Annotated in this window: 159 protein-coding genes, 1 tRNA gene, 14 other RNA genes, 32 pseudogenes, 2 CRISPR repeat arrays, 1 riboswitch and 1 other annotated feature (1 of these 210 only partly in view); of the genes and pseudogenes, 121 read left to right on the forward strand and 85 right to left on the reverse strand. The window is 61.6% G+C overall.

What is annotated here, in order from left to right:
- The first annotated feature begins 3 nt into the window (after positions 1-3).
- The 8 genes and pseudogenes from J5I97_RS00765 to J5I97_RS00800 form a co-directional block, all read left to right on the forward strand.
- A complete protein-coding gene (locus J5I97_RS00765; protein ID WP_208588397.1) occupies positions 4-636 on the forward strand; it encodes a ParA family protein in 633 nt (210 codons plus the stop codon).
- Positions 637-649: 13 nt separating this feature from the next.
- Positions 650-1,126 carry a SixA phosphatase family protein gene (locus tag J5I97_RS00770; RefSeq protein WP_208588399.1) on the forward strand — a complete coding sequence of 159 codons (477 nt, stop codon included), beginning with the start codon at positions 650-652 and terminating at the stop codon, positions 1,124-1,126.
- A 3-nt stretch (positions 1,127-1,129) separates the two neighbouring features.
- The gene (locus J5I97_RS00775; protein WP_208588401.1) at positions 1,130-1,702 is read left to right on the forward strand and encodes a YceI family protein; all 573 of its coding nucleotides are present in this window, start codon (positions 1,130-1,132) and stop codon (positions 1,700-1,702) included.
- Positions 1,699-3,717, forward strand: a complete 2,019-nt coding sequence (locus tag J5I97_RS00780; RefSeq protein WP_208588402.1) for a phospholipase D family protein — start codon at positions 1,699-1,701, stop codon at positions 3,715-3,717. The genes J5I97_RS00775 and J5I97_RS00780 overlap by 4 nt, the downstream gene beginning before the upstream one ends.
- Positions 3,718-3,922: 205 nt before the next feature.
- Positions 3,923-3,998, forward strand: a non-coding RNA gene (locus J5I97_RS00785) — sX9 sRNA.
- Positions 3,999-4,108: 110 nt separating this feature from the next.
- Positions 4,109-4,537, forward strand: coding sequence for a hotdog fold thioesterase (locus tag J5I97_RS00790; RefSeq protein WP_208588403.1), 429 nt, complete (start codon positions 4,109-4,111; stop codon positions 4,535-4,537).
- A gap of 121 nt (positions 4,538-4,658) precedes the next feature.
- Positions 4,659-5,462 (forward strand): lysophospholipid acyltransferase family protein, encoded by an 804-nt coding sequence (locus J5I97_RS00795; protein WP_208588404.1) that lies wholly within the window; start codon positions 4,659-4,661, stop codon positions 5,460-5,462.
- 63 nt (positions 5,463-5,525) lie between these two features.
- Positions 5,526-6,503: pseudogene (locus J5I97_RS00800) on the forward strand (YheT family hydrolase); the annotation flags it as partial.
- A 14-nt stretch (positions 6,504-6,517) separates the two neighbouring features.
- Here the strand turns inward: J5I97_RS00800 and J5I97_RS00805 are convergent.
- Positions 6,518-6,593, reverse strand: a non-coding RNA gene (locus tag J5I97_RS00805) — sX9 sRNA.
- Between the two features lie 116 nt (positions 6,594-6,709).
- Here J5I97_RS00805 and J5I97_RS00810 point away from each other — a divergent pair.
- Positions 6,710-8,782, forward strand: coding sequence for a tetratricopeptide repeat protein (locus J5I97_RS00810; protein WP_208588405.1), 2,073 nt, complete (start codon positions 6,710-6,712; stop codon positions 8,780-8,782).
- 246 nt (positions 8,783-9,028) lie between these two features.
- Here J5I97_RS00810 and J5I97_RS00815 read toward each other — a convergent pair.
- A pseudogene (locus tag J5I97_RS00815) lies at positions 9,029-9,836 on the reverse strand (META domain-containing protein).
- A 134-nt stretch (positions 9,837-9,970) separates the two neighbouring features.
- A complete protein-coding gene (locus tag J5I97_RS00820; protein WP_208588406.1) occupies positions 9,971-10,777 on the reverse strand; it encodes an undecaprenyl-diphosphate phosphatase in 807 nt (268 codons plus the stop codon).
- Positions 10,778-11,000: 223 nt separating this feature from the next.
- Between J5I97_RS00820 and glnA the strand changes: the two genes are divergently transcribed.
- The 8 genes from glnA to J5I97_RS00860 all read left to right on the forward strand — a co-directional run bounded on the left by glnA (position 11,001) and on the right by J5I97_RS00860 (position 19,130).
- The gene (gene glnA, locus J5I97_RS00825) at positions 11,001-12,410 is read left to right on the forward strand and encodes a type I glutamate--ammonia ligase (protein ID WP_208588407.1); all 1,410 of its coding nucleotides are present in this window, start codon (positions 11,001-11,003) and stop codon (positions 12,408-12,410) included.
- Between the two features lie 274 nt (positions 12,411-12,684).
- Entirely contained in the window at positions 12,685-13,023 is a 339-nt protein-coding gene (locus J5I97_RS00830; RefSeq protein ID WP_002808480.1) for a P-II family nitrogen regulator, read from the forward strand.
- Positions 13,024-13,045: 22 nt separating this feature from the next.
- Positions 13,046-14,482 (forward strand): ammonium transporter, encoded by a 1,437-nt coding sequence (locus J5I97_RS00835; RefSeq protein WP_208588408.1) that lies wholly within the window; start codon positions 13,046-13,048, stop codon positions 14,480-14,482.
- 274 nt (positions 14,483-14,756) lie between these two features.
- Positions 14,757-15,812, forward strand: a complete 1,056-nt coding sequence (locus J5I97_RS00840) for a two-component system sensor histidine kinase NtrB (RefSeq protein ID WP_208588410.1) — start codon at positions 14,757-14,759, stop codon at positions 15,810-15,812.
- Positions 15,805-17,235 (forward strand): nitrogen regulation protein NR(I), encoded by a 1,431-nt coding sequence (gene ntrC / locus J5I97_RS00845; RefSeq protein WP_208588411.1) that lies wholly within the window; start codon positions 15,805-15,807, stop codon positions 17,233-17,235. The genes J5I97_RS00840 and ntrC overlap by 8 nt, the downstream gene beginning before the upstream one ends.
- Before the next feature lie 346 nt (positions 17,236-17,581).
- On the forward strand, positions 17,582-18,181 hold the full coding sequence (locus tag J5I97_RS00850; RefSeq protein WP_208588412.1) for a superoxide dismutase family protein: 600 nt from the start codon (positions 17,582-17,584) through the stop codon (positions 18,179-18,181).
- Positions 18,182-18,229: 48 nt separating this feature from the next.
- Positions 18,230-18,883, forward strand: a complete 654-nt coding sequence (locus tag J5I97_RS00855; RefSeq protein WP_208588413.1) for a superoxide dismutase family protein — start codon at positions 18,230-18,232, stop codon at positions 18,881-18,883.
- A gap of 171 nt (positions 18,884-19,054) precedes the next feature.
- Positions 19,055-19,130, forward strand: a non-coding RNA gene (locus tag J5I97_RS00860) — sX9 sRNA.
- Between the two features lie 245 nt (positions 19,131-19,375).
- On the opposite strand, the gene J5I97_RS00865 is transcribed toward J5I97_RS00860, so the two are convergent.
- Positions 19,376-20,260, reverse strand: coding sequence for a hypothetical protein (locus J5I97_RS00865; protein ID WP_208588414.1), 885 nt, complete (start codon positions 20,258-20,260; stop codon positions 19,376-19,378).
- Positions 20,261-20,349: 89 nt separating this feature from the next.
- Between J5I97_RS00865 and J5I97_RS00870 the strand changes: the two genes are divergently transcribed.
- A complete protein-coding gene (locus tag J5I97_RS00870; RefSeq protein ID WP_208588415.1) occupies positions 20,350-21,645 on the forward strand; it encodes an acetyl-CoA C-acetyltransferase in 1,296 nt (431 codons plus the stop codon).
- 97 nt (positions 21,646-21,742) lie between these two features.
- Here the strand turns inward: J5I97_RS00870 and J5I97_RS00875 are convergent, their stop codons facing one another.
- From J5I97_RS00875 to J5I97_RS00885, 3 genes are all read right to left on the reverse strand, one after another.
- Positions 21,743-23,008, reverse strand: a complete 1,266-nt coding sequence (locus tag J5I97_RS00875; protein WP_208588416.1) for a heme biosynthesis protein HemY — start codon at positions 23,006-23,008, stop codon at positions 21,743-21,745.
- The gene (locus J5I97_RS00880; RefSeq protein ID WP_208588417.1) at positions 23,005-23,982 is read right to left on the reverse strand and encodes a uroporphyrinogen-III C-methyltransferase; all 978 of its coding nucleotides are present in this window, start codon (positions 23,980-23,982) and stop codon (positions 23,005-23,007) included. Before J5I97_RS00880 ends, J5I97_RS00875 begins: the two co-directional genes overlap by 4 nt.
- 103 nt (positions 23,983-24,085) lie before the next feature.
- Positions 24,086-24,862, reverse strand: coding sequence for a uroporphyrinogen-III synthase (locus tag J5I97_RS00885; protein WP_208588418.1), 777 nt, complete (start codon positions 24,860-24,862; stop codon positions 24,086-24,088).
- 222 nt (positions 24,863-25,084) lie between these two features.
- Here J5I97_RS00885 and J5I97_RS20455 point away from each other — a divergent pair, with 222 nt between their 5' ends.
- The 6 genes from J5I97_RS20455 (at position 25,085) to J5I97_RS00915 (ending at position 28,575) form a co-directional block, all read left to right on the forward strand.
- Positions 25,085-25,270, forward strand: a complete 186-nt coding sequence (locus tag J5I97_RS20455; RefSeq protein ID WP_208588420.1) for a hypothetical protein — start codon at positions 25,085-25,087, stop codon at positions 25,268-25,270.
- A 198-nt stretch (positions 25,271-25,468) separates the two neighbouring features.
- Positions 25,469-25,939 (forward strand): YiiD C-terminal domain-containing protein, encoded by a 471-nt coding sequence (locus J5I97_RS00895; RefSeq protein WP_208588421.1) that lies wholly within the window; start codon positions 25,469-25,471, stop codon positions 25,937-25,939.
- Positions 25,940-25,969: 30 nt separating this feature from the next.
- On the forward strand, positions 25,970-26,386 hold the full coding sequence (locus J5I97_RS00900) for a hypothetical protein (protein WP_208588423.1): 417 nt from the start codon (positions 25,970-25,972) through the stop codon (positions 26,384-26,386).
- 77 nt (positions 26,387-26,463) lie between these two features.
- Positions 26,464-26,901: a rhodanese-like domain-containing protein gene (locus J5I97_RS00905; RefSeq protein WP_208588425.1), complete on the forward strand. Its 438-nt coding sequence runs from the start codon at positions 26,464-26,466 to the stop codon at positions 26,899-26,901.
- 111 nt (positions 26,902-27,012) lie between these two features.
- Entirely contained in the window at positions 27,013-27,528 is a 516-nt protein-coding gene (gene secB / locus J5I97_RS00910; RefSeq protein WP_208588427.1) for a protein-export chaperone SecB, read from the forward strand.
- 15 nt (positions 27,529-27,543) lie between these two features.
- Positions 27,544-28,575, forward strand: coding sequence for an NAD(P)H-dependent glycerol-3-phosphate dehydrogenase (locus J5I97_RS00915; RefSeq protein WP_208588428.1), 1,032 nt, complete (start codon positions 27,544-27,546; stop codon positions 28,573-28,575).
- Between the two features lie 686 nt (positions 28,576-29,261).
- Here the strand turns inward: J5I97_RS00915 and J5I97_RS00920 are convergent.
- The gene (locus J5I97_RS00920; RefSeq protein ID WP_208588430.1) at positions 29,262-29,858 is read right to left on the reverse strand and encodes a diffusible signal factor-reguated Ax21 faimly virulence factor; all 597 of its coding nucleotides are present in this window, start codon (positions 29,856-29,858) and stop codon (positions 29,262-29,264) included.
- Positions 29,859-30,218: 360 nt separating this feature from the next.
- On the opposite strand from J5I97_RS00920, the gene poxB reads away from it, so the two are divergent.
- Together poxB and J5I97_RS00930 are read left to right on the forward strand one after the other, a co-directional pair.
- Positions 30,219-31,928 carry a ubiquinone-dependent pyruvate dehydrogenase gene (poxB, locus tag J5I97_RS00925; protein ID WP_208591492.1) on the forward strand — a complete coding sequence of 570 codons (1,710 nt, stop codon included), beginning with the start codon at positions 30,219-30,221 and terminating at the stop codon, positions 31,926-31,928.
- Positions 31,929-31,977: 49 nt separating this feature from the next.
- A pseudogene (locus J5I97_RS00930) lies at positions 31,978-32,884 on the forward strand (two-component sensor histidine kinase); the annotation flags it as partial.
- 35 nt (positions 32,885-32,919) lie between these two features.
- Here the strand turns inward: J5I97_RS00930 and J5I97_RS00935 are convergent.
- Entirely contained in the window at positions 32,920-33,396 is a 477-nt protein-coding gene (locus J5I97_RS00935) for a tRNA (cytidine(34)-2'-O)-methyltransferase (RefSeq protein ID WP_208591494.1), read from the reverse strand.
- 326 nt (positions 33,397-33,722) lie between these two features.
- Here J5I97_RS00935 and J5I97_RS00940 point away from each other — a divergent pair, with 326 nt between their 5' ends.
- From J5I97_RS00940 to J5I97_RS00965, 6 genes are all read left to right on the forward strand, one after another.
- Positions 33,723-34,046, forward strand: coding sequence for a DUF4156 domain-containing protein (locus J5I97_RS00940; RefSeq protein WP_208588432.1), 324 nt, complete (start codon positions 33,723-33,725; stop codon positions 34,044-34,046).
- Between the two features lie 100 nt (positions 34,047-34,146).
- Positions 34,147-35,163 (forward strand): 3-oxoacyl-ACP synthase III, encoded by a 1,017-nt coding sequence (locus J5I97_RS00945; RefSeq protein ID WP_208588434.1) that lies wholly within the window; start codon positions 34,147-34,149, stop codon positions 35,161-35,163.
- Between the two features lie 175 nt (positions 35,164-35,338).
- The gene (gene fic / locus J5I97_RS00950) at positions 35,339-36,457 is read left to right on the forward strand and encodes a protein adenylyltransferase Fic (protein ID WP_238135600.1); all 1,119 of its coding nucleotides are present in this window, start codon (positions 35,339-35,341) and stop codon (positions 36,455-36,457) included.
- Positions 36,458-36,596: 139 nt separating this feature from the next.
- The gene (locus tag J5I97_RS00955; protein ID WP_208588436.1) at positions 36,597-37,505 is read left to right on the forward strand and encodes an alpha/beta fold hydrolase; all 909 of its coding nucleotides are present in this window, start codon (positions 36,597-36,599) and stop codon (positions 37,503-37,505) included.
- A 6-nt stretch (positions 37,506-37,511) separates the two neighbouring features.
- On the forward strand, positions 37,512-37,982 hold the full coding sequence (locus tag J5I97_RS00960; protein ID WP_208588437.1) for a hypothetical protein: 471 nt from the start codon (positions 37,512-37,514) through the stop codon (positions 37,980-37,982).
- Positions 37,958-38,974 (forward strand): IS30 family transposase, encoded by a 1,017-nt coding sequence (locus tag J5I97_RS00965; protein WP_208586408.1) that lies wholly within the window; start codon positions 37,958-37,960, stop codon positions 38,972-38,974. The genes J5I97_RS00960 and J5I97_RS00965 overlap by 25 nt, the downstream gene beginning before the upstream one ends.
- A 92-nt stretch (positions 38,975-39,066) precedes the next feature.
- On the opposite strand, the gene J5I97_RS00970 is transcribed toward J5I97_RS00965, so the two are convergent.
- Positions 39,067-39,450 (reverse strand): YkgJ family cysteine cluster protein, encoded by a 384-nt coding sequence (locus J5I97_RS00970; protein ID WP_208588438.1) that lies wholly within the window; start codon positions 39,448-39,450, stop codon positions 39,067-39,069.
- Positions 39,451-39,761: 311 nt separating this feature from the next.
- Between J5I97_RS00970 and oleC the strand changes: the two genes are divergently transcribed.
- The 3 genes from oleC to J5I97_RS00985 all read left to right on the forward strand — a co-directional run bounded on the left by oleC (position 39,762) and on the right by J5I97_RS00985 (position 42,738).
- Positions 39,762-41,414 (forward strand): olefin beta-lactone synthetase, encoded by a 1,653-nt coding sequence (gene oleC / locus J5I97_RS00975; RefSeq protein WP_208588439.1) that lies wholly within the window; start codon positions 39,762-39,764, stop codon positions 41,412-41,414.
- A 90-nt stretch (positions 41,415-41,504) separates the two neighbouring features.
- A complete protein-coding gene (gene oleD / locus J5I97_RS00980) occupies positions 41,505-42,515 on the forward strand; it encodes a 2-alkyl-3-oxoalkanoate reductase (RefSeq protein WP_208588440.1) in 1,011 nt (336 codons plus the stop codon).
- A 64-nt stretch (positions 42,516-42,579) separates the two neighbouring features.
- Positions 42,580-42,738 (forward strand): DUF1328 domain-containing protein, encoded by a 159-nt coding sequence (locus tag J5I97_RS00985; protein ID WP_003468167.1) that lies wholly within the window; start codon positions 42,580-42,582, stop codon positions 42,736-42,738.
- Here the strand turns inward: J5I97_RS00985 and J5I97_RS00990 are convergent.
- Together J5I97_RS00990 and J5I97_RS00995 are read right to left on the reverse strand one after the other, a co-directional pair.
- Complete coding sequence (locus J5I97_RS00990) at positions 42,735-42,974, reverse strand: hypothetical protein (RefSeq protein ID WP_208591853.1); 240 nt, start codon at positions 42,972-42,974, stop codon at positions 42,735-42,737. The two genes, J5I97_RS00985 and J5I97_RS00990, sit on opposite strands and share 4 nt — an antisense overlap.
- A pseudogene (locus tag J5I97_RS00995) lies at positions 42,951-43,445 on the reverse strand (ATP-grasp domain-containing protein); the annotation flags it as partial. The gene J5I97_RS00990 and the pseudogene J5I97_RS00995, both read right to left, overlap by 24 nt.
- On the opposite strand from J5I97_RS00995, the gene J5I97_RS01000 reads away from it, so the two are divergent.
- Together J5I97_RS01000 and ubiB are read left to right on the forward strand one after the other, a co-directional pair.
- Complete coding sequence (locus J5I97_RS01000) at positions 43,430-44,074, forward strand: ubiquinone biosynthesis accessory factor UbiJ (protein ID WP_208588441.1); 645 nt, start codon at positions 43,430-43,432, stop codon at positions 44,072-44,074. The pseudogene J5I97_RS00995 and the gene J5I97_RS01000 sit on opposite strands and share 16 nt — an antisense overlap.
- Positions 44,071-45,744, forward strand: a complete 1,674-nt coding sequence (gene ubiB / locus J5I97_RS01005; protein ID WP_208588442.1) for a ubiquinone biosynthesis regulatory protein kinase UbiB — start codon at positions 44,071-44,073, stop codon at positions 45,742-45,744. The genes J5I97_RS01000 and ubiB overlap by 4 nt, the downstream gene beginning before the upstream one ends.
- 204 nt (positions 45,745-45,948) lie before the next feature.
- Here ubiB and J5I97_RS01010 read toward each other — a convergent pair whose 3' ends face one another.
- On the reverse strand, positions 45,949-46,656 hold the full coding sequence (locus J5I97_RS01010; protein WP_371885904.1) for a thioredoxin family protein: 708 nt from the start codon (positions 46,654-46,656) through the stop codon (positions 45,949-45,951).
- Between J5I97_RS01010 and J5I97_RS01015 the strand changes: the two are divergent.
- Positions 46,549-46,895: pseudogene (locus J5I97_RS01015) on the forward strand (pseudouridine synthase); the annotation flags it as partial. The gene J5I97_RS01010 and the pseudogene J5I97_RS01015 overlap by 108 nt on opposite strands.
- A 54-nt stretch (positions 46,896-46,949) precedes the next feature.
- Here J5I97_RS01015 and J5I97_RS01020 read toward each other — a convergent pair.
- Positions 46,950-47,492 (reverse strand): DUF2059 domain-containing protein, encoded by a 543-nt coding sequence (locus J5I97_RS01020; RefSeq protein WP_208588445.1) that lies wholly within the window; start codon positions 47,490-47,492, stop codon positions 46,950-46,952.
- A 92-nt stretch (positions 47,493-47,584) separates the two neighbouring features.
- Between J5I97_RS01020 and arfB the strand changes: the two genes are divergently transcribed.
- Together arfB and J5I97_RS01030 are read left to right on the forward strand one after the other, a co-directional pair.
- Positions 47,585-48,016 carry an alternative ribosome rescue aminoacyl-tRNA hydrolase ArfB gene (gene arfB, locus J5I97_RS01025; RefSeq protein ID WP_208588446.1) on the forward strand — a complete coding sequence of 144 codons (432 nt, stop codon included), beginning with the start codon at positions 47,585-47,587 and terminating at the stop codon, positions 48,014-48,016.
- Positions 48,017-48,018: 2 nt separating this feature from the next.
- Positions 48,019-48,648, forward strand: a complete 630-nt coding sequence (locus J5I97_RS01030; RefSeq protein WP_208588448.1) for a lysophosphatidylcholine acyltransferase — start codon at positions 48,019-48,021, stop codon at positions 48,646-48,648.
- Positions 48,649-48,858: 210 nt separating this feature from the next.
- Here J5I97_RS01030 and J5I97_RS01035 read toward each other — a convergent pair.
- Positions 48,859-50,205 (reverse strand): annotated as a pseudogene (locus J5I97_RS01035) (IS701 family transposase).
- 202 nt (positions 50,206-50,407) lie between these two features.
- On the opposite strand from J5I97_RS01035, the gene J5I97_RS01040 reads away from it, so the two are divergent.
- Positions 50,408-50,484: non-coding RNA, sX9 sRNA (locus J5I97_RS01040), on the forward strand.
- Positions 50,485-50,825: 341 nt separating this feature from the next.
- Positions 50,826-52,994: a peptidyl-dipeptidase Dcp gene (gene dcp, locus J5I97_RS01045; protein ID WP_208588450.1), complete on the forward strand. Its 2,169-nt coding sequence runs from the start codon at positions 50,826-50,828 to the stop codon at positions 52,992-52,994.
- Between the two features lie 112 nt (positions 52,995-53,106).
- Here dcp and xopN read toward each other — a convergent pair whose 3' ends face one another.
- Positions 53,107-55,293 carry a type III secretion system effector XopN gene (gene xopN, locus J5I97_RS01050; protein WP_208588452.1) on the reverse strand — a complete coding sequence of 729 codons (2,187 nt, stop codon included), beginning with the start codon at positions 55,291-55,293 and terminating at the stop codon, positions 53,107-53,109.
- A 370-nt stretch (positions 55,294-55,663) separates the two neighbouring features.
- Between xopN and J5I97_RS01055 the strand changes: the two are divergent.
- Positions 55,664-55,923 (forward strand): annotated as a pseudogene (locus tag J5I97_RS01055) (TetR/AcrR family transcriptional regulator C-terminal domain-containing protein); the annotation flags it as partial.
- A 275-nt stretch (positions 55,924-56,198) separates the two neighbouring features.
- Positions 56,199-57,668: a CRISPR direct-repeat array (repeat unit 28 nt; unit sequence TTTCTGAGCTGCCTACGCGGCAGTGAAC).
- An 8-nt stretch (positions 57,669-57,676) separates the two neighbouring features.
- Here the strand turns inward: J5I97_RS01055 and J5I97_RS01060 are convergent.
- The 7 genes from J5I97_RS01060 to cas1f all read right to left on the reverse strand — a co-directional run bounded on the left by J5I97_RS01060 (position 57,677) and on the right by cas1f (position 73,646).
- Positions 57,677-58,482, reverse strand: a protein-coding gene (locus J5I97_RS01060; RefSeq protein WP_208588453.1) for an IS5 family transposase whose coding sequence is annotated in 2 segments (ribosomal slippage) — positions 57,677-58,152 and positions 58,152-58,482 — 807 coding nt in all. Because the reading frame shifts where the segments join, the coding sequence is not laid out codon by codon here.
- A gap of 86 nt (positions 58,483-58,568) precedes the next feature.
- Positions 58,569-65,085: a CRISPR direct-repeat array (repeat unit 28 nt; unit sequence TTTCTGAGCTGCCTACGCGGCAGTGAAC).
- Positions 65,086-65,215: 130 nt separating this feature from the next.
- Complete coding sequence (gene cas6f / locus J5I97_RS01065; RefSeq protein ID WP_238135601.1) at positions 65,216-65,770, reverse strand: type I-F CRISPR-associated endoribonuclease Cas6/Csy4; 555 nt, start codon at positions 65,768-65,770, stop codon at positions 65,216-65,218.
- A 16-nt stretch (positions 65,771-65,786) separates the two neighbouring features.
- Positions 65,787-66,824 carry a type I-F CRISPR-associated protein Csy3 gene (csy3, locus tag J5I97_RS01070; RefSeq protein WP_208588455.1) on the reverse strand — a complete coding sequence of 346 codons (1,038 nt, stop codon included), beginning with the start codon at positions 66,822-66,824 and terminating at the stop codon, positions 65,787-65,789.
- Positions 66,825-66,846: 22 nt separating this feature from the next.
- Positions 66,847-67,857 (reverse strand): type I-F CRISPR-associated protein Csy2, encoded by a 1,011-nt coding sequence (csy2, locus tag J5I97_RS01075; protein WP_208588457.1) that lies wholly within the window; start codon positions 67,855-67,857, stop codon positions 66,847-66,849.
- Entirely contained in the window at positions 67,854-69,215 is a 1,362-nt protein-coding gene (gene csy1, locus J5I97_RS01080; RefSeq protein WP_208588459.1) for a type I-F CRISPR-associated protein Csy1, read from the reverse strand. The genes csy2 and csy1 overlap by 4 nt, the downstream gene beginning before the upstream one ends.
- A gap of 79 nt (positions 69,216-69,294) precedes the next feature.
- Positions 69,295-72,660: a type I-F CRISPR-associated helicase Cas3f gene (gene cas3f / locus J5I97_RS01085; RefSeq protein WP_208588461.1), complete on the reverse strand. Its 3,366-nt coding sequence runs from the start codon at positions 72,658-72,660 to the stop codon at positions 69,295-69,297.
- A complete protein-coding gene (gene cas1f, locus J5I97_RS01090) occupies positions 72,657-73,646 on the reverse strand; it encodes a type I-F CRISPR-associated endonuclease Cas1f (protein WP_208588463.1) in 990 nt (329 codons plus the stop codon). The genes cas3f and cas1f overlap by 4 nt, the downstream gene beginning before the upstream one ends.
- Positions 73,647-73,738: 92 nt before the next feature.
- On the opposite strand from cas1f, the gene J5I97_RS01095 reads away from it, so the two are divergent.
- Positions 73,739-73,816: non-coding RNA, sX9 sRNA (locus J5I97_RS01095), on the forward strand.
- A 3-nt stretch (positions 73,817-73,819) separates the two neighbouring features.
- Here J5I97_RS01095 and J5I97_RS01100 read toward each other — a convergent pair.
- The 3 genes from J5I97_RS01100 to J5I97_RS01110 form a co-directional block, all read right to left on the reverse strand.
- The gene (locus tag J5I97_RS01100) at positions 73,820-75,844 is read right to left on the reverse strand and encodes an acetyl/propionyl/methylcrotonyl-CoA carboxylase subunit alpha (RefSeq protein ID WP_208588465.1); all 2,025 of its coding nucleotides are present in this window, start codon (positions 75,842-75,844) and stop codon (positions 73,820-73,822) included.
- A gap of 243 nt (positions 75,845-76,087) precedes the next feature.
- Positions 76,088-77,698, reverse strand: coding sequence for a carboxyl transferase domain-containing protein (locus tag J5I97_RS01105; RefSeq protein ID WP_208588467.1), 1,611 nt, complete (start codon positions 77,696-77,698; stop codon positions 76,088-76,090).
- 10 nt (positions 77,699-77,708) lie between these two features.
- A complete protein-coding gene (locus tag J5I97_RS01110) occupies positions 77,709-78,872 on the reverse strand; it encodes an isovaleryl-CoA dehydrogenase (RefSeq protein WP_208588468.1) in 1,164 nt (387 codons plus the stop codon).
- Between the two features lie 128 nt (positions 78,873-79,000).
- Here J5I97_RS01110 and J5I97_RS01115 point away from each other — a divergent pair.
- A pseudogene (locus J5I97_RS01115) lies at positions 79,001-79,186 on the forward strand (helix-turn-helix domain-containing protein); the annotation flags it as partial.
- Here the strand turns inward: J5I97_RS01115 and J5I97_RS01120 are convergent.
- On the reverse strand, positions 79,180-80,136 hold the full coding sequence (locus J5I97_RS01120; protein WP_208587676.1) for an IS30 family transposase: 957 nt from the start codon (positions 80,134-80,136) through the stop codon (positions 79,180-79,182). The pseudogene J5I97_RS01115 and the gene J5I97_RS01120 sit on opposite strands and share 7 nt — an antisense overlap.
- Before the next feature lie 90 nt (positions 80,137-80,226).
- Between J5I97_RS01120 and J5I97_RS01125 the strand changes: the two are divergent.
- Positions 80,227-80,679, forward strand: a pseudogene (locus J5I97_RS01125) (TetR/AcrR family transcriptional regulator); the annotation flags it as partial.
- A 158-nt stretch (positions 80,680-80,837) separates the two neighbouring features.
- Here J5I97_RS01125 and J5I97_RS01130 read toward each other — a convergent pair.
- Together J5I97_RS01130 and J5I97_RS01135 are read right to left on the reverse strand one after the other, a co-directional pair.
- Positions 80,838-81,614, reverse strand: a pseudogene (locus tag J5I97_RS01130) (PepSY-associated TM helix domain-containing protein); the annotation flags it as partial.
- Positions 81,614-81,814 (reverse strand): annotated as a pseudogene (locus J5I97_RS01135) (DUF4198 domain-containing protein); the annotation flags it as partial. The pseudogenes J5I97_RS01130 and J5I97_RS01135, both read right to left, overlap by 1 nt.
- Before the next feature lie 265 nt (positions 81,815-82,079).
- Between J5I97_RS01135 and J5I97_RS01140 the strand changes: the two are divergent.
- Complete coding sequence (locus tag J5I97_RS01140; protein WP_208588469.1) at positions 82,080-82,598, forward strand: c-type cytochrome; 519 nt, start codon at positions 82,080-82,082, stop codon at positions 82,596-82,598.
- A gap of 210 nt (positions 82,599-82,808) precedes the next feature.
- On the forward strand, positions 82,809-84,527 hold the full coding sequence (locus J5I97_RS01145; RefSeq protein WP_208588470.1) for an ExeM/NucH family extracellular endonuclease: 1,719 nt from the start codon (positions 82,809-82,811) through the stop codon (positions 84,525-84,527).
- 4 nt (positions 84,528-84,531) lie between these two features.
- Here the strand turns inward: J5I97_RS01145 and J5I97_RS01150 are convergent, their stop codons facing one another.
- On the reverse strand, positions 84,532-84,918 hold the full coding sequence (locus J5I97_RS01150; protein ID WP_208588471.1) for a MerC domain-containing protein: 387 nt from the start codon (positions 84,916-84,918) through the stop codon (positions 84,532-84,534).
- Positions 84,919-84,978: 60 nt separating this feature from the next.
- Between J5I97_RS01150 and J5I97_RS01155 the strand changes: the two are divergent.
- A pseudogene (locus tag J5I97_RS01155) lies at positions 84,979-85,534 on the forward strand (GTP-binding protein); the annotation flags it as partial.
- Positions 85,535-85,950: 416 nt separating this feature from the next.
- Here J5I97_RS01155 and J5I97_RS01160 read toward each other — a convergent pair.
- Positions 85,951-86,916 carry a type III secretion protein gene (locus J5I97_RS01160; RefSeq protein ID WP_238135602.1) on the reverse strand — a complete coding sequence of 322 codons (966 nt, stop codon included), beginning with the start codon at positions 86,914-86,916 and terminating at the stop codon, positions 85,951-85,953.
- A 387-nt stretch (positions 86,917-87,303) separates the two neighbouring features.
- A pseudogene (locus J5I97_RS01165) lies at positions 87,304-87,490 on the reverse strand (EamA/RhaT family transporter); the annotation flags it as partial.
- A 120-nt stretch (positions 87,491-87,610) separates the two neighbouring features.
- Here J5I97_RS01165 and J5I97_RS01170 point away from each other — a divergent pair.
- The 5 genes from J5I97_RS01170 (at position 87,611) to J5I97_RS01190 (ending at position 91,362) form a co-directional block, all read left to right on the forward strand.
- The gene (locus J5I97_RS01170) at positions 87,611-88,273 is read left to right on the forward strand and encodes an alpha/beta hydrolase (RefSeq protein ID WP_208588472.1); all 663 of its coding nucleotides are present in this window, start codon (positions 87,611-87,613) and stop codon (positions 88,271-88,273) included.
- Between the two features lie 79 nt (positions 88,274-88,352).
- Entirely contained in the window at positions 88,353-89,447 is a 1,095-nt protein-coding gene (zapE, locus tag J5I97_RS01175; protein WP_208588473.1) for a cell division protein ZapE, read from the forward strand.
- A 218-nt stretch (positions 89,448-89,665) separates the two neighbouring features.
- Positions 89,666-89,742, forward strand: a non-coding RNA gene (locus tag J5I97_RS01180) — sX9 sRNA.
- A gap of 65 nt (positions 89,743-89,807) precedes the next feature.
- Complete coding sequence (locus tag J5I97_RS01185) at positions 89,808-90,236, forward strand: organic hydroperoxide resistance protein (protein WP_208588475.1); 429 nt, start codon at positions 89,808-89,810, stop codon at positions 90,234-90,236.
- 706 nt (positions 90,237-90,942) lie between these two features.
- Positions 90,943-91,362, forward strand: a complete 420-nt coding sequence (locus tag J5I97_RS01190; RefSeq protein ID WP_208588477.1) for a hypothetical protein — start codon at positions 90,943-90,945, stop codon at positions 91,360-91,362.
- Between the two features lie 15 nt (positions 91,363-91,377).
- On the opposite strand, the gene J5I97_RS01195 is transcribed toward J5I97_RS01190, so the two are convergent.
- From J5I97_RS01195 to J5I97_RS01210, 4 genes are all read right to left on the reverse strand, one after another.
- Positions 91,378-91,515 (reverse strand): hypothetical protein, encoded by a 138-nt coding sequence (locus tag J5I97_RS01195; protein WP_208591854.1) that lies wholly within the window; start codon positions 91,513-91,515, stop codon positions 91,378-91,380.
- 144 nt (positions 91,516-91,659) lie between these two features.
- Positions 91,660-92,463 carry a 2,5-didehydrogluconate reductase DkgB gene (dkgB, locus tag J5I97_RS01200; protein ID WP_208588479.1) on the reverse strand — a complete coding sequence of 268 codons (804 nt, stop codon included), beginning with the start codon at positions 92,461-92,463 and terminating at the stop codon, positions 91,660-91,662.
- Between the two features lie 82 nt (positions 92,464-92,545).
- Positions 92,546-93,574: an NADP-dependent oxidoreductase gene (locus tag J5I97_RS01205; RefSeq protein WP_208588480.1), complete on the reverse strand. Its 1,029-nt coding sequence runs from the start codon at positions 93,572-93,574 to the stop codon at positions 92,546-92,548.
- Between the two features lie 123 nt (positions 93,575-93,697).
- Entirely contained in the window at positions 93,698-94,669 is a 972-nt protein-coding gene (locus J5I97_RS01210) for an aldo/keto reductase (RefSeq protein WP_208588481.1), read from the reverse strand.
- A gap of 233 nt (positions 94,670-94,902) precedes the next feature.
- Between J5I97_RS01210 and J5I97_RS01215 the strand changes: the two genes are divergently transcribed.
- Entirely contained in the window at positions 94,903-95,757 is an 855-nt protein-coding gene (locus J5I97_RS01215) for a class I SAM-dependent methyltransferase (protein ID WP_208588482.1), read from the forward strand.
- A 236-nt stretch (positions 95,758-95,993) separates the two neighbouring features.
- Entirely contained in the window at positions 95,994-96,566 is a 573-nt protein-coding gene (locus tag J5I97_RS01220) for a pseudouridine synthase (protein ID WP_208588483.1), read from the forward strand.
- Positions 96,567-96,787: 221 nt separating this feature from the next.
- Here J5I97_RS01220 and J5I97_RS01225 read toward each other — a convergent pair.
- Both J5I97_RS01225 and J5I97_RS01230 read right to left on the reverse strand, forming a co-directional pair.
- Positions 96,788-96,863, reverse strand: a non-coding RNA gene (locus tag J5I97_RS01225) — sX9 sRNA.
- Between the two features lie 123 nt (positions 96,864-96,986).
- Positions 96,987-97,139 carry a hypothetical protein gene (locus J5I97_RS01230; protein WP_208588484.1) on the reverse strand — a complete coding sequence of 51 codons (153 nt, stop codon included), beginning with the start codon at positions 97,137-97,139 and terminating at the stop codon, positions 96,987-96,989.
- A gap of 299 nt (positions 97,140-97,438) precedes the next feature.
- Here J5I97_RS01230 and J5I97_RS01235 point away from each other — a divergent pair, with 299 nt between their 5' ends.
- A complete protein-coding gene (locus J5I97_RS01235; RefSeq protein WP_238135603.1) occupies positions 97,439-99,580 on the forward strand; it encodes a C48 family peptidase in 2,142 nt (713 codons plus the stop codon).
- 122 nt (positions 99,581-99,702) lie between these two features.
- On the opposite strand, the pseudogene J5I97_RS01240 reads toward J5I97_RS01235, so the two are convergent.
- The 3 genes and pseudogenes from J5I97_RS01240 to J5I97_RS01250 form a co-directional block, all read right to left on the reverse strand.
- Positions 99,703-100,147 (reverse strand): annotated as a pseudogene (locus J5I97_RS01240) (hypothetical protein); the annotation flags it as partial.
- 27 nt (positions 100,148-100,174) lie between these two features.
- Positions 100,175-100,301, reverse strand: a pseudogene (locus J5I97_RS01245) (transposase); the annotation flags it as partial.
- Between the two features lie 99 nt (positions 100,302-100,400).
- Positions 100,401-100,844 (reverse strand): hypothetical protein, encoded by a 444-nt coding sequence (locus tag J5I97_RS01250; RefSeq protein ID WP_208588485.1) that lies wholly within the window; start codon positions 100,842-100,844, stop codon positions 100,401-100,403.
- A 157-nt stretch (positions 100,845-101,001) separates the two neighbouring features.
- On the opposite strand from J5I97_RS01250, the gene J5I97_RS01255 reads away from it, so the two are divergent.
- Positions 101,002-101,083: non-coding RNA, sX9 sRNA (locus J5I97_RS01255), on the forward strand.
- A 21-nt stretch (positions 101,084-101,104) separates the two neighbouring features.
- On the opposite strand, the gene hrpB is transcribed toward J5I97_RS01255, so the two are convergent.
- Positions 101,105-103,606: an ATP-dependent helicase HrpB gene (gene hrpB, locus J5I97_RS01260; protein WP_208588486.1), complete on the reverse strand. Its 2,502-nt coding sequence runs from the start codon at positions 103,604-103,606 to the stop codon at positions 101,105-101,107.
- A 185-nt stretch (positions 103,607-103,791) separates the two neighbouring features.
- On the opposite strand from hrpB, the gene J5I97_RS01265 reads away from it, so the two are divergent.
- Both J5I97_RS01265 and J5I97_RS01270 read left to right on the forward strand, forming a co-directional pair.
- Positions 103,792-104,097, forward strand: coding sequence for a hypothetical protein (locus J5I97_RS01265; RefSeq protein WP_208588488.1), 306 nt, complete (start codon positions 103,792-103,794; stop codon positions 104,095-104,097).
- Positions 104,098-104,252: 155 nt separating this feature from the next.
- A non-coding RNA gene (locus J5I97_RS01270) (sX9 sRNA) lies at positions 104,253-104,327 on the forward strand.
- Positions 104,328-104,354: 27 nt separating this feature from the next.
- Here J5I97_RS01270 and J5I97_RS01275 read toward each other — a convergent pair.
- From J5I97_RS01275 to J5I97_RS01285, 3 genes are all read right to left on the reverse strand, one after another.
- Entirely contained in the window at positions 104,355-104,828 is a 474-nt protein-coding gene (locus J5I97_RS01275) for a DUF1456 family protein (RefSeq protein ID WP_208588490.1), read from the reverse strand.
- A gap of 109 nt (positions 104,829-104,937) precedes the next feature.
- Positions 104,938-104,999, reverse strand: a non-coding RNA gene (locus J5I97_RS01280) — sX9 sRNA.
- 306 nt (positions 105,000-105,305) lie between these two features.
- Positions 105,306-106,112 (reverse strand): TatD family hydrolase, encoded by an 807-nt coding sequence (locus tag J5I97_RS01285; RefSeq protein ID WP_208588492.1) that lies wholly within the window; start codon positions 106,110-106,112, stop codon positions 105,306-105,308.
- A 153-nt stretch (positions 106,113-106,265) separates the two neighbouring features.
- Here J5I97_RS01285 and J5I97_RS01290 point away from each other — a divergent pair, with 153 nt between their 5' ends.
- The 4 genes from J5I97_RS01290 (at position 106,266) to J5I97_RS01305 (ending at position 109,882) form a co-directional block, all read left to right on the forward strand.
- Positions 106,266-107,540 carry an MFS transporter gene (locus J5I97_RS01290; protein WP_208588494.1) on the forward strand — a complete coding sequence of 425 codons (1,275 nt, stop codon included), beginning with the start codon at positions 106,266-106,268 and terminating at the stop codon, positions 107,538-107,540.
- Between the two features lie 85 nt (positions 107,541-107,625).
- Positions 107,626-107,775 (forward strand): hypothetical protein, encoded by a 150-nt coding sequence (locus J5I97_RS01295; RefSeq protein ID WP_208588496.1) that lies wholly within the window; start codon positions 107,626-107,628, stop codon positions 107,773-107,775.
- Between the two features lie 44 nt (positions 107,776-107,819).
- Complete coding sequence (locus tag J5I97_RS01300; RefSeq protein WP_208588498.1) at positions 107,820-108,701, forward strand: NAD-dependent protein deacetylase; 882 nt, start codon at positions 107,820-107,822, stop codon at positions 108,699-108,701.
- A gap of 62 nt (positions 108,702-108,763) precedes the next feature.
- Positions 108,764-109,882 carry an NADH:flavin oxidoreductase/NADH oxidase gene (locus J5I97_RS01305; protein ID WP_208588499.1) on the forward strand — a complete coding sequence of 373 codons (1,119 nt, stop codon included), beginning with the start codon at positions 108,764-108,766 and terminating at the stop codon, positions 109,880-109,882.
- A 61-nt stretch (positions 109,883-109,943) separates the two neighbouring features.
- Here the strand turns inward: J5I97_RS01305 and J5I97_RS01310 are convergent.
- Positions 109,944-110,775, reverse strand: a pseudogene (locus J5I97_RS01310) (transposase).
- Positions 110,776-110,822: 47 nt separating this feature from the next.
- Here J5I97_RS01310 and J5I97_RS01315 point away from each other — a divergent pair.
- From J5I97_RS01315 to J5I97_RS01325, 3 genes and pseudogenes are all read left to right on the forward strand, one after another.
- Positions 110,823-111,207, forward strand: a pseudogene (locus tag J5I97_RS01315) (XVIPCD domain-containing protein).
- A gap of 68 nt (positions 111,208-111,275) precedes the next feature.
- On the forward strand, positions 111,276-112,127 hold the full coding sequence (purU, locus tag J5I97_RS01320) for a formyltetrahydrofolate deformylase (RefSeq protein WP_208588501.1): 852 nt from the start codon (positions 111,276-111,278) through the stop codon (positions 112,125-112,127).
- A 181-nt stretch (positions 112,128-112,308) separates the two neighbouring features.
- Complete coding sequence (locus tag J5I97_RS01325) at positions 112,309-113,160, forward strand: MFS transporter (RefSeq protein ID WP_238135604.1); 852 nt, start codon at positions 112,309-112,311, stop codon at positions 113,158-113,160.
- 4 nt (positions 113,161-113,164) lie between these two features.
- Here J5I97_RS01325 and J5I97_RS01330 read toward each other — a convergent pair.
- Positions 113,165-113,240, reverse strand: a non-coding RNA gene (locus J5I97_RS01330) — sX9 sRNA.
- Positions 113,241-113,308: 68 nt separating this feature from the next.
- On the opposite strand from J5I97_RS01330, the pseudogene J5I97_RS01335 reads away from it, so the two are divergent.
- Positions 113,309-113,549: pseudogene (locus J5I97_RS01335) on the forward strand (MFS transporter); the annotation flags it as partial.
- 87 nt (positions 113,550-113,636) lie between these two features.
- On the opposite strand, the pseudogene J5I97_RS19680 reads toward J5I97_RS01335, so the two are convergent.
- Positions 113,637-114,336, reverse strand: a pseudogene (locus tag J5I97_RS19680) (response regulator).
- Complete coding sequence (locus J5I97_RS01345) at positions 114,336-114,734, reverse strand: ATP-binding protein (protein ID WP_208588505.1); 399 nt, start codon at positions 114,732-114,734, stop codon at positions 114,336-114,338. Before J5I97_RS01345 ends, J5I97_RS19680 begins: the two are co-directional and overlap by 1 nt.
- A gap of 253 nt (positions 114,735-114,987) precedes the next feature.
- Between J5I97_RS01345 and J5I97_RS01350 the strand changes: the two are divergent.
- Positions 114,988-116,056, forward strand: a pseudogene (locus J5I97_RS01350) (IS4 family transposase).
- Between the two features lie 24 nt (positions 116,057-116,080).
- Positions 116,081-116,398 (forward strand): annotated as a pseudogene (locus tag J5I97_RS01355) (TolC family protein); the annotation flags it as partial.
- 252 nt (positions 116,399-116,650) lie between these two features.
- Here the strand turns inward: J5I97_RS01355 and metE are convergent.
- Positions 116,651-118,942: a 5-methyltetrahydropteroyltriglutamate--homocysteine S-methyltransferase gene (gene metE, locus J5I97_RS01360; RefSeq protein WP_208588506.1), complete on the reverse strand. Its 2,292-nt coding sequence runs from the start codon at positions 118,940-118,942 to the stop codon at positions 116,651-116,653.
- Between the two features lie 209 nt (positions 118,943-119,151).
- Positions 119,152-119,395: riboswitch (cobalamin riboswitch) on the reverse strand.
- Positions 119,396-119,884: 489 nt separating this feature from the next.
- Between metE and J5I97_RS01365 the strand changes: the two genes are divergently transcribed.
- Complete coding sequence (locus tag J5I97_RS01365; protein ID WP_208588507.1) at positions 119,885-120,808, forward strand: Abi family protein; 924 nt, start codon at positions 119,885-119,887, stop codon at positions 120,806-120,808.
- A 94-nt stretch (positions 120,809-120,902) separates the two neighbouring features.
- On the opposite strand, the pseudogene J5I97_RS19685 reads toward J5I97_RS01365, so the two are convergent.
- Positions 120,903-121,066 (reverse strand): annotated as a pseudogene (locus tag J5I97_RS19685) (SDR family NAD(P)-dependent oxidoreductase); the annotation flags it as partial.
- Between the two features lie 160 nt (positions 121,067-121,226).
- Here J5I97_RS19685 and J5I97_RS01370 point away from each other — a divergent pair.
- Complete coding sequence (locus J5I97_RS01370) at positions 121,227-121,658, forward strand: winged helix-turn-helix transcriptional regulator (RefSeq protein ID WP_208588508.1); 432 nt, start codon at positions 121,227-121,229, stop codon at positions 121,656-121,658.
- A gap of 381 nt (positions 121,659-122,039) precedes the next feature.
- Here J5I97_RS01370 and J5I97_RS01375 read toward each other — a convergent pair.
- A pseudogene (locus tag J5I97_RS01375) lies at positions 122,040-122,932 on the reverse strand (IS481 family transposase); the annotation flags it as partial.
- 212 nt (positions 122,933-123,144) lie between these two features.
- On the opposite strand from J5I97_RS01375, the gene J5I97_RS01380 reads away from it, so the two are divergent.
- The 8 genes from J5I97_RS01380 (at position 123,145) to J5I97_RS01415 (ending at position 134,763) form a co-directional block, all read left to right on the forward strand.
- Positions 123,145-124,950, forward strand: a complete 1,806-nt coding sequence (locus J5I97_RS01380) for a type IV secretory system conjugative DNA transfer family protein (RefSeq protein ID WP_345776689.1) — start codon at positions 123,145-123,147, stop codon at positions 124,948-124,950.
- Positions 124,951-125,017: 67 nt separating this feature from the next.
- Positions 125,018-125,854, forward strand: coding sequence for a hypothetical protein (locus J5I97_RS01385; RefSeq protein WP_208588509.1), 837 nt, complete (start codon positions 125,018-125,020; stop codon positions 125,852-125,854).
- Positions 125,855-125,857: 3 nt separating this feature from the next.
- Positions 125,858-128,020 (forward strand): peptidoglycan-binding domain-containing protein, encoded by a 2,163-nt coding sequence (locus J5I97_RS01390; protein WP_208588510.1) that lies wholly within the window; start codon positions 125,858-125,860, stop codon positions 128,018-128,020.
- A gap of 202 nt (positions 128,021-128,222) precedes the next feature.
- Positions 128,223-130,028, forward strand: a complete 1,806-nt coding sequence (locus J5I97_RS01395; RefSeq protein ID WP_345776689.1) for a type IV secretory system conjugative DNA transfer family protein — start codon at positions 128,223-128,225, stop codon at positions 130,026-130,028.
- A 67-nt stretch (positions 130,029-130,095) separates the two neighbouring features.
- The gene (locus J5I97_RS01400; protein ID WP_208588511.1) at positions 130,096-130,944 is read left to right on the forward strand and encodes a hypothetical protein; all 849 of its coding nucleotides are present in this window, start codon (positions 130,096-130,098) and stop codon (positions 130,942-130,944) included.
- A 234-nt stretch (positions 130,945-131,178) separates the two neighbouring features.
- Positions 131,179-131,634, forward strand: coding sequence for a hypothetical protein (locus J5I97_RS01405; RefSeq protein WP_208588512.1), 456 nt, complete (start codon positions 131,179-131,181; stop codon positions 131,632-131,634).
- A gap of 37 nt (positions 131,635-131,671) precedes the next feature.
- Positions 131,672-133,858: a peptidoglycan-binding domain-containing protein gene (locus J5I97_RS01410; RefSeq protein WP_208588514.1), complete on the forward strand. Its 2,187-nt coding sequence runs from the start codon at positions 131,672-131,674 to the stop codon at positions 133,856-133,858.
- A 50-nt stretch (positions 133,859-133,908) separates the two neighbouring features.
- Positions 133,909-134,763 carry a hypothetical protein gene (locus J5I97_RS01415; protein WP_208588516.1) on the forward strand — a complete coding sequence of 285 codons (855 nt, stop codon included), beginning with the start codon at positions 133,909-133,911 and terminating at the stop codon, positions 134,761-134,763.
- Positions 134,764-134,769: 6 nt separating this feature from the next.
- Here J5I97_RS01415 and J5I97_RS01420 read toward each other — a convergent pair.
- Together J5I97_RS01420 and ilvD are read right to left on the reverse strand one after the other, a co-directional pair.
- A pseudogene (locus tag J5I97_RS01420) lies at positions 134,770-135,057 on the reverse strand (transposase); the annotation flags it as partial.
- Between the two features lie 123 nt (positions 135,058-135,180).
- The gene (gene ilvD, locus J5I97_RS01425; protein ID WP_208588524.1) at positions 135,181-137,019 is read right to left on the reverse strand and encodes a dihydroxy-acid dehydratase; all 1,839 of its coding nucleotides are present in this window, start codon (positions 137,017-137,019) and stop codon (positions 135,181-135,183) included.
- Between the two features lie 58 nt (positions 137,020-137,077).
- On the opposite strand from ilvD, the gene J5I97_RS01430 reads away from it, so the two are divergent.
- Positions 137,078-137,260: a hypothetical protein gene (locus J5I97_RS01430; protein WP_371885855.1), complete on the forward strand. Its 183-nt coding sequence runs from the start codon at positions 137,078-137,080 to the stop codon at positions 137,258-137,260.
- A gap of 24 nt (positions 137,261-137,284) precedes the next feature.
- Here J5I97_RS01430 and J5I97_RS01435 read toward each other — a convergent pair whose 3' ends face one another.
- Positions 137,285-137,830: a gamma carbonic anhydrase family protein gene (locus J5I97_RS01435; protein WP_208588525.1), complete on the reverse strand. Its 546-nt coding sequence runs from the start codon at positions 137,828-137,830 to the stop codon at positions 137,285-137,287.
- Between the two features lie 229 nt (positions 137,831-138,059).
- Between J5I97_RS01435 and J5I97_RS01440 the strand changes: the two genes are divergently transcribed.
- The 4 genes and pseudogenes from J5I97_RS01440 to J5I97_RS01455 form a co-directional block, all read left to right on the forward strand.
- Positions 138,060-139,322: an HD-GYP domain-containing protein gene (locus tag J5I97_RS01440; protein WP_208591501.1), complete on the forward strand. Its 1,263-nt coding sequence runs from the start codon at positions 138,060-138,062 to the stop codon at positions 139,320-139,322.
- Positions 139,323-139,622: 300 nt separating this feature from the next.
- On the forward strand, positions 139,623-141,893 hold the full coding sequence (locus J5I97_RS01445) for a hypothetical protein (RefSeq protein WP_208588526.1): 2,271 nt from the start codon (positions 139,623-139,625) through the stop codon (positions 141,891-141,893).
- Between the two features lie 491 nt (positions 141,894-142,384).
- Positions 142,385-144,463 carry a hypothetical protein gene (locus J5I97_RS01450; RefSeq protein WP_208588533.1) on the forward strand — a complete coding sequence of 693 codons (2,079 nt, stop codon included), beginning with the start codon at positions 142,385-142,387 and terminating at the stop codon, positions 144,461-144,463.
- A 121-nt stretch (positions 144,464-144,584) separates the two neighbouring features.
- A pseudogene (locus J5I97_RS01455) lies at positions 144,585-144,746 on the forward strand (IS481 family transposase); the annotation flags it as partial.
- On the opposite strand, the gene J5I97_RS01460 reads toward J5I97_RS01455, so the two are convergent.
- Positions 144,741-144,823: non-coding RNA, sX9 sRNA (locus J5I97_RS01460), on the reverse strand. The pseudogene J5I97_RS01455 and the gene J5I97_RS01460 sit on opposite strands and share 6 nt — an antisense overlap.
- 137 nt (positions 144,824-144,960) lie before the next feature.
- On the opposite strand from J5I97_RS01460, the gene J5I97_RS01465 reads away from it, so the two are divergent.
- Positions 144,961-147,129 carry a hypothetical protein gene (locus J5I97_RS01465; protein WP_208588535.1) on the forward strand — a complete coding sequence of 723 codons (2,169 nt, stop codon included), beginning with the start codon at positions 144,961-144,963 and terminating at the stop codon, positions 147,127-147,129.
- A 40-nt stretch (positions 147,130-147,169) separates the two neighbouring features.
- On the opposite strand, the gene J5I97_RS01470 is transcribed toward J5I97_RS01465, so the two are convergent.
- The 5 genes from J5I97_RS01470 to J5I97_RS01490 form a co-directional block, all read right to left on the reverse strand.
- Positions 147,170-147,472, reverse strand: coding sequence for a hypothetical protein (locus J5I97_RS01470; protein ID WP_208588537.1), 303 nt, complete (start codon positions 147,470-147,472; stop codon positions 147,170-147,172).
- A 191-nt stretch (positions 147,473-147,663) separates the two neighbouring features.
- Positions 147,664-149,163, reverse strand: coding sequence for a glycerol kinase GlpK (gene glpK / locus J5I97_RS01475; RefSeq protein WP_208591502.1), 1,500 nt, complete (start codon positions 149,161-149,163; stop codon positions 147,664-147,666).
- A gap of 140 nt (positions 149,164-149,303) precedes the next feature.
- Positions 149,304-150,125 carry an MIP/aquaporin family protein gene (locus tag J5I97_RS01480; RefSeq protein WP_208588539.1) on the reverse strand — a complete coding sequence of 274 codons (822 nt, stop codon included), beginning with the start codon at positions 150,123-150,125 and terminating at the stop codon, positions 149,304-149,306.
- Between the two features lie 178 nt (positions 150,126-150,303).
- Positions 150,304-151,815 carry a glycerol-3-phosphate dehydrogenase gene (gene glpD, locus J5I97_RS01485; RefSeq protein ID WP_208588540.1) on the reverse strand — a complete coding sequence of 504 codons (1,512 nt, stop codon included), beginning with the start codon at positions 151,813-151,815 and terminating at the stop codon, positions 150,304-150,306.
- Positions 151,816-152,041: 226 nt separating this feature from the next.
- Positions 152,042-152,869 carry a DeoR/GlpR family DNA-binding transcription regulator gene (locus J5I97_RS01490; protein ID WP_208588542.1) on the reverse strand — a complete coding sequence of 276 codons (828 nt, stop codon included), beginning with the start codon at positions 152,867-152,869 and terminating at the stop codon, positions 152,042-152,044.
- Here J5I97_RS01490 and J5I97_RS01495 point away from each other — a divergent pair.
- Both J5I97_RS01495 and J5I97_RS01500 read left to right on the forward strand, forming a co-directional pair.
- Positions 152,862-153,151 (forward strand): annotated as a pseudogene (locus J5I97_RS01495) (3-carboxy-cis,cis-muconate cycloisomerase); the annotation flags it as partial. The gene J5I97_RS01490 and the pseudogene J5I97_RS01495 overlap by 8 nt on opposite strands.
- A 118-nt stretch (positions 153,152-153,269) precedes the next feature.
- Positions 153,270-153,617 (forward strand): annotated as a pseudogene (locus J5I97_RS01500) (alpha/beta hydrolase); the annotation flags it as partial.
- 16 nt (positions 153,618-153,633) lie between these two features.
- Here the strand turns inward: J5I97_RS01500 and J5I97_RS01505 are convergent.
- Positions 153,634-153,789, reverse strand: a pseudogene (locus J5I97_RS01505) (IclR family transcriptional regulator); the annotation flags it as partial.
- A gap of 126 nt (positions 153,790-153,915) precedes the next feature.
- On the opposite strand from J5I97_RS01505, the gene J5I97_RS01510 reads away from it, so the two are divergent.
- Entirely contained in the window at positions 153,916-154,776 is an 861-nt protein-coding gene (locus J5I97_RS01510) for a PA4780 family RIO1-like protein kinase (protein WP_208588544.1), read from the forward strand.
- Between the two features lie 342 nt (positions 154,777-155,118).
- Here J5I97_RS01510 and mnmG read toward each other — a convergent pair whose 3' ends face one another.
- On the reverse strand, positions 155,119-157,020 hold the full coding sequence (gene mnmG / locus J5I97_RS01515) for a tRNA uridine-5-carboxymethylaminomethyl(34) synthesis enzyme MnmG (RefSeq protein ID WP_208588553.1): 1,902 nt from the start codon (positions 157,018-157,020) through the stop codon (positions 155,119-155,121).
- Between the two features lie 596 nt (positions 157,021-157,616).
- On the reverse strand, positions 157,617-158,090 hold the full coding sequence (locus J5I97_RS01520; RefSeq protein WP_208588555.1) for a hypothetical protein: 474 nt from the start codon (positions 158,088-158,090) through the stop codon (positions 157,617-157,619).
- A 158-nt stretch (positions 158,091-158,248) separates the two neighbouring features.
- On the opposite strand from J5I97_RS01520, the gene J5I97_RS01525 reads away from it, so the two are divergent.
- The 3 genes and pseudogenes from J5I97_RS01525 to J5I97_RS01535 form a co-directional block, all read left to right on the forward strand.
- On the forward strand, positions 158,249-159,208 hold the full coding sequence (locus J5I97_RS01525; protein WP_208588557.1) for a pyridoxal-phosphate dependent enzyme: 960 nt from the start codon (positions 158,249-158,251) through the stop codon (positions 159,206-159,208).
- Positions 159,193-159,810 carry a YdcF family protein gene (locus J5I97_RS01530; protein ID WP_208588559.1) on the forward strand — a complete coding sequence of 206 codons (618 nt, stop codon included), beginning with the start codon at positions 159,193-159,195 and terminating at the stop codon, positions 159,808-159,810. Before J5I97_RS01525 ends, J5I97_RS01530 begins: the two co-directional genes overlap by 16 nt.
- 39 nt (positions 159,811-159,849) lie before the next feature.
- Positions 159,850-159,951, forward strand: a pseudogene (locus tag J5I97_RS01535) (isopropylmalate/homocitrate/citramalate synthase); the annotation flags it as partial.
- A gap of 152 nt (positions 159,952-160,103) precedes the next feature.
- On the opposite strand, the gene lpxO reads toward J5I97_RS01535, so the two are convergent.
- The 7 genes and pseudogenes from lpxO to bioB all read right to left on the reverse strand — a co-directional run bounded on the left by lpxO (position 160,104) and on the right by bioB (position 166,721).
- Positions 160,104-161,009 (reverse strand): lipid A hydroxylase LpxO, encoded by a 906-nt coding sequence (gene lpxO / locus J5I97_RS01540; protein WP_208588560.1) that lies wholly within the window; start codon positions 161,007-161,009, stop codon positions 160,104-160,106.
- A gap of 254 nt (positions 161,010-161,263) precedes the next feature.
- A complete protein-coding gene (bioC, locus tag J5I97_RS01545) occupies positions 161,264-162,148 on the reverse strand; it encodes a malonyl-ACP O-methyltransferase BioC (RefSeq protein ID WP_208588563.1) in 885 nt (294 codons plus the stop codon).
- Between the two features lie 304 nt (positions 162,149-162,452).
- Positions 162,453-163,013 (reverse strand): annotated as a pseudogene (locus tag J5I97_RS01550) (SDR family oxidoreductase); the annotation flags it as partial.
- 44 nt (positions 163,014-163,057) lie between these two features.
- Positions 163,058-163,819 carry a pimeloyl-ACP methyl ester esterase BioH gene (gene bioH, locus J5I97_RS01555; protein ID WP_208588568.1) on the reverse strand — a complete coding sequence of 254 codons (762 nt, stop codon included), beginning with the start codon at positions 163,817-163,819 and terminating at the stop codon, positions 163,058-163,060.
- Between the two features lie 149 nt (positions 163,820-163,968).
- A complete protein-coding gene (locus tag J5I97_RS01560) occupies positions 163,969-164,250 on the reverse strand; it encodes a DUF7079 family protein (protein ID WP_430541814.1) in 282 nt (93 codons plus the stop codon).
- 140 nt (positions 164,251-164,390) lie between these two features.
- The gene (gene bioF, locus J5I97_RS01565) at positions 164,391-165,596 is read right to left on the reverse strand and encodes an 8-amino-7-oxononanoate synthase (protein ID WP_208588575.1); all 1,206 of its coding nucleotides are present in this window, start codon (positions 165,594-165,596) and stop codon (positions 164,391-164,393) included.
- 33 nt (positions 165,597-165,629) lie between these two features.
- Positions 165,630-166,721: a biotin synthase BioB gene (gene bioB, locus J5I97_RS01570; RefSeq protein WP_208588578.1), complete on the reverse strand. Its 1,092-nt coding sequence runs from the start codon at positions 166,719-166,721 to the stop codon at positions 165,630-165,632.
- A 49-nt stretch (positions 166,722-166,770) separates the two neighbouring features.
- Here bioB and J5I97_RS01575 point away from each other — a divergent pair, with 49 nt between their 5' ends.
- Positions 166,771-167,496 carry a ComF family protein gene (locus J5I97_RS01575; protein WP_208588579.1) on the forward strand — a complete coding sequence of 242 codons (726 nt, stop codon included), beginning with the start codon at positions 166,771-166,773 and terminating at the stop codon, positions 167,494-167,496.
- Between the two features lie 180 nt (positions 167,497-167,676).
- Here the strand turns inward: J5I97_RS01575 and ubiA are convergent, their stop codons facing one another.
- Positions 167,677-168,582, reverse strand: coding sequence for a 4-hydroxybenzoate octaprenyltransferase (ubiA, locus tag J5I97_RS01580; protein ID WP_208588581.1), 906 nt, complete (start codon positions 168,580-168,582; stop codon positions 167,677-167,679).
- Between the two features lie 156 nt (positions 168,583-168,738).
- Between ubiA and J5I97_RS01585 the strand changes: the two genes are divergently transcribed.
- Positions 168,739-168,814: non-coding RNA, sX9 sRNA (locus tag J5I97_RS01585), on the forward strand.
- Positions 168,815-169,137: 323 nt separating this feature from the next.
- Here J5I97_RS01585 and J5I97_RS01590 read toward each other — a convergent pair.
- From J5I97_RS01590 to J5I97_RS01610, 5 genes are all read right to left on the reverse strand, one after another.
- On the reverse strand, positions 169,138-169,734 hold the full coding sequence (locus tag J5I97_RS01590; RefSeq protein WP_208588583.1) for a hypothetical protein: 597 nt from the start codon (positions 169,732-169,734) through the stop codon (positions 169,138-169,140).
- Between the two features lies 1 nt (position 169,735).
- On the reverse strand, positions 169,736-171,550 hold the full coding sequence (locus J5I97_RS01595; protein ID WP_208588590.1) for a S8 family serine peptidase: 1,815 nt from the start codon (positions 171,548-171,550) through the stop codon (positions 169,736-169,738).
- Positions 171,551-171,661: 111 nt separating this feature from the next.
- Positions 171,662-172,273: a hypothetical protein gene (locus J5I97_RS01600; RefSeq protein WP_208588592.1), complete on the reverse strand. Its 612-nt coding sequence runs from the start codon at positions 172,271-172,273 to the stop codon at positions 171,662-171,664.
- Between the two features lies 1 nt (position 172,274).
- Positions 172,275-174,041, reverse strand: coding sequence for a S8 family peptidase (locus J5I97_RS01605; protein WP_208591504.1), 1,767 nt, complete (start codon positions 174,039-174,041; stop codon positions 172,275-172,277).
- A 777-nt stretch (positions 174,042-174,818) separates the two neighbouring features.
- Complete coding sequence (locus J5I97_RS01610; protein ID WP_345776694.1) at positions 174,819-175,589, reverse strand: IS5 family transposase; 771 nt, start codon at positions 175,587-175,589, stop codon at positions 174,819-174,821.
- A 356-nt stretch (positions 175,590-175,945) separates the two neighbouring features.
- On the opposite strand from J5I97_RS01610, the gene J5I97_RS01615 reads away from it, so the two are divergent.
- Positions 175,946-176,022 (forward strand) — tRNA-Arg (locus J5I97_RS01615).
- Positions 176,023-176,274: 252 nt separating this feature from the next.
- Here the strand turns inward: J5I97_RS01615 and J5I97_RS01620 are convergent.
- Positions 176,275-176,616 carry an HPF/RaiA family ribosome-associated protein gene (locus J5I97_RS01620; protein ID WP_208588594.1) on the reverse strand — a complete coding sequence of 114 codons (342 nt, stop codon included), beginning with the start codon at positions 176,614-176,616 and terminating at the stop codon, positions 176,275-176,277.
- A 357-nt stretch (positions 176,617-176,973) separates the two neighbouring features.
- Between J5I97_RS01620 and J5I97_RS01625 the strand changes: the two genes are divergently transcribed.
- Positions 176,974-179,397 (forward strand): DUF3772 domain-containing protein, encoded by a 2,424-nt coding sequence (locus tag J5I97_RS01625; RefSeq protein ID WP_208591506.1) that lies wholly within the window; start codon positions 176,974-176,976, stop codon positions 179,395-179,397.
- Positions 179,398-179,582: 185 nt separating this feature from the next.
- Here J5I97_RS01625 and J5I97_RS01630 read toward each other — a convergent pair whose 3' ends face one another.
- Positions 179,583-181,307, reverse strand: coding sequence for an ABC1 kinase family protein (locus J5I97_RS01630; RefSeq protein ID WP_208588596.1), 1,725 nt, complete (start codon positions 181,305-181,307; stop codon positions 179,583-179,585).
- 242 nt (positions 181,308-181,549) lie between these two features.
- Between J5I97_RS01630 and J5I97_RS01635 the strand changes: the two genes are divergently transcribed.
- Positions 181,550-182,488: a DUF808 domain-containing protein gene (locus J5I97_RS01635; protein WP_208588598.1), complete on the forward strand. Its 939-nt coding sequence runs from the start codon at positions 181,550-181,552 to the stop codon at positions 182,486-182,488.
- A gap of 447 nt (positions 182,489-182,935) precedes the next feature.
- Positions 182,936-184,249 (forward strand): glycoside hydrolase family 10 protein, encoded by a 1,314-nt coding sequence (locus tag J5I97_RS01640; RefSeq protein ID WP_238135713.1) that lies wholly within the window; start codon positions 182,936-182,938, stop codon positions 184,247-184,249.
- A 98-nt stretch (positions 184,250-184,347) separates the two neighbouring features.
- Here the strand turns inward: J5I97_RS01640 and J5I97_RS01645 are convergent, their stop codons facing one another.
- A complete protein-coding gene (locus J5I97_RS01645; RefSeq protein ID WP_208588602.1) occupies positions 184,348-185,976 on the reverse strand; it encodes a GGDEF domain-containing protein in 1,629 nt (542 codons plus the stop codon).
- 506 nt (positions 185,977-186,482) lie between these two features.
- Here J5I97_RS01645 and glgA point away from each other — a divergent pair.
- The 10 genes from glgA (at position 186,483) to J5I97_RS01695 (ending at position 200,429) form a co-directional block, all read left to right on the forward strand.
- Complete coding sequence (gene glgA, locus J5I97_RS01650) at positions 186,483-188,066, forward strand: glycogen synthase GlgA (RefSeq protein WP_208588604.1); 1,584 nt, start codon at positions 186,483-186,485, stop codon at positions 188,064-188,066.
- Positions 188,063-190,294, forward strand: coding sequence for a 1,4-alpha-glucan branching enzyme (locus J5I97_RS01655; RefSeq protein ID WP_208588605.1), 2,232 nt, complete (start codon positions 188,063-188,065; stop codon positions 190,292-190,294). The genes glgA and J5I97_RS01655 overlap by 4 nt, the downstream gene beginning before the upstream one ends.
- Positions 190,295-190,296: 2 nt before the next feature.
- On the forward strand, positions 190,297-192,054 hold the full coding sequence (gene treZ / locus J5I97_RS01660; RefSeq protein WP_208588609.1) for a malto-oligosyltrehalose trehalohydrolase: 1,758 nt from the start codon (positions 190,297-190,299) through the stop codon (positions 192,052-192,054).
- On the forward strand, positions 192,051-193,985 hold the full coding sequence (gene malQ, locus J5I97_RS01665; RefSeq protein WP_208588615.1) for a 4-alpha-glucanotransferase: 1,935 nt from the start codon (positions 192,051-192,053) through the stop codon (positions 193,983-193,985). Before treZ ends, malQ begins: the two co-directional genes overlap by 4 nt.
- On the forward strand, positions 193,982-196,585 hold the full coding sequence (gene treY, locus J5I97_RS01670) for a malto-oligosyltrehalose synthase (protein WP_208588623.1): 2,604 nt from the start codon (positions 193,982-193,984) through the stop codon (positions 196,583-196,585). The genes malQ and treY overlap by 4 nt, the downstream gene beginning before the upstream one ends.
- Before the next feature lie 13 nt (positions 196,586-196,598).
- A complete protein-coding gene (locus J5I97_RS01675; RefSeq protein WP_208588624.1) occupies positions 196,599-196,784 on the forward strand; it encodes a DUF2934 domain-containing protein in 186 nt (61 codons plus the stop codon).
- Between the two features lie 89 nt (positions 196,785-196,873).
- A non-coding RNA gene (locus J5I97_RS01680) (sX9 sRNA) lies at positions 196,874-196,948 on the forward strand.
- Between the two features lie 87 nt (positions 196,949-197,035).
- Complete coding sequence (gene glgX, locus J5I97_RS01685) at positions 197,036-199,198, forward strand: glycogen debranching protein GlgX (protein WP_208588627.1); 2,163 nt, start codon at positions 197,036-197,038, stop codon at positions 199,196-199,198.
- 16 nt (positions 199,199-199,214) lie between these two features.
- Complete coding sequence (locus J5I97_RS01690; protein ID WP_208588628.1) at positions 199,215-199,847, forward strand: NAD(P)H-binding protein; 633 nt, start codon at positions 199,215-199,217, stop codon at positions 199,845-199,847.
- A gap of 87 nt (positions 199,848-199,934) precedes the next feature.
- A complete protein-coding gene (locus J5I97_RS01695) occupies positions 199,935-200,429 on the forward strand; it encodes a hypothetical protein (RefSeq protein WP_208588630.1) in 495 nt (164 codons plus the stop codon).
- Here the strand turns inward: J5I97_RS01695 and J5I97_RS01700 are convergent.
- Positions 200,426-201,517, reverse strand: a complete 1,092-nt coding sequence (locus J5I97_RS01700) for a cytochrome-c peroxidase (RefSeq protein ID WP_238135609.1) — start codon at positions 201,515-201,517, stop codon at positions 200,426-200,428. The genes J5I97_RS01695 and J5I97_RS01700 overlap by 4 nt on opposite strands.
- A 170-nt stretch (positions 201,518-201,687) precedes the next feature.
- Here J5I97_RS01700 and J5I97_RS01705 point away from each other — a divergent pair, with 170 nt between their 5' ends.
- Genes J5I97_RS01705 through J5I97_RS01715 form a run of 3 tightly spaced genes read left to right on the forward strand, consistent with a single transcriptional unit; the run spans position 201,688 to position 212,193 of the window.
- Positions 201,688-206,535 carry a beta strand repeat-containing protein gene (locus J5I97_RS01705; protein WP_208588634.1) on the forward strand — a complete coding sequence of 1,616 codons (4,848 nt, stop codon included), beginning with the start codon at positions 201,688-201,690 and terminating at the stop codon, positions 206,533-206,535.
- The gene (locus tag J5I97_RS01710) at positions 206,532-211,802 is read left to right on the forward strand and encodes an RHS repeat-associated core domain-containing protein (RefSeq protein WP_238135610.1); all 5,271 of its coding nucleotides are present in this window, start codon (positions 206,532-206,534) and stop codon (positions 211,800-211,802) included. Before J5I97_RS01705 ends, J5I97_RS01710 begins: the two co-directional genes overlap by 4 nt.
- Before the next feature lie 10 nt (positions 211,803-211,812).
- Entirely contained in the window at positions 211,813-212,193 is a 381-nt protein-coding gene (locus J5I97_RS01715; protein ID WP_208588635.1) for a hypothetical protein, read from the forward strand.
- A gap of 66 nt (positions 212,194-212,259) precedes the next feature.
- On the opposite strand, the pseudogene J5I97_RS01720 reads toward J5I97_RS01715, so the two are convergent.
- Positions 212,260-212,697 (reverse strand): annotated as a pseudogene (locus tag J5I97_RS01720) (transposase); the annotation flags it as partial.
- A gap of 81 nt (positions 212,698-212,778) precedes the next feature.
- On the opposite strand from J5I97_RS01720, the gene J5I97_RS01725 reads away from it, so the two are divergent.
- The 4 genes from J5I97_RS01725 to J5I97_RS01740 all read left to right on the forward strand — a co-directional run bounded on the left by J5I97_RS01725 (position 212,779) and on the right by J5I97_RS01740 (position 221,249).
- Positions 212,779-218,202 carry an RHS repeat-associated core domain-containing protein gene (locus tag J5I97_RS01725; protein WP_238135611.1) on the forward strand — a complete coding sequence of 1,808 codons (5,424 nt, stop codon included), beginning with the start codon at positions 212,779-212,781 and terminating at the stop codon, positions 218,200-218,202.
- Between the two features lie 414 nt (positions 218,203-218,616).
- Positions 218,617-220,233: an RHS repeat domain-containing protein gene (locus J5I97_RS01730; protein WP_244241848.1), complete on the forward strand. Its 1,617-nt coding sequence runs from the start codon at positions 218,617-218,619 to the stop codon at positions 220,231-220,233.
- A 9-nt stretch (positions 220,234-220,242) separates the two neighbouring features.
- A complete protein-coding gene (locus J5I97_RS01735) occupies positions 220,243-220,602 on the forward strand; it encodes a hypothetical protein (protein ID WP_208588636.1) in 360 nt (119 codons plus the stop codon).
- A gap of 275 nt (positions 220,603-220,877) precedes the next feature.
- Complete coding sequence (locus tag J5I97_RS01740; RefSeq protein ID WP_208588637.1) at positions 220,878-221,249, forward strand: hypothetical protein; 372 nt, start codon at positions 220,878-220,880, stop codon at positions 221,247-221,249.
- 9 nt (positions 221,250-221,258) lie between these two features.
- Here the strand turns inward: J5I97_RS01740 and J5I97_RS01745 are convergent.
- A pseudogene (locus J5I97_RS01745) lies at positions 221,259-222,384 on the reverse strand (IS3 family transposase).
- A gap of 272 nt (positions 222,385-222,656) precedes the next feature.
- A protein-coding gene (locus tag J5I97_RS01750) for an IS3 family transposase (protein ID WP_208586298.1) occupies positions 222,657-223,870 on the reverse strand; the annotation gives its coding sequence in 2 pieces (ribosomal slippage) (positions 222,657-223,588 and positions 223,588-223,870; 1,215 coding nt in all).
- Positions 223,479-223,595, reverse strand: a sequence feature (AL1L pseudoknot). (Overlaps the previous gene by 117 nt.)
- On the opposite strand from J5I97_RS01750, the gene J5I97_RS19690 reads away from it, so the two are divergent.
- The 6 genes from J5I97_RS19690 to J5I97_RS01780 all read left to right on the forward strand — a co-directional run bounded on the left by J5I97_RS19690 (position 223,863) and on the right by J5I97_RS01780 (position 228,661).
- Complete coding sequence (locus J5I97_RS19690) at positions 223,863-224,975, forward strand: RHS repeat domain-containing protein (protein ID WP_238135614.1); 1,113 nt, start codon at positions 223,863-223,865, stop codon at positions 224,973-224,975. The genes J5I97_RS01750 and J5I97_RS19690 overlap by 8 nt on opposite strands.
- Before the next feature lie 23 nt (positions 224,976-224,998).
- Entirely contained in the window at positions 224,999-225,238 is a 240-nt protein-coding gene (locus tag J5I97_RS01760; protein ID WP_208588639.1) for a hypothetical protein, read from the forward strand.
- A gap of 691 nt (positions 225,239-225,929) precedes the next feature.
- Complete coding sequence (locus J5I97_RS01765) at positions 225,930-226,334, forward strand: hypothetical protein (RefSeq protein ID WP_208588641.1); 405 nt, start codon at positions 225,930-225,932, stop codon at positions 226,332-226,334.
- 49 nt (positions 226,335-226,383) lie between these two features.
- A complete protein-coding gene (locus J5I97_RS01770; RefSeq protein WP_238135615.1) occupies positions 226,384-227,724 on the forward strand; it encodes an RHS repeat-associated core domain-containing protein in 1,341 nt (446 codons plus the stop codon).
- On the forward strand, positions 227,721-227,963 hold the full coding sequence (locus J5I97_RS01775; protein WP_208588643.1) for a hypothetical protein: 243 nt from the start codon (positions 227,721-227,723) through the stop codon (positions 227,961-227,963). Before J5I97_RS01770 ends, J5I97_RS01775 begins: the two co-directional genes overlap by 4 nt.
- Positions 227,964-228,262: 299 nt before the next feature.
- Positions 228,263-228,661, forward strand: coding sequence for an RHS repeat domain-containing protein (locus J5I97_RS01780; protein WP_208588645.1), 399 nt, complete (start codon positions 228,263-228,265; stop codon positions 228,659-228,661).
- Between the two features lie 346 nt (positions 228,662-229,007).
- On the opposite strand, the gene J5I97_RS01785 is transcribed toward J5I97_RS01780, so the two are convergent.
- Positions 229,008-230,686: the 3' portion of a protein-disulfide reductase DsbD family protein gene (locus J5I97_RS01785; protein ID WP_208588646.1), read on the reverse strand. It continues 655 nt past the right edge of the window; only the last 1,679 of its 2,334 coding nucleotides appear in the window; its start codon lies off the right edge, out of view — the gene reads right to left on this strand; it ends in the stop codon at positions 229,008-229,010.

Consider the following 230,686-nt stretch of genomic DNA (forward strand, 5'->3'; position numbering starts at 1 on the left):
TGCATGAAGACAGTCCTGGTGGCCGCCTCCAAAGGCGGCGTCGGCAAGACCACGATCGCCACCAATCTGGCCGCACATGCGGCATTGCAAGGCCAGCGCACCGTGCTGGCAGATGCCGATCCGCAAGGCTCGTCCACGCGTTGGGCACAACGCCGCGCCAGCCTGGAAAGTGCGGTGCTGCCGATCGACGCCACCCGTCGCCGCAACTGGCAAGCCGCCGTTCCCGATGGCACCGACAAGCTGATCATCGACGCCCCGGCCGGGGCGATGGCCGACGACCTGAGCGGATTTCTGGACCATGTCGATGCCATCGTGGTGCCGGTGCTGTCCTCGGCGCTGGATATCGAAGCGGTGGTCGGCTTCCTCAATACGTTGGCCAAAGTGGCGCGCGTGCACCAGCGCAAATTGCCTGTGGGCCTGGTTCTCAACCGCGCCCGTTACTGGACCCAGACCTCGCAGCAGGCGGCCGAGATGATCGGCGCCTGGCCGTACCCGCTGGTGACCCAACTGCGCGACACCCAAGCCTATGTGGTCATGGCCGGGCTGGGGCGCAGCTTGTTCGACTACCGCTCGGCGCAGGTGCGCGACCATCAACAGGACTGGGAGCCACTGTTCAAGTGGCTCAAGAAGGCCTAACCGGAACGTTCCTATGCGCGAATTGATCCTGTTGCGACACGCCCATGCCGAGCCGGCCGATACCGGTCAAGCCGATTTCGATCGCCCGCTGTCCCCGCATGGCATCGCCGAGGCCGAAGCGGCCGGGCGTTGGCTATGCGAGCAGCGTCTGGTGCCCGACCGCGTCCTGTGTTCGCCGGCCAGGCGCGCTCGCGAGACGCTGGAAGCGGTGCTGGAGCTCACCGGCTACATCGAACAACAGCTGGACGAACGCATTTACGAAGCCACTCCGGGCGCCCTGGCCAGCCTCATGGACGAACACCGCGAGGCCGAGCGCCTGCTGCTGGTCGGCCACAACCCGGGCCTGGAGCGGCTGGCGGCATTGATGCACAGTGGCCAGACCGGCGATTACCGCGGCATGCCGACTGCGTCGATCGCATTGCTTGCACTGCCGCTGGACGCGACCATCGAGCCAGGTATCGCCCGCCTGACTGCCTTCTGGTGGCCTTGATCGGTGTCAACGTCGCTGCGCTGGTACGCCTGGCTCGCGCTCTGGGTCGTATTCCCGTGCGTGGCGCAGCAAAAGGTGCACTCCATCGACCCAGTGCAATCGCGCTTCGGGTTCGAGATCAGGACGCGCTTCGGCATGAAGATCGAGGGGTTCTTTCCGCGTTTTCGCGGTGAAGTGTTGGAGTTGCCCGACGGACGCCAGCAGGTGCGCTTCCGCCTGGATGCCACGCAGGTGGAAATCCCCGGCAAGTACCGCTACACGAGTTGGATGCGTGGCGAGGATTTTTTCGACGTTACCCAGTACCCGGTGGTGGAATTCGACTCGCTTCCCTATACCGATGAGGTGGCCAAGCATGGCGGCGACATCACCGGCAACCTGACCATTCGCGGAATCACCCATGTCGAGACCTTGCATGTGGCGCCAGCTGAATGCGCGCGGCCGGGCTATGATTGCGATGTGATCAGCCGAGGTACGGTCCTGCGTGGACGTTACGGAATGAATGCGTGGGAGATGGCCCTGGGCGACAGGGTGACGTTCATTTTGCGCGGGCGACTGCAGGAGGCGCGGCGCCCGTGAGGTTTGTGTTGAGGATTCTTGTGCTGGCAACGCTGTTGCTCGGCACCGGATGCGCCGGCCTATCGCGAATCGAACGCAACCGTGCTGCCGGCGTTGCCGCTGCGGCGCGCAGCACCGCGGTCAACTGCACCCAGGCCAATCGCTGCGCGCAGCCGTCACCATTGCGCGCGCTGGGCGGCGAAGCCATCACCGCCTCCACGCCGGCTGCGCCGCGGCACTACGCCACTATCGTCGACCACGGGGAGGAATCGCTGGTCGCCCGGCTCAATCTGATCCGCAGCGCCACCCGCAGCGTCGATTTGCAGACCTATATATTCGACAAGGACGACAGCGCGCGCATGGTGCTGGACGCGCTGATCGATGCAGCGCAGCGCGGTGTCAAGGTGCGCATCCTGATCGACCAGCTGTCGGCGATCGCCGATCTGCAGATTCTTGGTGCGCTCTCCAGCACCCACGAAAACCTGCAACTGCGTATCTATAACCCCACCTTCGGCAAGGTCAAACTCAATTACTTCGACTACGCCAGCAGCGTGGTGTGCTGTTTCCGTCGTTTCAACCAGCGCATGCACAACAAGCTGCTGGTGGTGGACGACGTGCTCGGCATGGTCGGTGGGCGCAATTACCAAGACGACTATTTCGACTGGGACAGCGAATACAACTTCCGCGACCGCGACGTGATTCTGGCCGGCCCGGAAGTGCGCGCGATGGCGATCAATTTCGACGCGTTCTGGCGCGCCAGGCGCAGCGTACCGGCCGAGCGTCTGAACGATGTGGGGCGTCTGCTGTTGGAGCAGGGAGCACCGAAGATGCCGCCAGCCAACTTTCGCCGGCCCGACCGGGTGGCGCGGGTGGACCGCGAAGCACACGACCCGCAATTCGTGCGCGATGCCTTTGTGACCCCGGCCATGCCGGTGCAAGGCGTGCTGTATGCGGCCGATCTACCGCAAAAACACCGCAAGGAACACGCGGGCAGGGCGGTGTCCACGGCGCCGGAACTGGATAGCCTGATCGCCGGCGCGCAGCAGGAAGTGTTGCTGCAAACGCCCTACCTGGTGTTGTCCGATGAGGCGCAGGCAATCTTCCGCGATCTGCGCCGGCACCCGCAGCCTCCGCGCATCGTGGTGTCGACCAATAGCCTGGCTGCCACCGACAACCCGATCGTGTATGCGCTGTCGTACAAGTTCAAACGCCGCAACATGCGCCAGTTGGGCTTCAACGTGTACGAATTCAAGCCGTTCCCGCTGGATGCCCCGGTGGACTACGCCAGCCTGGTGCCGGATCAGCTCAATCCGGAGCCCGAACCTGCCAGCGACGACAGTCGCGCCAATCGCGTGATCGGCGGCAGCGCGGCCGGCAATGCGATGCGTGGCAGCAGCGGTGGCGGCGATGGCGATGGAATAACCGGTAATGCGATTCGCGGCAGCGGCGCTGGCCGCGCGCCCGGCGGGAGCAAGGTCGATCGACGTGTGCTGCGGACCGAAACGCGGCCCTCGTTCCTGGGCACGCGCGCAGTCAACAAACCGCTGCCGGTGACACGCGCCGGTGCACGTATGGGCTTGCACGCCAAATCGCTGGTGGTGGACCGCCGCATCGGCGTGATCGGTACGCACAACTTCGATCCGCGCAGCGAAAACTACAACACCGAGGCGGCGGTGGTGATCGACGATGCACGCTTTGCGCAGGCGCTGGCCGCCAGCATCGAGCGCGACATCTCCCCGGAAAACGCCTGGACGGTGGCCTCACGCGAAAAATCGCCGGTGCTGAGCGGATTGAACGACGGCGTCGGCAAAGTGTCCGAAGCCTTGCCGGTGCTGGACGTCTGGCCCTGGCGCTACGCCACAAATTACGAGTTCCAGCCCGGCCCCAATTGCCCGTTCCCGCTCAAACGTCAGGACCCGCAATTTCGGCAATGCTACGTGGCGGTAGGCGACTTCCCGGAGGTCAACGTCGGCCCGAAATGGTTGCTGGTAAGGATGCTTACCGCCTTCGGCGCCGGGTTGGTGCCAATTCTTTGATTGAGGTGGTCGTTCGGTAGTTGGAAGGTTGGCCGAGCTGCAAGCGTGGCCTGGTGCACGCAGTGATAGCTGTACTGTCACATCTGCTGTGCAATGACATGCCCCACCAGCACACAGCCCATCAGCACTGGTTGTAGCAGTAAGAGCGGCTAATAAAACGACTGCGCTCACCGCCAGGCGGGTGCGACCGGTGCTCGGAATCGGCATCTACCACGCGTACACTCCGGTTCCTGCGCGCCGTCCGCACCCACCTGACGACTGCTCGCTACGTGTTGTTAGCCCCTCTAAGTCGGATCAACCAAAAGCAGTTAGCAGCAGTTGAACCGGCCCCCCTCGGCCGCAGACGTGCAGACGTTGTCGCGATTCCCAATCCCAATCCCAATCCCAGCCTATGACCTTCCGCGAACCAGTCGATCTAGCAGCCCTCAACGCCTTCAGCCGCGACACCTTGATCGAACATCTGGGGATCGTGTTCACCGAGGCCGGTGACGATTGGCTACGCGCCACCATGCCGGTGGATGCGCGCACCAGACAGCCGTATGGCCTGCTGCACGGCGGTGCCTCGGTAGTGCTGGCCGAAACCCTGGGCAGCAGCGCTGGCAACCTGTGCGTGGATATGACAACCCATATGTGCGTCGGGCTGGAGATCAACGCCAACCATCTGCGCGCCGCCTACCAGGACTTGGTCACCGGCACTGCGCGTGCGGTGCATGTGGGGCGCAGCACGCAGGTGTGGGATATCACCATCGAAAACCCTGCCGGCAAGCGCGTATGCGTCTCGCGGCTGACCCTGGCGGTGGTTCCACGCACCAATGGTTGAGTCCGCTCGGCAACCGTATGCGTGCAACAGCGCCATCCGCTGCCGGCACTGCGCAGCGGCCAAGCTGCTGTCAAAATAGTTGTTGCGCCTCTTTCCCCTGTTTACCGGTCCCGTTCGTCGAATGAGCGAGTCATCCCTTGAAGCTACGCGTGACGCTGGCGGTGCGTGGCGTTGGTTCCGGTACCTGTATCGGGTGCCGTTGCTACTGTTGCACTTAAGTATCTGCTTGCCGATCACCATGCTGTGCGTGGTGGTTCCGGCGCTGGCGCGCATCCGCACCGGGCGCGACGACACCCTGGACGAGTGGATGATTCGCTGGTGGCAGAGCAATCTGATGCGCATCTTCGGGTTTCGTCCGCGTCACTTCGGTACCCCGCTACCGGGCGCGGCCCTGTTCGTGGCCAATCACGTCAGCTGGATCGACATCTCGATGCTGCACAGCCAGCGCGTGATGGGCTTTGTGGCCAAGCGCGAAATCGCCGGCTGGCCGCTGATAGGCTGGCTGGCGGCCAAGGGCCAGACCATCTTCCATCAACGCGGCAATACCGAATCGCTGGGCTGTGTGCTGCAGGAGATGCGCGCGCGGCTGCAAAGCGGCAAGCCGGTGGGCGTGTTTCCCGAAGGGCGTACCCGCGGCGGCACCGAGGTCGGCCCGTTCCATGCGCGCATCTTTCAAGCCGCGGTCGAGTCCGGCGTACCGGTGCAGCCGGTGGCGCTGCGTTACGGCGTGCGTGGCAATGCGCAGGCGGTGGTCGCGTTCGGTGAACGCGAGAGTTTCTTCGCCAATATCGTGCGCGTGCTCGGCGAGCCGTCGCGGCTGGCCGAAGTGCATTTTCTGGAACCGATCCGCCGGTTCGATATCGAAGGACGTCGCCGCCTGGCCGACACTTCGCGTCAACGCATCATCGCTGCGATGGCGTCCTGAGCCGACGATGCAAACGCGTATCGCTGCTGCGGCCAGCACCACCCTCTCTGGGCCGATGAGCGCATGAACGCCTCCGACTACCTGCCGCCGCGCTGGCTGCGCAACCCGCATGTGCAATCGGTGCTGGGCAGCAGCGCGTTGCGCCGGATCCGCAGCCGTCAGTTGCTGGCTGCCAGCGGTGCGACCACCAGCGAACATATTCTCGATGGCGGCGACGGTGTGCGCCTGCAGGGCTGGATGAGCGTTCCACCTGGCCAGACACCCCTGCGCGGCACCGTGTTGTTGCTGCACGGATGGGAAGGCAGCGCCGATTCCAATTACATGCGCCTGACCGCCGCGTGCCTGCTCGGCTTGGGCTATCAGGTGTTCCGGCTGAATTTTCGCGATCACGGCGGCACCCATCACCTCAACGTGGACCTGTTCCACTCCGATCGCATCGAAGAAGTGGTCAACGCTGCGGGCGATCTGTGGCGGCGTTTTCCCGCGCCGCAGTTGCTGGCCGCGGGCTACTCGCTAGGTGGCAATTTCGCGTTGCGGCTTGCGCTGCGCGCGCCGGCCGCCGGCTTGCCACTGGCGCGCGTGGCAGCGGTGTGCCCGCTGCTGGATCCGGCGGCGACAATGCTGCAACTGGAAAAAGGCCCGCAGTTTTACGACTGGTATTTCCGTCGTAAATGGCGCGAATCGTTGCTGCGCAAGCGCAAGCTGTTCCCCGATCAACACGGCTACGACGACGCTACCCTGGCGCTGGACCTGCGCGGGCTGATGGCCTGGCTGGCCGAACAGCACACTGGTCATGGCTCGCTGGAAGCGTATTTCGACAGCTATTCGATCACCGGCGAACGCCTGGCCAACGTGCAGGTGCCGGTCGACATCCTGATGGCCGAAGACGACCCGGTGATTCCGTTCGCCGATTTCGCCGCCTGGCATTTGCCCGCGCACGCACAGCTGGAAATCGCGCGCTGGGGCGGTCATTGCGGCTTTCTGGAAAACGCCCGCGGCGACGGCTTCGCCGAGCGTTGGGTGGCTGAGCGACTGACGGCACACAGCTTGAGAGTGGCTGACAATACGTAGCGATCAGTCGCCAGGTGCGTGCGGGCGGCGCGGAGCAACCGCAGTGTACGAATGAGACATGCCGTTCCGGGCACCGGTCGCGCCCGCCTGGCGGAGCGTGCGGTCGTTTTGTCAGCCGCGCTAAGCCGGCGCCGCGCCTCGTTACAATAGGCGTTTGTCCTGGATACGCCGCCGTCATGCAAGACGCCATTCTTCAAGCCTTGCGCCGCAATGCGGCCGACGATGCGGTGGCGCTGGCACGCGAATGGGCGACGACTGCGCCGCACACCGCCGCCGCGCATTGCTGGCTCGGGCTTGCCCTGCAGCAGCAAGGTCAGCCGACACTGGCGCTGGCCAGCCTCGACACCGCACTGACGCTGACGCCTGAAGATGCCGACCTGCATCTTCTGCGCGCCGGCGTGTTGCTGGACGCGCGCGATCTGTCCGCCGCCGATGCCGCGCTGTTGCGCACCACCGCGCTGGACCCCAACCAGTTCAACGCCTACGTGATGCAGGCACATCTGGCGGTGGCGCGCGGTGATCTGGACGAGGCCGAACGGCTGAGCCGCACCGCCGCGCGCCTGGCGCCGGAGCATCCGCAGTTGCTGGCCGTCGATGGCCTGGTGGAAATGCGCCGCGGGCAAAGCGACCGTGCGCTGTCGCTGCTCACGCGCGCCGCCGAGCAGTTGCCGGACGATGCGCGGGTATTGCTTTCGCTGGGCTTTGCGTATCTGCACAAAGAACACTTTGCATTTGCCGAGCGCGCCTTCGAGCGGGTGATCGAACTCACACCCCCCGGTACAGCACTGCGCGCATTCATTGCGCAGCTCGCCCAGCGCCAAGGGCGTCTGGACGATGCGCTATCGGCGATGCATGGCGTGCTCGCTCAGCCCGACGGCGACATTCCGGCCATGCGCCGGCTCGCCGGCGAGATGGAATTGCACGCCGGGCGTCCTGATCAGGCCGCCGCGCATTTGCGTCTGGCGCTGGCGCATTGGCCGGCCGACCGGCGCACGTTGCACGCCTTGCTCACCGCCTGGGAGCGTTTGGGCGCGCTGGACGAGGCGCGCGACACCCTGGACGCGGCGCTGGCCACCTCGGCCAATGCACACGACCTATGGCTTGCGCGCCTGGCGGTGGAGTCGGTCGGCGGGCTGCAGGCACAGGTGGTGATCGAGCGCTGGCTGCTGGCCATGCCTGAGCATCTGCCGGCGCTGGAAGCGCTGATGCGCGTGCACGACATGCAAGGTCACGCCGACGCAGCAGAGATGGTGGCGCGCCAGATCGTGGCGGTGGAACCGGGCCGCATCAGCGGGGAGCAGCGCATCGTCGAAGCCTTGCTGGAACGCGACCCGCCGGCGGCGATCGCCTGCGTGCAATCCTTGATCGACTCGCTGCCCGAGCCTCGGCAGACCTTGTTGCGGCCGTGGCTGGGCAATGTGCAGGATCGCGCCGACCAGCCCGATGCCGCATTGGCGACCTGGATGCAGTTCCAGCGCGAACAGGCCCAGCACCGTCTGCCGTTGCCGCCGCAGGCCGCCAAGCAACCGATGCAATGGCCGGCGTTGGGCACCATTCCCGACACCGTCACTGCCCGTCCGCTGTTCGTCTGGGGCACGCCCGGCTCGCATGTTGAATGCCTGATCGCAGTGATGGGCGCAGCTACCCCGCTGGTGCGCGGCGACCGCTACGGCACCACGCCGCCGTCCGACGCACTGCAGAGCTATCGCACCGTCGAGCAACTGGCTTCCGGCCAATTGGCACCGATGGCGTTGGTGGAAGGCTGGAAGGCGCAGCTGCCGCGGCGCGGCATCGACGACGGCAACGTTATCGACTGGCTGCTGTGGTGGGACAACACCTTGCTCACCGCGCTGCGCCCGCATCTGCCCGAAGGCCGGCTGGCGATTGCGCTGCGCGACCCGCGCGACATGCTGCTGGACTGGCTGTCGGCCGGCGCGCCCGCGCCACTGGCCGTCCAGTCGCCGCAGCAGGCCACCGATTGGTTGCTGGCTGCGCTGGAACAACTTGCCGTGCTACACGAACGCGATCTGTATTCCCACCGCATCATCCGGCTGGATGGCATCGAGAGCGACCCGCAGGGGATTTCCAGCGCGCTGGAGCAGGCCTTCGGCCTGAGTTTTCCGCTGGTCGAACCGCGCGGCCCGGCGCGGTTGGCCTCGGGCCGGTGGCGCAACTACCGTGGTGTGCTGGGCGCGCAGTTCGATCTGCTCACCTCGATGGCGGTGCGCTTCGGTTACCCGCAGGAGTGAGCCGGCAGCAATAAACCCGGTCGCGCGCACCAAAGGGTTCCATTGCGATGGCATCCTCGCCGCTGACGCAATGCGCACAACACATCACACTTGCGATCGAAGTCCTATTTCCCAGACATGCTGAAACCACCAGCAGTCGTGCGTTTGCGTCCAGCAACGATCCAACTGCTATTCACGGATCGTCCCGACGCCCACTTGCAGATGATCACAGCACGCGAGATGTTCGATCGCTAACCATTGGCTTCACTAACCATTGGCTTCAATCATCTGGTCAAGCACATACACCGGCGCGCCGTCTGCGCCCGTATCCGCGGGGTACCGCGTCACCCGCAGCAAGGTGCGGATGCTGGCGTCGTGCTCGAAGCCTTCGATCTGGCCGTCGAAGGTGTGCCAAGCCGTTGATACCGGTGCCTCGGCCTGCGCGCCGGATCTTGCTCGCGCAGTTGCAGGTATTGGCGCGACGGGTCGGAAGCGCGCGGCACGGTGTCGGCGGCCACTTGGATCAGGGCAGCGTCTAGCCAGGCCCGTCATCGCGCGAGTGTGCTGTGGCGACGCCGCCGAAGACCAAGTGGGTGCCGTCGCTGCGGGTCAGGGTCAGCCTGGACATGGCCTGCGCGTTGTCTAGCACCACCGCGAAGCGGCCGCACAGCAACTCGCTCGCCGCGCGCTCCTGCGCCATCCGTCGCGACTGCGCGCACAGGCGCTTGCTCGGCACCACTCGGCTGATCTGCAACTGCGTCTCGGTAACACTGTAATTGGCGCCCAGCGCATTGCAGGTCTGGCTGACCTGTATACGTAGATCGCTGAAATCCAGCTGCAAGGGCGGTGTGCCATCGACGAACAGGCTGCGCAAGGCAGTCCCATGCGCATCACTGGCCTGCTGCAACTGCCAGTGCTGCGCTTGCAAGACAGCCCGCAGCGGGGCGTTGTCGGCAGCAGGCGCGCTCACCGAGGCCGACTCGGTGGCAGCGGCGTGGGAGCCGGGCACTGCGCTCGACCCGCAGGCCGTCACGCCCGCCGCCAGCAGTGCAGGGGCGAAGAACACGGCACGCATGGGCGGCTCCCGGTGATCGATGCGTCAGTGATACCGCCACCATGCGCCCAGGGCAATGACGCGCTTCACTGCCTGGGCGGATGTCATGCACGCCCTTGCCGCAATGTGCATGACACGCGTCTGCGGTTGTGGTCTCACGCCACAGCCGGCAACCACAACAGCAAGGCGACGCCGAGCACGATGCGGTAGATCGCAAACACTGTGAAGCGGTGCTTCTTGATGTAGCCCAGCAGCCACTTCACCACCACAAAACCGGTGATGGTTGCCGCCAAAAAGGCCACTGCCACGTCGGCCCAATTCTCAGCGCCGAAGCCGCCTTCCTTGTACATCTCCAGCAGCGCGTAACCGCTGGCCGCGAACATGGTCGGAATGCCCACCATGAACACGAAATCCGCTGCGGCCGAGCGCTTGCTCAGGCCCAGCAGCATGGCCAGGAAGATCGCTGACGCCGAGCGCGAGGTACCTGGAAATACGCCGGCCACCACCTGCGCCAGACCGACGGCGATGGCCACTTTCCAGGTCACCACATCGCGCTCGGGCAGCTTGCCGGCAAAATGTTCGGCCACCAGCATCCACAGGCCGCCGATCAGCAACGCCCACGCCACCGGGTGTACGGTTTCCGGCAGCTGCCAACCGGCTTTGCGCACGATCAGCCCAACCACCGCAGTGACCATGAAGGCCGTACCGATCTTAAGCACGTAATCGCGATTTTCGCGCTCGCCCAGGCCGGTGGCCAGGGTCCACAGCTTCTGCCGCAGCGCCAGGCAGATGGCCAGGATCGCACCGGCCTGGATAACGATATTGAAGAAGTCAGAACGGCGTCCGAGCCCGAGCAATTGTGGGTGTTCGGCGATCAACAGGTGGCCGGTGCTGGAGATCGGCAGGAATTCGGTAAGACCTTCGAGAATGCCCAACAGCAGGGCGGAAATCAGATCGGACATCGGACTGGAGAGGAGATGGGGGAGGGGTCAGGATAGTGCATTGCGGCATGCCCCATATCAGTGCAAAATGCAATCCGCTAGCACCAATACAGTGCTATCTATGTGTGAGCGGTCTCGAGCGATGCATGCAAAATCAAAGGCTTGTGAAATTCAAAAGCTTGGCATGGTCCCTGCTGTAATTTCCGCTCACGAGCCACTCCAACTCCTGCCGAGGTTTCTTCCGATGTCCGTGGAAAATGTTGAAAAGCTGATCAAGGACAATAAGGTCGAGTTTGTCGACCTGCGCTTCGTCGATATGCGTGGTGTACAGCAGCACATCACCTTCCCGGCAAACATCATCGAGCCGGCGCTGTTTGAAGAAGGCAAAATGTTCGACGGCAGCTCGATCGCGGGTTGGAAGGGCATCAACGAGTCGGACATGGTCCTGCTCCCGGACGCAGCCACGGCGTATCTGGATCCGTTCTTCGCCGATCCGACCATCGTGCTGACCTGCGACATTCTCGATCCGGCCACCATGCAAAGCTATGAGCGCGATCCGCGCGGGATCGCCAAGCGTGCCGAGGCCTATCTGAAGTCGTCGGGCACCGCCGACCAGGCTTTCTTCGGCCCGGAGCCGGAATTTTTCATCTTCGATTCGGTCCGCTTCGCCAACGAAATGGGGCATACCTTCTTCCAGGTCGGTTCGGAAGAGGCCGCTTGGAACACCGGTGCCAAGTACGACGGCAGCAACAGCGGCTACCGTCCGGGCGTCAAGGGGGGTTACTTCCCGGTTCCGCCGACCGACACGCTGCACGACCTGCGCGCGGAAATGATCAAGACGCTGGAACAGGTCGGCATTGAGACCGAAGTGCACCACCATGAAGTGGCCACCGCCGGCCAGTGCGAGATCGGCACCAAGTTCAGCTCGCTGGTGCAGAAAGCCGACGAACTGCTGACGATGAAGTACATCATCAAGAACGTTGCCTACCGTAACGGCAAGACCGCCACCTTCATGCCCAAGCCGATCGTCGGCGACAACGGCTCGGGCATGCACGTGCACCAGTCGCTTGCCAAGGGTGGCACCAACCTGTTCTCCGGTGACGGTTACGGCGGCCTGTCGCAGATGGCGCTGTGGTATATCGGCGGCATCTTCAAGCACGCCCGCGCGATCAACGCGTTCGCCAACTCCGGCACCAACAGCTACAAACGTCTGGTGCCGGGCTTCGAAGCACCGGTGATGCTGGCTTATTCGGCCCGTAACCGCTCTGCCTCGTGCCGCATTCCGTGGGTCACCAACCCCAAGGCGCGCCGCATCGAAATGCGCTTCCCCGATCCGTTGCAGTCCGGCTATCTGACCTTCACCGCGCTGATGATGGCCGGCCTGGACGGCATCAAGAACCAGATCGACCCGGGCGCGCCCAGCGACAAGGATCTGTACGACCTGCCGCCGGAAGAAGAGAAGCTGATCCCGCAGGTCTGCTCCAGCCTTGACCAGGCGCTGGAAGCGCTGGACAAGGATCGCGAGTTCCTCAAGGCCGGCGGCGTGATGAGCGACGACTTCATTGACGGCTATATCGCGCTGAAGATGCAGGAGGTCACCAAGTTCCGTGCTGCGACCCACCCGTTGGAGTACCAGCTGTACTACGGCAACTGAGTTCCACCGCGGTGATGGCGGAGGCCCCCCTCCCACCTCCGCCATCGCCGCACATGATCGATCGGCCCATGGCATCTGCCGTGGACCAAATGGCTATTTGAGAAAGCACTCGATCGCGGCGCGCGGGGCTGGACTTCGTTATAAGGCGAATGCATGGCATCTGCTAGGGTCTGCGTGATCGCGAACGATCGGATGCCGGGGTTGGCATCCAGGTGAATAACACCGCCGGGCGGCGCAATGCCGGCCGGTTCTTTCCACCATTCGGGGTATGCGCATGAAATTGATCACCGCTATCATCCGGCCGTTCAAGCTCGACGAGGTCCGCGAGGCCCTGTCTGCAGCGGGCGTGTCGGGAATCACCGTCACCGAGGTCAAGGGCTTCGGACGCCAGAAAGGTCACACCGAGCTGTATCGCGGCGCAGAGTATGTCGTCGACTTCCTGCCCAAGATCAAGATCGAAACGGTGGTCACCGATGATCGGCTGGACGCGGTGGTCGAGGCAATCCAGAACGCAGCCGGCACCGGCAAGATCGGCGACGGCAAGATCTTCGTGACCGCCATCGAGCAGGTCGTGCGTATCCGCACCGGCGAGATCGGTGCCGATGCGCTCTGATTCATTCCCCCCCGGAGTCCTTATGAAGACATCTCTTTTTGCCGGGTGGAAGGCCTGGTTCTGCGTCTGCATGCTGATGCTTTTCAGCGCGCTGGTGGTTGGCGGCATGGGCAACGCGTATGCGCAGTCCACTCCACAGGTCACTCCGCTGCCGACCGAGCCGGTCACCACCGAACCGCTGCCCTCCGCGCAACCGGGAACTGCACCGGTGGCTGCCGCCGAGGCCGCGCCGGTGGTGGAGAAGGGCGACGTCGCCTGGATGCTGACCTCCACGCTGCTGGTGCTGCTGATGGTGGTGCCGGGCCTGGCGCTGTTCTACGGCGGCATGGTGCGCGCCAAGAACGTGCTGTCGGTGCTGATCCAAGTCGCTGTGGTGTTCTCGCTGCTGACCATCCTGTGGGTGGTGTATGGCTATAGTCTGGCGTTCTCCGGCGAAGGCCCATGGATCGGCAATCTGGACAAGGCGCTGCTAAAGGGCGTGACCATCGAAACGCTGGCGGCGACCTTCACCAAGGGTGTCAGTCTGCCCGAATACGTGTTCGTGGCGTTCCAGTCGACCTTCGCCGGCATCACCGGCGCACTGATCGTCGGCGCCTTCGCCGAACGCGCCAAGTTCGCCGCGGTGCTGCTGTTCTCGGTGATCTGGTTCACCTTCGGCTATCTGCCGCTGGCGCACATGGTCTGGGCCACCGGCGGTTACCTGTTCGGGCTGGGCGCACTGGATTTTGCCGGCGGCACCGTGGTGCACATCAACGCTGGTATTGCCGGTCTTGTTGGAGCCTACTTCGTCGGCAAGCGTGCCGGACTGGGGCGTGAGGCGATCAAGCCGCATAACGTGACCCTGACCTTCGTCGGAGCTTCGCTGTTGTGGGTTGGTTGGTTCGGCTTCAACGCCGGCTCCAATCTGGAAGCCAACGCCGGTGCGGCGTTGGCTTTCCTCAACACCCTGCTGGCGACCGCCGCTGCCATCCTGGGCTGGTCGCTGACCGAGAAGATCATCAAGGGCAAGTCCTCCGCCCTAGGTGTGGCCTCTGGCATGGTCGCCGGTCTTGTCGGCATCACTCCGGCCTGCGGCACGGTGGGTCCGTTCGGTGCGATCGCGATTGGTCTTGCGGCCGGCGTGCTGTGCGTGTGGGGCGTCACCGGTCTCAAGCGCCTACTCGGTGCCGACGACAGCCTGGATGTGTTCGGTGTGCATGGTCTGGGCGGCATCATCGGCGCCATCCTGACCGGCGTGTTCTCGGCAGCATCGTTGGGCGGCCAGAAGGGTGGCGATTACGACATCGTGCATCAGGTCGGCATCCAGACACTGGCTGTGGGCATCACCCTGGTGTGGATCGGCGTCGTGTCGGTCGTGGGTTTCCTGTTCGCCAAGCTGGTGTTCGGCCTGCGCGTCACCGTAGAAGCCGAGCGCGAGGGCCTGGACATCACTTCGCACGGCGAAGCCGCATACGAGTAGTCCTGAGCATGCATACCCGCGGCCATGCTGCCGCGGGTGACGCAACGACCCCGGCCGGAGAGCTGCCTTGCCGGGTCCGTTTTCCCCGCCGCCCTGACGAGTGCGAATCAACTGCCGAGGTGCCTGCATGACCAGCCGCACGCCTGTGACTTTCGGCGCTGATGTGTGCTGGTCAGATGCGATCCGCCGCCATCCGGCTCCGACTTGTTTCCATGCATGCTTCGTTTTGCGCGACATCCGCGCAAGCCGATGCTGTTTGCACTAAATTGGTGCAATGGTGATGTCGGCTCCGATGCCGTCGCTGGATAGCCTGGGCACCCCGGTGGCTTGGGCCGACCGCCAGGGTTGCGTGATAGCGGTCAACCCGGCTTTCGCGCGCTGGCTTGGGGTCAGCGCGCGGCGTTTGGTGGACCAACCACTGGCCGCACTGGAAGTACAAGGCGACGCGTTGGCCCGCTTTCTGCTCAACGACGAGCGCGACGTGCTGCGCCTACATCGGCTTGCCCTGGGCCTGCCCAACGATGCGCCCCGCTTTGCCGAAGGCTGGTTGTCGCGGCTGGACGACGGCGGTTGGCTGCTGGAAACCCATCCGGTCGACGAATTTCCTGCGCTGGATCCCACCCACGCGCTGCCCAACGCCTTGAGCGCTGCGCTCAAGGGCTTGGCGCATGAACTGCGCAATCCGCTGGCCGGGCTCAAGGGCGCCGCCCAGTTGCTGGCACGTCGCTCGGCGGGGCGCGACGAAGACGAGCGCGAGTTGATCGAGTTGATCGGCACCGAAATCGAACGCCTGCACACCTTGCTCGAACGTTTGCTCTCGCCCACACCGGCGCGCCCGCACGACCGCCTCAACATCCACGTCGTGCTTGAGCGGGTGTTGCGCCTGGCCGAAGCCGAGGGCGTCTGGTCGGTGCAGGTGCAGCGCGATTACGACCCCAGCATTCCCGACATCCTTGGCGATGGCGACCGCCTGACCCAGGCGGTGTGGAATCTGGTGCGCAACGCGTTCCAGGCCGGGGCCATGCGGGTAACGCTGCGCACGCGCGTGGAGCATGGCCAGCGCATCCGCGACCGCGTGCATGCGATGTCGCTGCGGCTGGAAATCATCGACGACGGCGGCGGCGTGCCGGACGAGCTGGCCGAGCATCTATTCCTGCCGCTGGTCAGCGGACGCGCCGAAGGCAGTGGGCTGGGGTTGGCGCTGGCCCAGCAGGTCTCGCGCGAACACCACGGCACGCTGACCTATCGCTCGCGTCCGGGCCATACCGTTTTCACTCTGCTGTTGCCCGAACTGGCAGGCGATCACCACAAGGAACATCTGCATGGCTGAGGCCGCCGCGGCATCTCACCGTATCTGGGTGGTCGACGACGACCGCTCGGTCCGCTTCGTGCTGTCCACCGCCTTGCGCGATGCCGGCTACGCGGTGGACGGCTTCGCCAGCGCCGCCGCCGCGCTGCAGGCGCTGGCGATGCAGCCCACCCCGGATCTGCTGTTCACCGACGTGCGCATGCCTGGCGAAGACGGCCTGACACTGCTTGACAAGCTCAAATCCAAGCACCCGCAATTGCCGGTGATCGTCATGTCGGCCTACACCGATGTCACCAGCACGGCCGGCGCGTTCCGCGGCGGCGCGCACGAGTTTCTATCCAAGCCATTCGATCTGGATGACGCAGTGGCACTGGCCGCGCGCGCGCTGCCGGATGCCGATGCCGGTGTCGACGAAATCGTCGGCACGCGGCCGGCCGAAGGCTCTGCATCATTGATCGGCGACACGCCCGCCATGCAGGCGCTGTTCCGTGCCATCGGCCGGCTCGCGCAGGCACCGCTATCGGTGTTGATCAACGGTGAAACCGGCACCGGCAAGGAACTGGTCGCACGCGCGCTGCACAACGAATCGCCACGCTCACGCAAACCTTTCGTTGCGCTCAATACCGCAGCAATTCCTGCCGAATTGCTGGAAAGCGAGTTGTTCGGCCACGAAACCGGCGCCTTCACCGGCGCCACCAAACGCCATATCGGCCGCTTCGAACAAGCCGATGGCGGCACGTTGTTTCTTGACGAAATTGGCGACATGCCGCTGCCGCTGCAGACCCGCTTGCTGCGCGTGTTGGCGGAGAACGAATTCTTCCGCGTCGGCGGGCGCGAGTTGATCCGCGTCGATGTGCGCGTGATCGCTGCCACTCACCAGGATCTGGAAGCATTGGTTGAACAAGGCCGCTTCCGTGCCGACCTGCTGCATCGTCTGGATGTTGTGCGTCTGCAATTGCCACCGTTGCGCGAACGCCGCGGCGACATCGCGCAATTGGCGGAAAACTTTCTCGCCATGGCCGGCCGCAAACTCGATATGTTGCCCAAGCGATTGTCCTCGGCCGCGTTGGAAGACCTGCGCCAATACGACTGGCCCGGCAACGTGCGCGAGCTGGAAAACGTGTGCTGGCGCTTGGCCGCGCTGGCTACTGCCGACATCATCGATGTGATCGATGTGGAAGCCGCACTGGCGCGTGGCGGCCGTCGTCACCGTGGCGGCCGCAGCGACGGGCAGTGGGACCAAATGCTCTCCAGCTGGGCCGCACAGCGCATGAGCGAAGGCGCTCAAGGCCTGCACGCAGAAGCCCGCGAACGCCTTGACAAGACCCTACTCGAAACTGCCCTACAACTCACCCAAGGCCGCCGTGCCGAAGCCGCCGCACGCCTGGGCCTGGGCCGCAACACCGTCACCCGCAAACTGGGCCCAGGCCGCAAACGGCGCTAACCCGGCCTCTCGGTTGCAAGCCCCTCGCCCTCCGTGAGCTCGCTTTCCCAGGGTGCGCTCAGACCAGTGAATCATCGGTCGGCAACGCCGGCTCTCGACACCTATTGTGGTAGACCGCCGAGACAATAATGAGGTTGGGGTGAGGTGCCTGCGCCGATAAAAGCGCTGCCTCTCGAAGAGGAGTCGACGCCATCTCGTACCTCGCACCGCACCCCATCAACCCACATCCTCAAACAACCCGCCCACCACACCAGCCCCGTCAACACTCGAGCTGCCTGCACGCGCATTTCATGACACGTGAACATGCGCCCGCATAGGTTTCCAGCCTGATCAGGAGAACAGCTCGATGCCCCACCGGTCGTCCACGATTATTGCTCTCACCGCTTTGGCGCTGGCTGCCTGCAGCAGCACGCCACCAACTCCGCCGCCGCCGCCCCAAGCGGTGCGGATCGTGCCCACCCGCCTGGTGCAGCAGGCCGAAGCAGCGCTGGCATCGGCTTCGGGCAGCTTGGTCAGCGGTCGTGTGGTGCTGGTGCCTGCGTTACGGGGTATCCGCATCACCGGCACCGTCGGTGGGTTGCGCCCGGGCGTCGTCGTCGGCTTTCACGTGCACGAACGTGGCGATTGCAGCGCCGCCGATGCCAGCAGTGCCGGCGCGCATTTCAATCCGACCGGTGCGCCGCACGGGCGGAGCGGCAATGGCGCGCATCACCTGGGCGATATGGACAATCTGCGCGCGGACGCCGAAGGCGTCGCATATCTGGACATGATCGTTTCCGGCATCAGTCTTGGCGATGCGGCACCGACCGATGTGATGGGCAAGTCGCTGATCGTGCACGCCGATTCGGACGACTATCGAAGCCAACCCAGCGGCAATGCCGGCGCACGTCTGGCCTGCGGCGTCATTCGCGTCGCCAAATCGCGCACCTCCCCTTCGCAGCCCTGAATTGGGCATCAATGGCCGCAGCTGCGGCCTCTCTAAAGGAGTTTTTGCATGCGCATTCTTCCGACGACCTTATTCCTGGCCACCGCGCTGATGCTGACCTCGTGCAAGCGCGACGAGCCCGCACCGGCCGACCCTGCACCCGCACCGCAGGCCAGCATGCCAGCCGAAGCGGCGCATGTTGGCGAGCATGCCGCCCCCATGGTCGCCGAGGCGGCGGCCACCACCACCGCAACCGCAACCGCCGAGCTCCAGCCGACCAAGGGCAATGAGGTCAAGGGCACGGTGACATTCAAGACCGTCGACGGCGCGCTACGCGTGACCGGTCAGCTGAGCGGTCTCAAGCCCAACACCGAACACGGCTTCCATATCCACGAAAAGGGCGATTGCAGCGCACCGGACGGCAGCAGTGCCGGCGGGCACCTCAATCCGGCCCAATCCGATCACGGCAATGTCAGCGCCGACCCGCACCACGGCGGCGATATGCCCAACATCAAAGCCGATGCGCAGGGAAATGCCCGCATTGATGGCCCGGTGTCGAGCAACGTCAATCTTGGCAAGGCAGACCAGTTCGATATCGCCGGCCACGCATTGATCGTGCACGCCGATGCGGACGACTACAAAACCCAGCCCACCGGCAACGCCGGCGGCCGTCTGGCGTGCGGTGTGATCACCACCGACAACGCGCAGGCTGCAACAAAGTAGGCACTTAAACCGAACCGATTAATTACTTGAAACGCCGCGGTGATTATCACCGCGGCGTTGATTTTGGATGTTGATGAGCTGCCGGCCGCCGTAATCCGCAGACAGCTTAAAGCGGCTAACAAAACAACTGCGCTCACCGCCAGGCGGGCGCGGTCGGTGCTCGGAATCGGCATGTGCCACGCCTACACTCCGGTTCCTCCGCGCCGCCCGCACCAACCTGGACACTGCTCGCTACGTTTTGTTAGCCGCTCTTGGATGCATGCGGCCACACTGCCGTCATGCGGTTGGATCGTGTCGCCGGTTAAACTCACCGTGTCGCCGTGCTGCCCTGCAAGAACAGCAGCAACACCTGTCCAGGCGGCCATGCGCATCGTGGTGCATCGGTTCCAGTCCCAACACGCGTGCGTGAGACGCACGCGGTCCAGCTCGGCCACATGACGCCGGTTTCCAGCATGCCCTGCAGTGCAGGAGCCGAAGACACCGGCGTATCGCTCACGCCGCCAACGCCTGCCGCGGGCCCTGGCCCGGTTCTACATGCACATACAGCACCGGCAGCCCATGTGCTTCCAAGACAGCGGCCATTTGTCGCTGACGGGAGAGATATTGCTCGTACACGCCGCGCAGGCGTTCGCAGTTCTCGCGATCATGCGTGTAGTAATCGCACCAATCGGCCGGGTCGAACAGCGCAATGCGCACTTCGCCGTCGACGTAGCGCAGCACCGGTTCAGGCGACTGCTCCAGCCATTCTTCGGTGTACGGGGCGAGCAGGGCGGCTTCAATCAGTGGCCACAACGGTGCCAGGCCCTGATTGTCGTACTGGATGGAAATCATCGCTGCAAGGTCGTGCGCGGTAAGGTAACGCGCATGTTCGATGCGTGCGCCGAAACTTTCCTGCGCTAGCAGCGCGGTGTCGGCCTGGGCCATGCCCTGAGCCAGCAGCACTTGCTCCATCGCATCGGCCACCGTGGCGACGATTTCCGGATCGCCGCAAAGCAGGAACGGCAGCACGCGCAAGCTGCCGCCGGTGAGCTGTGGCTCGGCCTGGAAGGGCAGCGGAATCTGGCCTTGCGCATCGGCACCGAAGGCCAGCACGCGCGAGCCTTGGTCGCGTCCGGGCGCGCGCGCGCGCAGCTCTTCCAGACGGCGATGCAGCGGCCAGCCCGGTCGCAGCACTTCGGCCGGGTCGAAATGCGCCATCGCCACGCTCAGCTCCAGCGCGCGCACTTCAGGAATCCATTGCGCCAAGTCGCGTCCGATGCGTTCGGCCAGCATGCCAGCCTGCTCGGGCGGCAGGGCGCCACGCTCGGGGAAGGTTCCGCCCGACAATTCCAGCGCCATCACACCCATGGCGATCACGCCGTGTTCGGTCTTGCTCATGATTTGCGGTTGGCCCATCACGGGGTCGAAGCTACACTGCGGCCATTATGCCTGCCGGCCATGTGCAGGCGATGTCCCCCGAGTCCTCCATGCCAGGTCAACCGATGCCCGCAGCCCGTCCCGTCGCCATTCTGGGTGGCGTCCGTATCCCGTTCTGTCGTCAGAACACCGCATACGCGGACGTGGGCAACCTGGGCATGTCGGTGCGCACGCTGGGCGCACTGGTCGAGCGCTTCGGGCTGCATGGGCGGCAACTGGGCGAGGTGGCGATGGGCGCGGTGATCAAGCACTCCGCAGACTGGAACCTGGCGCGCGAGGCGGCGCTGTCGTCCGGGCTGTCGCCGTTGACCCCAGGCACCACCTTGCAGCGTGCCTGTGGCACCAGCCTGGATTCGGTGATTACCATCGCCAACAAGATCGCGTTGGGCCAGATCGACTCGGGCATCGGCGGCGGCTCGGACACGACCTCGGAAGTGCCGATCGTCTACGGCAAGAAGTTGCGAGCACGGTTGCTGGCGGCCAATCGGGCCAAGGCCACCGGCGACAAGCTCAAAGCCCTGATGGGAGGTTTCAAATTCGGCGAACTCAAGCCCGAATTCCCAGGCGTGGCCGAGCCGCGCACCGGCAAGAGCATGGGCGACCATTGCGAGGACATGGCCAAGGAATGGAATATCTCGCGCGAGTCGCAGGACGAGTGGGCGGTGGCCTCGCACCATAAGCTGGCCGCAGCGTATGAGCGCGGCTTCTTCGATTCGCTGATCGCCCCGTTTCGCGGCGTCTCGCGCGACAACATCTTGCGCGCAGATACCTCGCTGGAAAAGCTGGCCACGTTGCGCCCGGCGTTCGACAAGGCTTCCGGTCGCGGCACGCTGACTGCCGCCAATTCCACGCCGCTTACCGATGGCGCCGCTGCGGTGCTGTTGTCCAGCGAAGCCTGGGCGCTGGCGCACGGCCACACGCCGATGGCCTATCTGTGCGATGCGCAGGTGGCGGCAGTGGATTTCGTGCATGGTGAAGGCTTGTTGATGGCGCCAACTATAGCGGTGCCGCAAATGCTGGCGCGCCAGGGCCTGACCTTGCAGGATTTCGACATTTATGAAATCCACGAAGCCTTCGCCGCGCAGGTGTTGTGCACGTTGCGCGCGTGGGAAAGTGAAGATTACTGCCGCAATCGCCTGGGCTTGGACGCGCCCATGGGCCGCATCGACCCGGACAAGATCAACCCGCTTGGTTCGTCGCTGGCCACCGGCCACCCGTTCGCCGCCACCGGCGCGCGTGTGGTGACCACCGCGGCCAAACAGCTGGAAGAACGCGGTGGTGGCCGTGCGTTGATTTCGATCTGTACGGCTGGCGGCATGGGTGTGGTGGCAATCGTCGAGCGCTGATCGCTGCTGCGCAGCGGGATTCGGGATTCGCGAAGGGGAAGCCTGTTTTTGCGAATCCCGAATCCCGAATTGCTTATTTGTAATCAAACGTTATCGACTACAGAACGCGATCGTCCGGCGCGAGCGGATCGGCTGGCGGTGTTTCATACGCCGAAAAGATCGACTCGGGCAGTGAGTGCTGCGGCATGGTCTCGTGCACCGGTTCACCACGTGCGGCACGCAAGGCATTGGCATAGCAATGCTGCGCTGAAAACAGATCGCCTGCCGCCGCGAAGCCGTGTCCGAGTTCTTCCCAGGCCGGGCTACCAGCACCGTTGGCCACAGCGCGATGCAGAAATTCTTCGGCCTGCGACCACTGCTGTTGGTGGCGTGCCAGCCGCGCCAGCGTCAGCAACAGACCCGGGCTATCCGGATACTGGGTCAGCCAACGCTGCGCACTGGCGCGACGCGAATCGTATTTTTCCAGAGGCAGCACGCCGTACAGACGCACCAGCGATTCGTCCCACTGCGTATCCAGCGCCTGTTCCAGGCTGTGGACGGCCGCATCGTCCCAATGCAGTATCGCCGCGCGCTGTGCGTAAGCGCCGACTACTGCTGGATAAGTGCGCAGTGGTTTGGGCAATGTTTCCCAACGCTCGGCCAGTGCATTGGCGTCGCTGGCCTGCAACAGCGTTTGTTCGGCCAACGTCGCTTCCAGCGCGCTGTAGGCGTCGGGTGCCAGCACTGCCTGCTGACGCAAGGCGCCAAGCTGACCGTAAGCTTCATCGGCGCGACCGATCTGCGCCAATGCGTGCGTACGCAGCAGCAGGCCGCGCGCCGGCAGCGGTTGAGCGTTGGCGATGTCGAGTGCATTGATCGCCTCGACCGGGCGTTGCCGTGCCAGATACCGCTCGCCTTGCAGCAATGCATGCGCGGTGGGGTCGCGCTCGGCCAATTGCTGGGCCAGTGCATTGGCCCCTGCCTCATCGCCGCGCGCGTCGGCCACCCGCACTGCGCTTGCCAACGCAATGCCGCTGACTTCGTCGTCTTCGCTGGCGTTTACCAGCAGGCGTTCGGCGCGCTGCCACTGGCCATGATCGGCCGCGCGCAGGCCTTCAATCAGTCGCGCACGGCCTTTCTTGTGGCGGTACTTGCCCCAGACGCGGAACGGCAGGCTGATCAGCGTCCACAACAGCCACAACACCAACAGCGCGATGACCAGGATCAGCGCCGCTTGCGGCATGGCCGCGCGGTAGTCGTTGCCATCAACGCTGACCACCACGTTGCCCAGGTCGTAACTGTTCTGGTGCGACAGCCACTGCGCACCGAGCACGCCCAGCGCTACGGCAACCAACAGAATCAAGACGGTACGCAACACTTTCATTGAGTGGATCTCCCTTCACGCATGGCCTGCAATTGCAGCAGGGTGGTGCCCAGTTCCGGCAGGCGCGGACGCAGTGGCGCTTGTTGCAGGGTGCGCAGGCGCGTACGCACCTGGCGACGTTGTGGCGAATCCGGCCACAGCCGGATAATCCAGCTATCGATGCGCCGCAACGATTGCGCGAAGCCATCGACATCGCCACGTTCTGCCGCCGCGCGGGCCAGGCTGACTTCGATCTGCAACGCATCGTGCCCAGCGTTGCGGTCGCCGCCGGTTAGCAGGGCATCGCCACGGCTGGGACGAATGTCCACCAGCGGTGCCAGTACTTTCTGCCACCACGGTTGCGCTGCATTGTTTTTTTGCGCGGTCTGTCCCGGCAAACGGTGCAGATCGGTGGCCAGTTTGTCCAATGTTCGTCCGACCTGCGCTTGCGGGCCGGCGCCGAGGCGATCTAGCGCATCGCGTTCCTGCACTAGTGCCTGACGCACATTGAGATACCCCGGATCGTCGATGCCGTTGAGCGTGCCGTTCGCCAGCGCATAGGCGCGGCGCGCACCATCGACATCGCCGGCAATGCTAAGCCGCTGTTGGCCGAGCCGAAGCAGCAATTCCACTTCATCCAACCGCAGCGCTTGTGCGCCGTGGCGATTGGGATCTGCCAGTTTTTGCATGGTTTCTTCAAGTAGCGCGCTGCGCTGACTCAAGCCGAGCATCTCATCGCGCAGCACGCGATTGGTTGCCGCCGCATCTTGCTGACGCTCGTTGGCCAATCGCTGATCGCGTCGCAGCGTTTCCAACATCTGTTGCATGCCATCCCAGCGCTGTTGCTGCGCTTCGGCCGCCTGCAGCTGTTCGGCCTGATACGTCTGCCATGTGCGCCAGCCCAGAAACAGCGCCGCGCCCACCGCCACCACGGCGACGACAAGCAGCAGCCATGCCAACGGAAAGCGTCGCGTGGGAGCGGGCATGTCAGTCATTCGGGCATCCTCGGGCGGTCACGACCGGCGTAGGCGCCGCAGTCATCTCATACAGCATGGCGTGCAGCGGCAGACGCCCGCAAGCTGTGTTTGAGTTCGGAGTTCAGCAAAGTCGCAGCGGCGTCATGATTGCGGCAGCGGCAGCGGCCAAGTGCACGGGCAGTGGACCTGCGGCACGTACGACATGCATGAAGCCGGCAGCGTGTGCGGATTGGAGCATGCGATCGCTGGAGGCCACCACTGGCCGCTGCCGCCACGCCTCGATCAGCGCAGCAGGCAGTTGTTGCAAGACCAATGACAATGCTTCGGCGCTGCTCAGTGCCAATACACTGCGTGGCAGTGCGACGGACAAGGCCTGCACTGCCGATGCCCGCAATCGCAGTGCAATGCGTTGATAGACATCGGCGCGCAGGATGTGTGCGCCGCGCTGTTCCAGCGCAGGTGCCAGCATGCCGCGTCCACCCGGTGCGGTGATCAATCCGACCGTGTCCGGCGGTGGCTGGAACAGCGGCAGCGCGAGCAGCCCTTCGCTATCCATGCGCGCAGGGCGTACCACGGTGTCGATTCCGCAGGCCTGCAATGTGCGTGCGGTACCGTCGCCCACGCTCACCCATTGCGCCTGCGCCGGACGTTGCAGCGGCGCAAGACGGTGCGCCGCCTTTACGGCTGCAGGGCTGGTGAACACTGCGATCGGTGCTTCCAGCGCTTTCCGCAACGCAGCTCGCGACTGCGCGGTGTCGTTGGTCTGCAAGCGCCACGGTGACAGCGCGAGGACGCGCCCGCCATGCCGCGCCACTGGTCGCCGCAGCGGCGCGTGGTCGCCGCTGGGCCTCAGCGAGATCAGGGTCCAGGCATCGGCGGATGGGGCGGCGCGCGTCATCCGCCGATTATGCTAGAGCGGCGCAATGGCGGGACAGCGGCAATCGGTCGCGGTTCCGTTCATGCGCCATGGCTGCCGTTGCGGTGCTCGACCGGGCATACGCCAGCACATGCATACAGACACCAAGGCGGCGTTTAAGCGCCAGGGGAAAATCCGTAACCACTTGAAAAATAGCTGAATCAAGTCGTGACCCGGCGCGACAACCGCACTTGGAGTGGCGCCGTGATCAGGCCCTGCCTCATCAATATGCAGCGCAGTAGCGACCGTCTGCAGACCATGTCGGCGCATTTCAAAGTGGCCGACGCTGCCGAGCGGCGGCTAGGTCTGGTATCCCAATCGACCTATCAGCCTTGCTGTCCTGTGCGCGCCGGAGCATTGATCATCACCCGGGAAGCGCGCGATTGCTGATGGCTGCCGAAGCGCGCTGGCGCATCATGGTCGACATCGTTGTGTTTGCGCCTGAGAGCGATTCAAAAAAACCAGCCCGTGTCACCAGACAACGCTGCACGCGTTCACCATGCGGTACCGCATGTCATCCAGGTGCACAAGACGCTCGCAGAACATTGCGGCATGATGCCGCTCTTCGCCGTTTTTCAGCCTTTGCCGATGACGCTTTCGTGCCCGCTCGCATCCGCCCTGCAGTCGCTGCAGCAGCAATTCAGCGCCATGCCGCCAGTGCTGTCGATGGGCATCGCCGTCGACGGGTTGTACGACGGTGCGCTGCGTCTGCGCGCGCCACTGCAGGCCAATGTCAACGATAAGGCCAATGCGTTCGGCGGCAGCCTGGCCTCGCTGATGACATTGGCCAGCTGGGGATGGTTGACCCTGCAACTGCGACTGGCCGGCCACAGCGCCGATGTCTATGTCGCCGACAGCCAGCTGCGCTATGTCGCGCCGGTGTACGAGGATCTGGTGGCCAACGCCGAGCCGTCCGAAATGGCGAGCTGGGAGGCATTTTTGGCTACCTTCCGGCAACGCGGCAAGGCCCCCATCGGCATGCGTGCACAGATCGCGCTGGGCTCCGGTACGGCGGCGGCCACATTGAGCGGGCGCTTCGTGGCGTTTGCGAAACAGTAGAGATGCGGGCTGGATTCAAGGGGAATGCGCATGCGTGCAGTAATGGTGGCGATGCTGGTGCTGGTGCTGGTGAGCGGGGTGGCCAATGCCAGCAGTCGCACCCAGGCGCGCGCACTGGAAATAACGCAGGCCGCCTACACGGCCGCAGTGCGCTGGAGCGATTTCGATGCCGCGCAGAGCTTTGTCGAACCGGCCTATGCGCTGGCGCGTCCGCTCAGCGACCTGGAACGCTCGCGCTACGAGCAGGTGCAGATTTCCGGCTACCGCGAGGTGCGCGTGGGTGAAGACGTCGATGGGACCATGCGCCGCGAGGTCGAACTGCGCGTGGTCAACCGCAATACCCAGGCCGAGCGGCTGGTGCGCAGCATCGAACTGTGGCGCTGGGATGCCGAGCGCAAACGCTGGTGGCTGGCCAGTGGCCTGCCCGATCTTTGGCAGGGCCAGTAGCCCGGCGCTTTCTGCGCTGGCCGTCGCGTGCGCCAGCTATGCGACAATTCCCGCCCGCTTTGATTGACCCTGAACCCGTGAATTTCGAAGATCTGCAGGCCTTTGTCGGCCGCAACCCCATGTTGTCGCTGGCCCTGGTGGGCCTGACCATCGCCCTGATCGTCACCGAAGTCGCGCGCCTGTTCCGTGGGTACCGCGCACTCCAGCCGGCCGAGCTGACCCGTTTGATCAACAGCGAAAACGCGCTGGTGATCGATCTGTCGCCCACCGCCGATTTCGAAAAAGGCCATATCGCCGGTAGCCGGAGTGTGGCGCTGGCCAAGTTCGAGCCGGCCGGCAAGTTGCTCGCCAATGCCAAGGCCTCCGCTGTGGTGGTGGTCTGCCGTAACGGCAACGCCTCCGCAGATGCCGCCAAGACGCTGAAGAAGGCTGGCTTCGCGCAGGTGTACTGGCTCGAAGGTGGCGTGGCTGCCTGGCAGGTGGCCGAGCTGCCGCTGGTCAAGGGCCGCGCCTGATCGCACCTTGTGAGGCGCTGGGCAAGTCCCCATTGCTTGCGTGAGAGACTCGTGCTTTCACATCTTGCATCATTCAACGCTGCATCCACAGAACCGTTTCTGGAGTTAGGAATGTCCGACGAAATCATCAACGGCGCGGCTGCGCCGGCCGACGCCGCTGCTGGCCCCGCTTTCACCATCGAGAAGATTTACGTCAAGGACGTTTCTTTCGAATCGCCGAACGCACCGACCGTCTTCAATGACGCCAACCAGCCCGAGCTGCAGCTGAACCTTAATCAAAAGGTGCAGCGCCTTAACGATAACGCCTTCGAAGTCGTGCTGGCTGTGACCCTGACCTGCACCGCCAGCGGCAAGACCGCGTACGTGGCCGAAGTGCAGCAGGCGGGCGTGTTCGGCCTGGTCGGTCTGGACCCGCAGGCGATCGACGTGCTGCTCGGCACCCAATGCCCGAACATTCTGTTCCCGTATGTGCGCACCCTGGTCAGCGACCTGATCCAGGCTGGCGGCTTCCCACCGTTCTATCTGCAGCCGATCAATTTCGAAGCTCTGTACGCAGAGACTCTGCGTCAACGTTCGCAGGGCCAAGACGCCTCGTTGGCCGATTCCGAGCCGGGTGGCAATGCCTAAGCATCGCCTGCGCCGATGAGCGATTCGAAACAGAAGATCGCCGTTCTCGGCGCCGGTTCCTGGGGAACGGCCTTGGCCGCACTGCTCGCCAGACACGGTCACCCGACCGTGCTCTGGGGGCGCGATGCGTCGATGGTGGATGCCATCGATCGCAGCCACGAGAACGTGCGCTATTTGCCGGGCATTACGCTGCCTGAGAATCTGCGCGCGACCACCGATCTGCGGCTGGCCATTGCCGCTGCAGGTTGGATCCTGGTTGTGGTTCCCTCGCATGCGTTCACCGAGACCATCCAGCTGATTGCACCGCTGCGTCCGGGCGGTGAAGGTGTTGCGTGGGCGACCAAGGGGTTCGAGCCCGGCTCCGGGCGGTTTCTGCATGAAGTTGCGCGCGACATCCTCGGCCCCAGCGTTCCGCTTGCCGTAGTAACCGGGCCGTCGTTCGCCAAGGAAGTCACGCTCGGCTTGCCGACCGCCATTACTGTGCACGGCGACGATGCGGCGTTTGCGCAAGTAGTAGCCGATGCGATGCATGGCCCCACCTTCCGCGCCTACACCGGTGATGACATGGTGGGCGCCGAGCTCGGTGGCGCGATGAAAAATGTGCTGGCGGTAGCGACCGGTGTGGCCGACGGCATGCAACTCGGCCTCAACGCACGCGCCGGTTTGATCACGCGTGGCTTGAACGAGATGCTGCGCCTGGCGGCAGTCATCGGTGCACGTCCAGAAACCTTGATGGGCCTGGCCGGGTTGGGCGATCTGGTGCTGACCTGCACTGGCGATCTGTCGCGCAATCGTCGGTTGGGATTGGCGTTGGGACGTGGGCAGAGCCTGAACGATGCGATCGGCCAGATCGGCCAGGTCGTCGAGTCGGTACAGACCGCCGACGAAGTCATGCGTCAGGCCGAACACCACGGCATCGAATTACCCATCTCCAACGCCGTGCGTGCCGTATTGCATGGCGAGATCAGCCCGGAAGCAGGCTTGAAAGAATTGCTGGCACGCGAGCGTAAGCCCGAGTATCCGCAGACCTTGTTTAGTCGGCCTTGAAAAAATAGCTTTCAGCAAGTCCTTGCCGCATAGAGCATTGGTCTGGGCACCATCGACGTCATCACGATGGCTCGGAGCCAGACACAACAAAACACGATCCAACGCATCAGCCAGCGCGCAGGTTATAGCCAGCAGTGGCGCCGATGGCGCTCAGTGCATCGCCCTGCGCGCGTTGATCGTCTGCGCTAGCAATTCCTCCAATCCTCGCTTCGCCCAGGCTTGGTGTAGCTACGGATACGGGGTTTTTTCAGGAGCGACTGTTTACCTGATTGGTGGCCAGCCGGCTGCGGAATACGGCATCTAGAACAGCAAAACGCGCGGCAATGACCGGCGTTTTCTGTCTTGCCCAGGCAACACTAGCCCAGTTGCGCGACGCATGCCGCTGCAGTGGCATGCATTTCGCCCCCGAATGAAGAACTGATGCTGCAACGGTCGCGGCATCTTCAGCGCTGCCTGACACCGTACGCTGCGCCAACAGCTTATGGCCCACGCCGCGCTAGCGCGGGCTTCCAGTCATTGCGCGGCGCTGCTGCCGACTATCGGAAGAAAGCGTTCCGAGGCGCACGCGACGACGGGTTGCCGGCCCTATCCAAAACAAAGAAGCCCGGTCGTGTGACCGGGCTTCTGGTGCAGCGCGCCAAAAACGCGGGCGCTGCGGTCAAACATGCTGGCGTGTCGGCTTGTGCTTACCAGCTGAAGCGCGGGCCGACCGACCATTCCTTGTTGCCGTCGCCATCCATACGGATATCGCCGTTGATGCCCCAGTTCTGGTTCAACTTCACCTGGGCGCCAAGGCGGCCGTAGAAGTCGTTACCGATGTCGACGCCACGCTTCTTTGAGAAATCTTCGTAGCCAGCCAGAGCATACACTTCGAAGTGTTCGCCGAAGGCGTTACGCAGACCGGCTTCAACGCTGTAGCCGTCGAAGCTGATGTTCGGGGTGTCCAGGTCCAGCTTGCGGTAAGCGACGCGGGCAACGAAATCGGTGCTCGTGGCGATTTCGTGGTTATAGCCCACACCGACACCCCACTGCTGGAAGTCGGAGTTGGAGCTGGCGAACACGTTGTCGTCGTCGTCAGCGTTCTGCTTGCTGTAATCGCCGAACACGTGGAAGTTCGGGGCAACGGCGTAGGACGCCTTCGCGCCCCAACCATCAGCGTCGCGGCCTTCGGTCGGAGTGCGCACGTAGTCGCCTTCGACGAAGTTGTAGGAGAGGTTTTCAGCAGCGGAGGCCGCAAACGGCAGGGCTGCAAGAAGGCCGAGGGCCAGCAGTGAGTTCTTCATGATCGGTACCTGTACTTATGGTTTGGGCCGGCGCTGAGGCGAATGCCGTTCGCTGCCGAGATGTAAATTCTCCGTTATTCGATGGAACGCCAGATGAATTAACGACTGACCAGTTGATGAATCATCGCGCCAGATTCAGCTCCGCTGCCTTGTGGTTACGTATGAACGCGCGTAGCGCACGTGCAAAGCGTGACGTTGTTGTGGTTGCGCGGCGCAAATGTGAGACGCGTGTTCAGGAATGCAGAAATGTCGGCGCTTTTGCGCGGTCTCGCATGCGAGCACATTGTACTGACATCATCGCTGTGAGCATTGCGGCTCTTTGGGCTTGTGCGGAGCTGCATCGTGGCGAAGAAGAATACGTTGGCGCGATTTCTGGCCGAAACGCTGCAGAGCGCGGGTGTTGAGCGGATCTGGGGTGTAACCGGCGACAGCCTCAACGGCTTGAGCGATGCGTTGCGCCAGATGCAGACCATTGAATGGATGCATGTACGCCACGAGGAAGTTGCTGCGTTCGCGGCCGGCGCCGAGGCTGCGGTGACCGGGCAGCTGGCGGTGTGTGCGGGCAGCTGCGGGCCGGGCAATCTGCATTTGATCAATGGGCTGTTCGATTGTCATCGCAGTCGCCAGCCGGTGCTGGCGATTGCCGCGCACATTCCATCGTCTGAGATCGGGCTGAGCTATTTTCAGGAGACCCATCCGCAGGAATTGTTCCGCGAGTGCAGTCACTTCGTGGAGTTGGTCACCAATCCGGCGCAACTGCCGGAAGTGCTGCATCGGGCGATGCGCACCGCGATCCTGCAGCGAGGCGTGGCGGTGCTGGTGATCCCCGGCGATATTGCGCTGCTGGAAGTGGACACGCAGCTGTCGACCGCTTGGCCGCCGCTGCGCGCACCGCGCGTGTTGCCTGCAGCTGAAGATGTGCAGCAACTGGCCCAGCTGCTGCGGCACAGCAAGGCGGTCACATTGTTGTGCGGCAGTGGTTGCGCGGGCGCGCATGATGCGGTGGTGGCCTTGGCCGACACGTTGTGTGCACCGATCGTGCATGCGCTGCGCGGCAAGGAATATGTGGAGTGGGAGAACCCGTTCGATGTCGGCATGACTGGTCTGATCGGTTTCAGTTCCGGTTATCACGCAATGCTCAATTGCGACACCTTGATCATGCTGGGTACGGACTTCCCGTATCGGCAGTTTTATCCGAAGGAAGCGACCATCGTGCAGGTGGATCGCGACCCCAGCGCGCTGGGGCGGCGCACGCCACTGCAGCTGGGCATCGCTGCCGATGTGGACGAAACCATCGCCGCGTTGCTGCCGCAGCTGCAGCGTTGCGAGGAGCGCAGCTTCCTGGATAAATCGCTTGCGCATTACCGAAAGGCGCGCGAAGGACTCGACGATCTGGCGGTGCCGGCAGATCCGGGCGAGCCGTTGCATCCGCAGTTCGTCGCACGGCTGATCAGCCAGATCGCCGATCAGGATGCGGTGTTCACCTGCGATGTCGGCACGCCGACGGTATGGGCTGCGCGCTACCTACGCATGAACGGCAAGCGCCGTTTGCTGGGTTCGTTCAACCACGGCTCGATGGCCAATGCGATGCCACAGGCGCTGGGCGCGCAGGCGGCGTTTCCGGCGCGGCAGGTGATCTCGCTGTCGGGCGACGGTGGTTTTGCGATGTTGATGGGCGACTTTCTCTCGCTGGCGCAGTTGAATCTGCCGGTAAAGGTAGTGGTGTTCAATAACGCGTCGCTGGGATTCGTGGCGATGGAGATGAAGGCCGCCGGTTATCTGGATACCGGTACCGAGTTGCGCAATCCGGACTTTGCGGCGATGAGCAATGCAATGGGCATCCTCGGCATCCGGGTGGATGAGTCCTCACAGCTGGAGCGAGCACTGCGGCAAGCATTCGTGCACTCCGGACCGGCGTTGGTGGATGTGCGTATCGCCACGCAGGAGCTGGCAGCACCGCCGGCAATCAAACTTGAACAGGCCAAGGGCATGGGCTTGTACCTGCTCAAGGCGGTGATGACAGGGCGCGGCGATGAAGTGATCGAATTGGTCAAGACCAACTTTCGCTGACGCGGCTGCTTGTGTCGAAGATATCGCACGTCTCTACGGGTCGTTGCTCATCCCTCGTTCGCTGTTGCGACAACTGCTGCCGAGCTGGTTGGTGAGATCGTGGCCGCCTGCGTGAGCGTTGCCACGATGTTGTACGGGTTGTACCGGCAGACCGAAGGCGTGCGGTTGGATGAAGCGCGCCAGCAATTGACTGTCCAGTGCACGCGCATCGTGCAGCGTTATGTCGGCGTAAGGACGCGGCGCGTCGTGGCGACAATAGGGGGCAAGGGCAAGGTTGGCGGCAGTGGTGGTGCAGTTGGTACTGGCCGAGGCGCCTGGCCTGGAGGGCGGTGTGTGGAACCTGGAAAAAGGTTCATTGCGTACGCCTATCCCACCTAGGACGGCAGCGATCACAAGACCGATATTCACGCGTCCGAGTGGACCACGATTGCCAGTACCGCGCGGCAAAGTGCGGTGTGCAACAAGCTCGTGCAGTTCCGCCGTGATGGTAGTCGGCAGGTGCTGTTGATCAGTGCCTGCCCGATGACGTCCGACACGGCTGCATGGATCATCTCGCGTCTGCCGGCCAGCACCTCGGATGCGTGGCTGTCGTTGGTGCTCGGCATGCTGCTGATCTTTGCGATGGTGGCGGTGTCGGCGATGTTTGCATCCCATGCAGCAGGCGCTGGCCGCCGAGACTTCAGACGCCACAGATTCCGGTCACGGGCCACCGGAACTGGATCGACTTGGCGCTGCCGTGACCGACGACACACAGGCCTCGGTGCAGACGCGTCGGCTGGCCGATGAGCTGTCGCGGCACGAAGGTCTGGCCGTTTGGGACGCATGATGGCAACGGTGGCGCACGAGATCGGCAACCAGATCAGATCGCCAGCATGCGGTTGGCGGTGGAAAACGAGATCGCGTGCCATGCCGCCACGCCGGACGATGCCGCGCATGGCGACGTGATGCTGGGGCAGTGCCTAGCAGTGACGCTGTCATTTGATCGCCAGGTTTACTGGCCGCCGTTGAAATTCCACTGCCGCCAGGCTTCGAACACCATCACCGCCACGGTGTTGGACAGATTGAGGCTGCGGTTGTCGGCGCGCATCGGCACACGTAGCCGGTGTTGCGGCGGGAGCGACTCAAGTACCTCAGCCGGCAAGCCGCGCGTTTCCGGGCCGAACAAGAACGCATCGCCATCGGCGAACTGGGGTGTGTCGTAACGCACCGTGCTACGGGTGCTCAATGCAAACACGCGTTTGGGCGCGATTGCGGCCAGTGCGCTGGGCAGGTCGGCATGCACCTGCAGTGTTGCGTATTCGTGATAGTCCAGGCCGGCGCGCTTGAGCTGTTTGTCGCTGAGGTCGAAGCCGAGCGGCTCGATCAGGTGCAGGCGCGCGCCGGTATTGGCGCACAAGCGGATCACATTGCCCGTATTGGGCGGAATTTCGGGCTGAAACAGGATGACATGGAGGACGGGTGCTGACATGCGCGCAAGTGTAGCTGCGTGTGCGCTGATGGCGGCTTTGGCCAGTGCTTCCAGTTCGAACGGTGAGGGCTGCTGCTGCGGCACCGGCAGGTTGACGAAGACCTGGACCACCAGCGCGTTTTGAAAGGAGCTTTTGCGGCGCGGAAGTGTCCGCGTCCGGACACCCGGACGGGTCGGAGAACGGCGGGCAATGCGGCAGACCGGGTATTGCGGTCGTTCTAGGCGCAGTTCAGGGCGCTGAATGGGTGTGTTGCAGGTGCAGGCCGGGCCTGATTGCGAACGGACAACTGCGGCACAATCCGGCTTTCCCTCAGGTGTTGTGACTTATGCGCGTGCTGATGCTGTCTGTTCTGGTTGCCACCACCACCACCGCGGCCTGCACCTGGGTGCCGATCGAACAAAGCGGTAAAAGTGTGCAGGTCCTGCCCGCAGGTCCTGCGCCAGCTGGATGTCAGCAGCAGGGCGAGGTGGTGGTGACGGTCGAGAGCAAGGTTGGTTTCTACAACCGCAACCCGCTGCGCGTACAGGAAGAACTGGAAACGCTGGCACGTAACGAGGCGCCGGGTGCCAATGCCAATGCGGTGCAAGCGCAGGGTGAGCCGGCCGACGGTAGCCAGCGTTTCAACGCGTTCCGCTGCCCGCCGCGCTGAACCGTTGGGCTGGCGCGCGTGCCGTAAATTGTAAAGATGCGGTAAAAGCGGCCAGCAGCTAGACTAGCGCCCCCTCGCCTGACGCCATGGCGCTACTTCGATGCTCTTCCAGAACGTCTCCATCGCGGGACTGGCGCACATTGATGCGCCGCACACGCTGACTTCCAAGGAAATCAACGAGCGCCTGCAACCGACCTACGACCGCCTCGGGATCAAGACCGATGTGTTGGGCGATGTTGCCGGTATCCATGCACGGCGCTTGTGGGACCAGGATGTCCAGGCATCGGACGCCGCCACCCAGGCCGCGCGCAAGGCATTGCTCGACGCCGGTATCGGCATCGAGAAGATCGGCCTGCTGATCAACACCTCGGTGAGCCGGGACTACCTGGAGCCGTCCACGGCCTCCATTGTGTCCGGCAACCTGGGCGTGGGCGACTACTGCGTCACCTTCGACGTGGCTAACGCCTGCCTTGCCTTCATCAGCGGCATGGACATCGCCGCGCGCATGCTGGAACGCGGCGAGATCGACTACGCGCTGGTCGTCGATGGCGAGACCGCCAACCTGGTCTACGAGAAGACTCTCGAGCGCATGACCTCGCCGGACGTCACCGAGGAAGAGTTCCGTAACGAACTGGCCGCGCTCACGCTGGGCTGCGGTGCCGCCGCCATGGTGATGGCGCGCACCGAGCTGGTGCCCGACGCGCCGCGCTACAAGGGTGGCGTGACCCGCTCGGCCACCGAGTGGAACAAGCTGTGCCGGGGCAACCTTGACCGCATGGTCACCGACACCCGCCTGCTGCTGATCGAGGGCATCAAGCTGGCGCAGAAGACCTTCGTAGCGGCCCGTCAGGTATTGGGCTGGGCGGTGGACGAGCTGGATCAATTCGTCATCCACCAGGTCAGCCGCCCCCACACCGCCGCGTTCGTGAAATCGTTCGGCATCGACCCGGCCAAGGTCATGACCATCTTCGGCGAACACGGCAACATCGGCCCGGCGTCGGTGCCGATCGTGTTGAGCAAGCTCAAGGAACTGGGCCGCCTGAAGAAGGGCGACCGGATTGCGCTGCTGGGCATTGGCTCGGGGCTGAACTGCTCGATGGCGGAAGTGGTTTGGTGAAGCGATCAGGGCTATCTCAGGGATGAGATGGCGCCCTGCTTTGGCGGGCCAATGCCAAAGCGGCAGTTGGTTACGCAAGCCGAGTTGCCGAGGGATAATCTCGTCAAGCATGAGATTTGAGTTTTTTCGACATGTCGCAGGCATCATGTCGATTCCGTCGACATGAGCGCATCGCATGGACCCCCCGCGTCCCCATAACGACCTGCCGCCGCTGCCACCTGCAGTGGAGCTTGAAACGCGGGACCTGCTCAAGGCGTGCATTGAAGCGCATAAGGCGTTGGCATCGTTGCGCCAAGCCACCGGCCATTTGCCGAACCCAGCGGTGTTGATCAACACCATTCCCATCCTGGAAGCGCAGGCGAGTTCGGAGATCGAGAACATCGTCACCACCACGGATGAGCTGTTTCGTTACGCCGAGCATCAGGACGCGGCCAATCCCGCAACGCGCGAGGCACTGCGTTATCGCACCGCATTGCAGGAGGGCTTCGTGTCCTTACGTGAGCGACCGCTCTCCACACGTACCGCAGAGATCGTTTGCACGCGTATCAAGAATGTGCAGATGCAGGTCAGGCGAGTGCCTGGCACTGCCTTGGCCAATCAGCAAACGGGCGAAGTGATTTGCACGCCTCCGGTTGGAGAGGCGGTATTACGCGAAAAGTTGGCCAATTGGGAGCGCTTTATCCATGACGCGGCTGAGATCGATCCACTGATTCGCATGGCGGTAGCGCACTATCAATTCGAAGCTATCCATCCTTTCACCGATGGCAACGGGCGTACCGGGCGTGTGCTCAACCTGTTGATGCTCGTCGAACAGGATCTGTTGGACCAGCCTGTGCTGTATCTGTCGCGTTACATCATCGAACGCAAAGCGGATTACTACCGCCTGCTGTTGTCTGTCACGCGCGATGGTGCGTGGGCAGATTGGGTCGCCTACATGTTGGATGCAGTGGCCGACACCGCCCGCTGGACCGGTTCCAAGATCGACGCCATCCGCCAATTGCATGAGCATGCGTGTGAGTGGATTCGTGCCGAACGCCCGAAAACCTACAGCCGTGAACTGGTGGACGTGCTCTTCAGCCAACCCTATTGCCGCATTCAAAACGTAGTGGATGCGGGTATTGCCAAGCGCGAAACTGCGGCGCGTTATCTACGCGAACTCGCAGATATCGGTGTGCTGCGCGAACAGCGCATGGGCAAGGAGAAACTGTTCTTGCACCCTGCATATCTGCGCCTGCTGTCCGACAATGATCACGTAGCACAACGGTATGCATCGCCGCATGGCGGCCAGCACTGATGCGCAGCGAACAACGCTTCACGCTTGCACTTAATTCTTTGATAGCGCATAGCGATATCCACAACGCCCTTCGTGCGCACGCGCCAGGCCAACGCTTGCGCCATGCGGACTCCCTCGAACTGAATCGGATGCGTTCGGCATGATTTACCCCGGCTATCCCTTCACTCCCAAGCGCCTTGAGGTGCGACCCGGCATTGCGATGTCGTATCTGGACGAAGGTCCGCGCGATGGCGAGGTGGTCGTGATGCTGCATGGCAACCCATCGTGGAGTTATCTGTGGCGACATCTGGTGGGTGGCCTGTCCGATCGCTATCGCTGCATCGTGCCCGACCATATCGGCATGGGGCTGTCCGACAAGCCGGACGATGCGCCTGACGTGCAGCCGCGTTACGACTACACGCTGCAGTCGCGCGTGGACGATCTGGACACGCTGCTGCGGCATTTGGGCATCAGCGGGCCGATCACGCTGGCGGTGCACGATTGGGGCGGCATGATCGGGTTTGGCTGGGCGTTGTCGCATCACGCGCAGGTCAAGCGGCTGGTGATCACCAACACCGCGGCGTTCCCGTTGCCTGCGGAAAAGCCGATGCCGTGGCAGATCGCGATGGGCCGGCATTGGCGGCCGGGCGAGTGGTTCATCCGCACCTTCAACGCGTTTTCGGCCGGTGCCTCATGGCTGGGCGTATCGCGGCGGATGCCGGCGGACGTGCGTCGCGCCTACGTAGCGCCGTACAACAACTGGCGCAACCGCATCTCCACCACCCGCTTCATGCAGGATATTCCGCTGTCGCCAGCCGACCAGGCCTGGTCATTATTGGAGCGCTCGGCGCAGGCGCTGCCATCGTTCGCCGATCGCCCGGTTTTCATCGCGTGGGGTCTGCGCGATATCTGCTTCGACAAGCATTTTTTGGCCGGTTTCCGCAAAGCACTGCCGAATGCCGAAGTGACTGCGTTCGAGGATGCCAATCACTATGTGCTGGAAGACAAGCGCGAGGTGCTGGTGCCGGCGATCCGTGCGTTTCTGGAGCGCAATCCGCTAAAAGGGTAATTTTTCGTGGACGACTGGTCGATATTTTTGCCGGAAATTAGTTCTCAGATGATTGTCGTCGCTCTTTCGAGCTTCTTTTTAGGAGCCCTTAGTGGTGCATTTCTTCAGCATCGCGCTAGAGCCAAACGTGCATCGGAGGCATTCACAAGCGCGTTCATTGAAGCGTTATCAGGCATGTATCCGACACCCTCGAATTGGCCTTCAGATGTCAAAGCGAGATTACGGGATGTCTATCCAAAGCTGGAGCAGGCCGTCGAGGCATTTCGGCCGCATCTTTCTTGGTGGAGGAGGCGGGCATTTGACCGCGCATGGTTCATCTACAGGCTTGGAGAGGACGGGCGAGAGATTGATGTCCAGCTCTATCATCAGTACATGGGAATCCAAGAGTCAGGACAAGCCTTCTTAGACTCAACTTCCAAGTGCAACACCCTCATAGCAAGTAAGGTATTCACATGTCAAAAAGCTATCTCCATCTGAGTGCAGAAGAGCGCGCGGTGCTGCAAATCGAAACACGGCGTGGTCAAAGCTTGCGCTCGATCTCCAGACTTCTGTGCAGAAGCCCATCGACATTGAGCAGGGAGCTGGTCAGGCAGGGCGCCACGAGCTACTGTGCGGCAGATGCGGCCAGGCGTTACAAAGCGCGGCGTCAGCGCAGTGTTCGGCGGCGTAGGCTGACCCCGGGGACGGATTTGTTCCAGCTGGTGCGTGATCATCTTGTGCTGTGGCGCTGGTCGCCCCAGCAGATTGCTGCCAAGCTCTTGATCATGCATCCGGATGATTCTGCCCAGCGCGTCAGCCACGAAACCATCTACGCAACGATCTATGCGCACCCGCGCGGTGGCCTGAAAAAGGAGCTGGTGGAGGCTTTACGCCAGGGCAAGCCTACTCGGGGATTGCGGCGTACGACCGCTGCCAAACGCACCTGGGTGCCGGAGGAACTACGCATCGTGCACCGGCCCGAAGACGTGCGACAGCGCCTGATTCCAGGTCATTGGGAAGGCGATCTGATCAAGGGCGCGTTCAATCGTTCCTGCGTTGGCACGTTGGTGGAGCGCAAGACGCGCTTTGTGGTGCTGTGCCGAATGGACGGCTGCACGGCTGCCGATGCGCTGGAAGGGTTTACCCGCCAGATGAAAAGGCTTCCCGCTTCGATGCGAACGAGCTTGACCTATGATCGCGGGACCGAACTGACGTGTTATGCCGAGCTGATGCAGGGACTGAACATCAATGTGTGGTTTGCCGATCCACACGCGCCTTGGCAGCGCGGAAGCAACGAAAACACCAATGGCCTACTTCGCCAGTTCTTGCCCAAGGGTGCGGATCTGTCCACCGTCAGTCAGGAGTACCTCAATCACATCGCATTACTGATGAACACCCGTCCACGCGAGACGTTGGGATGGAAAACGCCGAGCGAGGCGATGGAGCATGAACTGGCAACTTTCAAATCACGTGTTGCACTTGAATCTTGAGACCACCCTTCATAAATCCTCAAAGAATGCTTCAAAAAAATGTTCTTCGCCTTCTCGCATTTGCGGAAAAAGCTTGAACCTTCAAAAGCGAACTACAGCGGCGGCAGCGGATTGCGCTGTGCGTCGTCCACCCCGACCCAATCGGTTTCGGTAAGCGCGTGCAGGCAATGCGCCAATCGCGACTTGTCGCATTGCGCGCTGCGCTTCCCAAACTCCAGCGAGGCCGGCACGGCGGCGCAGGACGAGGGGCGGCGGTCATGGATGCTGCAGCGGCTGTAGCGGCCGATGTCCGCGTCCAGCGCGATGCACCGCGGCTGCGATTGCGAGGTGCCGCGCATGACGCGCTCGTGCGTGCGCAGCGCGTCGGTCAGCTCGATCGGCACCCTGCCGCCCAATACGGGGTCGGCTTCGCTCCAGTGGAAACTGACGCGGAAGTAGGCGCAGCAGGCGCCGCAGGTAAGGCAGGGGTGTGCCATGGAATGCCGGGCCTTGCGCGGCGAAACAATGTGGAGAGCGCGGCATTCTGACCGAACCACGGTGCGATACAAGTGGCACGGACGCGCGCCGATTAGCGGTTCATCTGCGCAGGTCGGGCAAGCGCATGTACGCGATGGGGAGCGAGTCGCACGTTGTGCAGAGCGTGTCGCGCTAACGCCGCGCAGCCTCGTTATGGCCGAATGGCGCCGAATCAAAGCGATATCGGGAACGGTGCACTCAATCGCGCGCGTGACTTTTTGAAAGTGGCGCAAGCGGCCGGCGCCACCGACGCATGGGTGATAATGCGGCAATGACGACTCTCTGCAATATCGCCGCCACCCTGCCACAGCTGGCGCGCGAGCGCCCCGATCAGATCGCCATCCGCTGCCCGGGCCGTCGTGCCGCCAACGGATTCGCTGCCTACGATGTGACCTTGAGCTATGCCGAGCTGGATGCGCGCAGCGATGCGATCGCCGCCGGATTGACAGTGCACGGCATCGGACGTGGTGCGCGCGCAGTGGTGATGGTGCGGCCGTCGCCGGAGTTCTTCCTGCTGATGTTTGCGTTGTTCAAAGCCGGTGCGGTGCCCGTGCTGGTGGATCCGGGCATCGACAGGCGCGCGCTCAAGCAATGCCTGGACGAAGCGCAGCCGCAGGCATTTATCGGCATTCCACTCGCGCAGCTGGCGCGTCGCTTGTTGCGCTGGGCGCGCTCTGCCAGTCAGATCGTCACCGTCGGTGGCCACTATGGGTGGGGCGGGGTGACCCTGGCACGCATGGAGCACGATGGCGCAGGCGCCGGCAGCCAGCTGGCCGACACTGGGCCCGACGACATGGCCGCGATCCTATTCACCAGTGGCTCGACCGGTGTGCCCAAGGGCGTGGTGTATCGGCACCGGCATTTCGTCGGGCAGATCGAATTGCTGCGCAATGCCTTCGACATGCAGCCCGGCGGTGTGGATCTGCCGACGTTCCCGCCGTTCGCTTTGTTCGATCCGGCATTGGGGCTGACCTCGGTGATTCCGGACATGGATCCAACCCGCCCGGCTACGGCCGATCCGCGCAAATTGCACGATGCGATCGATCGCTTCGGGGTGACGCAGTTGTTCGGCTCGCCGGCGTTGATGCGGGTACTGGCCGACTATGGCCAGCCGTTGCCCAACGTGCGTCTGGCCACCTCGGCCGGTGCGCCGGTGCCACCGGACGTGGTGGCCAAGATCCGCGCGCTGTTGCCGGCAGATGCGCAGTTCTGGACACCGTATGGCGCCACCGAGTGTTTGCCGGTGGCAGCGATCGAAGGACGCACGCTGGATGCCACCCGCGCTGCCACCGAGGCAGGTGCGGGCACTTGCGTGGGGCAGGTGGTGCCGCCGAACGAGGTACGCATCATTGCCATCGACGATGCGGCCATTCCCGACTGGAGCGGCACGCGCGTGCTGGCGGTGGGCGAGGTCGGTGAGATCACCGTCGCCGGCCCTACCACCACCGATACCTATTTCAACCGCGATGCGGTCACGCGCATCGCCAAGATCCGCGAACGCAGCGCCGATGGCAGCGAACGCATCGTGCACCGCATGGGCGATGTCGGCTATTTCGATGCCGATGGGCGGCTATGGTTCTGCGGGCGCAAAACGCACCGCGTGGAAACCGCCACCGGCCCGCTGTACACCGAGCAGGTGGAGCCAGTGTTCAACATGCATCCGCAAGTGCGGCGCACCGCGTTAGTTGGAGTGGGCGCGCCCGGACAACAGCTGCCGGTGCTATGCGTGGAGCTGCAACCGGGCGTGTCCGCATCGGTATTTGCGGAAGTGGAAACTGTGTTGCGCGCACTGGGCGCAGCGCATCGGCACACTGCTGGTATCGGGCGTTTTTTGCGCCACACCGGCTTTCCTGTGGATATCCGTCACAACGCCAAGATTGGCCGCGAAACGCTGGCGGTCTGGGCGGCGCAGCAGCGTGATTGATCTGCTGCTGCAGGCTGCGCATGCATGCGGTCGCGTCGCCAATCTCGGTTGCGCCCGTTATCGTGTGCGTCCTTGCGATGGAGGTGGTGTGTGCGAATCCTGGTAACCGGCGGTGGCGGCTTTCTCGGCCAGGCGTTGTGCCGCGGACTGCGCGCGCGCGGGCATGAGGTGGTGAGCTTCCAGCGCGGCGATTACCCGATCCTGCTAAGCCTGGGTGTGGACCAGATTCGTGGCGATCTGGCCGATCCGCAGGCGGTGCTGCATGCCTTCGCCGGTGTCGATGCGGTGTTCCACAATGCCGCCAAGGCCGGTGCGTGGGGCAGTTACGACAGCTATCACCAGGCCAATGTGGTGGGTACGCAGAACGTGCTCGATGCGTGCCGTGCGAATGGCGTGCAGCGGCTGATCTACACCTCTACGCCCAGCGTCACCCACCGTGCCACCCATCCGGTGGAAGGTCTTGGTGCCGACGAAGTGCCATATGGCCAAGACCTGCGCGCGGCGTATGCGGCAACCAAGGCGATCGCCGAGCGTGCGGTGCTGGCGGCCAACGATGCGCAGTTGGCGACGGTGGCGTTGCGTCCGCGTTTGATCTGGGGGCCGGGCGACAATCATCTGTTGCCGCGTCTTGCCGCGCGCGCGCGCGCCGGGCGGCTACGCATGGTGGGCGACGGTAGCAACCTGGTCGACAGCACCTACATCGACAACGCTGCGCAAGCGCATTTCGATGCGTTCGAGCATCTTGCACCGGGCGCCGCATGCGCAGGCAAGGCGTACTTCATTTCCAATGGCGAACCGTTGCCGATGCGCGAGTTGCTCAATCGCTTGCTCGCTGCGGTGGACACGCCGGCAGTAACGCGCTCGTTGTCGTTCAAGACGGCATATCGCATCGGTGCGGTTTGCGAAACGTTGTGGCCACTGTTGCGTCTGCCAGGAGAAGTGCCGTTGACGCGTTTTCTGGTGGAACAGCTGTGTACGCCGCATTGGTACAGCATGGAACCGGCACGCCGTGACTTCGGCTATGTGCCGCAGATCAGCATCGAAGAGGGGCTGCAACGGCTGCGATCCTCATCTTCCAACCACATCGCCATCACCCGGTAAAGACCGCTGTCTCTTCAAGATACGTCTGCGCCGATTTGGCACCACACCTTCTGGATACCTTGCCATGCTGCATTACGCCATCATCTTTTTCGTCATCGCTATCATCGCCGCTGTGCTGGGCTTCAGTGGTATCGCCGGTGCGGCGACCAACATCGCCTGGATCCTGTTCGTGGTGTTCCTGATCCTGGCAGTGATCTCGATGTTCCGTCGCGGCAAGGTTTAACGCCCAAGCTGCGATACGTTACGGCAGCGGCGCTGCCGGTCGGCGCTCACATGGCCCGCTTCCGCAAGGAGGCGGGCCATGTGCGTTGTGGCGGTTTGCATCGGATTTTTCACGGGTGACAGCAGATTCTCCGGCACAACGTGCGCAAAGCGTTCGGTCAGCCATGCAAAGTTCGGATTGGCGCATGCCGCGCTTTGACCCAGTGCGACCAACAGGCCATCGGCCGGGTTGATCACGATGCGGCCATCGGCGCATGCAAACACGTCCACACGCGCCATGCCGGCGCAGTCCAGTGCACGGCGATCTGCTGGATGCGCTGCTGCATCTGCGCGTGGATATCAGCCGGGATCAAGATATCGGCGCCGTGCTCGCTGATGTACTTGGTCTGGTACGAATAGAACGCGTCATGCACGACCACTTCACAGCACATGCTCGCCTGTGGCATGGCGTTGCCCAGCCACCGCGCATTCGATCTCGCGCACGACAATCGCCGCTTCCACCAGCATCTTGTGGTCGTGGGCCAAGGCCAATGCGAGCACGGCGGCAAACGCGTCGGCCGTACGCAGCTAGCTGACGCCTGACGACGAGCCCTGGTTGGCCGGTTTGACGAACAGAGGCAAACTCAACTGCGCGATCAGCGCATGCACGTCCGTCAAACAGCTGCGACATGCAGGGGCGGTAGAATGCGCGCATGCCCGGATCACTCTTCAACTCACTCAAGCCGCTCGCCGGCCAAGCCCTGCAGGCGGCGCTCAACCGTGTCCTGGCGTTGGACCCGGATACCCGCGATGCCCTGCTGCCGCTGGAAGGGCAACGCATCGCGCTGACGTTGGAGGCGCCGGCCCTGGCCCTGCAGATCCGCGTGCACGAGCGTCGGTTGCTGGTCGGCCCGGTGGACCAGGCGCACGAGCCGGACCTGGCTGTACGCAGCAGCCTGGCCGGCTTGCTCGGGCAGCTGCCGTTTCTGGTCAACGCGCGCCGCCCCGGCGCGCCGGCCGGCCGGCTCAAGGTCTCCGGCGATGCGGAGCTGGCACGCCGGCTGCAGCAACTGGCCGGCCGCTTCGATCCGGATTGGCAGCTGCCGTTCGTGGCGGTGTTCGGCGAGATGCTCGGCGTGCAGGTCGCCAGTGCGGTGCGTGCAGCGTTGCAGCAGGCGCGTCGCAGCGCGGTGGATCTGGCGCAGACTGCGGCCGAATTCGTCACCGAAGAATCGCGCGATGTGGTGCCACGCGCCGAACTTGAGGCCTTCTACGACGATGTCGACGAGCTGCGCGACGACGTCGAACGGCTGGCCGCACGTATCACCCGGCTACGCGCTGCCGCAGGTGCGCCATGAAGGCGCTCCTGCGCGCCAGCCGCATCGGCCGGGTGATCCTGCGCTATCGCCTGGACGACCTGTTGCAAGGCACCTCGGCCGAGCGCTGGCTGCGCTTGGCCAAGCCGTTCGTGCCGCGCGCCAGCGCCGAAATCGCTGCGCAATCGCGTGGTGCGCGCTTGCGGCTGGCGTTGGAGGAGCTGGGCCCGATCTTCGTTAAGTTCGGCCAGATCCTGTCGACCCGGCGCGATCTGATTCCCGCCGATGTCGCCGAAGAACTCACCTTGCTGCAGGACCGGGTTAAACCGTTCGATGGCAAGGCGGCGCGGCTGATCGTGGAGCGCGCGCTGGGTCTGCCGATCAGCGTGGCATTTGCCGCGTTCGATACGGTGCCACTGGCGTCTGCCTCGATCGCACAGGTGCACGCCGCTACGCTGCCACCGGACGTCAACGGCATGCGCCGCGAAGTAGTGGTCAAGGTATTGCGCCCGGACATCGAGCGCCAGATCGACGCCGATATCACGCTGCTGCATTCGCTGGCCACTCTGGTCGAGCGCACCCACTCGCATGCGGACAAGATCCGTCCGCGCGAAGTGGTGGCCGAGATCGAAGGCACCTTGTCGGCCGAACTCGATCTGCAGCGCGAAGGCGCCAACGCCAGCGTGCTGCGCCGTTTCTGGGAAGGTTCGGACGATCTGTACGTGCCGGAAGTGATCTGGTCGCACACCGCCGAGCGTGCGCTGACGTTGGAGCGCGTGTACGGCATTCCGTCCGACGACATCGCCAAGCTCGATGCTGCCGGTATCGATCGCAAGGCGCTCGCGGCCAAGGGCGTGCGCGTGTTCTATACGCAGGTGTTCCGCGACAACTTCTTCCATGCCGATGCGCACGCCGGCAACATCTGGGTCGATTCGGACCCGGAGCGCCGCCTCAATCCACGCTTTATCGCGCTGGATTTCGGCATCATGGGCCAGCTCTCGCAGGAAGATCAGTACTACCTGGCGGAGAATTTCATGGCGATCTTCCACAAGGATTATCGCCGCATTGCCGAGCTGCACGTGGAGGCGGGCTGGATGCCGAACAACGTGCGCATCGACGAACTGGAAGCGGCCGCGCGCTCGGTGTGCGAGCCGTATTTCACTAGGCCGTTGTCGGAAATTTCGCTGGCCGAAGTGCTGATCAAGTTGTTCCGCGTCGCGCAGCGCTACGAACTGACGCTGCAGCCGCAGCTGATCCTGTTGCAGAAAACGCTGTTGAATATCGAAGGTGTGGGTCGTCAGCTCGATCCCAGCCTGGATATCTGGGCGGTGGCGCGGCCGGTGCTCGAACGCATCCTGCGCGAGCGCTACAGCCCGTGGCGCGTGCTTGGCGAACTGCGCAAGCGGCTGCCGGAAATCATGACCCACGCGCCGGACATGCCGCGCCTGGTGCACAGCTGGTTGAAGCAGCAGGTGGAAGGCCGCCATCAGGTGGACATCCGCTCGGCCGAACTGCACGCGCTGGACCTGAGCCTGCGCAAGCTGCAGACGCGCGTGGTCACCGCCATCACCGGCAGCGGCCTACTGGTGGTCGCCGCGGTGCTGTACGGGCTGCATCCGGATGGCTGGTATCTGGGCACGGTGCCGGTGTGGAGTTGGGTCGGTGGCGCGGCCGGCTCGGTGGCCTTGCTGGTTGCTTGGCTGCGTCGTTAGGCACGGCCATGCGCAATGGAGCCGACGCAGCCAGGGGGCGGCCAAGCGAGGAAAACGAATTGGCCCGTTTCGGCAGGCAACGACAACGATATGCAGCAACACGCGCGTGATCAGCGCATGCTCATCACCCCCGATACCGGCGCGTTGCTGGCGGCCCGCGGCGCCGCCTGAGCGCACACCGCAGACCATGCATACGGACCTGCGTCAGGGGGCGTGGTTGGCGTGCGCCACGTGGTCGAAGAACTGGTAGATGCCGTCGTCGCTCATCTTGCGCGCGTTGGCCAGCTCGCCGGCACGTGTGGTGTACAGCAGCTTGCCTGCGGGCGAGATCACCACCGCGGCGGGAATGCCTTTCTGGATCGGGTCGCCATAGCGCTGGCTGATGTCCAGGTTGTGGTCGAAATTACCCACGTCCACCTTCACCACCACGAACGACTTGCTGATCAACGGCGCATTTTTCGCGGTGTGCAGCGAGGTGTCCAGCGCCCGGCAGTCGTGGCACCAGTTGGCGCCGAAGATTACCAGGGTGGGTTTGTGCGCTTTCTTGGCGGCCGCCAGCGCATGGCGCAGTTGCGCGCTCGCATCGGCGTGTTCGTCGTAGGGCAGATCCACGGCGTGGCCCAGCGGAACAACCGTCAGCAGGCAGAGCAGGAGCCAGGTGCGCATAGAGGCACTTCCTTGATGGGAAACCGGCATGCTCTGCCAGCCGCCTGGCGCGGTCAACGGGCAGGTGAGCGCAGCGACGCAGTGGCATGCGGTGTCAGCGACACGGATAATCCGCCGGTGAGCACATCCCCAAAGCATTTGCTGATTCTCTACCAGGACGACGTCCTGGCCGTCGTCGACAAACCCGCAGGCCCGATGGTCCACGACAGCAAGCTGGCACGCGGGGAAGACGACTTTCTTGCCCACCGTATGCGCAGGCAACTGGGCCGGTCGATCTTTCTGGCGCACCGGCTCGATCGCGCTACCAGTGGCGGTGCGTCGCGGCTGGCCGGTCGAGGAGCGCTTTATCGTCGACCACGACCTGGATGGCGGTCCAGGCACACCGGTCGAGAAGCCGGCAGTGGCGCACTTCCAGCCCCTGGCCACCGGTGAGCTGGAGATTCCTTGGCACCAGTTTTGCCGCCTCTGGCTACGCGCTGGAGAGGAGCTGATCCGCATTCGATCTACTACCCCAATCCCGATTCCCGAATTCCAGCTCTTCAGGGCTTCTGCGCCGCCGCAGGCTCATTGACGATCTTCTCCAGATCCTTCTGCAGATCCGCAAACATCGGCAGCATCTTTTGCTGGATCGCGCCCATCAGGTTCTGGGTCAGCGCCGGGGTCTTGTCGAGCAGGCGCTGGCCGGCCGAGCTCTCGTAGAACTCGGCCATGGCCAGCACGTCCTCGCGCGAGAACGAGCGCTTGTAGATGTCCACATACATTGGGCGCAGCTCCGACCACGATAGTGCTTTGCGCACGGTCTGGCGGGTACGTTCCTGGATACGCTGCAATTGCGCCTGTTGCGCGCTATTGAGCTGGCGTTGCGCGGTGAGCTGAGCGAATTGTTGCTGCTGCATCGCTTCGACCTGCGGCAGCATCGTATCCAGCATGGTCTGCGCGCGTGAGGCGGCCAGCAAACGGTTGATCTCGGCATCGCTGGGCGCCTGTGCGAACGCGGCGGGCGTGGCGATCGCCAGCGCGGCCAGCAAGAACAGACGGCGCGCGCGCGCGCGGGCGGCGGCAACGGAGCGGGGGAGTGGCATCGGAGCATCTGCGCAGTCGGGGAAACGGCAGCAGCATACGGGAGGCCGGCGTTTTCGCGCGCGTCCACGCCGCTGCCGATACAATTGAGCGTATGCCAAGCGACCCGATCCAGATCTCCCCCAGCCTGACGATTCCGCCCAGCGAGATCGTCGAACGCTTCGTGCGCGCTAGCGGCGCGGGCGGGCAGAACGTCAACAAGGTCTCCACTGCAGTGGAGCTGCGTTTCGACGTGGCCGGATCGCCGACGCTGCCCGAATCCTTGCGCACGCGCCTGCTGTCGCGGCGCGACCGCCGCATGACCGCCGACGGCGTGCTGGTGATCGATGCGCAGCGCTTCCGTACCCAGGACCGCAACCGCGACGATGCGCGCGAGCGGTTGTTCGAGATCATCAGCGCGTGCCTGTCGGTGCCCAAGCGCCGGGTCGCCACCAAACCGAGTCATGGTGCCAAGCTGCGGCGGCTGGATGCCAAGCGTGAGCGCAGCCATATTAAGCGTGGACGCTCTGCGTCCCACTGGGAGTAAGCGTGAGTCACACCGACCCGTCGTTGCCACCGGTAACACAGGCCAACATCCTGCTACAGCCATCCCCGCCCAACATGCCGCAAGCCCACGGTCGCTTCGGCCGTTGGTTTGGCCGCACCGCGCTCCGCCTGACTGGCTGGCGCCTGGTCGGGCGGCTGCCCGACGAACCCAAGCTGGTGATGATCGTCGCCCCGCATTCGTCCAACTGGGACGGATTTGTCGGCTTTGCGGCCAAGTTCGCGCTCGGCTTCGAGGTGCGTGTGCTGGGCAAGTCGCAATTGTTCTGGTGGCCGCTTGGCCCGCTGCTGCGCAAGCTCGGCGCTATCCCCCTGGACCGCAGCTCGCCGCAGGGCACCATCGGCCAGGCGGTGCGGCTGATCCGCAATTCCGAACAGATGTGGTACGTGATCACTCCCGAAGGCACGCGCAAGCGCGTGGAGCAGTGGAAGGCTGGCTTCTGGAAGATCGCCTCCGATTCCAAGGTACCGATCCTGCCGGTATATTTCGATTATCCCAGTAAGACCGTGGGCATCGGCGAGCCGTTCTGGACCGGGAGCGACATGGCAGCCGATATCGCCGCCATTCGCACCTGGTACCGGCCCTGGCGCGGCAAGCATCGCGATACGCTTTGAAGGAAGGCGTTGTCGAGCGGCCTAAACGCCGCTCGACAACGGCTCGAACAGGTATCGGGTGGTTGGCTGGCCGAGCGCAGGAAAGCGGTGCCGCGCATGCAGCCGATGCGCAGCGCCAGCTGTGCCGCCAGAGCCAGTCATGCACTTTGGAAAAGCACGGAGGCGTTAGTCCTACTGTGTCATTAAATCCGCAGATGCGGAGGCATCCCGTCAAATAGTGCCGCTGCGATGTCCATGGCGATTGTCCAGCGCAGCGTCGCGATCGAGTCGCTCGCGTGGCGCTGGGCGCGCGATTGCCTTGCCGCGCGGTCGGTAATTCTCGGGTAAGGGAGATTCCGCGCATTCCGAGGGTTTTTTTTGATGCGCCCCGCGCAAGCGTTCAGCAACCAGGTACCCATAGGCAGCGATGCATAACCTCGCGTGATGATGGAAGCCCCGCCAGCCACGGCCTTGGTAGTGATCCAGGCCAAATTCCTGTTTCAGATCCTGATAATCGCGTTCAATCCGCCAGCGCGCCTTGACCGTCCTTACCAGATCCTTGCGCGGCGTGTTTACCGGCAGGTTGGACAGAAAGTATCGGGTCGGCCTGTCTTGGCCTTTGGGCCATTCGATCAACAGCCATTCCTCCTGACGCAAGCGATCACCTTGTGCTGCACGTACGCGTACGGCGGCGAAACGTCCCGACAACGGTGCGTTGCTGCCTTCCCGCCACGCGACTGTCCTGAAGGCGCGGGAGGGTAACGACAGCGCCAGCGCTTGCACCGACTGTGGCTGATGGTCGGCTGTACGACGATGGCGAACCGGAGGTCGGCCTTGGCCTTTCCACGCCGCCGGCGATTCGGGCCTTTGTCCGGGCGGCCAGACTTTCACGCTCGACACGATTCCCACCGCATAGTTCAGTTCCAAGCAAGCCAGCGCGTCACGCCAGGCCGTATTGCTGCCATAGGCTGCATCGGCCAACACCGTGCCGCGCGCCACTCCCGTGGCATGGGCTGCTTTCATCTGCGCCAGTGCGATCTGCGGTTTGGTCGCGAACTCAATCTCGTGGGGAATTCCCGCTTTTCCCCGGCGTGCTGCATCGCTGGCCCAGTCTTCAGGCAGATACAGCCTGAAAGCGATCGGAATGCTCGCTGCCGGCGTCGCCAACGATACGCTCACGGCCACCTGGCAATTGTCCTGCTTGCCGATCTCGCCGCAGTACTATCAGGCCACACCGACCGAATGCCTGCCCTTCTTGCGAAAACCCGTGTCGTCCACGATCCAGTACACCTCGTCTTTCAAATCCAGCAGCGACGAAACGTACTGACGAACCCGCTCCAACATGGCCGCATCGGACCACTCTGATTTGGCCACGAAGTGGTGCAAGGCTTGATGGCGAGCCCTGGTTCGAAGCGGATCCAGATGAGCAGCCAGGGGCTCAACACTCTTGCGCTCCAAAGGCAGCATCAACGCACTGCAATCGCCTCGCAGGCCCGCAGTGCGGTCAGCATGACCGAGCGCAGCGGAGAGTTCATCGAGATAAGCGGAGAAACGCGCTTTGTTGCTGACTGCGGCCATCACGATCCCGCCGTGGGAGAGACTGCTTGCAGAATAACCTATTTATGACACAGTAGGATTAGAGAACCTCTGAACAACTCCTCCTGGCTGCGCAACACTACACACCTACGTTGAGGAGTGATCCATGCAACTGACGTTTAGAGTGGCTAACAAAACGACTGCGTTCACCGCCAGGCGGGCGCGGCCGGTGCTCGGAATCGGCATGTACAACGCGTACACTCCGGTTCCTCCGCGCCGTCCGCACCCACCTGACGACTGCCTCGCTACGTTGTGTTAGCCGCTCTTACGTGATGCCGAGGGTCTTGGCAAGTGCAAGCAGCCCTGCCGTGAGATCTTCCTGGCCGAGATGGAACAGGTGGTGCCGTGGAAGCAACTGCTCGCACCCAGGTGAAGGCATCGCTTGCGCATGGGAGAGAGGGGCAACTCAGATTAGCGGTATGCCTTCTCCACTCGAAAGGGAGAAGGTGCCCGAAGGACGGATGAGGGCCCAACGGCCGCGACACCCAATCACCCCATCCAGCAGCACACGCCGACGCAGGACCCAACCCAACGGCACATGCCAGCGGGAGGCAAACCCGCTAGTGTAATTGGCTGCTCTACCCACTCAGGACTTACACGCCATGTCGCGTACCGTCGTTCTGGCCGTTGCCATCACCCTGGCACTGGCTGCTTGTTCTGGAAAAAAACCGTCCGGTAAGGAGTCCACCACCGTGCCCGAAAAGACCGCCACCACCCCGGCCGCGGATGCTGCGCCGAATCCGCTGCTGACCGCCAGTACGCTGCCGTTCCTGGCGCCGCCGTTCGACAAGATCAAGGATGCCGATTATCTGCCCGCCTTCGATGAAGGCATGCGCCTGCATCTGGCTGATATCCGCAAGATCGCCGACAACCCCGAGCCACCCACCTTCGACAACACCATCGAGGCAATGGAGCGCAGTGGCCAAACGCTCACGCGTGTCTCGCACATTTTCTTCGGGCTTGTGCAAGCCGATACCAGCGATGCACGCCAAAAAATCCAGGAGGACATCGCGCCCAAGTTGGCCGCGCACAAGGACGAGATCGATCTCGATCCGAAATTGTTCGCCCGCGTCAAAACCCTTTACGACCAGCGCGACGCACTGAGCCTGGATCCGGAGCAGAAGCGTCTGGTCGAGCGCGATTACGAAGAGCTCGTGCGTGCGGGTGCGCAGCTGTCGGAGAACGACAAGGCCAGCCTGCGCAAGCTCAATATCGAAGAGACCACGCTCTCCACGCAGTTCCACACCCGCCTGGTGGCCGCCTCGGCTGCCGGCGCGGTGGTAGTCGACGACAAGGCCAGGCTCGATGGCCTGAGCGAGGGCGATATCGCCGCCGCTGCCGATGCCGCCAAGGCGCGCAAGCTCGCTGTCAACTATCTGCTCACCTTGCAGAACACCACCCAGCAGCCAGTACTGGCCTCGTTGAAGGACCGCCAACTGCGCGCCGACCTGCTTAAGGCTTCGGAAACGCGCGCAGAGAAAGGCGATGCCAACGATACCCGCCAGACCATCCAGCGCCTGGCACAGTTGCGCGCTCAAAAAGCCAAGCTGCTCGGCTTCGGCAACTACGCCGCCTATAGTCTGGGCGACCAGATGGCCAAGACCCCGGACGCTGCGCTCAAGCTGCTGACCGACACCGTGCCTGCAGCTACCGCCAAGGCACGCCGCGAAGCGGCCGAGATGCAGAAGGTCATCCATACGCAGAAGGGCGACTTCAAGCTCGCCGCCTCCGATTGGGACTTCTACGCCGAGCAGGTGCGCAAGGCCAAGTACGACCTGGACGAAGCGCAGATCAAGCCGTATTTCGAACTGGACAACGTGCTGCAGAACGGCGTTTTCTACGCGGCCACCCAGCTGTACGGCATCACCTTCAAGCAGCGCACCGACATCCCGACCTATCACCCGGACATGAAGGTGTATGAGGTGTTCGATCACGACGGCACGTCGATGGCGCTGTTCTATACCGACTACTTCAAGCGCGACAGCAAGTCCGGTGGCGCGTGGATGGACGTGTTCGTCACGCAGGACGGCCTCACCGGCGCCAAGCCGGTGGTCTACAACGTCTGCAACTTCACCAAGCCGGCTGCCGGCCAGCCGGCGTTGCTGAGTTTCGACGATGTCACCACCTTGTTTCATGAGTTCGGCCACGCGCTGCACGGCATGTTCTCCAAGGTGAAGTACCCCTCGATCGCCGGCACCAGCACCTCGCGCGACTTCGTCGAGTTCCCCTCGCAGTTCAACGAGCATTGGGCCTCCGATCCCAAGGTGTTCGCGCACTACGCCAAGCACTATCAGACCGGTGCAGCGATGCCGCCCGAGCTGGTGGAGAAGATCAAGAAAGCCAGGACCTTCAACAGCGGCTACGCGACCACCGAATACTTGTCGGCCGCACTGCTCGATCTGGCTTGGCACACCCAGCCGGCCGACGCGCCGTTGCAGGACGTGAGCAAGTTCGAAGCCGATGCCTTGAAGCGCTTCAAGGTGGACCTGGCCGAAGTACCGCCGCGTTACCGCAGCAGCTATTTCGACCACATCTGGGGCGGCGGTTATTCGGCCGGTTACTACGCCTATTTCTGGTCGAAAGTGCTCGACGAAGATGCGTTCGAATGGTTCAAGGAAAACGGCGGGTTGAATCGCAAGAATGGCGACGCCTTCCGCGCCAAGATTCTCTCGCGCGGCAATACCGTTGATCTGGCCACGCTATATCGCGATTTCCGCGGCAAGGACCCCAGCGTCAAGGCGCTGCTGAAAGATCGTGGTTTGACCGAGTAAACAAGCCGCGTGCACGACGCGCGGATGCCGGCAACGATCGAAACGGGAGGGCCTTGCGGCCATCCCGTTTTTGTTGCGTCGCATTAAATGTATCGCACTGGTCGGCGCCGCATCACGCCGGTCGCGGCGGCGCCTGATCGTCCCCGATCTCCACGATCACCTCGTGCGACTGCGGCGCAGACGCCACTGCCGGTCGCAGTTGTTCCACCGCCTGCGGCAGGGTCAGCGACGGCGCGGTCTGCACTCCGGATGACGTGGCCCGGGACTCTTGGATGACCTCCCGGGCTTTATACAACAAGTCTTCCACATCGTTGTCCTGCAGAAGCTCACTGATCTTTAGGCTCGCCTTGGTGGCCCGACGCTGGGACAGCGCTTCGCTGGCGCCCCCCATCACACCGCGGAGAACTTGCTGCTTCAATCCGATGTCGGTGTCGCCCTCGCGGCGATTGTTCTTGACGGTGATGGCGGTGTGCTGATTCAGGGCGCCGACCGCAGCCATGGCTCCCGACAGTGCGGAGATCGCCAGGGTCTGCTTCGTCGGCACCTTGCGTGCTCCGCCATGCGCCGCTGAGCTGGCCTTGCCGATCACCGAGGACGCCGCGCTGCCCAGCACGCCGAGGTGGAACATCTGGCCAATGCGTTGAGCGGTCTGTGCGGAGAATTCGCGCAAGGTGTACTTCTTGGCGATATCGCTGATCAGTTGATCCGACACCACCGACTTCTCGGCGTTGAGCAGCACCTCCGCAGCCACACCGTCTGGGTCAAGCTCGTCCAACTTGCCTTCGCGCAAGGCTTGCAGGTCCTGGCTCAGCAGTTCCAAGGCCTTCGCCGGGCCGGCGCCGTGACCCAATTCCAGATCCAGGTCGTCGGCGTCTGCCGCCCGCTGCAGCGAGGGCGGTGCCGCCACCTCCGCCTTGAGCGCTTTCTCCATCGATGCCAGTGCGTTGGTGACGCGTTTGACTAAAGCTTGCGTGGGCGACTGAATCAGTTTACGGAGTTTGCTCTGATCGATATCGTCTGCCGCGACCGGTTCGCCACGCGCAAATTTTGACTTGCCTGTCTCGGTCAATACATCGGCGTACAGCAGATTGAGCTTGTTGTTGTAATCCTGTTTTGCCTGTTCGTCGAAGCCGGCGGCCACATGCTGCGCAGCTGTCATCAGCAGGGCACCGACGGTCTGCGCGGTCGGCGACAGCGCCCGCATTGCGCCGGTCTTGCCGAGCAGGCCCAGCGTGCCCGCCAATGGTGAGCGCAGGATGCGCGGGACGGCCTGCCAGCGATTGCCCATCCATTGCCGGTCGTGCGCGCCCTGGGTCATGACAAAGTCGCGCTGGCCCTGATGCAGGCGTGCTTCGGCTTCCAGCAAGTTGTGGGCAGCGGCCATGAGGTTGGTAGTTGCCGTCGCCGAGGATGTGTTGTCTGCGACGTTCTTGAGTTCGCGAAACTGATCGCAATGACCGCTGAATTCTGCGACATGGATTTCCAACGCCTTCGCAAGGTCCGGTAGCCAATGCTTGTCGTTGATCTGATTCTTGTCCGGCACGATGACGTGACCGCCGTGCTCGCGGATCGACTCGCACAGGCTGACCACCGCCGACTGCTGGGCCGCATTCATCGGTGCGGCGACGGCCGCTGTCGCAACGCCGAACCCTGCGCCCGCCCAAGGCTGACCGGTTGCGTAGTTGATCCAGGGCGAGACGATGTACTGCATCGCATTGTTCAAAAAACTGCCGGTGGGATTGGGCATGCCGGACAGCAGCGCGGTACGTCGCAACTTGGAAACCTCGCCTTCGCTCAATCCCTGCGCCTTGTACCAATCCATCGCATCTGTTTCGCTGATGCGGCTCAACAGATCCGCGTGCGTTGCTGCACGTTCCTCCACGCCGGTGCCGTCCGGCAGTTTTACCTGCCCATTCATCGGCCTGATCGCGTTGATGAGTGCCGCCGCCAGTTGGGGCTGGACCTGGCGCCGGTTGTCGGCAGCCAATCTGTCTTTGAGCCGCGTCAGACGTGACCCACGAAAGTTCGACGAAACTGCAGGCGGCACACCGTGCATGCCGACGGCGCCCGATTGCCCAGCCGCCTGCGTCGCCGCCTGCGTCGCAGGCGCAGTGGCGCCTGCGACCTCCTTGCCGCGTCTGCTGGGACGGCGCGGCAGTATGGTCAGTAGAGTATCGCCCTGGATGTCCGAATGGCCGGGTAAAACGCTGGAGGATGCTTCTTTTCCGATGTCCTGGATGTTTGGGTTTGACGCCGCCGCGTTACGATTGACCGAGTTGGCGGATGTAGTAGTCTTCATCAGATATGTCCTGACTCTAAGTGCAGTGACGGCATCGATCGATGGCCGGTGCCGAGGAATGCGACCGCCACGCAGCCTTGAAGCTGAGTGCATCGTCGACGGACGGCGCAGTTGCCATATCTCGAAGAGAGCATCGAGTTCAGGTACGCGACGCAGCCATTGCTGAGATGAAAGATCCAAACTGCGGACCGCATTGAGCGAGGATTGAATCACTCTGCAGGCAACATTCTGGCCAGACAGCGAACTGATGTCGCTGCGCCCGAATCGCTCCGTACGTTGCTGATATCGGAGGTTTGGCGCGTTGCTGGCCGATAGCAGAGCTGGCGAAGCATTACGCGGCAGCTGGCGTCGCACGCGCATCTGCCCCGCCCATGCCGGAGCGAGCGCGCGGCTGTCGCAGTTGGGCAGCAAGGAGGAAGGAACCCCACCTGGCGATGGCGACGCGTTGCGTTGGCCGACGGGCGGCTTGCAAGCGCGGAGCCGGACTTCGCCGCGCAGCAGCTGCAGGCGTTGGTGAAGGGCTTCGCGTTCTGGCCGCAGCTCGCCAAGGGCCAGCCGCCGCCGCTGTCGCCGGAGCAACAGACGCAAGTGGCCGAATCGGCGGTGGCGATGTTTCTGGGGTTTTACTGACGCAAGTGAGTGCACGCGCGGGCGATGCGCGCGGCGTGGCTTTATCGCAGCGCATCTTCCGCCGGTTTTCCCCTGCGTTGCACGTCTGTTGAAGGCGTCGACGACGGCATGCGCCGTACACTGCTAAGCCTGCGCAAACATGCCTTTCCAACGCGCGCATGGTCTACGTCACCTGTTCAACAGCACATGCCGATGCATGGAGCATTGCAGGTCGCCTGTCCATGACACGCGACAGTCGTGGCAAATACAGCGCGAGAGCGGACGGACCAGTCGCATTTATGCGCTGCCTAAACGGCAGTGAATGCATCGGTCTGCTCTGCGTGGCGCAATGGTATTTCTGAGCTGCCTACACGGCAGTGAACTGTAAGAGCGCCCTGTAAAGAGTCCCACTAGATTTCTGAGCTGCCTACGCGGCAGTGAACGGGAGGTGTCCTGGTCTTCGACCTGGCCCTTTTTTTCTGAGCTGCCTACGCGGCAGTGAACGTCCCCATCCGGCACAGATGCGCGGAGCTGTTTTTCTGAGCTGCCTACGCGGCAGTGAACAGCAGCAAGGGGGCGGTATCGCGATGGGCTTATTTCTGAGCTGCCTACGCGGCAGTGAACCAGGCGATAGTGCGCGCAGTGAACACGCCTTTTTTCTGAGCTGCCTACGCGGCAGTGAACTTGCCGCAGAACGACAAGCTCCAGCGCTTGCTTTTCTGAGCTGCCTACGCGGCAGTGAACGCTCCGGTGCCGGTCGTTCCTGCGCCGAGTGGTTTCTGAGCTGCCTACGCGGCAGTGAACCCATCGAAATAGCACGCGGCGTGCTTGTGGAGTTTCTGAGCTGCCTACGCGGCAGTGAACGCAAGAGGAGGTGCACTATTTGCTGACCTCCGTTTCTGAGCTGCCTACGCGGCAGTGAACTCCATGGACGAGGCGCTGAGGCCAACTCCTCCTTTCTGAGCTGCCTACGCGGCAGTGAACAAGCCGCGCCACGGCCCTTGTGCGTCGAGACGTTTCTGAGCTGCCTACGCGGCAGTGAACGGCGTGCTGCTGAGCGCAAAGTCTTCGAGGGCTTTCTGAGCTGCCTACGCGGCAGTGAACTGGCGTGATCACAGCCGATCCCGTCGCTTCACTTTCTGAGCTGCCTACGCGGCAGTGAACTGATGACTGCGAAAGCATTGCCTTTGCAGTTATTTCTGAGCTGCCTACGCGGCAGTGAACGCCGATAGCTGGCCTGTGGGCGTGCGCTTTTTTTTCTGAGCTGCCTACGCGGCAGTGAACTCGCCGAACTTGCGCGGATTGACGAACTTGATGTTTCTGAGCTGCCTACGCGGCAGTGAACACCCTGATCCTCCTGTTTCTTGCGACGAAATATTTCTGAGCTGCCTACGCGGCAGTGAACAACCGCTGCACGAATCATTTGGTTTGCTCTGATTTCTGAGCTGCCTACGCGGCAGTGAACGGTCTTCCAACCTCTTGCGATTCAGAGCTTTATTTCTGAGCTGCCTACGCGGCAGTGAACGTGCTACATGTAGATCCGGACCAGCCGCGCAATTTCTGAGCTGCCTACGCGGCAGTGAACACCGTCAGTTTCGTTGCACCGACGCGCCAGGCTTTCTGAGCTGCCTACGCGGCAGTGAACAGCATCTCTCAGCTGCACGAGCTGTCGAGTCATTTCTGAGCTGCCTACGCGGCAGTGAACTCAGCGACAGTGAAGATGCTGACCCATTGCTCTTTCTGAGCTGCCTACGCGGCAGTGAACTAAGAGCGGCTAACAAAACCCAGGAAGAAGCCGTAAGCAGATGATGGAGCATGCAAGCGAGAGCAACGCCAAGTGGAGATCGATGCGGCGTTCAAAGCGGATGCGCAGTTTGCCCATGCCTGCGAACCAGGCATGCGTGCGCTCGACGACCCAGCGATGACGGCCCAACCGGTCGTTGCGCTCGATTCCCTTGCGTGCGATCCGCGCAATGATGCCGCGCTGCTTGAGGAAGGCGCGACAGCGGTCGATGTCGTAAGCCTTGTCGGCGTGCAATTTGTCTGGCCAACGTCGCGGGCGCCCTGGTTTGCCACCAATTGGCGGCAAGGCGTCGATCAACTCCTCGAACACGACCGAGTCGTGCCGATTGGCGCCGGTGACGCACACTGCCAAGGGCACGCCGTTGCGGTCCACGATCAGATGCCGTTTGCTGCCGAGTTTGCCGCGATCGGTCGGGTTTGGCCCGGTGTAGGCGCCCCCCGGGGGGAGGCCACACTGGCGGCGTCCAGACTGGCTCGGCTCAGATCCAGCCTCTGGGCGCGACGCAGTTCGGTCAGCAACACATTGTGCAGACGATGCCACACACCGGCGGCCTGCCAATCACGCAACCGGCGCCAGCAGGTCATGCCGCTGCCATAGCCCAGCTCCATAGGCAGGTCTTCCCATGGCACGCCCGTGCGCAGGACATAGACGATGCCGTTGAGGGCTTGCTGATCACTGATACGCGGCCGTCCACCTTTGGGCGAACGCTTCACTTGGGGAATCAGCGGCTCGATGCGCTTCCACAGCGCAATGGGGATCTCTTTGCGACGTGTCATGTCCGCAATTTTGCCACCGGCGAGACAAGATTCAAGGGGTTTTGTTAGACGCTCTAAGCCTGCTGCTGCTGAGCAATTTGAAGTCTTTTCTGAGCTGCCTACGCGGCAGTGAACGTACCGGCAGAGGCTTTCGCAAGAGTTCTTCGTTTCTGAGCTGCCTACGCGGCAGTGAACGCCGACTCGTCGCGTATCCCGATCCTGCTACTTTTCTGAGCTGCCTACGCGGCAGTGAACACTCCGACAACATGTCGAATATGCCAGGCCGATTTCTGAGCTGCCTACGCGGCAGTGAACCGCTGAGTCGATTGCAGGGTACGAAGCACAGTTTTCTGAGCTGCCTACGCGGCAGTGAACAGTCAGGCGTGAGCTGGAGCAGACGCAATGCTTTTCTGAGCTGCCTACGCGGCAGTGAACTCTCTGCGCCGTCATCGCCGATAATTCGAATCTTTCTGAGCTGCCTACGCGGCAGTGAACAAGGTACGCGCCGGGGATTGCAGATGTGCCGTATTTCTGAGCTGCCTACGCGGCAGTGAACCGTGCTGCTGAGCGCAAAGTCTTCGAGGGCTTTTTCTGAGCTGCCTACGCGGCAGTGAACCATTGAGCGACGCGAAGCGCTCAGACCGCATCTTTCTGAGCTGCCTACGCGGCAGTGAACAAGTTGTTCCGTTGTCTATCACTGAACAGAGTTTTCTGAGCTGCCTACGCGGCAGTGAACCCATTGAGCTTTGATCTGCACTTGAACTGCCCTTTCTGAGCTGCCTACGCGGCAGTGAACCAAGCCTGCTGCTGCCGAGCAGTTCGATGCCTTTTCTGAGCTGCCTACGCGGCAGTGAACTCGTCGTCGTTCCGAAGAGCGCACGCCCGCAATTTCTGAGCTGCCTACGCGGCAGTGAACATCGATGGCCGCACGCTTCCCCGCTGATTATCATTTCTGAGCTGCCTACGCGGCAGTGAACGGAAGTGCCGGTCTGGTTCGCACCATTTACAATTTCTGAGCTGCCTACGCGGCAGTGAACAGCCAGCGCGCAGCGCTGCCCGTCGCCGTCGGTTTCTGAGCTGCCTACGCGGCAGTGAACATTGATCCCTTCACCTTCGAAGAACTGCTGCTTTTCTGAGCTGCCTACGCGGCAGTGAACCGGCCGGAGGCGTGAGAGGCCCGCAGGGCAGTTTTCTGAGCTGCCTACGCGGCAGTGAACAACATCGGCCGCTTTGCGATACGGCTGCGACATTTCTGAGCTGCCTACGCGGCAGTGAACTTTCTTGCCGATGATTGGCTTCCGGCGTGTCATTTCTGAGCTGCCTACGCGGCAGTGAACGACCAGATCGAGGAGATCGCAGCGAAGCACATTTTCTGAGCTGCCTACGCGGCAGTGAACCCGTGCGCATGGAGAAGGACCGTAGACGCATTTTTCTGAGCTGCCTACGCGGCAGTGAACGCATGCTTGCGTAGCTGCCGCTAGTTGCCCTTTTTCTGAGCTGCCTACGCGGCAGTGAAATTCCACATCGCCAAGACGAATTGGCGGAGCCATTTCTGAGCTGCCTACGCGGCAGTGAACCAGAGTGGCGATGTTGGACAGACCTACTTGATTTTCTGAGCTGCCTACGCGGCAGTGAACATCAACCGTGCTTCTGAGAAAGCGGCTGTGAATTTCTGAGCTGCCTACGCGGCAGTGAACGCGGATCTGCTTTACCGCCCAGCACGCCAACATTTCTGAGCTGCCTACGCGGCAGTGAACGTCAGTTGCATGGATCACTCCTCAACGTGGGCTTTCTGAGCTGCCTACGCGGCAGTGAACCTTGGCCTGCAGGAGATACCGGGTGCCGTTGATTTCTGAGCTGCCTACGCGGCAGTGAACTGAACACTTTGTCGTGATTCGCACCATCGTGGTTTCTGAGCTGCCTACGCGGCAGTGAACTGTGCAGGTCGGAGAATTTGCCACACGCACCATTTCTGAGCTGCCTACGCGGCAGTGAACGCTGATCGTCACGTTCAAGGCCCGAAGACGCTTTTCTGAGCTGCCTACGCGGCAGTGAACGGCTCGAAATGTTCGGCCATGTCGAACTGCAATTTCTGAGCTGCCTACGCGGCAGTGAACGCGGGCGTGAACCAATGTTCGCGCTCCTCCAATTTCTGAGCTGCCTACGCGGCAGTGAACTCTGGCTTCGTCAAGGTTCGACTGCAAGGCAATTTCTGAGCTGCCTACGCGGCAGTGAACCGGTGGACCCAGCCTACAGGCGAGGAAATCAATTTCTGAGCTGCCTACGCGGCAGTGAACCGTCTCAGCACACGAGCGCGCGCGAGTTCATCTTTCTGAGCTGCCTACGCGGCAGTGAACCAGCTTGAACAGCAGTTGCGTGCTCAGCAGCATTTCTGAGCTGCCTACGCGGCAGTGAACAAGCTTGTCAGGCCGTGGCGGATGGACGTTAATTTCTGAGCTGCCTACGCGGCAGTGAACTAACTGGTGCGGGCGCCTTGGTTACGGTTTTGTTTCTGAGCTGCCTACGCGGCAGTGAACAACAATACGAACTCAAGTCCGCTGAGGCGGTGATTTCTGAGCTGCCTACGCGGCAGTGAACTTCGCGTCCCGACAAATGGAAAGATTCGACAATTTCTGAGCTGCCTACGCGGCAGTGAACGCCCTGCCTAGCTCGCCCTGACTTTGGACGTATTTCTGAGCTGCCTACGCGGCAGTGAACGATGAAGACGCCCGGGAGGCTAAGGGCCTGAATTTCTGAGCTGCCTACGCGGCAGTGAACGGAGCATCTCTCAGCTTCACGAGCTTTCGAGTTTTCTGAGCTGCCTACGCGGCAGTGAACGCCGCCCCGTAGTGGTGACAGCGCATCGAGCTTTTCTGAGCTGCCTACGCGGCAGTGAACCTCAGCAAGGTGGCGGCTCCACCGGCAGACCCTTTCTGAGCTGCCTACGCGGCAGTGAACGCGGCCAGCGCGAGTTCGCCATGCGTGTCGATTTTCTGAGCTGCCTACGCGGCAGTGAACCAGGAGATGCGATTGACGCAAGTCACGAGGGATTTCTGAGCTGCCTACGCGGCAGTGAACGTTCTGCGAGAAGATCGTAGAGCTCGGAAAGCTTTCTGAGCTGCCTACGCGGCAGTGAACCGTACAACGCTTCACGGCTGACCAAGCGCAACTTTCTGAGCTGCCTACGCGGCAGTGAACATGATGTCGCCGACCCAGGCGCACACGGGTGATTTCTGAGCTGCCTACGCGGCAGTGAACCTTGTTTGCGCGCAGAGCGTCGGAAAAGTCAATTTCTGAGCTGCCTACGCGGCAGTGAACTCGCTGTCTGAGTCTTCGATGGCTGAGATCAATTTCTGAGCTGCCTACGCGGCAGTGAACTCCTTGTTTTCCGGCAACGGTAGATCGATAGATTTCTGAGCTGCCTACGCGGCAGTGAACAACATGGAATACAAGAGCGAGTTTGCAGTGACTTTTCTGAGCTGCCTACGCGGCAGTGAACAGGGCGCGACGAATCGACCTACCGCGCAAAATTTTCTGAGCTGCCTACGCGGCAGTGAACATGCGATTTAGAGCCGCACCGGCTCCCATATTTTTCTGAGCTGCCTACGCGGCAGTGAACCTACCGCGCAAAGTGGCGCCCCGTCTATGAATTTTCTGAGCTGCCTACGCGGCAGTGAACCACTACTCAAGGCTGGGCGAGTACCAGCCTTGTTTCTGAGCTGCCTACGCGGCAGTGAACACGGCGACGGCGACGGCTACGGTTTTGGTGACTTTCTGAGCTGCCTACGCGGCAGTGAACTGCACTGCTTGCTCATAGTAAGTTTCTCAATAGTTTCTGAGCTGCCTACGCGGCAGTGAACGATGTCATCATGCCCCACAAATTGCTTGTGCATTTCTGAGCTGCCTACGCGGCAGTGAACGTGTTTTCTTCGGCTATGCAAGTGACACCAGTGTTTCTGAGCTGCCTACGCGGCAGTGAACAAAGTCCCGATGTCTCTCACCCCGTACCTGGGTTTCTGAGCTGCCTACGCGGCAGTGAACGAGGAGATTGATCACATCAATAGGGACCCACATTTCTGAGCTGCCTACGCGGCAGTGAACAGTAATAGTTCCTCCCTAGGGATTCCGTAACCTTTCTGAGCTGCCTACGCGGCAGTGAACACGGCTACGGCGACGGCAACGGCTACGGCTACTTTCTGAGCTGCCTACGCGGCAGTGAACCCAAGATGCAAAGGCACGGCTTGCGGAGTTAGTTTCTGAGCTGCCTACGCGGCAGTGAACAAGTGGGAAGCCGCATGAACGCGCTTGCATATCTTTCTGAGCTGCCTACGCGGCAGTGAACGGTACAAGCTGGGCAAACTACTTTGTTGAGCATTTCTGAGCTGCCTACGCGGCAGTGAACGGCAAGGGCATTTGGAACACCCTCATGTAGCATTTCTGAGCTGCCTACGCGGCAGTGAACGGCTTCAGCAGTTTCCGATGGGCTCCGGTGCTTTTCTGAGCTGCCTACGCGGCAGTGAACAGCTACACCTATTGCATGAGCAGATAGCAAAGTTTCTGAGCTGCCTACGCGGCAGTGAACTTCATGTTGTGAAACTCGCAATGACGCCGCCATTTCTGAGCTGCCTACGCGGCAGTGAACCCAGGGTTGCCTAGAGTCGGGGAAGTTGCAGCTTTCTGAGCTGCCTACGCGGCAGTGAACAAGTTAAACGGGCGTTCGTATCCCGCTTTCCTTTTCTGAGCTGCCTACGCGGCAGTGAACACTTTGTATGTGGGTGTAAGTGTAGGTGCGCACTTTCTGAGCTGCCTACGCGGCAGTGAACCTGTCCGGTACGAAGTACCCCCCACGGGCCACTTTCTGAGCTGCCTACGCGGCAGTGAACCCGGGGGCAGGTTTTCCATCTGTCATCATGTTTTTTCTGAGCTGCCTACGCGGCAGTGAACATGAGTAGGCTTACCCAAGCACAGATCAAGGGTTTCTGAGCTGCCTACGCGGCAGTGAACTTTCTATGTCACTACGAACAAACCATGTCTCTTTTCTGAGCTGCCTACGCGGCAGTGAACAATGACGGCTACAACTATTCCCCTGAGCACATTTCTGAGCTGCCTACGCGGCAGTGAACGGCAGCAATGTGTGCGGGGCCTATCCCAAAGCTTTCTGAGCTGCCTACGCGGCAGTGAACCGAATCATGTATTGCCTTACAAAGCTAATTGCTTTCTGAGCTGCCTACGCGGCAGTGAACTTGGATAAGCAGTTGGGCAACAAGAAAATACATTTCTGAGCTGCCTACGCGGCAGTGAACATGATGCAAACGGGGTTCTCTAGGGCTATTGCGTTTCTGAGCTGCCTACGCGGCAGTGAACACGGCTACTGCTATGGCGACGGTGATGGCTTTTTTCTGAGCTGCCTACGCGGCAGTGAACGTCATGCGGACTGGGCGGGGGCGAACCTGGACTTTCTGAGCTGCCTACGCGGCAGTGAACGTTCATTTTGTCTCTCTCCGGTTTAAGGACCTTTTCTGAGCTGCCTACGCGGCAGTGAACTCATAAAAATCCCCTTTACTTCTGCTCCACCATTTCTGAGCTGCCTACGCGGCAGTGAACTTCAACGTGTTTTTCTTCCAAGGTGACGCCCTTTTCTGAGCTGCCTACGCGGCAGTGAACCTGGGGTGTCGTTGCGAGGAGCCGACCTTAGATTTCTGAGCTGCCTACGCGGCAGTGAACGGGTTTCTTTCAATTACCGCACGCGTTTTTGCATTTCTGAGCTGCCTACGCGGCAGTGAACAGTGTTTTTTACACATCCCTCTGGACCATGCATTTCTGAGCTGCCTACGCGGCAGTGAACTTCCTAGCAGAGCGGCCGGCAAGCCGTGGCGGTTTCTGAGCTGCCTACGCGGCAGTGAACTCGCAGTGCCTTGCTCAACATGGGAGCCCTGTTTCTGAGCTGCCTACGCGGCAGTGAACTTAGCTGCCTTAGCAATCCATCCTGGGTGCTTTTTCTGAGCTGCCTACGCGGCAGTGAACTCTCCGGGGTTACCATTTATGTGGTCTACGCATTTCTGAGCTGCCTACGCGGCAGTGAACTTAACGAGGACAACGCTACCAGCACCGAGAGTTTTCTGAGCTGCCTACGCGGCAGTGAACAAAGCAGCCTCGACCGCAATTGCTTACGAAATTTTCTGAGCTGCCTACGCGGCAGTGAACTACCAGAAGTGTAAAGACCTGCAAAAGGGTTATTTCTGAGCTGCCTACGCGGCAGTGAACGATCTCTAAGTCTCGGCGGTGTGCATTTAGTATTTCTGAGCTGCCTACGCGGCAGTGAACTTTTCCACAAGGCTACTAGGTCATCCGTACTATTTCTGAGCTGCCTACGCGGCAGTGAACATGGCTACAGCAAAGGCTACGGCTACGGCAAATTTCTGAGCTGCCTACGCGGCAGTGAACGCTTTCACGGCCCGCCTAAGGATCTTTTCCTCTTTCTGAGCTGCCTACGCGGCAGTGAACCTTACCAAAGCCCTCCATCTCATCAGAACCGTTTTCTGAGCTGCCTACGCGGCAGTGAACTGCAGCTTCTCAAGGACGGCTCTAGCTTCTTTTTTCTGAGCTGCCTACGCGGCAGTGAACAAGATCAGCACTTCACCAATCCATTGATAAATAAAAGAAATACCGAAAAAACAGGGCAGGCACCCTTTGAAGCATGGTGCCTGCCAAGTGGTTGATTCTAAAGCGGCCTTTTTCTGTCCGGAAAAAAGGGTCAGAACCAGGGCACCGTCGCTTCCTGGCTCAGGCCGTAGCTGTTGAAGCTGCCGTTCGTCGGCTCCGATAGCAAGGGGCCGTGACGGATGAACAGCGGGAATGACGCCTGTCCCGTGCTGCGGCTGCCCAGTACGACGAACGGCAGTGGCAGCTGTTCGGCTGCCGCATCCGGGATGCGTTGGGCGGCTGTCTCGGCATCGATCCCATGACGGCGCATGGCACGACGGCGCAGGCGCGAGGGGCTGCTCTTGGCCTGCACCCTGGTGACGTGCCGATGCTGGGTGTCGGTAGGAGCAGCGAGAATGGCCGATACCGCCAGGTGATCGAGCATCCCGTGCAGCCAGGGGTTCGCCATCAACGTCTGCAAAGCGGTCTGTTGGCCGTGCAAGCGCAGGTGGGCACCCAGACTTGGCTTGCGCGCGTCATGGCGTGGAAAGCTGACGCCGATGTCCTGGCGTTGCTGCTGCACCAGTGCGCGGTGCAGGCGCAGGTACAGGCCGCTGAGCAGCTGGTGCGGCGCAAGCTCCGGGTCGGGACGAAGTTGGAGATCCACATAATGCTCCATGGCGTCAGCCCGCATCGCCGAAGACACCGCCCCGGATCAGCGTGGCGATCACGAAATGCTGCTGGTCCGGCTCGGGCAGCTTGTCCTTGAGCACCCAGCCATCGAGCAGGTTGTAGAAATCCAGCTTGGCCTTTGGCTGCCGGTAGGCCTTGCCTTGCGTGGTGACAGAGCCGTACGGCTCCACGGCGATCGGGCCGTTGTCGTCTGCCTCCGGGTACCAGGTGTCGATGGTGCGCAGCGCATTGCCGATCTTCTGCGAATGGATCGCAGCCACTGCATTGCTGCCATCGCCGACGGCGTAGAGGGTCCTGCTTTTCTTGCTGCTACCCTTGTCCAGAATAAGCTCCTGCGAGGGAAACACCTCCTGGCCCGCACCGACACGCACGAACGCGGTGACCTGCAACAGCAGGTGCGCATTGCCCGCCAGCGCAGCGGCGATCAGCGAGGACAAGGCGACCAGATCCGCCGCTTCGGCAGATGGAGCCTGCAGGGTGCGCAACGAATGGTCGTGCGCCTGGAACGTCCATTGCGCGGCAGGCACGCCATTTTTCAGATGCGCGACCTGCACTTCCACCTGCTCCGCACCGATACGGTTGCGCCACAAAAACCGCCCGTTGGCCAGGTTGGCCGCATAGCGCTGGGCCAGCGTGTCGAAGCCATGCTGTTGTACATAAGCGGCAACGGTAGCGGTGAGTTTCTTGCGGTAATCGGTGTCGTTGCAGGCCGAGGGTGTGCCGGTACCACCGAGCACGCGCAGAGTGAACTGTACCTTCAGCGTGTCGGCATCCAGCGGCAGGGCGGCCACGTCCACGGTCTGCAGATTGGGGTTCTCGATGGCGGCATCGAGTTTGGTCGGGTCCTGGTCTTTGGCCTTGAGCCGGTTGGAAATGGTGCCGCGGACGGATTTTTCGCGCAGCTTGACTGGCTGCCAGTCGGCAGGCGTGGCGCGCGCTGCCCACGCGCCGGAAAACAACAGCGCGTCGGAGGGATCGAGCTTGCGCTCGAAGGCGAGGACGGAGGCGGTCTTGAGGTCGGTTGTCATGCTGGAATTCCTTGTCGTGAGGTCAGTCGAGAGAGAAGGTGAAATCGTACGTTTCGGTGGCAATAGCGGTCGCAGCGAAGTCGTTGCGACAGCGGTACAGGCCCTGGCCGGGGTCGCTGTTGGCGTACCAGAGCAGTTGCTGCGGTGCGTCCAGGCGGTGCGGGCTGATCCACTGGCCGAGCGAGTACAGGCTCTCGACGAAGCGGAAGGCCGTGGCGTTGTCGCGTGCATTGGCCACGCTGCCGGCTGCCTGCAGCTCGCCCAGAGCGCCGTAGCCCACCGGGATCGGCACGGTCCAGCCACGCCCGCTGCGGTCGTTGCTCCATCCGGGCGTGGCGTGCGAAGTAGTGTCGCTGTGATAGCGCCAGTTGATGCGCGACAGCGACAACCAGGCATCCAACCGAGTGGCGTCGGGATCGGTGGCCTGTAGTTCGGCCAGGCGGGCGTCGAGCAGGTCGGCGCGTTCCACCAGCGCGAAACCGGGCAGCAGCCGCATGCGCGCCTTGCGGAATTGCGTCGTGCGGTCGTCCTCGGTGCCGGTCAGCTCCAGCGTCCATGGCTGGTAGCGATGCCGCCAGGGCTGCGCCGGTGGCCGCACGCTGCCGCCGGCGATGCGCATGCCGCCAAGCAGCTCGGCCACGGTGGCGGTGTCGGCTTGCTGCGCCTGCGGGTCGTCGCTCCAACGTTGGCTGTGCACGCCCAGCACCAGGCTCAGTTGCAGATGGATGCGGCCTTCCTCGACGATGGCGGCGGTCTTGCCGTCCTTGCCGACCGGATTGCGGGTCAGGTGGAAGGCCTTGACGAAGCCGCCCTCGGTCACCTGTTCCTGATGGGCGTGGCAGACCGCGCCGATGGCGTGAAACGTCAGCTCCAGCCCGGCGGCGTGGACCTTGCGTTGCAGCGCCCACATCAGGCCCAGCAACGCGGTCATCGACGGGAAGCCGTGGGTCAGCGGGCTGGAAACGGCGTTGGCGTTGTGGACATGCAGATGCGGCAGCACCAGCAAGTGGCTGAAAGCGGGGCAGCGGCTCATGCCTGGCCTCCGGCAGACGCACGTCGCTGCAGTGGCACCGGCCAGGTCGCCTCGATGATCGCCTGCCTGGCCCAGTGTCGGTACTCGTTATCGCCGACGCTGGTCAGCCCTGCCTTGTGCAGTTGCGCATTGACCCAATTGGCGAAGCGACCCGCGACCTGGTCCGGCCAGTCGCCGAAGGTGTAGGCAGCGTTGAAGGCGTCGTCGTCCTGGGTCCATTGCGGGTGTTGCGGATCGCGGCGGACCGGCAGCTCGGTGCGTTCCGGGTCCAGCCACAGTTGTTCGTAGAGCGGCAGCGTGCAGTCCGCATCGCGGGTCCAGCCGGGAGCGAAGCGCGTCTGGGTTTCGGCGGCGAACACGGCCAGTTGTGCGCTCAGTTCTTGTTCGATGCGTTGGCGGATTCGGCGCGTCTTGTCGTTGGGCGGCGGGTCGTCGAGCAGAAAGTCGGCCAGTGTCTTCACTATCGCGCGCACGTCCTTGCCGTAGCCGAACCGGTCTATCGCCGAGTCGGTCTTCAACAGGCTGCGCGGATGTTCCAGCGTCCAGCTCGGCGGCAGCGAGGCCAGCAGGTAGTTCACGCCGCCGCGTTCGCTGTTGAGTTGGGAAATGTTATGCGGTTTGGTACCGCCGAGTTTGAGTGCCACCAGATTGCGGTAATCGCGGTAGCTGCCGTCGTACGGTTGTTTGGTGCGCCGCGCCTGGCGGGCTAGCTTGTTGGCCTCGCCAAAGCGGGCATCCTGGATGTCGGCGTGCACCACATGCGCCAGCGTGCTGGAGAACATCGGTTGCAGCAGGTGGTACTGCGTGTCATCGGTTGGTTGGTCGCCGACCAGCCAATAGACCTGCTTGGCAAGCGTGCTCGACGAGTAGGATTTTTCTTTACGAATAAGCCCCTTGAACGCAGCAATCCATGCGTCCGAAGTTTTCGGATCTGGATCTAACGCGTGGCGAAGGTCTGGATCGTCAAGGCGAATCCAGTCAAGCAATCTATGCCCATCAACCACTTGCTTCAGGAGCGCAGACACATCCAGATGTTTGGCGTCGGAAACGGCTGTGTCCTCTTTGAAATTTGCTCCTACGTTGTGCGTGCCTATTTCCGGCCTTTGGATCATGTCGCTTGGCAATACGTACGCGTTACTGCTTTTTTTCACACTGGGATGGGTGGCTTTGATCACGTGCGTCGCAGACTGAAGATGTCTTGCCCTATCTGCCGCATCGGCCAGCCATGTCGCGTAGTCGTATTTCGATGCCGTACCGGCATCGTCTTTGCCATCCTTCAGCTTGGCCAGTCGCCGTGTCTGGATGAAATCGGCGATGGCGGAGCGGAAGCGTTTTGCTCTCTCGGTTGGTTCTGTCATCCCCAATCTCCTTGTCGGTACTTCAGGGTGTCATCTTGATAAACGCTTGCAGTATCACAGGATGAGACGCAGCAACCGATCATCCTTTGAACTTCGCAAACCCCAGCCACGGGTGATACCGCCAGCCGGTTTCGCTGGCCGGCACCTCTACTATCGTGAACTTCCTGGCGCACTGCTCCAGTGACAGGTCGAGGGAATCGGCCTGCTCGATGAGCAGATTCATCAACTTGAAGCGGCCCCAGGGGCCGATGCCCGGCGCCGATGCCAGCGCGAGGTCATGGCGCTGGCTCTGCTCGATGCGGACATACAGGTCGGCGGCATGACGGTCGGGGGATCTCTCGACGCGATGCAGTCGCGGCACCTCGTCGTCGTCCGGCAGGAACACCAGGGTGACGCGGGGCTGGTTGTCGTCGCGGAATGGTTGCTGTTGCGGCAGTACGCCGGTCAGGGCGGCATGCGGGTGTTTCCGGGCGGCGAAGGCGTGGTCGCGCTCCAGCGACGTGGCGTTTGCCTGCGTCAGCATGCTGGCGGCGATGCGCGCCTGCTCCAGATCCACCAGGCGCTTGGAGGGCTCCCACTGCGCGTTGTCGGGGCGCGGGCGAATGCGCGGCACGGCGCTGAGTGTGCGGTAGTCGTCCTCCCGGAGCAGTTCGCGTAGCCACGGCGTTTCCAGCAGGAATTTGCTTGTCTCTTTCCTGCTTGCTTCTTTCTCGAAGCCTGGCCTGATGTAGGTCGGCCCGCCCTGCTCGCCCTTGCGGAAATGCCGCACGTTGGTATCGAAGATCAGCACGTTGGGCGTTGCGCCGGCCTTGCCGCGATGGCGCTGCACGCGCCCGGCCAGTTGGATCAGCGAGCGCATGGAGGAGGGCTCTGCCACCGCCCAGTCGGCATCCCAATCGCGGCCGACCTCGCAGACCGGCGAGGCCAGCACCACGAACAGTTGCTCGCGTGCGGGGTGCGCGTCGATCAGGGCGCGGATGCCCGGCAGGCGATAGACGCCGTTGCCATCGCCGCGCCGGTTGAAGGCCTGGTCGAGTTGATGCTCGATGGCCGAACGCTGCACCAGCGGAAAGCGGGCGTGATAGACGCACAGGTGGATCTGCGTGCCCTCCGGTGCGCCGGCCGCATGCAGTGCCTGCGCCACGTCGAACAGCGGCTCGATATTGGCCATGCGTACCAGCCCGAAGCTGATGCGCTTGCCGCTGACCGGATCGGGTTCGGCATGCGCGTGGTGCAGGCGCAGGCAGGCGTGGCGTACATGCGGTGCGAACCGCGCATACAGGTCTGCGTCCGGCAGGTTGCGCGGCAGATCCAGCGGCAGCAGTTCGCCGCGCCGTAGGGCTGGGGCCTTGGCGAGCGTGGCGATGCGTTTTTCGACGAACTGCATGTGCTGGTCGAGAAAGCCTGCGCCGCCGCCGCATGTGGCGGACTTCACACCGAACTCGTCGCTCCACAGACAGGGAATGTCGATCGCGGCGCCAGCGTGACCGCCATCCTGGCCACGGTTATGCCGATACTGCTGGCGACCTGCGCGGTAGGCCAGGTACATGCCGGCCACCAGCGACGGCGGCAGCGTGGCCGAAGACAGCAGCACGCGCGTGCCCAGCATGCCGGCCCATTGCACCAGCCGGGTCAACGCAGGCAGGTCGTTGAGGTCGTAGTCGTCCAGCTCGTCAAGAATCAGATCGGCGCTCATCAAGCGCAGCATCGGTGCGATCTGGCGGCCGGCGCGCAGCGATTCGGTCGCCGGCACCATGTGGTCCACGGTGCAGACCAGCATCGGTGCCGACAGCAGCTTGCGAATGTCCGGGTCGTGCAAGGCACGCGACAAGAGCGGGTGGTCGGTCGTGACGCCTTCGTAGAACACGTGGCTGTCTTCGTCGAGCAGATCCTGCACCGAGGCCGAGCCGTGCGCTTGGGCTTGTTGCGCGTAGAACTCGAACAATGCGCGGCTGGCCGAACCGCCGACGCGGATGGCCAGTTCGTCCTCGCCCAGATGCAGGTCGGTGCGGAAGCTGCGCCCGGTCTGCAGGGTGAGCGTGCGCAGGCCCAAGGCGTAGGTAGCACGCAGGCCCTGCTGCGGATCGGCCAGTGCATAGAGAATGCGCGCGTTGGCCAGCGTCTTGCCGCAGCCGGTCGATGCCATGTTGACGATGAAGGCGCCGTGTTCGCGCGCTGCCTCGCGCATTGCGGTGGCTGCGTCGAACGCCTTGTCCTGCCAGGCGAAACGCGGATCGGCACTGCGTTTGCGCAGGCCGCGGTGGTTGGCCAGTCTGGGCAGATGGCGCTCGAAGCCGGGCAAGGCATGGGCGATCAGCCCGGCATCGCGGGCGACGCCAAGCAGGTGCTCGTCCAACGGTTGTTTGAGGCCGTCGCGGTCGGTATTGGCGTAGAGCTGCGTCTTGCCATCGCCATGCACGCGCAGCGGCGAGCTTCCGGGCAGGGCCGAGTAATGATGGTCGGCCAGCATCAACGTCAGCCGCGCCAGATGCAGGACGTAAGGATTGTCCAGCCAGGTATGGTCCCGCCGCAGGCGCAGTGCGAGCAGACGCTTGGCCAACCGTGCGGCCTGGGCGCGCCATTTCGGTTCCATCACCGGCAATGGCCCGGCAGGTGTCCAGTACGATAGAACGCTGTCGGGCTCGGCGGGCTGCGCAATTTCGTTCCAGTCGTGCGCCACCAGCGATAGAGGTGTTTCCAGCCAGGCCGGGTTGAAGTTCAGCGCACGCTTGCCCAGCCAGTCCTGCCTGCCGTTGTCCTGCCGGACCGGTACGACTGGAAGCCGGTGATGGGTGAGCACCAACCACGCCACGGCCGCGGCAAGCGGCGGCAGTTCGCGAAAGGGATAGCGCGATGCCGCATCGATGCCATCGCGTTGATAGCGCCCGTTGGCAAGCCAGTGCGCCTCGACGAAGGCGTGCGGGTCGGCCAACCGTTGCAGCCAGTCTGCGTCGTCGTCGCTGCCGACAAACGCCTGGAACAGCCGCAGCGAGACCCATTCGTGGCGATACAGGTTGCGTTCGCGCAGGTTTCCACGCAGGCGCGCCTGGAAGGCGCTGCTGGCTTTGCCCAGATCGTGCAGCAAGGCGGCAAGCTGAGCGAGCAGGCGGATGTCTTCGGCGCGATGCCAGTCGTTTTCGTCCTCGCGGCGCAGGATGTTGCGCGTGCTGGTATTGGTGGGCACCGCGCCTTCGGCATTGAAGCGACGCGCATCGCCGACGATCCACAGCAGCTCGGAATGGTCGCGACCGCGAATCCAGTGGCAGGCGATGGCGCTGTTCTTGCGCGCGGTCTTGCGCAGCAGCTTGCGCAGTGTGCTCAGGCCAGCGTCGGTGATGGGCGTCTGCCAGGTGCGATCGCCACGTCGCTCGGCGAATTGGTCGAGGATGCGGCGGGTTTCGGTCAATGCGCGCTTGTCGCACTGCGAGATCAGCAGGATGTTCACGGCGCCGGATCCGCCTGCCTGGCCGCCGCTGTCTGCAGTGCCACCGCCTTGAGCGTGTCCAGCATGAAATCCAGCGCCTCGCTGCGGGTGAGCGCTTCGATGCAGCTGCGCCGAAACGCCTGCTCGTCGTCGCCACGCATCGCCGACAGGAACGCTTGCGGCAGGATGCTGGCGTCCTTCACCAGATCGGCGATGTCGAACACCAGCCCGCCGCGGCGCGTCTTGCCATGCAGCACGGCCAGTCCATGCGGCAGGCCCAGCACCCAACTGGCGGTGGCCCCCAGCCCGTAGGCCAGATAATTGCCGTGGTCGAGGAAGCGATTGGCCGGGTCGCCGCCCGTGCCGCGCTTGGCGCGAGTGAAATCGCCATAGCCGACGGTGTCGACCGCCAGCTTGAACAAGGCCTTGGTCAGCCTGGCTTCTTCGGTCAGCAACGAGGCGTTGTCCTGCGCCTGTTCGATATTGCGGCGTGTTTTGGCCAGCAAGGCTTCCAGCCTGGCCGCATCTGGCACAAAGCCGGCGTCCTTGAGTGCGCGCTGCTGCCACTGTTCGCCGATGCGTACCGCGCGCGCCTGCTGGAATGCCTTGGCCGCCATCAGGCGCAAGTCGTCGTCGAACCAGAACGACACCCAGGCCTGTAGATATTCGGTCGGGCGATACTCGCTCTGCGGCGAGAACCAGGCCACTTCCACGTCCATCTCGTTGGCCGAGAACAACGGTGTCCCGCCACCGCCGCAAAACCCGACCAGCACCCCTGCTTTGGCCAGCTCGCGCATCGCCGCCTGGGTGACGGACGTGCCGGTGCCGAGCAGCACCGTGGTGGTGTTGGCGATGGGGATATTCCAGTACAGCGAACGCTTGCCCGCATCGGTCACATACTCGACCCGGCCGCCATTGACCAGCACGCGGCAGTGCTGCAGGTAATAGATGTTCGCCCGCTTGGAATGCAGGATGGTCTTGAGATCTGAAGCCGATAGCTCGTCCATTTGCTCGGTTTCCTGGCTGGGGCAGCATTTAGAGTGGCTAACAAAACTACTGCGCAATCGCCAAGCGGCCGCGGCCGGTGCACGGAATCCTCATGTACCACTTGTACAAGTTAAGGTTCTTCTGCGCCGTCCGCACCCGCCTGGCGACTGCCCGCTACGTGTCGTTAGCCAATCTAATCGGGCTTGGATACAAATTCCACCAGTGCGACGCCGTCAGATACCAGATCGCCTTCCGCAGCCAGATACGCCTTTACGATGCCGTCGCTGGGTGCGTGCAGGGTGTGCTCCATCTTCATCGCTTCGAGCACCACCAAGGCTTGCCCGCGGGTGACAGGCTGACCCACCGCTGCGACCAGCGATACGATGCGGCCGGGCATTGGTGCGGTCAGCCCGCCGGCGTCGTGCGCCGGCTGGTCCGCTTCGACCAGCGCGTCGTGGTGACGGAACACCACCCGCTGCGTGGTACCGATCAGGGTCAGTATGTTGCCGTCACGCAATGTCTGCATGCGCCATTGCCGACCATCCATTTCCACGCGCACTGCATTGTGCTGCGCGTGGTAGCGCAGCGTTTGGGCGTTGCCTGCAGACGTTACCTGCCAGCCATCGACAAGCCGACGTACGCCGAACTGGCGGCGCTCACCGCCTGCCTCCAGCACCACGGCCTGCGCCGCATGGGCGCCGATGCGCCAGCCATCGCTGTGCTGCCACGGCGAAAATGGGTCGGCTGGATCTGCCGCGGCCTTCGGCAACGACTCGGCAATCAACACTGCCGCCAGGCACCAGGCGCTGCCCGGACTGACCGGATCCGGAAACAACGCTGCATGCTCGCGCTCGATCAATGCGGTGTCCAGATTGGCGGAGGCAAACGATTCGGTGCCGATCAGGCGTGCGAGAAACGCGCTGTTGGTGGTGACGCCCACCGCATGGAACTGCGTCAACGCCTCGCGCATGCGCGCCAGCGCGGCGGGGCGATCGACATCCCACACGATCAGCTTGGCAATCATCGGGTCGTAGTACGGGCTGATGGTGTCGCCTTGCTCCACGCCGGCATCGACGCGTACGTGGGCACTGGCGGCAGGCAATTGCAGCTGGCGCAGCGTGCCGATCGAAGGCAAAAAGCCGCGCTCTGTATCTTCGGCATACAGGCGCGCTTCCAGCGCATGCCCGTGAATGCTGAGCGCGTGCTGACGACGCGGCAATGGCTCGCCCGCTGCAACGCGCAGTTGCCATTCGACCAGATCGGTACCGGTGATCAATTCGGTCACCGGGTGCTCGACCTGCAGCCGGGTGTTCATTTCCATGAAATAAAAATCGCCGTCCGGGCCGGCAATGAATTCCACTGTGCCCGCACCGACGTAGCCCACTGCGCGCGCCGCATCCACGGCGGCCTTGCCCATTGCCGCGCGGCGTTGTTCGGTCATGCCGGGAGCCGGCGCTTCTTCCAGCACTTTTTGATGCCGACGCTGCACCGAGCAATCGCGCTCGAACAGATACACCATGTCACCGTGCGTATCGCCGAATACCTGAATCTCGATATGGCGCGGGCGCTCGACATATTTTTCCACCAACACCTGCGCATCGCCGAACGCCGATTGCGCCTCGCGCTGGCAGCTGGCCAACGCCTCTTCGAATGCGTCGCTGGCCTCCACCCGACGTATGCCCCTGCCGCCACCGCCGGCACTGGCCTTGATCAAGACCGGGTAACCGATCGCATCGGCTTGCGCACGCAGGAAGGTCGGGGCCTGCTCATCGCCGTGGTAGCCCGGGGTCAGCGGCACGTCGGCACGTTGCATCAACGCTTTGGCCGCGCTTTTGTCGCCCATCGCGCGGATCGCGGCTGCCGGCGGACCGATAAACACGATGCCGGCCTGCGCACATGCGTCGGCGAACGCTGCGTTTTCAGAGAGAAATCCATAACCGGGATGGATCGCCTGCGCGCCGCTCGCGCGTGCCGCATCCACAATCGCATCGCCACGCAGATAGCTGTGCTGCGCCGGTGCCGCACCAATATGAATCGCCTCGTCGGCCAATCGCACATGCCGTGCATCGCGGTCTGCATCCGAGTACACCGCTACGGTGGCGATGCCGAGCTTGCGACAGGTCGCGATGACCCGGCACGCGATCTCGCCGCGATTGGCGATCAGGATTTTGTCGAAGTACGGCTGCCTTGCTGCGGCGATAGGGTCGCGCTGGGTCATCGGATAAGTCTCTGCACGTCGCCGGAGCGGCGGGTGGCGCTACGAAGAAGAAACGGTTGCGCTTACTGCATGAAAGCTGCGACTGCGATGGAAGTTTGTCTCTGCTGTGCAACAGCGCCGCCAGCTGTTTGGAGACCAAATAGTGCGGGTACTCAAGTAGCGAACTCCGCAGCGTGCACCCAAAGGCAGATGCATCCGCGATCGCAGCGCGCAGCAATGCCAGTGCACGCGCACTTCACCACCTCACATCCGAAACACGCCGAAGCGTGTCGGCTCGATCGGCGCATTCAGCGCGGCCGATAACCCCAGCCCAAGCACGCGACGCGTATCGGCAGGATCGATGATGCCGTCGTCCCATAGCCGTGCGCTAGCGTAATACGGATGGCCTTGCTGCTCGAACTGCGCACGGATCGGCGCCTTGAACGCCTCTTCTTCTTCGCCCGACCATGCGCCGCCTTTGGTTTCGATGCCGTCGCGCCGCACCGTGGCCAGCACGCTGGCGGCCTGCTCACCGCCCATCACCCCGATGCGCGCATTCGGCCACATCCACAGGAAATTGGGCGAGTACGCGCGGCCGCACATGCCGTAATTGCCGGCACCGAACGAGCCGCCGATCACCACGGTGAACTTCGGCACCTTGGCGCAGGCCACAGCCATCACCAGCTTGGCGCCATCCTTGGCGATGCCACCATGTTCGTATTTGCGCCCGACCATAAAGCCGGTGATGTTCTGCAGAAACACCAGCGGAATGCCACGCTGTGTGCACAGTTCGATGAAGTGCGCGCCCTTGAGCGCGGACTCGGAAAACAAAATGCCGTTGTTGGCGACGATGCCGACCGGGTAGCCATGCAGATGCGCAAAGCCGGTCACCAACGTACTGCCGTAGCGTGGTTTGAATTCGTCCAGCCGCGAGTCGTCGACGATACGCGCAATCACCTCGCGTACATCGAACGGTTTGCGCGTATCGGCAGGAATCACGCCATACAGTTCGTCGGTGCCATAGCGCGGCGGCAACGGTGTCTGCAGTGCCAGCGATGCCGGCGGTTTGCGCCAGTTGAGCTGCGCAATGATGGCGCGCACACGTGCCAATGCCTGCAGATCGTTGTCGGCAAAGTGATCGGCCACGCCGGAGATACGCGTGTGTACATCGGCGCCGCCCAGTTCTTCGGTACTGACTTCTTCGCCGGTGGCGGCTTTGACCAATGGCGGGCCGCCGAGAAAGATCGTGCCTTGCTCGCGCACGATCACCGTTTCGTCGCTCATTGCGGGCACGTAGGCACCACCGGCGGTGCATGAGCCCATCACGCAAGCGATTTGCGCTATGCCGCTGGCAGAGAGATTGGCCTGGTTGTAGAAAATGCGCCCGAAGTGATCGCGATCCGGAAATACTTCATCTTGCAGCGGCAAGAACGCACCGCCGGAATCGACCAGATAAATGCACGGCAGGCGATTGTGTTGCGCGATTTCCTGTGCACGCAGATGTTTCTTCACCGTCATCGGATAGTAGGTGCCGCCCTTGACGGTGGCATCGTTGGCCACGATCACGCATTCAACGCCGGACACGCGCCCGATGCCCGCCACCACTCCCGCGCACGGCACCTGATCGGCGTACATGCCATGCGCGGCCAGTGGCGCGATCTCCAGCAACGCGCTGCCCGGATCCAGCAAGGCGTCGATGCGCTCGCGCACCAGCAACTTGCCGCGCGCGGTGTGCTTTGCACGTGCGGCATCGCTACCGCCCAGCGCGATCTGCGCCAGCGTGCGGCGCAGATCGTCGATCACCTCGCGCATCGCAGCGAGGTTGTGTTGAAAACTCTCGCCGCCGACCTGCAGCTGGCTGTTGATCACGCTCATGATGGCTCCGTCAGGCGGTGCGATCGAACAACTCGCGGCCGATCAACATGCGTCGGATCTCCGAGGTGCCCGCACCAATCTCATACAGCTTGGCATCGCGCCACAAGCGCCCGGTGGGGTAGTCGTTGATGTAGCCGTTGCCACCCAGCACCTGGATCGCCTGGCCGGTGAGCCAGGTGGCTTTTTCGGCCGCATACAAAATGGCACCGGCCGCATCCTGGCGCGTGGTGCGCCCCGCATCGCAGGCGCGCGCCACAGCGTAGACATACGCGCGGCAAGCGTTGAGCCCCACGTACATGTCGGCCAGCTTGGCCTGCATCAACTGGAAGGTGCCGATCGGCTCGCCGAACTGCCTGCGTTCGTGCACATACGGCAGCACCACATCCATGGCGGCGGCCATCAACCCGAGCGGGCCGCCAGCCAACACCGCGCGTTCGAAATCCAGACCGGACATCAACACCCGCACGCCATCGTTGAGCGTGCCGAGCACGTTTTCGGCAGGCACTTCGCACTCATTGAATACCAGCTCGCAGGTATTGGAGCCGCGCATGCCCAGCTTGTCGAGTTTCTGTGCGGTGGAAAACCCCGGCATGCCTTTTTCGACGATGAATGCGGTGATGCCGCGTGCACCCGCATCCGGATCGGTCTTGGCGTACACCACCGACACATGGGCATCGGGGCCGTTGGTGATCCACATCTTGCTGCCATTGAGCACGTAGCGGTCGCCGCGCGCATCGGCACGCAGCTTCATCGACACCACATCCGAGCCGGAGCCGGCCTCGCTCATCGCCAGCGCGCCGACATGCTCGCCAGTGCACAACTTCGGCAGATAGCGCTGTTTCTGTTCGGGTGTGGCGTTTTTGCGCAGCTGGTTGAGACACAAATTCGAATGCGCGCCGTACGACAACCCGATCGCGCCACCGGCCCGCGAGATTTCTTCCATCGCCACCACATGGGCAAGGTAGCCCATGCCACTGCCGCCGTAGTCTTCCTCCACGGTCAGGCCGAGCAGGCCCTGCGCGCCGAACAGACGCCACAGCTGCGCGGGAAAGACATTGTCGTGATCGGCCGCAGCGGCGAGCGGGGCGATATGGTGGCTGGCGAAGGCCGCGACGCTTTCGCGCAGCAGATCGATCTCTTCGCCAAGCTCGAAGTTCAAGGACGGCACATGCATGGAGCGACTCCATAATGATCTGGACGTGCCGGGTGGGAGCGGCCATGCCGCGCGGCGTTTGTGAGCAGCCTAGCGGTCGGCAACAAAAAAGTGAACTAAAACTCAACTATTGAACCCAGAATCTCACCATGGTTTATCGACGCTCCGCCTTGATGGAAGAACGCCTGGCCGGCAACCGCGAGCGCATTGTGCACGCGGCCCGGGCCTTGATCGCTGAGGGCGGCCACCGCAACGCGCCGGTCACCGCAGTTGCCGCCTTTGCAGGTGTTTCGACCGGGCAGATCTACCGACATTTTCCATGGCGAATTCAACTCTGATTCGCAACGCTGTTAAGGACCTCCTCGGAGAAGACTTCGAGGGGCGTTTTGAATCCGAGTATCTTGCGCGGACGATTGTAGAGCCGCTGCTCGATCCATCGTAGGTGCGCATCGGCGATGGTGCTGAAATCGGTCTGTCGTGGCAAGTATTGGCGCGTCAACCCGTTGGCATTTTCGTTGCTGCCTCGCTGCCATGCGCAGTACGGATCTGCAAAGTAGAAATCACTCTGCAAGCAGGCGGCAATGAGCCGATGATCAGCAAACTCCTTGCCATTGTCGGCGGTGAGGGTGTGCACCGTGTGGCGTAGGCGGCCCAGGCGCTGGACGATGGCGTTGCGTACGTTCTCGGCGGTGCCGTCAGGCGAGTAAGCCAGCAGATGCAGGCGACTGCGGCGTTCGGTCATGCTGACCACCACGGCCTTTCCGTGTGAGGCCCTGATGGTATCCAGCTCCCAGTCACCGATGCGGCTGCGTTGCTCCACCACGCTTGGGCGCTGTGTCCAGCTGCGCCGATGTGTCAGCTGCCCGCGGCCATCGCGCACGCCCCGCCGACGGCGCTTGCGGCGGCGCTTGCGTCGATGCGTGAACAACTGACCACCGCGCTTCTGGTCGGCGTAGATGTGCCGATAGATCCATTCGTGACTGGCCAAGCCGGTGCGACCGGCAATCTGTTCCGGGCTGAAGTCCTCGCCCAGCAAGATCTCGATCTGTGCGATGCGCTCAGCGTCGATGCGTGGACGCCGGCTGGCCCGTGTGCGCCGATGCTCGCTGAGGCGCTGCGCATGATCTGGCAGATACTGCCGAGCGTGCTGATTGCGGCGCAATTCGCGGCTGATCGTGCTGGGCGCGCGCTCCAACACACTGGCGATGGCACGCATCGACATCCCGGTTTCATATAACGCATGTAGACGGTATCGTTCTGCTAGGTCCAGGCGGCTGGATGACATGGGCAACTCCACTTCGCGGTGAAGTCGTTCAGGTCAGGTCGCCTGGACCACTTCACAACCGTTGGTGTTGCGAATCAGAGTTGAAGCCGCCCATCCAAAGCTGAGTTGTTCGTTGAAGTTCTCAACGCCGCCGTACAGCGGGAAATGACCATTTTGCGCACCATCATCACCACGCAGGTCAGCGCCGTCGAGCGCCTGCGCAACGCGATCGCTACCTTCGTGCGGCGTGCCTTGGCGGGCCCGGCGCTGGCCTATGCCTTCATCGCCGAACCAGTGGAGGGCAAGGTAGATGCCCAGCGTATCGGCGGCCGGCGTTTGTTTGGCGAGGTGTTTCGCCAGCTGCTTGTCGAAGGTATTGCAGCTGGCGAATTCCCCGAGCAGTCGTTGGATGCGACTGCGGCCTGCATCGTCGGCGCCTTTACCGAGGCCCTGGTGGGGCCGGTTGCGCCCAGCCGTGGCGATTCGCAGCAAGGCGAACAGCTGGTCGAAGCGATCTGTGGCTTTTGTTTGCGTGCGGTCGGCGCGCGCCAGGCTGTGCGCTGACAGCGCACTGAGCGCACGACCCACTGTGCTGCTTCGATGCATCTGACTGTGCATTTACCTTGCCGGAGTCGTGCGATGGTCGCCGTCCTCAATTCCCTGGCCCTGACCGATCAGTCCACCAGCAAGTCACAAATTCAGCGCCAGCAACAGCAGCACACTCATGCACTTTCCTGCATCGATACGTTGCCCCGCACGGGCACAGCGGCAGTGGCGCGCGCACGTCGCGCAGACGCGGGCTGCGGTGCATTTCCAATGCTGCAAACGTCAATATGCCAGACACACGCCTAGTTCCAGACACACCAGATCGACACCGGCCAGCGTCCATTGCCCGGCCGGCAACGTCACCCCCAGATATAGTTGCCAGCTCTACATGGCGCGACGCGGCCACACCAACGCGGCCAACAACGCTGTGGCCCAGGCGGCGAAGAACAGGTTCGCTTCCATTGCAGTCCGCGCCTCCAACGTCATCGGCAACAATCGGTTTGCCGAGAAGAAAACGGCGAAGGCGATCGGCAAGCCGGCGACCGTGCCGATGTTGAGCGCATCCATCAGGCGCAGGCCAAATCCGATGCGTCCGACCTTCCACCTGCAACCTGCCGCATATCGGCGAGACGACTGGCCGACTCTTGGTAGAAGCGCATTGCGTTGTCGGGGTACTGCGCCTTGATGCCCCACGGCAGGTACATGAACATCAAGGTCACGATGCCGGTGCAGGTGATCATCACGTGGTACGGCAACGCGGTCACGGCTCTGAAGTTGCGAAAATCCAGCCACGAGCGCAGGCCTTTGCCGGGGCGAAAAGTAAAGAAGTCCTTGAAGATTTTCTTGTGCGCGATCACCCCGCTGATGATCGCCACCAGCATGAATATCGCGCAGAACCCGACGATGTAACGCGACCACACCACCGGCAGATAATGCAGATCCAAATGCAGCCGTTGGTGGCGGCCATAATGTGGCGACCGGTGCGCAGCTTCGACAAGGTCACCTGACCTCTGGCATCGGAGGTCAGCGCCTTTTGCCACTGCTACGGGTCGTTCACCGTCACCTCGACCTTGGGCAGTGGCTTGTTGCGATAAAGCACGGCCAGCGTATTTCCGCTCGCAGCGGTGGGCACCAGTTCGAAAGCGAGCTTGGCCAAGGAGCCTCTGGTCATCAAGCTACGAATAGGGGGCTGGCCGACAAAGCCGGCAATGCCTGCCGGTGTCGCCATGCGGCATCGCGGCAATCTGTCAGCGGGCGCGAGCGTGTGTCTTTAGCAAGATCTGCAGCCCGCCAAGGCGCAGTACGCAAAGCTGCGACAGCTGTCATGCGCGCTGATCAGACTGGTGCGAACTGTGCTCTATACTCCTCTATACTCCGGCGCTAGCAGAGGTCTTGGACCAACAGCCAGAGGTGAGCGCGTGCGGAATTACGACCTCGAGTTTCTGAAAAAATTCTCGATGGTGATCGGATTATTGGTAGTGATCACCCTGGGCCTGATCGCCCTGGCAGCCTATTTGCAACGCGCTGTCCCCGACGAAGTCTCACCCACCGCCGCCAAGCGCGTGCAGCAACGCATCGCTCCTGCAGGCGCGGTATACGCAGGCACCACTGGCGCGTCCGCGCAAGCCGCGGCGCAGGCCGCAGCCTTGGCCAAGACCGCCTCGCAGGCCGCTTACGGTGGCAGCACCGATGGCAAGACTATCTTCGACAACCTTTGCACTGCCTGCCACACCAGCGGCGTGGGCAAGGCGCCGACGCTGGACCACGCGCATTGGGACGCGCGCATCGCCCAGGGCAAGGACACTTTGTACAGGCACGCGATCGAAGGCTATAGCGGGCCGGACGGCGGCATCATGCCGCCCAAGGGTGGCAATCCGGCGCTCACCGAAGAACAGATACGAGCCACGGTCGATTGGATGCTGGCCAATCTGAAATAAGCGATCGCAGTGCCAGCCAGCAGTCGCCGATGCCGCGCGCTGGCACGTTCACGGTCGTCAGTGTCATTTGAGCGTTACGGTTCCTCTGCATGACCACGCCAGCGCCGAGCCGCCGGACTGGACGTACTTCGCCGCCGCCTGCACGCTGCGCATCCGCCACCTTTGGGGGCTGCGCTTGCATGTGGTCTACCTCATTTTGGGAGTGTGTCGATGTCGCGTTGCTCGCTGGTTGTGCTTTGTGTGATCGGTCTGCTGGCCCCGCTGCTCGGCAGTGCCGCCGACGGCGCGCCGCAACCTCTGACGATTGCGGATGTGCAGGGTGAAGACGCACGCAGCCCCTACGACGGCCGGGTGGTCGAAGTGGAAGGCATCGTCACTGCAGATACGCGCGCCGGCCTGGCCGGCTTGTTCGTTCAGCAACCCGGTTTTGAGCCGAGGCGTTCGCATGGCCTATTCGTTACCGGTGCAGGTAATGCCGAGGTAGCGGTAGGCGATCGGGTGCGCATCGTCGGCGCGGTTCGCGAGGTTTCGGCAGGTGGCGAGGGGAGCCTGACCACGGTGGATGCCAGCAGCATCGAACGGCTCGCCAGCGGTCAGCCGGTGCCGGTGCGCATGCTCAGCGGGCCGCCGGCCAGCTGGGAAGCGCTCGAAGGCGAGCATGTGCGCATCGCCGCGCTCACGCTCAACGGCAGCGACCGTCTGGACACTTACGGCGAGCTGGTCGCTGCCTTCGGTGGACGCTTGTGGCAGCCAAGCGAAGTAGCCGCCGCCGGCACCCCGGCCTTTGCGCAAGTGGACGCCGACAACGCGCGGCGCCGTGTGTTGCTGGACGATGCGCGCAACGGCCGCAACCTCAGGACGGCGCCCTATCTGCCTGTTGATCCGGTGCTACGCAGCGGCAGCCTGCTCAAGTCGGTGGACGGCATCGTCGATCAGCGCTACGACGGCCAGTACCGCATCCAGATGTTGAATCCGCTGACGCTGCCGGCCATGCCAATAGCGGTGGCGCCGCAGGTCGGTGGCGATCTGCGTATCGCCTCGTTCAATCTGGAAAACTTCTTCAACGGCAATGGCCGCGGCGTCGGGTTCCCGACCAAGCGTGGCGCGCGCACGCATGAGCAGTTCCAGGCGCAGCTGACCAAGCTGGTGTCCACCATCGTGCCGTTGCGCGCCGATGTGGCCGCGTTGATGGAGCTGGAAAACGATGGCAATCGCGCCGATGCTGCCGTGGCGCAACTCGTCGCCGCGCTCAACGCGGCCGACAAGGACAAGGACTGGCGGTTCGTCGACACCGGCAGCGGCCCGGGCGACGACGCGATTCGGGTCGGCATCGTGTACCGCAGTTCGCAGGTCACCCCAGTTGGCAAGCCGGCCACGCTGACCGGTGGGCCGTTCGACAGCCACAGCCGCGTGCCATTGGCACAGGCGTTTCGCAGCAGCCGCGGCGCTACCTTCGTGGTGGTCGCCAACCATTTCAAGTCCAAGGGCTGCGGCAATGCCAGCGGCGCCGATACCGATCAGCAGGACGGCCAGGCCTGCTGGAACGCCGCCCGCACCGAATCGGCCAAGCGCCTGCACCAATGGCTGCAGACCGACCCCACCGGTGCGCAGACCAAGCTTGCGGTGTTGCTTGGCGATTTCAACGCGTATGCGATGGAAACGCCGATGCGCAGCCTGCGGGCCAGCGGCTGGCAGGACGCCTTCGCAGTGGCCGGGGTCAAGCAGCCCTACAGCTACGTTTACGACGGCATGAGCGGGCGGCTGGACCACGCGCTGCTCAGTCCGGCGATGGCCAAGCAACTGCGCGGCGCGGTGGAATGGCATATCAACGCCGATGTCATGGACGACGCCGGCTACGCCAAGCGCAATCTGCCCGGCCCGTGGCGCAGTTCCGATCACGACCCGGTGCTGCTGGGTTTTTCGCTGTAGCGCGCTAGCTTGCGCACGTCCCGGCACGGCCACGCAGTCGCAGATTGACCAGATGCGTGCTGGCCAGCAGCACGCTGCCGGCCACTGTGATCGGTGTTTCCAAGGCGCCGCCGGCCCATCCGCCTGCGCCGACCACCAGGCCCGCCAGTCCGAAGATTGCCAGCACCCACATTGGTGCCGGCAGCGCGCGTCGGCGGTGGGTGCTCCACAGCGCATAGCCGCTCAGTGGCACGGCTGCGGTGGCGAACACCACATGCACCCACTCGGCCTGGCTCCAGGCGCCGAACAGCGGTAGCGCGGCGGCCAGCAGTGGCAACGCCAAACAATGCAGCAGACACAGTCCCGATAAGGCGAGGGCCGAACTGTCCAGCAGAGAAGCGGGGGCGCGCATCGAGCGTCTCCTGTCGAATAAGTGTTATATAGTAACACTTCATTCTTCTAAACTCCCTGGATCTTCGTATCCACCGCCCGAGATCCGCGTCTTCCCGTCACTGTGTTGTCCGGCTTTCTCGGCGCGGGCAAGACCACCTTGCTCAATCGCATCCTGCATAACCGCGACGGCCTGCGTGTGGCAGTGATCGTCAACGACATAAGCGAGGTCAACATCGGTGCACAGTTGGTGCGCGACTGGTGCGCGACGGCGGCGCAGCGTCGCGACGCACTGAAGAGACGTCGGTGAAGTTCAGCAACGGCTGCATCTGCTGCACGCTGCGCGAAGATCTGCTGGGAAGTGCGTGGATTGGCCGAGCACGACCGCTACCACTATCTGTTGATCGAATCTACCGGTATTGCCGAGCCGATGCCAGTGGCGGCCACTTTTTGCGGTGCGCCATGCGGACGGCTTCAGCCTGTCAGATATCGCCCGTTGTCGGATATCGCCCTGGCTCGACACCATGGTAACGCTGGTGGACAGCAGCCGCTTCCTGGCCGATTTCGGCTCGACCGCTACTGCCGTATACCGACATCGGTTGGCAGCGGCAGCAGACGCAGCGCCGGACCGCGCCGTTACCGCAATTGCACGAAGTGTGCGAGGCAACCGAATACGCTAGCAATGCAGCGGCTGTGGCGCCCGCTGTGGGAAGACCGCCCTCAGGAGCCGGTGGTCATCGGTGTGGACATGCATGGACCGCACACCTGTGCCGCATTGGATGCCTGCCTGCCTGCCTGCTGAGCGAGCAGCAACTGCGTCAGTGGGGTCCGGCACAGTCGCAACTGCTGAACGATCGGTTCCCCCAATGAGAGCGTTGATGGCGTCCTGGATCACGGTGTCCACACCTGCCGGCCCGCAATCGAGGTGAAATCGCTGCGGACTGTCAAGTCAAACCTCAACATGGCGTGCGGGACGTGATACCACGTGGATGGGTGTCGCATGCGTCACATGTGGCCGCCGGGCGTTTTGCACGCGCGGGCCGATGTTCGGATCTCATAAGTAGCCGTTGTCGATAGCCTCTTGATGGGCATCTAGTGCTTTCTCAAAGGACAATTGACGCTCTTTGGCTGTGGTGGGAATGCTGTCCATCAGGCGGGGCGACCCCATCTGTTCCAGCTGGTCGTCGGTGCTTTTAACGATCTGCTCCAATGCAAGCATGTTGTTGTAGCCCTGCATCATGCGTTGCAGACGCAGTATTTGGGCAGATGGTGCGCCGCTTTCCTTCAGAGACTCCAGACGCCGTTCCGCGCGCGCATAGTGTCTTGCCAAGTCGGTTTTATTGACGAATTTGCGCTTTGCCTTCAGTAATTGGTTTCGATTCTGCTGAATGGCGTCCTTTTGAACGATGCCCAGGTAGCTGTTCGTGGCTTGCGGTGCATGGATGTTTTCCATCGGTGCGAGCGCGGCCAGCAGCGCATCGAGCTGACCATCGCGGACCTCGTTGCGCTGGGCGATCAGGGCCGCACGATCATTGAGCATTTTTTGCTCATCTGGCGTTGCCTCGCGTTGCTCCATATACAGGCGCATTTGAATTTCACTGCACTGCTTGTTCATCCCTGCCAGTTTCTGATTCAAACCACGCAGTGATGGTTGCCGCCCTTGCTGGGGCACTGGAGAAAGCACTGACGATAGCGACGGCTTTTGAGTGATCGGCGCGGAATGTGATCTTGGCAGGGTGTGCTGCGCCTCCGGCTCCGGTCGCTGCACCCACTCACGACTCGTTCCGTTGGGTGCAGGTGCTTGCAATCTCTGATTGGTGCCGCCTTGCCGCGCTTGCATCTGCTGCGTGCGCGATGGCTTGGGCGTCATCGGCGCGGAATGTGATCTTGGCAGGGTGTGCTGCGGCTCCGGCTCCGACCGCTGCACCCACTCACGACCCGTTCCGTTGGATGTGGGTGCTTGCAATCTCTCATCGACGCGGCCTTGCTGCCCTTGCATCTGTTGCGTGCGACTGGGCATTGCACTGGGCGAGGCGGGTGCCGTACGCGGAGGCGGGCGCTCTACTGATTCAAGCGTTGGAGAGCCTATGCGCATCAAAGGCAGCTGCTTACGCAGCGATGCCAGCGATCTACGCGCTGACGCAAGCATGCCCCGATGCGATTTCGACGCGCCCTGTCCTGCTGCGGACTTGGGGGCGTGAGATAGCGGGTGCTGCGGTGACCCGCTTTGAACCGGCTCTGCCGCGTCGGTTGAGGTGGGCGGTTCCGGGGCGACTCGATGACGGCTGGTCGAAAATAGAGCTGGCAGGCGCATCACACACTCCCATTGGCCTTGGACGTCCATGGTAGCTACTAGTGTCGCCCCCTTGAGGCGTACCGCGAACCGGTGTCGCGCAAGCCGAACGCTTTATCGGCAGCCCGGACGCATACCCCAAGCGATCGCAGCAATTGCAGGGGTCGCCAGCAACAGCTCCATCCACCCACGGCCGCCGATGCGCTCGGCAAACCCCAGCTTGCCGATGCGCGCTCCCAGGACGACCACGCTCAGACTCAATGTTGGCGAAGACGGTTGCCGGGCTGGGCGGCAGCAGCCTCAACAGCACCGAGACGAGGACACGGCAGACAGCGGCAGACAGCAAAATAGTGCATGGGCAATGCAACGCGGCGGCAGGCAGGGCGATGAACGCGGCCGGCGGGACGGCTATTATGAGCGCATGTCCAATCCTCCTTTCCCAACCGAATCCGCTGCGTTGACATTGGATGGGCCTATCGGCCCGCTCGATGTCGCGGTCGATCTGCCTGAGCCGGACGTCGCCGTACAAGCCGTCACCGCCATCATTTGCCATCCCCTCTCCACCGAGGGCGGCAGCATGCACAACAAGGTCGTCACCATGGCCGCGCGCGCGCTGCGCCAGTTGGGCATCACAGTGGTGCGCTTCAATTTCCGCAGCGTCGGCAACTCGGCCGGCGCCTTCGATCATGGCAATGGCGAGCAAGACGACCTGCGCGCCGTCGCGGCATGGGTGCGCAGTCAACGTCCCGGCGACGCATTGTGGTTGGGCGGTTTCAGCTTTGGCGCGTACGTGTCGTTGCGTGCTGCCGGCTCGCTCCAACCGCAGGCGCTGATCTCGATCGCACTGCCGGCCGGTCGCTGGGATTTCAGCAGTATGCAGCCGCCTGCACAGTGGTTGGTGATTCAGGGCGATGCCGACGAAATCGTCGATCCGCAGGGGGTTTACGACTGGTTGGATACGTTGGAGCAACAACCCGAGCTGGTGCGCATGCCCGACACCAGCCACTTCTTCCACCGCAAATTGATCGACCTGCGCGGTGCGATCCAGCATGGTGTCCGGCGCTGGTTGCCGGCCGCAGCCTGACCGCGGCACGGCCCACGCGTATCGCCCAGCGATGCGCCGTTGAGCGGGCAAGGCAGCAGCCGGCCCGCGGAGAAAAACGATGCGTGAGATGACCCCGTCGCAGCGCTACGCCGCCGGCGTAGAACGCGGCGACTGGCGCGCCGACCCCGCGCAGCAGGCGGCCTTGGCGGAACTGAGCCGTATTCACGAGGCGCTGGTGGACAGCGCGCAGGAGGGCTGGCTGGATCGGCTGTCCGCATTCTGGAAAACCCCCGAGCCGGTGCGCGGCCTGTACTTCTGGGGTGGAGTAGGGCGCGGCAAGACCTTTCTGGTCGACTTGTTCTACGACGGTTTGCCAATCAAGCAGAAATACCGCACGCACTTCCATCGCTTCATGCGCGGCGTGCACGAGCAGTTGCGCGAGCATGCCGGGCAAAGCGACCCCCTGGCCAGGATCGCGCAGCAATGGCGCGAAAATCTGCGTGTGCTGGTGCTGGATGAATTTTTCGTCACCGATATTGGCGATGCGATGTTGCTGGCGCGCTTGCTCGAACGCCTGTTCGCCGAAGGCGTGACCTTGGTGACTACTTCCAACACCGCGCCGGAAAATCTTTACGCCAATGGCTTGCAGCGCGAAAGCTTCATGCCGGCGATCGGTTTGCTGCAGAAGTTCTGCGTGGAACTTTACGCGGAAGGCACCGAAGATTATCGCATGCGTGCATTGACGCGCTCGCCGGTGTATCGCACGCCATTGGATGCGCAGTCCGATGCATGGCTTGCGCAGCGTTGGAGCGAACTGAGCGGAAATTCCGAGGCACCCGGCGGCGATATCGAAATCGAGTCGCGCAAAATTGCGGTACGCGCATGCGGCAAAAGCATCGTCTGGTTCGATTTTGCCGCGCTCTGCGAAGGCCCTCGCGGCCCAGGCGATTACATCGAGATCGCGCGCGAATTCACCACCTTGTTGCTGGGCGGCATTGCGCACTTCGATCGCATGAACGAGGATGCCGCGCGCCGCTTCGTCAATTTGATCGACGAGCTGTACGACCGACACGTCAACCTGGTCTGCACCGCGCAGGATGCCCCGTCCACGTTGTACAGCGGCCAGCGTCTGGCTGGCGCTTTCGAGCGCACCGCGTCGCGTTTGATCGAAATGCAGAGTGTGGAATATCTCGCCGCTGCGCATCGGCCGTGAACGTGCACGCGCGCCCCGGCCCAGGATTCCACAAGATCGTTGCTACCGATGAGGACTGCGGTCTGGGTCAGTTTGGCGGCGCCTGGTTGAGCATTGCAACGCTATGGCCGACGGATCCGGCGACAGGTCAGCCGATGGTTACCATAGTCATGCCAACAGTAGCTAACAAAACAACTGCGCTCACTCCCAGGCGGGCGCTGCCGGTGCTCGGAGTCTGCATGTACCACTCGTACACTGCGGTTATTCCGCGCCGTCCGCTCCCATTTGGCGACTTGCTCGCTACGTTTTGTTGGCCACTCTTAACATCGTCGACTATTCAACTACACTACGCGCTGACTGCGCTCACCCTGGAGAACCACCGTGGCCTCACCCGAAAAAGTCCTCTACACCGCCCACGCCACTGCAACCGGCGGCCGCGAAGGCCGTGCCGTGTCCTCGGACAAGGCGCTGGACGTCAAGCTGTCCACCCCGCGCGAGCTGGGCGGCGCTGCCGGCGACGGTACCAACCCGGAGCAGCTGTTCGCTGCCGGCTATTCGGCCTGCTTCATTGGCGCGATGAAGGCCGTGGCGGCGCAGGACAAGCTCAAGCTGCCGGGTGAAATCAGCATCGATGGCAGCGTCGGTATCGGCCAGATTCCGGGCGGTTTCGGCATCGCTGTAGAACTGCGCATCGCCGTGCCGGGCATGGATCAGGCCGAACTGCAGGCGCTGGTCGACAAGGCCCACCAGGTCTGCCCGTACTCCAATGCAACGCGCGGCAATATCGACGTCACTCTCACCCTGGCCTGATCGATGCCAGTGCGCCGTGCGTAGTGCGCATCGCGGGTCAGCAGCGGCCCGGCGCATGCGTCGGGCCGCATGCGTTCAAGCAGATGCCGCTTCTTCCACATCGATGCGCGGCACACTGGGTGGTGATGGTCGCTGTCGCTGCTACCTGGGCTGCTCAACGATGCCGCGTGGTGGCATGCGCAGCGCGAAGCGTTGGCCGATGTTGCCGGGTGTGTGGTCGGCGATTTCACCCGTGCCGACAGCATGCGTGAGCTGGCGACGCAGCTGCCGCCTTGGCCGGGTTTTCCTTCGGCGGCTAAGTCGCTCAGGAAATCCTGCGTATCGCGCCCGAGCGTGTGAAGCGGCTCGCCTTGCCGGATACCCGCGCGCGTGCCGATTCGCCCGAACGCCTCGCCAAGGAGGTCAGCATGCGCGGCGCAAGCGCCTTCCACCGATTCGGCGAGCGTTCGATGCACCACTACGTGCATCCCCGTGCGTTGGCGAGACGAAGGCCTTGCTGGAGCGTGTGCACGGCATCGTGCAAGGCCCTGCAAGCCGCCACGGGCAGAAAGTCGGGGTGCCGAACGTGCAACCCGACAAACAGTCGCTGCAAAGCGTGAACCAAGTCGTGCATCGACACACTAGATATCCTCCGAACCGCTGGCTCACTTGATTCTCACCGCGTATGGCGTGAATTATGTTGCACAGCAGCATCGGGAGCTCCGCAATGCTCGACTCACGCATCGAAAAGGTTGATCTGGCGCTCTCCGAGATCGCCCAGGATCCATCGGAAAAGGTGGCGCTGTGGCAGTGGGCGTGCCGCGAGATGCTGCATGAGACGCTGATCGGCATGCACCAGCTCTCGCACCTGGCCGGCATCGCCCGCCATGTCGCCAACGACTGGCGCGCACCGGTGGATGTCATCGCACCGGAAAAGCCCTATCTGGCTGCATCGGCACTGGCCGACCGTCGCCTGCCGGAGGTGCTCGATGGCCTGGGCAGCACCCACGACGACAACGATCGCGCCAACTTGTGGCGGCTGCGCTACGCCAGCCTGATCGCCGCCACGCTGCAAGGCATGCAGGCACTGGCCGAGAAGCACCGCATCGACCGTCAGGCGATGGCGATCGGTCATCAGTTGAACTAAGAGCGGCTAACAAAACTACTGCGCCGCCGCCAGGCGGACGTAGTTGGCAAAAGTGTAGCCGCCCAGATGGCCTTCGGCATGGACATCGCGCCAATAGGCGATCTCTGCGTCGAGATTGACGACGCGGCGGGTCAAGACAGATGCGGTTTGCATGGGTAGGACTCCGTTGTCGAGACTGCCCACTGTGCCGGCACCGTAGCAGTGCCGGCACAGACAACCAGCATGCGACGACGGGCGGTCGTTACGCGCTGGTTGTGCGCGCATCGGGCGGCGCCGATGCGTACGTAAACCGAGTGTTCAGTCCCAGTTGGGTGCGATGGTCTTCGGATTGGCCAGGCGTCGCCCGCTGTCGAGTGCGGCGATTTCGCTCATGTCCTGTTCGCTTAGCTGCAGCGTCAGCGCCTTGAGGTTGCTTTCAAGGTTCTCGCGCTTGGTCGAGGAGGGAATCACCGAATAGCCCTGCTGCAATGCCCAGGCTAGCGTGACCTGTGCCGGCGTGGCAGCGTGACGCGCGGCGATTGCCTGGATGACCTGGTTTTGGAGCACTTGGCCAACCGCAAGCGTCATGTAAGAGGTGACATGGATGCCTTGCTCGTGCAGGAAGGCGATCAACGCACGATTCTGCAGATACGGATGCACTTCGATCTGGTTGGTGGCGATGGCGTCGGCGCCCAGGATCTCGATGGCCTGCCTGGTCAGCGCGATGGTGAAATTGGATACGCCGATCGCACGGGTCAGGCCCTGCTGCCTGGCCTGCGCCAGCGCTTCCAGATACTCGCGCATCGGCACCTGATCTTTTGGCGACGGCCAGTGGATCAGGGTGAGATCCACATACTCGGTGCCCAGCTTGCGCAGGCTGTCCTGCAGGCTCGGCAGCACGGCATCGCGGTCGAACTTGTCGACCCAGATCTTGGTGGTCAGATACAGCCGATCGCGCGGCACGCCGGAGGCCGTGATCGCCTGGCCGACCTGTTCTTCGTTGTCGTAGATCTGCGCGGTATCGACCGCACGATAGCCCAGCTCCAGTGCGTTGCGTACCGAGTCGATGACGACCTGGTCTTTGAGACGAAAGGTGCCTAAGCCAAATGCTGGGACAGTCATGTTGTTCCTTTGGTAACCGGATTCGGGACTGGAGAATGGGGATTGGTAAACGTGCAAGTTGTGCGTTGCGCTGCGAGTTGATTCAGTCGAGTGCGACGACGGCTTTGCCGAAGTTTTCGCCGCGTAGCAGGCTGATCAGGCCTTGCGGGGCGCTGTCCAGGCCGTGCAGGACATGCTCGCGATACTGGATGCGGTCTTCGCGCAGCCATTGGCCCATTTCGCGCAGGAAGGCCGACATCAGGCGGATGAAGTCGTGCTGGATGAAGCCCCGTACGGTCAGGCGTTTACGTAAGACCTGTCCCATGAAATCTGGCAAGTGATCCGGCCCCGGCAGCTGCTGGCCGCGATTGTTGTAGGTGGCAACCATGCCGCAGACCGGCACGCGCGCAAACGCATTCAACTGTGGAAGTACCGCGTCGAACACCTTGCCACCGACGTTTTCAAAATAGATGTCGATGCCGTCCGGCGTGGCGGCGCGCAACTGTTCGGCGAAGTCGTCGGCGCGATGGTCCAGTGCCACCTCCACGCGCAACGTATCGCGCAGGTAATGCACCTTTTCTTGGCCACCGGCAATGGCGACCACGCGCAAACCTTGCAGGCGTGCAAGCTGCGCCACGGTGGCGCCGACCGGCCCGGTGGCGGCCGCAACCACCAACGTTTCGCCTGCCTGCGGTTTGCCGATTTCGTGCAGGCCCGCGTACGCGGTAAAGCCGGGCATGCCGTACACACCCAGCGCAGTGCTCAGCGGCAAGGCGTCGTCCTTGGGCAGCTTGCGCAACGGCGTTGTCGGTGTCAGCAGGCTATGCGTTTGCCAGCCGCCTGGCAGCACCAATAGATCGCCGGGGTGATAGTCGGGGTGATGCGATTGGAGCACCTCGCCGACGGTGCCGCCTTCCATCACCGCATCGATTTCGACCGGTGCGGCGTAGGACGGGCCTTCGTTCATGCGTCCACGCATGTACGGATCCAGCGACAGGAAGCGATTGCGCACCAGGATCTGGTCGTGGCCGGTGGGTGGTACGGCGACGTCTTCGCTGCGGAAGTTGTATACGCCGGGTTCGCCGTGCGGGCGCGAGGCCAGCACGATGCGCCGGTTGTGTATCGATGCCATGTGGAATTCCTCGCAAATAGACCGCGTGCGTGCGGTCGAGGGAGCACAGCCGCCAGGGCGACTGCGCGAGGGAAGTGCCGGAAGAAGCTCGGCAGGTGTGGCGCGCTTTGCCTACGTGCTGCGTCAAGTCGCCTCAGACCGCTCCGTCGCGCTTGCGCCATCAAGCTGCGCAATCTGATCGGCGCCCAGCGACACGCGTGCGGCGGCCAGCACGTCATGCAGTTGGGTCACGCTGGTGGCACTGACGATCGGCGCGGTCAGGCCCGGGCGTGCGATCAGCCAGGCCAGAGCGACCTGCGCCGGCGTGGCGTTGTGCGTCGCGGCCAGATCATCCAGGGCCTGGAGAATGCGCAACCCACGCGGATTGACGTATTGCTTGACCACCGACGCACCGCGCGCGCTGCTCTTGCCGGCATCGTCGGCACTGCGGTATTTACCAGTGAGAAAGCCGCTGGCCAGCGAGTAATAACTGAGCACGCCCAACTCGCATCCGCGCACCAGCGGCTCCAGCTCGGCTTCGTAACCGGCGCGCTCGTAGAGGTTGTATTCGGGCTGCAGGCTTTCGTAGCGCGGCAGCTTGTAGTGCTCTGAAATATCCAGCGCATCGCGCAGACGCGCGGCGGTGTAGTTGGAGGCGCCGATCGCACGCACCTTGCCTTGCTCGATCAATCGACCGAATGCAGCAAGCGTGGCTTCCAGCGGAACCGATTCGTCGTCCTCGTGCGCCTGATACAGATCTATCACATCGCTCTGCAGACGGGTGAGCGAATCTTCCACTGCTGCGGCGATATTCTCCGGCGACAGGCCCGGATGCTCGCTCCACTTGGCCACCTTGGTGGCGATCAGCACCTTGTCGCGTTTGCCGCTGCGTGCAAGCCAGCGCCCGATGATGGTTTCCGATTCGCCGCCGCGATTGCCGGGCACCCAACCGGAATACGCATCGGCGGTATCGATCAGATTGAAGCCGGCATCGACGAAAGCATCGAGCAACGCGAACGAGGTCGCTTCATCGGCGGTCCAGCCAAACACATTGCCACCGAACACGATCGGTTGAATCTGCAGGCCGGAGCGGCCTAGCGCGCGGGACTGGGTCATCACGGATGCTCCTGATTCGAACTGGCCACAGGATAGTCATGCGCACCGATGTTGCGTGTGACACCGATGTAGGTTAAGCGTTCAGCCGATCATGCGCATCGGCTCACAGGACTTGAACATGTCGATCACCAGGCGCAGTGCAACGCGGCCTATGCAGCAGCGCTTCGGGCACATGGCGTGCTCCGGATCGCATGCTAGGCTCGCGCTACTTTTTCTCGGAAGAGGGCGCTGCGATGATCCGCAACAAGCTGGCCTGTGCGTGTGCGATGAGTGTGGTGGTGGCAATGAGTGCGCCGCTGGCGATGGCGATGAAGCCGGCCGATAGCGCCACCTTGCCGGCGTCCGATGCCGCGCTGCAGGCGGCCATCGATGGCAACTGGCGCGACCGGGTATACGTGCAGCGCGATGTTTATCGCCACCCCGGCCAGACGCTGGCGTTCTTCGGCATCAAGCCGACCCAGACCGTTATCGAGATCACCCCTGGCGGTGGCTGGTATTCGGAAATCCTGGCGCCGTATCTGCGTGAAAAGGGCAAGTACGTGGCGGCAGTGGTCGACCCGGCGTCGGCGCCGGAAGGCCGCAGCCGCGACGGTGCGCAACGTGCGCGTGACGAGCTGGAAAAGAAGTTCCAGGCCAAGCCGCAGCTCTACGGCAAGCCCTCGTTCGTATCGTATGTGCCGAAGGCGCCGTCGTTCGGCGTGGACAATTCGGCCGATCTGGTGCTGACGTTCCGCAACGTGCACAACTGGCGCATGGCCGGCAATGCCGAGGCGATGTTCGCCGGCTTCTACAAAGTGCTCAAGCCCGGTGGCGTGCTCGGTGTGGTCGAGCATCGCGCCAAGACCGATGTGCCGGCCGACGACAAAAGCGGCTATGTGGGGCAGGCACAGCTGATCGCGATGGCCGAAGCTGCCGGTTTCACTCTGGCCGGCAAGAGCGAGGTCAACGCCAACCCGCGCGACACCAAGGATTACCCCGGCGGCGTGTGGACGTTGCCGCCGAGCAACAACCACCAAGCCGCCGACGATGCCAAGTACAAGGCGATCGGCGAGAGCGACCGCATGACCTTGAAGTTCGTCAAGCAGTGATGACAGGCCTGCATGCCGGCGCGTAGAACCTGTCCGGCATACGGCTATCGGCGGTGCGCTGTCGTGGTCGATTGATGGTGTCGCGCGGTGCAACAAAGGTGACGTGGACGCAGCGGTTGCTCCGGTTTTGCACGTGCATTCTTCCGCACTGTTCACTCTTCGCCTACTTCGACCACTCGCACGATGCCAAGCGCGAGCATCATGTTGGGGCAGCAAGCTTGCGCAACAGGATTCGGATGTTGGTGTTGTTGAACAAACCCTATGGCGTGCTGTCGCAATTCAGCGACCGCTCGCAACCGCCCAAACGCACGCTGGCCGAATTTGGTCTGCCGGCCGATGTGTATGCGGCGGGCCGTCTGGATCACGACAGCGAAGGTTTGCTGCTACTGACCGATGACGGTGCATTGGCGCATCGCTTGACCGACCCACGCCACAAGCAGCCCAAGACCTATTGGGTACAGGTGGAAGGCGAGCCGGATCCGGCGCAACTACAGGCCTTGCGCGATGGCGTGGTGCTCAACGATGGCCCGACCCATCCGGCCAAGGTGCGCAGGCTGGACCCGGCACCGGCGTTGTGGCCGCGCGATCCGCCGGTGCGCGTGCGCAAGACCGTGCCCGATGCCTGGCTGGAATTGCAGATCACCGAAGGCCGCAATCGTCAGGTACGCCGCATGACCGCATCGGTCGGCTTGCCGACCTTGCGGCTGGTGCGCGTGGCCATCGGCCATTGGAAACTGGACGCGCTTGCGCTTGGTCAATGGCGGACAGAACAAACGCATGGCGCGCGCCCGCGCCGGACGCGACGCTAGTCGTTGCGCATTCGACAAACGCCTCGCCACACAGCAACGCACCGCGACCAAAAGCCGCAGTGTGTCCATTCCAAAGCAATTGACAGAAACAACGCAACGACCGTGGCGCCTGCCGCACATTGGCCACTCCGTACAGCGCATTGGGTCGCCCGGGAGCGCGTTCCGAATAGAGGGTCGGCAGGGGGAGTCATTATGTCCAGGGCCAAAAGCTGTCTAAGAGCGGCTAACAAAACGTAGCGAGCAGTCGTCAGGTAGGTGCGGACGGCGCGGAGGAACCGGAGTGTACGCGTGGTACATGCCGATTCCGAGCACCGACCGCGCCCGCCTGACGGTGAGCGCAGTCGTTTTGTTGGCCGCTCTAAGTGACTGAATTGCAAGGCTGATTGATACCCGCCTGGAGCGGTAACCGACGCAGGCACGTCAGGGGCCGACAGCCAACAGCGCGAGCGCGACGCGCTGCGCCTGACGGCCGCCGAGCACCAAGGCCTGAACAGGCGCGCCGAGGGTCGGCGAGGATGCGTGCAAAAAAAAGCCAAATCTTGCGCCACCACCTGAAAACTGAGGATTGATCACTCCGCTTTCCAGTCCGTCACAGCATATCTGCAGGCCGTCTGGCTCGATGCGTATTGCCCATCGCCAGCGCCGCGACGCTTGACCGGGCTGGTACCGCGTGCGCGCTGTGCCGCGACCTGCCCGCCGGGAGCGGGGTGTACTGACTGAACCACCTCGACCGGGGGTGAGCCGGCTCAGGCGGAGGGGGTGGGTCAGACACAGGAAGGTCGCTTTCAAGAAAACGAATTCGCCTCCGAGAGTCACTTACATCGTGAACGCGTAACAATCCCAACATCAACTCCCACAGGGCATTTCAAATAATGGACCGATTATTTAAATCTGACTATAATAAATATCGCAGAACGACGGAAGCGATGAATGATCATCGCAATTCTTCGCCCTCTGAAGAACAAAGGGAAAACCACAGCACTGCTTCCAACACGCATCCGCTGCTTGAATCCCTCCCACGAAGAAATCCCACGCAAGTGCATGTCGATAGCTCGGTCCATCGGATGTGTGAAGCCGTGCCGACCTCCCACACCTATAGATATTACTCAAAAATATTCGAGATAATCGAACGCTATGGCGATGGCGAACGCGTTGCCGAACTGAGAAAAATTGTTCCAAGTTTGTTCTCTTTTTTGACGGAATACGGCCTATCACATCGGTTTGGCATACAGATGCTTCGGGAATTGAGCAAAAATCAACGCGACCGTCTATTACATCAGATAACAAGAAGAATTAAAAATCACCTGCATCATGAAGAGAAAGAAATTGCGCTGACCCAGCTGGAATTGGATTGCAGTACCGCTCTCCTGGGTCCCGAAAAGCAAGAAATTGCACTGAGCCAACATGGCCTGAAGTTGGATCGCATTGCCAAAGCCAAAGCCAAAGCCAAAGTCAAAGCAAAAGTCAAAGCCAAAACACAAACTAAAGCCGAAAACTATGACCTTATCAAAAAGACTTCCGTATACACGATCGAAAAAATTATCGGATTACTACCAAGATATGAAAAATCAGAACCAGTGCCATCCATCGCCAATGATATGGCCGGTTTCAACAAGTACTTGTGTGATGATGGCTCATATGGCCCACTTGCACCCTCCATCCTTAAATACGCCACCCCAGATCAGAAGAAAAGATTTGATTGTGCAATTAAGACGCGCCGGCAGTCCTTGCCCCCCAAGGACGGCGATGTGCCCAGAGGAGTACCCCTGTCCCTTTATAAAAAACCTAATTTAATTCTTGAAATCTCAAGAAAATTCAGAAATAGAACGTGCAGTATCAACGATGCAAGCAGTGGATATTTATCACAATCAGACCTCGAAAAAATAGTCGACGAGGAAACCGGCGAATTTACCAGTTTGGGTGAAGTAGTGATTTCAGGAGCATCCGAAGGCACCCAGGCGGCAATTCGCGCCAATTTCAGAAGTCGTTACCAGCAACCGGACCTGCCCCCCAACAGCCCCCCTCGGACCTTTTTTCATCCGCAGGAAGAAAATCTGCCGCACCCATCGTTCTTCTCCGGGGTGAGCACAGATTGGATACGTATGGGTTACCAGCCGGAACCCGTCACCCCGCAATACCCCCCTCAAAGTCCAGCTTCGAACTTCGGCGGACTCTTCTTCATGAGTCATTACGGGCGCGAATTCGACCTCAATACGCCCCAGGAAGAGCAGCCTTGGAGCACCTATGGAGACTATGGCACGCAGACTTCCATGGGGCACTCGGCTACACCCCCCATGAGTCCCGAGAGGATCGATGTGGACAATCTGCCGTCGCCCCAGGACGTCGCAGACCCCGAGCTTCCTCAAGTGACAGCGACTTCGTGGCTGCTAGACGGACATTTGCACGCCTACACCAACAACCTCGCTGGCCGATTGCAGGGGGAGCCCAATGCCCATCTACTCCAATTTGCCGACTCGCAGGTAGTCACCATGCTGAACTCCGAGGACGAAGCGCAGAGAAACGTTGCGTTGCGTCGTCTCGTCGGAGACGCAGACAACCCTGCTCCACCCATCGTGTTCATCCCAATCAACCGAGACAACGTCCATTGGTCGCTGCTCGTCCTCGACCGTCGAGATAACCACTCGCCTGCAGCCTACCATTACGATTCCATGGGAACTCCGCATCCACATCAGCACTGGCATGCGCAAATGGTAGCCTGGCGCTTGGGCCTTGATGCTTCCCAAGTCAATAAAATGCCCACCGCGATACAGCCGGACGGTTATTCCTGCGGCGATCATGTGCTGACCGGGATCGAGGTGTTGGCTCACAGGGTGATCGACGGCGCGTTCGACTACGCGGGCGGCAGGGACCTGAGCGATATCGAACCAGACCGCGGCCTCATCAGGGATCGTCTTGCCCAAGCGGAGCAAGCTCCAGCACAAAGCAGCGTCAGGTCAGTTCCCGAGCCGCCCATCGAACAGAAGAAAAAGAAAAGCAAGTTGTGGAAGTTCTAGCAATTCGACCATCGGCGATAGAGGGGGGGCGGCAGGGATTGGTGTAAAAAACAGCCAAAAATGAGCTGACTCGTTGTGAGCCAAGAATTTTTCCACGGATTCCTGCTCACCCACAGCAACTACAAGCTCTGCCATGGCGCGCAACCGGTGACCATGGCCAGATTGGCCGACAGCAGCCACTGCGGCGTGATCTGGTCATAGCCGTACAACTTGAGCTGACGGGTGTGATCGTTACGCTGCGGGCCGTTGGTATGTTTCTCGACCAGGGTGAAGGTGTTGGCCTTGTCGGGATCGATCAACCAGCAGCTGACCGGATTGCTTGCTTTGATAACGTTGTAGCCCAGCGCATATCGGACTTGGCCAACACTGCGTCGATGTCGCAGTAATCGTCCACGCCGCTACGCAGCAATCGGTAGGTGGCCCTGGCGCAGTAGACGCAGCTGTCATCGAGCGTCCTGGAAAAGCCCAGGATGATTGGTCCTGGAACGAAGGTCCGATGCCGGAGGCTGCGACGGTCTTGGGATCGGGCAGCACGCTGTAGTTGTTATTGGACGGCACCGGCTGAGAGTGGCTAACAAAACTACATCAAGCCGCAAGCCACTTGCAGTCATGGACGTTGGCCCCGGTCACGACGAGCGACAACGGGACGCTACGGCCGTCCACCAGCAGGTGGTGCTTGCTGCCTTTTTCCCCGATCCGTCGGGTTGGGTCCCATGGCTTCCTGTGCCAGCGGCGCCTTCATCATGATGGATTGCACCCCACAAACGACAACGCCACGGCACAGGGCCGTGGCGTTGAGGAATTGCCTGGGAGACAGGGCTTATTCGATGCCGTCGCTCGGGGTCACTGCGCCGCGACGCTGGTAGGCCGCACGACGTGCGTTGGCACTGCCGGGGTTTTCGCGGTCGAGGCGGTGCACGTTACCGCCGAGCACCTGCTGATCACGCTGACGTTTGCGATACACCGCGTAGCCGATCAGGCCCAGGCTTGCGACAGCTGCGGCGACGGTGACGGCCGGGTTGCGCTTGACCAACTTGCTGGCGGCCTTGCCGCCGGAGCGTACGACACCCAGTGCAGCGCCGGTCTTCAGCCATTGGCTGGCGCCTGGGCCGAAATGACGCAGGCTACTGCCGGCGTTACGTGCCTGATCGCTGGCATTGGATGCGGCGTGACGCAGGTGGCCGCCGGCATTGCCAGCCAGTTCCAGGGCACGCTCCAGGGCGCGCTCCAGGGCGCGTTCGGTGATGACAGTCAGCTTGCTCATTATAGTCGTTTCCTCTCTGAGTACGTGTTGCGCAGTCTGTGCGGTGGCGCGTATAGGCGGCGTTAGCGGGGTTCGGGTCTGTTTGGCTTGCGGTTAAGAGCGGCGAACAAAACGACTGCGTTCACCGCCAGGCAGGCGGCCGGTGCTCGGAATCGGCATGTACCACGGGCACCCTGCGGTTGCTGCGCGCCGTCCGCGTCCGCACCCACCTGACGACTGCTCGCTACGTTTTGTTAGCCGCTCTAAAGGAAGAAGGGCGATTACGTTCCGCGCGGCTTGGCTCTATGCGTCGCTGCCGCCGTCCATGGATCATCTGGCCATGGATGTCTGGGGTATCTCCCCTTTATCTCTTTCCTGACGTTCGGATAGGTGTTCGCCCAGAAGCTTTTCAGATCCTGGGTCACCTGCAGCGCACGGCCGCCGGGGGAGAGCAGGTGCAGGGTCAGGGGGATGCGGCCGTCGGCGATCCGAGGAGTTTCGGCCAGGCCGAACAGTTCCTGCAATTTGACTGCCAGCACCGGCGGCAGCGGCTGCGCAGCGTGGTCGACTGCGTAGCCGACCGGCCGTTCCATGCCCGAGGGCACGCTGATGCGGGTGGGCGCGTGGCGGTCGATCAGCTGGCGGCGGTCCCACGGCAATGCGGCTTTGAGCGCTTCGCCCAGGATGGTTTCGTCCAGTGCATCGAGCCGGGTCTTGCCGACGAAGGCCGGGCGCAGCCAGCTATCGAGCGTTGCCAACAGCACTGTGTCGGAAAGGTCCGGCAACGCAAGTTCGGGCATCCACACCCGTAGCGACTGCACACGTGCGCGCCATTGGCGCAGGCTATCGGTCCATGGCAAGGCATCCAGACCGAACCGACGCACCGCTTCAGTCAGCGCGTCGGCGGCTTGCGCCGGATCGACGCGACCGGCCGGGCGGTTGTCGAGCACGATGCGGTCGAAGCTGGATTGCCGGCGCGCGATCAGAGCGCGCTTGTCCGCGTCCCACTGCACGATGTCCTGTTGCACGAAGCGCTCGGGCACGCTGCGGCGCAGATAGTCCTCGTCCACCGGTGCGGCGCGTAGCAGCAGCGCGTCCTTGGCCTCGTAATGTAGCTCGCTGGCGACAAGCCAGGGTTCGCCGCGCAGATCGCTGTGGTCGAACAGACGCGCGCTGCGACCGTTAGCGAGCAGGTAGCGCAGTGGGTCGCTGGGATGGCGTGCGGCGATACGGTCGGGGAAGGCATGCGAGAGCAGGTCGCCGAGCGCGTGCGCCTCCACGCTGGTCGGCGGGGCGGTGTCGCAACGCAGCCGGCGTCGCCATTGTTTGGCGGCACTGTCGATGATGGCCAGGGCGCCGCGGTTGGCATCGTTTGCGCTGCGGCCTTGGCGGAATGCGGCCAGTGCGCGCCAGCGCGCGGCCAGTCCGTCGCCACCCTGACGTAGCGGGTCGCGCGCTTCCAGCAAGGCGGCCAGGTCGCAGGCCAGCGCCACGTGCGCTGTATCGCCGGCCTGCGCCAGCATTGCGGCCAGACGCGGATGGGTGCCCAGCGCGAGCATGCGCCGGCCCAGCGCGGTGATGCCGCCGTTGTCGCTTAGCGCGCCCAGCCGCTGCAGTAATTCGTGTGCGGCGGCCAACGCGCCGCTCGGTGGCGCATCGACAAAACGCAGCGCGGTGCTGCCCCAGGCGGCCAGTTCCAGCGCCAGGCCAGCCAATTCCACCTGGGTGATTTCGGCACGTCGTTGCGGTTCCAGCCGCTGCGATTGCGGCCATAGCCGGTAAGCCCAGCCGCTGGCCATGCGTCCGGCGCGTCCGGCGCGCTGGTCGGCCGAGGCTTGCGCAATGGTGGTGACGTCCAGCCGCGAAAAACCGCTATTAGGGTCGTAATGCGGCTCGCGCGCCAGCCCGCTGTCGATGACTACGCGCACGCCGGGCAGGGTGACTGACGATTCGGCCACGTTGGTCGCCAGCACCACGCGGCGGCGCCCCTGCGGGTCGGGCTGCAGCACCTGGCTTTGCGCCTCGACCGACAGCTCGCCATGCAGCGACAGCACCTGAACCTCCGAGTCAAGCACCTCCTGCAGCGCGCTGTGCACGCGCGCGATCTCGCGTTGGCCGGGCAGAAACACCAGCACATCGCCCGGATGCGTGGACAAGGCGTGTTCGATCGCGCGGCGCGCCTGCGGTTCCAGCGTTTCGTGGCGGCGTGCAGGAAAGTGCGCGACATCCACCGGAAAACTGCGCCCGGCACTGCTCAAGCGCGGTGCGTCGAGGAAGCCGGCCAGCCGCTCGCCATCGAGCGTGGCCGACATCGCCACGATGCGCAGGTCCTCGCGCACCTGCGCCTGGACATCCAGCGCCAGCGCCAGACCGAGGTCGCCGGCCAGATGGCGTTCGTGGAATTCGTCGAACAGCAGCGCGCCGATGCTCTCCAGCATTGGGTCGTCCTGGATCAGCCGGGTCAGGATGCCTTCGGTGACCACTTCTATCCGCGTACGTGGAGAGGTCTTGTTCTCGAAGCGAATGCGGTAGCCCACGGTCTCGCCGACCGGCTCGCCGAGCTGGCGTGCCATGAACACTGCAGCGCTGCGGGCGGCCACGCGGCGCGGCTCCAGCATCACAATTTTGCGGCCGGCCAGCCATGAGGCATCCAACAGTGCCAACGGTACCTGGGTGGTCTTGCCGGCGCCGGGCGGGGCTTCCAGCACCAGCCGCGAGTGGTCGGCCAGGGTCTGGCGGATTTGCGGCAGCAGCGCGGAGATGGGGAAGACAACGTCTGTCATGCGCAGCAAGGATACGGATCTGCTGCTGTGGGTGCGATGGACGGCAAGCAGCGCGAAACACTCCGCGCCTCAGCGAAGCGGTTTTCCGACTTGCGTAATCGCAGCGCCAAAAAAGAAACTTCCGCATCGCACTTGTCAGCGCGCACTGCCATCGTGCGTCGCCACCACACCAACCTAAAGACGCTATGAACGACTACGGCTCCTATCGCTACCTTCCTGCAGACGGTTGGTACGCCACGTATCCACAACACACCAATGCGCAAGAACCGTCCACCGATGCGCGGGAAGCGCGCGTCTTTCAACGTGTGGCGCTTTGGCGAGTGGCCCCGCATGGATCGATTGTGGGCCTGATCTCGGCACCCGACTGCGGCGAGGCGGAGATCGAATCGCAGCTGCTCAGCGCTCCGCGCGGCGCAGGTGTCTACTACGTTCACATCGATGATCTGACTGACGAAGATCGCGAACAGATCCGCTGCAAACGCTTAAGCTGATCGCAATCTGCAGCGTTTGCTGCGGGTTGCCGGGTCAGCGTGGTCCGACGACCAGGTCGGTGCGGATGGCGCATCGCTCTCCGCACCGACTAAGAGCGGCTGATAAAACGACTGCGCTCACCGCCAGGCGGGCGCGGTCGGTGCTCGGAATCGGCATGTACCACGCGTACATTCCGGTTTCTGCGCGCCGTCCGCACCCACTTGACGCTGCTCGCTACGTTTTGTTAGCCGCTGTAAAGGTCATGCGCTGAGGTGCGTCAACTCGCTTCGCGCATCCGTGCGGTCAGGCCTTTGAGGAAGGCGCGCAGCAGTTGGTCGCCGCAGGGGCGGAAGTTCTTGTGGCCGGGTTGGCGGAACAGCGCGGACAGTTCCGGCTTGGACAGCGGGAAGCCGGCGCTGGCGAAGATGGCGTGCATGTCCACGTCTTTCAGTTCGAAGGCCACGCGCAGTTTCTTCAGCACCAGATTGTTGCCGACGCGGGTTTCCAGCGGGCGGACAGGCTGGCTCTCGTCGCGGCCGCGGAAGCGCAGCACCAGGCCGTCGAGAAAGCGCGCCAGCATCGCATCGGTGCACGGCTCGAAACCGGGCTCGTCTTCCTTCTTCAACCAGGTCTGTACCTGCGGCTTGTCGAGCGCGAACTCCGGGTCGGCCAGGTGGGTGATGTCCACCACCTTGTCGTCGCTGAGGTCGAGCATGTAGCGGATACTGCGCAGTACATCGTTGTGGATCATGACAATTCCGGTGTCCCGGCCTGTCGCCGGAAAGGCCGCATTCTACGGGGCCAAAGCAGAACGCGGCATGTGGCGAACCGAACGGGTGCGCACCTGACGCCGGTCAGGTGGCCGACAAGACGCAGCGGGCAGCCGTCGGGCGAATGCGGACGGCGCGCAAGAGACGCAGGTCGAGCGCGACCAGCTCCGGGCAGCGTCGGTCCTGACTTGGCGACGCTTTCAAAGCGCAACGTGTCGCCAGCGGCGGGGCGACCGGTGGCGGTACAGCACATGCGTGGATAGCGTGCTCATGCCACCGCCTGAGTCGGTGCGGCCATTGGCCGACTAAGTCGGGTTGGTCGTAGGCCATGTAGCTGTCGACGATGGCCTGGCGGTCGTCCAGGAACGGCAATGGCTCCCACAGCAGCGCCAGCTGCCGCGGGCCGATGGTTTGCGGGTCAGGGTGGATGCGCCACAGCCAGGGCTGCGCCGTCCCACTCATGCAGCGGCCGCAGGGGCCGGCAGACGGAAGAACACACGCGCCGCGGTGGTGCTGTTGGCCGCAGTCAGCGCAACGTCTTCGCCGCGGTCGCGTGCGAGTTCGTCCACGATATGCGATAGAAACATCGGCTCGTTGCGGCGGTCCTTGGGCATCGGCTTGAGCGTACGCGGCAGCAGGTAAGGCGCGTCGGTTTCGATCATCAAGCGATTGGCCGGGATATTGCGCACCAGCTCGCGCAAATGCGCACCGCGGCGCTCGTCGCACAGCCAGCCGGTGATGCCGATGTAGTAATCGCGGTCCAGATAGTCGAACAGTTCTTCACGGGTGCCGGTGAAGCAGTGCACCACCGCCGGACCGAGGCGGCCCCCGAAGCTGCGCATGATCGACAGGAAATCGTCATGCGCCTGGCGTTGATGCAGGAACAATGGTTTGCCATTGTCGGCAGCCAATTGCAGCTGGCGTTCGAAGGCCCTGTGCTGCGCCGGGCGCGGTGCGAAATCGCGGAAGTAATCCAGCCCGCATTCGCCCACCGCCACCACCTGCGGGTGCGCGTGCAGCGTGCGCATTTCGGTCTCGCATTCGGCGGTGAATTCCACCGCGTGGTGCGGGTGCACGCCAGCGGTAGCGTAGAGAAATCCGGGGTGTTGCTCGGCCAGTTTTAGTGCCGACGGCGAATGCTCGCGGCTGGCGCCGGTGATCACCAGTTGCGCAATGCCCGCATCGCGTGCGCGTTGCAGCACCGCATCGCGATCGCGGTCGAAAGAGTCGTGGGTGAGGTTGGCGCCGATATCGATCAACTGCACGTTGCGGGTGTCGTTTGGGAAAGCTGAGTAAGTGTAACGAGCGGGGGTTGTGTGCGCTCAGCCATTTGCATATTGCAACTGCCAGCATCAGATAATTGGACAGGGGGTGGTAGTAGGCCAATACTCGCCGTCTCAGGTCTCGGTATCGCACCCATGTCTTCCTCTGGTCGTCGCCCCGACACGTTGCGGGACACAACTGCCGTTGTCGAAATCGATGCGCCCGCGAGCGGGCGCATCCGGCTGGCGCTCTTCCTGGCCGGTTTTGCCACCTTCTCGCTGTTGTACAGCGTGCAGCCGGTGCTGCCCGAGTTCGCGCGCGCCTTCGGCGTGGATGCTGCCACCGCCTCGTTGCCGTTGTCGCTGGCGACCGGTGCGCTGGCGTTGGCGATCTTCTGCGCTGGCGCGGTATCGGAAAACCTCGGCCGGCGCGGGCTGATGTTCGTGTCGATCGCACTCGCTGCGGTACTCAATCTGATCGCCGCGTTCCTGCCGCATTGGGGCGCGTTGGTGGCGGTACGCACCTTGTCGGGCATCGCACTGGGTGGAGTGCCGGCGGTGGCGATGGTCTATCTGGGCGAAGAGTTGCCGGCGAACAAACTGGGCGCGGCCACCGGCTTGTATGTGGCCGGTAATGCGTTCGGCGGCATGAGCGGGCGCATCGTGATGAGCGTGCTCACCGATCACTACGATTGGCGCACTGCTCTGGCGATGTTGAGCGTTTTCGACCTGCTGTGTGCGCTGGCGTTCGTCTGGTTACTGCCGCCGTCGCGGCATTTTGCGCGCCGGCATGGCATCAATCTGCGCTTTCATCTGCGTGCCTGGGCCGGGCATTTGCGCGATCGCAATCTGCGGTTGTTGTTCGCGCTGCCGTTCTTGTTGATGGGTGTGTTCGTGTGCCTCTACAACTACGCCGGCTTTCGTCTGGGCGGGCCGGAGTTCGGCTTGAGCCAGAGCCAGATCGGCATGATCTTCAGCGCGTATGTGTTCGGCATTGTCAGCTCGTCGGTGGCCGGCGCCGCGTCGGATCGTTTCGGGCGCGGCTCGGTGGTCATCGCCGGCATCGTGGTATGTGTGCTCGGTGTGGCGCTGACCTTGGCACATGTGCTGGCGTTGGTGGTGGTTGGCATCGTGCTGTTGACGATCGGGTTTTTCATCGCGCATTCGGCCGCCAGTGCGTGGGTGAGCCGGCTCGGCGGTGCGCATCGCAGTCATGCCGCGTCGCTGTATCTGCTGGCGTATTACGCCGGCTCCAGCGTGATCGGCGCGCTCGGCGGCTGGTTCTGGCAACACGGTGGCTGGGGCGGGTTGGTCTGCATGTGCCTGACGCTGCTGGCACTCGCATTTGCTGCTGCGTCCCTGCTGCGCCACCGTGCCGATGACCCGCGCCCGTACGGAATGTTCATACCGCATCCTGCGCGGTGCGAGTGAGCGCGCTTTTCAGGCGTGCGCTCTGCCATTTGCGAACGGCATGGGGCCGCCGCGCTGGGCGCGCAGGCGCTCGCCGCGTGCGTTTGTGGCAGCGCTCGTCGCCGCCTCGCAGGTGCGCTTGGACGACTGCGATGCCGTGGCCGGGATCGACATGTTTGCCATCACCGGGCCGTTGAGAAGCCTGCTGGAAGATGGCACGCTGGCCGCGCGTGTTGCACCGCTACACGCACAATAGATGGTGTTGTTGCACAGTGATCTCTTCGCCACCGGAGTTGCCCGATGAGTGCGGCACTCGTTCAAGACAGCAACGCGCTGCAGGATTTCATCGACCGCCATCGGCGCCTGTTCGTGCTCAGTGGCGCCGGGTGCAGCACCGATTCGGGCATCCCCGACTACCGCGATCTGCAAGGCGGTTGGAAGCGTCCGCAACCGGTGACCTTCCAGGCCTTTATGGGCGAGTTGTCCACACGTCAGCGCTATTGGGCGCGCAGTCTGGTCGGTTGGCCACGGTTCGGCTTGGCCCAACCCAACGCGACGCATCGCGCACTGGCTGCGCTGGAAACGCGAGGCCAGCTGGAAGTGCTGCTCACCCAAAACGTGGACCGCCTGCATCAGGCCGCTGGCAGCCAGGCGGTGATCGATCTGCACGGCCGGCTCGATGTGGTGCGCTGCATGGGCTGCGAGCGGCGCATGCCACGCACTGAACATCAGATGCGGCTTGAGCAGGCCAATCCCGTTTGGGCCGACTTGGAAGCGGCGCAGGCGCCCGATGGCGATGCGGATTTGAACGATGTGGCCTTCGACAGTTTCGTGGTGCCGCCATGCCCGGTGTGCAGTGGGGTGCTCAAGCCGGATGTGGTGTTCTTCGGCGAGAACGTGCCGCGCGAGCGCGTTGAGCGTGCATTCGCGCATCTGCACGCGGCCGATGCAGTGCTGGTGGTGGGCTCGTCGCTGATGGTGTATTCGGGCTTTCGTTTCGTGCAGACCGCTGCACGCAACGGCTTGCCGATTGCCGCACTTAACTTCGGACGTACACGCGCCGACGAATTGCTCAGTTTGAAGGTGGAACAGTCGTGCGCGCAGGCGTTGGCGTTTCTGCAGGCGTCGGTCGATCCGCTGCGTGCACGTAGCGTCAATGACGCCAGTGCGCACTCTGCATGACGCAGTGATCCATCGCAGCGGTTGTGCCGACGCGTGTGGCGCAGTGCAATGGGCGCTCTTGCATGTCACGTGTGGATATCCTCTTGAGCCAGTTGTTCTCTCCCATCAGCTTCGGTCCGCTTGCGCTCGCCAATCGGATCGTGATTGCCCCGATGTGCCAGTACTCCGCACAGGATGGTCGCGCCAGCGATTGGCACCGCATCCACCTGGGCACGTTGTCGCAATCCGGCGCCGGCCTGCTGATTCTGGAAGCGGCCGCGGTGCAGCCGCAGGGCCGCATCTCTTACGCCGATCTGGGCTTGTACGACGACGCCACCGAGCAGGCCTTGGGCGAAGTGCTGCAATCGGTACGACGCTGGTCGCCGATGCCGATCGGCATCCAGTTGGCGCATGCCGGCCGCAAGGCGTCCACCGATCTGCCGTGGAAGGGCGGCGAAGCGATCGCACCCGATCACGTGCATGGCTGGCAGACCGTGTCTGCATCGGCAGTGCCGTTCGGTGACGGTCAGCCATTGCCGCAGGCACTGGACGAGGCCGGCATCGATGCGGTGGTCGAGGCGTTTGTCGCGTCGGCCAAACGGGCTGAACGCCTGGGTCTGGACCTGATCGAGCTGCATGCCGCGCACGGTTATCTGATGCACCAGTTCCTGTCGCCGCTGAGCAATCAACGCAGCGATGCGTATGGTGGGTCGCTCGAAAATCGCATGCGTCTGACGCTGCGTCTGTTCGATGCGGTGCGTGCGGCGGTGTCCGAGCGCATTGCGATCGGCGTGCGCATCTCGGCCACCGATTGGGTCGACGGCGGCTGGGATCTGCAGCAGAGCATCGTCTTGTCGAAAGCGCTGGATGTGCGCGGTGCGCACTACATCCATGTCTCCAGTGGCGGGCTGGACCGGCGCCAGCAGATTCCGGTGCAGGCGAGTTATCAGATTCCATTTGCGCAGGCCATCAAGGCGCAGGTAGATACGCCGGTGATCGGCGTGGGCCTGATCAGCGAGCCGACGCAAGCCGAAGCGATTCTGCAAGGAAGCCAGGCCGATGCGATCGCGTTGGCACGCGGCATTTTGTACGATCCGCGTTGGCCTTGGCATGCCGCTGCCGCACTTGGCGCATCGGTCACCGCCGCACCGCAATACCTGCGCTGCGAACCGCGCGAGGCGCGCGGCGTGTTGGCCAGCTGACGCACACCACTTATGTTCGATGTGCGTGGTTAGTGCGCTTGGGATATCGACTCCCCACAATTCAGTGCCAGCTAGAACTAGAGGTCTGCGGTTGATGTTGATCGCTGAAATCGGTGGGCGTTAGTCCTCCCAAGCTGTCGTGCGCTACAACGTGCCGATGACGCGGGCGGCCGGAAGATTCGAGTCCACTTCGATCGCCAAGGCTTACCGACTGAAATCGTCGATGACATTGAACGTGCGAAAGCGCCGACCGTCCCACAACGCATCGGACATGAAGTCGATCGACCACCCAGCATCGAGTCGGTCACCGCATGCCAACGGTTGTGGATGGCGCGTCGGCATCCGGCGTTTGACGCGGCGACGTCGATTGAGATTCATCAGGCAATACACACGCCAGACCCTGTTGTGATTCCACACATGTCCGCGCCGGCGAATGCATTGGAACGGTTTTCCAAATCCACGCTCGGGAAAACGCTCGGCCAATTCGGACAACAGCGCAATGACCTCATCATCCCGGTCGGGACGCCGCCGATAGTGCGCCACGCCAACCACCGAACAGCCCCGACGCTCGCTCCAGCCATACTGCTCGATGAGCCAGGCAAGCAGCGGGCGCTTGTGCGCCGGGCCTACAGCTTTTTTGCGACGACATCCTTCAGTGAATGGTTCTCCATCGCCAGCTCCGCATACATGCGTTTAAGCTTGTTGTGCTCTGTTTCCAGGTAGCGAAGGCGCTGCACGTCAGCGGCCTCCATCCAGCCGTACTTGGACTTCCAGACCTAGTACGTCGCATCGGAAATGCCTAGCTCACGACATATATCTTTGAACTGACGGCCGCCCTCGACCTGCTTCAGCGTGGCGACAAGCTGGCTCTCGGTGAACTTGCTCTTGCGCATCGGTGGTCTTCTTGGTGGCTAGTGTGCCCGGAGACCTCTAGTTATGGCTGGATCGATTTTACGGGAGGCTGACACGCCCGGACCATTCCGAAGATCCGGACCATTATCTGTTTGCGCAGATCTGCGAAGCGGTGAGCGTGCGGGACGCCGCATTGAGCAATGCCCACCGACGAGGCCAGCGAGCGCATAGCCGCGTGCCTGTTGCCGCCGGCCAGGCAGCATGGCTTTGACCAGTTCAACTACGTGGTACTCATCCGGTACGTCGGCGAAGTGGACGAGAACGCGTTCCTGGTGCGTAGCGAACCCTCCGATCCTGCGCATCTGCGTGCGCACATCACCACGCAAGAAGCGATGGAGACCTCGGCCGAGGCGTCGATGGTGCAGCTGGATGAGATCAATCGGCGCCCGATGCTGCGCCTGCCGCCGCGCTGAGTCACACTGCAACGATGGCGGACGCAAATACTGAGCCCGTCACTGCGCGTATTGGCTATCATTGGCCGATGCGCTCCGACTACATCCTCACTCTGTCCTGCCCAGACCGCACCGGTATCGTGTATCGCGTGACCGGGCTGCTGTTCGATCTGGCCTGCAACATTCTCGACGCACAGCAATTCGGCGACGACGAAAGCGACCGCTTCTTTTTGCGCGTGCACTTCGACAAGCCGCCCAATACCGAGATCGCCAGCCTGGAACAGCGGTTTGCGCTGCTGGCCGATGAATTCCGGATGGACTGGCAGCTGCACGATGCACGCCGTCGCGCGCGGCTGCTGGTGCTGGTGAGTAAGCAGGGGCATTGTCTCAACGATCTGCTGTTCCGCATGCATAGCCGGCAATTGCCGGTTGACATCGCCGCGGTGGTGTCCAACCACGCCGATTTCGCACCGCTAGTCGCTTCGTACGGCATCGCCTTTCACCATCTGCCGGTGACCGCAGACACGCGCGCCGCACAGGAAACGCAGCTGCTCGCCCTGGTCGAAGACCTGCAGATCGATCTGGTGGTGTTGGCGCGCTACATGCAGATTCTGTCGCCGGGGTTGTGCCGTGCATTGGCCGGGCGCGCGATCAATATCCATCACAGCTTCCTGCCCAGCTTCAAGGGCGCGCAGCCGTATCACCAGGCGCACGCACGCGGAGTCAAGATCATCGGCGCCACCGCGCATTACGTCACCGAAGATCTGGACGAAGGCCCGATCATCGAACAGGACGTCGCCCGGGTGGACCATGCAATGACCCCGCGCCATCTGGTGCGGCTGGGCAGCGACACCGAATCGCTGGTGCTTGCCCGTGCAGTGCGTCGCCATGTCGAACACCGCATCCTGCTCAACGGTCATCGCACGGTGGTGTTCCGCTAGCGATTCACGCCGCATGCCATTGGCCAAGGGTGCAGCAAGCGCAGTGGATCGGTGGTTATGCCACTTCCGCCTAGCGAGCGCTCCGGCCGGGTGGCCCCCGCGCCGCTGTGTTGCCGCTCCCATCGGAATCGTCTGCATCCCTCGCACCGGCTTCCAGCGCACGCGCGCAACAGCACGCCACGTGCACGGCGTTCTTCTTCCCGGCTTTGCCGCATCCATCTGGGCGGTGCTGGTGCCGTTTGCCAAGGCCAGGACCGGCGTGGACGATGGCGCGCTGGGATTGATCCTGTTGTGCCTTGGCGCAGGGTCGTTCGTGGCGATGCCGCTGGCCGGCGCCTTGTCAGCACGCTTCGGTCCGCGCGCGGTCACGGTCACGATCGCAACCGTTGCGCTGATCTGCATCAGCCTGCCGTTCCTGGCGCTGGTTGCCGACCAGTGGCTGCTGGGCGCGGTGGTGTTGGTGTTCGGTGCCGGCGTGGGCGCTATGGATTGCGTGATGAACATGCAGGCGGTGGCGGTCGAGCGCGATGCCGAGCGCGCGATGATGTCTGGGTTGCCTGCGTTTTTCAGCATCGGCGGCTTTGTCGGTGCCGGCGCGATGACGCTGCTGTTGTCGGCGCAGATCGGTCCGCTGACTGCGGCAATTGTGGGTGTGCTTGCGATGCTGGTGGTAGGCGCGTTGTCCGTTCGCTATTGGCGTACCGAGCGCGTCTGGCAGGATGGGCCCTGGCTTGCCCTGCCCAAGGGAGCGTACTGTTCATCGGCGTCTTGGCGTCGTGGTATTCCTGGCCGAAGGCACCATCCTGGATTGGAGCTCGGTGTTCCTGGCCGATGCGCACCAGGTAAGCCCTGCCAGGCCGGCGTCGGCTATGTCGCCTTTGCGTTGACCATGACCGTGACCCGCTTACTGGGCGATGCGGTGGTGGAGCGTCTGGGGCGCATCCGCTCGATCGTGGTGGGCGCGCTGCTGGCCAGCGCGGGCGTTCTCGTGCTCACGCTGGTGAGCCCATGGCAGGCATCGCTGGCCGGCTAAGGGTGGCTAACAAAGCCTAGCGAGCAGTCGTCAGGTGGGTACGGACGGCGCGGAGGAACCGGAGTGTACGCGTTGTACATGCCGATTCCGAGCACCGGCCGCGCCGGCTTGGCGGTGAGCGCAGTCGTTTTGTTAGCCGCTCTAAGGGCTGGTCGGCCTGGGCTGCGCTAACATCGTGCCGGCATTGTTCTCGCTGGCAGGCAACCAGACGCGGATGCCCGAAGGCATCGCCATCACCGCGGTTACCACACTCGGCTATGCCGGCATTCTGGCCGGCCCGGCATTGATCGGGTTCGCCGCCCATGGCATTGGCTTGGTTGGCGCGTTGATCGGCGTTGCGGTGCTGATGGTGGCTGCGGCTATTCTCTACGCGGTGGTTGAATATGTGAGCGCTGGGCATTGTTGACGTGCAGTTGTTGGGTTGTCGGTAACGCCTTACTGCACGCAAGCAATCTCTGCGAAGGGCAGAGCAAAGATTACGACTCGGCGAATAAATATTCGAAGCGATAACCCATGCCATACACCGAGCGCACCCACTCTTCGCCGCCGACATCGGCCAGTTTGCGGCGCAGGTTCTTGATGTGGCTGTCGACCGTGCGGTCGGTGACGATGCGGTGCTCCACATACACGCGGTCGATCAGCTGTTCGCGCGAGTACACGCGGCCAGGCGATGCACAGAGCGTGCGTAGTCGGAACTCGACCTGCATGAGATCCAGATCGCGCCCGGCGACACTGGCGCGGCAGGCGGAGTCATCGACGACCAACCTGCGCGTCGGCACCGCGTTGGGATCATGCCGATGCCGACGCAACACCACCCGTACGCGTGCCATCACTTCGCGCGGGCTGAAGGCTTTGCAGATGTAGTCGTCGGCGCCGATCTCCAGCCCAGCATGCGGTCGATCTCTTCGGCGCGTGCGGTCACCATGATCACCGGCAGCGCGCTGATGCTGCGCAGCTCGCGGCAGATCTACAGGCCATCGCGGTTTGGCAGCATCAGATCCAGCACGACCAGATCCGGCGATTGCGCGCGAAACGCATCGATCGCCTGCGCACTATCGGCGACCCAATGATGCGAGTACCCGGCCGCATGCAGATACTCGCACAGAGTACGGCAGCCAGGCGCGGTTCGTCTTCGACGATCAAGACATGCGCAGTCGGGGGATGCTGTGTGTCCATCACGCCTCCAATGCCGGCAGACGTAGGGTCACACATAGGCGGCCCAACGCCGAGGGTGTTGCGCTGATCTGGCCATCATGCGCAACGACGATATTGCGACAGATCGCAAGACCCAGCCCATGCGCGAGCCTTCGACGCGGTAGAAGCGCTCGAACAAACACTTCAGATTTGTCCGGTGCAACGTCTGGCGCGCTGTCTTCGATCACAATCTCCAGCCGGCGCCTACGACGCGCCCATCGCACCTGCAGCTGACTAGCCGCATTGGTGTAGCGCAGCGCGTTTTTCAGCACGTTGGACAACAGCTGCTGCAGACGCCGCTCGTCGCTGTCGATATGCAATGGCGCCTCGAATCCTTCGACGTGCAACGTGAGCCCCGCCGCGGTAATGCCTGTGTGCATGCCGGAGCCAGCCAAATAGCGCGGCGACACCGAAGCGTGCCGATCTTCCGCGCCGGCGCGCTGAAGGCCGAGCTGGATGTAGCCAAGTCGCAAAAGGACATCACCATCGCCCAGTACGAGTTGGCGATCCAGACCCTGAGGTTTCCCCACATTTCCTCCGGGCAGATCAATCACTTGCGACATGATCGTCTGGAAGTAAAGTGCGCGCATGGGGCACTCTTCAAGGTGACTAAGCCAGAGAAGGTTGACGACCATGCGCGCCAGCGAAGTATTGCAGAAGTGCCTGCCCAACTCACTGTCCGGGATGCATGCGTTGCGCGAACGCGCGTTGCTGCATGCGGTTGAGGCGTTGTTGCACGGACGTGCGCGGCGCGCAGCCGGTAATCGTCATCGACTGGAGCGATTTGAAGCCAGACAAATCGTGGTGTCTGCTGCGCGCAGCGGTGCCGGTGGGCGGCCGCACACTCACCTTGCTGGACATGCTGGTGCCAGGAAAGCAGCAGGGATCGCCTGGTGCAGAAAAACGCTTCTTGCAATAACTGAGGGCACTGGTTCCGGACGATGTTCGCCCGATCCTGGTCACTGACGCCGGCTTCCGGACACCGTGGTTCCGCGCCGTATCGGCCATGGGCTGGTGTTGAGTTGGGCGACTGCGCGGACGCCCGCAAGTCAAGCCGCAGAACGTGCCGGATGAGGCAGAGCAATGGAGCGACAGCCGGAAACTGCACGTTTTGGCGTCCAATCGTGCCTGCGAGTTACCGCCGATGCAGGCCAATCGCAGCGATCCACTCGATTGCCGGTTAGTGGTTTACGCCAAGACACGGCAAGGGCGCAAACAGTGCAATCGCCGCTCACCCGCCAAAGCCTCGCGTGCGTCATCGAGTCTGAAGGCCGCGGCGCGTGAGCGCGAGCCCTGGTTGATCGTTGCATCCCCGCAGCTGCAGGCACCCAGCGCTAAGCGGTTGGTGAATGTGTACGCACGACGGATGCAGATCGAACTGGCATTTCGCGATCTGAAATCACATCGCTACGGCCAGGCGCTGGAAGACAGTTTGCCCCGACGCGGCGAGCGACTACAGATCCTGCTGTTGATCAATACGTTGGCTGCATTCGCCAGCTGGTTGGCAGGGCTGGGATGCGAAGCTACCGGTATCGCCCAGTGGCTGTCTCCACGCAACAGCACACGCAAGCTTTACTCCACGCGACGCATCGGTCGAGAAGCCTTAATCAGGCACTGGCCGATGGAGCCTGTCTCACGGTGGATAGAGCGCTTGCGCGCACTGCCTGCGGCAGTGCGCGAGCAGATGATGCTTACGGTGTAAAACGTGGGGATACCTTAGTTCTGGAGCGCTTTCAGCGAAGTGGCCGATGCGCTCGCTCAACGCACGCAATCGGACGAACGCATGGATGCGCAACGCGCCTTGGTCGATGCCTCGCAACGCGGCTTCACGCGCCCGGATGCGCGCTACCGTAATGGCGTAGACAGTTATCCGGTGGCGCTGGACGCGTAGCGCGCGCTCTACAGCGCGCAGCAGACCTTGATCAGCTTGCGGCTGATCGAAGCGAGCAATCGGGTGACCTTGTACAAAGTGCTTGGCGGTGGTGTCGATGCGCAATCAACTGTGACATCAACACAAGTCCAGGCACCGGTCGCGCAACGCTAGCGCCTTGCCCAGACACGATGGCCTACGCATGCGCCGGCCATCGTCTTGCACGACTCTAGAACGGTATCACTTCGCTGCGTTGGCGTTCATCACCGCATTGCAATACCTCACACGCTGCACACAATTCCCGCGCATCAAACCCAAAAGAATGAGATCGAACTCGCGAACACGGCTCTTTCTCCCAAACAAAGAAGGGCAGCGCACGGATGCGCTGCCCTCTGGCCTATGCTGTTTGGGTGATGCCTTCGCCGATCAGGCTGCTTTCGCCAACGATGCACGCAGCGTGCGCGCCGCATCCACCATCGCCTGCAATGCAGCGCGGGTTTCATCCCAGCCACGCGTTTTCAAACCGCAATCCGGATTGACCCACAACTGCTCGGGCTTGAGCACGGCGCGCGCCTTTTCCAGCAGCTGCACCATCTCGTTTGCATCGGGCACACGCGGGGAATGGATGTCGTACACGCCTGGTCCGATCTCGTTGGGATATTGGAACTTCACGAATGCATCCAGCAACTCCATGCGCGAGCGCGATGTCTCGATCGAGATCACGTCCGCATCCATCGCCGCCACCGCCGCGATGATGTCGTTGAACTCGGAATAGCACATATGAGTGTGGATCTGAGTGGCATCGCGCACGCCGCAAGCGGCGATGCGGAAGCTCTCCACCGCCCACTCCAGATACGCGGCCCAGTCGCCACGCCGCAACGGCAAGCCTTCGCGGATCGCAGGTTCGTCGATCTGGATCACACCGATGCCGGCCGCTTCCAGGTCGCACACTTCATCGCGCAAGGCCAGTGCAATCTGTCGGCAGGTTTGCGCACGCTCCTGGTCATCGCGCACGAACGACCACTGCAGCACCGTCACCGGGCCGGTGAGCATGCCTTTCATCGGGCGATCGGTCAGCGATTGCGCGTACTGCGACCAATACACCGTCATCGGCGCCGGCCGTGCCACGTCGCCGTAGATGATCGGCGGCTTCACGCAGCGCGAGCCGTAGCTCTGTACCCAACCCAGCTTGGTGAAGGCGAAGCCTTCGAGTTGTTCGCCGAAGTATTCCACCATGTCGTTGCGCTCGAACTCGCCGTGCACCAGCACGTCCAGCCCGATCGCTTCCTGGAAGCGCACGCACGACTCGGTCTGTACGCGCAAAAACGCATCGTATTGTTCTTGCGACAGCTTGCCGGACTTGTAGCGCGCACGCGCTTCGCGCACTTCGTGCGTCTGCGGGAACGAGCCGATCGTGGTGGTGGGATACGCCGGCAATTGCAACGCCTGTTGCTGCGCCACACGCCGCTGCGGATAGGCCGATGCACGCCGCGCGCTATCGCCATCCAATGCTGCCAGGCGCTTGCTCACGTCAGGCCGGTGCACCTTAGGCGAGGAGCGACGTGCCTCCACGGCGGCGCGGGTTTGCTCAAGCGCGGCGTTGGCGTGCGGTTTGTCATCGAGCGCATCGGCCAACGTGCGCAGCTCGCCGAGTTTTTGCTTGGCGAACGACAACCAGCTACGTAGATCTGCATCGAGGCTTTTCTCCACATCCAGATCCACTGGCACATGCAGCAACGAGCACGACGGTGCCAGCCACAGCTTGTCGCCACCCACACGCCCTCGCGCATAGCGGGCCAACGTCAGGGCATTATCCAGCGGCGTACGCCACACGTTGCGGCCGTTGACCAGACCAAGCGACAGCACACGTTCGCTTGGTAGCGCGCCGAGCACCGCATCGAGTTGTTCCAACCCACGCACCAGATCGATATGCAGGCCATCCACCTGCAACGCGGCAGTCAAGCGCAGGTTGTCGTCCAAGGCACCGAAATACGTTGTCAGCAACAACTTCGGACGGGGGCCATTGGCCAGTGCCGCATACGCGGTGAGGTAGGCATCTTGTGCAGCGGCATCCAGATCCAGCACCAGCGCCGGCTCATCGATCTGCACCCATTCCGCACCGGCGTCGTGCAACTGCGCCAACAACTGCGCGTAGACCGGCAGCAGGCGCTCCAACAAGGCGAGCCGGTCGCTGCCATCGGTGGTCTTGGACAGCAGCAGCAGGCTCACCGGGCCAAGCAGTACCGGCCGTGTGCGAATGCCTTGCGCCAACGCTTCGCGGAACTCGGCCACCGGCTTGTCGCCGCGCAACGCGAAGGTCTGGTCGGCATGCAGTTCCGGCACGATGTAGTGGTAGTTGGTGTCGAACCACTTGGTCATTTCCAGCGCGTGCACGTCCACGCCATCGGCCTGATGGCCGCGTGCCATTGCAAAGTAACCGGCCAGTGGGTCGCGCTCGGTGAGCGCGCGATAGCGCTGCGGAATCGCGTCGAACACAAACGCGGTGTCGAGCACGTGGTCGTACAGGCTGAAGTCGTTGCTGGGCGGTACATCCACCCCGGCATCGCGTTGCAGCTCCCAGTGCCGCGCACGCAACGCGCGTGCAGTGGCCTGCAAGTCGGCAGCGTCGCTTTCGCCACGCCAGTGGCGCTCCAGCGCCTGTTTGAGCTCGCGTCGCGCGCCGATGCGCGGGAAGCCCAGATTGGTCACGATCGTCATGTTGCATGTCCTCATTGCATGGATGGCATTGAGGAACGAAGGAACCGCGCAACGTCTCCGCGCTTGCACGCAGGCCCGCCACACCAGCGACCTTCGCCCCCGCGGGCGAGCCGGCAATCCACGGGCAGCGGCAGATACGCACGCCACCATGCAGGCGGCGCACGAGTCCGGCCGCTCCCCGCAGAGCGCCAGGTCGAAACGAAGGACGGTCGTGTCCCCCGGCCAGGGCCGGTATTCGGGCTGATGGACGTCGCCGTGCAAACGCACGGAGTGCCTACTGTCCGCCGCTTCCCAGACCGTGGCCGGTCCAGTGCTGTTGACGGAGCTCGTTTCCATTCACCGCTGCGGGGCAGCTCCGGAATGGGATGCAGATCGCACCCTTCACCGGATTCCCGTTTAATCCCATCGCTTCATCCGAATGAAGCGATGGAAACCGTGGCGTGCGCAGATTAGGCGCAGACGTGGCGGTGGTCAAGCAAAACTGTGGATAGCCGCATGACCTGCAAGTTGCACACCCATATAGCGCTAGCAATGCGTGTAATTCCGGCAAGTGAATCGTCACGGCGATTTGCTTTTGAATTGCTGACCTGGCGCCCGTTTTTGTTCCAACGCAACGCGCGCTTCCCAAGCAGCTCCCTGTGGGATTGAGCGGGACATCCAGATGGCGAAACGCCTTGAAGTTCTCGCCCGCTATTCGCTCTGGGGCACGCTACCTAGAAGTTGCCTGGGCAGGGCGGCCTCGTACTCTTGACAGGTGAAAAGGCTGCACGCTGAACGTGATGCCTCTTGCCAGAAGCGGACATGTTATCTCCGGCTAAAATTTTGTTGATGTGTAGGGCGGAATGGTGCAGAATTTTCCTAACACACCCGCCACGCCTCTACAGCTCTTGCTGGAAGCGCAATTTGGCGGGTTTTTTTTGCCTTGGGCAAGGGGGGGCAGGGATGGTGCGGTACACGAAGGAGGCGTTGGACTACGCCCAGCAGATCCGGCAGTTGCAGTGCCGAGGTCTGGCTATCGTCGATCCTGTCAAAGCAGAGCTTTACCTGCGCAAGGTCGGCTATTACCGCCTGATGGGCTACCTGTTTCCTTTGCGAGTGGCAGGTAGCGACACCTATCTGCCAGGCGCGAGCATCGACACCGCGCTCAGGCTTTATGAGTTTGATCGTCATCTGCGCCATCTCGTAGGCGAAGCCATCGGGCATATCGAAGTGGCCGCGCGGACGGCAGTGACCTACAGGCTGGCTCACGCCTATGGGAGCTTTGCCCATCGCAATGCGGCTAACTTCCGACCTGACGTTGGGGATCGAAACAACCCAGGCACTTGGCACCAAATTTGGTTGCGAGATGTCGACCAAGAGGTCTGCCGTGCCAGGGAGATGTTCATAGACCACTATAGGCGCCGGTACACCATCCCACCTTTCCCCAAAGTGCCTATCTATATGGCCAGCGAGGTGATGTCCCTGGGCACGCTGTCCAAACTGGTGCGTGCCATGCATGGCGTAGATCAAGCCGCAATTGCCGCTGAGTTCCACACGGCTATACCGGTTCTGCTTAACTGGTTTCACGCCGTCTCTGTGGTCCGCAACATTGCGGCGCATCACGGTCGCTTGTGGAATCGGGTGCTTGGCGTGTCGCCGAAGTTGCCCAGGCACGGAGTCTGGGCAAGCACGTCTTCGATGGTTCCACAAACACGCCTGTTCTTCATGCTGTGCGTGTTGAACCACCTTCTCAAAGACACTGCGGCCAATGTCACGCACTGGCGGACGACGGTAAGCGATCACCTACGACCTCTCCTGGTCGACCCGTCGCATAGAGCCAGCATGGGGGCTCCCGACAACTGGGAGACCCACGCGCTATGGCAATAGAAGTTTGCCCTGTCATGCGCTTGGCACGCGGCCATGCTTGCAAGTGATGCTCGATGGAGCGTTTGAAGTGTGTGTATTGCCTGCCCGATTGTTAAGGGGCCGCGACATCAGCGCGACGCACGCTGATGTCGCGTTTTGCGAACTCTGCGAGTGACGCAGTATTACGGGTCGTTGCTACGATGCGCGTGGCTGGTACGCGCTCAAGCAGTGCTTCGCCCACCAGTGCGCCAGCCACTCGCTGGCGCCGGTGACAAGGACTCAGGGGGGTGAGGCGTGTGCCATGATAGACTCCAACAGGTATCGAGACGAGATTTGGTCTAGTGGCTAGACCTTGCTGTCTGCCGACCTATTGTCAGGGCCGTTCGATCCTCCTCAAGGAGGCAGTTTTCCTCCACCCTGGTTACTGTGAGATACACCTGTGAATGCGATTGCTCTGTTCCCGCCGCCGCCGTCTCTGGAAGGTCCGTTCGATGCCACCAAGTGCCCCGTGCGCGATGTGCTCGATCAGATCGGCGACAAGTGGACCCTGCTGATCCTGTTGACGCTGATCCCTGGCCCGTCTCGCTTCAGCGCCATCCAGCGAGCCGTGCCGGACATCTCCAAGCGGATGCTGACCCAGACACTGCGCAATCTTGAGCGCAACGGCATGATCACTCGCAAGGTCTACGCCACCAAACCGCCGAGCGTGGAATACGCACTATGCAAACTGGGCGTGGCACTGCTTGGCCCGGTCTCGCAACTGCTCAATTGGGCAGGCGAAAACCACGCCAGCATCCGCGCCGCCCGCGAGCGTTTCGATCGCGCCCAGCAGACGATGAGCGTGCTGGATGCCGACGAGGCGCTGGCGTAGGCGAAGGCGTACGCAGGGTGGCCTGGTGCAGGAACCGATGAGCCAGAGCGACGCCGGCTGACGGGTCGGATCGGTGCAGCGGCCGATCATGGGCTGCGTGCTGCCAAACACAGCGATCACTGCTGCCGCGCGTGAGGCGAGGGGGCTGGTCAGATCGCCTGCCCGCACCGTCTCAGGCTTGGCAGCGAGAACGGTCGAGCCGCTCCCGGCTGCCCTCGCTGCCGTCCAGATGCGAACGTTGCAGCTGGTACAACGCGGCGACACCATCACGCAGTCACCCACGGTCGGCAGATTCGTAGGGACAGGCGGCCAGTGTGAATTTGTGATGCAAACCTCAAAAATTCGCGCCTCCGCTAAACGCCGCAGCGCGCCCAATGCGCCGCTGTTCAGTCCCGGCATCAGATGGATCGGGTCCACCTTGAACCGCTCGGGTTCGGATGTCCACTGTTTGCAGATGAATTCGTACGGTGTCAGACCCTTCAGTGCCTTGAGCCTGCAACCGTAGTTGTAGGCGTCGATGAAGTTGGGCAGATGCTGTTGCAGTTGTGCGTGATCGTCGTAATGGAAGCGTTTGACAGTGGCTTGCTTGATCGTCCGATTCATCCGCTCGACCTGCCCGTTGGTCCAGGGATGCTTGACCTTGGTTAGGCGGTGTTGGATGCCGTGCTCCTCGCAGAGGCGACTGAAGAGATGCACGAAGGCGTAGCGGTCGGAACTGCGGTTGGTGAACTGGATGCCGTTATCCGTCAGAACCGTATGCAGGGTGTAGGGCACCGCCTGAATCACATTGCGCAGGAACTCAGCTTGTTGGCCGAGGGATGAAGCTCGGTGAGCGCAAACTTGGACGTTCTGTCGATGGCCACGAACAGATAGAGCTTGCCCTGGGCCGTTTGCACCTGTGCGATGTCGATTTTGTCGCCCTTGATGTCTGGCAGTCGCGAGATGTCATGGCGCTGCAGGCAGCGGTGCAATGATGAGCGCGTCAGATGCGGGATGCTCGGCTGCAGTGCGTAGAGACAGTCGTCCAGCGGCAGCAATGTGTGCCTGCGGAAGGCGACGATCGCCGCCTCATCCTCAATGGACAACACCGTGGAACGTGGGTGCGTCGGCCCAGTTGGCAGATCCGCAACCGAACTGCGCTTCTTCCACTTCGCCACCGTCTTTTGATTGATGCCGTAGCGCTTGGAAAGCGCTCTCAGGCTCTCTTGACTCTGTTGTATCGCTCGACGGATCGCCTCCGTCGTAGTGGCGCTCCCATGCAGAACCTGGCCCATAGTGCTTCCTTCCATTCGAGGGAAAAGAGTGCACCATCAAAACCTGGGATCAAACACCCGAAGGCCCTGGCGTGACAGCTCATGGCTTGAAAAGTTAAACGCCGCCCCGCTACCCTCAACCGAGGCGAGACAATTGCCTGGGTGGATGGAGTGCGCCACACGCCAACACGTAGGGTGCGACCGCTAAAAAGGATTTACAAAGGATCGTCACCATGGGAATGAAAGCCCGCTTAGGAACCGCACTGGCCTTGCTTCTACTTGCCGCATTCGCTGGCCTGTACCTGTCCGGTTACATCACCTTGCAACTGCTCAAGCTCGACATTCCGCTTGAGTGGAGCACCTACACCCAATACGTGCGCGCCCTGGACCTGCCGCAGGTCCGCCCGTACGCGATGAAGATCAGGATCGGCGGCATGCTGGGCTTCGGCCTGATGTTCATGCTTTGGCTGCCGTTGGCCCTGATGCTCTTGCGACTGAGTCAACGCGATGCGTCTGTGCATGGCGATGCCGGTTTTGCCAGCCTGCACGACATGAAGCGGGCCGACTTGTTGGAGAAAAAACCCGAGAGCATCGTCGTCGGCAAGTACCGGGGGCGTTACCTCTACATCAACGGTGCGCGCCACGTGATGGTGGTGGCGCCCACCCGCAGCGGCAAGACCACCTGCATCGCCATTCCGGTGCTGCTGACCTACGAGCACTCGATGTGCGTGCTCGACATCAAGGGCGAGTTGTTCAAGGAAACCAGCGGCTGGCGGGCCTCGCAAGGACAGCGTATCTACAAGTTCGCCCCTTATGCCACCGATGGCAAAACCCATAGATTCAATCCGCTGTCCTTTGTCAGGCCGGGCCAGTACATCGCCGACCTGCAAACGATCGCCGCCATCCTCTACCCGGACGACTCCGCAAAGGACCCGTTCTGGGCGACCCAGGCCCGTGCCATCTTTGTCGCCTTCGCTTCGTTCATGTTCGAAAACTGGAACGACATGGAACGTACCGGTTTCCCAGGAACCAACGCACAAGGAAAGCCCGACTCCCCAACCCCTCTCGATCCCAACGTGCACCCTGCGTTTCCGAGCTTCGAACGCATCCTGCGGCTCTCGTCCGGTGCAGGGAGCAAGGGCGTCAAGCGCATGGTCGAACGCTGGCTGTCGGCCTCGGGCCAACAGCAGTTTCCCTTCGTCAGCGAGCAGACCCGCACCACCCTGCGCAACCTGGCAGGGATGGCCGAGCAGACCTTCTCCAGCGTCATCGCCACCCTGCAGGCGCCGTTGCAGCAGTTCCTGAATCCGGTCCTGGCAGCGGCCACCAATGCCACCGACTTCGACGTGACCGCCATCCGCAAGCGCAAGACCACCATCTACACGGTCGTTCCCGCCCAGAAACTCGACGAAAGCGGCAAGTTGCTGAACATTTTCTTCAGCACCGTGATCGGCAACAATCTGGACAGGCAACTGGGCGATGACCCATCGCTCAAGTACCAGATGTTGATGCTGATGGACGAATTCACCGCCATGGGGCGGATGGACGTGTGGGCCAAGCGGATTTCGATCTCGGCCAGCTACGGAGTGCGCGACCTGTGCATCATCCAGAGCAACGCCCAACTGCGCTCGGTCTACGGCGAGCACGACGCCCAGAACTTCACCACCAACCACGCCGGCAGCGCGGTCTACACCCCGCGCGAACAGACCGACGCCAACGCCTATAGCGAGCAGCTGGGGTTCAAGACCATCCGCCGCAAGCACCGCTCTCACGGTCGCAGCGCGCAAGGGAGCAGTTACAACATCAACTACACCGAAGAAAAACGGGCGTTGATGCTGCCCCAGGAACTCAAGGAACTGCCCAACGACGACGCGTTGCTGTTCCTCGAAGGATGCAAGCCGATCCGCTGCAAGAAGAACTGGTTTTTCAAGGATACCTTCTTCAGCAAGCGCATCCTGCCGCCGGTGGAGATTGCGCCGATGGTCGTGATACGTGATCAGCGGACTGGGGCAGGCAAGGACGTCCCTTTCGTGGACTGAGGCAATTCATTTGATTCAATTTACACTTGGAACCTGAGTCGGCCATTTAATCGCGAGGACAGCACACATGAAAAAACGCATTAATCGCCATTTTATCCGCAGAAAAATCGGCTTCGCCATCGTTGGATCGGCATTGGGGTTGGCACTTGCAAACGCCAGCATGGCGCAGCCGAAAGCTAGCCAGAAGGCCACGTCGAAACCGGCGTGGCCGAACAATGGTATCGCTCAACGGACGTTTCCCCATGGCTCTATTATGTTCGTAGAGAAAGAAAATGGAAAATGGCATGCATGGATATTGGAGCTTAAAAAAGGTGATTATGTACAAGCGATCGATTTTTTCAGCGGAAATCAGATGCGAGTAAAAGTTAAACTTATGGAAGATGGCACGCAGGATTTTGCGTTTACTGACGCCAGCGGAAAGATTCATGCAGGTGAAGATAACGGACTTTCTTTCAAAGGCCCTTCAAGAAATTCAAGCATGGGCTACTACACCTTTGATGGACCCAGCTTAAACCTGCAAGCAGGAAATCCATCATGCGACGTTTATTTGAATGCAATCAATAGTCCAGACGAGGCTCCCAATAAGTGGAGTAAAGTTCTTATTTATCATGCTTCCCCTGTAAAAACAGGATGCCCTAGTGGTAGATTTAAGTCTCTTATCAACACTGCTCTCGATCTTGAAGACGGGACTTTTCTTGTCACACAGGGCTGCTGGGTTTTTCGTTTGCATAAATCCGACTTGTCTCCGGTCGGTTCGGCGCCATCATTACATATAATCGATACAGACACATTAAAAACGGCGATCAACCAAGCTAAAGGAAATAACATTCAAGATGCCAGCTTATATCTAGCTAATGCACTACATCTATCCACTACTTCCGAAGTATCTTGTAGAGAGGACTGAAGCATGGCAGACCTAACAGACAATGAATTGCGCGCGTTGGCCTACTACAGTATCGGAGTGAGTTCTGAAGGTGGAGATGTTGCTTACCAGCTCAGCTTTGCAGGCAAAGCGATTCTGGAGAAAGATGGTTCAATGATGCTTAAGCCTGTCGCCAATAGTGGATATTCCATTGGCACGCTCCAATCAGACCTTGGACAACGCCCTAAAGATGCCCGCGACCTTGTCGACTCCTTCCAAGATTGGTCTAAATCCAACCATCAAAATTGGACATTGAATGACCATCAACGCACACAGTTTACAAATGACTTACAAAGAACGGGACACCATATCCGAGACCCGAATTACGAACATGATCTAAAGGTTCATGCCAACATTCCTGAAAAAGGACCAGATTTAAATCAAGAATTCAAATCACATCTAAATTCATACTTAAATTCCGATTCAGGCAAAAAATTTATTCATCAAAAAGATGGAAATCAAATTGGCGAATTAATTGATCGAGTTAGCACCCCTATTAAGAGGACGGAGCTTTATCAAAAATCCTCACAAGAAATTCAGGCAAAAATATTCGCCGCAACAGCCAAAGCCTTCAACCAGAATGAAATCTGGGGACAGGATATTATTGATGATATAAATGATAATAAAATAAAAAGCATCGAGGATATAAACAAGAAAATCAGCGGGTTCGTAAAACGAGACCCAAAGCACCCGGACCAGTCCACCTACATGGAGTCTGGCCGCGATGCCGCACTGAGAGGCGCCGAGACCTTCAACGCCTTGCGCAACGCAAGCGAAGCCAACCCCCTACACGCCCCCTGGCAGGCCGTCATGGCCAATCCCCTGGTCGACCCCACTCAACTACACGCCGACCCCAAACATCCCCACCTTGCCGAGCAATACGCCACGGTCAAAGCCGTCTTTGTCGATCCGGTTCAAGGGCGCGCCTTTGTGCAAGCGCTCGAACACGGCAATTCGCACAATTACGGCGATCCCGCCAAATCCAACTCCCGTGGTTTCTACGCCGAAGGCAAAGACTTCGTGCAATGGGATCGGGATGGACACGGGCGCGCCTTCGTCGGTGGCCAGTGGTCGGAGGTCTCCCGCAGCGAACTTGCCCTTGCTCAAAATCAAGACGGCACCCTCGACGTCAATCTCAACCGCAACGGCCAAACCCACAGCCTGCTGCACGTCACGCATCCGTCGCTTCACCACCACAGCCCTGCATCAGCGCACGCGCACCACGGCCATGACGCTGGCACCTTGCACCAGAGCGTGCATGCGCATGCGACCACCCTCGATCAGCACATGCCCGGCATGCCATCAGCGGCGCACTCGCAGAGCGCCACACGGCATGACAATCCCATTGTGGGCGGGCCAACGACGGGCCATGTGCCGCTCACCCCGCCGACGGCGAAACCACCACACCTCCCGCTGACGACGACACAGCCCCTGGAGCCCGGCGACCGCGGCGCCGCCGTGCACGCCTTGCAACAACACTTGCAAACCATCGGCGCCACCGACCGCGATGGCAACGCCATCAAGGACGACAGGCACTACGGCCCACGCACTCAGCAGGCGGTGGAGAACTTCCAACTCTGGACCGGCCGCAACACCACCGGCATCGCTGATCCAGGCACACTCGAAGCACTGCAAACGCATGCCCAGTTCGCCACCCGCCAGAAGGCGCAGGACCTCGCCCCAGGTCGCCATCTTGCCGATCACGCCCAGCCTGCCTCTTCCCATTTGGCCGATGCCCTCGCCCAGCACCCGGCCCCGCCGCGCCCCGACCTGACCCCGGCTCAAGAGCAAGCCGCGCCCAAGGCGCTGGAACCCTACAGCAACCCCAATTCCCCACTGCACGCGCTCTACGCCCAGACCAAGACCACCCTGGAAGGCAAGGACGTGCCGATGTCCGAGGAACGCCTGCATCAGGTCGTCGGCCAGATGGCGCTCTATGACATGAGCCCAGGGGGGAATAATCAGTTCGCGGTCAAGGGCGATACGCTCTATGTCATCGATCTCGATGCCTGCTACAACCGCTTCAGCCTAGACCTGCGCGAACCGGCGCCGTCGATGCAGGCCACCCTCCAGCACGTGCAGACCCAGCAGCAGACACTGGAAGCAGAGTTGACCAGCACGCGCGAGCCGCCGTCCTATAGCCGGTAGTGAGAGGCATCGCATGATCGCAACGCAACCCCACACACGGACACTGCGCCTTGTTGAATAAACAACCGACTGACCAATTGCACGTGCATGCCGCAGCCCTGACGGCGCTGCGCCAGCGTCAACTCCCGGTGATGCACACTTGCCAAGCCGAACTTGCACCACGAAGACTGCGCCTTGAAAGGATTTACAAAGGATCGTCACCATGGGAATGAAAGCCCGCTTAGGAACCGCACTGGCCTTGCTTCTACTTGCCGCATTCGCTGGCCTGTACCTGTCCGGTTACATCACCTTGCAACTGCTCAAGCTCGACATTCCGCTTGAGTGGAGCACCTACACCCAATACGTGCGCGCCCTGGACCTGCCGCAGGTCCGCCCGTACGCGATGAAGATCAGGATCGGCGGCATGCTGGGCTTCGGCCTGATGTTCATGCTTTGGCTGCCGTTGGCCCTGATGCTCTTGCGACTGAGTCAACGCGATGCGTCTGTGCATGGCGATGCCGGTTTTGCCAGCCTGCACGACATGAAGCGGGCCGACTTGTTGGAGAAAAAACCCGAGAGCATCGTCGTCGGCAAGTACCGGGGGCGTTACCTCTACATCAACGGTGCGCGCCACGTGATGGTGGTGGCGCCCACCCGCAGCGGCAAGACCACCTGCATCGCCATTCCGGTGCTGCTGACCTACGAGCACTCGATGTGCGTGCTCGACATCAAGGGCGAGTTGTTCAAGGAAACCAGCGGCTGGCGGGCCTCGCAAGGACAGCGTATCTACAAGTTCGCCCCTTATGCCACCGATGGCAAAACCCATAGATTCAATCCGCTGTCCTTTGTCAGGCCGGGCCAGTACATCGCCGACCTGCAAACGATCGCCGCCATCCTCTACCCGGACGACTCCGCAAAGGACCCGTTCTGGGCGACCCAGGCCCGTGCCATCTTTGTCGCCTTCGCTTCGTTCATGTTCGAAAACTGGAACGACATGGAACGTACCGGTTTCCCAGGAACCAACGCACAAGGAAAGCCCGACTCCCCAACCCCTCTCGATCCCAACGTGCACCCTGCGTTTCCGAGCTTCGAACGCATCCTGCGGCTCTCGTCCGGTGCAGGGAGCAAGGGCGTCAAGCGCATGGTCGAACGCTGGCTGTCGGCCTCGGGCCAACAGCAGTTTCCCTTCGTCAGCGAGCAGACCCGCACCACCCTGCGCAACCTGGCAGGGATGGCCGAGCAGACCTTCTCCAGCGTCATCGCCACCCTGCAGGCGCCGTTGCAGCAGTTCCTGAATCCGGTCCTGGCAGCGGCCACCAATGCCACCGACTTCGACGTGACCGCCATCCGCAAGCGCAAGACCACCATCTACACGGTCGTTCCCGCCCAGAAACTCGACGAAAGCGGCAAGTTGCTGAACATTTTCTTCAGCACCGTGATCGGCAACAATCTGGACAGGCAACTGGGCGATGACCCATCGCTCAAGTACCAGATGTTGATGCTGATGGACGAATTCACCGCCATGGGGCGGATGGACGTGTGGGCCAAGCGGATTTCGATCTCGGCCAGCTACGGAGTGCGCGACCTGTGCATCATCCAGAGCAACGCCCAACTGCGCTCGGTCTACGGCGAGCACGACGCCCAGAACTTCACCACCAACCACGCCGGCAGCGCGGTCTACACCCCGCGCGAACAGACCGACGCCAACGCCTATAGCGAGCAGCTGGGGTTCAAGACCATCCGCCGCAAGCACCGCTCTCACGGTCGCAGCGCGCAAGGGAGCAGTTACAACATCAACTACACCGAAGAAAAACGGGCGTTGATGCTGCCCCAGGAACTCAAGGAACTGCCCAACGACGACGCGTTGCTGTTCCTCGAAGGATGCAAGCCGATCCGCTGCAAGAAGAACTGGTTTTTCAAGGATACCTTCTTCAGCAAGCGCATCCTGCCGCCGGTGGAGATTGCGCCGATGGTCGTGATACGTGATCAGCGGACTGGGGCAGGCAAGGACGTCCCTTTCGTGGACTGAGGCAATTCATTTGATTCAATTTACACTTGGAACTTGAGTCGGCCATTTAATCGCGAGGACAGCACACATGAAAAAACGCATTAATCGCCATTTTATCCGCAGAAAAATCGGCTTCGCCATCGTTGGATCGGTACTGGGGTTTGTACTTGCAAACGCCAGCGCCGTCCAACCAACAGCCGGGCATGCCGTGCCTAAGCCAGCATGGCCTGATAACGGGATTGCACAACGTATTCTTCCAAACGCCATGACGATGTTTGTTGAAAACGACCATGGCAAGCTCCGCGCATGGGTCGTGTCGGAGCCTGCTGGGGGGGAGAATGTCGAGGCATTGGATTTTTTCAGTGGCCAGAAAATGAAAGTCAAGGTAGACAGGGAAGACGATGGCCATCAGGAACAGTCCTTTACCGACCCCGAGGGGAAATTTCATTCCAGCATAGGGCAGGATTACGAATTTTCCGGAACTGCCTCGCCATTAGAGTTGCCGGGGATAAACTTCGGCGGATCCAGCATATATTTGAAAAATGATAAAGATGGCTGCTATGCAAGATTAAATTCTACGATTTCCATCGATAACAGGGATTCGAAATCCACTCCAAAATGGAGTAAATTCCCAATTTATCATTCGATGAGTGGACCCAAAGAGTGCACAACTGGAAGCTTTCACTCTTCTATTACATCCGCAATTGACTTGAACGATGGTACATTTTTGGCTGCCGAAGGTTGCTTCGTATTCCGACTAAAAAAGTCTGATCTGTCCCCGGCTGGTTCTGCCCCAGCATTGAGCGTTTTTGCTGAAAAAGAAGTGCGCGATGCAGTCTCTCAGATCAAAAATAAAAGCATACAGAATCCCACAGGCTACTTGGCAGATGCGTTAGAACTTCCAACATCCTCAAACCTATCCTGCAAGGACGATTAATGATGCCGAACTTAACTGACAACGAGTTGCGCGCTTTGACATATTATTGCAGCGGAGTAAGCTCAGAGAGCGGGGATATTTCCTAATCAGTTCAGTATTGCAGGCAGTATCATACATGAAAGAGACGGTTCGGCAATGTTAAAGCCAGTTGGAAATAGTGACTATCGCGCATATATCAGTCCGAAAATAATAATTAATTTAATTTGCAACAAGAAAATTCACCGGGATAAAATTATGAAATTTTTTACTTACTTACTTGCAGTAATATCTATTGGATTTTTTATCCAAGCATCCGCCAAGAATAATAAATTCAATGGAAAATGGGTTTATGAACAGACCTGCGGCCCTCAACAGGTAGCATCGATTGAATTGACTCAGAAAGAAAATCAAGTGGACGGGAAATGGAGTGATGGGAGTACACGAGGATCAGGCACGTCTGGAAAACTCAAGGGTAGCATCAAGAACGGAAAGCTATTCGTACATTATTGTGGGGATGATGAAAATTCAGACCATCCAATCTGTCCTGAGTACGAATCTGAATCTAGCGACTATTTTGTCCGTCAAGGCAGAGATCTGATATGGTACAAGCTAACGCTTGGTAAAAATGGAAATGAATTTGAAAAACATCTCTTGTTACACCCGACTATTAATGGAAATGTCTTAATTAAAGATAGCAAATGCACTAGTTAAAATTTAATTTTAATATTTACAGAATAGGCAATATATTATGCAAAATTTAACAGATGACGAATTGCGTGCCGTAGCATACTATGCAATTGGTGTCGGCTCAGAAGGCTCTGATATAGCTTATCAACTTGGTTTCTGCGGCAACCCTGTGCCGAATAATGAAGATGGCTCAGAAATGCTCAAGCCAATTGGCAATAGTGGCTACACTATAGGTGAAATGCAAACTGACTTTGGCGCCAACAAAGATATTGCAAGCAATCTCGTAAGTTCATTTCAAAAATGGGCTGCAGCTAATCATCCAGATTGGATGCTGAAAGAGCAGGATGCTTCGCGTTTCGCATTTCTCCTGAGTCGGGATGGGCATCATATTCGCGACCCGCAATATGATGCCCACAATAAAAAATATATGAGCGAGCATCATGGATCGCAAATCCAAAGCAGCCTCCTACCTGCTGCCGGCGTCGATATAGATAAAAATTTAAAATCACACCTAAATACTTACTTGTCAACCAATGATGGAAAAAGCTTCGTTCACAAACAAGATATCAGGCAAGTTGACATCTTGATAAACGACGTCGGAAAACGCTTAAAAACTACCGATCTTTATAAAAACGCAACGCCTGAAAATCAGGTGAAAATATTTTCCTCCTTAGCAAAAGCATACAATCAAAACCCGGCTTTTGTTGTTGGATCAAAGCATAGTTCAGGAATTCTCGGAGACATAGAAAATAATAAAATAAGAAGCTTTTCCGAAATTAACAATAAGATCGACTCTTCCCCAGAGTACATGCGAACTGGTCGTGACGCAGCATTATCTGGTGCCGAAACGCTCAATGCTATTCGACGTGTTAGCGAAGCCAACCCCCTACAAGCCCCCTGGCAGGCCGTCATGGCCAATCCCCTGGTCGACCCCACTCAACTACACGCCGACCCCAAACATCCCCACCTTGCCGAGCACTACGCCACGGTCAAAGCCGTCTTTGTCGATCCGGTTCAAGGGCGCGCCTTTGTGCAAGCGCTCGAACACGGCAATTCGCACAATTACGGCGATCCCGCCAAATCCAACTCCCGTGGTTTCTACGCCGAAGGCAAAGACTTCGTGCAATGGGATCGGGATGGACACGGGCGCGCCTTCGTCGGTGGCCAGTGGTCGGAGGTCTCCCGCAGCGAACTTGCCCTTGCTCAAAATCAAGACGGCACCCTCGACGTCAATCTCAACCGCAACGGCCAAACCCACAGCCTGCTGCACGTCACGCATCCGTCGCTTCACCACCACAGCCCTGCATCAGCGCACGCGCACCACGGCCATGACGCTGGCACCTTGCACCAGAGCGTGCATGCGCATGCGACCACCCTCGATCAGCACATGCCCGGCATGCCATCAGCGGCGCACTCGCAGAGCGCCACACGGCATGACAATCCCATTGTGGGCGGGCCAACGACGGGCCATGTGCCGCTCACCCCGCCGACGGCGAAACCACCACACCTCCCGCTGACGACGACACAGCCCCTGGAGCCCGGCGACCGCGGCGCCGCCGTGCACGCCTTGCAACAACACTTGCAAACCATCGGCGCCACCGACCGCGATGGCAACGCCATCAAGGACGACAGGCACTACGGCCCACGCACTCAGCAGGCGGTGGAGAACTTCCAACTCTGGACCGGCCGCAACACCACCGGCATCGCTGATCCAGGCACACTCGAAGCACTGCAAACGCATGCCCAGTTCGCCACCCGCCAGAAGGCGCAGGACCTCGCCCCAGGTCGCCATCTTGCCGATCACGCCCAGCCTGCCTCTTCCCATTTGGCCGATGCCCTCGCCCAGCACCCGGCCCCGCCGCGCCCCGACCTGACCCCGGCTCAAGAGCAAGCCGCGCCCAAGGCGCTGGAACCCTACAGCAACCCCAATTCCCCACTGCACGCGCTCTACGCCCAGACCAAGACCACCCTGGAAGGCAAGGACGTGCCGATGTCCGAGGAACGCCTGCATCAGGTCGTCGGCCAGATGGCGCTCTATGACATGAGCCCAGGGGGGAATAATCAGTTCGCGGTCAAGGGCGATACGCTCTATGTCATCGATCTCGATGCCTGCTACAACCGCTTCAGCCTAGACCTGCGCGAACCGGCGCCGTCGATGCAGGCCACCCTCCAGCACGTGCAGACCCAGCAGCAGACACTGGAAGCAGAGTTGACCAGCACGCGCGAGCCGCCGTCCTATAGCCGGTAGTGAGAGGCATCGCATGATCGCAACGCAACCCCACACACGGACACTGCGCCTTGTTGAATAAACAACCGACTGACCAATTGCACGTGCATGCCGCAGCCCTGACGGCGCTGCGCCAGCGTCAACTCCCGGTGATGCACACTTGCCAAGCCGAACTCGCACACGGCGTAGGGCAGTTACAGACCAAAGGGAAGATGACGGCCACCCTGATCTATGCCTGGTATGGCCTCGAAACATTGGCCGATGCCCATGCGGCAACGCTGCGTGCGTTGACTGACGAACACGATTCGGGTGCCCAGATGCTGGCACAGGGCACCATTGAGATGGCGGTCGACGTTCTCTATCTGCTTGGCGACCTGGAGGGAGATCGCATCGCGGCCGCATTACGGCACCATATCGACGCCCAGATCGCCCGCTTCAAGGCATGGCAGGTGGCGCAACCGGAAGAGACCGTCGCCAGCCAATGGGCAGATAAATTGGCATCTGACAGCCGCAAGACCTCCTGGTACGCCGATGCCGCCCACTGGCCGGGCCTGGGCGCCCGGGCCGATGCCGCAGGGGTCGGGCGCTGGGTTCATCCGGTCATGGCGTCGGCGGCAAATGCCACGCAGCTACTGGCTGCCGGCACACAGAATTACCTGCTCTGCGAACAGGGATCGCCGGCCCTGCGCAGTGCCACGCACGCCTATCGCTCGGCGAGAATCGGCTCAGATACGGCCTACATGGAAGCCGTCGCGTTGTCTTTGTTCGCCCGGGCGTTGCATGCCATCGCCACGATCCTTGGCGATAAGGTGGCGCTCACTATCGCGCAATCGGCTGTCGAGCAGATGGACACCCTATTGGCCGAACACCAGACATCTGTCGCGGCACAGCAGAACGACGACAACCTGTATATCAAGCTCTTCTAAGAGCGGCTAACAAAACCCAGGGAGAAGTCGTAAGCAGATGATGGAGCAAGCAAGCCAGAGCAACGCCAAGTGGATATCGATGCGGCGTTCAAAGCGGATGCGCAGTTTGCCCATGCCTGCGAACCAGGCATGTGTGCGCTCGACGACCCAGCGATGACGGCCCAACCGATCATTTCGCTCAATGCTCTTGCGTGCGATCCGGGCAATGATGCCGCGCTGCTTGAGCAAGGTGCGACACCGTTCGATGTCGTAGGCTTTGTCGGCATGCAGTTTGCCTGGCCAGCGACGCGGGCGCCGAAGCTGTTGGATCGACGCGGGCGCCGAAGCTGTTGGATCAGGTGCGTGATCGATTGCGGCTCTGGCACGTTTCAAGCATTCGATGGAAATTGCCGACGCTTGGGAAATCGCTGGGTGGTCTCACCCATCCAACAGCGCCTTATCCCGCACCGCGCCCTTATCTGCGCTGGTCGCCAGCAACGCGTACGCCTTCAACGCAGTGGTGACCTTGCGTGGGCGTACTTCGACCGGCTTCCATCCTTTGGCATCCTGCCCCGCGCGACGCGCAGCAAGTTCCTCGTCGCAGACGCGCAGATTGATCGAGCGACCTGGAATGTCGATCAGGATCTTGTCGCCGTCGCGCACCAGGCCGATCGCGCCGCCCGCTGCTGCTTCCGGCGAGGCATGGCCGATGGACAGGCCCGAGGTGCCGCCGGAGAAGCGGCCGTCGGTGAGCAGGGCGCATTGTTTGCCCAGGCCCTTGGATTTGAGGTAACTCGTGGGATACAGCATTTCCTGCATGCCGGGGCCGCCCTTGGGGCCCTCGTAGCGGATCACCACGATATCGCCGGCTTTGACTTCGTCGGCGAGGATGCCTTTGACGGCCGAATCCTGGCTTTCGTAGACGCGGGCGTTGCCTTCGAACACGTGGATCGATTCGTCCACGCCGGCGGTTTTCACCACACAGCCGTCGCGCGCGATATTGCCGTACAGCACGGCCAGGCCGCCTTCTTGCGAGAACGCGTGCGCGACATCGCGGATGCAGCCTTCGCTGCGATCGGTGTCCAGGGTGTCCCAGCGGGTGGCTTGGCTGAAGGCGATCTGCGTGGGAATGCCGGCCGGACCCGCCATGTAGAACGTGTGCACGCTCTCATCGTCGGTCTGGGTGATGTCCCATTGCGCGATGGCGTCCGCCAAGCTGCGTGCGTGCACGGTGGCTGCGTTGGTATGCAGCAGGCCACCGCGCGCGAGTTCGCCGAGGATGGCCATGATGCCGCCAGCGCGATGCACGTCTTCGATGTGGTACTGAGGCGTGTTGGGTGCGACTTTGCAGAGCTGCGGCACGCGCTTGGATAGACGATCGATATCGCGCATGCCGAACGGTACTTCGCCTTCCTGCGCGGCGGCGAGCAGATGCAAAATGGTGTTGGTCGATCCGCCCATCGCGATGTCCAGGGTCATCGCGTTTTCGAATGCCTCGAAGGTGGCGATGCCGCGCGGCAGAGCGGTGGGATCTTCGCCGCCATACCAGCGATGACACAGCTCCACCGCAACGCGTCCGGCGCGCAGAAACAACTGCTCGCGGTCGGCGTGCGTGGCCACCACGGTGCCGTTGCCGGGCAACGACAGGCCGAGCGCTTCGGTCAGGCAGTTCATCGAGTTGGCGGTAAACATGCCCGAGCACGAGCCGCAGGTGGGGCAGGCGCTGCGTTCGAACTCGGCGACCTTTTCATCGGAGGCGTTATCGTCGGCGGCGATCACCATCGCATCGATCAGGTCGAGCTTGTGTTCGGACAACTTGGTCTTGCCCGCTTCCATCGGCCCGCCGGACACGAACACGGTCGGGATGTTGAGCCGTAGCGCGGCCATCAACATGCCGGGGGTGATTTTGTCGCAATTGGAAATGCACACCAGCGCGTCGGCGCAATGTGCGTTGACCATATATTCGACCGAGTCGGCGATGATTTCGCGGCTGGGCAATGAATACAGCATGCCGTCGTGGCCCATCGCGATGCCGTCGTCCACCGCGATGGTGTCGAACTCCTTGGCCACGCCGCCGACGCGTTCGATCTCGCGCGCGACCAGCTGACCAAGATCCTTCAGATGCACGTGCCCGGGCACGAACTGGGTGAACGAGTTGGCGATGGCAATGATGGGCTTGTGGAAGTCGCCATCCTGCATGCCGGTAGCGCGCCACAGTGCGCGGGCGCCGGCCATGTTGCGGCCGTGGGTGGAGGTCTTGGAGCGGTACTCGGGCATGGCGAATTGGACGGCTGATCGGCGAGTGGTGGCTGGCAATTAGAACGCGTCACGACTGTTGCTGCTGCAACCGTCGCGGCGCATTCAGGTGATCCAGCACGGTAGCACGCAGCTGTTCATTCGGCTCGCCGACGCGTCCGGCGGTATGCGGCAGTTTGCAGCCGTCGATGGAATGTGTGGCACATCGCGCGAGCAGGCGCTGACGATGCTCACGGCGCTGAAGCGTGCGACCGGGCCTTGAAGGCTCGCGCGGGCAGCGCAGCCATCAGCTGCTGCTGGGCACGCCCAGATACTGATCCTTGAGCCGCACATAATGATGCGCGGAGTAATGCAGGCTTTCGATTTCCTTGTCGCTGAGCATGCGCGCCAGGCGCGCGGGATTGCCCAGCCACAACTCGGCTTCGCCGACGATCTTGCCCGGGCCGACCACCGCACCGGCGCCGACAAATCCGTAGTGTTTGACGGTGGCGCCATCGAGCACGCAGGCGCCCATGCCGATCAGGCACAGGTCTTCGATGGTGCACGCATGCAGGATGGTGCCGTGGCCGACGGTGACGTCTTCGCCGATCACGGTCGGATAGCCGGCCTTGTTGAACGGGCTGTGGTGACTGACGTGGATAATGGTGCCGTCCTGCAGGTTGGTACGTGCGCCGATCTGCACATGATTGACGTCGCCGCGAATCACCGTGCCCGGCCAAACCGACACGTCATCGCCCAGGCTCACCTTGCCGATGATGGTACAGGCCGGGTCGACGTAGACGCGTGCGCCTAGCTGTGGGGTGTGGTCCAGGAACGAACGGATCGGGGTCACGGCACTCTCCGGCAATCTAACGTGTCGCCCGATGCGGGCACTGTTTGCATGATAGCGGGCGGTGCACGGGTGCGTGCGACGCACCCGGGTGCTGCGTTGTCGGATAGGCCGTCACGCTGTCTGGCAAGGTCGAGCGCACCAAAGAAATCCTGCCATGTGCCGATAACCGGGAAGACCTGTCACGCCTGTGGCGGGCGCTTCCTTGGACATCATGCAAACCAGCGCCGGCATGCTCAAAACCATCGACTCAGGTCAACTGCGCCCCGGCATGTATGTCTACAAGCTGCTGGGCGCGTGGGTGCACCATCCGTTCTGGAAGACCTCGTTTCTGGTCGACTCCGACGATGTGGACAAGATCCATGGTAGTCGCATCGAGCAACTGGTGATCGATACCGCGCGTGGGTTGGATGTGGAAGCGGCGCCTGCGGCCGCTGCGCAAGCCGAGCCGGTTGCCGCGAGCCCGCCGCTGCCGTCTGCAACCGAGCCATCCGCTCCCGAACCGCCGGAGCCTGCCGGCAAGGCGCGCACCGCGCGAACGAACAGCGTCACTGCACAGGTCGGTATCGAGGCCGAGGTGGTGCGCGCGCGGCGTATTTTCGAAGACGGCCGCGACACGGTCGAGGCGATGTTTCGCGATGTACGGCTTGGTCGCACGGTCGACACCGAGGCGGCGATGCCGTTGGTGGAAGCCATCAACGATTCGGTGCTGCGGCATCCGCAAGCCTTGATCAGCGTGGCGCGTCTCAAAACCGCCGACGATTATACCTATCTGCATTCAATGGCCGTGGCAGGCTTGATGAGCGGGTTGGCACGCCAACTCGGTCTGCCCGAGGCGCAGGTGGTGGAAGCGGCGATGGGCGGCCTGTTGCACGACATGGGCAAGGCGGTGACGCCACTGGAAATTCTCAACAAGCCGGGTAAGCTCACCGACGAAGAAATGGAGGTCATGCGCCAGCACCCGCTGGATGGCCACCGTTTGCTGGTGGCCGGCGGCGTGCAGAGCGCGGTGGTGCTGGAGATCGCGCTGCATCATCACGAAAAGATCGACGGCAGCGGTTATCCGAATCGATTGGTGGGCGAGAATATCTCGCTGATGTCGCGAATGGGCGCGGTGTGCGATGTGTACGACGCCATCAGCTCGGACCGTCCTTACAAACGCGGCTGGGATCCGGCCGAATCGCTCAAGCGCATGGCGTCGTGGCAGGGGCATTTCGACCCGGCTGTATTTCAGGCGTTCGTGCGTCGACTCGGCATTTATCCGGTCGGCTCATTGGTGCGGCTGGAATCGCAGAAGCTGGCGGTGGTGATCGAGCAGTCGCCCGATTCGCTGCTCAAGCCGAGGGTGCGCGTGTTCTATTCGGCCAAGCTGCGCAGCCACGTGTTGGTGCAGGACATCGACCTCTCGCGGCCGGATTGCCAGGACCGCATCGCGCAGATGGAAAGCCCGACCGACTGGGGCTTCCGCGATCTTGAGAAACTCTGGCTGGCGTAGTCGTTGTGCGTGCATTGCCTTTCCAAGTCGATGCCATCGCGCCTGTCTGCAAGTTCGACCGTGGTCGGTTGAGCTCTGGCCGGTGTCGTCGTTATACCGATGACGTCAAGGCCCAAGCTATCACTCGACACACGGTGCCAGGTGGCGTCCGTCAGACGCTCACGTTGGTGTTCGGCAAGCCCGCTACGCCTTCGCCATCTGCGCAGCGGGTTTGCGATCGATCGATCACGATGTTCGATACACGAGAGCTGGATCGGCAGCGCTTCGACCAGACGAAAAGCAAGCTCATCAGTGGCGCCGATGCGCGAGAGCTGGCAGTGTTCGGCGGACATCCCTGAGCCGCATCAGCTTGACCAAATCCAACAACGAGCCGTCTTTTTCATCGTGAAGCGGAGCGAAAAAATGCTGAGTCCAAAGAACAGCAATCGTCGGAAGCATGCCCAGAGCACCTACCAAAGTCTGCCAGAGCAGGCGACTGGCCGGCCGGCGAGCTCGGGTGCAGTTGCCCCCGGAATGTCCTCCCCCTCAGCGCCTTCTGGCGTCCTCACCGAACTGCAAGCTCGACCGACTAAGCGCCCTCGCAACGAGGCATCTGCTGCGCGGTCGGCGCCGGAATCGGGCGCGCATCCGGCTCCGAATGGCACATCGATACCGTTTTCCTCTTCCGCTTTGTCGTACGGCGACCGGCCCCCTAACAGTCATCTTCATCATTCTCAACTTTGGCGCGCCGATGCGCCTGAGCCACAGGGGACAACAGTGCAGCAGCCTGCTTCTGAGGACGCCGCAGTTCATGAAGAACGTCAGGCGCAAGTTGATTGTCCATCAACCTCGGGCGATATGCGCAGCGAGTTCGCCAAGCTAAGAAACAACTTGCGAAACGGGACCAGATGGTCAAGCTACGGGAAACCCTATCCAGACGACACGGCACTCATCGAGCGGTTTGTAGAAAGCGCCGAGAACAGCGCGAACAACTTCCACACCATAAGAGACCACGTACATGTATTGATACGTTTTAGCGCTTGGCTCAGTAACCAGAACAAGGGTGGTCTGCAAGGCCGGCTCTTGCAAGACTCAGACGAGCTTAGAAGCGATGCCATGAATTTCCAAACACAGACGGGAAACCGTCGTCTGATCGTGGCAGTGGATAAACTGCATAATATGGAATCTGCCAAAGACGGAACAATAAAAACCCGGCGGTACCGCCGCAATGAGGTTCCTGAGAGCGATAAAAAACTCATCAATGATGCGCTTTCTGCTACCCCCGCGTATGTAACCGCGTTGCGCGCGTTCAGTGGATGGCTCCATGCCGAGAATAAAAAGGCATTGTGTGAAACGGGCAGGCTGCATTCCCAAGCCTTGATGGATGACGCCCGCGCCTTCAAAGAAAAGAACATGGCGGGCAGTCACCATTTGATTTCGGCGCTGCGGCAACTGCAGAACTTTTACCTCACCGGAAAGACCGACTTCGCGAATAGGATTAATACGCGTGAGATCCCTGAAGTCGACCGCCAACTCTACGAGCAATATAAAGATATTTTGTCGACGACGCTGTCGGCGTCCGGCCCCGAGAAGAAATACGGTGCCGGGCAAACCTACTCCGGTAAGATGTCAGGCTTGGTGCACTCCTTCAGCGGTTGGCTAAAGGCGAACCAAAAAGCGGCAATGGCGACGCGTTTGCACGACACAACGCTGGATGACGATTTGAATATATTTACCAATAGAAACTGCGAAAACTATGCCAAGACTATTAAAAGCATGCTGAAGCAAGTGCGGGATATTTTTCCTTCTGACGTGCAGTCGCCCGAGCAGGGCAATAAGCCTCAGGCCCACGACGTCGACCGCCGACTCAGCGAGCAATTTATAGCTGATTTTTTGGCGCCCGGCCGCGAGACGACATCCATTGACCAGGAAAAATACGCCGGCTTGCTGTCAGCCCATGTGCGCCACTTCAGCGCCTGGCTACAGGAGAACGAAAAGGAGCCATTGGTGTCGCGTTTGCACGAGCCAATGCTGGATAGGGATTTGGAGCTTTACATCCGTGGCAAGGGCTTAGGCTACAAAAGTGTTATGAGACACATGCTGATGCAAGTGCGCCAGATGTATCCTTCCAACGAGGAGTTGCCCGACCTCGGAAGCAGAGCCGAACCGGCGGAGCCTTCCTACTCCTTCATGTTTCCACTCACTCCTGAGGGTGGTTGGCCGCAGGCGCCTGAAGGCGACTGGATCCCCGATACGCCAGAGCAGGAGGTGACGGGACCTGCGTCGTCCGCTCAGCCCGAGGCGTCGAGTTACAACATTCCATTCGACTGGGAGGCACCGTATCAAGAAGCGACAGAGCCGCAGCACACCATCGCGATGTCGCAAGCGTCAATACTGAGCTTCGACGAGAAGGATACTGGGCCCAGTTGGAAGCGTGGTGTACAGCAGGTTCCCGAATGGCTATTGCAGCATGAGGTTCGCGATAAGCAGATGGTTCATATCCGTGGCATTGCGTATCGCGTCGTTACCAAACAGCGCGAGGTCGATGGGGTGAACCAGGCCCAACTTTGGCTTAATCCAGAACAATTTTGAGGTGCTGAGCGATTTCGTCCGTTGAAGATGAGGCGGCGATTGCCTATGCTGAAAATCAAACAATTGCTCATAACAGCGATTGCCTCAGTTGTTGATCCAAAGCGCATGGAAAAATTGTTCAGAGCTTGCTTAGACGCTTACCTTGACGTTCGGCAAACCCGCTACGCCTTCGCCATCTGCGCACCGGGTGTGCGATCGATCGGTCACAATAATAATTATTGAGGGCTGGATCGGCAGCGTTTCGACCAGATGGAAAGTAAGGTCATCAGTGGGGAAAATGCGCGACAGCTGGCGGTGTTCAGCGGATATCGCTGAGCCGCATCAGCTTGACGAGACCAAGTAACGAGCCGTCTTTTTCATCATGAAGCGGAGCGAAAAAAATGCGGAGCACAAAGAGCAGCACTCGTGGGGCGCATGCCCAGAGTACTTACCAAGGCGTGCCAGAGCAGGTGATTGGCCGGCCGGCAAGCCCGGGCGCCGGGTCATCCGGAATGTCGTCGTCCTCAGCGCCCTCTGGCGTCCTCAACGAACTGTCGGCTCGACCGACTAAGCGCCGTCGCACCGAGGCATCTGCTGCACGTTCGGCGCCGAAATCGGGCGCGCATCCGGCTCGGAACGTCACATCGATACCGTTTTCCTCTTCCGCTTTGTCGTACGGCGACCGGCCCCCTAACAGTCATCTTCATCATTCTCAACTTTGGCGCGCTGATGCGCCTGAGCCCCAGGGAACAACAGCGCAGCAGCCTGCTTTGGATAACGCGGCAGTTCATGAAAACTGTCCGGCGGCAGATAATCGCCCACCCTTGCGCGGTAGGCTCGGCGGGTTCGCCCAGCTAAGCCAACAGATTCGACACGGGACCGGGCGGTCACGCTCTAACACACTCTATCCACTCGACAAGGAACTCATCGCGCAGTTTGTAGAAGGCGCCGAGCGTGGGGGCAGCAGCTTCGTGACCACAAAAACGCACGCCAACATGTTGATACGTTTTAGCGATTGGCTCAGGCAGCAGAACAGGGGTGGTCTGCAAGACGGGCTCCTCAAAAAAGAGCTGAAAGACGATGCCACGAATTTCCAAAAAGGGATGAAACGCGATTATCTGGCCACGGCACTGAAGTATCTGCATGCCTTCGACTCTAGCCCCGACCGAACGGTAAATATACCGATTATCCCCCAACATGAGGCTTCTGACGCTGATAAAAAATTCATCAATGCTGCGCTTTCTACTAAACCCTATCATGCAACTGCGTTGCGCGCGTTCAGTGCATGGCTCCACGCCGAGAATAAAAAGGGATTGTGCGAAACGGACAGGCTGCACTCCCAAGCCTTGATGGATGACGCCAAAACCTTCGCAAAAACGCGCTTGGCGGGCAGTCAAAAGTCGGTTACAGCGCTGCGGCAACTGCGGAACTTTTACCTCACCGGAAAGATGGACTTCACGAAGAAGAGTAATACGCGTGAGATCCACGAAGTCGACCGCCAACTCTACGAGCAATATAAAGATATTTTGTCGATGACGCTATCGGCGTCCGGCTCCGAGAAGAAATACAATAACCGGCAAACCTACTCCGCTAGGATGTCAGGCTTCATGAAATACTTCAGCGGCTGGCTAAAGGCGAACCAAAAGGCGTCAATGGCGACGCGTTTGCACGACACAACGCTGGATGACGATTTGAATATCTTTAAGGGTAGTAACTCCAAAATATATGCCAGCAATATTAGGGGAATGCTGGCGCAAGTCAGGGATATTTTTCCTTCTGACGTGCAGTCGCCCGAGCAGGTCAATAAGCCTCAGATCCACGACGTCGACCGCCAACTCAGCGAGAAATTCAAAAATGCTTTGTTGGCGCCTGGCCGCGAGACGACATCCATTAACCAGGAAAAATACGCCGGCTTGCTGTCAGCCCATGTGCGCCACTTCAGCGCCTGGCTACAGGAGAACGAAAAGGAGCCATTGGCGTCGCGTTTGCATGAGCCAACGCTGGATAGCGATTTGGAGTTTTACATCCGTGACAAGGATTTAGGCTACCAAAGTGTTCTGAAACACATGCTGATGCAAGTGCGCCAGATGTATCCTTCCAACGTGCAGTTGCCAGACCTGGGAAGCAGAGGCGAACCGGCAGAGCCTTCTTACTCCTCCATGTTTCCACTCACTCATGAGGGTGGTTGGCCGCAGGCGGCTGAAGGCGTCTGGATTCCCGATACGCCAGAGCAGGAGGTGACGATACCTGCGTTGCCAGCCCAGCCCGAGGCGTCGAGTCTCCCCTTTGAATTCGACTGGGGGGGCGCACTGCATCAATCGGATTTTTTGTTGCAGGGGCATCAAAGTTTGTCGCAAACGCATCAAAGCAATTGGGATCTCGATAACTTTTCTGATCAGCTCATGGCGCATTCGTGGCCAACCCAGCCTGGGGAGTCGAGTTCCAGCTTTGCGTTCGACCCGAATGCACCGCAGCCAGAAGCCACAGAGCCGCAGCACACCAACGTTATGCCGCAAGCGTCGATACCGACCCTTGAACAGAATGACATTGGGCTCGACTGGAACGATGGTGAACAACGTGTTCCCGAATGACTATTGCATCATAGCGTTTACGATCGGCAGATCGTTCGTCTCCGCAATGTGGACTATTGCCTCGCGCTGTACCGGGCATGGCCGACACGTGCAACCAGCCCTAACTTTATTTCTCTCTGCACTCACAAGATGGCTGAGCGATATCGACGCCTACAATATCGGTTGCACGCTCAACGCTCTGAAGGGTCTCACACCGTACGAATTCATCTGCAAACAGTGGACATCCGAGCCCGAGCGGTTCAAGGTGAATCCGATCCATCTAATGCCAGGACTGAACACCTAACAAAACGTAGCGACCAGCCGCCAGTCGCCGGTTGGCTGCGGACGGCGCGGAAGAACCGCAGTGTACGCATGGTACATGCCGATTCAGGGTACCGGCCGCGCCCGTCTGGCGGTGAGCGCAGTAGTTTTGTTAGAAAATCCAAGAATGTTGTTCGAACGCTACGATTGTCCACGCTGAAAATCAAATACTTATTCATCATGAAGCGGAGCGAAAAATGGTGAGGCCAAAGACCAGCAATCGTCAGACGCATGCCCACAGCACTTACCAAAGCGTGTCAGAGCAGGCGATTGGCCGGCCGGCAAGCCCGGGCGCCGCTCCGGCCGGAATGCCGTCGTCGTCAGCGCCTTCTGGCGTCCTCAACGAACTGCCAGCTCGACCGACTAAGCGCCGTCGCACCGAAGCATCTGCTGCGCGTTCGGCGCCGGAATCGGTCGCGCATCCGGCTCGGAACGGCACATCAATACCGTTTTCCTCCTCCGCGTTGCCGTACGGCGACCTGCCCCCCAACAGTCATGTTTCTCATTCTCAGTTTTGGCGCGCTGATGCGCCTGAACCCCAGGCGACAACAGCGCAGCAGCCTGCTTTGGATAACGCGGCAGTTCATGAAGACTGTCGGGCGGCAGATAATCGCCCACCCTTGAGCGGTAAGCTCGGCGAGTTCGCCCAGCTAAGCGAACAGATTCGAAGCGGAACCAGGCGGTCAGGCTCCAAGACAATCTATCAAGCCGACAAGGAACTCATCGCGCAGTTTGTAGAAGGCGCAGAGCGCGGGGGCAGCAGCTTCGCGGCCACAAAAACGCACGCCAAGATGTTGATACGTTTTAGCGATTGGCTCAGGCAGCAGAGCATGGGTGGTCTGCAAGAGGGGCTCATCAAAAAAGAGCTGAGAGACGATGCCACGAATTTCCAAAAAGGGATGAAACGCGATTTCCTGGCCACGGCACTGAACTATCTGCATGCCTTCGAATCTAGCCCCGAGGGAACGGTAAAAATCCCGGTTATCCCCCGCCACGAGGCTTCTGACGGTGATAAAAAACTCATCAATGATGCGCTTTCTGCTGACCCCTCGTATGCAACCGCCTTGCGCGCGTTCAGTGCATGGCTCCATGCCCAGGGTAAAGAGGGATTGTGCGAAACAGGCAGACTGCACTCCCAAGCCTTGATGGATGACGCCAAAAAATTCGCAAAAACGCGCTTGGCGAGCAGTAGAAAGTCGGTCAGTGCACTGCGGCAACTGCGGCAACTGCGGAAATTTAAAATCAACGGAGAGACGGACCTCTGGAATGATATTAATGCGCGTGAGATCCAGGAAGTCGACAGCCAACTCAGGCAGCAATACCAATATGCTTTGTCGGCTGCTTTGTCAGCGTCCGGCCCCGAAAAGAAATACAATTGTGGGCAAACCTACTCCAATAAGATGTTAAGCTTGGTGCGCCGCTTCAGCGGTTGGCTAAAGGCGAATCAGAAGGCGGCAATGGCGACGCGTTTGCACGATACAACGCTGGATGACGATTTTAATATATTTACCAATATAAATTGCAAAAACCATGACAGGAATATGAGAAGCATGCTGGCGCAAATGCGGGATATTTTTCCTTCTGACGTGCAGTCGTCCGAGCAGGGCAATAAGCTTCAGGCCCACGAGGTGGACCGCCGACTCAGCGAGCAATTTATAGCTGATTTTTTGGCGCCCGGCCGCGAGACGACATCCATTGACCAGGAAAAATACGCCGGCTTGCTGTCAGCCCATGTGCGCCACTTCAGCGCCTGGCTACAGGAGAACGAAAAGGAGCCATTGGTGTCGCGTTTGCACGAGCCAATGCTGGATAGGGATTTGGAGCTTTACATCCGTGGCAAGGGCTTAGGCTACAAAAGTGTTATGAGACACATGCTGATGCAAGTGCGCCAGATGTATCCTTCCAACGAGGAGTTGCCCGACCTCGGAAGCAGAGCCGAACCGGCGGAGCCTTCCTACTCCTTCATGTTTCCACTCACTCCTGAGGGTGGTTGGCCGCAGGCGCCTGAAGGCGACTGGATCCCCGATACGCCAGAGCAGGAGGTGACGGGACCTGCGTCGTCCGCTCAGCCCGAGGCGTCGAGTTACAACATTCCATTCGACTGGGAGGCACCGTATCAAGAAGCGACAGAGCCGCAGCACACCATCGCGATGTCGCAAGCGTCAATACTGAGCTTCGACGAGAAGGATACTGGGCCCAGTTGGAAGCGTGGTGTACAGCAGGTTCCCGAATGGCTATTGCAGCATGAGGTTCGCGATAAGCAGATGGTTCATATCCGTGGCATTGCGTATCGCGTCGTTACCAAACAGCGCGAGGTCGATGGGGTGAACCAGGCCCAACTTTGGCTTAATCCAGAACAATTTTGAGGTGCTGAGCGATTCGCCCCATGCGTGTGGACACGTTGCATCACGCATCGTCGATGCCGTGCGCTGACATCCCGCCAGAAGTGGCTAGCAAAACACAGAAAGTCGCCGTCAGCAGATGATGAAACGAGCGAGCGCAACGCCAGGTCGATAGCGCTGCGGCGTTCCAAGTGAATGAGCAGTTCGCCCCTCCCTGCAAACCAGGTTTGGGGGTGTTTGATGCTCCTGCAATGCGGCCCAACAAATCTTTGTGCCCAATCCTCTTGCGGGCGAGGCGCGCAATGATGCCGCGCCGCTTGAGGTGATCGCGGCAGCGGTCGATGTCGATCGCATTGCGACGTGCCATGACCGCAATTTTCGCTATTATCGATATAGCAGCAAGAGGTTGTGTTGGCTGCTATTACAGTGAACGAAAGAATAGAGTGCTACTTAACGTGGTCGTCAGGTGGCATGCACTACGCGGCGGTATCGCAGTAGCCGCGTAACGAATGCCGCTTCGCGCACCTACACGTGCCTGACAGCTGCGCAATAGCTCTCTCAACTGATACGGAAGCCCATCGTCGCTTCCACCGCCTGCTGCCAACCGCCATAGAGCTGTTTGCGCTTGTCCTCGGCCATATCCGGCGCGAAGCGGCGATCCACCGCCCACTGCTTGGCGATCTCTTCGCGGCTGCTCCAAAACCCGGTCGCAAGTCCTGCAAGATACGCTGCACCAAGTGCGGTGGTTTCGGCCACTTCCGGGCGTAGCACCGGTACATTGAGAATGTCGCTCTGGAACTGGGCCAAGAAATCGTTGGCGATTGCGCCACCGTCGGCGCGTAGCTCCTTCAATTCGATGCCCGAATCCAGTTGCATCGCGGTGAGCACGTCGCGGGTCTGATACGCCATGGATTCGACAGCCGCCCGGATGAAGTGTTCCTTGCTGGTGCCACGCGTCAGCCCGAACACCGCGCCACGAATATCGCTACGCCAGTACGGCGCGCCCAGTCCGACGAAGGCCGGCACGATATACACGCCGTCGTTGTCGCCGGCGCGTTCGGCATACGCTTGTGAGTCGCTGGCCTTGCCCAGCATGCGCAAACCATCGCGCAACCACTGCACCACCGAGCCGGCCACGAAAATTGCGCCTTCCAATGCGTATTCGACCTTGCCGTCGATGCCCCACGCGATGGTGGTCAACAAACCGGTCGTGGAGGCCACCGCTTTGTCGCCGGTATTCATCAGCATGAAACAGCCGGTGCCATAAGTGTTCTTGGCCATGCCCGGTTCGAAGCAGGCCTGGCCGAACAGCGCAGCCTGCTGGTCGCCAGCGATGCCTGCAATCGGCACCTGTTGGCCATAGAAATACTGGGTCTGGGTCATGCCATAGACCTCGCTGGACGAGCGCACTTCGGGCAGCATCTGCGGGGGCACGTCGAGCATCTCCAGCAGGTCCGCGTCCCATTCCAGTGTGTGGATGTTGTACATCATGGTGCGCGAGGCGTTGGTGTAATCGGTGACGTGCACCTTGCTGCCGGTGAGGTTCCAGATCAGCCAACTGTCAATGGTGCCGAACGCCAGCTCGCCCCTGCGCGCACGCTCGCGCGCGCCTTCCACATGATCGAGGATCCACTTAACCTTGGTGCCGGAGAAATACGCATCGATCAGCAGACCGGTCTTGTCGCGCACCATCTGCTCATGCCCGGCCGCTTTCAGCTGGGTACAGATGTCATTGGTCTGCCGCGATTGCCACACGATGGCGTTGTAGATCGGCTGGCCTGTCGCCTTGTCCCACACCACTGCGGTTTCACGCTGATTGGTGATGCCGATACCGGCAATCGAACGCGCATCGATCTGCGCGTTGTTGAGCAGCTCGGTAATCGTGGTGTAGACGCTGGTCATGATCTCGCGCGGGTTGTGTTCCACCCAACTCGGCTGCGGAAAGATCTGGCCGAATTCACGCTGCGCCACACCGGCCACCCTGCCCCGGCGATCGAACAACATCGCGCGTGAGCTGGTGGTGCCTTGATCGATCGCAAGGACGTACTGCTTTTCCATCGGAGATTCCTCAAGCAATGCCTGTGCTGGCGCGCGGCGAAAGTGGTCGGTGTAGCTTGGTGACGACATGTGAGCGGCAACAGGTCGGTGACTGTTTGCAGATGCCTCGTCGGTTTGATGTTCGCCTCAAGGCAGGGCAATCACGGCGGATCGAGCGGCCGCGTACCGCCCTGCAGATGGCGCACGCGCGCCGGCAAAAACGGCAGAATCAGCCATTGGTAAGCCAGCGCACCGATAGGGCCGCCGATCAGCGGGCCGACGATCGGAATCCACCAGTAATTGTCCTTTGCCGGCAAGGCGGCTTCGCCCCAACCAGCGAAGTAGGCGAACAACCGTGGCCCGAAGTCGCGCGCCGGGTTCATCGCCCAGGCTTCGAGATACCCCATCGACGCGCCCAACGTTGCTACCAGCAAGCCGATCATCAGCGCGCCAGAATTGGCGGTCGGCGCCGCCTCGTTGAACTGTTCGGTGATGGCAAAGACGCCGAAGATCAGGAACGCCGTGATGACGATCTGGTCGATCAGTGCATGCATCGGCGTGACTGCAAGGCCGGGTGCGGTAAAGAACATCCCAGCTGCGCCACCGGATTGGCGGGTGAGCTGATGTACTTGGTTGTAGTGGTCGATCACCGGCCCGTACAGCTGATAGACGATCGCCGCGCCCAGGAAGGCGCCGACGACTTGGGCGACCCAGTAGGGCAGCACTTTCTTCCATGAAAAATCGCGGAACAACGCCAGCGCCAGCGTCACCGCGGGATTGGCATGCGTGCCGGAGACCGCGCCGGTGACATAAATCGCCAGCGTCACCGACAAACCCCAGGCAATGCATACGCCCCAATAAGCATTCTGGTACGGGCTGGGGTCGTAGAGGACGTACATCGCGGCGACCGAATCGCCGAGTGCGATGATGATGAATATCGCCACTGCTTCGGAGATCAACTCACCCACCAATTGGCGGCTCATGCGCGCGTGCCCGTGGAGGCGTCAGCGATACAAGCGGGATGGTGCGACGCGCGTTTCAGCGCGCAGGGGTGCTCGGTGATGCGCATCTGGGTTGCCCTCAACGTGACTCAGGATGATGCCGGCGTATACGCCAGGATACGTTGCCGGACGACCCGTTCTCGCCGGCAACGCGGTATGTTCACGTAGATACCACATCGGTCTGCTGGACCGATTGAGTCTGCAAATAGTCTTCCAACCGCTGCCGCCCGGCCGCATCGATACGCAAACCGAGTTTGCTGCGGCGCCACAGGATATCGTCGGCGGTCAATGCCCACTCGTGCCGACGCAGATACTCCACCTCGGCCTGATACAGGTCCGCACCGAAGTGCGTGCCGAGCCCGGCCAGATCTTGTGCATCGCCCAGCAGTTGTTCTGCACAGGTGCCGTAGTTGCGCACTAATCTCTGTGCGGTGGCCGCCGGCAACCAGGGATGCGCATTGCGCACACGTTCCAGCAGGCTGGCGATATCGCGTTGTTCGCCGCCCGGCAGGGCATCGCCGCGCGCGGTCCAGGCCGGCTTGCGCGCACCCAGCGCATGCGTCAGCCGGTCGACTGCCTCTTCGGCGAGCTTGCGGTAAGTGGTCAGCTTGCCACCGAACACGTTGAGCAACGGCGCGCCGTCGGCGACCACCTCCAGTTGGTAATCGCGGGTTACTTCGGCGGCGTTGTCTTCGGCGTCGTCGAGCAACGGACGCACGCCGCTGTAGTTCCACACCACATCCTGCGAGCTGATCTGCTGTTGGAAATACAGGTTCACCGCATCGCACAGGTACTGCACTTCGGCCGCATCGATCTTGGGTGAGGCGGGGTCGGCCGCGTAGTCCACGTCGGTGGTGCCGATCAAGGTGAAGTCGTGCTCGTACGGAATGGCGAACACGATGCGTCGGTCCGGTTGCTGAAAGATGTAGGCGTGGTCGTGGTCGAACAATTTGGGCACCACCATATGGCTGCCCTTGACCAACCGCAGCGCATGTCGATGCGGCACCGCGGCCACGTTGTCCAGGAACGATACCGCCCACGGCCCGGCCGCGTTGGCCAGCGCGCGCGCCTGCACGGTGCGGCGGCCGGCGCGGTCTTCGAGTTCGGCGTACCAGAACCCGGCATCGCGCCAGGCACCAACGCAGCGCGTGCGCGTCAGGATGGTTGCGCCGCGCCTGGCTGCATCCATTGCGTTGAGCACCACTAATCGCGCGTCCTGCACCCAGGCATCGGAATACACGAAGCCGGTGCGCAGCGATTCCTGCAGCGGCTGGCCGACCGGATGCGTGCGCAGCGACAGCTGGCGTGAGCGCGGCAGGCTGCGCTTGCCGCCACCCAGATGGTCGTACAGGAACAGGCCGGCGCGAATCATCCACGCCGGGCGCAGATGCGGCTGGTGCGGCAACAAAAAGCGCAGCGGCCAGATGATGTGCGGCGCCAGCCGCAGCAGCACTTCGCGCTCGGCCAGCGCCTTGCCGACCAGCGAGAATTCGTACTGCTCCAGATAGCGCAGGCCGCCGTGGATGAGTTTGGTGCTGGCGCTGCTGGTATGGGCGGCCAGATCGTCCTGCTCGCACAGGCACACCGACAAGCCGCGGCCGGCCGCATCGCGGGCGATGCCGACCCCATTGATGCCGCCGCCTATCACCAGAAGATCGTACCGCTCGCCCATCGGTGTCTCCGTCCGGGCGCGCATGTGAGCGAACCCAAGTTGTCGTTTTCAAACATATTCGAACATGGAGCCTTGTTGCCGCGTGAATCTAAGGATTGGCTATGTTTTAGCGCAAGAGGCGAATGGTATGAGCTATCAAGGCGCGACGTTCGATCCGAACTTCGAATGCGGTTGCGCCCCTGTCGGCTGCCGCACATAAAAAACGCACAAAAACGAACACCGATCGTTAGCCGACGCCGCCAGCGTCTGCCAGATGCACGCGGGTGCCGGCCTCGGCCAGTATCGCGGCCAGTTCCTGCGGCGGTGGTCGGTCGGTGAACCAGTCGTGTATCTGGGCGATCGCCCCCAGCCGCACCATGGCGTTGCGGCCGAATTTACTGTGGTCTGCGGCCAGCAGTACCTGCCGCGAGTGCTCGATGATGGCCTGGGCCACGCGCACTTCCTGATAGTCGAAGTCCAGCAAGGCGCCATCCAGATCGATGCCGGAAATGCCGATCACTCCGAAATCCACTTTGAACTGGCGGATCAGCTCCACCGTCGCCTCCCCGGTCACGCCCTGGTCGCGCCCGCGCACCACACCGCCGGCCACAATCACCTCGAAGCTCGGGTTGGCGCTGAGCATCACCGCCACGTTGAGGTTGTTGGTGATCACGCGCAGGCCGCGGTGCTGCAGCAATGCACGCGCCACCTCTTCGTTGGTGGTGCCGAGGTTGATGAACAGCGAGGCATCGTCGGGAATGAAGCGCGCGAGATGTGCAGCGATGAGCTGCTTCTCGCGCGGCTGTAGCGTTTTGCGTGCGGTATAGGCTAGGTTTTCCACGCTCGAGGGCATGCTGACGCCGCCGTGGTAACGGCGCAGCACGCCGGCATCGCACAGCAAGGTCAGATCGCGACGGATGGTCTGCGGCGTGACCTCAAAGCGCGTCGCTAGGCCCTCCACGTCGGCAAAGCCCTGCTGTCGTACCAATGCCACCAATTGCTCCTGGCGCGGGTTCAACGCCAGCGCCGGGACAGTCTTGTAGTGAGTCGACTCCATGCGCAGATGATCGCGCATGGACTTGCATCTGCACAGCCACGGCGGCGTGCTCTATGCCGACGCGGCAGTGTTCGCGCTGGCACCGCAGTTGGGCACAAGGCGCATGCGCACGCCTTGGTCGAACAGGTCGTGGCACGCGCACCGGCGCAGCAGCATGTGCGCGAGGTGCTCAGCGACGTTACGCAAGTGAGCGCGGTGCCCGCGCAAGCGCAACTGCATGCAGTGTCCGATGCGGACAGCTTGCGCGGTATGTCGTCGGTCTGGATCGATCGCGTGCCGGCCGGCTCTTCTCTCCGTTGACGGTGCCTGGATGGCTTATGTCCAGTCATTCAATGCTTTGTGACGATGTCGATGCAGGCCCCGACTTCACGCCATCGCCCGCTCAACCATTGCATGCGCTCAGCACCACGGCCGCGGCATCACTGCCGATGCCGCGCCGTCCGGCGTCCAGGCCGCCTACGGCGATAATGTACTGGCAGCCGATCCGGTGCGCACGGACTGGCGCGCGAAGGAGCAATTCGCTTTCCATCCCGAGCGGGTGACAACGCTGCCGGTGTTGCTGCTGCGAGGCGTCGACGATCCGATCGCCACGCAGTCAGACAATCCCTACCTGTGCGCACGCCTGCGCAGCGAAGATCGCAGCTGGGTCGCCTTGCCGCACGCCGATCATGTGGCGCATGTCGAAAACACCCATGCCGCCTGGATGGATGCGGTGGTCAGCTTTCTGCATCGGCCGCGTTCAGCGCGCCTGGCGGCGGCGCAGTAGTTTTGTTAGCCGCTCTTAGCACCACCAGCCCGCGCTCCAGCGAGGTCATGAAGTCCGGGTCGCCCCGGGCGGTTGCGATTTGCTGCATCAACTCATGCGGCAGACCGCGCTGGCTACCGGCCGCGACCACGGCGGCGGGACGTTTACGGCGTCTGGAGGAGGGCTCGGGCATTGGAACGCGGATGGAACAGGTCCCCTGCATGGTAAGCGCGCGCCAATGCATGCTCCGCATGTAAGCGCTTCACCCTGCTTGCCGCATAATCGCCGCTGGTTTGTTTCGGATCGGTCCTCTTAGTCCATGAAAACCCCCAAGGGCCTGCAGCCGCTGATCGACGACGGCATTATCGACGAGGTGTTGCGACCACTGAAGAGCGGTAAGGAAGCCTCCGTCTATGTGGTCAGCACAGGCGCCGACATCCTGTGCGCCAAGGTCTACAAAGACATGGCGCAGCGCAGCTTCCAGGCGCGCGTGCAGTACCAGGAAGGCCGCAAGGTGCGTGGTAGCCGTCAGGCACGTGCGATGGGCAAGGCCACCAAGTTCGGCCGGCGCGAAGCCGAAACCGCGTGGAAGAACACCGAAGCCGAGGTGCTCTATCAATTGATGGACGCCAGCGTGCACGTGCCCAAGCCGCGCGGTTATTTCCACGGCGTGCTGCTGATGGATCTGGTCACCGACGAAGCCGGCCACAGCGCACCGCGGCTGGGTGAAGTGGACCTGGAACCGGAGCAGGCGCGCCTCTTCCACACCAGCCTGATCGGCGACGTGGTCAAGATGCTGTCGCTTGGTCTTGTACATGGCGATCTGTCCGAATACAACGTGCTGGTCTCGCCCGATGGCCCGGTGTTGATCGACTTTCCGCAGGTGGTCAGCGCTGCCGGCAACAACGCCGCGCGCGACATGCTGCTGCGCGACGTGCACAACCTGCGCGACTGCCTCGGCCGCTTTGCCCCCGAGTTGCTGGAAACCTATTACGGCGAAGAGATGTGGGCGCTGTTCGAAAAGGGCGAACTGCGCCCGGACAGCGTGCTGACCGGGCGTTTCAAGTTCGACACCCGCCGCGTCGATGTGCGCGCCATCCGTGCTTCGATCGAAGATGCACGCCAGGAAAATCTTATCCGTCAGCAAGGCCGCGCAGCGGCCGCGGAGGACGAAGACTAGGCCGGTGTGCTGCGCGCTCTACGGCGCGATAGCAGCAACAGTGCAGTGGCACTTCGTACGCGAGGGCTGCACACCGCGGTCGGTTTTTCGTGGCAGCGTGCGTTGGCCCAACGGACGCGATACAGCGCAGCAAGACCCGGAGCAGCGCTGATTCTTGTGCATGCTCGCGCCAACGATCCGCAGCGCAGCCACAAAGCCCGACAACACGGGTGTTCGCAGCGCTGCCAAGCAGGTTTGCCAACGCCAGTGGAACTATTCAAGAATTTAGAGCGACTAATAAACTGTCATGCTGGTTAATCGGTCACGCGTGATGACGCATCGCCGATCGCAACTACAAACCACTTACGCCACCTGACTGCGCCGCGCGCGCTCCAGATGCACCAGCAGCAGCGACATCGCCGCTGGCGTCATGCCCGGAATGCGCTGCGCCTGGCCGATGCTTTGTGGGCGCACGCGTTCAAGTTTCTGCTGCACTTCGATCGACAGGCCGCGCACGCTGGCATAATTGAAACCATCGGGAATCGGTGTGGTTTCATGCCGTTGCTGACGAGCGATATCGTCGCGCTGACGCTCCAGATAACCGGCGTATTTGGTACCGATTTCGACCTGCTCTGCCACCTGTGCGTCTTCCACGCCCGGCCCCAGCGTCGGAACCTGCATCAATGCCGCGTAGTTCAGCTCCGGGCGTTTGATGAGATCCAGCACGTTGGTTTCGCGGCTGACCTCCACGCCCAGCGTCTCGGCCACTTCGCGCCCCAAGGCATTGCCTGGTGTCGCCCATAGCGCCGACAAACGCGCGCTTTCGCGCTGTACGGCTTCCTGCTTGGCCGAAAACCGCGCCCAGCGTGCATCGTCGACCAGACCCATCGCGCGCGCCACGCCGGTCAGACGTGCATCGGCATTGTCCTCGCGCAGTTGCAACCGGTACTCGGCGCGGCTGGTGAACATGCGATATGGCTCTGTGGTGCCGTGGGTGATCAGATCGTCCACCAGCACGCCCAGATAGGCTTGGTCGCGACGCGGCGACCATGCCGGCAACGCCTGCACACGACGGGCCGCGTTGAGGCCGGCCAGCAATCCCTGTGCGGCGGCTTCCTCGTAACCGGTGGTGCCGTTGATCTGCCCGGCGAAGAACAGCCCGCCCACCGCCTTGGTTTCCAGCGAGGCCTTGAGCCCGCGCGGATCGAAGAAATCGTATTCGATCGCGTAGCCGGGGCGGGTGATATGCGCCTGCGCAAATCCGTGGATCGAGCGCACCAATGCCAGTTGCACATCGAACGGCAGCGAGGTGGAGATGCCGTTGGGATAGATCTCGGTCACCTCCAGGCCTTCGGGCTCGACGAAGATCTGGTGGCTGGTCTTGTCGGCAAAGCGCACCACCTTGTCTTCGATCGACGGGCAATAGCGCGGGCCGATGCCTTCGATCTGCCCCGAGTACAGCGGCGAGCGATGCAGTGCGCTGCGGATGATGGCGTGGGTCTGCTCGGTGGTGTGGGTGATCCAGCAGCTGACCTGACGCGGGTGGTCGCTACGTTGGCCCATGAACGACATCACCGGCAACGGGTCGTCGCCCGGTTGTTCGTGCATGACGCTGTAGTGGAGCGTGCGCCCGTCGATACGCGGCGGCGTGCCGGTCTTGAGCCGGTCGATCGCAAATGCCCGCTCGCGCAGGCGCGCGGCCAGCGTGGTGGCTGGCGGGTCACCCATGCGCCCGGCTGCATATTGGGTCTGGCCGACATGGATCTTGCCGGCCAGAAAGGTACCGGCGGTCAGCACCACCGAGGTCGCTTCGAAGCGCAGCCCGGTTTGGGTCATCACGCCACGAACGCTGTCGCCCTCGGCCGCGTTGTGGATGATCAGGTCGTCCACCGCCGCCTGGAACACGTTCAGGTTGGGCTGCGCCTCGACAACGCAGCGGATCGCATTCCGGTACAGATTGCGGTCGGCCTGGCAGCGCGTGGCCCGCACCGCCGGACCCTTGGAGGCATTGAGCGTGCGCCATTGAATGCCGGCCAGATCAGCCGCGCGTGCCATCGCTCCGCCCAGCGCGTCGATTTCCTTGACCAGATGCCCCTTGCCGATCCCGCCGATGGCTGGGTTGCAGCTCATCGCGCCCACCGTCTCGATGTTATGGGTCAGCAGCAAGGTGCGGGCGCCAGTGCGCGCGGAAGCCAGCGCGGCCTCGGTGCCGGCATGGCCGCCGCCGATCACGATGACGTCGTAGCGATAAAAAGAGTCGGACATGGACGTGGGAAGTAGTAAGGAGGAAAACGGCCGCGGAAGTATCGACTGAAAGGCGCTTGCGGGCCACCAATTGGATAAAAACGCGATGGAAATCGCACTTCAGAGTACTCGCACTCAAGTTGGCGTGTTTAGTGCGGATACCCCTATCGCACCCAATCGTGGCATTGCGACATGGGCGCACAGGCTGGAATTGGAACAGGGGCCAGCCGCGCGTGCGATGGGGTAGCGTAAGGATCGGTAGTCGGGGGACTACCGATCCTTATTTTTTTCTGCGATTCGGCGCCGCCGCCGGTGTTTTCTCACCAGGTTAATGCTTGCAGAGTTTGCACCGCGACACCACGACAAAAACATAAAGCCCCGCATGCCGTGGCTTTATGCATTCAAGGCGCCGATATCCGACAGGGCCGGAACAGGGGGGATCCAGATTTACCTGTCGGACATCGACATAAGTCTGTCAGTACATAAGTCGGTCAATGAGGCGGGCTTGGTCAAAAAGTAACGTAGCGGACACAGCACGGCATCTAGTTTGAGACCTGGTGCTGGCTGAACGCAAGCCCCCAATTTCTTCATCCGTGTGCTGCATCGCAGTCAGCTACTCAGGGAATCTGCTCGCCAGTGTTGCGTGGTGCCGTTTGCCGTTGGATCTCCCGGATCACCCGCGGTGGAGCTCCAATGCGTGGCGGTGGCCGCAACGGCGGAGCCTCGGTCGCCGGTAGGCGATTTGACTGTTTCGGGCGCGGACCATCGGGACGAGGACTGTTGTTGAACGAACCGTTTGGTCGTGAAGGTCGGTAATGCGGACGGCGGTCGCTCGGCGGGTAGTAGTAGCCACCGCCACCGCGGTAGACCAGATACACCGGGTAGTCATACAAGCCGATCGAGCCCGCGCCGTATTCATACGGAACCCCGTACGGGCTGCCGTAGGAATAAGGAGAGTAATCGGGCGGATAGCGATACTGTACAGCAGGAGCACCACGGTAATAGCCGCCCGACCCACCGCCAGCGTAGTCATAGGTTGCGCAGCCGCTCAGGGCCATAAGCCCGGCGGCGAAGATCAGACGTAATTTCATGGATAAGGGGCTCCTGCAACCATGCTCTCACTTTCGAACCGATGTATTGAATCGGTCCTTAACTGTGCGGCAATGTGGCGCTTTTTCGTCGATCCCGCATGCGCGGGCACTGTGCGTGCGACCCGTGGAGAGTTAAGGGATACGTTAATCTTGCAGGCATGATCGACCCGGTCTCTGTTACGCATTCCGACGTCCTGCAAGCCGCTGCGCGCATTGCGCCGCACTGCGCGCCGACACCGTTGCTGACCTCCCACAGCCTGGATGCACTCAGCGGTGCGCAGTTGATCTTCAAGGCAGAGCATCTGCAGCGCAGCGGTGCCTTCAAGTTCCGCGGCGCCTGCAACGCGGTATGGTCGTTGCCAACCGAGCTCGCTGCACGCGGCGTAGTCACGCATTCATCGGGCAACCACGGCGCCGCGCTGGCGCTCGCCGCGCGCAGCCGTGGCATCGGTTGCCATGTGGTGGTACCCAAGGGTGCGGTGGCGGCCAAATTGGCCAATATCTCCCGGCACGGCCCCACGCTGTGGCGGTGCGCCCCGACCATCGCCGCGCGCGAGCAGCTGTGCGCCGAGGTTCAGGCCAGCAGCAGCGTGGCGATAGTGCATCCATACACCGACCCTGCAGTCATCGCAGGGCAGGGCACTGCCACATTGGAGCTGCTGCATCAGAGCGGCGGACTCGACGTCCTGGTGGCACCGGTCGGCGGCGGTGGGCTGGCGGTCGGTGCGGCGCTGGCGCTGCAGTGCATGCCTGGTTGCGAACTGGTGCTGGCCGAGCCGAGCGGTGCGGCCGATACCGCGCGGTCGTTGGCGGCCGGCGAGCGGCTGGTCGACTTCGTGCCGGACACCATCTGCGACGGTCTGCGCGGCACTTTTGGTGCGCCGAACTTCGCGCTGCTGCAGGCTGCCGGTGCACAGGTCATTACGGTGGACGATGCCGCGGTGGTGTCGGCCATGCGGCTGATCTGGCAGATTCTCAAACAGGTGGTGGAGCCGTCGTCGGCGATTACTCTGGCTGCGGTGCTGGCTGACCCGGCGCGTTTCGCCGGGCGCCGGGTCGGACTGATCCTGTCCGGGGGCAACGTCGATCTGGACGCGCTGCCGTGGGCCGCGGCGTGAGCAGGCGGTCGCGCGGAATTTGCCTGTTGGGCTGGTGTTGGCGGTTGTGCATGCTGGCCCTGATTTGGCTGGTGGGCGTGGCGGGCTGGATCGTCTTCATCGGCGACCGCGACCAGGCCGCGCCGGCCGACGTGATTATCGTGCTGGGCGCGGCGGCCTACGACGCGCGCCCGTCGCCGGTGTTCGAGGAGCGCATCCGGCATGCGCTGGATCTGTACGCGCAGGGCTACGCGCCACGGATGTTGTTCACCGGTGGCTTCGGCCATGGCGCGCGCTTTGCCGAGTCGCAGGTGGCCCGCCGCTATGCGCTGCGCCATGGCATCCCGCCAGAAGCAATCGTGATCGAAACGGTCTCCCGCACCACCCGGCAAAACCTGGAGCAGGCCCGCACGCTGATGGCGCGCCACGGCATGCACCGGGCGATCATCGTCAGCGACCCGCTGCACATGGCGCGCGCACTGCGGCTGAGCCAGGAGCTGGGCGTGGATGCGCTGGCCTCGTCCACTCCCAGCACGCGCTTTCGCAGCTTCCATACCAGCTGGCGTTTCCTGTTGCAGGAGGTTTATTTCTTCCACCGCGATCTGTTGGTGCAAGGATCCTGATAGCGGGCCTATGATGCGGCTTTCACAGCGGCAGGTTCGAGCGCGCGCAATCGACAACGCGCCAACGGCCTTGTCCAGGCCTACTACGAGGCATTCAACCGTGGCGATTGGGGCGGCATGGTAGCGTTCCTGGCCGACGACTATGTGGTGCCGGGTCGACGCCCCCCGATTTTGAGTAGCGCCCCAGTTTGGAGTCCAATTCCCTACCCCAAGGAGATTGAAGGAGCGCGCTGGCGCGCGATGTGGCGTTACCGGCAACGCCTCATCGCGCTCCTGCAAAGCTGGTCTTGGCGTTACAGCAACACGATTCCGACCAACACCAGGATGAAGATGCTCCACTTGAGCACCTGGTATAGCGGGTTGTTGCGCTCCTTCAGCGCCTTGGCCTTTAGACGTCCGGCGTAGAAATAATGGAATACGCGATTGATGCCGCCGGTCTTGTCGCCTTCCTGGTTGGGTGAGGCACCGGCCGAGAGCAGGCTACGGCCGACGAAGCGGTTCACCGCGGCGGCCCAGCGCCAGCGCATTGGGCGCTCGATGTCGCAGAACAGGATGATGCGGTCCTGGTCGGTGTCGTTGCGCGCGTAGTGGATGTAGGTTTCGTCGAATATGGTCCATTCGCCATCGCGCCAGCTGTGGCGTTGACCGTCAACATCGATGAAGCAACGGTCGTCGTTGGGTGTAACCAGGCCCAGGTGCAGACGCATGGAACCGGCGAACGGGTCGCGGTGCGGGCGTAACTCGCTGCCTGGCGGCAATTGGGCGAACATTGCCGCCTTCACTGTCGGGATGGCGTGCAGCAGCGCGGTGGTCTGCGGGCACAACTCTGCCGCCGACGGGTGCGCGGTGCCGTACCACTTCAGATAGAAGCGCTTCCAACCACGGCGAAAAAAGGAATTGAAGCCGATGTCGGTATAGCCGTCGGCGGCGCGGATCTTCTGCATCTGCCGCAGCCGCAAGGCCTCATCGCGGATCAGCGACCAGTTGGCGCGCAACGGCGCCAGTTCCGGAAATTCTTTGCAAGGATCGATAAACGGCGTAGTCGGCACCCGTGAGCACAGATACATCAACGTGTTGATCGGTGCCATGAAGGTGGAATGGTCCAGCAGCTGCCGGCTAAGCCGGTGCCGCACGCGACCGCGGTAATGGATGTACAGCGCCGATGCGATGAACAGCGCGATGATGAGCCACTTGAACATGGGGAGGCCGATTGGGGAGCGGGAGACGCAAACGTAGGGGCGGCGACCGAAAACCGCGGCGCTCACCGTCGCGGCGTGCGGTGCCACTCCAGTCGGGGGGAGAGCAAGGCAAGCCGTCACAGGGGGTGCGGCTGTCAATTACCGAATTCTAGCAAGTGTCGCTGTCGAGTCTGTCCGATCGGCATTAGCGTGGGTCCAATACTTCGTGTCTCACCGGTACCGGCTGCGTCGCGATCGGCGATTTGCATCGCCGCTCAGTCGATCCGGCGGCGGATCGGGATCGAGGCCAACGGTATGCTGGCGATGTCGTGTCCATGTTCGCGGATGGGCGCACCCGGCGTCGGCGCCCAGGCGTGGGCGTAGATCACTTCCCAGGAACTGGGCAGGGCGCCATCCGGGCGTCGTAACGGTTCGTAGGCGGCGCTGGCCGCAGCAAAGCGGCCACGTCCGGTCAGGGTGGCGCGGCGGTTGCTGAGCGCGTTGGTGGCGCCCATCGCACGCAGTTCGCGCATCAGGGCGGGCAGGTCGTTGTAGGTGAGCGTGAACAGGTCGCGGTCCAGCACCGGGTCACGGAAGCCGGACATCAGCAAGGCGTCACCGAACTGGGCGATCGGCGGAAAGCGGCTGACGTGCGGGGCGGTGTCGGCCTGCGCGAAGGCCTCGCGCAGTTCGATCAGCGTCTGCGGGCCGAAGGTGGAGCACAGCAAAAGCCCGCCCGGTCGCAGCGCGCGGCGGAAGCCTGCGAATACCGCCGGCAGGTCTTCCACCCACTGCAGGCATAGATTGCTGAAGATCACATCTACGCTGCCATCGGCAATGGGCAGTGCGCGTGCATCGGCGCATACCTGCGCGAATGGCTTCCACCAACCGGCTGCCTTGCGCGCCTGGTGCAGCATCGGCATGGCCTGATCCAGCGCGATGACCTGGGCCTTGGGCCAGCGCTTGTTGATTGCGCTGCTGGCATGGCCCGGGCCGGCGCCCACATCCAGCACCACCTTGGGAATCTGCTCGCCCAGGTAGTCGAGCGATTCGAGCAGGCGCGTTTCCGCTTCGCGCTGTAGCGCGGCGGCGGCGAGATAGCTGCTGGCGGCACGCGCAAAGGCGCGCCGGACGTGGCGGGGGTCGAGAGTACTGTTCATTAGAGGCGTTATTGTCGCCGCTGCGCGCGGCGGAGGGAATCGATGTGTTGCGCAGGCCCACCACCATGCATCCGGTGGGTCTGGAGGTAGTTGCTGTGGCGCGCCACCGGCCACCAACGCATCTCATCCCAAAGTGCACAACACGCTCTCTAATGGCGCAAATCGCGGAACGATCCCCAGCTGAAGGTGCCGATGCTGACCATGATCAACACCAACACCAACACCGGTTGCAGGCGACAGGGCCGGTGGCGTGGAATGCAACTGCGTGCGCACACGCAACTTCTAGAAGGTACCTGGATAGCTGCCAGCTGCCGCCATCGATCAGCAGGTTCTGCCCGGTGATATAGGTGGCCTGAGCGCTGCACAGAAACGCGCAGGCTGCGCTGAACTCGTCCGGCTCGCCGAAGCGCCTGGCCGGAATGCCTGCACGCTTGCGCTCGGCGACGTCTTCGGCTGTGCTGCTTTGTTGTTGTGCGATGGCGGCGAAATTGCCGCGCAGCCGGTCGGTGGCGAACTGGCCGGGCAGCTTGGCGTCCAATGCGCGCAGCCGATCCTAGCGCTCCCACTGGCGGAAATCGCCAGGCGGCGGACCACTGGTGGTGTTGATCAGGATGTCCACCTGCGGGCAGGCGGCGAGCGCGTCGGTGCGCCCTTGCGGTGTGGCGATGTAGGCCACCGCGCTGCGCACCTCGCCTGCACCCGGAAGCGCACGCAGCGCGTCGGCAGCCTGTTCCAATGCATCGCGGCCACGCGCCACGATCACCACCTCGACGCCTTCGCTGACCAATGTGCGTGCACAGCCCAATCTCCAACCTTTGCTAGCGGCGCACGCCAATGCCCGACGTCCGGCGATTCCTAAATCCATGCGTTTCTCCCTCGATCATCGATGCCGCACGATCGGTGCTCTGCTCAAGGCAGGGACGCAACGAAGCGTTGCAGTGCCTCGGCGACCTGCTCGGCGTGGCCGAGAAACGGTGCGTGACCGCCGCCGGTAATGGTGAGTGCCTGCGCCTGCGGAGCCAGCGCAGCAGCAGCATGCACGCCGGCGGCCGGGACCAGGCGATCGCGTTGTCCGGCAATCCACAGACTGGGGCGTGCAAGCTGTTGGAGTGCGCGGCGCAGGTCGGTGCGTTCCAGCAGGCTCAGGCCTTGTTGCAATGCCTCGGCAGCCGGTTCGCCGCGCGCAGTGAGCGTTTCGCGCAGGCTGCGCAACTCGGAGCGTGCGTGTGCCGAGCCCATCGTGTCCAGCGCAATAAAACGCTCCAGCGTGCCGTGAAAATCACGCAATAAGTCTTGGCCGAATTGCACGAATATGTCGCGTTCGACCGCATCGAGCCAATCGTTGCCTTTTACGAAGCGCGGGGTGGCCGCGATCATCGCCAGCCCACGCACCTGCGGTTGGGTGGCTGCGGCATGCAGCGCGAACAATCCGCCCAGCGACCAGCCGATCCACACCGCTGGCGGTATCGCCGCGGCGATTTCCGCGACCACGTACGGCAGTGCCAGCGGCGTGCTGTCCTCGCGGCTGAAACCGTGCCCAGGCAGATCCACCAGATGCACTTGATAGTGCGGTGTCAGGCGCTCCACCAGCGGTGCGAATACGCCGCCATGCAGTGCCCAACCGTGCAGAAAAACCAGCGCAGGCCCTTGGCCGATGACATCGATATGCATGCGGGGATTGTCGCTGATTGTCGCTGACCGGCGCATGGGTCAGTGCGTGTGGGTCGATGTGTCTTGCGTCAGCGCGTGGAGCTTGCGCGTAGCGCGCCGATCTTCGGTGCGTGCCAGTCCCATTGCGTATGCGCATAATCGCGCCAACATCAACGGTCCGGCCAGCGCCAGCGGCGTGCATGCCGCGCGGCGATCGCGGCGGCCATCCCTTCCGGATCGAATCCATCCCACACGCTGGCCATGCTGCGCAAATCGCCGATCAACAGCGGATGCACCGCGTACGACACCATCGTGCGCAGTTGCGCCAGCGGGAATGGAGAGGCGGCCAAGATCTGCATAATGCTGTCGTGCTGGTTGTCGCATCCGCTGTCCAGATACAGCGGCAACAAGGCTTCCCGCACGCGGCGTTGTGCTGGTGTGGGTGTCGTCATGTTTGGAATGGCTAACGACACGTCAGCGATGAGCTTTCAGGTGAGCGCATGTGGTGCGCAGGGACTGCATGGAGGGACCATGTCGCCTCGATACCGTTGCACCGCGCTCGCCCGCTGCGCTGTCGTTCTGACAGTCGTCCTCAGTCAGACACACGCAACGGCTGCCGGCTTACCACATCGCGCGCCTGCACGATCGCCTCGATCAGCGCCTGCACTTGTTGCGGCGTATGCAATGCAGACAGAGTGACGCGCAGGCGCGCCTTGCCTTCTGGCACGGTAGGCGGACGAATTGCGCCAACCATGAAACCGGACTGTTCCAGCGCAGCGGACATTGCCATCACGGTCGCATCTTCGCCGCACAGCAAGGGCTGGATCGGCGTATCGGACGCCATCAGTTCGAAACCATGCCGACGCGCGCCATTGCGGAAAGTGCCGATCAGCTCGACAAGTCGCGCACGCCGCCAATCGTCGCGACGCGCCAAGCGCACCGCCGCCAACGTTGCAGCGACCTGCGCCGGCGGCAACGCAGTGCTGTAGATGTATGGGCGCGCGGTTTCGGCCAGATGACGCACCAGCGCTTGCTCGCCGACCACCACCGCTCCATACCCGCCCAGTGCCTTGCCCAGCGTCACTAATTGTAGGGGCACTTCGGCCACACCGAGTCCGGCATCGGCCACGCAGCCGCGCCCTTGCGGACCGAGCACGCCCACGCCGTGTGCATCGTCGACATAGAACAACGCTTCCTGCATGCGTGCGACCAAGCTCAACGCACGCAGCGGCGCGACATCGCCATCCATGCTGAAAACTCCATCGCTGGCCAGTATCGCCGTACCGTCGGGCGACCCTTTGAGTTGACGCATCGCACCTCCCACATCCAGATGCGGATAGCGCCGCAACCGGCAGCCGGCCAGGCGTGTGGCATCGAGCAGGCTGGCGTGATTGAGCCGGTCCTGCACGCAGACATCGTCTTCTTCGCTAAGCAAGGCTTGCTGCACGGCCAGATTGGCGATGAAGCCGCTGCCTAACAACAAGGCCGACGGATAACCCAACCATTGGGCAATCTCGCGCTCCAGCATTTCGTGCGCGGTGTGGTGGCCGCAGATCAGATGCGAGGCGGTCGCGCCGGCGCCATCGCGCGCCGCGGCGTCTTGCAGCGCTGCGATCACTTCGAACTGCTGCGACAGACCCAGATAGTCGTTGGAACAGAAACCGGTCAGCCAGCGGCCATCGATTTCCAACCGCACGCCATCGCGGCGGCTCACTTGACGCCGCACCCGCACCCGTTCTTGAGCAACACGCAATGTGCGCAGCGACGAAATCCGTTCGTGCAGATCGGGGCGAGCCATGGGGTCGGTCAACAACGAAGAAGGGCCGCTAGGCTAGCGTGCCGGGCTCAGTGCGCCCAGCCGACACCGACGACCGGTGCCGGAGTCGCGATCGGGCGGCGTGCTCGCAAGCGGCACTACGGTGATGTCGGCATGCACGGTGCCGTGGTGGTCGTGCTCGGCAGCGTCGACGGTCACCTGCATCGGGCGCAGGCCCAGGCGCTGGAACAGCGCCAGGTCGCGTTCGGTGTCTGGGTTGCCGGTGGTGAGCAGTTTTTCGCCGTAGAAAATCGAGTTTGCGCCTGCCAGGAAGCATAGCGCCTGCAGTTCGTCGCTCATCGCTTCGCGGCCCGCCGACAGGCGCACCATCGACTTGGGCATGCTGATGCGGGCGACGGCGATCATGCGGACGAACTCGAACGGATCCAGTTGCTGGGTGCCATGCAACGGGGTGCCGGCGACTTGCACCAACTGGTTGATCGGCACCGAGTCCGGATGCGCCGGCAGCGTCGACAGCGCCAGCAGCAGGCCGATGCGGTGTTCACGCGTTTCGCCCATGCCCACGATGCCGCCGCAGCAGGTTTTCAAGCCGACATCGCGCACATGCTCCAGCGTGTTGAGGCGATCCTGATACTGGCGGGTGTGGATGATCGAGTCGTAGTAATCCGGCGCGGTGTCCAGATTGTGGTTGTAGTAGTCCAGCCCGGCATCCTTGAGCGCGCGCGCCTGGCCGGCGTCGAGCATACCGAGCGTGGCGCAGGTTTCCAGGCCCATCGCCTTGACCTCCCGGATCATCGCTGCGACCTTGGGGATGTCGCGCTCCTTGGGGGAGCGCCAGGCTGCGCCCATACAGAAGCGCGACGCACCGGCGGCCTTGGCCTGTCGCGCTTTGGCGACGACTTCTTCGGTTTCCATCAGTTTCTGCGCGGTCACGCCGGTGTCGTAGCGCTGCGCCTGCGGGCAGTAAGCGCAGTCTTCCGGGCAGCCGCCGGTCTTGACCGACAGCAGCGTGGACACCTGCACCTCGGCTGGATCGAAGTGAGCGCGGTGCACGCCGGCGGCGCTGTGCAGCAGCTCCGGGAACGGCAGATCGAACAGCGCCTGCAGCTCTTTGCGATCCCAGTCATGGCGGACGACAACAGACATCGGAGTTTCCTGACGGTCAGCGGCTTGGAAGCCAGGCAGTCTGGTGAGCATGGAAGATACTGTCAACTTCAATGAGGTGCGATCGGTTTACAAGTGGCCGCGACGGATGTTGCGGCTGCTGCTGCCGAGCTTGTGCCTGGTCTGCGCAGAAGCCGGCACTGCCGATTACGATCTGTGCCTCTCGTGTCGTGCCGCCTTGCCGGATCACGGCCACGCCTGCCCGTGCTGCGCCACCCAGCTGTATGACCCCGATGGGGTGGCGCTGTGCGGGCAATGCCTGCAGCATCCTCCGCCGCTGCAGCGTGTGCATGCGTGCTTTACCTATCGCTGGCCGGTGGACGGTTTGCTGCGGCGTTTCAAGTTTCATCAGGACTTGGCGGCGGGCCGGCTGCTCAGCGAGTTGATGGCCAAACGCTGTGCGGGCCTGCCACGCCCGCATGCGCTGGTGCCGGTGAGCCTGCATCGGCAGCGCTTGCGTCAGCGTGGATACGATCAGGCGCTGGAGCTGGCCAAGCCGCTTGGCCGCGCGCTGCAACTGCCCTGCCTGCCATTGCTGCAACGTGTGCGCGCGACCGCGCCGCAATCCGAATTGGATGCGACCGAGCGCCAGCGCAATCTGCGCGATGCCTTCGTCGCGCGTGGCGCGTTGCCGGCGCATGTGGCTTTGGTGGATGACGTGATGACCACCGGCGCGACCTTGCATGCTGCTGCGCAGGCATTGCGTCGTGCGGGTGTGCAGCGGGTGGATGCGTGGGTGTGTGCACGGGTGCCGTGAGGACGAGGACGAGGCTTCGCCTGTACCCTCACCGCAACCCCTTATCCTCTATATTCTCTTTACGATTCTGAGCGGCCGCGGGAGGAAGTGAGGTCGCCACGCCGGACTCTCCTGGCAAATGCCCGAACAGTTGCTGGAGTTGGCACGCTTGATGCGCGCGTGCCGACGATGATGGCGCACCTAGCGCAACGCCAGCGAGGCAGCGATGCTGACGAAGATTGCCACGCCAATCCAGTTGTTGTGCAGGAAAGCGCGGAAGCAGGGGCCGCGTTCGCGATGGCGGGCGATGTAGAATTCATAGATCACCAGCAGCGCTGCGATGCCCAGGCCTGCCCAATACGCCGTGGTGAGTTGTGCGCGCAGGCCTACCAGTGCCAAGGTTGCAAACATCAGCCCATACAGCACGCCTTGTGCGACCAGGTCGAACTTGCCGAACAGGATGGCGGTGGATTTGCTGCCCATGCGAATGTCGTCTTCGCGGTCGACCATGGCGTACCAGGTATCGTATGCAGTCGCCCACAGGATATTGGCCGCGTACAGCAGCCACGCAAGCAGCGGCACGCTGCCTTGCACTGCGGCAAAACCCATCGGGATGCCCCAGCCGAATGCCATGCCCAGATAGACCTGAGGCAGGTGGGTGTGGCGTTTGAGATAAGGATAGCTGGCGGCCAGGAACACGCCGGGCACGCTCAGCGCCACGGTCAGCCAGTTGAGGGTGAGCACCAGCGCGAACGCCACCAGCATCAGTGCGATGAATAACCATAGCGCTTCGCGTCCGGAAACCGCACCAGCGGCCAGCGGACGCGACTTGGTACGCTCCACGTGCGGGTCCAGCCAGCGGTCGGCATAGTCGTTGATCACGCAGCCGGCCGAGCGGGTCAGCCAGACCCCGGCGGTGAACACCAACAGCGTCCACAGCGGCGGCATGCCGTCTGCGGCCAGCCACAATGCCCACCAGGTAGGCCAGAGCAGCAACAGGCTGCCGATCGGGCGGTCGCCACGCACCAGCTTCCAGTATTGACCCAGTCGCAGCGGCCACGTCAGCGCGGACGCTGCGGGTATCTGTTCAACACCATGCTTGCTCATGTGGCAAAGAGTAGCAGCGCGGCTCGGCTGTGGTCATGCCTCGCCTGGAGATTGCGCCGCGTCGTGTGCCTGTACTGACCTCCCAAAGTACTTAGAGTGGCTAACAAAACGACTGCGCTCACCGCCACGCGGGCGCGGCCGGTGATCGGAATCGGCATGTACCACGCGTACACTGCGGTTCCTGGGCGCCGTCCGCACCCAATTGGCGACTGTTCGCTACGCTTTGTTAGCCACTACCAAGCGGGCACGATTACGTCTTGATTGACCGTCACCATCAACGTGGGCTTATCGGCACCGCCTGCAGGGACGGTGCTGGTGCTGCGCGCTGCTCGGCCAAGCGTGATGACATCGGGTTCACGCCTGCCGGCATCCCGACATTGCCCGCAGCGCCAGCGCGGCGCGCAGCGGGCGGGTCGTTGCGCGGGCCGGCCTGTGCCTGGCGTTGAATTCTGGCGCCGGGGACAAGTCTGAAGTTGTGTCGCCGCTACTGAAACGCTGTTCATGAAGCGCTGCAAGCGCACCTTGCAACACAACAGCCGCAACACAGCAGTAGCGTCACAACAGCTGCGCAGCCCGTTGAATCACCTCGGGCATGATCGCACCCACGCCCTTGCTGCCCTGCAATTGCTTGCAGGTGTCCAATGCAGTGGCCACCGAATCGTAGCCGATCATCGCGCTGCCATCGATGTCGGATGCGTAGATCAATTTGCCGCCGGTCCGTGTGGCAAGTGCACGCGCAACCGCGGGCGTGGTGTCGAACAATTTGATCGAGGTACCGAGCAAGGTCAGCTGGCCGGTCCGTGTCTCGATCGCGGCGGCCACGGTCGGCTGCTGTCCACTAGGACGGACGGCCGATGCCGCGCGCGCCGCAGTCGCGTTGTCAAGATAAATGGCATAGCGATCGAAGCGTGCCAGCGGTGTGTCCGCAGTTGTCTGTGCGGTCGACAGCGATTGCGAGCTGGTCGTCGCACGTGCAGCCTGAACGGGACGCACCACCGCACCGGGAATTAGCCGGAAACTTGTGCGGCCTACCGCAATGGTCTGCCCGGTGGCGGCATCGTGCAGGTGTTTGCTGCCCAGGCTCTGTGCCGAAGCAGCAGTGGACACGCTAGCGGCAACGACCAACAGCAGGGGAATCAGAGATGTCTTCATATCAGTGGCCCACCACGCGCATTTCGAACTCCTGAAGTTGTTCCTTGCCCTTGTCGGCGAGCATGTCGTTGACCTCCAACGTCCAGCGCCCGGCCGAGGATTCGTCCAGGAAGGCATTGCTGGAGGTCAGCCAGACCACCGTGCCATCCGGGCTCGTGTCGAGTGTGGAAAATGGCGTCATCACCGTACTGCGCGTGCCGCTGGGCGATACCAGCACCACCCGCAGATTGCTCGGATCCTTGTGCGTGGTCGAGAAGTACAGCTGCACCCCTTCCACCTTGAAAGACTGCGTGATGTTCAACGACAACCTGGCGGGCGCAGCGACACCGCCAATAGTGCTGCTCTTGCCCGCGTACACCCTCCACTTGGTGTCCTGCATCGCAGGCAGCGAGGTGAAGTGCATGGAACGTTCCACCGCCGCCGCCGCATCGACCAGCCCGAAGCCGTACCAGTTGCTGAAACGGTGATCAGCAGCATTGGTGATCCACCCTGGCTCGATCACCGTGCCTTTGTAAACGGCCTTGGGCTGGTTGGGATCGACCTGGACTGCGGTCGTGGCAAGAATGTATTTGACATCGCGCAGCGTCAGTTGCGGGTTGGCGCTCAGCATCAACGCGGCAACGCCTGCCACGGTGGGTGCGGAGGCAGAGGTGCCATTCATGCGTGCGCTGTAATTGCACGATGCATCGATCTTGGAGCGGCTGGTATCGAGTCCGTTTTGTGGTGCACGGTTGCGATCACGATTGTTACCGGCGGTGCAGCCGCTCAGATCGGTAGTGACGATCGCCGGCGAAAAGAATGGCTGCGGGCCCTGCGCATTGAGAATTCCATAGACCTCCTTGAAGGTCTCCGGATGCGGATCGAAGCGACGCTGGAAGCCGAACTCGCCCGAGAGCCCGGACACCCACAACGCTGATCCAGGCGACGAGTAACTCGCGCGTACCCCGTCGGCATTGACGGCACCGACGACGATCATGGTCGTCAAACTGTTGATGTAGTCGATATTCGCACTGCTGCAACCAACCCCGAGCTGCCGCGTCCGGTCGGCGCAGCGGTCGATCAGTTTGCCCTGCGCATCCACATCGATCAGCGTATTGAAATCGTTGCCTGCCGACTTGACGTAGATGCCACCTTTGCCGCCCCGCTGGGCCTGCATCAGCGTTTCAAGCGAGCGTTGTTCGTTGGTGTCGCTGAATGGATAGGACGGCGCGGAGACGCCGAAGCTGTTGTTGAACACGTCCATGCGACGCCCCTCGTGCCCATCGCCCCACGCGTAGCGAATATCGACGTATTGCTTGCTGCCATCGGTTTCAGCGATCGCGTTGAAGCCGGCCAGGCCGGCGTCCGGCGCAACACCGCGCCCGCCAATGTTGTTCCATCCGCGCTCGGCGATAATGCCGGCGACCGCAGTGCCGTGGTTGCTGTCGATCTCGTCCGCAGGCGGGGTGGGGTTGTTGGAGTCCTTCAAGAAGTTATGCGACCCGCCGGCGACGATGTTGTCGACAAGATCCTCGTGCGCGATCTCCAGGCCGTCATCGATGACGGCGACATTGACGCCTGCACCGCGGATGCCGAGCGTGTGCAGGATGTCCACGTCCAGGTCCACGCCGGGCACGGGGCGGCTGTCGCCGATCACCGGCTGACCTTGATTGAGCAGATGCCATTGGTAGTGCAATAACGGGTCGCTGGCCTCCTTCGCATTGATCGGTGGGTTGACACCGGTCGGGGTTGCCGCATTCGCTGCGAGCGAAGAAAGACAAAGCGCCAGCACGCAAGCGCAATGCAGCGGTAGGCGCCGCAGAGTAGAGGTTGTCATGGTGGGTTGTCGGTAAATGGATAGGACGAGTCTTGCAGGGTGTCGGCGACATCGACTGTCATGCCGCTCGGCATAGCAAAGGCCGCAGGTGTCAGCCTGCGGCCGTCGCGCTCACATCGGTTGCCTGATTGCCTGCATCACCACCAGCGATGCCTGCGCAACGCCACTGCTGTGTTGCAGGCTGGGCAGCGCACGTTGCGCTTTTTCTACCGATGGATAGACGATGACCGCGCTGCCGTCCACGGTCGAGGTATAAGCGATGGTCCCGCCGGTGCTGCTCGCAAGCGACCTCGCAGTTGCAGGCGTGGTGCCGGTGAGTTTGACGTGTGGGTTGACCAGCACCACACGGCCGTTGCGCTCGTTCACTGCAGCGGCAATGCTGCGTTCTGCGGTGGTGGAGAGACTGCGCGCCGCGCTTGCGGGTGCATCCAGTATTACGGCATACGGCCCGATGCGGGCGGCAACCTTGCCATTGGGGAATGCGCTCGCCATCCGTGCATGCGCACCGCCAGCCGATCCATGCGCTGTTGTTGCAGCGTCCAGCTGCAGGTTCTCGGTCACGACCGTGCCGGGCAGCATGCGGAACATGTCCGGGCCGGATTGAAAGCGCTCGCCCGTGGCTGCCGTTTGCAGGGCTTGGGCATCCATGTATTGGGATGCATGCGCGGCACCGATGGAGGCGATGGAAAGCGTCAGTACACAAGCAACGATCATCGGTTTCATGTCAGTGCCCCAGGATGCGAAGTTTGAAGGCGTTGAGTGCAACGGTGGTCCTGGGCTCGCTCATGTCGGTGACTTCCAAGGTCCAGACCCCGCGTGATGCCTCATCCAGAAACGCATTGCTGGAAGTGAGGTCGATGTAGAAGCCGGTCTTTGCATAGGGGGCCGGATCCAATGCGGAGAAGGGCGTGGCGACTACGCTGCGTGTCCCGCTCGGCGACACCAGAACCACCCGCAGGTTGGAGGGTGTCTTGTGCGCGGAATGCAGCGATAGTTGTACCGCTTCGACCTTCATCGCCTGCTGGATACGGATGCGCAGTTTCCCCGGCCGCGCCGGCCCACCGATCTGGCTGGCCGCATCGGTGGAGCTCACCCACTGCGTGTCGCGTACAGGCGGCAGCGGTGTGAAGTGGCTCGCCTTGTAGACAGCCGCAGCTGCATCGGCCAAACCGAAGCCGTACCAGTTGCTGAAGCGATGTCCTGCCGCGTTGGTGATCCATCCCGGATCGATCACGCTGCCCTGATAGACCACAGGCGGTTGCCACGGGTCGATCTGGCGCGCAGTTGTCGCAAGAATGTATTTGACGTCACGCGCGCTCAGGCTGGAATTGGCGCTGAGGATCAGCGCAGCGACGCCGGAGACGGTGGGCACGGAGGCCGAGGTGCCGTTCATGGTGGCGCTGTAGTTGCACGATGGGTCGATCTTGGACTTGCTGCCGTCCAAGGCATTGTCGACCGTGGTGGGATCGTCCGCGTTGTCGCCTGCGGCGCAGCCGCTGAGGTCGGTGGTGACGATGGCCGGGTCGTAAGCGAATGGTGCGAACTCCGGCGGAAGACTGGACGCCGCATCGGGAGAGAACTTGCGTTGATAACCGAATTCACCGCCAAGACCGGAGACCCACAAGGCAGAGCCTGACGAGGAATACGAAGCGTGCTCGCCCTTGGCATTGACGCTGGCCACAACAATGGTGCCGGGCAGATTTGTTAACGGGTCGACGTTAGCCAATATGCAGCCGACGTTCAGTGTGCGCGATAGTTCGCTACAGAGGTTGACGATATTTCCGTTTTCGTCTACTACGCTCAGGTCCCTGAATTTATTGCCCGCCGACTTGATGTAAATGCCGCCAAGACCGCTGCGCGTCGAGCGCATCAAGGTTTCCCATGCGCGACGTTCCTCATCGGAGATGTCTAAATAAACGGTTGCAACCGTCCCCCAGCTATTGTTGAATACATCGATATTGCGTGCCTCTGGCCCATCACCCCACGCATACCGGACGCTTGCGTCGTTATTGGACGAAGCGCGTGCAAGGAAATCGAATCCTGCCAGCAGTACTTCCGGCGCCACGCCGCGCCCACCGCGGCCGTTCCAGCCGACCGCACCGATGATGCCGGCGACAGCGGTGCCGTGGCCATTATCAGGGTCGATAGGCGTGGTGTCGTGCGATCCATCGCCGAAGTTGTGCGAGCCGTTGGGCAGGATGTTGTCGGACAGATCTTCGTGACCCAGCTCCAATCCGTTATCTACCACGCCGACCCGCACGCCGCGACCGCGGATGTTCAAGGCGTGCAGGATTTCCACATCCATATCGACGCCAGGCACCGGGCGGCTGTCGCCGATCACTGCCTGTCCCTGATTGAGCAGATGCCATTGGTAGCGCAGCAATGGATCGTTGGAGTTGGAGCTGGAGTTGGCATTGACAGCCGTAGCCGTCACCGGTGCTGCGGCCAGCGCCGAGGGTGGCGCGCTGCCGATCAGGAGGGCGCCGATCAACAGGGCGAGAGGTCGCCTGAGAAAAGAGTTCATTCCGTTTGGTTCCAGTCAAAGGGTAGGCACGGTCGAAGCGACACAGTCCTCGTTCCGGCCAATGGGGCGATCGGCCGTTGCAGCTGCTCCATCCAACCTAGCTCGCGCCTATGAAGTCCGAGTCTGTGGAGCCAGAAGATGTGTTGGGAGCGAAGACCCGGCGCTATTGGCCGGTTTAGGAAAAGTCCGTCAAGCATTAAAGCCGTCTAGACGCATGTTGCATTGCAGGCTGGCCACAGTGGCCGACATTGCGGGTCGATTGCTCGGTGAATGATGAAAGAATGCCTAGAGGCGGCGACAGGAGTCATGTTCGTTTATCCCAAAAAGTCACGTAACGTATCTTTACAGAAGTTGGAATGGTGCCACTAGATCATCCATCGGCTCCCCTGTGCGCAGCCGATATTGGCGATTGCGTCAGCATCGCCAATGCCTCGATTAGAAAGTGGGCAATCCCCGCCTGCAAGGCATGCGATATATGGTATCTATGTGACACGCTGCGCATTTTATGGCTGGCATGATACGTTGCGCGCTACATACGAAGTTTTCGGTATGAAACTGGCAGCGGCACTTCGTGATGCCATTGATATCGATCAATACAAAACATCGCGATGCGTCGATCTGCTTCGCATGCGAGTCGGTTTGCAAGACGCATGATGTCTATTGCGCACAGTGCATGCGCAGCGCAAAGGCGACACACGCAGGCGGCTTTTCTAAGAGCGGCTAACAAAACCGAGGAAGAGGCCGTCAGCAGATGATGGAGCAAGCAAGCCAGAGCAACGCCAAGTGGAGATCGATGCGGCGTTCAAAGCGGATGCGCAGTTTGCCCAGGCCTGCGAACCAGGCATGCGTGCGCTCGACGACCCAGCGATGACGGCCCAACCGGTCATTGCGCTCAATGCCCTTGCGTGCGATCCGCGCAATGATGCCGCGCTGCTTGAGGGAGGTGCGACACCGTTCGATGTCGTAGGCTTTGTCGGCATGCAGTTTGCTTGGCCCGCGACGCGGGCGCCCTGGTTTTGCGGAGATAGCAGGCAAGGCATCAAGCAACTCCTCAAACACGACCGAGTCGTGCCGATTGGCGCCGGTGACGCACACCGCCAAGGGCACGCCGTTGCGATCGACGATCAGATGCCGTTTGCTGCCGCGTTTGCCGCGGTCGGTCGGGTTTGGCGCGGTGTAGGCGCCCCCCGGGGGGAGGCCACACTGGCGGCGTCCAGACTTGCTCGGCTCAGATCCAGCGTCTGGGCGCGACGTCGCTCGGCCAGCAACACCTGATGCAGACGATTGATGCAGACGATGCCACACACCTGCGGCCTGCCAATCACGCAACCGGCGCCAGCAGGTCATGCCGCTGCCATAACCGAGTTCCACAGGCAGGTCTTCCCATGGCACGCCCGTGCGCAGGACATAGACAATGCCGTTGAGGGCTTGCTGATCACTGATACGCGGCCGTCCACCTTTGGACGAACGCTTCAGTTGCGCAATCAGTGGCTCGATGCGCTTCCACAGCGCAATGGCGGATCTCTTTGCGACGTGTCATGTCCGCAATTTTGCCGCCGGTGAGACAATATTCAATGGGTTTTGTCAGCCGCTCTTAAGCAGCCTTGCCGGTGAATTGCTCCATCAACAACCAACGACATCGACGTCCATGCCGTAAGGTGTTTTCCACCGATTGCGATATCGGTATAAAGCTTGAGCAATCTGCGGCGAATGTGCGATCAACGTCGACCTGACGCCACCCATCCCATGACCGCAGTCCGCGCAAGCCCCAGGCTACGGCACGCTACTGCCTATCCCACCTGTTTGGCATGCCCCGCGTCGCCAAGCGCAGTCACGCGCGCGACGGCTGTTCTGGCATAATGCGCGGCCAGGCGCTCGTAGCTCAGCCGGATAGAGTAGTGGCTTCCGAAGCCATTGGTCGGGGGTTCGAATCCCTCCGGGCGCACCAGATTGAAGCAGTCGGCCCGCTGCCATGCATTGCCATGACAGCGGGCCAAAGTCGTTTGCGGGCTGTGACGGCGAGAGCGTTAACCCGGTCGATGTGCATTGCAGGCGCCTGCCGTGCAGGCCGTCTGTTGGAAGGTCTTGCGAATCTGGGCGATTCACATCGGCGGCGTGTTGATCTTGCCGCTGCTGGCGATCACGGCCTGGATGGGCGCCAGCGGGCGAGCAGCCGCGGCGCCACCTTGTCAGGGGTCAATCAGATGTGTTCCGGCGGCGGGGCAGTCGCCTTGGACTGTTGCTTGCCGCGTGCGTGTTCGATGGCCGCGCGTAGCTTGCGGGCGGCTCCAGTGACGGCAGAGGCGGTGGTTTCGGCACTGTTGGTGGCTGCGATCGGCGGCAGGCCGGCGACGTGGGCTTCAATGCTGCAGGTTCGATCCGCTGCGCCGCCGCGCTGACCGTTCTCATCGCGTAAGTGCACTTCAACGCGGGTGATGTCGCTGGCGAAATGCGCCAGCTGGGCGGAGCAGGTCTTCTCGACATGCTGCACGACAGAGGGATCGTGCGGCACGTGCTTGTCGGTTTGGATCTGAATTTGCATATGAAGTGTCTCCTTTGCGGTCATCCGCTGCGTCTGCCTTAGCGGTAGCTGGATTCTGCGACAGCGGCGTGTTTTCGCAAAGTGACAAACGCTCGCCCCATTCATGCGTAACTTGGGATAGGGAGGCAAAGTCGGGCCACCGCCGATGCGAGTGCGTCGTTGGATGTCCAGGACCAGTCGCATTGCGCGTGCCGCCATCGGCTCACGCATGCCCGCCGTGGCTGAATCGTCGGCGCCGGTTGCTCGGCTCGACCGGGAGCAGTGGCTTAAGATGCGCGCACCCGCGGTGGTCCCGCGCCTGTCCGATGCCTGCCTGTGTCCGAATTTCGATGTGTCTTGGGTGCCCATCGTGGCGTGTTGCGGCGTGTGCTACTGATTGCCGCGCTGTGGATGGTGGGCGTGGGCGCTGCGGTGGCGCAGGACGACACGCTGCTGGAGGATGCGCAGACCCAGCTGGACAGCATGCAGAAGGTGCTGACTCAGGCCGAAGCGGGGATGGACGAATCCAACACCGACCAGCTGCGTGAGCTGGCCGATAAGGTCATAGGCGCGCAACGGCAGGCACAGGATCTTGCGCGCACGCTGGAGCCGCCGCTTAAAGAACTCAGCGTACGACTGGAAGGGCTTGGGGTCGAACAGAAAAATGAACCGCCCGACTTACATGACCAGCGCCAGTCACTGACCAAAGAGCGCGATCGGCTGGATGCTGAGTTCAAACGCGCCAACCTGTTGGCATTGGAAGCAAAGGATCTGGCCGATCGGCTCGAGAGCGCGCGCGCGCACCGCTTCAGCGAGCTGTTGTCCACGCGGGTGGCTTCGCCGCTGTCGCCCAAGCTGTGGAACCAGATCGCGCAGCAATGGCCCGACGACCGCGCACGCCTGCAGGGACTTTCCGACAAGGCGGTGCAGGTGGTGCGCACGGGAGCACCGGCCAACGGCATCGCAGGTCTGGTGACCGGTACGCTGGTGGCGCTATTGCTGGCGTTTCCGCTGCGCATCTTCCTGCGGCATCTGGGGCGGCGTTATGCGGCTTCACGTGCGCCCGGCGGGCGCTTGCGACGCTCCGGGCTCGCCCTGTGGTTCCTGCTGGTCGGCACGCTGAGCCTGGGTACGGCCGTATGGGTGCTGGCCGAAAGCGTACGCGCGCTGAGCGAACTTCCTGCGGATCTGGAGCAGTTGCTGAGTGCGGTTGTGGTAATCAGTTATGTCGCTGCCTTCGTCGGTTCGCTCACCGCCAGCCTGTTGATGAAGCATCAGCCCACTTGGCGGCTGTTCCCGCTGGACGATGCCACGGTGGATCGTTTGCGTGTGCATTGCCTGGCCACGGCGGCGGTGAGCTGGTGCAGTGGCATGGCGATCAGGATCAACGATGTGGCACGCAGCAGTAGCGCGTTGACCACCGCCACCGATGCGGTAGCGGCACTGCTGTATGCCGGGTTGATCCTGTCTGCCTTGGCTGGTTTGAGTCTTTCATTACGCGCGCACGCCGCCAATGTTGGCGCAGCCGATCCCGACAGCAACGCCCCGCCGCCGGTGGTCTCGCGCGGTGGTGGTTACATCGTGCTGATCCGCCTGCTTGGCCATCTGGCAGTGATCGTGGCGCTGGTGGCGGCCTTGTTCGGCTACATCAATCTGGCGCTGTTCGTGGAGCAGCAGATCATCTGGATCACCTTGGTGTGCAGCGTGCTCGGGTTGCTGGTGATGTTTGCCGACGATCTGACTACCTGGGTGTTCAAGCCGGAGAGCCGTTTCAGCCGTGCGCTGTCGCATGCGTTGAGCATCAGCAGCAGCCGGCTGGTGCAGGTGGGATTGTTGATGTCCGCGGCGGTCCGTGTGCTGCTCGTGCTGCTGGGCATTGCAGCGTTGGTGACGCCGTACGGTGCCAACATAGCCGCCGTGACCGGCTGGCTGGAGAACGTCTCGCACGGCATCACTATCGGCAAGGAGCTGATCATCACGCCCAGCGACGTGGCCAGGGCGCTATGCGTGTTCCTGCTCGGTATGGGCCTGGTGCACGTGGTGCAGAAGTGGTTGCTCAACACCTATCTGCCCAAGACCGAGCTGGATGCGGGCGCGCGCAATTCGATCAGCACGGTGGCGCGCTATCTGGGATGGTTGATCGTGGTGGTGTGGGGTCTGACCGCGTTGGGACTGGACTTGAAACGGCTTGCGCTGGTGTTGAGCGCACTGTCGGTGGGTATCGGTTTCGGTCTGCAGGCGATCACGCAGAACTTCGTGTCGGGGCTGATTCTGCTGGCGGAGCGGCCGGTGAAGATCGGCGACTGGGTTCGTATCGGCGACCAAGAAGGCGACGTGCGCAAGATCAGCGTACGAGCGACCGAAATTCAAGTGGGCGACCGCTCTACCTTGATCGTGCCTAATTCGGAATTGATCACCAAGAGCGTGCGCAACATGACGCTGTCCAATCCGATGGGCCGGGTGCAGCTGCAGTTTTCGGTGCCGCTGGAAACCGACGTGGCCAAGGTGCGCGACATGCTGCTGGCATTGTTCTCCGAGCATGCGAAGGTATTGGCCGATCCGGTGCCGTCGGTGTTCATCGATTCGCTGGCCGGCGGGTACGTCAACTTCAATTCGTTCGCCTACGTCAGCAGTCCGCGCGATTCGTATGGCGTACGTAGCGAGTTGTTCTTCGCGCTGCTGCAGCGGATGGGCGCCATGGCAATTGCGTTGCAGTCGCCCCAGGAGATCCGCTTCAGTCGTGCGGGCGCGGCAGTGGCGCGCGATGCCGGAAATGGGGAGTCTTCGACTTCTTCGCAGTGACGCTGCCGGATACGCGACGCGACCAGGCAATGACGACGTTGAGAGCGCCTGCTGCGTATACGCCTGCGATGCGTACCATGGCGCGTATCAATAACGCCATGTTGCACGATCGCAGTTAAGCGCCTTACTTAAAGCGGTATCGTCAAGCGATACCGCTTTGCGTCGTGCTACCTCTGCCAACGCATCTATCGATGCCCACGCTCTTCGCGCGCACGCACGCGGCGGTCGAACAATAATGCGCTGAGCACGATGCCCAAGCCCAGCACGACGCCGAGCAGGAACAGCGATAGCGCTATCGCCGGATAGCCCCACAGCTGCAAGCCGGTTTCGATACGCATCATCTGCGCCGAGGCCATGATCAGCGCTGCAGTCACGATGCCGGCCGCAACGCGGTTGGCTATCTTTTGCAGGCTTTCCATAAGGTGCGACTCTTCAAGGCCGGTGACGCGCATCTGCAATCGGTTTTCCGCGGCCAGCGAAAGAATTTCGGACATGCGGCGTGGCCCTTCGCGCACCAGATGCTGCAGCTCCATCGCTTCGCTGGCCAGGTTGGCAGCGGACAGCGATTTTTTCAGGCGCGCGCGCATCACGTGTTGCAGATGGCGCTCGACGACGCGACGTGTATCCAGAGTGGGCGACAACGCGCGACAGACGCCTTCCAGATTCAACAGCGTCTTGCCAAGCAGACTCAGTTCCGGTGGCGTGCGCAAACCGTTGGACGTGGCGATGCGCACCAGGTCCAGCACTACGCGGCCTTCGGATGTCGTGTCATGCGCGGCGTAGCGTGCGATCATCTGCCCGGTTTCGCGCTGATGGCGGTCTTCGTCGTAATCCTCCAGACGCGTGCTAAGTGCGATGGTCTCTTCGGCGACTTCCTCGCCGCGGCCATCGACAGCCGCAAACAACAGCTTGAGCAGGCGCTCGCGCAAGCGCGGCGGGACGTGCGCAACCATGCCCAGGTCGAAGATCGCCAGGCGCCCGTCTTGCAGGACGCGCAGGTTGCCCGGATGCGGGTCGGCATGAATTTCGCCATGCACGAACATCTGGTCCAGATAGCCCTTGACCAACTCGGCCGCCAGCTTGTCCATCGGTTGTTCGGTACGGCGCAGGCCCGAAATCCTGTCCACGCGCACGCCTTCAGCCAGCTGCATGGTCAGCACCTTGCGGCTGCTCAGGTCCCAGACCGGTTGCGGAACCCACAGCAGCGGGAATGGCTTGAGATGTTGACCGAAGCGCAACAAGGTTTCCGCTTCGTCTTCGTAGTTGAGTTCGGCGCGCAGCGTCTTGCCGAACTCGCCCAGCCAATCGGCAAAGCGCACGCGCCGCCCGATGCCGGTCAGCCGATCGGCAGCGGTGGCAAAACTCTTGAGCACGTCCAGATCCGAGCGCACCTGCGCGGCGACCTCGGGTTTTTGTACCTTGATCGCCACCGGAGTGCCATCGCGCAACGCAGCGCGATGCACCTGCGCCAGCGAGGCGCAGCCCAGCGGCACCGTATCGAAAAAAGAGAACGCCTTGTTGACTGCCACGCCCAGCTCTTCCTCGATAATCTGGCGAATGCGTTCCACTGGTACCGAGCTGGTGTTTTCCTGCATGCGCTCGAGCGCGGTGGCGAACTTCGGCGGCACGATGTCCGGGCGCGTGGACAACATCTGACCCAGTTTGACGAAGGTGGGGCCGAGCGATTCCAGGTCGGAGACGAACTGGTCCGGCGTACCTTCTGCGGGGACTTCGTACTCGTTGATCGCTGCCGGATCCAGATTCATGCCGGCAAACACACCCGACCCGCGATACCGCAGCAATAGGCGCAGGATCTGCGTCCGCCGATTCATGCCGCCCACCACGGAAGTATCTGCCGGGCTCGCGGCCTGGGCCGGTGCGCGGTGTGGGTCGTTCGGACTCAAGGCCATCTCCGGTACGTCGTGCGAGCGGCGAGTTTGGCCAGCGCCGGGTCGTTGCGTGGTGAATCCAACCGCTCCAGCGTGGTGCATGCGAGCCCTACCGGAACCAGCCACTACCGGGCGCAAGTGTTGCTACGCCGATGCCCGCATCACCCCTGCAACAGCGGCCAAACACCGTGCAATGGCCCGCCATCACCCCCCACAGGCGCTGGATCGGCGAAACTTCACAATCACTAACGAAGGAACTCCGCATGGCCGGTGCCAGCCTGTTCACCCTGCTCGACGACATCGCCGCGCTGCTGGACGACGTTTCCGTTTTGACCAAGGTTGCGGCCAAAAAGACCGCTGGCGTGCTCGGCGACGATCTAGCGCTCAACGCGCAGCAGGTGACCGGCGTCAGCGCCGACCGCGAATTGCCGGTGGTGTGGGCCGTGGCTAAGGGCTCGCTGGTCAACAAGGTGATCCTGGTGCCGGCGGCGCTGGCGATCAGTGCGTTGGAAGCCTGGCTACGCGGACGCGGTTACAGCGTGCCGTTGGTGATGCCGCTGATGATGATCGGCGGCGCCTATCTGTGCTTTGAAGGTGTGGAGAAACTGGCGTACAAGGCCCTGCACAACGAAGAAGAACAAGCGCAGCGGCATGCCGAACGCATCTGCGCGCTGGCCGACGAGAACGTGGACTTGGTGGCGCTGGAAAAGGACAAGGTCAAGGGCGCGATCCGCACCGACTTCATTCTGTCGGCAGAGATCATCGTGCTGTCGTTGGGCGTGGTGGTCGGCGTGTCGTTCGGGCAGCAGATCGCGGTTCTGGTGGCGATCGCGCTGGCGATGACCATCGGCGTATATGGCTTGGTCGGGGCGATCGTGAAGCTGGACGACCTGGGCCTGTACCTGACCAAGAAGGGCGCCGCACTTGCCGCGTTCGGTCGCGGCATCCTGGTGGCCGCACCATGGCTGATGAAGTTTCTGTCGGTGGCCGGCACGCTGGCCATGTTCCTGGTCGGCGGCGGTATCCTGGTGCACAACATCTCGGCGCTGCACCACCTGGCGGTGGATCTGGCCAACTCGTCCGGCAGCCTGGGCTGGTTAGTCGAGGCGCTGAGCAACATGTCGGTCGGCGTCGTTGCCGGTGCGCTCGTGCTGGGCGCGGTGACGCTTTTCCAGAAGCTGCGTGGGAAGAAGCCTCATTGAATAGGGATTGGGTTTTATCGGGGTCATGAGGGTAGCGGGTAGCCTCGGCTCGATGTGGTCTGTCGATTGGGCGCCTCCGGGCGGAGTGAGAAAACGCGCAAGCGGTTGTTGGCGATGCGCGAACAGTGCGCGGGCTCCCCGGATGGCCGCACCGCCGTTTCTCCGCCTGCGCCACGGCGGCACCTTGCGAAGTCACCTCCCCAATTCCGATCCTACCTCCTTGAGGGACTATCGCGCTTGTTAAGCTGGCTGCTACGCCATAAACGGATTGCTGCTCATGCCCAACCTGCTGGCAACCGAGTCTGACCGGGCGCGCAGACCATGCAATGAGCTGGCCCCTCGCTTGTGCGACGTAGGTAAATGCGTATGAAGAAGACGACTGAAAATCTCGATCTTGCGCAGACCATCCAGGCCGCCTCGCAGCCACCGTGCGACGAGCAGCTGGCGATGCGAGCGCCGCATGAACCGACTGCGTCCAGTGCAGGGCGCCGTGGCATCGATAGACGACGCTTTCTTGGTTTGGGCTCGGCAGCGGTGGCGGCCGGGATCGTGGGTGCTCCGGCATGCGCGGCGATTCCCTTCGTTGGCCAGATGCGCGCAACCTGGGTGACCAGCGTTTTCAATCTCGATTGGCCAAGTGCCGCGTCTGTCCAGATTGTCGACCCTGCCGAGCGCGTCAGGGCGCAGCAGCAGGAACTGCTGGCAATCGTCGACCAGGCCCAGGCGATGCATTTGAATACCCTGGTCTTTCAGGTCAAACCCTGTGCCGACGCGTTGTACCGCTCGCGCATTCTGCCGTGGTCGCCGGTGTTGACCGGCGTGCTTGGAAAGCACCCAGGCTTCGATCCGCTGGCATTCCTGCTGCGGCATGCGCATGCGCGCGGCATCCACGTGCATGCCTGGCTCAATCCCTACCGCGTGTCGACCGGCCTGGATCAGGCCACGCTCGATGCGTTCACGACCGCATCGAATGATTCGCCGCAGAGCGTCTATGTGCGGCATCCGGACTGGGTTGGCGTTGCTGCCGATCGGCTGATGCTCAATCCGGGACTTCCGGCCGTGCGCCGCTGGATCTGCACAGTGGTTGCGGAACTGGTGGCCTGCTACAACCTCGATGGCGTGCAGTTCGACGACTACTTCTACACCGAATCGGCGCAGTCTCCATTCGACGACGCGCAGACTTACGCCACGTATGGGGCCGGGTTCGCCGACAAAGGCGATTGGCGTCGCCACAACACCTATCGTTTGATGCGCGAGGTGGCCGGGACCATTCGCGCGATCAGGCCGGGTGTGGCATTCGGGGTCAGCCCGGCTGGCGTATGGCGCAATCGGCAGGATGATCCGCTGGGGTCGGACACGCAGGCGGGTGGCCCCGCGTTCGATACCGTGTACGCCGATACTCGCCGTTGGGTACGCGAAGAAATCGTTGACTACATCGTGCCGCAGATCTACTGGCCGCTCGCACGTCAAGCAGTGCGCTACGACACCCTCGCACGCTGGTGGGCGGACACCGTGCGCGGTCGTCGCGTGCAGCTTTACATCGGCATGGCGTTGTACAAAGTCGGGATTGCCAGTGCGCTGGAGCCGGATTGGACAGTGGACGGCGGCGTGCCGGAGATTGCCCGCCAGTTGGATGTGAATGCATCACTGCCGGAGGTTGGTGGGTGCATGCTGTTTCGACAGGGATTTCTCGCTGCAACCCAGACCCGACAGGTCGTGGACTATCTCAAGCTGCGTTGGCAAGATCCTTCGCGCAACTGACCCGCCGCCGAGTGGTTGTGCTAGCTACCCCAAGTTGTCGTGTCTCCATGCGTGCTCCGGGTTCTAGCGGCGTCGGCACCCCACCTGAGGGCCGGCCTCTAGTCGGCGCTGATCACGCGATTCTTGCCGGCCGCCTTGCCCTCGTACATAGCGCGGTCGGCGCGGCGGATCAGCTCGTCCTGAGCTTCGTCGATGTGCCGTAGCGCCACACCAGCGCTGAAGCTGATGAACACGCGCGCGTCGTCGTACAACAGCGAGCGCTGCGACAAAGCGCGTTGCAGGCGGATCACCGCTGCGCTGGCCTCGAAAATGGTCGAGTCCGGCAGCAACAACACGAACTCCTCGCCGCCGAAACGGGCGATGGCGTCGGTGGTACGCAACACCGCTTTGGCCACGTCCACGGTGTGGCGCAGTGCGGCGTCGCCACCGGCATGGCCATGGGTCTCGTTGAGGCGGCGGAAGTCGTCCAGGTCCAGCATCGCCACGCACAGCGGTTGGCCGCTGCGCTGGGTACGTGCGGCTTCGCGCTGGAACAGTTCTTCAAAGCCGCGCCGGTTGAGCGCGCTGGTGAGTTGGTCTTCGCGCACCAGACCGGCGACGTCTTTGAGCTCCTGTTGGAGCGAGGCGATGCGCTGTTCGGAATCTTCGACCTGACGCCGTGCGGAGAGCAGTTCATCGCGGGCGGCCAATGCCTGCGCCTGCACGCCGGCGGTGTCCTGCAGCAGATCCTGCAATAGCCGGTTGAGGTCGGGAATACCGCGAGCGTCGCCGATCGCCTGCGAATACCCGGCAACGCGATCGTGGTATTCGCCGGTGCTGGTGGCCATCCCATCGAGCCGGTCGACGAAGGACACCATCATCTCGCGCATGGCGGTCTTGGAATCGGCGATGCCTTGCTTGAGCACGCCTTGCTTGTAGATAACCTCGCGCAAGGTGCCGCGGGCCTGTTCGATCGAGCTGACGTCCAGCGGGCCGGAGATCAGCTGCCGCACCACCGAGATCTGACCCTGCAACCAGCTGCGATCGTCCAGAAGTTCGCCGACGTTTTCCAATAATAGATCGAACAGGCCGAACAACAGGTTCTGCTGTTCGCTGGCGTCTTCGGCACGCAGCCCGATCTGATGGCTCAGTTCGCGCAGCCGTTGTTCCAGCGTGATCAGCTCATGCCCCGGGCGCCAATGGCGCAGCGCCGATGCCAGCGTCTGCGCCTCTGCGGCCAGCTCCGGGCTGCGTTGCAGCAGGGTGGCCAGCGCATTGCCCAGCGCATGACGCAGCAGGTCGCATAGTTGCTCGGCTTCGGTGCGTCCTTCGGCCAGCGAATCGCCGGTATCGACGGTGCGGATGTATTTATCGATCAATTGACGCAGTGCGCGACCGTAGCCGGGCCAGTCGCCGGCCGCATACGCCGCGCTCAGACGCCCCCCCATGTCGCCGAGTTCGCCGTGCAGGCTGGTGATGCCTTCGGCAAACGCCAGCAGCAGCGCTTCCGGGTGGGCGGCATGCGAAAACAGATGCATCAATAGTGCCGTGGCAGCAGCTGGATCGTGCGTGCCGGACTTGGCCTTGGCCGGGACCAACCGATGCGCCGCCAAGTCTTGCCCGTCGCGCCTGCTGTTCATTACGCTGGGCATCGCAGCGGCAGGGCGTGCGGTGTCTGCGCCGCCCCAAGGCAGCAAGCGACGCAGCCCGCTACGCGGGCGGCTTGGGTGTTCAGGCTGGTCCGCCATGCGCCAGGGTCTCAAAGATCGTAGTGCTAACGCCTGTTATCGGCGCGCATGCGGGTCGCTTGAGCAAGCTGGGCCGTACTGCACAGCAAAAGTATGCAGACAATGAGCGAGGCAATGTCGCCACTGACGAGGCGAAAGCGCGAATGAACAAGTTATGCAGATGAGCAAGTTATGCAGATGAGAACGAATGCAGCTGCAATCTCCCGCATTCGGTGCGTTTCATTCCTGACGCACCAATAGAGTGATGTCATCGCACTGCCAATGTCGGGCTTATGCCTGCATGCATGCGCTGTTGTGCATCAAGGAATGTGGGCTGTTGCAGAAAAGTCAACACGTGTTCACGCATATTTTATTTGGTCGGGGTGTAGATTCACAGGCAAGGGCGACAGTGGAACACGCGCGTTGCCCCCGCTCCTCGTTCGTAGCAGGTTGTCTGGCTGAATTGGCAGACGATGGTTTTCGCTTCGCTGTTTTCCGTCTCCATCCACTTTACGACGGGCGTTTAGATGGTTGCCATGATGCCGCTTCACGCTACCACCGCACGCCTAGAGCGCAGCACGATGCTCCCTACTCTGAACAAGAGCGGGCGACCGCGTGATGCACGCGGACGTTTCATCCGTCACCACGAGCGGTTGCCGGTGTCGCTGGCCGACACGCGCGGTGCCTTGTTCGTGGTGTCGGAGATGGCGGACTTCATCAAGGCCGGTGGTCTGGGCGATGTGGCGGCCGCGCTGCCACGCGCGCTGCGCCATCGCTACGACGTGCGGGTGTTGATCCCCGGTTACCGTGCGGTGCTCGAGCGCGCCGGCAAGGTGGAAATCGTTGGTCGCGTGTTGGCGCATGCTGCGCTGCCGGCCTGCGACATCGGCCGCATCGTGCAATCCGACGGCCTGCCGATCTACATCCTGTTGTCCAAGGAACTGTTCGAACGCGACGGCTCGCCATACGTGAGCACCAGCGGGTCGGAGTTCGAAGACAACCCGATTCGCTTCGCCACCTTGTCGCATGCTGCCGCGCAGATCGCCGCCGGCCATGCCGGGCTGGGCTGGAAGCCGCGACTGCTGCATCTCAACGATTGGCCATGCGCTTTGGCGGCGGCGTATGTGCGTTGGTCCGGTGGCACCACGCCGTGCCTGCTCACCATCCACAATTTGGCCTATCAGGGGCTGGTGCCGTATTGGATGGCCGCTGCGCTGGGCATTCCCGCCGAGCGTGTGGCCGAGCTGGAGTTTTACGGGCAGATGTCATTTCTGCGCGGCGGCATCGTCAATGCCGACCATGTAAACACGGTCAGTGTCAGCTACGCCAAGCAGATCATCGGCCCGGCGCAGGGTTGCGGGCTGGATCGTTTGCTGGCCGCTCGTGCGGCCAAGGGCACACTCACCGGCATCGTCAACGGTATCGATGCCAGCTGGGACCCGCGGACCGACCAATACCTGGATTCGCATTTCAGCGTGAACCAGTGGCATGGCCGTCAGGCCAATGCCGTGCAGGTGCGCAAGGCGTTCGGGCTAGGCAAGAGCACCGGCCCGTTATTTGTGGTGGTGTCGCGGCTGGTGCATCAGAAGGGCCTGGACCTGATCTGCGAGGTTGCGCCGCAGATTGTGGCGGCCGGTGGCCAGATCGCAGTGATCGGCGGCGGCGAGCCGGAGATCGAACAACGTGTTGCCGAGCTGACCCGGCGCTATCCTGGCCAGGTCGGTGCCTTCATCGGTTTCGAGGAAGGTCTGGCGCGGCGCATGTTCGCCGGTGCCGACTTCCTGCTGATGCCCTCGCGCTTCGAGCCCTGCGGCCTGAGCCAGATGTACGCGCAGCGCTTCGGTTGCCTGCCGATCGCGCACGCCACCGGTGGACTGATCGACACCGTGGACGATGGCGTCACCGGTTTCCTGTTCCAGCACGCCAGCGTGGAGGCGTTGCGCCGCTGCCTGGAGCGCGCGTTCCGCACCTTCCGTCTGCCCAGCCTGCTGGCGGCGATGCGGCGTGCGGCGATGCTGCGTCCCAGTGGCTGGGATGTGGCCGGCAAGAAGTATCTGTCTCTCTACGAACGCACCGCCGCAACCGCGCCCGCGTTTGCGACGGTGTCATGAGCGAACGGTTGGGCGTGCAAGGGCGGCACACGGAAGCAGACGGTGGGACCACGGCAGACATGTCCGAGATCTCGCAGATCTTGCAGGCACTGGCCGATGGACTGCCCGCCGATGCGTTCGCGGTGCTGGGCCCGCACCCACAAGCCGACGGTCGCCGCCACGTCTGCGTGCTGGCCCCGGGTGCCAAGGCGCTGGATCTGATCGATCCGCGCGGCAAGCTGCTGGCGCGTATGCAGGCCAGCCCGATCGAAGGAGTGTTTGAAGGCACGCTGGCGGTCGAAGCGCCGTACCGGCTGCGAATCGTCTGGCCGGACGTGGTACAGGAGATCGAAGACCCCTACGCGTTTGCGGCCAGCCTCGACGAATCGACCTTGCTGCAGATCGCTTCAGGCGATGGTCAGGCATTGCGCAGCGCCTTGGGCGCGCAGCATCTACGCTGCAACGGGGTGCCGGGCGTGCGCTTCGCGGTCTGGGCGCCGCATGCACAACGCGTCGCGGTGGTCGGCGATTTCAATGGCTGGGACGTGCGACGGCATCCGATGCGTCAGCGCATCGGTGGCTTCTGGGAACTGTTCCTGCCCCGCGTGGAGGCCGGCGCCCGCTATAAGTACGCCGTCACTGCCGCCGATGGTCGGATCCTGCTCAAGGCCGACCCGGTAGCGCGTCAAAGCGAACTGCCGCCGGCTACCGCTTCGGTGGTGCCGGGTGCCGCCGCGTGCGCGTGGACCGATGCTGCCTGGATGGCCAATCGCGATGCGAGCGCGGCGCCGGCGCCGTTGTCGATCTATGAGGTGCATGCCGCCTCATGGCGGCGCGATGGGAACAACCAGCCGCTGGACTGGCCGACTCTGGCCGAACAACTGATCTCGTACGTGCAGCGACTCGGCTTCACCCATATCGAATTGCTGCCGATCACAGAGCATCCGTTCGACGGCTCGTGGGGCTATCAACCGCTGGGCCTGTATGCGCCCACCGCGCGCCATGGCAGCCCGGACGGTTTTGCGCAGTTCGTCGATGCCTGCCATCGCGCCGGCATCGGCGTGATTCTGGATTGGGTCGGCGCGCACTTCCCCGATGATGCGCATGGCCTCGCGCAGTTCGACGGCGCGGCCCTGTACGAACATGCCGACCCGCGCGAAGGCAGGCATCGCGATTGGAATACGCTGATCTACAACTACGGTCGGCCCGAAGTGACCGCCTACCTAATGGGCAGCGCGCTGGAGTGGATCGACCATTACCATCTCGACGGCCTGCGCGTGGATGCGGTGGCCTCGATGCTGTATCGCGACTACGGTCGCGCCGAAGGCGAGTGGGTGCCCAATGCGCATGGCGGCCGCGAAAACCTCGAAGCAGTGGCGTTTTTGCGCCAGCTCAATCACGAGATCGCTGAGCGCTTTCCCGGCGTGATGACGATCGCCGAAGAATCCACCGCCTGGCCCGGTGTGACCGCGCCGATCGGCGACGGAGGTCTGGGCTTCACGCACAAGTGGAACATGGGCTGGATGCACGACACGCTGAGCTACATGCAGCGTGATCCGGTCGAGCGCGCGCAGCACCACAGCCAACTCACCTTCGGCCTGGTGTACGCGTTCTCCGAACGGTTCGTGTTGCCGATGTCGCACGACGAAGTGGTACACGGTACCGGCGGCCTGCTCGGTCAGATGCCGGGCGACGACTGGCGGCGCTTCGCCAATTTGCGCGCCTATCTGGCGCTGATGTGGGCGCACCCGGGCGACAAATTACTGTTCATGGGCGCCGAATTCGGCCAGTGGAACGATTGGAATCACGACCAGTCGCTGGACTGGCATTTGCTCGATGGCGCGCCGCATCGTGGTGTGCAGCAACTGGTGGGCGATCTCAACGCCGCACTGCGCCGCGTGCCGGCGTTGTATCGCGGCACCCATCGCGCCGACGGTTTCGACTGGAGCGTGGCCGACGATGCGCGCAACAGCGTGCTGGCTTTCATCCGCTACGATCCCGATGGCGGTGCGTCACTGCTTGTGGTGAGCAACCTCACCCCGCAACCGCATCGCGACTATCGCGTGGGGGTGCCGCGTGCCGGCAACTGGCGCGAGATCCTCAACACCGACAGTGCCCACTACGGCGGCAGCAACCTGGGCAACAGCGGTCGTCTTGCGACCGAGCCGATGGGCATGTATGGGCACGCGCAACGCCTGCGCCTGACCCTACCGCCGCTGGCCACAATCTATCTGCAAGCGGAGAAATAACAATGAACGAGCGCAACGACACCACGCCGGCATGGGGCGCATGGCCAGCGGGTGAGGGACAGGTGCGCTTCGCGCTCTGGGCACCGGATGCCAACAGCGTGGATGTGGTTTTCGACGATGCCGCGCGGGTCGCGCTGCAAGCGGGACAAGACGGTTTTTTCAGCGTAGTGGTCGATTGCGCGGCAGATGCGCGTTATCGCTACAGCGTCGATGGCGGCGAGCCGTTGCCGGATCCGGCCTCTCGCTGGCAGCCCGACGGCGTGCATGGCCCCAGCGCAGTGCTGCGCACCGACGGCTACCGCTGGAACAACACCCAGTGGCAAGGACGGCCATGGGATGAAGCGGTGATCTACGAATTGCATGTGGGCACCTGCGGCGGCTATGCCGGTGTGCAGGCGCAGTTGCCGCAGCTGGCGGCGATGGGCATCACCGCAATCGAGTTGATGCCGTTGAGCGCGTTTCCCGGCGCGCACAACTGGGGCTACGACGGCGTGCTGCCGTACGCACCAGTCGAAGCCTATGGCACCCCGGACGAACTGAAGGCGCTGATCGACGCCGCACATGGGCACGGCCTGATGGTGTTGCTGGATGTGGTCTACAACCACTTCGGCCCGGACGGCAATTACCTGCACAGCTACGCCGCTCCGTTCTTCAACGAAGACAAGCCCACCCCGTGGGGCGCGGCGATCGATTTCCGCAAGCTTCCGGTGCAGCGTTATTTCCTAGACAACGCGCTGATGTGGCTGCACGAATACGGCTTCGACGGCCTGCGTCTGGATGCGGTGCATGCGATCACTCCGAACGCATTTCTCGATACCTTGCGCAAGACCGTGCAGGCCAGTCTGCCGGCCGGCCGTCATGTGCATCTGGTGCTGGAAAACGAATTCAATCAGGCCTCGCAGCTGCAACGCGGTTACACCGCGCAGTGGGACGACGATTTCCACAACGCCTTGCATGTGCTGCTGACCGGCGAGGAAGAAGGCTATTACGCCGCATTCGCCGATCAACCGACCCAGCATCTGGCGCGCGTGCTTGGCGAAGGCTTCGCCTATCAGGGCCAGCCGGATCCGCGTGGACATGTGCGTGGCGAGCCAAGCGGGGCGTTGCCGCCGCACAAGTTCGTAATCTTTGCGCAGAACCACGACCAGATCGGTAACCGTGCGCGTGGCGAGCGCTTGAGCGTGCTGGTCTCCCAACAACGCCTGCGCGCCGCGTTGGCGTTGACCGCGTTGACGCCGATGATTCCGCTGTTTTTCATGGGCGAACCGTGGGGCGCCAAACAGCCGTTTCTGTTCTTCACCGACTTCGGCCCGCCGCTGGACGATGCGGTGCGCGAAGGTCGCCGCCGCGAGTTCTCCCACTTCGCTGCGTTCGCCGATGAGGCCCAGCGCGCCACCATTCCCGACCCGAACAGCCACGCCACCTTCGCCGCCTCGCGTTCGCCGATCGAAGATGCCGCGCACGGTGAAGGCGCGCAGTGGACCGCATGGTTCACCGCGCTGTTGGGCGTGCGCCGCGAGTGCTTGGTGCCCGGTCTTGCGCAAGCGCGCGCTGTTGGCGCCCGCGTGCTGGCCGAAGGTGCAGTGACCGCCAGTTGGGAATTGCCCAGCGGGCTGTGGCATATCGCCTTCAACGTGGGTAAGGCGGCAGTGCCGTTGCCGCCGTTGCGCGGGCGTGTGGCGCATGCCGAAAACGTCGATGCCGATACGCAGCAATTGCCGGTCGATGGCTTTATCGCCTGGCACGAGGACCGGGCATGAGCGCGGACGCATTGCACGCTTTGGCCGCTGCGGCTGGGGTGATGGTGGATTGGGTGGACGCCAGCGACCAGCCGCGTCAGGTTTCCGAGCAGTCGATACATGCGGTGCTCACCGCGTTGGAGTTGCCTGCTGCGACCGCGGCACAATGCGAAGACAGCCTGCGCCGCCGCAAGGCGCAGGCCGCCGAGCCGGTCCCGCTGCTGACCGTGCAAGTGAGCGAACGCTTGCCGCTGCGCGTTGCGGCCGATGCCAGCGGCCGCTGGACCGACGACAGCGGCGCCAGCGAGCAAGCGCGTGCGGATGCGCAAGGACAGCTGCGCGCACCGCAGCGCTATGGTTACTGGACGCTGCAGATCGGCAATGTCGTTCAGCAGGTCGCGGTCGCACCGCAACGCTGCTTCAGCGTGGCCGATGCCTGTGGGCAGCCGTCGCCGCGTGTCTGGGGCATGGCGTTGCAGGTGTATTCGGCGCGTAGCCTGGACGATGGGGGCATCGGCGATGCCGCCGGCACCGTCGAATGGTTGCGGCAAGCGGCATTTGCCGGCGCCGATGCCTTGGCATTGAGCCCGGTGCATGCCTCGCGTCCGGTCACCGGCGCTTACAGCCCGTATTCGCCCAGCGATCGACGCTTTCTGGACCCGTTGCATGCTGCGCCGGTGCGCATCCTCGGCGAGCTGGCGCTGGAGGCGATCAACGAGGTGCCCGGCCTGCGCGAACGCTTCGACGCGTTGTACACCGGTGCATTGATCGATTGGCCTGCGTCCGCGCAAGCCAAGTGGGCGTTGCTGCGGCATCTGTACACCCGCGTGCCGTCCGATCACCCCGATCTGGTTGCCTTCCGTACCCAGGGCGGCGATGCGCTGGATGGCTTCGCGCGTTTTGCCGCGCAGGATTTCGGCGACAACGATCCGCAGTTGCATGTGTTCACGCAATGGCTGGCGGCGCGTAGTTGGTCCGATGCGCAACGCGAGGCGCACGAGCGCGGCATGAAGATCGGTTTGATCGCCGATCTGGCGGTTGGTTTCGATCCCAATGGCGCCGAAGCCGCGGCCGCGGCAGACACCGTATTGCGTGGGCTGGTGCTGGGCGCGCCGCCGGATGCTTTCAATGCCGATGGTCAGCATTGGGGCATCGGTGCGTACTCGCCGACTGCCTTGCGACGTAGCGGCTACGCGCCGTATATCGCGCTGCTGCGTGCTGTGTTGCGCGACCGCGGCGGCATTCGTATCGACCATATTCTCGGCCTGATGCGGCTATGGGTGGTGCCGGAAGGGGCCAGCTCCAATGAAGGCGCGTACCTGGCTTATCCGCTGCACGATCTGCTCAATCTGCTCGCGCTGGAATCGTGGCGGCATCGGGCCATCGTGATCGGCGAAGACCTGGGCGTGGTGCCGCCGGGCATTCGCGAAGAACTGTCGCGACGCGGGGTGATGGGCATCGATGTGTTGATGTTCACCCGTGACGAAGACGGTGCGTTCGTGTCGCCTGCGCGATGGCGCCCGGATGCGATCGCCACCACCACCACGCACGACCTGCCGACGCTGACCGGCTGGCGCGAAGGCCGTGACATCGCGTGGCGACGCAAGCTGGAATTGATCCAGCCAGACCAGGCAACCGACGATGCCAAGGCCCGTACCAAGGACTTGGCGCGTCTGGATGCCGCAGTCGAACGCGCTGGTCTGACCAGTGCGGACGATCCGCTGCTGGGCGCGCTGCGTTTCACCGCCACCAGCATCTCGCCACTGGCCTTGTTGCCGGTGGAAGACGCGTTGGCGCTGGAAGAACAACCCAATCTGCCGGGCACCGTCGAGGTCCATCCCAACTGGCGTCGACGCCTGCCCGACCCCTTGCCGCATGCGCGCCTGAGCACGGCGCTGCAGGGCGTTGCCGAGGCGCGTCGCGTCGCGGCCGTTTCGGAACCGCATCCATGATCGACCTACGCGCCACCGCCCGCCTGCAACTGCATGCCGGCTTTACCCTGCACGCTGCGCTTGCGCAGGTGCCGTATTACGCCGGGCTCGGCATCAGCCATCTTTACCTGTCGCCAATCGGCACGGCGGTGCCCGGCTCCACGCACGGGTACGACAATATCGACCCGACCGTGGTCAATCCCGAGCTCGGTGGCGAAGCGGCGTTGATCGCCTTGTCGCATGCCGTACGCGAACACGGCATGGGCCTGATCGCCGACATCGTGCCCAACCACATGGCCACGCATGCCCAAAACGCGTGGTGGTGGGATGTGCTGCGCAATGGCCGCAGCGCCAAGCATGCCGACTGGTTCGATATCGACTGGCGCGCGCCCGGCCGCGACGGCAAGTTGTGGCTGGCGGTGCTGGATCGCCCATATGCGACTGCGCTTGCCGAAGGCCTGATCACCCTGGTGGTCGAAGACGATGGCAGCGCGGCACTGGCGCATTACGACCAGCGTTACCCGATCCGTCCGCAGACACTGGAGATACCGGAAAGATCCGCGCGTGCGCAGTGGTTGCGCGACTACAACGACGGCGCCAAGCGTGGCGATGGCCGTTTGCACAAGTTGATCGAACGTCAGCCGTATCGGTTGAACTGGTGGCGCGTAGGCAACGACATGCTCAACTACCGCCGCTTCTTCGACATCACTTCGTTGGTGGCGTTGCGCGTGGAACTGCCAGCAGTGTTCGACGCCGTGCATGCATTGCCGCTGCGGCTGGTGGCCGAAGGCCATCTGGATGGTGTGCGCATCGACCACGTGGATGGACTCACCGACCCCACCGGTTACGTGCGCAAGCTGCGCAGCCGGCTGGATGCGGCCGGCCGCATGCGCGGGCTCAAGCCCGGCACGCTCGGCCTGTATCTGGAAAAGATTCTCGCACCGGGCGAGCACCTGCCGGCCGACTGGCCCTGCGATGGCACCACCGGATACGACTTCATGGACCAGGTCGGCGGCCTCCTGCATGACGCGGCCGGCTTCAAGCCGTTGGCGCGTGCCTGGCAGCGCGCAAGTGGGCGCAGTGGCGACTTTGCACAGGAAGAACGCGCCGCGCGCGACGAGATGTTGCGCGGCCCGTTGCAGACGGAGTTCAATCGCGCCGTCGGTGCGTTGTCGGCATTGGCGCGACTGGAACCGCCGACGCGCGAGTTCAGCCCGCAGATGCTGGCGCGCGGCCTGTGCGTGTTGCTGCGCTGGTTCCCGGTGTACCGCACCTATGCCGGCGCCAAGGGCGTGGCCGGCAGCGAGGCAGAACGTTTGCGCGCCACCGCCGCGCGTGCCCGCGAGAGCATGCCGGAGGCCATCGTGGCGGCAGTGGATGCGATCGAGCGCTGGTTGCTCGACGACGCGGGTGCCGACCGCGCACAGATCGCCTTGCGTCGCATCCTGCGTCGCCGCGTGGAGCAGTTGTCCGCACCATTGAATGCCAAGGCGGTGGAAGACACCGCGTTCTATCGACATGGCGTGCTGTTGTCGCGCAATGAGGTCGGCAGCCATCCGACCCATTTCGCCAACGCAGCTGCCGAGTTCCATGCGCAGAATCAGGAGCGCGCCAAGCACTACCCGCGCGCGTTGCTGGCGACTGCAACCCATGACCACAAGCGTGGCGAAGACCTGCGCATGCGGCTGGCGGTGCTGTCCGAGCAGCCGCGGTGGTGGATCGAGCAGAGCACCCAGTTCGATGCGCTGACCAAGACACTGGAGTCGCCGGCCCTGGCTGGTGGCGACCAGCAGATGCTGTGGCAGACGTTGGTGGCAGCCTGGCCGATCGGCCTGGGCGCCGATCAGCCCGAGCCGCTCGCCGCCTACGCCGAGCGCGTGGCGCAATGGCTGCTCAAGGCGGTGCGCGAAGCCAAGCTGCACACCAGCTGGACCGATGGTTCGCCGGCCTATGAACATGCCGTACAGGCCACCGTGGAGCAGGTGCTGTGCAGCCGCGTCGGACTGCCGCTGCGACGCGCGCTGCTGCGCGCCAGCAATCATATCGCCGCTGCCGGCGCGCGTAATGCGCTGGTGCAAACCACACTGCGCCTGACCGTGCCCGGCGTGCCCGATCTGTATCAGGGCACCGAAGGCTGGGATCTGTCGCTGGTGGATCCGGACAACCGCCGCCCGGTCGATTACGCGCAGCGCCAGCAGTGGCTGGAACAGGCGCGCGACTGGAACACCCTGCTGCGCAGCTGGCGCGATGGGGCGGTCAAGGCACGTCTCACTGCGCTGCTGTTGCAGCTACGCGCCGAATATCCGTCGCTATTTGCAAAGGGCGACTACCAGCCGTTGAACGCGACCGTCCGTGGCGATGCGCAGGTGCTGGCGTTCCGTCGGCAGTACCGCGGGCAGTCGCTGGTGGTCGCAGTGACGCGGCTGGGTGCTGGCCATGAGAGCGACGGCGATCTGCCGCTGCTGGTGCCGTCGGCGAGCTGGGGTCAGGCGTCGTTGGCGTTGCCGGAGGGCACGTACCATCATGTGCTCGACGGCAGCACGCTGCAGCCGCAGCGAGGCCGCGTGGCGATATCCACGCTGTTTGCACGTACGCCAGTGGCAGTGTTGTCGACCACCTGAGAGAACCTACGCAATGAACGACACGCAACGGCAGGCGCGGCTTCGCCAGTTGGCGCAGGAGATCTGGGAGGCCGAAGGTCGTCCGGATGGGCATGCAGACCGCCACTGGGCCATGGCCGAGCGGTTGGTGAATGCCGAAGAACGCGCAGCCGAGCAAGCCGCCGAGCATGCTGTCACGCCGATCACTGCACGCCAGTAACGGTGCTTTTGTCACCTTGTACAGCTTAAGAGCGGCTAGCAACGGCAGCGGTCACTATCAGGCGGGCGCGGTCGGTACTCGGAATCGGTATTACCTCCGTACACTCCGGTTCCGAGCGCGCCATCCGCACCTGCCTGGCGACTGCCCGCCATGTGTTGTCAGCCACTGCTAGCTGCAGGCCGATCCATGCAAGCGTGGAGAGGCATCCGCAATCGCACACCGTTTGAGTTCAACGTTCTGAGGAGTTATTGATGGCCACTCGCAAGTTCACGCAGCGCTCGCGCATCCGCGAAGGCCGTCCCAATCCGCTCGGCGCCACCTGGGATGGTCTAGGCGTCAACTTCGCGCTGTATTCGCGCAACGCCACCCGCGTGGAACTGTGTCTGTTCGACGAACGGGGCCGTGAGCAGGAGCGTCTGGTGCTACCCGAATACACCGATGAGGTGTGGCACGGCTATCTGCCCGACGCGCGCCTCGGCCAGCTGTACGGCTATCGCGTGCATGGGCCATACGCGCCCGACGCCGGTCATCGTTTCAATCACAACAAGTTGTTGCTGGACCCGTACGCCAAGCAGATCGTCGGTGAGCTCAAATGGGCGCCGCATCTGTTCGGTTACACCATCGGTCATCGCGATAAGGACCTGAGCTTCGATCGCCGCGACAGTGCCGCCTTCATGCCCAAATCTGCGGTGATCGATCCGGCGTTTACCTGGGGCCAGGATCGCCCACCGCAGACGCCTTGGAATCGCACGGTGATCTACGAAGCGCACGTGCGCGGATTGAGCATGCTGCACCCGGCGGTGCCGCCGGAAAATCGCGGCACCTTCTCCGCATTGAAGACCGACGAGCTAATCGACCACATCAGCTCACTGGGCGTCACCGCAGTGGAACTGTTGCCGGTACACGCCTTTGTCGACGATCAATATCTACTGGAAAAAGGCCTGCGCAATTACTGGGGCTACAACACGCTCGGCTTCTTCGCGCCGCAGGCGCGCTACATGTCAACGCGCAAAGTGGCCGAGTTCAAACAGATGGTGGCGCGTCTGCACCACGCCGGGCTGGAAGTGCTGCTGGACGTGGTCTATAACCACACCGCCGAAGGCAACGAACTCGGGCCCACACTGTCGTTCAAGGGAATCGACAACGCCAGCTATTACCGTCTGGCCGACGATCGCCGCTTCTACATCAACGACACCGGCACCGGTAACACCTTCGATCTGACCAATGCCGGTGCGCTGCGCATGGTGATGGATTCGCTGCGCTACTGGGTGCAGGAAATGCACGTGGACGGCTTCCGCTTCGACCTGGCCAGCATCCTCGGCCGCGAGCGTTATGGATTCGATCCGTCGGGCAGCTTTCTCGATGCGGTGCGCCAGGACCCTGTGTTGAGTCAGACCAAGTTGATCGCCGAGCCCTGGGATATCGGCCCGGGCGGCTATCAGGTCGGCAATTTCCCGCCGGGTTGGGTGGAGTGGAACGACAAATTCCGCGACAACGTGCGTGCGTTCTGGCGTGGCGATGGTGGCCAACTGGCCGAGCTGGCCACGCGCCTGACCGGCTCGGCGGACTTGTTCAACCACAGCGGTCGCCGTCCGACAGCATCGGTCAACTTCGTTACTGCGCATGATGGTTTCACGCTGCGCGATCTGGTCAGCTACGAAGGTAAGCACAACCTGGCCAACGGCGAAGAGGGCAGGGACGGCAGCGACCACAATATCTCGGCCAATTACGGCGTCGAAGGCGACACCGAGGACCCGGCCATCAAGCAGCTGCGCCGTCAGCAGATGCGCAATCTGCTCGCCACGTTGCTGCTGTCGCAGGGCACGCCGATGCTGCTGGCCGGCGATGAATTCGGCCATAGCCAAAATGGCAACAACAACGCGTATTGCCAGGACAACGCGCTGACCTGGATCGACTGGACGGCGGTCACCAAGGCTGCGGCCGCCGATCAAGCGGCGTTCGTGCGGCGATTGATCCGGATCCGTCAGCGCTACCCGTTGCTGCATCGTGCGCGTTTTTTCGACGGCAAGTTCGATGAAACGCTGGGCCTGAAGGATCTCACCTGGCTGGCGCCGAACGGCAACGAAATGGACGAAGCCGGCTGGCACGACCCGGAAGCACGCGCGCTGATGCTGCGTCTGGACGGCCGCGCGCCAGCCACCGGCCTGCGCGAGATCGCCGCCAACGTCACCTTACTGATGCTGATCAATGCCGCCTCCATCAGCGTGTCGTTCACGCTGCCGACGATGCACGATGAGCATTGGCGCGTCCTGGTGGATACCGCGCGGCATGGCGGCCGTGTGGTGGCCGGCGGCAGCGAATGGAAGGCGCCTGCGCATTCGCTGACATTGCTGGCGGTAGAGCGCGATCGCATCGCCAGCAGTGCGCGCATCGTCTCCGACGGTGCGCGCTGATGGCGGGGGTGGTCTGATGGATGTGTTGTTGGCAGGCGCAACAGGCTTGGTCGGCAAGCATGTCTTGCAACAGCTACTGGCCGATACACGCTGCACCGGCGTGGTGGCGATCACACGTCGGCCTCTGGCGCAGATCCATCCCAAACTACGCAACCAGGTGATCGATTTCGATCGCCTGGACAGCTGGACCGCACCGCGCATGGAAGCGGCCATCTGTGCGCTGGGCAGCACGATGAAACAAGCCGGCTCGCGCGAGGTGTTCTATCGCATCGATCACGATTATCCGATAGCGCTGGCCCGCGCGGCCTGCGCACAGGGCACTTCGGTGTTCGTGCTGAATTCGGCGGCCCATGCGAATGCGCAATCGCGCATCTTCTACAACCGCGTCAAAGGCGAACTGGAACGTGACCTGCGCACGGTCGGCTTCCCCTCCCTCACCTTCGTGCGCCCCGGCCTGATCGGCGGCAAACGCGAACAACGCCGCAGCGGCGAGCACATCGCCAGCCTCGTGCTGGGTGCGCTAGCTCCGGTTCTGCCGCGCCGCTTCCGCATCAATCCTGCCGCAGGTATCGCCGCGGCGATGGTGCTCGCCGCGCTGGCGCCGGCGCGCGGCGAGCACAGCGTTGAGGCGGCGGAGCTGGCTGGATAACGCTAGGTTGCTTACCCAAGTCAGCTAACGCCTCTGGTTCCTGATAACCTTGCATCGTCCGCGACAGGTTCGCCAAAAGGAAAGGTTATGCAATTGCTGATGAAAGGAACTCTGGCTTTGTTGGTCGGCGCATTATGCAGCTGCACCGCACCTGCTGGCAGCGCTGGAAAAGAGCCGCAAGCGGCAGCAGCTGCTCAGCCACCTACAAGTTCAGTAAAGGTTCGAGAAATTCTGGTAGTTAGTCAGGGAAGCGAGGTTACTGCCCAGAATCGACCCAAGCCGGTAAATCCTGATTCGCCGATTTCAGTTACCGTATCAGTCACCTATTCCGAGCCTGACTTACCACTTATTTCGCTTCGGTTGATCGACCTAAAGAACGGTCAGGTGCTAGGCGAGCAGACTCAGCGGATAGCAGCTGATAGTCATTCGGTGCAATTCGAATTCAAGCCTGCTCAGCCTTGGTCTGAGGGGCGCCATTTGCTGGAAGCACGACTCGGCAAGACTGGAAAAGTAGTTCAGCGCGAGTTTGACGTGATGCAGGGCCAACCCTCGGCCGCTGCCAAAGTCGACGCTAAATCTTAATTTGCGCTGCTTGGTAGGTCTTCCAGCGAGTGCAGGAATGCGCTTAGATCGTTCTGTTCTTCCGCAGTCAGTGAGATAGGCATGCCACGCACGAGGCTGCGGTAATAGATTTCGCGTTGGATAGCCTCTTCAAGATTTCGCACGCTGCCATCGTGCATGTATGGTGGCGTGCGGGTGACGTTGCGTAGTGTTGGTGTGCGGTAGGCCGCCAGGTCGCTGCCTTGGCCGCTGACTGCAAATCGCCCCAAAGCCGCGATGTCCGGGTCCGACAACACCAGTTCAGCGACCGGAACACCTTGTTCGCACTTGTTTTTAAAGGCTTGAATGGTTGTGCCGATTCGCCCGGCCATCTGATCCATTCCGACATTAGAATGGTGAAACTGATTATCCGTGAAAGCGGCCGGCGCATCATTCAATGCATGGCATGAGGAGCACTCGGCTTTTCCACGGAACACATCCAGGCCGCGGCGTTCTTCCGTTGTCATGGCAGTCGTATTTCCAGCGACAAAAGCGTCGTACCGGCTGCGGCCAGTGGTGACAGATGCCAAATAGGCCAGGATGGCACTTGAGATGCGTCCCTGATCGACGCGCTCATCGCCAAACGCTGCGTCAAATTGTGTCCGATACTTCAACTTCTTTGAAATCGCCTGGATCACCATGTTCATATCCGGCTGGGCCATTTCAGCCCGATTGGTGAAGGCCGCCACCGCTACTTGGTCTAGCCGATCCTCGCGACCATCCCAGAAGAAGTGAGTGAAGTAGGGAAGGTCCAATAAACTAGGCACGTTCCGCGTGCCAGTGCGCCGGCCGTAGACCGTTGGGACCGCGACATTTTGGGCAAACGCTTTGCCAGGATCGTGGCATGAGGCGCAGGACAGGGTTTGATTTGCACTGAGGGAGGCGTCGCGGAACAAGGTCTCGCCAAGGTTTACCTTGGCTTGATTGACTGGCTCATGGTCCAAATTCAATCCAACTAACCACCCGCCCCCCAGCACAGCCAGGGCGACGACAAAGAAAACCGGAATGATGACTTTTTGCGACATTTTTTCTTGCTTTCGAGGGTTGAACAGAGTATGAATGTCGCTCACAAAAATCTAGCCTCGAGTTAACCGCTCGACGGATCAAAGGAAGCCTCATGGATGGGCGATTGACCTCGCATTGTAAGCAAGCAACGGACGTGCGTCAGTCTATGAGGGCACCACTTGGCTTCTGGCGCGCAGGCAAAGTACTCCTGCTAGCGTTATTGATGCTTCTGTCCATGGCGTCCTCGGCCGCCACCTATGTCTATGACGGAAGCGGCAAATTGGTTGCGGTCAGTGACGATGCCGGGGCTAGTGCTCGATATATCTACGACAGCATAGGCAATCTGCTCACCATAGATCGATTCGCTGCAGATCAGTTGGCAATTTTTACCTTCAGCCCGGGACGCGGCGCTCCAGGCACGGCCGTCGTGATCAAGGGCCAGGGCTTTGGTACGACCGCCACACAAAATGTGGTTAAGTTCAATGGTGTGGTGGCAACGACTGTAGCTGCGACCGTCAACGAAATAACAGCCACTGTTCCCGCTGGTGCCACCACAGGCCCCATTTCAGTTACGGTTGGCAAAGCGGTCGCCGTAAGTCCACTCGATTTTGTCGTGGATGCCGCTGCGGCGGTTCCGACGATCACATCCGTCACTCCCACGCTGGTAGCGGTTGGCGAGCAGGTTACGATTGCGGGTAAACAGTTATTGCCTGTCGCAGGACAGACATCAACGTTTCTCAACGGGCGGGCGGTCTCCACGTCAAGTTCGTCAAATACGCAAATCGTGTTTCCCGTTCCGGCCAAGGTGGGCAGCGGCAAGGTCACGGTTATTACGCCGTACGGCTCGGCCACCACCAGTCAGGATGTGGTAGTAGCCCCCGCAAATGTTGAAACCACGAATATCGAGTCCGCGAAGCGGCTAACGCTCAATGCTGCCGCGCAAACCTTGGCGGTTGATACGACAGGCAAGGCCATTGCTGTCTTATATGACGCCGCCGTGGGCGATTTTCCAAGTCTGCAGTTCAGCAGCCTGGGGGCAGTGACTGTCGACTACACCGCGTATGATCCAACGAACGCCAACATTGTTTCCGGTTCGGTTTCAGCAACAAGTCCAACCGTCCACCTGCCGAGGATTTCGGTTAGCGGAACCTATTTGCTGCTATTACGCCCTTCCAGCGCTCCTGCCAGTTGGAAACTGGCTGTGGAAAAATCGCCGCTACTGGCCGTCAACGGCTTAGCGTTATCGCAAGCGCTCTCTGCCGGGGCACAGAGCAATAGGATTTTGTTTACCGCCACGGCTGGCCAGAACCTGGGCTTGGGTCTGAGCGATCTGGTGACACCGAATGCCACGAGCTATGTGTATCTGATGGTCTACAAGCCGGATGGCAGTGCTTTAGGCAGTCAATACTGCTACGCCAGCAATAGCGGCTGCCAGACCAACTTGATCAACCTGGAGGCTGGCACCTACAGCGTCGTGATGATCCCGCCTTCTGATGGCGACCGGACGATGCGCTTCAGGAGCACGTTGTCGACGGATGTAACCGGAGTGCTTGCAGCAGACAAGGTGCAGACGTTGACGTTGGGTCGGCGTGGCCAGAATGGCCGGTTGAGCTTTGCGGGCACGGCTGGTCGGACGGTAGCGTTGCAGGTGGCGGGCCAGACGATTGTGCCGAAGGGTCGGACGGTTTATTACACGGTCTACAAACCTGATGGCTCGGTGTTGGGTTCATTTACCACCGACTCGGCGGCAACGTTGAATTTGCCTAACCTGCCGGCGACGGGGACGTACACAGTGTTTGTCGACCCGTACTACGGCGAGACGCTCAGTGCGCAGCTGACGTTGTCTAGTGGCACTGCCGGCGGGCAAGTGACCAATGGTGCCAGTGGCAGTTTCGCTACAACGGTGCCTGGTCAGAATGTCTATTTGACCTTTACCGCCACGGCTGGCCAGAACCTAGGCTTGGGTCTGAGCGATCTGGTGACACCGAATGCCACGAGCTATGTGTATCTGACGGTCTACAAGCCGGATGGCAGTGCTTTAGGCAGTCAATACTGCTACGCCAGCAATAGCGGCTGCCAGACCAACTTGATCAACCTGGAGGCTGGCACCTACAGCGTCGTGATGACCCCGCCTTCTGATGGCGACCGGACGATGCGCTTCAAGAGCACGTTGTCGACGGATGTGACCGGGGTGCTTGCAGCAGACAAGGTGCAGACGTTGACGTTGGGCCGCCGTGGCCAGAATGGCCGGTTGAGCTTTGCGGGCACGGCTGGTCGGACGGTAGCGTTGCAGGTGGCGGGCCAGACGATTGTGCCGAAGGGTCAGACGGTTTATTACACGGTCTACAAACCTGATGGCTCGGTATTGAATTCATTTACCACCGACTCGGCGGCAACGTTGAATTTGCCTAACCTGCCGGCGACGGGGACGTACACAGTGTTTGTCGACCCTTACTACGGCGAGACGCTCAGTGCGCAGCTGCTGTTGTCCACTGGCGTTACTGGCGGGCAAGTGACCAATGGTGCCAGTGGCAGTTTCGCTACAACGGTGCCTGGTCAGAATGTCTATTTGACCTTTACCGCCACGGCTGGCCAGAACCTGGGCTTGGGTCTGAGCGATCTGGTGACACCGAACGCGACGAGCTATGCCTATTTGACGGTCTACAAGCCGGACGGTAGCACTGTTGCAGGTCGGGTGTGCTATGCCGCCGACAACGGTTGCCAAACGAACTTGATCAACCTGGAGGCTGGCACCTACAGCGTCGTGATGACCCCGCCTTCTGATGGCGACCGGACGATGCGCTTCAGGAGCACGTTGTCGACGGATGTGACCGGGGTGCTTGCAGCAGACAAGGTGCAGACGTTGACGTTGGGCCGCCGTGGCCAGAATGGCCGGTTGAGCTTTACGGGCACGGCTGGTCGGACGGTAGCGTTGCAGGTGGCGGGCCAGACGATTGTGCCGAAGGGTCAGACGGTTTATTACACGGTCTACAAACCTGATGGCTCGGTATTGGGTTCATTTACCACCGACTCGGCGGCAACGTTGAATTTGCCTAACCTGCCGGCGACGGGGACGTACACAGTGTTTGTCGACCCTTACTACGGCGAGACGCTCAGTGCGCAGCTGCTGTTGTCCACTGGCGTTACTGGCGGGCAAGTGACCAATGGTGCCAGTGGCAGTTTCGCCACAACGGTGCCTGGTCAGAATGTCTATTTGACCTTTACCGCCACGGCTGGCCAGAACCTGGGCTTGGGTCTGAGCGATCTGGTGACACCGAACGCGACGAGCTATGCCTATTTGACGGTCTACAAGCCGGACGGTAGCACTGTTGCAGGTCGGGTGTGCTATGCCGCCGACAACGGTTGCCAAACGAACTTGATCAACCTGGAGGCTGGCACCTACAGCGTCGTGATGACCCCGCCTTCTGATGGCGACCGGACGATGCGCTTCAGGAGCACGTTGTCGACGGATGTGACCGGGGTGCTTGCAGCAGACAAGGTGCAGACGTTGACGTTGGGCCGCCGTGGCCAGAATGGCCGGTTGAGCTTTACGGGCACGGCTGGTCGGACGGTAGCGTTGCAGGTGGCGGGCCAGACGATTGTGCCGAAGGGTCAGACGGTTTATTACACGGTCTACAAACCTGATGGCTCGGTATTGGGTTCATTTACCACCGACTCGGCGGCAACGTTGAATTTGCCTAACCTGCCGGCGACGGGGACGTACACAGTGTTTGTCGACCCTTACTACGGCGAGACGCTCAGTGCGCAGCTGCTGTTGTCCACTGGCGTTACTGGCGGGCAAGTGACCAATGGTGCCAGTGGCAGTTTCGCCACAACGGTGCCTGGTCAGAATGTCTATTTGACCTTTACCGCCACGGCTGGCCAGAACCTGGGCTTGGGTCTGAGCGATCTGGTGACACCGAACGCGACGAGCTATGCCTATTTGACGGTCTACAAGCCGGACGGTAGCACTGTTGCAGGTCGGGTGTGCTATGCCGCCGACAACGGTTGCCAAACGAACTTGATCAACCTGGAGGCTGGCACCTACAGCGTCGTGATGACCCCGCCTTCTGATGGCGACCGGACGATGCGCTTCAGGAGCACGTTGTCGACGGATGTGACCGGGGTGCTTGCAGCAGACAAGGTGCAGACGTTGACGTTGGGCCGCCGTGGCCAGAATGGCCGGTTGAGCTTTACGGGCACGGCTGGTCGGACGGTAGCGTTGCAGGTGGCGGGCCAGACGATTGTGCCGAAGGGTCAGACGGTTTATTACACGGTCTACAAACCTGATGGCTCGGTATTGGGTTCATTTACCACCGACTCGGCGGCAACGTTGAATTTGCCTAACCTGCCGGCGACGGGGACGTACACAGTGTTTGTCGACCCTTACTACGGCGAGACGCTCAGTGCGCAGCTGCTGTTGTCCACTGGCGTTACTGGTGGGCAAGTGGCTAATGGCGCCAGTGGCAGTTTCGCCACAACGGTGCCTGGTCAGAATGTCTATTTGACCTTTACCGCCACGGCTGGCCAGAACCTGGGCTTGGGTCTGAGCGATCTGGTGACACCGAACGCGACGAGCTATGCCTATTTGACGGTCTACAAGCCGGACGGTAGCACTGTCGCAGGTCAGGTGTGCTATGCCGCCGACAACGGTTGCCAAACGAACTTGATCAACCTGGAGGCTGGCACCTACAGCGTCGTGATAACCCCGCCTTCTGATGGCGACCGGACGATGCGCTTCAAGAGCACGTTGTCGACGGATGTAACCGGAGTGCTTGCAGTAGACAAGGTGCAGACGTTGACGTTGGGCCGCCGTGGCCAGAATGGCCGGTTGAGCTTTACGGGCACGGCTGGTCGGACGGTAGCGTTGCAGGTGGCGGGCCAGACGATTGTGCCGAAGGGTCAGACGGTTTATTACACGGTCTACAAACCTGATGGCTCGGTATTGAATTCATTTACCACCGACTCGGCGGCAACGTTGAATTTGCCTAACCTGCCGACGACGGGGACGTACACAGTGTTTGTCGACCCTTACTACGGCGAGACGCTCAGTGCGCAACTAACGCTCGGCCTATCGAAATGACTTTACCAGGCGACTTCAAGGAAGGCGAAATGGAATCTGGCAACAAGACACGCACGCATTGGCTCTGGAGCACGAGTCTGGGCATGCTGGCGGCTGTGTCGAGCACTGGCTCGGTCAGTTGGGCGCAGTCGCCGAGCTTGGCGAGCGCTGCTGCGACGCATGTGAGCGCATCTGCTCCTGGCAATGCAGCAGTGGCGCAACGCATTGTGCTTGGCGGCGATCAGACGCTGCGTCTGGAGGCGTCGGGCAGGTCCATCGTGTTGACGCCACAGGACAGGCAACTGCGTGTTCGCTCCTGGCGTCTTCCTGAGCAACGCCTAGGCGCCAGTCTGACGCGGCTAGCCGATGGCCAGGTGCTGGTCTGGGGTGGCGCCAGTGCACAAGGCGCCCTGCGCGTTGGCGGATATTTGATCGACCCGGAACAAGATACGTTGCAGCCGGTTGCGTTGTCAGGTCTGCATCCACGTGCGCACCATAGCGCCACGGTTCTGACCGATGGCCAGTTGCTGCTGGCCGGCGGTGAGGGGACTGCGGGTCAAGCGCAACTCTGGAATCCCCAGACCCAGCGTGTGGTGACGTTGGTCATGCCTGCCAGGACCGGGCACGCAGCCACCCTGCAAGCCGACGGGCAAGTGCGTTTGTCTGGTGGGACGGGAACGGGTGCCGGGTCGCGTACCGATCTGCTGTTCGACCCGGCAAGCCAGAGGTTCAGTCCAGCGCAGCCGCGCTGGGCAGCGGCGGCGGACACGGCGCTGGCTGCATCCCTTCCGGCAGGTGGGCAAGCCCAGGCCGATCCGGACACGCGTATCGCGCTGCGTTTTACGCGCCCGGTCCAAGGCGCGGACGTCAAAGACACGACGGTGTCGCTGATGGGGCCGGGTGGCCTGGTGGAAACACGCGTGTCCACAGCCGAAGGTGGCCGGCTCGTTTTTATCCATCCCAAGGCAACCCTCTTTCCGGACACCAGCTACACGGTGCTGGTGCAGGGACTGCATGGTCTGGATGGCAAAGCGGTGCCGCTGTCTGTGGTTGAGTTCAAGACCGCTGCGATTGCCAGTGCTGCCGATGCGACACCGGCCACTGCCAAGGGCGCAGCGCCGGCTAGCGCAGCCATCGGCAAAGCCCCGGCCCTGTTGGGGTGCGGCACTGACCATCCGTTCCCCTGCAAGTTGTCGTCGTCGTTGAGCGAAGGCGCCTGGCGGCCAGGGCAGGACAGTACGGATGGACGCTGGCGGGTCGAAGGTTCTCAGCCTGAAGCCCTGCCCATCAGTGCTCCCGAAGTTGCCGCCATGGCCAGTGGGCTGACCAGCGTCAGCGGCCAAGTGCTGCTGGTCAATGGTCGGCCTCTTGCGGGTGTGGAGGTCAGTGTCGGGTCAAGCAAGACCCGTACGGATCCGACCGGACGCTTTGTGCTGACGGGTATCGCCCAAGGGCGCCAAGCGCTGTATGTCGATGGCACGTGCGCCAATATCGCCGGACGTGAGTATGGCCAATTCGTGGTGGGTGTGGATCTGAAGGTCGGCCAGCTCACCCGTTTGCCTTACACCATGTACGTGCCGCAGATCAGTGCACGCGATAAGACACACCTTGCCTCCCCATTGAAGCATGACGTGGTGGTCACCCATCCGGATATTCCCGGATTGCAGATCCATCTTCCGGCCGGCACCGTGATCCGCGATCGCAAGGGTCGTCTGGTCCACGAATTGGCGATCGTGCCCACCCCCGTCAATCGGGCCCCGTTCCCGGTGCCTGCCAACTACCCGATGTATTTCACGCTTGAGCCAGGTGGTGCGCTGATCCAGGGCTTGACGCCGCAAGCCGCGCAGGGCGTGAAGGTGCTGTATCCCAACTACGACAAGTTGCCGACCGGAACGCAAGCCAACTTTTGGATCTACGAACCGGCGCAGGGTTGGCGTGTTTACGGCAAGGGACGGGTGACCTCCGATGGCACACGTATCGCGCCAGAGGCCGGTGTGGGCCTGTATCAGGCCATGGGGGCAAGTTACAGCATCGATAGCAACACCCCGCCTCCCGAGCCTGACAAGCCGCCAGTGAGCGACGGTTGCAATTGCGATGCCGGTGGCGCGGGTGCGACTGCAGGCGATCCGATCGACCTTTTCACGGGCGAGTTTTCCTATGAAGAGAGCGACGCGGTGGTTGGGGGTCTTTCCCCGATCGCGCTCACGCGTTTCTACCGGCCGCACGAAACTGTAAAGCGCGACTTTGGCATCGGCACCGCAGCGGGTTTCCGCTACACCTTGTATGCGCCGGCAGCGGACTACAATCAGCTGCAGCTGGTGCTGCCAAGCGGTGCGCCGATCGTGTTCATCCGGACATCGGGGAGTGGACTGACCGGCCAATGGGCGCAGTCCGGCTCTCTGTCGGGATATGCGGGCGCCACCATTACGCAAGGCACTCCATCGGGGCACGGTTACCTGCTTGCCTTGCGCGATGGCAGCAAGATGTATTTCAACCAGTACTCTCCAAACCAGCTCGAATGGACGACCGATCGGTTTGGTAACCGGGTCGATTATGTTTACGATGCCGGCCTGGTGGCGCGGATCGTGTCGGCCAATGGCCGTTATTTGGCAATCGGCTACGACAGCAGCAATCGGGTCAGCACCGTCAAGGATCCCTTGGGCAGCAGCTGGTCCTACGCGTACAACGCTGACGGATACCTCAGCAAGGTGACCCGTCCAGATGGCAGTACGCGCAGTTTCACCTACAAGGTGCGCGAGCAGGACGCGACGCTTCCTGGCCAGGTCCGGCTGCAAGCCATCTATGACGGCAAAAATCAGCGCGTGGTGTTCAATGAGTTTGAAGACGCGGCAGGCACCTGGAGCGGTCGTGTGGTCAAACAGACCCAGGCAGATGGTGGGGTATTGACCATTGATGACGCACATGACGAGGCAGGCACGCGTGGTCGGCTGATCACCCGGCCGGACGGTAGCCAACGACGGGTGGTGTTTGATCCAGCAACCCATTATCCGAAGACCGATACTGCCGCCTACGGCACGCCGCTGGCCCAGACCATCAGCTACGAACGCGGTGCCGGTGGGCAAATCACTGCCCAAATCGATCCGCTTGGGCGGCGTACCGAATATGCCTACGATGGCAGCGGTCGCAAGACGCAGATCAAGGCGATGGCAGGCACCAGCGCGGCCCGCACCACCACATTGGTTTACACCGCCGATGGCGATCTTGCATCGATCACCGACCCGCTCGACCGCACGACCCGTTTTGGTTACACGGCCCGCTGCCTGACCTCGGTGACCGACCCCATGGGCAAAGTCACCACAGCCACCTGCAACGCCGCAGGGCAACGCCTCACACTGAGCGATGCCTTGAATCACACCACCACCTTCACGTGGACCGGCGAAGACCTGACCCAGATCAGCGACCCGCTCGGCCGCACTGTGCATTTCCGCTACGACGTGCTGGGGCGGATGATTGCCGCCCAGGACGTGCAGGGCAACCTCGCGCGCATGGAGTACGACGTGCTGGGTCGGGTGGTGAAGTCGATCGATCCGTTGGGCAATACCGTGCAGACGGGGTTTGATGCCAACGGCAATGTCGCGGCGATCCTGTTGCCGCATGGCAACGGCGTCACGTATAGCTACGACAACCGCGACCGCCGCCTTACCCGCACCGACGCCCTGGGCCAGGTGGAGCGCTGGACCTACGACAAGATGGACCGGGTCACCCACTACACGGACCGGCGCAACCGTGTCACCACCTATGCTTACGACACCTTGGGCCGGCCGACCACGACCACGTTCCCAGGCATGGGCGGCAGCGTGACGGCCAGCTACGACGCCGGCAACCGGATGGTGGCGCTGGCCGACAGCGTGTCCGGCACGCTGGGCTGGAGCTACGACAGCTTCGATCAGGTCACCGCCGCCAACAGCCCGCAAGGCACGATCACCTACGGCTACGATGCAGCGGGCCGTCGCACGAAGATGCAGGCGGCCACCCAGGCGCCAGTCGTCTATGGTTACGACCCCGCCGACCGCCTGACGGGCATCACCCAAGGCCCCGAGAAGGTCATCTTCGCCTACGACCCCGCCAACCGACGCATCACCCAAACCCTGCCCAACCACGTGCAAACGGCCTACACCTACAACAACGCCAATCAGGTCACCGGCCTGGCCTGGGGCAAGGCCGGGCAGGCGGCGCTGGGTAGTCTGGGCTACGGCTATAACAGTGTCGGCCAACTGGTTGCGCAGACCGGCACGCATGCATCGCAGTCACTCCCACCGGCGAGCAGTGGCAACAGCTTCGACGACAATAACCGGCAGACCAAGGCCAACAACGTTGCGCTGAGCTATGACGAAAGCGGCCACCTGCTCAACGACGGCAGCCGCAGCTACATCTGGGACGACCGCGACCGGCTGAGCGAGATCCAGCAGGGCGGTACGACGATCGCCAGCTTCAGCTATGACGCGCTGGGACGGCGGACGGTCAAGACGGAAGGCGGCACAAGTACGCAGTATCTGTATGACGGCCAAGACGCCGTGCAGGAAACACAGGGCACCACAGTCAATCCGATCCTGACCGGGCTGGGCATCGACCAGCGCTATGCACGTAACGATACAGGTGGCAGGACGTACTTCCTGAGCGATCAGTTGGGCAGCACGCGCTTGCTGACGAATGCAGCGGGCGGTGTGGTGCAGCGGTATGAATATGATCCGTATGGAACGACGACGCAGAGCAGTACGGCTTACACCAATCCGTATCAGTACACTGGGAGAGAAAAAGATTCAAGTGGCCTGTATTACTACCGGGCGAGGTATTATCGGCCGCAGTGGGGGCGGTTTATTAGTGAGGATCCGATTGGGTTGGCGGCTGGGCTGAATAGTTATGCGTATGTTGAAGGCAACCCACTCGCCTTCACTGATCCCCTCGGTTTGATCAAACTTCCGGAGAATCCCTCTGGACTTCCGTCAGGCTATAAACCAGATTCTTCTCATCGGGATCCGAACGGCGAGCGCTGGACTAACGGTACTGATGTTCTTGATTTTCATAGGGGAAGAGCTGGTAAACCAGGTTGGAGAGGTAAGGATCATTGGCACCATAATGGAGGAGATAAGCACTACTCGCCAGGTGACGAATGCCCGACATTAGATCAAGATAATTTAGAAGATAAGGATTTCATTGATGAAATGAGTGAAATCACAGGATTAACTGGCGGAGCCCTAATTATTTACTTGATTATGTCAGAAGGGTCTCGTGCGTTTCCTCCAAGAAATTTAATTCCTATCCCATAAGAGTTTATTGATGAAATTAAATATAAGTGAAATAAATCGTACTCTTGCTGATAAAGGTGACCTTCATGATTGCAAGATAATTCGTATGGAATGGGGTTCTAGCTTTAAGTTCCTTAAAATATTTATTGCTGATTTAAACGAAAATTTCATTGGTCTTCCAGAATACTCTGGCCCTGAACCAGGGTGTCTGATATTGAGTGGAATTAGTTCAGTGAAATTTGATATCAGCCAACCGGAAAATGAAATTAGAATTTACGAGGCTTCAATTAATGAAATCAACGGTGTGCAAGTTTTAGAGATTTTGTTAGCTCCTTCCGGAAGAATTTTTTTGTGCTCTACTGAGGTAAATTTTTTACTAGGAACTGTTAATACTAATAAGCAATTCATGTAACCTGTCGGGTATGAGGGTGTGTCAAACAAACTGGGGTCTGTCAAACAAACTGTGTAACCTCAGTTTTCATAGCGCGTCCATTGGCACGCGGTCCTCGCCAAACATCACCTCGAAGCTTTGCAGAGCGGGTTTCCAGTGATGGATCGAGCGCCAGTTCTTGGATGCCTCGCGCACGGACAAAAACAGCGATTTGAGCGCCGAATCGTCGTTGGGAAAAATGCGCCGGTTGCCGGTGAGCTTGCGCATCACCATGTTCAACGATTCAATGGCGTTGGTGGTGTAGATCACCTTGCGAATCTGCGGCACAAACTGGAAGAACGGAATAATGGTGTCCCAATTGCCGCGCCACAGACGAACTACTGCACGGTATTTGCCGCCCCATTGCGCGTCCAGTGCATCCAGTTCGCTCGCCGCTTCCTCCGCCGTGGCTGACTGATAGATGCGCTTGAGCGCGGCCACCACCGCCTTGCTGTCGCCGGCGTTGACGTAACGCAAGCTTGCCTGCTCCTCTCACCGGTCGAGGCCGGTCGCTTGTCATAGGGCAGTTAGGTTTCTCAGCAGCCAACTAACGCTCGGCCTATCGAAATGACTTTACCAGGCGACTTCAAGGAAGGCGAAATGGAATCTGGCAACAAGACACGCACGCATTGGCTCTGGAGCACGAGTCTGGGCATGCTGGCGGCTGTGTCGAGCACGGGCTCGGTCAGTTGGGCGCAGTCGCCGAGCTTGGCGAGCGCTGCTGCGACGCATGTGAGCGCCTCTGCTCCTGGCAATGCAGCAGTGGCGCAACGCATTGTGCTTGGCGGCGATCAGACGCTGCGTCTGGAGGCGTCGGGCAGATCCATCGTGTTGACGCCACAGGACAGGCAACTGCGCGTTCGCTCCTGGCGTCTTCCTGAGCAACGCCTAGGGGCCAGTCTGACGCGGCTAGCCGATGGCCAGGTGCTGGTCTGGGGTGGCGCCAGTGCACAAGGCGCCCTGCGCGTTGGCGGATACTTGATCGACCCGGAACAAGATACGTTGCAGCCGGTTGCGTTGTCAGGTCTGCATCCACGTGCGCACCATAGCGCCACGGTTCTGACCGATGGCCAGTTGCTGCTGGCTGGCGGTGAGGGAACTGCGGGTCAAGCGCAACTCTGGAATCCCCAGACCCAGCGTGTGGTGACGTTGGTCATGCCTGCCAGGACCGGGCAAACAGCCACCCTGCAAGCCGACGGGCAAGTGCGTTTGTCTGGTGGGACGGGAACGGGTGCCGGGTCGCGTACCGATCTGCTGTTCGACCCGGCAAGCCAGAGGTTCAGTCCAGCGCAGCCGCGCTGGGCAGCGGCGGCGGACACGGCGCTGGCTGCATCCCTTCCGGCAGGTGGGCAAGCCCAGGCCGATCCGGACACGCGGATCGCGCTGCGTTTTACGCGCCCGGTCCAAGGTGCGGACGTCAAAGACACGACGGTGTCGCTGATGGGGCCGGGTGGCCTGGTGGAAACACGCGTGTCCACAGCCGAAGGTGGCCGGCTCGTTTTTATCCATCCCAAGGCAACCCTCTTTCCGGACACCAGCTACACGGTGCTGGTGCAGGGACTGCATGGTCTGGATGGCAAAGCGGTGCCGCTGTCTGTGGTTGAGTTCAAGACCGCTGCGATTGCCAGTGCTGCCGATGCGACACCGGTCACTGCCAAGGGCGCAGCGCCGGCTAGCGCAGCCATCGGCAAAGCCCCGGCCCTGTTGGGGTGCGGCACTGACCATCCGTTGCCCTGCAAGTTGTCGTCGTCGTTGAGCGAAGGCGCCTGGCGGCCAGGGCAGGACAGTACGGATGGACGCTGGCGGGTCCAAGGTTCTCAGCCACAAACCCTGCCCATCAGTGCTCCCGAAGTTGCCGCCATGGCCAGTGGGCTGACCAGCGTCAGCGGCCAAGTGCTGCTGGTCAATGGTCGGCCTCTTGCGGGTGTGGAGGTCAGTGTCGGGTCAAGCAAGACCCGTACGGATCCGACCGGACGCTTTGTGCTGACGGGTATCGCCCAAGGGCGCCAAGCGCTGTATGTCGATGGCACGTGCGCCAATATCGCCGGACGTGAGTATGGCCAATTCGTGGTGGGTGTGGATCTGAAGGTCGGCCAGCTCACCCGTTTGCCTTACACCATGTACGTGCCGCAGATCAGTGCACGCGATAAGACACACCTTGCCTCCCCATTGAAGCATGACGTGGTGGTCACCCATCCGGATATTCCCGGATTGCAGATCCATCTTCCGGCCGGCACCGTGATCCGCGATCGCAAGGGTCGTCTGGTCCACGAATTGGCGATCGTGCCCACCCCCGTCAATCGGGCCCCGTTCCCGGTGCCTGCCAACTACCCGATGTATTTCACGCTTGAGCCAGGTGGTGCGCTGATCCAGGGCTTGACGCCGCAAGCCGCGCAGGGCGTGAAGGTGCTGTATCCCAACTACGACAAGTTGCCGACCGGAACGCAAGCCAACTTTTGGATCTACGAACCGGCGCAGGGTTGGCGTGTTTACGGCAAGGGACGGGTGACCTCCGATGGCACACGTATCGCGCCAGAGGCCGGTGTGGGCCTGTATCAGGCCATGGGGGCAAGTTACAGCATCGATAGCAACACCCCGCCTCCCGAGCCTGACAAGCCGCCAGTGAGCGACGGTTGCAATTGCGATGCCGGTGGCGCGGGTGCGACTGCAGGCGATCCGATCGACCTTTTCACGGGCGAGTTTTCCTATGAAGAGAGCGACGCGGTGGTTGGGGGTCTTTCCCCGATCGCGCTCACGCGTTTCTACCGGCCGCACGAAACTGTAAAGCGCGACTTTGGCATCGGCACCGCAGCGGGTTTCCGCTACACCTTGTATGCGCCGGCAGCGGACTACAATCAGCTGCAGCTGGTGCTGCCAAGCGGTGCGCCGATCGTGTTCATCCGGACATCGGGGAGTGGACTGACCGGCCAATGGGCGCAGTCCGGCTCTCTGTCGGGATATGCGGGCGCCACCATTACGCAAGGCACTCCATCGGGGCACGGTTACCTGCTTGCCTTGCGCGATGGCAGCAAGATGTATTTCAACCAGTACTCTCCAAACCAGCTCGAATGGACGACCGATCGGTTTGGTAACCGGGTCGATTATGTTTACGATGCCGGCCTGGTGGCGCGGATCGTGTCGGCCAATGGCCGTTATTTGGCAATCGGCTACGACAGCAGCAATCGGGTCAGCACCGTCAAGGATCCCTTGGGCAGCAGCTGGTCCTACGCGTACAACGCTGACGGATACCTCAGCAAGGTGACCCGTCCAGATGGCAGTACGCGCAGTTTCACCTACAAGGTGCGCGAGCAGGACGCGACGCTTCCTGGCCAGGTCCGGCTGCAAGCCATCTATGACGGCAAAAATCAGCGCGTGGTGTTCAATGAGTTTGAAGACGCGGCAGGCACCTGGAGCGGTCGTGTGGTCAAACAGACCCAGGCAGATGGTGGGGTATTGACCATTGATGACGCACATGACGAGGCAGGCACGCGTGGTCGGCTGATCACCCGGCCGGACGGTAGCCAACGACGGGTGGTGTTTGATCCAGCAACCCATTATCCGAAGACCGATACTGCCGCCTACGGCACGCCGCTGGCCCAGACCATCAGCTACGAACGCGGTGCCGGTGGGCAAATCACTGCCCAAATCGATCCGCTTGGGCGGCGTACCGAATATGCCTACGATGGCAGCGGTCGCAAGACGCAGATCAAGGCGATGGCAGGCACCAGCGCGGCCCGCACCACCACATTGGTTTACACCGCCGATGGCGATCTTGCATCGATCACCGACCCGCTCGACCGCACGACCCGTTTTGGTTACACGGCCCGCTGCCTGACCTCGGTGACCGACCCCATGGGCAAAGTCACCACAGCCACCTGCAACGCCGCAGGGCAACGCCTCACACTGAGCGATGCCTTGAATCACACCACCACCTTCACGTGGACCGGCGAAGACCTGACCCAGATCAGCGACCCGCTCGGCCGCACTGTGCATTTCCGCTACGACGTGCTGGGGCGGATGATTGCCGCCCAGGACGTACAGGGCAACCTCGCGCGGATGGAGTACGACGTGCTGGGTCGGGCGGTAAAGTCGATCGACCCGTTGGGCAATACCGTGCAGACGGGGTTTGATGCCAACGGCAATGTCGCGGCGATCCTGTTGCCGCATGGCAACGGCGTCACGTATAGCTACGACAAGCGCGACCGCCGCCTTACCCGCACCGACGCCCTGGGCCAGGTGGAGCGCTGGACCTACGACAAGATGGACCGGGTCACCCACTACACGGACCGGCGCAACCGTGTCACCACCTATGCTTACGACACCTTGGGCCGGCCGACCACGACCACGTTTCCGGCGATGGGCGGCAGCGTGACGGCCAGCTACGACGCCGGCAACCGGATGGTGGCGCTGGCCGACAGCGTGTCCGGCACGCTGGGCTGGAGCTACGACAGCTTCGATCAGGTCACCGCCGCCAACAGCCCGCAAGGCACGATCACCTACGGCTACGATGCAGCGGGCCGTCGCACGAAGATGCAGGCGGCCACCCAGGCGCCAGTCGTCTATGGTTACGACACCGCCGACCGCCTGACGGGCATCACCCAAGGCCCCGAGAAGGTCATCTTCGCCTACGACCCCGCCAACCGACGCATCACCCAAACTTTGCCCAACCACGTGCAAACGGCCTACACCTACAACAACGCCAATCAGGTCACCGGCCTGGCCTGGGGCAAGGCCGGGCAGGCGGCGCTGGGCAGTTTGGGTTATGGCTATAACCCCGTGGGCCAATTGGTTGCGCAGACCGGCACGCATGCATCGCAGACCCTGCCGCAGCCCAGTGCAAATAACAGCTTCGACGACAATAACCGGCAGACCAAGGCCAACAACGTTGCGCTGAGCTATGACGAAAGCGGCCACCTGCTCAACGACGGCAGCCGCAAGTATGTCTGGGACGACCGCGACCGGTTGAGCGAGATCCAGCAGGGCGGTACGACGATCGCCAGCTTCAGCTATGACGCGCTGGGACGGCGGACGGTCAAGACCGAGGGAGGCACGAGCACGCAGTATCTGTATGACGGCGAGGATGTAGTACAAGAGACGCAAGGCAGCACGGTGAACCCGATCCTGACCGGGCTTGGCATCGATCAACGCTATGCGCGTAACGATACGGGTGGCAGGACGTACTTCCTGACCGACCAGTTGGGCAGCACGCGCCTGCTGACGAATGCAGCGGGCGGTGTGGTGCAGCGGTATGAATATGATCCGTATGGTGCGACGACGCAGAGCAGTACGGCTTATACCAACCCGTATCAGTACACAGGAAGGGAAAAAGATTCAAGTGGCCTGTATTACTACCGGGCGAGGTATTATCGGCCGCAGTGGGGGCGGTTTATTAGTGAGGATCCGATTGGGTTGGCGGCTGGGCTGAATAGTTATGCGTATGTCGGCGGCAACCCGATATCGCACTCAGATCCAACCGGGAAAATTTTAGTCAACGTTGTTACCGGCGTCATCGGAGCAGTAATTGGGGGTGGCACGAATTTGACTATGCAGCTCCTTCAAAATGGGGGGAATTTAGACTGTGTGGATTGGGGTGATGCGGCTATCGCCACAGGTGTTGGTGCTGTAGCAGGAGCACTTGCGCCTTTTGCTGCTAGTGGTATGGTGGCGGCAGCTCTCGGTGCAAGTTCTAACATGGCGCAATATGGGTTGACTCAGCTGTCAAATAATGAAGATATTACTGCTGGTGGCTTAGGCTGGAGTGGCGTTACTGGCGCGGGTGGTGGAATAATCGGTGGTGCATTCAGTCGTTCTGGAATTAGGTGGGATGAAGCATCGCCCTGGCTTGGTGCTGGAGTGGCAAAAAGTATGAATGAAACTGGGGATATTGCTGCTAATACAGGTGCAAGTAGTCTACTAAGAAACGTTGGTGGTGGAATGTGGGGCAACATTCCGGAGCCCGGTAATTCCGGTTCTAAGTGTGGGTGCAAGTAAATGCTGAGGTGGGCTGTCATTATTTTTGTGGTTAACTTTGGCGCGTTTACTCCCTGGATATTGGAGCTTCCCACGCGAATAGCATTAGGTGCTTTGAATGGAAATTCGGTTCGTATCAGGCTGAATTCCGCTCGCTTCGGTATGGTTGGAGTTATGATTCTTCAGCTGATGGGTTTTTTTTGTTGGTTCGGCGTATGTTTAGTTCCTATATCCTTCGCGAAAGATATGAATGAAGTATATCCAGTCGCCTTGTGGTTTGTTGTGCCTTTTTTCCTAGGTATCGGGCTTGCGGTTTTTATTAGAGGGATTGGCCGAAAGGGTGGGTCCTAATAATGTAACAGGTCATTTTTTCGATATGAGGTCTGTGATCTGTCAACCGCCCTGGGCCAGATGGAGCGCTGGACCTACGACAAGATGGACCGGGTCACCCACTACACGGACCGGCGCAACCGTGTCACCACCTATGCTTACGACACCTTGGGCCGGCCGACCACGACCACGTTCCCAGGCATGGGCGGCAGCGTGACGGCCAGCTACGACGCCGGCAACCGGATGGTGGCGCTGGCCGACAGCGTGTCCGGCACGCTGGGCTGGAGCTACGACAGCTTCGATCAGGTCACGGCCGCCAACAGCCCGCAAGGCACGATTACCTACGGCTACGATGCAGCGGGCCGTCGCACGAAGATGCAGGCGGCCACCCAGGCGCCAGTCGTCTATGGTTACGACACCGCCGACCGCCTGACGGGCATCACCCAAGGCCCCGAGAAGGTCATCTTCGCCTACGACCCCGCCAACCGACGCATCACCCAAACCCTACCCAACCACGTGCAAACGGCCTACACCTACAACAACGCCAATCAGGTCACCGGCCTGGCCTGGGGCAAGGCCGGGCAGGCGGCGCTGGGTAGTCTGGGTTATGGCTATAACACCGTGGGCCAATTGGTTGCGCAGACCGGCACGCATGCATCGCAGTCCCTCCCACCGGCGAGCAGTGGCAACAGCTTCGACGACAATAACCGGCAGACCAAAGCCAACAACGTCGCGCTGAGCTATGACCAAAGCGGCCACCTGCTCAACGACGGCAGCCGCAAGTATGTCTGGGACGACCGCGACCGGCTGAGCGAGATCCAGCAGGGCGGCACAACGATCGCCAGCTTCAGCTATGACGCGCTGGGACGGCGGACGGTCAAGACGGAAGGCGGCACAAGCACGCAGTATCTGTATGACGGCCAGGATGTAGTGCAGGAAACACAAGGCAGCACGGTGAACCCGATCCTGACCGGTCTTGGCATCGACCAGCGCTATGCACGTAACGATACAGGTGGCAGGACGTACTTCCTGAGCGATCAGTTGGGCAGCACGCGCTTGCTGACGAATGCAGCAGGCGGTGTGGTGCAGCGGTATGAGTATGATCCGTATGGAACGACGACGCAGAGCAGTACGGCTTATACCAATCCGTACCAATACACTGGGCGGGAAAAGGACGCGAGCGGCCTGTACTACTATCGGGCGCGATATTATCGGCCGCAGTGGGGCCGGTTTATTAGTGAGGACCCTATTGGGTTGGTTGGAGGAGTAAACGGATATATTTATGTCGAGGATGGCCCGCTGCAATACAATGATCCATTAGGGCTCTGGAAAGTGACTATATCAATATTTGATTTTTTTGGAGGATCTCTTTTCTTTGGTAAGGATGAAAATTCCGGTGGTTTTATTGGCATACGTGCCGGTTTCGGTATAGGTGGTGGTATTTCATTTGAACCTCTTGGAAATGCGTCAGGATCAAATCCCTGTAGCAATGGAGGCTTTGGCCTTGGTGGGTACGGTGAAGTCAGTTTTAATGCACTCTTTATACAAGCAGGAATTGAGCTATATGGAGGAGGGAAGTGGACTCCGTCAGACAAATCGAAATTGACACCATATGGTGATTTTCAGCCATCTGCCTCTCTGGGAGATAGCGGGGGAATAAATGCAGAAGCTTCCGTAGGCGTCGAGTTAACTCTACATGGCGGGCGCCCATACAGACATTGAAGGTTAATTATGAAGAAAAAAACAAAAATAATTTACTTAGTTTTGCTAATTATAATATTTTTCGTGGGGGTTTTGATTGTAATAATTAATGGAAGGGCGGCAGAAACTTCCATTAATTATGTTAAAAATGAATCCTTGGAAATATGTGGCAGTGCAGGGGCTACCTCTGTGCGTGTTAAACTATTTCCCGTTCGTATAAAAGTTATCGGAGATAGCGGGTACGCCGAATTTCATCTATCTGCGGAATGTAGTGAAAGTCACTCCGTCGCGGTTAAAATAAATTTAAAAAAGAAAGTTGGACGATGGTGCGTCACTGATTCATCTGTCGATGGTTCTGTAAAAAGGAATGTAGATTTCTGTGAAAGGTGAATTTTACAGATTTTTCGATTAGCCCTGAATATCAGCCAGTTTTTAGACATTGGGCCGCGTAGGGTGCTATTTTTCGTAGCCTCCCATCGTTTCAGACACAAGCTCTGCCTGCACGAAGTGCCGATGCGAATTTTTGCAGCCATGATGTGCTCCCAGCATTCATTGTGTCTATTCTTACGAGGGGCTCGCAATTTCTCCAGCTGAGGATCAGGGCTAATCAAGTAATTTTATGATAGATATCATGAAGGCTGATTCCTGAATTAATGAGGGCGTTGGTGCAGGCCCCAAGACTTGGACAGGTATTGCGCCAAATGGTGATGTATGGACAGGTAGACCTGGCGGAGTTGGTGAGAATCATGGTCCCTACGGACCTTATCTTCCATGAGGTCGCTAATGATGATAGTTATAGAATTTCTTTGCGTATTTGGCATCCAACATCGCCAAGTAAGTCAATTATCAATAATATTGGCTTAAATTCTAAATTTTCACAAGATCTTGGTGAAAGGCGGAAAAATCCAAACGGAATGGAGTTGGATGGATTTTATAGGGAGACTTACTGTACTTTTGCTATTACAGAAAAAGTGTCTGGATATTTTGTCGATGGAGTAAATTCTGCTCTTCCTTCGACGTCCCCCCGCCCTGAGTAGCGGCCGGGTTTAGAGTCCAGTGCTAATGATATCGGTGTTGGCCAGATGTTGGGCATAAGCAGCCGGTGTCATGCCGCCGATTGCTTTCTTGGGTCGATCCTGGTTGTATTCGCGCCGCCAGCGTTCGATCTCGGTGCGTGCATGCAGCAGTGTTGGGAACCAGTGCTCGTTGAGGCATTCGTCGCGTAGTCGGCCGTTGAACGATTCGACGTAGGCGTTCTGGTTTGGCTTGCCGGGTTGGATCAGCCGCAACTGCACGCCACGGGCATGCGCCCAGGCGACCATTGCCTTACCGCAAAACTCCTTGCCGTTGTGCCCCGAGGGCAGGCTTCGCGCTCAGTGCGGATCACCTGCGGCAAACCGCGACTGTGGGCCAGTCGGTCCAGCACGCGCGTCACCCCGTGGCCCGAGATTGCGCGCTCCACGTCGATGGCGACCGCTTCGTGGGTTGCATCGTCCACGATCACCAGACACTTGAGTACCCGCCCTTCGGCAGTGCGGTCGAACACGACGTCCATCGACCACACCTGGTTGGCCTGCGATGGCCGCAGCAGCGGCTGACGCTCGCCCACTGGAACCTTTTTCCGCTGGCGGCGGCGGACTTGTAACTGCTGCTCGCGGTACAACCGCTCCACCCGCTTGTAGTTCACGATGCGTCCTTCCTGTCGCAATTTGAGATAAATCATCCCCACGCCATAACGGCGATGGCGATGCGCCAACGCACAGATGCGTTCACGCAGTTCGACGTTGCGATCTTCGCGGGGGCGATAGCGCAGCGCACTGGCGCTCATACCGATCGCTGCCAAGGCCCGGCGCTCGCTGGCACCGCACCCGATCCACTCGCGCACCAGCGCACGACGCGCCGGTGCGCTCACCACTTTTTTCGCAGCGCATCCTTGATCAGGTCGTTCTCGAACAGCTGCTCGGCCAGCAATTTCTTCAATCGAGCATTCTCTGACTCAAGGTCCTTGAGCCGTTTGGCATCGGGCACGCTCATCCCGCCGAACTTGCTGCGCCACAGGTAGTACGAGGCCTCGCTGAAGCCATGCCGCCGGCACAGGTCCTTGATTGCCACGCCCGCTTCGGCCTCACGCAGGAAGCCAATGATCTGTTCCTCGGTAAAACGCTTCTTCACGTCCAATCTCCTCGGGGTAGGGAATTGGACTCCAAACTGAGGCGCTACTCAAAATCGGGGGGACGTCGCCTTTATTGCGCGAAAAACGCTCTTACTTCAATAAAATTAGGCGAGAGGGAGGTAGGTTGGATCTATTTGTCGGAGTTTTTATAGATTCGTCATCTGGATTTATTCTAAAAACCTTAGAGATGAGTACTTTGGTCGAGCTCGAAATCGACTTGTCGGTAGAGTTTTGAACCGCCCCGGGATTTCGGGAGGCTGTTTGGTTTGAGTCACGCCGCTTTGGCGTAACCGGCCTGTTGTCGATAGTAAGCCTCTTCGGCTTCCGCTGGCGGAATGTTCCCGATCGACCCCAGCAAGCGTTTGTGGTTGTACCAGTCCACCCAATCCAGCGTGGCCAGTTCCACATCCTGGCGGTTGCGCCACGCGCGCCGGTGGATCACCTCGGCCTTGTACAACCCGTTGATCGTCTCGGCCAACGCGTTGTCATAGCTATCGCCCACGCTGCCCACCGACGGCTCGATCCCGGCGTCGGCCAGCCGCTCGGTGTAGCGGATCGACACATACTGCACGCCGCGGTCGGAGTGGTGGATCAGGCCGCCTTCGGTTGGACGACGCGCATGCAGCGCCTGCTCCAGCGCGTCCAGCACGAAGTCCGTGTGCGCCGTCTGCGACACCTTCCAGCCCACGATCCGCCGTGCGTACACGTCGATCACGAAGGCCACGTACACGAACCCGGCCCAGGTCGAGACATACGTGAAGTCGCTGACCCACAGTCGGTTCGGCGACGGCGCATGGAACTGTCGGTTCACCTTGTCCAGCGGGCACGGCCGCTTGTCGCTGATCGTGGTCTTGACCACCTTCCCGCGTACCACGCCGCGCAGGCCAAGTGCGCCCATCAGTCGCTCCACCGTGCAGCGGGCCACCGCATAGCCCTCGCGCTTGAGCTGCCGCCAGACCTTGCGCACGCCGTACACCTGTCGGTTCTGCTCCCATACCCGCCGGATCTGCGGGCGCAGCGCCTGGTCCTTCCACCAGCGGTTCGGGCGCAAGTTCGCGTCCGCTTCCCGCTGCGCGTGGCGGTAATACGTCGACGGGGCAACCTGCAGCACCTTGCAGATTGGCTCGACCCCGTGAACATCGCAATGTTCGGTCACGAACGTGGTCAGGGCTTGAAGCGGCGGTCGAGCTCCGCCTGGGCAAAATACGCGCTGGCCTTGCGCAGGATCTCGTTGGCTTGCCTCAGCTCGCGCACTTCGCGTTCCAGCGCTTTCATCCGCGTCCGCTCGTCCGTCGTCAGCCCCTGACGCTTGCCGGCATCACGCTCGGCCTGACGCACCCAGTTGCACAGCGTCTGCGACGAACAGCCAATCTTCCCGGCAATCGATTCGATCGCCGCCCACTGCGAGCCGTACTCGCCCTGATGCTCCCGCACCAGCCGAACCGCGCGCTCTCGCACTTCCGGTGAATATTTCGTCTTGCTCATCGCCCCATCTTCTCAAGAGTTGGAGCCTCCCGAAATCCCGGGGCGGTTCAGCTTCGACGACAATAACCGGCAGACCAAAGCCAACAACGTCGCGCTGAGCTATGACCAAAGCGGCCACCTGCTCAACGACGGCAGCCGCAAATATGTCTGGGACGACCGCGACCGGCTGAGCGAGATCCAGCAGGGCGGCACAACGATCCCCAGCTTCAGCTATGACGCGCTGGGACGGCGGACGGTCAAGACGGAAGGCGGCACAAGCACGCAGTATCTGTATGACGGCCAGGATGTAGTGCAGGAAACACAAGGCAGCACGGTGAACCCGATCCTGACCGGGCTGGGCATCGACCAGCGCTATGCACGTAACGACACGGGTGGCAGGACGTATTTCCTGACCGACCACCTTGGCAGCACGCGCCTGCTGACGAATGCAGCGGGCGGCGTGGTGCAGCGGTATGAATATGATCCGTATGGAACGACGACGCAGAGCAGTACAGCTTACACCAATCCGTACCAATACACTGGGCGGGAAAAGGACGCGAGCGGCCTGTACTACTATCGGGCGCGATATTATCGGTCGCAGTGGGGCCGGTTTATTAGTGAAGATCCTGTCAAGCTTGCTGGAGGAGTAAATGGCTATGCCTATGTCGGCGGGAATCCCAATGGCAAAATCGATCCACTAGGGTTAGCTGATGTCTATATTTGGATGCCATTGCCGTATACGGGCGGCATCCCCAGCTACGGGAAATTGCACTCAACTTTTGGCCACGTGTCGGTGGATGCTTACGGTCAAGGTTTCTCATATGGCCCGGCAGGAAACACGATAGATCCTTGGTATTCCAGCAATCAGCATGAAATTAGGGATGCAGTGATACACCACCTAGATATGAGCCTATCGCAGGAAAAAGCTTTGGCTACCTGCTTGTCAAAAGATCAGGGGAAGTATGGCGTGACGAACAACTGTGGTTCCCCGCTTCAGAATTGCTTAAGGGAGATGGGGATGCCACTATCTCCACTGAATGCTATTTTTCCGGAGACTCTGAATATGATGCTGTATACCAGTCCGGCTGTGACGAAGTCATATTCACTCTTTCAGGCTAGGCCATGATTACGCGGTTCCGGAAATTGTTCATGACTCTTTTGCTGGCGTCGACTATTACGGGTTGTGCTCCAGATATGGAAATCATTCCCATTGGCGAAGTGACGATTTATAAAAAATCAGATGGTCCGGAAGTATTGGGGGTAGCTTCGCGCCCCCTGCCAGTTAAGAAGTTAGTTTACTTGAATAAGGCGGACTATGTGGTTGAAGTTGAGTATCAAGGTGGGCGTGGCTATGTGAGGGGCGGGGCTTTTCACCTTTCGCGTAAATAAATGAGGTATAGACCGCCTGCAGGCCCCAATCATATGGGGCCTTTCTTGGCCAGCGCAGCCGGATGGAGCGCAGCGTAATCCAGGATTGATCGGATGTTTACATCGGGTTGTGGGCTAAAAATCGCATCAAGGAAATTTTGCCAACCCCAAAACCCATCTCAATGCCCGCAGCGCTCGCAAGGGCTTATCGCGTCAAGGGAAATCGCAGCCGGTTGATGGCGCACGCCGGGGCGAACTATCTATGCGTATGTAGGCGGAAATCCAATTTCGTACGTGGATTCAAAGGGAACAATAGCGTGGCTGGCGATCCCCTTTGTGTGTGCGGAAGGTGGCTGCGAAACTATGCTTGCAGGCTTGCTTGCAGGCTTGCTTGCATGGATTGCCTATAATTCCACCCTGCCGGGCAAGCAGCCAATGAAAATATAGCTAAGCAGTTAGAAGATTTATGGCAGGCAAAAGAAGATTCTGAACAAAAACCAAAAAACTGCCCGACGGGAACATTGCCTATTGATAAGGTTAAAGGAAAATTTGGATTTGATAAGGATGGCCTTCACGGAATTAAAGAAGGCGTTCGTGCAGGTCCCAGGACTTGGACAGGTATTGCGCCAAATGGTGATGTATGGACAGGTAGACCTGGCGGAGTTGGTGAGAATCATGGTCCCTACGGACCTTATCTTCCATGAGGTCGCTAATGAATGATGATAGTTATAGAATTTCTTTGCGTATTTGGCATCCAACATCGCCAAGTAAGTCAATTATCAATAATATTGGCTTAAATTCTAAATTTTCACAAGATGTTGGTGAAAGGCGGAAAAATCCAAACGGAATGGAGTTGGATGGATTTTATAGGGAGAGTTACTGTACTTTTTCTATTACGGAAAAGGTGTCTGGATATTTTGTCGATGGAGTAAATTCTGCTTTTCCTTTATTGCGCGAAAAACGCTCTTACTTCAATAAAATTAGGCGAGAGGGAGGCAGGTTGGATCTATTTGTCGGAGTTTTTATAGATTCGTCATCTGGATTTATTCTAAAAACCGTAGAGATGAGTACTTTGGTCGAGCTCGAAATCGACTTGTCGGTAGAGTTTTATGTCTGACCATCCTCCATTGCCGCATTGTCTACCGGTGCAGCGAGGCGGCGTCAGCATGACTCATCTGCAGGTCGTCAACGCCATCCTTCGTGTCACCACCTATGCGTACGACACCTTGGGCCGGCCGACCACGACCACGTTCCCAGGCATGGGCGGCAGCGTGACGGCCAGCTACGACGCCGGCAACCGGATGGTGGCGCTGGCCGACAGCGTGTCCGGCACGCTGGGCTGGAGCTACGACAGCTTCGATCAGGTCACCGCCGCCAACAGCCCGCAAGGCACGATCACCTACGGCTACGATGCAGCGGGCCGTCGCACGAAGATGCAGGCGGCCACCCAGGCGCCAGTCGTCTATGGTTACGACACCGCCGACCGCCTGACGGGCATCACCCAAGGCCCCGAGAAGGTCATCTTCGCCTACGACCCCGCCAACCGACGCATCACCCAAACCCTACCCAACCACGTGCAAACGGCCTACACCTACAACAACGCCAATCAGGTCACCGGCCTGGCCTGGGGCAAGGCCGGGCAGGCGGCGCTGGGTAGTCTGGGCTACGGCTATAACAGTGTCGGCCAACTGGTTGCGCAGACCGGCACGCATGCATCGCAGTCCCTCCCACCGGCGAGCAGTGGCAACAGCTTCGACGACAATAACCGGCAGACCAAAGCCAACAACGTCGGGTTGAGTTACGACCAAAGCGGCCACCTGCTCAACGACGGCAGCCGCAAATATGTCTGGGACGACCGCGACCGGCTGAGCGAGATCCAGCAGGGCGGCACAACGATCGCCAGCTTCAGCTATGACGCGCTGGGACGGCGGACGGTCAAGACGGAAGGCGGCACAAGCACGCAGTATCTGTATGACGGCCAGGATGTAGTGCAGGAAACACAAGGCAGCACGGTGAACCCGATCCTGACCGGTCTTGGCATCGACCAGCGTTATGCACGCAACGACACGGGTGGCAGGACGTACTTCCTGAGCGACCAGTTGGGCAGCACGCGCCTGCTGACGAATGCAGCAGGCGGTGTGGTGCAGCGGTATGAATATGATCCGTATGGAACGACGACGCAGAGTAGCACGGCTTATACCAATCCGTACCAGTACACAGGGCGGGAGAAGGATGCCAACGGCCTGTATTACTACCGGGCGAGGTATTATCGGCCGCAGTGGGGGCGGTTTATTAGTGAGGATCCGATTGGGTTGGCGGGCGGGATTAATTATTACGCATATGTTGCAGGCAACCCATTAAGCCGCGTTGACCCGCGTGGGCTTGCATATTTTGCGTATCGCCCTTTGGCTGGACTGCCGTGGCTTGGCATCTTGTCGGACAACCCACTCGATAATGCATCTCACACCGCCATATCCCATGAGCAGCTTTTTTTGAAGACAAAATGAGTCCTGCAAATATTGGTTTCTTTGGAGACGGAACGCTAAAAACGGAGCCAAATCAAAATGGGTATCGCCCAATCCCCGGTCATTACGACGACTGCCTGATGCGAATTGCTGTGCAAAATGTGAAACTTGGAACCTATCATTTGATTGGGAATAATTGCCAGGATTGGGCTAGCAGCGTTCAAGATGAATACAAGCGACTTTTGAACAGTCCAGTGGGAACGATGGCTTGTCATAAATGATTTTTCTTTATCTCCTCGCCGCTGTGGCGGCACTCATTGCATATGCACTTTCCGCGCGGTTTGGCATAAGAACCAGACTGTTGATTGCGGCAGCCGTTTTTGCTATTCCTGCAATCTCCGTGACCGTATGGGTTGTAATGGTTGGGGATAAGGCCGCTCTAGGCTCAGTAACGGTTTCTCCGAATGGGACCCCAGTGGAGCCAAGTGAGAAGAAGCCGTAATAGCTTTGCGCCGCAGCATGACGGCGGGCAGCACAGACTGGCGACCGGAGTCTGTAAACTAAACTGTGTAACTACCCTATGACAAGCAATCGGCCCGACCGGATCGTGTCGGCCAATGGCCGTTATTTGGCAATCGGCTACGACAGCAGCAATCGGGTCAGCACCGTCAAGGATCCCTTGGGCAGCAGCTGGTCCTACGCGTACAACGCTGACGGATATCTCAGCAAGGTGACCCGTCCAGATGGCAGTACGCGCAGTTTCACCTACAAGGTGCGCGAGCAGGACGCGACGCTTCCTGGCCAGGTCCGGCTGCAAGCCATCTATGACGGCAAGAATCAGCGCGTGGTGTTCAATGAGTTTGAAGACGCGGCAGGCACCTGGAGCGGTCGTGTGGTCAAACAGACCCAGGCAGATGTCGGGGTATTGACCATTGATGACGCACATGACGAGGCAGGCACGTTTGCGATTGGTGCTTGAAGCGGGCTTTTCAGGGGCGACTGCTTCATGAAGGCGCATATTCGGCTAGGTGTCGATGCCTTGCCGTAGTTGTTTGATGTAGTGAGAAAATCCTCAACAGCATGGCGAACCAGAATTGGATCCGCCGCGACTGAAACATCACCACGCTGACGCTTGGGTATGCGGTGGCGTTCGGACGCGGCATTTACCACGCGGACACTCCCACTCGTGCGCGCCGTCTGCACCCACCCGACGGCGGCCTGTTACCTGGTGTGAGTCGCTATTAGCCGGCTTGTCTGTGGCGACGCGGCAAGATTGCCGTAGCCAATTGTCGTAACCAAAATTTGCACTCGGGCAGTGCGCACAATCAACGCGCAGCGCGCAGCAACGCGTCTTCGGTGATGGCGTTGGTCAGTACCGTTGGCAGCACCGCCGGTGGTGCGCCGGGGCCGTAGACCACGTAGAGCGGGACGCCGACGGCCTGGTGCTGGTCGAGGAAGGTGCTGATCTTGGGGTCGACGTTGGTCCAGTCGCCTTTCATGTAGACCGCATCGACCCGGCGCAGCGCGTCACGGAAGTCGGCGCCGCTCAGTACGTTCTTTTCGTTGGCCTTGCAGGTCACGCACCAGTCGGCGGTCATATTGACGAAGACCACGCGGTTGTCGGCGCGCAGGCGGTCCAGCAGCTGCGGCGAGAATGCGACTACGCCTTCGGCAGCGGTGGTGACGGGCAGGCCGAGGCGGGTCACTGCGACCACCGGCACCAGGGTCAGCACCAGCATCACGGTGGCCAGGCGCATGCCCGGACGATGGCTCTTCCAGCGGCTGCGCTCGAAACACAACAGGCCCAGAGCCAGCAAGGTGGCGCCGACCAGCATCAACGCCAGTGCATCCACGCCGCGTTGTTTGCCCAGCACCCACAACAGCCAGATTGCGGTGAGATACATCGGAAACGCCAGCACCTGCTTGAGCGTTTCCATCCACGCACCGGGCGTGGGCAGGCGGCGCGCCAGCGAAGGGATGAAGCCGATCAGCAGGAACGGCAGCGCCAGACCCAGGCCCAACGCCAGAAACACCAGCATCGCCAGCAGCGCGGGTGCGGTGAATGCGTAGGCCAGCGCGGTGCCCATGAACGGGGCGATGCAGGGGCTGGCGACCACGCAGGCCAGCACGCCGGTGAAGAAGTCGCCCAGCGGCCCATTGCGTGCAGCCAACGATTGGCCGATGCCGCCCAGGTTGCTGCCGAACGTAAACACTCCCGACAGGCTCAAGCCAACCGCAAACATCAGATACGCCAGCGCGGCCACGAACCACGGCTGCTGCAGCTGGAAGCCCCAGCCTGCAGCCTGGCCTGCCGCACGCAGACCAATCACCAATCCGCCAATGGCGGCGAACGACACCAGCACGCCTAGCGAATACCAGATCGCATGGCTGCGCGCGTGGCCGCGGCTTTCGCCGCTGTGGGCCAGGCCCAGCACCTTCAGCGACAGGATCGGCAGTACGCAGGGCATCAGGTTCAACACCAATCCGCCCAGCAGGGCCAGCGCCAGCATCGCCAGCAGGCCCTTATCGGTATGCGGTGGCTGGGTGCGCTGCGGGTTGTCTGCCGAAGCGTCTGCGGCGGGGTTGGCGTTGGTGCCACGCGTCGGCACAGGCGCAGGTTCGACCGGCGCCTGCCCGGCGGCCAGCGGTGAAATCATCAGCGGTGCTGCCTGCGCCTGGTTCTGTGGCGACACCGTGCCGGTCGGCAGGTCCAGCGCCACACGCCGCGTCATCGGCGGATAGCAGATGCCATCGGTCTGGCAGCCCTGGAAGGTGGCCACCAACGTTACATGGGCCGGGTCGGCGTAGTCGCGCAGCAGTGGCAGAGTGACTTCTGCCTGGCCGAAATACACCACCACATCGCCGAAATGCTCGTCGCGATGCGACTTGCCTTGCGGCCAGCGCGGTAGGCCGGTGCGTACGCCACCGGCGCCTTCCAGTGCCAGCGAGGTGCGGTCGCGGTAGATGTAGTAGCCGGGCGCCGGAGTGAAGCGCAGCAACAGGC

It is taken from the genome of Xanthomonas fragariae (assembly GCF_017603965.1).
GTDB classification, from domain to species: domain Bacteria; phylum Pseudomonadota; class Gammaproteobacteria; order Xanthomonadales; family Xanthomonadaceae; genus Xanthomonas; species Xanthomonas fragariae_A.

What these genes read in the sequence shown, in the direction of transcription:
- J5I97_RS00765 (WP_208588397.1), top strand. Translation starts at nt 4, where the DNA reads ATGAAGACAGTCCTGGTGGCCGCCTCCAAAGGCGGCGTCGGCAAGACC.
- J5I97_RS00770 (WP_208588399.1), top strand. Translation starts at nt 650, where the DNA reads ATGCGCGAATTGATCCTGTTGCGACACGCCCATGCCGAGCCGGCCGAT.
- J5I97_RS00790 (WP_208588403.1), top strand. Translation starts at nt 4,109, where the DNA reads ATGACCTTCCGCGAACCAGTCGATCTAGCAGCCCTCAACGCCTTCAGC.
- J5I97_RS00795 (WP_208588404.1), top strand. Translation starts at nt 4,659, where the DNA reads ATGAGCGAGTCATCCCTTGAAGCTACGCGTGACGCTGGCGGTGCGTGG.
- J5I97_RS00810 (WP_208588405.1), top strand. Translation starts at nt 6,710, where the DNA reads ATGCAAGACGCCATTCTTCAAGCCTTGCGCCGCAATGCGGCCGACGAT.
- J5I97_RS00820 (WP_208588406.1), bottom strand. Translation starts at nt 10,777, where the DNA reads ATGTCCGATCTGATTTCCGCCCTGCTGTTGGGCATTCTCGAAGGTCTT.
- glnA (WP_208588407.1), top strand. Translation starts at nt 11,001, where the DNA reads ATGTCCGTGGAAAATGTTGAAAAGCTGATCAAGGACAATAAGGTCGAG.
- J5I97_RS00830 (WP_002808480.1), top strand. Translation starts at nt 12,685, where the DNA reads ATGAAATTGATCACCGCTATCATCCGGCCGTTCAAGCTCGACGAGGTC.
- J5I97_RS00835 (WP_208588408.1), top strand. Translation starts at nt 13,046, where the DNA reads ATGAAGACATCTCTTTTTGCCGGGTGGAAGGCCTGGTTCTGCGTCTGC.
- J5I97_RS00840 (WP_208588410.1), top strand. Translation starts at nt 14,757, where the DNA reads ATGGTGATGTCGGCTCCGATGCCGTCGCTGGATAGCCTGGGCACCCCG.
- ntrC (WP_208588411.1), top strand. Translation starts at nt 15,805, where the DNA reads ATGGCTGAGGCCGCCGCGGCATCTCACCGTATCTGGGTGGTCGACGAC.
- J5I97_RS00850 (WP_208588412.1), top strand. Translation starts at nt 17,582, where the DNA reads ATGCCCCACCGGTCGTCCACGATTATTGCTCTCACCGCTTTGGCGCTG.
- J5I97_RS00855 (WP_208588413.1), top strand. Translation starts at nt 18,230, where the DNA reads ATGCGCATTCTTCCGACGACCTTATTCCTGGCCACCGCGCTGATGCTG.
- J5I97_RS00865 (WP_208588414.1), bottom strand. Translation starts at nt 20,260, where the DNA reads ATGAGCAAGACCGAACACGGCGTGATCGCCATGGGTGTGATGGCGCTG.
- J5I97_RS00870 (WP_208588415.1), top strand. Translation starts at nt 20,350, where the DNA reads ATGCCAGGTCAACCGATGCCCGCAGCCCGTCCCGTCGCCATTCTGGGT.
- J5I97_RS00875 (WP_208588416.1), bottom strand. Translation starts at nt 23,008, where the DNA reads ATGAAAGTGTTGCGTACCGTCTTGATTCTGTTGGTTGCCGTAGCGCTG.
- J5I97_RS00880 (WP_208588417.1), bottom strand. Translation starts at nt 23,982, where the DNA reads ATGACTGACATGCCCGCTCCCACGCGACGCTTTCCGTTGGCATGGCTG.
- J5I97_RS00885 (WP_208588418.1), bottom strand. Translation starts at nt 24,862, where the DNA reads ATGACGCGCGCCGCCCCATCCGCCGATGCCTGGACCCTGATCTCGCTG.
- J5I97_RS00895 (WP_208588421.1), top strand. Translation starts at nt 25,469, where the DNA reads ATGACGCTTTCGTGCCCGCTCGCATCCGCCCTGCAGTCGCTGCAGCAG.
- J5I97_RS00900 (WP_208588423.1), top strand. Translation starts at nt 25,970, where the DNA reads ATGCGTGCAGTAATGGTGGCGATGCTGGTGCTGGTGCTGGTGAGCGGG.
- secB (WP_208588427.1), top strand. Translation starts at nt 27,013, where the DNA reads ATGTCCGACGAAATCATCAACGGCGCGGCTGCGCCGGCCGACGCCGCT.
- J5I97_RS00915 (WP_208588428.1), top strand. Translation starts at nt 27,544, where the DNA reads ATGAGCGATTCGAAACAGAAGATCGCCGTTCTCGGCGCCGGTTCCTGG.
- J5I97_RS00920 (WP_208588430.1), bottom strand. Translation starts at nt 29,858, where the DNA reads ATGAAGAACTCACTGCTGGCCCTCGGCCTTCTTGCAGCCCTGCCGTTT.
- J5I97_RS00935 (WP_208591494.1), bottom strand. Translation starts at nt 33,396, where the DNA reads ATGTCAGCACCCGTCCTCCATGTCATCCTGTTTCAGCCCGAAATTCCG.
- J5I97_RS00940 (WP_208588432.1), top strand. Translation starts at nt 33,723, where the DNA reads ATGCGCGTGCTGATGCTGTCTGTTCTGGTTGCCACCACCACCACCGCG.
- J5I97_RS00945 (WP_208588434.1), top strand. Translation starts at nt 34,147, where the DNA reads ATGCTCTTCCAGAACGTCTCCATCGCGGGACTGGCGCACATTGATGCG.
- fic (WP_238135600.1), top strand. Translation starts at nt 35,339, where the DNA reads ATGGACCCCCCGCGTCCCCATAACGACCTGCCGCCGCTGCCACCTGCA.
- J5I97_RS00955 (WP_208588436.1), top strand. Translation starts at nt 36,597, where the DNA reads ATGATTTACCCCGGCTATCCCTTCACTCCCAAGCGCCTTGAGGTGCGA.
- J5I97_RS00965 (WP_208586408.1), top strand. Translation starts at nt 37,958, where the DNA reads ATGTCAAAAAGCTATCTCCATCTGAGTGCAGAAGAGCGCGCGGTGCTG.
- J5I97_RS00970 (WP_208588438.1), bottom strand. Translation starts at nt 39,450, where the DNA reads ATGGCACACCCCTGCCTTACCTGCGGCGCCTGCTGCGCCTACTTCCGC.
- oleC (WP_208588439.1), top strand. Translation starts at nt 39,762, where the DNA reads ATGACGACTCTCTGCAATATCGCCGCCACCCTGCCACAGCTGGCGCGC.
- J5I97_RS00985 (WP_003468167.1), top strand. Translation starts at nt 42,580, where the DNA reads ATGCTGCATTACGCCATCATCTTTTTCGTCATCGCTATCATCGCCGCT.
- J5I97_RS01000 (WP_208588441.1), top strand. Translation starts at nt 43,430, where the DNA reads ATGCCCGGATCACTCTTCAACTCACTCAAGCCGCTCGCCGGCCAAGCC.
- ubiB (WP_208588442.1), top strand. Translation starts at nt 44,071, where the DNA reads ATGAAGGCGCTCCTGCGCGCCAGCCGCATCGGCCGGGTGATCCTGCGC.
- J5I97_RS01020 (WP_208588445.1), bottom strand. Translation starts at nt 47,492, where the DNA reads ATGCCACTCCCCCGCTCCGTTGCCGCCGCCCGCGCGCGCGCGCGCCGT.
- arfB (WP_208588446.1), top strand. Translation starts at nt 47,585, where the DNA reads ATGCCAAGCGACCCGATCCAGATCTCCCCCAGCCTGACGATTCCGCCC.
- dcp (WP_208588450.1), top strand. Translation starts at nt 50,826, where the DNA reads ATGTCGCGTACCGTCGTTCTGGCCGTTGCCATCACCCTGGCACTGGCT.
- xopN (WP_208588452.1), bottom strand. Translation starts at nt 55,293, where the DNA reads ATGAAGACTACTACATCCGCCAACTCGGTCAATCGTAACGCGGCGGCG.
- csy3 (WP_208588455.1), bottom strand. Translation starts at nt 66,824, where the DNA reads ATGACAACCGACCTCAAGACCGCCTCCGTCCTCGCCTTCGAGCGCAAG.
- csy2 (WP_208588457.1), bottom strand. Translation starts at nt 67,857, where the DNA reads ATGAGCCGCTGCCCCGCTTTCAGCCACTTGCTGGTGCTGCCGCATCTG.
- csy1 (WP_208588459.1), bottom strand. Translation starts at nt 69,215, where the DNA reads ATGACAGAACCAACCGAGAGAGCAAAACGCTTCCGCTCCGCCATCGCC.
- cas1f (WP_208588463.1), bottom strand. Translation starts at nt 73,646, where the DNA reads ATGGACGAGCTATCGGCTTCAGATCTCAAGACCATCCTGCATTCCAAG.
- J5I97_RS01100 (WP_208588465.1), bottom strand. Translation starts at nt 75,844, where the DNA reads ATGACCCAGCGCGACCCTATCGCCGCAGCAAGGCAGCCGTACTTCGAC.
- J5I97_RS01105 (WP_208588467.1), bottom strand. Translation starts at nt 77,698, where the DNA reads ATGAGCGTGATCAACAGCCAGCTGCAGGTCGGCGGCGAGAGTTTTCAA.
- J5I97_RS01110 (WP_208588468.1), bottom strand. Translation starts at nt 78,872, where the DNA reads ATGCATGTGCCGTCCTTGAACTTCGAGCTTGGCGAAGAGATCGATCTG.
- J5I97_RS01120 (WP_208587676.1), bottom strand. Translation starts at nt 80,136, where the DNA reads ATGTCATCCAGCCGCCTGGACCTAGCAGAACGATACCGTCTACATGCG.
- J5I97_RS01145 (WP_208588470.1), top strand. Translation starts at nt 82,809, where the DNA reads ATGTCGCGTTGCTCGCTGGTTGTGCTTTGTGTGATCGGTCTGCTGGCC.
- J5I97_RS01150 (WP_208588471.1), bottom strand. Translation starts at nt 84,918, where the DNA reads ATGCGCGCCCCCGCTTCTCTGCTGGACAGTTCGGCCCTCGCCTTATCG.
- J5I97_RS01160 (WP_238135602.1), bottom strand. Translation starts at nt 86,916, where the DNA reads ATGCCCAGTCGCACGCAACAGATGCAAGGGCAGCAAGGCCGCGTCGAT.
- J5I97_RS01170 (WP_208588472.1), top strand. Translation starts at nt 87,611, where the DNA reads ATGTCCAATCCTCCTTTCCCAACCGAATCCGCTGCGTTGACATTGGAT.
- zapE (WP_208588473.1), top strand. Translation starts at nt 88,353, where the DNA reads ATGCGTGAGATGACCCCGTCGCAGCGCTACGCCGCCGGCGTAGAACGC.
- J5I97_RS01190 (WP_208588477.1), top strand. Translation starts at nt 90,943, where the DNA reads ATGCTCGACTCACGCATCGAAAAGGTTGATCTGGCGCTCTCCGAGATC.
- J5I97_RS01195 (WP_208591854.1), bottom strand. Translation starts at nt 91,515, where the DNA reads ATGCAAACCGCATCTGTCTTGACCCGCCGCGTCGTCAATCTCGACGCA.
- dkgB (WP_208588479.1), bottom strand. Translation starts at nt 92,463, where the DNA reads ATGACTGTCCCAGCATTTGGCTTAGGCACCTTTCGTCTCAAAGACCAG.
- J5I97_RS01205 (WP_208588480.1), bottom strand. Translation starts at nt 93,574, where the DNA reads ATGGCATCGATACACAACCGGCGCATCGTGCTGGCCTCGCGCCCGCAC.
- J5I97_RS01210 (WP_208588481.1), bottom strand. Translation starts at nt 94,669, where the DNA reads ATGACCCAGTCCCGCGCGCTAGGCCGCTCCGGCCTGCAGATTCAACCG.
- J5I97_RS01215 (WP_208588482.1), top strand. Translation starts at nt 94,903, where the DNA reads ATGATCCGCAACAAGCTGGCCTGTGCGTGTGCGATGAGTGTGGTGGTG.
- J5I97_RS01220 (WP_208588483.1), top strand. Translation starts at nt 95,994, where the DNA reads ATGTTGGTGTTGTTGAACAAACCCTATGGCGTGCTGTCGCAATTCAGC.
- J5I97_RS01235 (WP_238135603.1), top strand. Translation starts at nt 97,439, where the DNA reads ATGGACCGATTATTTAAATCTGACTATAATAAATATCGCAGAACGACG.
- J5I97_RS01250 (WP_208588485.1), bottom strand. Translation starts at nt 100,844, where the DNA reads ATGAGCAAGCTGACTGTCATCACCGAACGCGCCCTGGAGCGCGCCCTG.
- hrpB (WP_208588486.1), bottom strand. Translation starts at nt 103,606, where the DNA reads ATGACAGACGTTGTCTTCCCCATCTCCGCGCTGCTGCCGCAAATCCGC.
- J5I97_RS01265 (WP_208588488.1), top strand. Translation starts at nt 103,792, where the DNA reads ATGAACGACTACGGCTCCTATCGCTACCTTCCTGCAGACGGTTGGTAC.
- J5I97_RS01275 (WP_208588490.1), bottom strand. Translation starts at nt 104,828, where the DNA reads ATGATCCACAACGATGTACTGCGCAGTATCCGCTACATGCTCGACCTC.
- J5I97_RS01290 (WP_208588494.1), top strand. Translation starts at nt 106,266, where the DNA reads ATGTCTTCCTCTGGTCGTCGCCCCGACACGTTGCGGGACACAACTGCC.
- J5I97_RS01300 (WP_208588498.1), top strand. Translation starts at nt 107,820, where the DNA reads ATGAGTGCGGCACTCGTTCAAGACAGCAACGCGCTGCAGGATTTCATC.
- J5I97_RS01305 (WP_208588499.1), top strand. Translation starts at nt 108,764, where the DNA reads ATGTCACGTGTGGATATCCTCTTGAGCCAGTTGTTCTCTCCCATCAGC.
- purU (WP_208588501.1), top strand. Translation starts at nt 111,276, where the DNA reads ATGCGCTCCGACTACATCCTCACTCTGTCCTGCCCAGACCGCACCGGT.
- J5I97_RS01345 (WP_208588505.1), bottom strand. Translation starts at nt 114,734, where the DNA reads ATGCACACAGGCATTACCGCGGCGGGGCTCACGTTGCACGTCGAAGGA.
- metE (WP_208588506.1), bottom strand. Translation starts at nt 118,942, where the DNA reads ATGACGATCGTGACCAATCTGGGCTTCCCGCGCATCGGCGCGCGACGC.
- J5I97_RS01365 (WP_208588507.1), top strand. Translation starts at nt 119,885, where the DNA reads ATGGTGCGGTACACGAAGGAGGCGTTGGACTACGCCCAGCAGATCCGG.
- J5I97_RS01380 (WP_345776689.1), top strand. Translation starts at nt 123,145, where the DNA reads ATGGGAATGAAAGCCCGCTTAGGAACCGCACTGGCCTTGCTTCTACTT.
- J5I97_RS01385 (WP_208588509.1), top strand. Translation starts at nt 125,018, where the DNA reads ATGAAAAAACGCATTAATCGCCATTTTATCCGCAGAAAAATCGGCTTC.
- J5I97_RS01390 (WP_208588510.1), top strand. Translation starts at nt 125,858, where the DNA reads ATGGCAGACCTAACAGACAATGAATTGCGCGCGTTGGCCTACTACAGT.
- J5I97_RS01395 (WP_345776689.1), top strand. Translation starts at nt 128,223, where the DNA reads ATGGGAATGAAAGCCCGCTTAGGAACCGCACTGGCCTTGCTTCTACTT.
- J5I97_RS01400 (WP_208588511.1), top strand. Translation starts at nt 130,096, where the DNA reads ATGAAAAAACGCATTAATCGCCATTTTATCCGCAGAAAAATCGGCTTC.
- J5I97_RS01405 (WP_208588512.1), top strand. Translation starts at nt 131,179, where the DNA reads ATGAAATTTTTTACTTACTTACTTGCAGTAATATCTATTGGATTTTTT.
- J5I97_RS01410 (WP_208588514.1), top strand. Translation starts at nt 131,672, where the DNA reads ATGCAAAATTTAACAGATGACGAATTGCGTGCCGTAGCATACTATGCA.
- ilvD (WP_208588524.1), bottom strand. Translation starts at nt 137,019, where the DNA reads ATGCCCGAGTACCGCTCCAAGACCTCCACCCACGGCCGCAACATGGCC.
- J5I97_RS01440 (WP_208591501.1), top strand. Translation starts at nt 138,060, where the DNA reads ATGCTCAAAACCATCGACTCAGGTCAACTGCGCCCCGGCATGTATGTC.
- J5I97_RS01445 (WP_208588526.1), top strand. Translation starts at nt 139,623, where the DNA reads ATGCGCGAGAGCTGGCAGTGTTCGGCGGACATCCCTGAGCCGCATCAG.
- J5I97_RS01450 (WP_208588533.1), top strand. Translation starts at nt 142,385, where the DNA reads ATGTCGTCGTCCTCAGCGCCCTCTGGCGTCCTCAACGAACTGTCGGCT.
- J5I97_RS01465 (WP_208588535.1), top strand. Translation starts at nt 144,961, where the DNA reads ATGGTGAGGCCAAAGACCAGCAATCGTCAGACGCATGCCCACAGCACT.
- J5I97_RS01470 (WP_208588537.1), bottom strand. Translation starts at nt 147,472, where the DNA reads ATGGCACGTCGCAATGCGATCGACATCGACCGCTGCCGCGATCACCTC.
- glpK (WP_208591502.1), bottom strand. Translation starts at nt 149,163, where the DNA reads ATGGAAAAGCAGTACGTCCTTGCGATCGATCAAGGCACCACCAGCTCA.
- J5I97_RS01480 (WP_208588539.1), bottom strand. Translation starts at nt 150,125, where the DNA reads ATGAGCCGCCAATTGGTGGGTGAGTTGATCTCCGAAGCAGTGGCGATA.
- glpD (WP_208588540.1), bottom strand. Translation starts at nt 151,815, where the DNA reads ATGGGCGAGCGGTACGATCTTCTGGTGATAGGCGGCGGCATCAATGGG.
- J5I97_RS01490 (WP_208588542.1), bottom strand. Translation starts at nt 152,869, where the DNA reads ATGCGCGATCATCTGCGCATGGAGTCGACTCACTACAAGACTGTCCCG.
- J5I97_RS01510 (WP_208588544.1), top strand. Translation starts at nt 153,916, where the DNA reads ATGAAAACCCCCAAGGGCCTGCAGCCGCTGATCGACGACGGCATTATC.
- mnmG (WP_208588553.1), bottom strand. Translation starts at nt 157,020, where the DNA reads ATGTCCGACTCTTTTTATCGCTACGACGTCATCGTGATCGGCGGCGGC.
- J5I97_RS01520 (WP_208588555.1), bottom strand. Translation starts at nt 158,090, where the DNA reads ATGAAATTACGTCTGATCTTCGCCGCCGGGCTTATGGCCCTGAGCGGC.
- J5I97_RS01525 (WP_208588557.1), top strand. Translation starts at nt 158,249, where the DNA reads ATGATCGACCCGGTCTCTGTTACGCATTCCGACGTCCTGCAAGCCGCT.
- lpxO (WP_208588560.1), bottom strand. Translation starts at nt 161,009, where the DNA reads ATGTTCAAGTGGCTCATCATCGCGCTGTTCATCGCATCGGCGCTGTAC.
- bioC (WP_208588563.1), bottom strand. Translation starts at nt 162,148, where the DNA reads ATGAACAGTACTCTCGACCCCCGCCACGTCCGGCGCGCCTTTGCGCGT.
- bioH (WP_208588568.1), bottom strand. Translation starts at nt 163,819, where the DNA reads ATGCATATCGATGTCATCGGCCAAGGGCCTGCGCTGGTTTTTCTGCAC.
- J5I97_RS01560 (WP_430541814.1), bottom strand. Translation starts at nt 164,250, where the DNA reads ATGACGACACCCACACCAGCACAACGCCGCGTGCGGGAAGCCTTGTTG.
- bioF (WP_208588575.1), bottom strand. Translation starts at nt 165,596, where the DNA reads ATGGCTCGCCCCGATCTGCACGAACGGATTTCGTCGCTGCGCACATTG.
- bioB (WP_208588578.1), bottom strand. Translation starts at nt 166,721, where the DNA reads ATGTCTGTTGTCGTCCGCCATGACTGGGATCGCAAAGAGCTGCAGGCG.
- J5I97_RS01575 (WP_208588579.1), top strand. Translation starts at nt 166,771, where the DNA reads ATGGAAGATACTGTCAACTTCAATGAGGTGCGATCGGTTTACAAGTGG.
- ubiA (WP_208588581.1), bottom strand. Translation starts at nt 168,582, where the DNA reads ATGAGCAAGCATGGTGTTGAACAGATACCCGCAGCGTCCGCGCTGACG.
- J5I97_RS01590 (WP_208588583.1), bottom strand. Translation starts at nt 169,734, where the DNA reads ATGAAGACATCTCTGATTCCCCTGCTGTTGGTCGTTGCCGCTAGCGTG.
- J5I97_RS01595 (WP_208588590.1), bottom strand. Translation starts at nt 171,550, where the DNA reads ATGACAACCTCTACTCTGCGGCGCCTACCGCTGCATTGCGCTTGCGTG.
- J5I97_RS01600 (WP_208588592.1), bottom strand. Translation starts at nt 172,273, where the DNA reads ATGAAACCGATGATCGTTGCTTGTGTACTGACGCTTTCCATCGCCTCC.
- J5I97_RS01620 (WP_208588594.1), bottom strand. Translation starts at nt 176,616, where the DNA reads ATGCAAATTCAGATCCAAACCGACAAGCACGTGCCGCACGATCCCTCT.
- J5I97_RS01630 (WP_208588596.1), bottom strand. Translation starts at nt 181,307, where the DNA reads ATGGCCTTGAGTCCGAACGACCCACACCGCGCACCGGCCCAGGCCGCG.
- J5I97_RS01635 (WP_208588598.1), top strand. Translation starts at nt 181,550, where the DNA reads ATGGCCGGTGCCAGCCTGTTCACCCTGCTCGACGACATCGCCGCGCTG.
- J5I97_RS01640 (WP_238135713.1), top strand. Translation starts at nt 182,936, where the DNA reads ATGCGAGCGCCGCATGAACCGACTGCGTCCAGTGCAGGGCGCCGTGGC.
- J5I97_RS01645 (WP_208588602.1), bottom strand. Translation starts at nt 185,976, where the DNA reads ATGGCGGACCAGCCTGAACACCCAAGCCGCCCGCGTAGCGGGCTGCGT.
- glgA (WP_208588604.1), top strand. Translation starts at nt 186,483, where the DNA reads ATGGTTGCCATGATGCCGCTTCACGCTACCACCGCACGCCTAGAGCGC.
- J5I97_RS01655 (WP_208588605.1), top strand. Translation starts at nt 188,063, where the DNA reads ATGAGCGAACGGTTGGGCGTGCAAGGGCGGCACACGGAAGCAGACGGT.
- treZ (WP_208588609.1), top strand. Translation starts at nt 190,297, where the DNA reads ATGAACGAGCGCAACGACACCACGCCGGCATGGGGCGCATGGCCAGCG.
- malQ (WP_208588615.1), top strand. Translation starts at nt 192,051, where the DNA reads ATGAGCGCGGACGCATTGCACGCTTTGGCCGCTGCGGCTGGGGTGATG.
- treY (WP_208588623.1), top strand. Translation starts at nt 193,982, where the DNA reads ATGATCGACCTACGCGCCACCGCCCGCCTGCAACTGCATGCCGGCTTT.
- J5I97_RS01675 (WP_208588624.1), top strand. Translation starts at nt 196,599, where the DNA reads ATGAACGACACGCAACGGCAGGCGCGGCTTCGCCAGTTGGCGCAGGAG.
- glgX (WP_208588627.1), top strand. Translation starts at nt 197,036, where the DNA reads ATGGCCACTCGCAAGTTCACGCAGCGCTCGCGCATCCGCGAAGGCCGT.
- J5I97_RS01690 (WP_208588628.1), top strand. Translation starts at nt 199,215, where the DNA reads ATGGATGTGTTGTTGGCAGGCGCAACAGGCTTGGTCGGCAAGCATGTC.
- J5I97_RS01695 (WP_208588630.1), top strand. Translation starts at nt 199,935, where the DNA reads ATGCAATTGCTGATGAAAGGAACTCTGGCTTTGTTGGTCGGCGCATTA.
- J5I97_RS01705 (WP_208588634.1), top strand. Translation starts at nt 201,688, where the DNA reads ATGGCGTCCTCGGCCGCCACCTATGTCTATGACGGAAGCGGCAAATTG.
- J5I97_RS01710 (WP_238135610.1), top strand. Translation starts at nt 206,532, where the DNA reads ATGACTTTACCAGGCGACTTCAAGGAAGGCGAAATGGAATCTGGCAAC.
- J5I97_RS01715 (WP_208588635.1), top strand. Translation starts at nt 211,813, where the DNA reads ATGAAATTAAATATAAGTGAAATAAATCGTACTCTTGCTGATAAAGGT.
- J5I97_RS01725 (WP_238135611.1), top strand. Translation starts at nt 212,779, where the DNA reads ATGACTTTACCAGGCGACTTCAAGGAAGGCGAAATGGAATCTGGCAAC.
- J5I97_RS01730 (WP_244241848.1), top strand. Translation starts at nt 218,617, where the DNA reads ATGGACCGGGTCACCCACTACACGGACCGGCGCAACCGTGTCACCACC.
- J5I97_RS01735 (WP_208588636.1), top strand. Translation starts at nt 220,243, where the DNA reads ATGAAGAAAAAAACAAAAATAATTTACTTAGTTTTGCTAATTATAATA.
- J5I97_RS01760 (WP_208588639.1), top strand. Translation starts at nt 224,999, where the DNA reads ATGACTCTTTTGCTGGCGTCGACTATTACGGGTTGTGCTCCAGATATG.
- J5I97_RS01765 (WP_208588641.1), top strand. Translation starts at nt 225,930, where the DNA reads ATGAATGATGATAGTTATAGAATTTCTTTGCGTATTTGGCATCCAACA.
- J5I97_RS01770 (WP_238135615.1), top strand. Translation starts at nt 226,384, where the DNA reads ATGACTCATCTGCAGGTCGTCAACGCCATCCTTCGTGTCACCACCTAT.
- J5I97_RS01775 (WP_208588643.1), top strand. Translation starts at nt 227,721, where the DNA reads ATGAGTCCTGCAAATATTGGTTTCTTTGGAGACGGAACGCTAAAAACG.
- J5I97_RS01780 (WP_208588645.1), top strand. Translation starts at nt 228,263, where the DNA reads ATGACAAGCAATCGGCCCGACCGGATCGTGTCGGCCAATGGCCGTTAT.